Source organism: Kitasatospora papulosa, assembly GCF_000717245.1.
Taxonomy (GTDB): Bacteria; Actinomycetota; Actinomycetes; order Streptomycetales; family Streptomycetaceae; genus Streptomyces; species Streptomyces papulosus.
In genome coordinates, this window is record NZ_JNYQ01000009.1 from 57,017 (window position 1) to 241,997 (window position 184,981).

At 71.6% G+C, this 184,981-nt stretch carries 163 protein-coding genes and 2 pseudogenes (1 of these 165 only partly in view); 91 read left to right on the forward strand and 74 right to left on the reverse strand.

Going from position 1 to position 184,981, the window contains the following annotated elements; translation table 11 throughout:
- Positions 1 to 1,623, forward strand: the 3' portion of a protein-coding gene (locus tag IA22_RS0122665; RefSeq protein WP_030124663.1) for a glycoside hydrolase family 127 protein. Its footprint begins 192 nt before the window's first position; only the last 1,623 of its 1,815 coding nucleotides appear in the window; its start codon lies off the left edge, out of view; its stop codon occupies positions 1,621 to 1,623.
- On the opposite strand, the gene IA22_RS0122670 is transcribed toward IA22_RS0122665, so the two are convergent.
- Genes IA22_RS0122670 through IA22_RS0122680 form a run of 3 tightly spaced genes read right to left on the reverse strand, consistent with a single transcriptional unit; the run spans position 1,550 to position 4,113 of the window.
- Positions 1,550 to 2,590 (reverse strand): alpha/beta fold hydrolase, encoded by a 1,041-nt coding sequence (locus IA22_RS0122670; protein WP_030124664.1) that lies wholly within the window; start codon positions 2,588 to 2,590, stop codon positions 1,550 to 1,552. The genes IA22_RS0122665 and IA22_RS0122670 overlap by 74 nt on opposite strands.
- An 18-nt stretch (positions 2,591 to 2,608) precedes the next feature.
- Positions 2,609 to 3,883: a beta-ketoacyl-[acyl-carrier-protein] synthase family protein gene (locus tag IA22_RS0122675; protein WP_038272851.1), complete on the reverse strand. Its 1,275-nt coding sequence runs from the start codon at positions 3,881 to 3,883 to the stop codon at positions 2,609 to 2,611.
- Complete coding sequence (locus IA22_RS0122680; RefSeq protein WP_014153210.1) at positions 3,880 to 4,113, reverse strand: acyl carrier protein; 234 nt, start codon at positions 4,111 to 4,113, stop codon at positions 3,880 to 3,882. Before IA22_RS0122680 ends, IA22_RS0122675 begins: the two co-directional genes overlap by 4 nt.
- Before the next feature lie 249 nt (positions 4,114 to 4,362).
- Here IA22_RS0122680 and IA22_RS0122685 point away from each other — a divergent pair, with 249 nt between their 5' ends.
- From IA22_RS0122685 to IA22_RS37175, 4 genes are all read left to right on the forward strand, one after another.
- The gene (locus IA22_RS0122685) at positions 4,363 to 4,806 is read left to right on the forward strand and encodes a nitroreductase family deazaflavin-dependent oxidoreductase (RefSeq protein ID WP_030124666.1); all 444 of its coding nucleotides are present in this window, start codon (positions 4,363 to 4,365) and stop codon (positions 4,804 to 4,806) included.
- 144 nt (positions 4,807 to 4,950) lie between these two features.
- Complete coding sequence (locus tag IA22_RS0122690; protein WP_014153212.1) at positions 4,951 to 5,682, forward strand: nitroreductase family protein; 732 nt, start codon at positions 4,951 to 4,953, stop codon at positions 5,680 to 5,682.
- A gap of 214 nt (positions 5,683 to 5,896) precedes the next feature.
- On the forward strand, positions 5,897 to 7,438 hold the full coding sequence (locus IA22_RS0122695) for a peptidoglycan-binding protein (protein WP_030124667.1): 1,542 nt from the start codon (positions 5,897 to 5,899) through the stop codon (positions 7,436 to 7,438).
- Between the two features lie 189 nt (positions 7,439 to 7,627).
- Complete coding sequence (locus IA22_RS37175) at positions 7,628 to 7,792, forward strand: hypothetical protein (protein ID WP_015579340.1); 165 nt, start codon at positions 7,628 to 7,630, stop codon at positions 7,790 to 7,792.
- Positions 7,793 to 7,888: 96 nt separating this feature from the next.
- Here the strand turns inward: IA22_RS37175 and IA22_RS0122705 are convergent, their stop codons facing one another.
- The 6 genes from IA22_RS0122705 to IA22_RS0122735 all read right to left on the reverse strand — a co-directional run bounded on the left by IA22_RS0122705 (position 7,889) and on the right by IA22_RS0122735 (position 18,523).
- Positions 7,889 to 11,539 (reverse strand): S8 family serine peptidase, encoded by a 3,651-nt coding sequence (locus IA22_RS0122705; RefSeq protein WP_030124668.1) that lies wholly within the window; start codon positions 11,537 to 11,539, stop codon positions 7,889 to 7,891.
- Between the two features lie 207 nt (positions 11,540 to 11,746).
- Positions 11,747 to 12,886 (reverse strand): XdhC family protein, encoded by a 1,140-nt coding sequence (locus tag IA22_RS0122715; protein WP_030124669.1) that lies wholly within the window; start codon positions 12,884 to 12,886, stop codon positions 11,747 to 11,749.
- A 43-nt stretch (positions 12,887 to 12,929) separates the two neighbouring features.
- Positions 12,930 to 14,387: an NCS2 family permease gene (locus IA22_RS0122720; RefSeq protein ID WP_014153217.1), complete on the reverse strand. Its 1,458-nt coding sequence runs from the start codon at positions 14,385 to 14,387 to the stop codon at positions 12,930 to 12,932.
- A gap of 226 nt (positions 14,388 to 14,613) precedes the next feature.
- Positions 14,614 to 17,031: a xanthine dehydrogenase family protein molybdopterin-binding subunit gene (locus IA22_RS0122725; RefSeq protein WP_030124670.1), complete on the reverse strand. Its 2,418-nt coding sequence runs from the start codon at positions 17,029 to 17,031 to the stop codon at positions 14,614 to 14,616.
- Positions 17,032 to 17,033: 2 nt separating this feature from the next.
- The gene (locus tag IA22_RS0122730) at positions 17,034 to 17,630 is read right to left on the reverse strand and encodes a (2Fe-2S)-binding protein (RefSeq protein WP_014153219.1); all 597 of its coding nucleotides are present in this window, start codon (positions 17,628 to 17,630) and stop codon (positions 17,034 to 17,036) included.
- Between the two features lie 2 nt (positions 17,631 to 17,632).
- Positions 17,633 to 18,523, reverse strand: a complete 891-nt coding sequence (locus IA22_RS0122735) for an FAD binding domain-containing protein (protein ID WP_014153220.1) — start codon at positions 18,521 to 18,523, stop codon at positions 17,633 to 17,635.
- Between the two features lie 292 nt (positions 18,524 to 18,815).
- Between IA22_RS0122735 and IA22_RS0122740 the strand changes: the two genes are divergently transcribed.
- Positions 18,816 to 20,531, forward strand: coding sequence for a PucR family transcriptional regulator (locus IA22_RS0122740; RefSeq protein WP_030124671.1), 1,716 nt, complete (start codon positions 18,816 to 18,818; stop codon positions 20,529 to 20,531).
- Positions 20,532 to 20,722: 191 nt separating this feature from the next.
- The gene (locus tag IA22_RS0122745; protein WP_030124672.1) at positions 20,723 to 21,508 is read left to right on the forward strand and encodes a hypothetical protein; all 786 of its coding nucleotides are present in this window, start codon (positions 20,723 to 20,725) and stop codon (positions 21,506 to 21,508) included.
- A 28-nt stretch (positions 21,509 to 21,536) separates the two neighbouring features.
- Here the strand turns inward: IA22_RS0122745 and IA22_RS0122750 are convergent, their stop codons facing one another.
- The gene (locus tag IA22_RS0122750; RefSeq protein WP_014153223.1) at positions 21,537 to 22,283 is read right to left on the reverse strand and encodes a GntR family transcriptional regulator; all 747 of its coding nucleotides are present in this window, start codon (positions 22,281 to 22,283) and stop codon (positions 21,537 to 21,539) included.
- 144 nt (positions 22,284 to 22,427) lie between these two features.
- Between IA22_RS0122750 and IA22_RS0122755 the strand changes: the two genes are divergently transcribed.
- Positions 22,428 to 23,276, forward strand: coding sequence for a (2Fe-2S)-binding protein (locus IA22_RS0122755; RefSeq protein WP_014153224.1), 849 nt, complete (start codon positions 22,428 to 22,430; stop codon positions 23,274 to 23,276).
- Positions 23,277 to 23,481: 205 nt separating this feature from the next.
- The gene (locus IA22_RS0122760; RefSeq protein WP_014153225.1) at positions 23,482 to 24,567 is read left to right on the forward strand and encodes a DUF2637 domain-containing protein; all 1,086 of its coding nucleotides are present in this window, start codon (positions 23,482 to 23,484) and stop codon (positions 24,565 to 24,567) included.
- Positions 24,568 to 24,570: 3 nt separating this feature from the next.
- On the opposite strand, the gene IA22_RS0122765 is transcribed toward IA22_RS0122760, so the two are convergent.
- Positions 24,571 to 24,981 (reverse strand): ATP-binding protein, encoded by a 411-nt coding sequence (locus IA22_RS0122765; RefSeq protein WP_049799023.1) that lies wholly within the window; start codon positions 24,979 to 24,981, stop codon positions 24,571 to 24,573.
- 254 nt (positions 24,982 to 25,235) lie between these two features.
- Between IA22_RS0122765 and IA22_RS0122770 the strand changes: the two genes are divergently transcribed.
- Together IA22_RS0122770 and IA22_RS0122775 are read left to right on the forward strand one after the other, a co-directional pair.
- Positions 25,236 to 25,634 carry a guanyl-specific ribonuclease gene (locus IA22_RS0122770; protein WP_030124673.1) on the forward strand — a complete coding sequence of 133 codons (399 nt, stop codon included), beginning with the start codon at positions 25,236 to 25,238 and terminating at the stop codon, positions 25,632 to 25,634.
- 95 nt (positions 25,635 to 25,729) lie between these two features.
- Entirely contained in the window at positions 25,730 to 26,119 is a 390-nt protein-coding gene (locus IA22_RS0122775) for a barstar family protein (RefSeq protein WP_015579330.1), read from the forward strand.
- A gap of 78 nt (positions 26,120 to 26,197) precedes the next feature.
- On the opposite strand, the gene IA22_RS0122780 is transcribed toward IA22_RS0122775, so the two are convergent.
- Entirely contained in the window at positions 26,198 to 27,940 is a 1,743-nt protein-coding gene (locus tag IA22_RS0122780) for a pyruvate dehydrogenase (RefSeq protein ID WP_014153229.1), read from the reverse strand.
- Positions 27,941 to 28,000: 60 nt separating this feature from the next.
- Positions 28,001 to 29,341: a protein phosphatase 2C domain-containing protein gene (locus tag IA22_RS0122785; protein WP_030124674.1), complete on the reverse strand. Its 1,341-nt coding sequence runs from the start codon at positions 29,339 to 29,341 to the stop codon at positions 28,001 to 28,003.
- A 332-nt stretch (positions 29,342 to 29,673) separates the two neighbouring features.
- Between IA22_RS0122785 and IA22_RS0122790 the strand changes: the two genes are divergently transcribed.
- Complete coding sequence (locus IA22_RS0122790; RefSeq protein ID WP_030124675.1) at positions 29,674 to 30,660, forward strand: helix-turn-helix transcriptional regulator; 987 nt, start codon at positions 29,674 to 29,676, stop codon at positions 30,658 to 30,660.
- Positions 30,661 to 30,738: 78 nt separating this feature from the next.
- Positions 30,739 to 31,221 carry a DUF456 domain-containing protein gene (locus tag IA22_RS0122795; protein ID WP_014153232.1) on the forward strand — a complete coding sequence of 161 codons (483 nt, stop codon included), beginning with the start codon at positions 30,739 to 30,741 and terminating at the stop codon, positions 31,219 to 31,221.
- 52 nt (positions 31,222 to 31,273) lie between these two features.
- Here IA22_RS0122795 and rsgA read toward each other — a convergent pair whose 3' ends face one another.
- Positions 31,274 to 32,428 carry a ribosome small subunit-dependent GTPase A gene (gene rsgA / locus IA22_RS0122800; RefSeq protein WP_015579326.1) on the reverse strand — a complete coding sequence of 385 codons (1,155 nt, stop codon included), beginning with the start codon at positions 32,426 to 32,428 and terminating at the stop codon, positions 31,274 to 31,276.
- Between the two features lie 319 nt (positions 32,429 to 32,747).
- On the opposite strand from rsgA, the gene IA22_RS0122805 reads away from it, so the two are divergent.
- The gene (locus IA22_RS0122805) at positions 32,748 to 33,248 is read left to right on the forward strand and encodes a DUF5949 family protein (RefSeq protein ID WP_030124676.1); all 501 of its coding nucleotides are present in this window, start codon (positions 32,748 to 32,750) and stop codon (positions 33,246 to 33,248) included.
- Positions 33,249 to 33,384: 136 nt separating this feature from the next.
- Here the strand turns inward: IA22_RS0122805 and IA22_RS0122810 are convergent, their stop codons facing one another.
- The 5 genes from IA22_RS0122810 to IA22_RS0122835 all read right to left on the reverse strand — a co-directional run bounded on the left by IA22_RS0122810 (position 33,385) and on the right by IA22_RS0122835 (position 36,316).
- Entirely contained in the window at positions 33,385 to 33,792 is a 408-nt protein-coding gene (locus IA22_RS0122810; RefSeq protein ID WP_014153235.1) for a rodlin, read from the reverse strand.
- Positions 33,793 to 34,400: 608 nt separating this feature from the next.
- Positions 34,401 to 34,811 carry a rodlin gene (locus IA22_RS0122820; RefSeq protein ID WP_030124677.1) on the reverse strand — a complete coding sequence of 137 codons (411 nt, stop codon included), beginning with the start codon at positions 34,809 to 34,811 and terminating at the stop codon, positions 34,401 to 34,403.
- 175 nt (positions 34,812 to 34,986) lie between these two features.
- Complete coding sequence (locus IA22_RS0122825) at positions 34,987 to 35,289, reverse strand: hypothetical protein (RefSeq protein ID WP_014153238.1); 303 nt, start codon at positions 35,287 to 35,289, stop codon at positions 34,987 to 34,989.
- Between the two features lie 170 nt (positions 35,290 to 35,459).
- Positions 35,460 to 35,693, reverse strand: coding sequence for a chaplin (locus IA22_RS0122830; protein ID WP_015579324.1), 234 nt, complete (start codon positions 35,691 to 35,693; stop codon positions 35,460 to 35,462).
- Positions 35,694 to 35,914: 221 nt separating this feature from the next.
- Positions 35,915 to 36,316, reverse strand: a complete 402-nt coding sequence (locus IA22_RS0122835; protein WP_030124678.1) for a rodlin — start codon at positions 36,314 to 36,316, stop codon at positions 35,915 to 35,917.
- A gap of 275 nt (positions 36,317 to 36,591) precedes the next feature.
- On the opposite strand from IA22_RS0122835, the gene IA22_RS0122840 reads away from it, so the two are divergent.
- Entirely contained in the window at positions 36,592 to 37,374 is a 783-nt protein-coding gene (locus tag IA22_RS0122840) for a chaplin (RefSeq protein WP_014153241.1), read from the forward strand.
- 77 nt (positions 37,375 to 37,451) lie between these two features.
- Here the strand turns inward: IA22_RS0122840 and IA22_RS0122845 are convergent, their stop codons facing one another.
- The 5 genes from IA22_RS0122845 to IA22_RS0122865 all read right to left on the reverse strand — a co-directional run bounded on the left by IA22_RS0122845 (position 37,452) and on the right by IA22_RS0122865 (position 44,024).
- A complete protein-coding gene (locus IA22_RS0122845; RefSeq protein ID WP_014153242.1) occupies positions 37,452 to 38,387 on the reverse strand; it encodes a dihydrodipicolinate synthase family protein in 936 nt (311 codons plus the stop codon).
- Complete coding sequence (locus tag IA22_RS0122850; RefSeq protein WP_030124679.1) at positions 38,384 to 39,394, reverse strand: oligopeptide/dipeptide ABC transporter ATP-binding protein; 1,011 nt, start codon at positions 39,392 to 39,394, stop codon at positions 38,384 to 38,386. Before IA22_RS0122850 ends, IA22_RS0122845 begins: the two co-directional genes overlap by 4 nt.
- A complete protein-coding gene (locus IA22_RS0122855; RefSeq protein WP_030124680.1) occupies positions 39,391 to 41,364 on the reverse strand; it encodes a dipeptide/oligopeptide/nickel ABC transporter permease/ATP-binding protein in 1,974 nt (657 codons plus the stop codon). Before IA22_RS0122855 ends, IA22_RS0122850 begins: the two co-directional genes overlap by 4 nt.
- Before the next feature lies 1 nt (position 41,365).
- Entirely contained in the window at positions 41,366 to 42,316 is a 951-nt protein-coding gene (locus IA22_RS0122860; RefSeq protein ID WP_014153245.1) for an ABC transporter permease, read from the reverse strand.
- Between the two features lie 112 nt (positions 42,317 to 42,428).
- The gene (locus tag IA22_RS0122865) at positions 42,429 to 44,024 is read right to left on the reverse strand and encodes an ABC transporter substrate-binding protein (protein ID WP_030124681.1); all 1,596 of its coding nucleotides are present in this window, start codon (positions 44,022 to 44,024) and stop codon (positions 42,429 to 42,431) included.
- A 170-nt stretch (positions 44,025 to 44,194) separates the two neighbouring features.
- On the opposite strand from IA22_RS0122865, the gene IA22_RS0122870 reads away from it, so the two are divergent.
- The 4 genes from IA22_RS0122870 to IA22_RS0122885 all read left to right on the forward strand — a co-directional run bounded on the left by IA22_RS0122870 (position 44,195) and on the right by IA22_RS0122885 (position 47,872).
- The gene (locus tag IA22_RS0122870; protein WP_015579320.1) at positions 44,195 to 44,926 is read left to right on the forward strand and encodes a FadR/GntR family transcriptional regulator; all 732 of its coding nucleotides are present in this window, start codon (positions 44,195 to 44,197) and stop codon (positions 44,924 to 44,926) included.
- A 160-nt stretch (positions 44,927 to 45,086) separates the two neighbouring features.
- Positions 45,087 to 46,064, forward strand: coding sequence for an acetylxylan esterase (locus IA22_RS0122875; protein ID WP_015579319.1), 978 nt, complete (start codon positions 45,087 to 45,089; stop codon positions 46,062 to 46,064).
- A 71-nt stretch (positions 46,065 to 46,135) separates the two neighbouring features.
- On the forward strand, positions 46,136 to 47,584 hold the full coding sequence (locus IA22_RS0122880) for a sialidase family protein (protein ID WP_030124682.1): 1,449 nt from the start codon (positions 46,136 to 46,138) through the stop codon (positions 47,582 to 47,584).
- Positions 47,585 to 47,605: 21 nt separating this feature from the next.
- Entirely contained in the window at positions 47,606 to 47,872 is a 267-nt protein-coding gene (locus IA22_RS0122885) for a hypothetical protein (protein WP_030124683.1), read from the forward strand.
- Here IA22_RS0122885 and IA22_RS0122890 read toward each other — a convergent pair.
- On the reverse strand, positions 47,836 to 48,555 hold the full coding sequence (locus tag IA22_RS0122890; protein ID WP_014153250.1) for a FadR/GntR family transcriptional regulator: 720 nt from the start codon (positions 48,553 to 48,555) through the stop codon (positions 47,836 to 47,838). The genes IA22_RS0122885 and IA22_RS0122890 overlap by 37 nt on opposite strands.
- Before the next feature lie 197 nt (positions 48,556 to 48,752).
- On the opposite strand from IA22_RS0122890, the gene IA22_RS0122895 reads away from it, so the two are divergent.
- The 4 genes from IA22_RS0122895 (at position 48,753) to IA22_RS0122910 (ending at position 52,899) form a co-directional block, all read left to right on the forward strand.
- Positions 48,753 to 49,712 carry a dihydrodipicolinate synthase family protein gene (locus IA22_RS0122895; protein WP_030124684.1) on the forward strand — a complete coding sequence of 320 codons (960 nt, stop codon included), beginning with the start codon at positions 48,753 to 48,755 and terminating at the stop codon, positions 49,710 to 49,712.
- On the forward strand, positions 49,709 to 50,698 hold the full coding sequence (locus IA22_RS0122900) for an ROK family protein (protein ID WP_051694828.1): 990 nt from the start codon (positions 49,709 to 49,711) through the stop codon (positions 50,696 to 50,698). Before IA22_RS0122895 ends, IA22_RS0122900 begins: the two co-directional genes overlap by 4 nt.
- Positions 50,695 to 51,375, forward strand: a complete 681-nt coding sequence (locus IA22_RS0122905) for an N-acetylmannosamine-6-phosphate 2-epimerase (protein ID WP_014153253.1) — start codon at positions 50,695 to 50,697, stop codon at positions 51,373 to 51,375. The genes IA22_RS0122900 and IA22_RS0122905 overlap by 4 nt, the downstream gene beginning before the upstream one ends.
- 63 nt (positions 51,376 to 51,438) lie before the next feature.
- Positions 51,439 to 52,899 carry a sialate:H+ symport family MFS transporter gene (locus tag IA22_RS0122910; RefSeq protein ID WP_014153254.1) on the forward strand — a complete coding sequence of 487 codons (1,461 nt, stop codon included), beginning with the start codon at positions 51,439 to 51,441 and terminating at the stop codon, positions 52,897 to 52,899.
- 69 nt (positions 52,900 to 52,968) lie between these two features.
- Here IA22_RS0122910 and IA22_RS0122915 read toward each other — a convergent pair whose 3' ends face one another.
- The 4 genes from IA22_RS0122915 to IA22_RS0122930 all read right to left on the reverse strand — a co-directional run bounded on the left by IA22_RS0122915 (position 52,969) and on the right by IA22_RS0122930 (position 57,161).
- Positions 52,969 to 53,427, reverse strand: a complete 459-nt coding sequence (locus IA22_RS0122915) for a MaoC family dehydratase (protein WP_030124686.1) — start codon at positions 53,425 to 53,427, stop codon at positions 52,969 to 52,971.
- Positions 53,428 to 53,457: 30 nt separating this feature from the next.
- Entirely contained in the window at positions 53,458 to 54,801 is a 1,344-nt protein-coding gene (locus IA22_RS0122920; RefSeq protein WP_030124687.1) for an MFS transporter, read from the reverse strand.
- A 126-nt stretch (positions 54,802 to 54,927) separates the two neighbouring features.
- Complete coding sequence (locus tag IA22_RS0122925; protein WP_030124688.1) at positions 54,928 to 56,154, reverse strand: acetyl-CoA C-acetyltransferase; 1,227 nt, start codon at positions 56,152 to 56,154, stop codon at positions 54,928 to 54,930.
- A gap of 116 nt (positions 56,155 to 56,270) precedes the next feature.
- Positions 56,271 to 57,161, reverse strand: a complete 891-nt coding sequence (locus IA22_RS0122930; protein WP_030124689.1) for a LysR family transcriptional regulator — start codon at positions 57,159 to 57,161, stop codon at positions 56,271 to 56,273.
- A 153-nt stretch (positions 57,162 to 57,314) separates the two neighbouring features.
- On the opposite strand from IA22_RS0122930, the gene IA22_RS0122935 reads away from it, so the two are divergent.
- The 4 genes from IA22_RS0122935 (at position 57,315) to IA22_RS0122950 (ending at position 61,111) form a co-directional block, all read left to right on the forward strand.
- Complete coding sequence (locus IA22_RS0122935; RefSeq protein ID WP_030124690.1) at positions 57,315 to 58,232, forward strand: CoA transferase subunit A; 918 nt, start codon at positions 57,315 to 57,317, stop codon at positions 58,230 to 58,232.
- A 26-nt stretch (positions 58,233 to 58,258) separates the two neighbouring features.
- The gene (locus IA22_RS0122940) at positions 58,259 to 59,035 is read left to right on the forward strand and encodes a CoA-transferase subunit beta (RefSeq protein ID WP_030124691.1); all 777 of its coding nucleotides are present in this window, start codon (positions 58,259 to 58,261) and stop codon (positions 59,033 to 59,035) included.
- An 82-nt stretch (positions 59,036 to 59,117) separates the two neighbouring features.
- Positions 59,118 to 60,644 carry a 3-hydroxyacyl-CoA dehydrogenase gene (locus IA22_RS0122945; RefSeq protein ID WP_030124692.1) on the forward strand — a complete coding sequence of 509 codons (1,527 nt, stop codon included), beginning with the start codon at positions 59,118 to 59,120 and terminating at the stop codon, positions 60,642 to 60,644.
- A 71-nt stretch (positions 60,645 to 60,715) separates the two neighbouring features.
- Positions 60,716 to 61,111 (forward strand): VOC family protein, encoded by a 396-nt coding sequence (locus IA22_RS0122950; RefSeq protein WP_030124693.1) that lies wholly within the window; start codon positions 60,716 to 60,718, stop codon positions 61,109 to 61,111.
- Here the strand turns inward: IA22_RS0122950 and IA22_RS0122955 are convergent.
- Positions 61,048 to 61,809 (reverse strand): DUF6597 domain-containing transcriptional factor, encoded by a 762-nt coding sequence (locus IA22_RS0122955; RefSeq protein WP_030124694.1) that lies wholly within the window; start codon positions 61,807 to 61,809, stop codon positions 61,048 to 61,050. The two genes, IA22_RS0122950 and IA22_RS0122955, sit on opposite strands and share 64 nt — an antisense overlap.
- 10 nt (positions 61,810 to 61,819) lie before the next feature.
- On the reverse strand, positions 61,820 to 62,959 hold the full coding sequence (locus tag IA22_RS0122960; protein WP_078559828.1) for a YihY/virulence factor BrkB family protein: 1,140 nt from the start codon (positions 62,957 to 62,959) through the stop codon (positions 61,820 to 61,822).
- Positions 62,960 to 62,976: 17 nt separating this feature from the next.
- On the opposite strand from IA22_RS0122960, the gene IA22_RS0122965 reads away from it, so the two are divergent.
- From IA22_RS0122965 to IA22_RS0123030, 14 genes are all read left to right on the forward strand, one after another.
- The gene (locus IA22_RS0122965) at positions 62,977 to 64,614 is read left to right on the forward strand and encodes an acyl-CoA dehydrogenase family protein (protein ID WP_030124695.1); all 1,638 of its coding nucleotides are present in this window, start codon (positions 62,977 to 62,979) and stop codon (positions 64,612 to 64,614) included.
- 269 nt (positions 64,615 to 64,883) lie between these two features.
- Positions 64,884 to 66,176, forward strand: coding sequence for a GAF domain-containing protein (locus IA22_RS0122970; RefSeq protein WP_014153266.1), 1,293 nt, complete (start codon positions 64,884 to 64,886; stop codon positions 66,174 to 66,176).
- 47 nt (positions 66,177 to 66,223) lie between these two features.
- On the forward strand, positions 66,224 to 66,817 hold the full coding sequence (locus IA22_RS0122975) for a GNAT family N-acetyltransferase (protein ID WP_030124696.1): 594 nt from the start codon (positions 66,224 to 66,226) through the stop codon (positions 66,815 to 66,817).
- Between the two features lie 133 nt (positions 66,818 to 66,950).
- Positions 66,951 to 67,034, forward strand: a complete 84-nt coding sequence (locus IA22_RS38295; RefSeq protein WP_349817346.1) for a putative leader peptide — start codon at positions 66,951 to 66,953, stop codon at positions 67,032 to 67,034.
- Between the two features lie 113 nt (positions 67,035 to 67,147).
- Positions 67,148 to 68,845: a nitrite/sulfite reductase gene (locus tag IA22_RS0122980; RefSeq protein ID WP_030124697.1), complete on the forward strand. Its 1,698-nt coding sequence runs from the start codon at positions 67,148 to 67,150 to the stop codon at positions 68,843 to 68,845.
- Entirely contained in the window at positions 68,842 to 69,021 is a 180-nt protein-coding gene (locus IA22_RS0122985; protein ID WP_014153269.1) for a hypothetical protein, read from the forward strand. The genes IA22_RS0122980 and IA22_RS0122985 overlap by 4 nt, the downstream gene beginning before the upstream one ends.
- Positions 69,018 to 69,734, forward strand: coding sequence for a phosphoadenylyl-sulfate reductase (locus IA22_RS0122990; RefSeq protein WP_014153270.1), 717 nt, complete (start codon positions 69,018 to 69,020; stop codon positions 69,732 to 69,734). Before IA22_RS0122985 ends, IA22_RS0122990 begins: the two co-directional genes overlap by 4 nt.
- Complete coding sequence (cysC, locus tag IA22_RS0122995) at positions 69,734 to 70,303, forward strand: adenylyl-sulfate kinase (RefSeq protein ID WP_081889883.1); 570 nt, start codon at positions 69,734 to 69,736, stop codon at positions 70,301 to 70,303. The genes IA22_RS0122990 and cysC overlap by 1 nt, the downstream gene beginning before the upstream one ends.
- Positions 70,300 to 71,235: a sulfate adenylyltransferase subunit CysD gene (gene cysD / locus IA22_RS0123000; RefSeq protein ID WP_014153272.1), complete on the forward strand. Its 936-nt coding sequence runs from the start codon at positions 70,300 to 70,302 to the stop codon at positions 71,233 to 71,235. The genes cysC and cysD overlap by 4 nt, the downstream gene beginning before the upstream one ends.
- Positions 71,236 to 71,237: 2 nt before the next feature.
- A complete protein-coding gene (locus IA22_RS0123005; RefSeq protein WP_014153273.1) occupies positions 71,238 to 72,575 on the forward strand; it encodes a sulfate adenylyltransferase subunit 1 in 1,338 nt (445 codons plus the stop codon).
- Positions 72,576 to 72,809: 234 nt separating this feature from the next.
- A complete protein-coding gene (locus tag IA22_RS0123015; protein ID WP_030124700.1) occupies positions 72,810 to 73,922 on the forward strand; it encodes an aliphatic sulfonate ABC transporter substrate-binding protein in 1,113 nt (370 codons plus the stop codon).
- Positions 73,923 to 73,967: 45 nt separating this feature from the next.
- Positions 73,968 to 74,759, forward strand: a complete 792-nt coding sequence (locus tag IA22_RS0123020) for an ABC transporter ATP-binding protein (protein WP_014153276.1) — start codon at positions 73,968 to 73,970, stop codon at positions 74,757 to 74,759.
- Positions 74,746 to 75,624: an ABC transporter permease gene (locus IA22_RS0123025; protein WP_030124701.1), complete on the forward strand. Its 879-nt coding sequence runs from the start codon at positions 74,746 to 74,748 to the stop codon at positions 75,622 to 75,624. Before IA22_RS0123020 ends, IA22_RS0123025 begins: the two co-directional genes overlap by 14 nt.
- A gap of 5 nt (positions 75,625 to 75,629) precedes the next feature.
- Positions 75,630 to 76,394, forward strand: a complete 765-nt coding sequence (locus IA22_RS0123030) for a sirohydrochlorin chelatase (protein ID WP_030124702.1) — start codon at positions 75,630 to 75,632, stop codon at positions 76,392 to 76,394.
- A gap of 76 nt (positions 76,395 to 76,470) precedes the next feature.
- Here IA22_RS0123030 and IA22_RS0123035 read toward each other — a convergent pair whose 3' ends face one another.
- The 6 genes from IA22_RS0123035 to IA22_RS0123060 form a co-directional block, all read right to left on the reverse strand.
- Positions 76,471 to 77,055, reverse strand: a complete 585-nt coding sequence (locus IA22_RS0123035; protein WP_030124703.1) for a TIGR03086 family metal-binding protein — start codon at positions 77,053 to 77,055, stop codon at positions 76,471 to 76,473.
- Between the two features lie 67 nt (positions 77,056 to 77,122).
- Entirely contained in the window at positions 77,123 to 78,124 is a 1,002-nt protein-coding gene (locus IA22_RS0123040; protein ID WP_030124704.1) for a ketopantoate reductase family protein, read from the reverse strand.
- A gap of 99 nt (positions 78,125 to 78,223) precedes the next feature.
- The gene (locus IA22_RS0123045; protein ID WP_014153281.1) at positions 78,224 to 79,138 is read right to left on the reverse strand and encodes a S1 family peptidase; all 915 of its coding nucleotides are present in this window, start codon (positions 79,136 to 79,138) and stop codon (positions 78,224 to 78,226) included.
- Positions 79,139 to 79,687: 549 nt separating this feature from the next.
- Positions 79,688 to 80,071 carry a nuclear transport factor 2 family protein gene (locus IA22_RS0123050; protein ID WP_014153282.1) on the reverse strand — a complete coding sequence of 128 codons (384 nt, stop codon included), beginning with the start codon at positions 80,069 to 80,071 and terminating at the stop codon, positions 79,688 to 79,690.
- A complete protein-coding gene (locus tag IA22_RS0123055; protein ID WP_014153283.1) occupies positions 80,064 to 80,612 on the reverse strand; it encodes a DUF1697 domain-containing protein in 549 nt (182 codons plus the stop codon). The genes IA22_RS0123050 and IA22_RS0123055 overlap by 8 nt, the downstream gene beginning before the upstream one ends.
- 93 nt (positions 80,613 to 80,705) lie before the next feature.
- A complete protein-coding gene (locus IA22_RS0123060; protein WP_015579293.1) occupies positions 80,706 to 81,908 on the reverse strand; it encodes a S8 family peptidase in 1,203 nt (400 codons plus the stop codon).
- Between the two features lie 306 nt (positions 81,909 to 82,214).
- Here IA22_RS0123060 and IA22_RS34220 point away from each other — a divergent pair.
- The 5 genes and pseudogenes from IA22_RS34220 to IA22_RS0123085 form a co-directional block, all read left to right on the forward strand.
- A pseudogene (locus IA22_RS34220) lies at positions 82,215 to 83,231 on the forward strand (nucleotide sugar dehydrogenase); the annotation flags it as partial.
- A gap of 9 nt (positions 83,232 to 83,240) precedes the next feature.
- Complete coding sequence (locus IA22_RS38120; protein WP_338108244.1) at positions 83,241 to 83,636, forward strand: UDP binding domain-containing protein; 396 nt, start codon at positions 83,241 to 83,243, stop codon at positions 83,634 to 83,636.
- Positions 83,633 to 84,580, forward strand: a complete 948-nt coding sequence (locus IA22_RS0123070) for a hypothetical protein (RefSeq protein WP_030124705.1) — start codon at positions 83,633 to 83,635, stop codon at positions 84,578 to 84,580. The genes IA22_RS38120 and IA22_RS0123070 overlap by 4 nt, the downstream gene beginning before the upstream one ends.
- Before the next feature lie 123 nt (positions 84,581 to 84,703).
- Complete coding sequence (locus IA22_RS0123075) at positions 84,704 to 86,056, forward strand: glycosyltransferase family 2 protein (protein ID WP_245229596.1); 1,353 nt, start codon at positions 84,704 to 84,706, stop codon at positions 86,054 to 86,056.
- Positions 86,057 to 86,156: 100 nt separating this feature from the next.
- Complete coding sequence (locus IA22_RS0123085; protein ID WP_030124707.1) at positions 86,157 to 87,692, forward strand: polysaccharide deacetylase family protein; 1,536 nt, start codon at positions 86,157 to 86,159, stop codon at positions 87,690 to 87,692.
- Positions 87,693 to 87,701: 9 nt separating this feature from the next.
- Here IA22_RS0123085 and mgt read toward each other — a convergent pair whose 3' ends face one another.
- From mgt to IA22_RS0123105, 4 genes are all read right to left on the reverse strand, one after another.
- Positions 87,702 to 88,895, reverse strand: coding sequence for a macrolide-inactivating glycosyltransferase (gene mgt / locus IA22_RS0123090; protein ID WP_030124708.1), 1,194 nt, complete (start codon positions 88,893 to 88,895; stop codon positions 87,702 to 87,704).
- A 63-nt stretch (positions 88,896 to 88,958) separates the two neighbouring features.
- Complete coding sequence (locus IA22_RS0123095) at positions 88,959 to 90,263, reverse strand: ABC transporter substrate-binding protein (RefSeq protein WP_030124709.1); 1,305 nt, start codon at positions 90,261 to 90,263, stop codon at positions 88,959 to 88,961.
- Entirely contained in the window at positions 90,263 to 91,102 is an 840-nt protein-coding gene (locus tag IA22_RS0123100) for a carbohydrate ABC transporter permease (protein ID WP_030124710.1), read from the reverse strand. Before IA22_RS0123100 ends, IA22_RS0123095 begins: the two co-directional genes overlap by 1 nt.
- On the reverse strand, positions 91,099 to 92,052 hold the full coding sequence (locus IA22_RS0123105; RefSeq protein WP_030124711.1) for a carbohydrate ABC transporter permease: 954 nt from the start codon (positions 92,050 to 92,052) through the stop codon (positions 91,099 to 91,101). The genes IA22_RS0123100 and IA22_RS0123105 overlap by 4 nt, the downstream gene beginning before the upstream one ends.
- A gap of 125 nt (positions 92,053 to 92,177) precedes the next feature.
- Between IA22_RS0123105 and IA22_RS0123110 the strand changes: the two genes are divergently transcribed.
- Together IA22_RS0123110 and IA22_RS0123115 are read left to right on the forward strand one after the other, a co-directional pair.
- Entirely contained in the window at positions 92,178 to 93,044 is an 867-nt protein-coding gene (locus IA22_RS0123110) for a phosphotransferase enzyme family protein (protein ID WP_015579282.1), read from the forward strand.
- A 142-nt stretch (positions 93,045 to 93,186) separates the two neighbouring features.
- Positions 93,187 to 93,552, forward strand: coding sequence for a DUF4333 domain-containing protein (locus tag IA22_RS0123115; protein WP_030124712.1), 366 nt, complete (start codon positions 93,187 to 93,189; stop codon positions 93,550 to 93,552).
- Positions 93,553 to 93,579: 27 nt separating this feature from the next.
- On the opposite strand, the gene IA22_RS0123120 is transcribed toward IA22_RS0123115, so the two are convergent.
- Both IA22_RS0123120 and IA22_RS0123125 read right to left on the reverse strand, forming a co-directional pair.
- A complete protein-coding gene (locus tag IA22_RS0123120; RefSeq protein WP_015579280.1) occupies positions 93,580 to 94,305 on the reverse strand; it encodes a 3'-5' exonuclease in 726 nt (241 codons plus the stop codon).
- A gap of 81 nt (positions 94,306 to 94,386) precedes the next feature.
- The gene (locus IA22_RS0123125) at positions 94,387 to 95,619 is read right to left on the reverse strand and encodes an SAV2148 family HEPN domain-containing protein (protein ID WP_014153295.1); all 1,233 of its coding nucleotides are present in this window, start codon (positions 95,617 to 95,619) and stop codon (positions 94,387 to 94,389) included.
- Between the two features lie 379 nt (positions 95,620 to 95,998).
- Between IA22_RS0123125 and glgX the strand changes: the two genes are divergently transcribed.
- A complete protein-coding gene (gene glgX, locus IA22_RS0123130) occupies positions 95,999 to 98,155 on the forward strand; it encodes a glycogen debranching protein GlgX (RefSeq protein ID WP_014153296.1) in 2,157 nt (718 codons plus the stop codon).
- A 97-nt stretch (positions 98,156 to 98,252) separates the two neighbouring features.
- Positions 98,253 to 100,667: a malto-oligosyltrehalose synthase gene (gene treY, locus IA22_RS0123135; RefSeq protein ID WP_014153297.1), complete on the forward strand. Its 2,415-nt coding sequence runs from the start codon at positions 98,253 to 98,255 to the stop codon at positions 100,665 to 100,667.
- 18 nt (positions 100,668 to 100,685) lie between these two features.
- Here the strand turns inward: treY and IA22_RS0123140 are convergent, their stop codons facing one another.
- Positions 100,686 to 101,252: a DUF1707 and FHA domain-containing protein gene (locus IA22_RS0123140; RefSeq protein ID WP_014153298.1), complete on the reverse strand. Its 567-nt coding sequence runs from the start codon at positions 101,250 to 101,252 to the stop codon at positions 100,686 to 100,688.
- A gap of 164 nt (positions 101,253 to 101,416) precedes the next feature.
- Here IA22_RS0123140 and IA22_RS0123145 point away from each other — a divergent pair, with 164 nt between their 5' ends.
- Together IA22_RS0123145 and IA22_RS0123155 are read left to right on the forward strand one after the other, a co-directional pair.
- Positions 101,417 to 102,376 carry a GNAT family N-acetyltransferase gene (locus tag IA22_RS0123145; protein ID WP_030124713.1) on the forward strand — a complete coding sequence of 320 codons (960 nt, stop codon included), beginning with the start codon at positions 101,417 to 101,419 and terminating at the stop codon, positions 102,374 to 102,376.
- A 206-nt stretch (positions 102,377 to 102,582) separates the two neighbouring features.
- A complete protein-coding gene (locus tag IA22_RS0123155) occupies positions 102,583 to 103,494 on the forward strand; it encodes a GNAT family N-acetyltransferase (RefSeq protein WP_030124714.1) in 912 nt (303 codons plus the stop codon).
- Here the strand turns inward: IA22_RS0123155 and IA22_RS0123160 are convergent.
- Entirely contained in the window at positions 103,466 to 104,851 is a 1,386-nt protein-coding gene (locus tag IA22_RS0123160; RefSeq protein ID WP_014153301.1) for a GH1 family beta-glucosidase, read from the reverse strand. The two genes, IA22_RS0123155 and IA22_RS0123160, sit on opposite strands and share 29 nt — an antisense overlap.
- A 203-nt stretch (positions 104,852 to 105,054) precedes the next feature.
- Here IA22_RS0123160 and treZ point away from each other — a divergent pair, with 203 nt between their 5' ends.
- Entirely contained in the window at positions 105,055 to 106,815 is a 1,761-nt protein-coding gene (treZ, locus tag IA22_RS0123165) for a malto-oligosyltrehalose trehalohydrolase (protein ID WP_030124715.1), read from the forward strand.
- 22 nt (positions 106,816 to 106,837) lie between these two features.
- Here treZ and IA22_RS0123170 read toward each other — a convergent pair whose 3' ends face one another.
- Positions 106,838 to 107,968, reverse strand: a complete 1,131-nt coding sequence (locus IA22_RS0123170; protein ID WP_030124716.1) for an aminopeptidase P family protein — start codon at positions 107,966 to 107,968, stop codon at positions 106,838 to 106,840.
- 91 nt (positions 107,969 to 108,059) lie between these two features.
- Positions 108,060 to 108,686 carry a nucleoside/nucleotide kinase family protein gene (locus tag IA22_RS0123175; RefSeq protein WP_015579274.1) on the reverse strand — a complete coding sequence of 209 codons (627 nt, stop codon included), beginning with the start codon at positions 108,684 to 108,686 and terminating at the stop codon, positions 108,060 to 108,062.
- A 108-nt stretch (positions 108,687 to 108,794) separates the two neighbouring features.
- On the opposite strand from IA22_RS0123175, the gene IA22_RS0123180 reads away from it, so the two are divergent.
- Positions 108,795 to 109,181, forward strand: a complete 387-nt coding sequence (locus tag IA22_RS0123180; RefSeq protein WP_030124717.1) for a VOC family protein — start codon at positions 108,795 to 108,797, stop codon at positions 109,179 to 109,181.
- 15 nt (positions 109,182 to 109,196) lie between these two features.
- Here IA22_RS0123180 and IA22_RS0123185 read toward each other — a convergent pair whose 3' ends face one another.
- From IA22_RS0123185 to IA22_RS0123200, 4 genes are all read right to left on the reverse strand, one after another.
- Positions 109,197 to 110,102: a LysR family transcriptional regulator gene (locus IA22_RS0123185; RefSeq protein WP_015579273.1), complete on the reverse strand. Its 906-nt coding sequence runs from the start codon at positions 110,100 to 110,102 to the stop codon at positions 109,197 to 109,199.
- Between the two features lie 30 nt (positions 110,103 to 110,132).
- Positions 110,133 to 111,326, reverse strand: a complete 1,194-nt coding sequence (locus tag IA22_RS0123190; RefSeq protein ID WP_014153307.1) for a glycine C-acetyltransferase — start codon at positions 111,324 to 111,326, stop codon at positions 110,133 to 110,135.
- Positions 111,327 to 111,368: 42 nt separating this feature from the next.
- Entirely contained in the window at positions 111,369 to 112,397 is a 1,029-nt protein-coding gene (gene tdh, locus IA22_RS0123195; protein WP_030124718.1) for an L-threonine 3-dehydrogenase, read from the reverse strand.
- Positions 112,398 to 112,693: 296 nt separating this feature from the next.
- Positions 112,694 to 113,161, reverse strand: a complete 468-nt coding sequence (locus IA22_RS0123200) for a MarR family winged helix-turn-helix transcriptional regulator (RefSeq protein WP_030124719.1) — start codon at positions 113,159 to 113,161, stop codon at positions 112,694 to 112,696.
- A 148-nt stretch (positions 113,162 to 113,309) separates the two neighbouring features.
- On the opposite strand from IA22_RS0123200, the gene IA22_RS0123205 reads away from it, so the two are divergent.
- Both IA22_RS0123205 and IA22_RS0123210 read left to right on the forward strand, forming a co-directional pair.
- Positions 113,310 to 113,783, forward strand: coding sequence for a MarR family winged helix-turn-helix transcriptional regulator (locus IA22_RS0123205; RefSeq protein ID WP_015579270.1), 474 nt, complete (start codon positions 113,310 to 113,312; stop codon positions 113,781 to 113,783).
- Positions 113,784 to 113,954: 171 nt separating this feature from the next.
- Entirely contained in the window at positions 113,955 to 115,544 is a 1,590-nt protein-coding gene (locus tag IA22_RS0123210; protein WP_014153311.1) for an MFS transporter, read from the forward strand.
- Positions 115,545 to 115,619: 75 nt separating this feature from the next.
- On the opposite strand, the gene IA22_RS36825 is transcribed toward IA22_RS0123210, so the two are convergent.
- On the reverse strand, positions 115,620 to 115,778 hold the full coding sequence (locus tag IA22_RS36825; RefSeq protein ID WP_015579269.1) for a hypothetical protein: 159 nt from the start codon (positions 115,776 to 115,778) through the stop codon (positions 115,620 to 115,622).
- Positions 115,779 to 116,048: 270 nt separating this feature from the next.
- Here IA22_RS36825 and IA22_RS0123220 point away from each other — a divergent pair, with 270 nt between their 5' ends.
- The 7 genes from IA22_RS0123220 to IA22_RS0123250 all read left to right on the forward strand — a co-directional run bounded on the left by IA22_RS0123220 (position 116,049) and on the right by IA22_RS0123250 (position 125,664).
- On the forward strand, positions 116,049 to 118,463 hold the full coding sequence (locus IA22_RS0123220; RefSeq protein ID WP_030124720.1) for a GTPase-associated protein 1-related protein: 2,415 nt from the start codon (positions 116,049 to 116,051) through the stop codon (positions 118,461 to 118,463).
- Positions 118,464 to 118,558: 95 nt separating this feature from the next.
- Entirely contained in the window at positions 118,559 to 119,035 is a 477-nt protein-coding gene (locus tag IA22_RS0123225) for a hypothetical protein (RefSeq protein WP_014153313.1), read from the forward strand.
- A gap of 49 nt (positions 119,036 to 119,084) precedes the next feature.
- Positions 119,085 to 119,762 (forward strand): GntR family transcriptional regulator, encoded by a 678-nt coding sequence (locus IA22_RS0123230; protein ID WP_014153314.1) that lies wholly within the window; start codon positions 119,085 to 119,087, stop codon positions 119,760 to 119,762.
- A 199-nt stretch (positions 119,763 to 119,961) separates the two neighbouring features.
- Positions 119,962 to 121,257, forward strand: coding sequence for an amidohydrolase family protein (locus IA22_RS0123235; RefSeq protein ID WP_030124721.1), 1,296 nt, complete (start codon positions 119,962 to 119,964; stop codon positions 121,255 to 121,257).
- An 87-nt stretch (positions 121,258 to 121,344) separates the two neighbouring features.
- Positions 121,345 to 122,709: an amidohydrolase gene (locus IA22_RS0123240; protein ID WP_030124722.1), complete on the forward strand. Its 1,365-nt coding sequence runs from the start codon at positions 121,345 to 121,347 to the stop codon at positions 122,707 to 122,709.
- 194 nt (positions 122,710 to 122,903) lie between these two features.
- Positions 122,904 to 123,452 carry a TetR/AcrR family transcriptional regulator gene (locus IA22_RS0123245; protein ID WP_015579264.1) on the forward strand — a complete coding sequence of 183 codons (549 nt, stop codon included), beginning with the start codon at positions 122,904 to 122,906 and terminating at the stop codon, positions 123,450 to 123,452.
- A gap of 40 nt (positions 123,453 to 123,492) precedes the next feature.
- Positions 123,493 to 125,664 (forward strand): MMPL family transporter, encoded by a 2,172-nt coding sequence (locus tag IA22_RS0123250; RefSeq protein WP_030124723.1) that lies wholly within the window; start codon positions 123,493 to 123,495, stop codon positions 125,662 to 125,664.
- Between the two features lie 112 nt (positions 125,665 to 125,776).
- Here the strand turns inward: IA22_RS0123250 and msrB are convergent, their stop codons facing one another.
- From msrB to IA22_RS0123270, 4 genes are all read right to left on the reverse strand, one after another.
- The gene (gene msrB, locus IA22_RS0123255; RefSeq protein WP_014153319.1) at positions 125,777 to 126,184 is read right to left on the reverse strand and encodes a peptide-methionine (R)-S-oxide reductase MsrB; all 408 of its coding nucleotides are present in this window, start codon (positions 126,182 to 126,184) and stop codon (positions 125,777 to 125,779) included.
- A 10-nt stretch (positions 126,185 to 126,194) separates the two neighbouring features.
- Complete coding sequence (gene murC / locus IA22_RS0123260; protein WP_014153320.1) at positions 126,195 to 127,589, reverse strand: UDP-N-acetylmuramate--L-alanine ligase; 1,395 nt, start codon at positions 127,587 to 127,589, stop codon at positions 126,195 to 126,197.
- A 43-nt stretch (positions 127,590 to 127,632) separates the two neighbouring features.
- Positions 127,633 to 128,085 carry a hypothetical protein gene (locus IA22_RS0123265; protein ID WP_015579262.1) on the reverse strand — a complete coding sequence of 151 codons (453 nt, stop codon included), beginning with the start codon at positions 128,083 to 128,085 and terminating at the stop codon, positions 127,633 to 127,635.
- A 159-nt stretch (positions 128,086 to 128,244) separates the two neighbouring features.
- Positions 128,245 to 129,018, reverse strand: coding sequence for a pyrimidine reductase family protein (locus tag IA22_RS0123270; RefSeq protein ID WP_030124724.1), 774 nt, complete (start codon positions 129,016 to 129,018; stop codon positions 128,245 to 128,247).
- A 59-nt stretch (positions 129,019 to 129,077) separates the two neighbouring features.
- Between IA22_RS0123270 and zapE the strand changes: the two genes are divergently transcribed.
- From zapE to IA22_RS0123290, 4 genes are all read left to right on the forward strand, one after another.
- On the forward strand, positions 129,078 to 130,169 hold the full coding sequence (gene zapE / locus IA22_RS0123275; protein WP_014153323.1) for a cell division protein ZapE: 1,092 nt from the start codon (positions 129,078 to 129,080) through the stop codon (positions 130,167 to 130,169).
- Positions 130,170 to 130,251: 82 nt separating this feature from the next.
- Entirely contained in the window at positions 130,252 to 130,677 is a 426-nt protein-coding gene (locus IA22_RS0123280) for an OsmC family protein (protein WP_015579261.1), read from the forward strand.
- Between the two features lie 133 nt (positions 130,678 to 130,810).
- Positions 130,811 to 132,187: an alkaline phosphatase PhoX gene (locus IA22_RS0123285; protein WP_030124725.1), complete on the forward strand. Its 1,377-nt coding sequence runs from the start codon at positions 130,811 to 130,813 to the stop codon at positions 132,185 to 132,187.
- Between the two features lie 117 nt (positions 132,188 to 132,304).
- Complete coding sequence (locus tag IA22_RS0123290) at positions 132,305 to 133,165, forward strand: polysaccharide deacetylase family protein (RefSeq protein WP_030124726.1); 861 nt, start codon at positions 132,305 to 132,307, stop codon at positions 133,163 to 133,165.
- A 22-nt stretch (positions 133,166 to 133,187) separates the two neighbouring features.
- On the opposite strand, the gene IA22_RS0123295 is transcribed toward IA22_RS0123290, so the two are convergent.
- Positions 133,188 to 133,367: a hypothetical protein gene (locus IA22_RS0123295; protein ID WP_015579259.1), complete on the reverse strand. Its 180-nt coding sequence runs from the start codon at positions 133,365 to 133,367 to the stop codon at positions 133,188 to 133,190.
- 28 nt (positions 133,368 to 133,395) lie between these two features.
- Positions 133,396 to 134,073 (reverse strand): AIM24 family protein, encoded by a 678-nt coding sequence (locus IA22_RS0123300; protein WP_030124727.1) that lies wholly within the window; start codon positions 134,071 to 134,073, stop codon positions 133,396 to 133,398.
- 73 nt (positions 134,074 to 134,146) lie between these two features.
- Between IA22_RS0123300 and IA22_RS0123305 the strand changes: the two genes are divergently transcribed.
- The 5 genes from IA22_RS0123305 to IA22_RS0123325 all read left to right on the forward strand — a co-directional run bounded on the left by IA22_RS0123305 (position 134,147) and on the right by IA22_RS0123325 (position 139,368).
- Complete coding sequence (locus tag IA22_RS0123305; protein WP_030124728.1) at positions 134,147 to 134,911, forward strand: peptidyl-tRNA hydrolase; 765 nt, start codon at positions 134,147 to 134,149, stop codon at positions 134,909 to 134,911.
- Between the two features lie 171 nt (positions 134,912 to 135,082).
- Positions 135,083 to 135,835 (forward strand): DUF4142 domain-containing protein, encoded by a 753-nt coding sequence (locus IA22_RS0123310; protein ID WP_030124729.1) that lies wholly within the window; start codon positions 135,083 to 135,085, stop codon positions 135,833 to 135,835.
- Between the two features lie 308 nt (positions 135,836 to 136,143).
- Entirely contained in the window at positions 136,144 to 137,436 is a 1,293-nt protein-coding gene (locus IA22_RS0123315) for an MbnB/TglH/ChrH family RiPP precursor modification enzyme (protein ID WP_030124730.1), read from the forward strand.
- A gap of 5 nt (positions 137,437 to 137,441) precedes the next feature.
- Positions 137,442 to 138,455, forward strand: coding sequence for a TIGR04222 domain-containing membrane protein (locus IA22_RS0123320; RefSeq protein ID WP_030124731.1), 1,014 nt, complete (start codon positions 137,442 to 137,444; stop codon positions 138,453 to 138,455).
- Between the two features lie 136 nt (positions 138,456 to 138,591).
- Positions 138,592 to 139,368, forward strand: coding sequence for a TIGR04222 domain-containing membrane protein (locus IA22_RS0123325; protein ID WP_014153334.1), 777 nt, complete (start codon positions 138,592 to 138,594; stop codon positions 139,366 to 139,368).
- 280 nt (positions 139,369 to 139,648) lie between these two features.
- On the opposite strand, the gene hemQ is transcribed toward IA22_RS0123325, so the two are convergent.
- Entirely contained in the window at positions 139,649 to 140,362 is a 714-nt protein-coding gene (hemQ, locus tag IA22_RS0123330) for a hydrogen peroxide-dependent heme synthase (RefSeq protein WP_014153335.1), read from the reverse strand.
- A 4-nt stretch (positions 140,363 to 140,366) separates the two neighbouring features.
- Positions 140,367 to 141,854 (reverse strand): protoporphyrinogen oxidase, encoded by a 1,488-nt coding sequence (gene hemG, locus IA22_RS0123335; RefSeq protein ID WP_030124732.1) that lies wholly within the window; start codon positions 141,852 to 141,854, stop codon positions 140,367 to 140,369.
- 127 nt (positions 141,855 to 141,981) lie between these two features.
- On the opposite strand from hemG, the gene IA22_RS0123340 reads away from it, so the two are divergent.
- Positions 141,982 to 142,941, forward strand: a complete 960-nt coding sequence (locus IA22_RS0123340) for a DUF4349 domain-containing protein (RefSeq protein WP_030124733.1) — start codon at positions 141,982 to 141,984, stop codon at positions 142,939 to 142,941.
- Between the two features lie 51 nt (positions 142,942 to 142,992).
- Complete coding sequence (locus IA22_RS0123345) at positions 142,993 to 144,375, forward strand: FAD-dependent oxidoreductase (RefSeq protein WP_030124734.1); 1,383 nt, start codon at positions 142,993 to 142,995, stop codon at positions 144,373 to 144,375.
- Here the strand turns inward: IA22_RS0123345 and hemE are convergent.
- Positions 144,372 to 145,415, reverse strand: coding sequence for a uroporphyrinogen decarboxylase (gene hemE / locus IA22_RS0123350; RefSeq protein ID WP_030124735.1), 1,044 nt, complete (start codon positions 145,413 to 145,415; stop codon positions 144,372 to 144,374). The genes IA22_RS0123345 and hemE overlap by 4 nt on opposite strands.
- 158 nt (positions 145,416 to 145,573) lie before the next feature.
- Between hemE and IA22_RS0123355 the strand changes: the two genes are divergently transcribed.
- The 6 genes from IA22_RS0123355 to IA22_RS0123380 all read left to right on the forward strand — a co-directional run bounded on the left by IA22_RS0123355 (position 145,574) and on the right by IA22_RS0123380 (position 152,604).
- Positions 145,574 to 146,233, forward strand: coding sequence for a DUF3000 domain-containing protein (locus IA22_RS0123355; protein WP_030124736.1), 660 nt, complete (start codon positions 145,574 to 145,576; stop codon positions 146,231 to 146,233).
- A 220-nt stretch (positions 146,234 to 146,453) separates the two neighbouring features.
- Positions 146,454 to 147,116 carry a helix-turn-helix transcriptional regulator gene (locus IA22_RS0123360; RefSeq protein WP_014153341.1) on the forward strand — a complete coding sequence of 221 codons (663 nt, stop codon included), beginning with the start codon at positions 146,454 to 146,456 and terminating at the stop codon, positions 147,114 to 147,116.
- 115 nt (positions 147,117 to 147,231) lie between these two features.
- Positions 147,232 to 148,506: an HRDC domain-containing protein gene (locus IA22_RS0123365; RefSeq protein WP_014153342.1), complete on the forward strand. Its 1,275-nt coding sequence runs from the start codon at positions 147,232 to 147,234 to the stop codon at positions 148,504 to 148,506.
- 286 nt (positions 148,507 to 148,792) lie between these two features.
- On the forward strand, positions 148,793 to 150,019 hold the full coding sequence (locus IA22_RS0123370; RefSeq protein ID WP_014153343.1) for a thiolase family protein: 1,227 nt from the start codon (positions 148,793 to 148,795) through the stop codon (positions 150,017 to 150,019).
- Positions 150,016 to 152,145, forward strand: a complete 2,130-nt coding sequence (locus IA22_RS0123375) for a 3-hydroxyacyl-CoA dehydrogenase NAD-binding domain-containing protein (RefSeq protein WP_030124737.1) — start codon at positions 150,016 to 150,018, stop codon at positions 152,143 to 152,145. The genes IA22_RS0123370 and IA22_RS0123375 overlap by 4 nt, the downstream gene beginning before the upstream one ends.
- A gap of 252 nt (positions 152,146 to 152,397) precedes the next feature.
- Positions 152,398 to 152,604 carry a hypothetical protein gene (locus IA22_RS0123380; RefSeq protein WP_015579247.1) on the forward strand — a complete coding sequence of 69 codons (207 nt, stop codon included), beginning with the start codon at positions 152,398 to 152,400 and terminating at the stop codon, positions 152,602 to 152,604.
- 43 nt (positions 152,605 to 152,647) lie between these two features.
- On the opposite strand, the gene IA22_RS0123385 is transcribed toward IA22_RS0123380, so the two are convergent.
- Complete coding sequence (locus tag IA22_RS0123385) at positions 152,648 to 153,688, reverse strand: PLL family lectin (protein WP_030124738.1); 1,041 nt, start codon at positions 153,686 to 153,688, stop codon at positions 152,648 to 152,650.
- Between the two features lie 469 nt (positions 153,689 to 154,157).
- On the opposite strand from IA22_RS0123385, the gene IA22_RS0123390 reads away from it, so the two are divergent.
- Entirely contained in the window at positions 154,158 to 155,219 is a 1,062-nt protein-coding gene (locus IA22_RS0123390; RefSeq protein ID WP_078468433.1) for an LCP family protein, read from the forward strand.
- A gap of 17 nt (positions 155,220 to 155,236) precedes the next feature.
- Entirely contained in the window at positions 155,237 to 155,623 is a 387-nt protein-coding gene (locus IA22_RS0123395) for a PIN domain-containing protein (protein ID WP_030124740.1), read from the forward strand.
- A gap of 20 nt (positions 155,624 to 155,643) precedes the next feature.
- On the opposite strand, the gene IA22_RS0123400 is transcribed toward IA22_RS0123395, so the two are convergent.
- The 6 genes from IA22_RS0123400 to IA22_RS0123425 form a co-directional block, all read right to left on the reverse strand.
- The gene (locus IA22_RS0123400; RefSeq protein ID WP_015579243.1) at positions 155,644 to 157,146 is read right to left on the reverse strand and encodes an amino acid permease; all 1,503 of its coding nucleotides are present in this window, start codon (positions 157,144 to 157,146) and stop codon (positions 155,644 to 155,646) included.
- A 154-nt stretch (positions 157,147 to 157,300) separates the two neighbouring features.
- A complete protein-coding gene (dxs, locus tag IA22_RS0123405; protein ID WP_015579242.1) occupies positions 157,301 to 159,214 on the reverse strand; it encodes a 1-deoxy-D-xylulose-5-phosphate synthase in 1,914 nt (637 codons plus the stop codon).
- Between the two features lie 172 nt (positions 159,215 to 159,386).
- Complete coding sequence (locus IA22_RS0123410) at positions 159,387 to 160,664, reverse strand: sugar ABC transporter permease (RefSeq protein WP_014153350.1); 1,278 nt, start codon at positions 160,662 to 160,664, stop codon at positions 159,387 to 159,389.
- On the reverse strand, positions 160,661 to 161,449 hold the full coding sequence (locus IA22_RS0123415; RefSeq protein ID WP_014153351.1) for an ATP-binding cassette domain-containing protein: 789 nt from the start codon (positions 161,447 to 161,449) through the stop codon (positions 160,661 to 160,663). Before IA22_RS0123415 ends, IA22_RS0123410 begins: the two co-directional genes overlap by 4 nt.
- A gap of 194 nt (positions 161,450 to 161,643) precedes the next feature.
- On the reverse strand, positions 161,644 to 162,753 hold the full coding sequence (locus tag IA22_RS0123420; protein WP_030124741.1) for a sugar ABC transporter substrate-binding protein: 1,110 nt from the start codon (positions 162,751 to 162,753) through the stop codon (positions 161,644 to 161,646).
- A 119-nt stretch (positions 162,754 to 162,872) separates the two neighbouring features.
- A complete protein-coding gene (locus tag IA22_RS0123425) occupies positions 162,873 to 164,072 on the reverse strand; it encodes an ROK family transcriptional regulator (protein ID WP_030124742.1) in 1,200 nt (399 codons plus the stop codon).
- A gap of 583 nt (positions 164,073 to 164,655) precedes the next feature.
- Between IA22_RS0123425 and IA22_RS0123430 the strand changes: the two genes are divergently transcribed.
- Genes IA22_RS0123430 through IA22_RS0123440 form a run of 3 tightly spaced genes read left to right on the forward strand, consistent with a single transcriptional unit; the run spans position 164,656 to position 168,099 of the window.
- Positions 164,656 to 166,878 carry a glycoside hydrolase domain-containing protein gene (locus IA22_RS0123430; RefSeq protein WP_030124743.1) on the forward strand — a complete coding sequence of 741 codons (2,223 nt, stop codon included), beginning with the start codon at positions 164,656 to 164,658 and terminating at the stop codon, positions 166,876 to 166,878.
- Positions 166,879 to 166,891: 13 nt separating this feature from the next.
- Positions 166,892 to 167,359, forward strand: a complete 468-nt coding sequence (locus IA22_RS0123435; RefSeq protein ID WP_030124744.1) for a hypothetical protein — start codon at positions 166,892 to 166,894, stop codon at positions 167,357 to 167,359.
- Complete coding sequence (locus IA22_RS0123440; protein ID WP_030124745.1) at positions 167,356 to 168,099, forward strand: hypothetical protein; 744 nt, start codon at positions 167,356 to 167,358, stop codon at positions 168,097 to 168,099. The genes IA22_RS0123435 and IA22_RS0123440 overlap by 4 nt, the downstream gene beginning before the upstream one ends.
- A 163-nt stretch (positions 168,100 to 168,262) precedes the next feature.
- Here the strand turns inward: IA22_RS0123440 and IA22_RS0123445 are convergent, their stop codons facing one another.
- The 3 genes from IA22_RS0123445 to ngcE all read right to left on the reverse strand — a co-directional run bounded on the left by IA22_RS0123445 (position 168,263) and on the right by ngcE (position 171,700).
- The gene (locus IA22_RS0123445) at positions 168,263 to 169,180 is read right to left on the reverse strand and encodes a carbohydrate ABC transporter permease (protein WP_014153357.1); all 918 of its coding nucleotides are present in this window, start codon (positions 169,178 to 169,180) and stop codon (positions 168,263 to 168,265) included.
- Between the two features lie 97 nt (positions 169,181 to 169,277).
- The gene (locus IA22_RS0123450) at positions 169,278 to 170,201 is read right to left on the reverse strand and encodes a carbohydrate ABC transporter permease (RefSeq protein WP_014153358.1); all 924 of its coding nucleotides are present in this window, start codon (positions 170,199 to 170,201) and stop codon (positions 169,278 to 169,280) included.
- A 50-nt stretch (positions 170,202 to 170,251) separates the two neighbouring features.
- Positions 170,252 to 171,700: an N-acetylglucosamine/diacetylchitobiose ABC transporter substrate-binding protein gene (gene ngcE / locus IA22_RS0123455; RefSeq protein WP_014153359.1), complete on the reverse strand. Its 1,449-nt coding sequence runs from the start codon at positions 171,698 to 171,700 to the stop codon at positions 170,252 to 170,254.
- A gap of 496 nt (positions 171,701 to 172,196) precedes the next feature.
- Between ngcE and IA22_RS0123460 the strand changes: the two genes are divergently transcribed.
- The 4 genes from IA22_RS0123460 to IA22_RS0123475 all read left to right on the forward strand — a co-directional run bounded on the left by IA22_RS0123460 (position 172,197) and on the right by IA22_RS0123475 (position 179,156).
- Positions 172,197 to 176,045, forward strand: a complete 3,849-nt coding sequence (locus IA22_RS0123460) for a GH92 family glycosyl hydrolase (RefSeq protein ID WP_030124746.1) — start codon at positions 172,197 to 172,199, stop codon at positions 176,043 to 176,045.
- Positions 176,046 to 176,121: 76 nt separating this feature from the next.
- Positions 176,122 to 177,606 (forward strand): hypothetical protein, encoded by a 1,485-nt coding sequence (locus tag IA22_RS0123465; RefSeq protein WP_234435411.1) that lies wholly within the window; start codon positions 176,122 to 176,124, stop codon positions 177,604 to 177,606.
- Positions 177,607 to 177,760: 154 nt separating this feature from the next.
- On the forward strand, positions 177,761 to 178,456 hold the full coding sequence (locus IA22_RS0123470) for a hypothetical protein (RefSeq protein WP_014153362.1): 696 nt from the start codon (positions 177,761 to 177,763) through the stop codon (positions 178,454 to 178,456).
- A 49-nt stretch (positions 178,457 to 178,505) separates the two neighbouring features.
- On the forward strand, positions 178,506 to 179,156 hold the full coding sequence (locus tag IA22_RS0123475; protein ID WP_014153363.1) for a class F sortase: 651 nt from the start codon (positions 178,506 to 178,508) through the stop codon (positions 179,154 to 179,156).
- 110 nt (positions 179,157 to 179,266) lie between these two features.
- Here IA22_RS0123475 and IA22_RS0123480 read toward each other — a convergent pair whose 3' ends face one another.
- Positions 179,267 to 180,346 (reverse strand): lytic polysaccharide monooxygenase auxiliary activity family 9 protein, encoded by a 1,080-nt coding sequence (locus tag IA22_RS0123480; protein ID WP_014153364.1) that lies wholly within the window; start codon positions 180,344 to 180,346, stop codon positions 179,267 to 179,269.
- 194 nt (positions 180,347 to 180,540) lie between these two features.
- Here IA22_RS0123480 and IA22_RS0123485 point away from each other — a divergent pair, with 194 nt between their 5' ends.
- Together IA22_RS0123485 and IA22_RS0123490 are read left to right on the forward strand one after the other, a co-directional pair.
- Positions 180,541 to 181,374 carry a helix-turn-helix domain-containing protein gene (locus IA22_RS0123485; RefSeq protein WP_030124748.1) on the forward strand — a complete coding sequence of 278 codons (834 nt, stop codon included), beginning with the start codon at positions 180,541 to 180,543 and terminating at the stop codon, positions 181,372 to 181,374.
- Positions 181,371 to 181,595: a DUF397 domain-containing protein gene (locus tag IA22_RS0123490; RefSeq protein WP_014153366.1), complete on the forward strand. Its 225-nt coding sequence runs from the start codon at positions 181,371 to 181,373 to the stop codon at positions 181,593 to 181,595. The genes IA22_RS0123485 and IA22_RS0123490 overlap by 4 nt, the downstream gene beginning before the upstream one ends.
- Before the next feature lie 33 nt (positions 181,596 to 181,628).
- Here the strand turns inward: IA22_RS0123490 and IA22_RS0123495 are convergent, their stop codons facing one another.
- Complete coding sequence (locus IA22_RS0123495; protein ID WP_015579229.1) at positions 181,629 to 182,252, reverse strand: histidine phosphatase family protein; 624 nt, start codon at positions 182,250 to 182,252, stop codon at positions 181,629 to 181,631.
- A 208-nt stretch (positions 182,253 to 182,460) separates the two neighbouring features.
- Positions 182,461 to 184,555, reverse strand: a pseudogene (yicI, locus tag IA22_RS34225) (alpha-xylosidase).
- Positions 184,556 to 184,981 lie beyond the last annotated feature (426 nt).

A 184,981-nucleotide genomic window follows, 5' to 3' on the forward strand; every position in this document is an offset into this window, starting at 1 on the left:
AACCTCGGCAATCTGCGGGCGGCGGCCGACGGCACGGACGACTTCGCCGGCGACTTCCCCTTCCAGGACTCCGATGTCCACAAGTGGCTCGAAGCGGCGTCCTGGCAGCTCGCCGGGACACCCGGTGGCGAACGGCTCCGCGCGGACACCGAGGCGCTGATCGCCCTGCTCGCCGCCGCCCAGGACGACGACGGCTATCTGCAGACGTACTACCAGGTCGCCCGGCCCGGCCGCCGGTGGAAGGAACTCGACTGGGGACACGAGCTCTACTGCGCCGGGCATCTCGTGCAGGCCGCTGTGGCTCATCACCGTGCCACCGGCGGCACCGGACTCCTGGACGTGGCCCGGCGCTTCGCCGCTCACATCGACACGGTGTTCGGCCCCGGCGGGTCCGTCGACGGGGTCTGCGGCCACCCGGAGATCGAGACCGCGCTGGTCGAGCTGTACCGGGAGACGGGGGAAAGGCGCTGGCTGGACCTGGCCTCCCGCTTCGTCGACCGGCGGGGCCACGGCCTGCTGGGCGACGGCGAGAAGAACTTCCCCGGTGCCGGCTACTGGCAGGACCACGTCCCCGTGCGGGACGCGCGGACGGTCACCGGGCACGCGGTGCGTCAGCTGTACCTGCTGGCCGGGGTCACCGATCTCGCCGCCGAGACCGGGGACGCCGCGCTGCGGGAGACGGCCGTGCGGCTCTGGGACGCCATGACGGAGTCGAAGACGTCGCTCACCGGCGGCCTGGGCTCCCGGCACGAACTGGAGTCCTTCGGCGACCCGTACGAACTCCCGCCGGACCGGGCGTACAACGAGACCTGCGCGGCGATCGCCTCCGTGCAGTGGAGCTGGCGCCTGGCCCTGCTCACCGGCGAGGCCCGCTACTCCGACCTGGTCGAGCGCACCCTGTTCAACGGCTTCGCCGCCGGGTGCGGCCTGGACGGCGACAGCTGGCTGTACGTCAACCCGCTCCAGGTGCGCGAGGACTACGAAGGACACCGCGACGACCAGTCGGCGCGGCGCACCCCGTGGTTCCGCTGCGCCTGCTGCCCGCCGAACGCCATGCGGCTGCTGGCCTCGCTGCCCCACTACATGGCCTCCGAGGACGACGACGGCGTGCAGCTGCACCAGTACGCGACCGGTGTCTACGGTCGGGTGTCCGTCGAGACCGACTACCCGTGGGACGGCCGGATCGCGGTGACCGCCGGGGAGGCCGGCGACTGGACGCTGTCGCTCCGGGTCCCCGCGTGGGCGTCGGACGCCACGCTCGACGGAGAACCGGTCGGGACGGGGTGGCTGCGGGTCCGCCGCCGGTGGCAGCGGGGCGAGCGGGTCGTCCTGGATCTGCGGCTGCGGCCCCGGCTCACCCGGCCCGACCCCCGCGTCGACGCCGTACGCGGCTGTGCCGCCGTCGAGTTCGGCCCGCTCGTCCACTGCCTGGAGTCGGCGGACCAGCCCCGCAGGCTGGACGAGGTGCTGCTCGACGCGAGCACCGCTCTCGAAGCGGAGCACCGCCCCTGGCTGCTCGGCGGCGTCACGGTCGTGCGAGCGGGCGACCTCACAGCGGTGCCGTACGCGGTGTGGGCGAACCGGGGGGCGGGGGCGATGCGGGTGTGGATTCCTCTGGAGTGACCTCCGCGCCCCGCGAGAGCTGCGGCCCGGGAACGCGGCACATGCCCGGCGCGGGCCGGGCGGGCTGCTCGGCCCGGGTGCCCTGCGTCTGGTGCGGCAGCCGGGTGACGGGGTCCGGGCCGAGCGGCTGGTCCGTGAAGAAGCGGGTCACCAGGTCGGCGACCTCGTCGGACCGCTCCAGCACGACCCAGTGGTCCGACTCCGGAAGCGTGAGGAAGCGGCTCCCCTCGATCGTCCCGGCGAACTCCCGCTGCAGCTCGGGCGGTGTCACCGTGTCGTGCTCCCCGGCGAACACCAGCGCCGGTACGCCCGAGAGCCCGCCGGAGAAGTCCGGCCGGTCGCCGAGCGCGCGCCGCAGGGACGCGGCTGCGTGCTCCGAGTGGGCGAGCGCGTGCAGGAAGGAGCGCCGCACGTAGCGCCGCGCCAGTTCCCTGCGGTGCACGTGCCGTTCCGGGTCCAGGCACATCAGCCCGTCGGCCGCCTGCGACGCGAAGCCCTCGGCGTCGCCCCGCTCCAGGGCCTGGGTCGCCCGGAGCCAGTAGGCGCGCTGGTCCTCACCGATGTGGGTGGGGACACCCCCGAGGACGAGCCGGGCGACGCGCCGCGGGTCGTGGCGCGCGCAGCCGAAGGCGATGGCCGCGCCGTAGGAGAAGCCGAAGAGATTGATCCGGGAGGCACCGAGGTCGTCGATGATCCCGGTGACCGCCGCGCGCAGGACCGGGGCGCTGGGGCCGGGCGGCAGGGGGTCCGCCGAGCCCATGCCGGGAAGATCGGCGGTCACCACGTCGGCCACCGGGCCCAGGTGGTCGTCCATCTGGGGCCAGCCGAACATGCCTTGCAGCGCGCCGCCGATGACGAGTACCGGTTCGGTGGTGCGGGTCCCGCCGGCGGCCGGGTCGCGGGGCAGCAGGCGGTAGCCGTACCGCAGTCCGTCCACGGTCAGCGAGCGGATGATCTCCTCGGGCACGGTGCTCCTCGCTTCCCGTCAGGCCCTGGTGAGCACGAGCGCCGCGTTGTGCCCGCCGAAGCCGAGCGAGGTCTTGACGGCGCAGTCGAACACCGCGCGCCGGGCCTCCTTGCTCACCACGTCGACGGGGATCGCCGGGTCGGGGGCGTCGAGGTTGCCGGTCGGCGGGACCAGCTGGTGCTGGAGTGCCAGGACGGTCAGGGCGGCCTCGATCCCGCCCGCGGCGCCCAGGGTGTGTCCGGTCATGGCCTTCGTCGAGGTGACGAGGGGGTGTTCGCCGAGGACGCGGCGCAGCATCGTCGCCTCGATGAGGTCGTTGGCGACGGTCGACGTGCCGTGGGCGTTGACATGGCCGATGTCGGTGGGGTCGACGTCCGCGTCGGCCAGGGCGGTGCGCAGCGCGCGCTCGATGCCGAGGCCGTCGGGGTCGGGGGCGACGGCGGAGTGGGCGTCGCTGGAGGCCCCGTAGCCGGCGACCCGGGCGCGGACGGTGGCACCGCGGGCGCGGGCGTGCTCGGGCCGCTCCATGACGAGGAGGCCGGCACCCTCGCCCACCACGAACCCGTCGCGGTGCGTGTCGAAGGGGCGGCAGGCGGCCAGGGGGTCGTCACGGCGGGTGGAGACGGCCCGCATCTGACAGGCGCTGGCGATCAGCAGCCGGGAGCGAACCGATTCGGCTCCGCCCGCCACGACGATGTCACAGGCTCCGGCGCGGAGCATCTGGTGGGCCGTGCCGATGGCCACGGTCCCCGACGAGCAGGCGGTGGACACGGCTTGGCTCGGCCCGTGCACGCCGAGGTCCATGGCGACGCTGCTGGCGGCCCCGTTGACGACGCTCAGCGGGGCGAGTTTCGGGGAAACGCGCCGTGCGCCGCGCTCGGTGAGGGTGGTGTGCTGCTCGTCGTAGAAGGGCAGTCCGCCGTGGGCCGAGCCGATGACGACGGCGACGCGTCCGCTGTCCCAGACCGAGGGGTCGAGTCCGGCGTCCGCGACCGCTTCACGGGCCGCGATCACGGCCAGTTGCGAGAAGCGGTCCATCAGGCGCTGCGCGGCGATGCCGAGGGCGGCCTTCGTGTCCAGGCCGTCGACGGTGTACATGAAGTCGCAGGGCAGACCGTCGAGTTCCGGCAGATGCGGTACGGAGGGGGCTACCCCCGTGTCGCACACCCCCCGCCAGGCGTCGTCGGTCCCGACACCGGCGGCGGTGACCAGGCCGACGCCGGTGACCGCGGCGCTGAACGGCTCGACGCCCGGCCGCACGGACCTGCGGGCGAACGGCCCCGGGGCCGTCACGCTCCGGCCTTGCTGTGCACGGCCGCGACCAGATGGGCGACCGTGTCGCGCGACGACAGGACGACGTCCTCCAGATCGATGTCCATCCGGTCCTCGATGAGGAGCCGGAGCTCCTCCAGGGCGAGCGAGTCCAGCCGCAGCTGTCGGAGCGGCACCTCGGGCCGGATGGCCGCCGGGTCGGTTCCGAACCTGGTGACGAGCAAGGCGCTGATCTCTTCCGAGGTGCTCATGGGGACGCTCCTCCGCTCTCGGTACGCGGTGACGCCGGCCGCGTGGGGGGTGAGATGGCCATCGGGGACGCCGGCTGCTCGGGAGGGACCCTTTATACGCCTTCCGGGCCGCTGTTCCCGACCCCGTTCCCCCGTGAGGAGGGGGGACGGCCAGGTGTGCGAATCCGCCGCGCCGCGACGGCGGGTGACACCATGGGCGCGGACGTACAGACGTACGGGCACCGGGGTCTGACGGAGGACGGGGAGCTCATGGCGACGGAGCAGCAGGACGGGGCGGTGCGGAACAGCCCGGCCACCTGGGTGGCGGCGCAGGCCGAGTTGTACGAGTCGTCGGGCGGGACGAAGGGCACCACCCAGCTCGGTGTCCCCTGTCTGCTGCTGGACTACGTGGGCCGCCGCAGCGGGATCCGGCGGCGGACCGTGCTGATGTACGGGCGGGACGGCGACGACTACCTGATCGTGGGGTCGAACGGCGGCTCGGACAGCCATCCCCTCTGGTACCTGAACCTCCTGGACGGTCCCGAGGTGGACGTCCGGGTCGGCACGGAGCGTTTCCCCGCGCTCGCCGAGACGCTCCCGCCCGAGGAGAAGGAGCGGGTGTGGCCGCACCTGGTGGAGGTCTTCCCCCGGTACGCGGCATACCGGGCGAAGACCGGCCGCGACATTCCGGTGGTCCGGCTCCGGCGGCGCTGACCTGAGGGGAGGGGGCTCCGACGAGGGCCCCCCTCCCCGCTCGCGGTCCGGGAGGGCGGGGCCGCCCGGCTCCTCGCAGCCGGTGCGGAGCGAAGCGTCAACAGGGGTCCCCGTGACGGTGCTTGAGACGTAAACTCCGCGATCATGACCTTCGAAACGGTGTACTCCGACGCGCCCGCCCTTGACGGGCCCGCCCTCTTCCCGACCATGGCCACCATGCGCGCGATGCGCCGCCTCAGGCCGGACGCCGTCCCGGACGAGACGATCGACCGGCTCGTACAGGCCGCGGTCTGGGGGCCGAGCGGCGGCAACATGCAGGCGTACGAGTACGTCGTCGTCACCGACCGCGCGGTGATGGCGGACCTCGCTCCCCTCTGGAAGCGCTGCGTGGACGCCTATCTCGCGACGACCGGCAAGCACGCGCCGAAGGGCATGGACGACGCCGCGTACGGGCGGATGGTGGCGGCGATCGAGTACCAGCGCGACCACTTCGCGGACACCCCGGCACTGATCATCCCCTGTTACAAGTTCCCGGAGGCGCAGTTCGACGAGGAGGGCCTGGGCGTCTACGCCGCGTCGCTCGGCCCCGCCGGCCTCGAGCACATGTCGAGCACCCAGACGCGGTTCCAGGCACTCGCGGAGGGCTCCTGCGTCTACCCGGGCGTCCAGAACCTGCTGCTCGCCGCACGGGCGCTGGGGCTGGCGGCCAACCTGACCATCTGGCACCTGATGCTGGAGCAGGAGTGGAAGAAGGCACTCGGCATCCCCTCGGACACACACACCTTCGCCGCCATTCCGGTGGGGTGGCCCCAGGGCAACTTCGGCCCCGTCCGGCGCCGTCCGGTGGCCGACGTGATCCACCGGAACCGCTGGTAGCGGCAGCGGCGGGCCGTTACGTCCGCACGGGGTGCGGCCCGCCCGCACGGCACATGTGGGACGGCCAACTCCATTGGAGTGAAGGCGAGTTGGACACGGGCAGACGTCGTTGTCAGGTCCGGGGCGGCTGGATAGCCTGTGCGGGCTCGGACGCCCTCGGCCCACCCCACCGGGTCCGGAGGGCCTCTCCCTCCCCCACAGACCTGGAGCAGGTATGCCCCGACGTCCCGCCGGCCACACCCGAGGCCGCGCCGCCGTTCTGGCCTCGCTGACCGTCACCGCCCTCGTCGCCGGCCGTCCGGCCGCAGCCGCCCCCGCCGACGCGGATTCCATGAACCAGGCCTTCGACCGGGCCGCCGAGGAGTACGGCGTACCGCGCGACCTGCTCGCCGCCGTCGGCTACGGGGAGACCCATCTGAACGGCCACGCCGGGCTTCCCAGCCAGGACAACGGCTACGGCGTGATGCACCTGGTCAGCAACCCCGTCAACCACTCGCTCGAGAAGGCCTCGGCGCTGACGGGCGAGTCCACGGCCGATCTCCGCAAGGACACCGGGACGAACATCCTGGGCGGCGCGGCCGTCCTGCGGGACCACGCCGACACACTGGGCCTGGACACGGCCGACCGGGCGGACATCGACGCCTGGTACCCGGTCGTCGCCCGCTACAGCGGAGCCGAGGGCGCGGTCGCCGCGCTCTACGCGGACACGGTCTACACCTTCCTCGCGGAGGGGCTGCGGGCCACCGTGGCGGGGGGCGAACAGGTCTCGGTCACCTCCCGGCCGGTCTCCCCCGAGAAGGGACCCTTCGCGAAGGCCGACATCACCGCCCAGAGCCCGGACTATCCGCCGGCCCTCTGGGTGGCCGCCAACTCCGCCAACTTCGCGACGGGCCGCACGGCGACGGTGGACAAGGTGGTCATCCACGTCACCCAGGGCTCGTACGCCGGGACCATCAGCTGGTTCCAGAACGCCACCTCGAAGGTCAGCTCCCACTACGTGGTCCGTTCCTCGGACGGCCAGGTCACCCAGATGGTGCGGGACAAGGACACCGCGTACCACGCCAAGAGCGCCAACGCCTCGTCGCTCGGTATCGAGCACGAGGGCTTCATCGACGACCCGACGTGGTTCACCGACCCGATGTACCGCTCGTCGGCGGCACTGACGAAGTACCTGTGCGACCGGTACGGCATCCCCAAGGACCGCTCGCACGTCATCGGGCACAGCGAGGCACCCGGCAACGACCACACCGACCCGGGTGCCAACTGGAACTGGACCTACTACATGCAGCTCGTCAAAGGCGCCACCGGCTCCGCCGACGGACTGAGCTTCGCGTCGTACACGACCCGGAAGAGCGGCTCGACGGGATCCCAGGTGAAGGCCGTCCAGACGCTGCTCAACCAGCAGGGCTACCGAGCGGGCGCCGAGGACGGCGTGTTCGGCACCGCCACCGGGAACGCCGTACGCGCCTTCCAGACCGCGCGTGGTCTCGACGCCGACGGCACGGTCGGCCCGAGGACCTGGACCGCCCTGCTCTCGGCCGGCACCACTCCGGCGCTGGACACCGGCGCCTCGGGCGACGCGGTGAAGCGGCTGCAACGGGCACTGACCGCGGCGCTGGGCAGGACCGTCGCCGCCGACGGGGCCTTCGGCACGAACACGGACAAGGCGGTCCGCGACTACCAGAGCTCGCGGAACCTCGCGGTCGACGGCAGCGTCGGCGCCGGTACCTGGGCCGCCCTGCAGTCCGGGCGCTGACCCCCTCCCCCGCGCACGGCCGGCCGGCCGCCCCGGAGCCGGAGACACGGCACTCCGAGCGGTGCCGGCCGCCCGTGTGCTCCGGAGCGCATCCGGAAGGGGCCGGTGCGCCTTCCCCGGCACCACCCCCAAGGGCGAGTCTGAGTCCCGTCGGCACCCCGCCGACGGGACTCGGAGGGCGGTCGGAACATGGCTCGTACGCAGTCGAGGTGCGGAGCACCCACCCTGAAGGGCACGCGCTGCCGACGGCTGGCGATGAAGGACGCCTCCCGGTGCGACCGGCACCGGGGCGACTGGTCGACGTACACCGTCGCACGGCGCAAGGCACAGGAGAAGGCCGCCCGCCGCGGGTGAGGAACGGAGCCCGGCGGGGACGTGTCCTCGCACGACGCGGTGGTCCCGCACCCCACGCGCGGATGCGGGACCACTGCGACCGGGCCGTTCAGCGGGTCACTTCAGGCCGAAGGCCTTGATGATCTCCTGGTCGACGGCCAGTCCGCCCGGGCCCTCGGTGTGTGCCCTGAGGGAGACCGAGGACGCGCCCTTCGCGGGTGTCCGCAGCTTCGCGGTCCACCGCCCCGCCGACCCCTTGCGCAGTTCCGCCGCACTCCAGGACGCGCCCTCGTCGTAGCTGACGGACAGCGAGGCCCGCGTGGCCTTCACCGCGCCGTCGAGCCATGCCTGGGTGCCGGACGCCAGGCCGACCTCGATCGTCCGGCCGGCCCTGACGTCACCCGCCAGGTCGGTGTCCACCTCGTAGTCCAGCTGGAGCAGCGGGATGTCGGCCCGCTCCGTGCCGTCCGGCAGAGCGCCCGAGAGGAAGTTCCACTCGGTGTGCGTCCGTGTGGAGGTCTTCCAGGTGGCCGCGTCCCGCTCCGAGTCGATGACCAGGCGGTACGGGAGCTTCCCGGCCGGCAGGTCCCAGACGTAACCGGCCCGGCCCGCACCCTTCTTGAGCAGGGTGTCGCCCTGGTGGAAGGCGAAGGACGTGGTGTCGTACTCGTCCGCGGGCATCGAGCCGGAGTGGCCCTCGCCCGAGTCCGTCCACGGCGTGATGTTGAACTGCACGTCGTTGTCGGCGGTACGGAACGGTCCCCAGTAGGCCGTTCCCAGCCGAGGGCCGGTCACCGGGGCGAACCAGTCGGCGCGGTAGGTGCGGCCGGCCGTGTGGTCGAGCTCGGCGCTGCGCATCTCGTGCGCCGTGTCGGAGGCGTCGGCGTTCAGCACGGAGTGGTTCTCGTACCAGAAGGAGTCGCCCGGCAGCGGGGTGACCCACTCGGTGCGGGTGCCCGGGAACTTCTCGTACTCCTCGAAGCCGATGCCGGGGCCGTAGTCCGGGATGTCGTAGCGGTAGCCGCCGCCCAGGGTCGCCTTGTGGCCGTAGAAGGTGTTCTCCACCTTCGCCAGCTGACGGGCCGACGGGGCGAAGGCCAGGGAGCGGTCGGGAACGGTCCCGTCGTGACGGTCCACCAGGTCGTAGACGTACGACGCGAACTTCCGCTGGTCGACGGAGAGTTTCCTGCCGTGTCGCGCCGCCTCGATCAGCGTCCCGCCGGCGCCCTTGCGCACCGAGGCGACCGGGATGGTGGTCTCCTCGCCGTACGGCGCGTAGCTCTCCATCGCGACTCCGCGGGCGTCGTTGACGACGAAGAGCGCCTTGGCGCCCGCCGCGAGGGCGTTGGCCAGCCGCTCGGCGGGCGGGACGGTGTCGCTGCGGGTGACGACGACGGCCTTGCCCTTGACGGCGCGGCCCTGGTAGTCGGCGGCCGCGCCGTTGCCGGCGAAGACCCCGGTGAGCTTCTGCTCGCTGTCCTCGGCGACGGACGAGCCGCTCTGCACCGTGACCGGGACGTCGCGGCCGTCGGCGGTGAGGTCGATCAGTTCCTCGCCCTGGCGCCAGCGGGTCAGGAAGCTGAAGTCGCCCTGGGTGACCTTCTTCGTGGGGCTCGCCCACAACTGGTCGTAGGTCAGCGGGATCTGGTAGGCGTCCCGCTGGACCACGCCCTCGGGGGAGGTGCGGGCCATGTCGTAGCGCAGCTGGCGGGTCTCGGTCTCCTGCGGGGTGCGCACGCTCACCCTGCGGGCCTTCGAGGCGTCGAGGGTGACGGTGGTGGCCTTGTCCAGGATCGTCTCGGGGGCCGAGAGGAACGCGACGGCCTTCGAGTCGGAGCGGTCGCCGTCGACGTCGGCCGAGGTCCAGGCGGTGTAGTTGCCCGGGGGCAGCCGCAGGGTGGTCTCACTGGAGACCTGGACCAGGCCGAGTTCGGTGTCCCCGAGCGCGGCGAGCACCACGGTTCCGTCCATCGGCTCGCCGTCCCGGTCCCGCAGACGGAGCGTCAGGTCGTGGAGCTCCCGCTCCTTGTTCACGGCGAAGCCGGTGTGCGCCACCGTGGCGCCTGACGGGTCGGTGGCGAGCACCTGGCCGGAGAAGCGGGTGTCGTTCGCGATCCTCGACGGGTCGATCGAGAGGACGGCCGCCGCGGTGGAACCGGCCGGGACGGTCAGCTCGGGCGTGGACAGCGTGTAGGCGGCGGCGTCCGTGTCGGTCGCCAGCTTCAGCGTGACGTCCTCGTCGCCCGTGTTGCGGTAGGTGAGGGTGCGCTCGGCGACCGCGTCCTGGGCGCTGTGCGGCCAGTCGTACGACGCGACCTCGACGGAGCCGGTGGCCTCGATCGCCGTGTCGACGGCGGCCTTCACGTCGAGGCGGCCGGTGCCCTGCTCGTACGGCGTGTGGTCGGGCAGCAGCTTCGACGAGCTCATCAGCGCGTCCTTGATGCGCTGACCGGACCACTCGGGGTGACGCTGCTTCAGGACGGCGGCGGCTCCGGCGACGTGCGGGGTGGCCATCGAGGTGCCCGACATCGACTGGTACATGCCGTCGATGCCGGGGACCGACCGGGAGGCGGCGGCGTTGATGTCGACGCCGGGGGCGGACAGGTCGGGCTTCAGGCCGTAGGAGCGCACGAGCGGGCCCATGGAGGAGAAGTCGGCCCGCCTGTCCTGCTTGTCGACGGCGGCGACGGTGAGCGCGCTCGCGGCGGAGCCGGGCGAGCCGATGGTGCCCGCGCCGTAGGCGTTGCCCGCGGCGATCACGAAGAGCGGGCCTCCGTCGGCGGACAGGGCGTCGACGGCCTGCGCCATCGGGTCGCCGCCGTCGTCCGGGATGCTGGATCCGAGGCTCATGGAGACGACGTCGGCGCCTTCGGCCTTCGCCCACTCCATGGCCTCGATGATGCCCGAGTCGGCGCCGGACCCCTCGTTGCTCAGGACCTTCCCGACGATCAGGTCGGCGGCGGGGGCCACGCCCTTGTTGGCGCCGTCCGACGCCGCGCCCGAGCCCGCGATGGTGGAGGCGACGTGCGTGCCGTGGCCGTTCCCGTCGACGACCTCCTCACCGGGGACGAAGCTCCTGGACTGCTTGACGCGGTCCTTGACGTCCGGGTGCGTCGCGTCGATGCCGGTGTCCAGGACGGCGACCGTGGTGCCCTTGCCGTCGAAGCCCTCCGCCCAGGCCTGCGGTGCGTTCACCTGCGGGACGGAGTCCTTGAGCGCCGCCTCGACCTTTCCGTCGAGCCAGAGCTTCGCGATGCCGCCGTCCAGCGAACGGCTCTTCCGCGTACGGGTGATGTCGTTCCAGAAGGCGCGGGCGTCGTCCTTGCCCGCCTTGAGCGCCATGCCGTGGACCGACTCCAGGGTGCGGACCTTCGTGCTGCCGCGTGGGGCGGTGGGCAGCGAACGCCCCGTGCCCGCCGCGTAGGTGGCGATCAGGGGGATGCCGCCGGAGCGACGGTCGTCGTAGCCCATCTCGACGAGTGTCGAGATGTTGAACAGTCGGCGGTCCAGCTTCTCCGCGGCCAGGAGGGCGCTCGCCTCGTCGGGGATGACGTAGAGGTCCTCCCCCGCCTGTCGCACGTGCACGCCGCCGGTGGCGCCCTCGGGGCGGTCGACGGTGACGGTGTCCTGTCCGCCCACGCCGTCCGTCCAGTGGACGACGTCGCCGGTGACCAGCGTGATGGCGTGGTCGCGGACCTCGGGTACGGGGCGGTCCCGGGTGGCCGACGGCTCGGGGGCGGCGGTGGCGGGGCCCGCCGCGGGGAGCATGACGCCGCTCACGAGGGCGACGGAGGTCGCTATGAGCAGAGCCCTGCGTCCCGCGCGAGCGGGTCTCGCCCGGCCGGAAACGGAGGAGAGGGAAAATGTCATGCAGCTGATCTACCGGTAAATCCGGGGCCGCGGACGGCTTCACCCCTGGCGTGAAACCGCCGTGGCGGCAATCCGCCCGGGGTGGACGGCCGACGACCGCGCGGTTCAGGCCACCGGGACCGGCGCGGGTCCGCTCTCGTGATGGATCGGGGTGTGCGCGCCCTTCAGCGGCAGTCCGGTGCCGCCACGCCGGTCGGCGACGATCTCCGCCGCGATGGAGAGAGCCGTCTCCTCGGGCGTACGCGCGCCGAGGTCGAGCCCGATCGGTGAGTGCAGCGCGGCCCGTTGGCGGTCGGTGACACCCGCCTCACGAAGCCGCTCGTCGCGCTCCAGATGGGTACGGCGGGAGCCCATCGCTCCGACGTAGGCGACCGGCAGCCGCAACGCCAGTTCCAGCAGGGGGACATCGAACTTGGGGTCGTGCGTGAGGACGCAGAGCACCGTGCGCGCGTCCACCTCGGTGCCGGCGAGGTAGCGGTGCGGCCAGTCGACGACGATCTCGTCGGCCTCGGGGAAACGGGCCGCGGTGGCGAAGACGGGGCGGGCGTCGCAGACGGTGACGCGGTAGCCGAGGAAGCGCCCGGCCCGCACCAGTGCGGCGGCGAAGTCGATGGCCCCGAAGACGATCATCCGGGGCGGCGGGACGCTCGACTCGACGAGCAGGGTCAGCGGGCTGCCGCAGCGGGTGCCCTCGGCGCCGATGACGAGTTCCCCGGTGCATCCGGTGTCGAGCATCGCGCGGGCCTCGGCGGCAGCCGTGCGGTCGAGCTCGGCGGGTCCGCCGAGCCCGCCGGCGTACGCGCCGTCGGGGTGGACGAGCAGGGGCCGGCCGAGCAGTTCGGCGGGCCCTTCGGTGACGCGGGCGACCGCCGCCGCGCGCCCTTCGGCGGCGGCGGCGAACGCGGCGGCGAACACCGGGCGCGCGGGGTCGTCCGCGCGCACCGGGGTCACCAGGATGTCGATGACGCCTCCGCAGGTCAGGCCGACGGCGAAGGCGTCGTCGTCGCTGTAGCCGAAGCGTTCGCGGACGGTCGTGCCGTCCTCGATCGCCTGCCGGCACAGCTCGTACACCGCGCCCTCCACGCATCCGCCGGAGACCGAGCCGACAGCCGTGCCGTCACTGTCCACGGCGAGGGCGGCACCGGGCTGCCGGGGCGCGCTGCCGCCGACGGCCACCACGGTGGCCACGGCGAACGAGCGTCCCTGCCCGGCCCACCGGTGGAGCTCCTCGGCGATGTCCAGCATGGCGTGTCTCCGTTCTGACCGATGTGCGGGGGCGTGGCGGGCGTCAGCTGACGCCCAGCCAGCTCTCGATGGGATGGAGGGCGAAGTACACGACGAAGACCAGCGTCAGGACCCACATGAAGACGCCGACCTCACGGGCCCTGCCCTGGGCGAGCTTGATGGCCGCGTACGAGATGACGCCCGCGGCCACCCCGGTGGTGATGGTGTAGGTGAACGGCATCAGGACGACGGTGAGGAAGACCGGGACGGCGACCGAGCGGTCCGCCCAGTCCACGTGCCGGGCGTTCTGCATCATCATGGCGCCGATGACGACCAGGGCGGCGGAGGCGACCTCGGCCGGCACGATCGCGGTGAGCGGGGTGAAGAAGAGGCAGGCGGCGAAGAAGAGCCCGGTGACGACCGAGGCGAGCCCGGTACGGGCGCCCTCGCCGACGCCGGTCGCCGACTCGACGAACACGGTCTGGCCGGAGCCTCCGGCGACGCCGCCGATCGCCCCGCCCGCGCCGTCGATGAACAGGGCCTTCGACAGGCCGGGCATGCGGCCCTTGTCGTCCGCGAGCTTCGCCTCCGTACCGACTCCGATGATGGTGGCCATCGCGTCGAAGAAGCCGGCCAGGACGAGTGTGAAGACGATCAGGCCGACGGTCATCACGCCGACGTCGCCCCAGCCGCCGAACTCGACGTTCCCGAAGAGCGAGAAGTCGGGCGAGGAGACCGCGCCGCCGCTCAGTTCGGGCGGGCCACTGCTCCACGCCTTCGGGTCGATGTCGCAGACGGCGTTGACGACGAGCGCGCCCAGGGTGCCGACGACGATGCCGATCAGGATGGCGCCGGGGACGTCGCGCGCCTGCAGCACGAAGATCAGCAGCAGGGTGACGGCGAAGACGAGGACGGGCCAGCCGGCGAGTTCACCGGCGGGGCCGAGGGACAGCGGGGTCGCGGTGCCCTGGTGGACGAAGCCGGCCTTGAAGAGGCCGATGAGGGCGATGAAGAGGCCGATCCCGATGGTGATGCCGTGTTTCAGGGCGAGCGGGATGGCGTTCATGATCATTTCACGGAGGCCGGTGACGACGAGCAGGCAGATCACCAGCCCGTAGATCACGCACATGCCCATGGCCTGCGGCCAGGTCATGACCGGCGCCACCTGCGACGCGAGCACGCCGGACACGCTCAGCCCGGCGGCGAGCGCCAGCGGCACCTTGCCGACGAAGCCCATCAGCAGGGTGGTGGCCGCCGCCGCGAGGGCGGTGGCGGTGATCAGCCCCGACCGGCCGAGCACCTGGCCGTCGACGTCCTCGCCGCCGAGGATGAGCGGGTTGAGCAGAAGGATGTACGCCATGGCCATGAAGGTCGTGACGCCGCCGCGCACTTCGCGTGCGACGGTCGATCCGCGTTCGGATATGTGGAAGTACCGGTCGAGCCAGGACCGTCCGGCGGGGACGCGCGAGCCGGGGCCCGCGTCCTCCGCGCCTGTCCTGGGTTCCACGGACTGCTGGGTCATGTTGCCTGACTCCCAAGGTTCACAGGGGCACCCGCGTGGAGCTGTGTTGACTGCGGGATTTGGGATGAGCGCGAGGCGCACGACCCGGGGGACGGCCCGAGACGAACTCTTCGTACGGATGGTGCGGTCGGTGCGGTTGGTGCGGTGACTCCGGACGGCGCGCGGCGCGGGGAAGTGTGACGTTCACGGCAGGTGCGCACCGCCCGGAGGGTCTTCGGCGGAGCCGTCAGGTCCCGGTGATGTGCTCGGGGCGCACCGGGGTCCTGTTGAGCTCGAGGCCCGTCGCGTTCCTGATCGCCGCGAGGACGGCCGGGGTGGACGACAGGGTCGGGGCCTCGCCGATGCCGCGCAGCCCGTAGGGGGCGTGGTCGTCGGCGAGTTCGAGCACGTCGACCGGGATGGTCGGGGTGTCGAGGATGGTGGGGATCAGGTAGTCGGTGAAGGAGGGGTTGCGCACCTTCGCCGTCTTCGGGTCGACGATGATCTCCTCCATGACGGCGACCCCCAGCCCCTGGGTGGTGCCGCCCTGGATCTGGCCCTCGACCGACAGCGGGTTGAGCGCCTTGCCGACGTCCTGGGCGCAGGCGAGCTCGATGACCTTGACCAGGCCGAGTTCGGTGTCGACCTCCACGACCGCGCGGTGTGCGGCGAAGGAGTACTGGACGTGGCCGTTGCCCTGCCCGGTGCGCAGGTCGAAGGGTTCGGTGGGCCGGTGGCGCCACTCCAGCTCGACGTCGACCGCCTCGTCCTCCAGCACGTCGGCCAGCGAGGCGAGCGCCTCACCCCCGTCGGTGACGACCTTGCCGCCCTCCAGGAGGAGTTCGGCGGTGGCCCAGGCGGGGTGGTACGTGCCGAACTTGCGGCGGCCGATCTCCAGGACCCGTTCCCGGACGGCTTCGCAGGAGTGCTTCACGGCGCCCCCGGTGACGTACGTCTGCCGGGAGGCGGAGGTGGAGCCGGCCGAGCCGACCCGGGTGTCCGCCGGGTGGATGGTCACCTGGTTGACGCCCAGTTCGGTGCGGGCGATCTGGGCGTGGACGGTGACGCCGCCCTGGCCGACCTCGGCCATCGCGGTGTGCACGGTCGCGACCGGTTCCCCGTTGATGACCTCCATCCGCACCCGGGCGGTGGAGTAGTCGTCGAAGCCCTCGGAGAAGCCGACGTTCTTCAGCCCGACGGCGTAGCCCACACCCCGCACGACACCTTCGCCGTGGGTCGTGTTGGACAGGCCTCCGGGAAGGGCGCGTACGTCGACGGAGCTGCCGTCGGCGTCGGCCGCGAGCCACTGCCGCTCGGGCGGGAGGGGCCTCGCCTTGACGCGGCGCAGCAGCTCGGCGACCGGGGCCGGCGAGTCGACGGCCTGTCCGGTGGGGAGCAGGGTGCCCTGCTCCATGGCGTTCAGCTGCCGGAGTTCGACCGGGTCCATGTCCAGGGCGGCGGCGAGCTTGTCCATCTGGGCCTCGTAGGCGAAGCAGGCCTGGACCGCTCCGAAGCCGCGCATGGCGCCGCAGGGCGGGTTGTTGGAGTAGAGGGCGATCGCCTCGATGTCGACGTGCTCGACCGCGTACGGTCCGACCGCGAGCGAGGAGGCGTTGCCGACGACGGCCGGGGAGGCGGAGGCGTAGGCACCGCCGTCCAGCACGATCCGGCACTTCATGTGGGTGAGCTTGCCGTCCTTGGTGGCACCGTGCTCGTAGTGGAGCTTCGCGGGGTGGCGGTGGACGTGTCCGAAGAAGGACTCGAAGCGGTTGTAGACCATCTTGACCGGCTTGCCGGTGCGCAGCGCGAGCAGGCAGGCGTGGATCTGCATCGACAGGTCCTCGCGTCCGCCGAAGGCGCCGCCGACGCCGGAGAGCGTCATGCGGACCTTGTCCTCGGGCAGGCCGAGGACGGGGGCGATCTGGCGGAGGTCCGAGTGCAGCCACTGGGTGGCGACGTACAGCTCCACACCGCCGTCCTCGGACGGTACGGCGAGGCCGGACTCCGGGCCGAGGAAGGCCTGGTCCTGCATGCCGAAGACGTAGTCGCCGGTGATGATCACGTCGGCCCGCGCGGCGGCCCCGTCGGCGTCGCCCCGGACGATGGGCTGGCGGTGGACGATGTTGGGGTGCGGCACGTGCCCGATGTGGTGGTCGGTGCGGCCCTCGTGGACGAGCACCGCGCCGGGCGCCGTCGCGGACGCCTCGTCCGTGACGACCGGCAGTTCCGCGTAGTCGATACGGATCCTGGCGGCGGCGCGGCGCGCGGTCTCGGGGTGGTCGGCGGCGACCAGTGCCACGGGTTCACCGTGGTGGCGGACCTTGCCGTGGGCGAGGACGGGGGTGTCCTGGATCTCCAACCCGTAGTTCTTCATCTCGGCGGGCAGGTCGTCGTAGGTGAGGACGGCGTACACGCCGGGGGTGGCGAGGGCCTCGCCGATGTCGACGGAGCGGATCTCGGCGTGGGCGACGGTGGAGCGGAGCGTGTGGCCCCACAGCATGTCCTCGTGCCACATGTCCGAGGAGTACGCGAACTCGCCGGTGACCTTGAGGGTGCCGTCGGGGCGCAGGGTGGACTCGCCGATGCCACCCCGGGTCTGCGACCCCTGGGTGATCCTGGTGGGGGTGCCGGCCGGTACGGACGCGGCTCGTGGGTGCAGCGCCATGGCTATCGGACCGCCTCTTCCTGACGGGCGGCCGCGAGGCGGACCGCGTCGAGGATCTTCTCGTAACCGGTGCAGCGGCAGAGGTTGCCGGAGAGTGCCTCGCGGATGTCCTGGTCGGAGGGCGAGGGACGCGTCTCCAGCAGCTCGTCCGCCGCGACCAGCAGGCCGGGGGTGCAGAAGCCGCACTGGACCGCGCCTGCGTCGATGAACGCCTGCTGGATCGGGGAGAGTTCGGCGGCCTCGGCGCTCTGCGCGTCGGCGGGCCCGGCCTGCCACCGCCGGGCGGCGTCGAGCGAGGTGCCGCAGGTGCCGGCGGCGCAGCCCGCGCCGGGGTGGGCGTCGTCGCGGTGCCGGGCGTAGTCCGCCAGCCCCTCGACGGTGACGATCTCGCGTCCTTCCGCCTGGCCTGCCGCGACGAGACAGGAACAGACCGGCACACCGTCGAGGCGGACCGTGCAGGAGCCGCATTCGCCCTGTTCGCAGGCGTTCTTGGAACCGGGCAGGCCCATGCGCTCGCGCAGGACGTACAGCAGGGACTCGCCCTCCCACACGTCGTCCGCCTCCTGCTTACGGCCGTTGACCGTGAAGTTCACTCGCATGATCAAGCAGCTCCTTCGAGGGTGCGTCCCGCTCCGCGGTACTGCTCCCAGGTCCAGCCCAGCGTGCGGCGGGCCATGATGCCGACGGCGTGCCGGCGGTAGGCGGCGGTTCCCCGTACGTCGTCGATGGGGTTGCAGGCCCCGGCCGCGAGCTGGGCGAACTGCTTGGCCACGGACGGGGTGATGATCTTGCCGCTCTCCCAGAACCCGCCCTCCTCCAGCGCGGCGTTCAGGAAGTCCTCGGCCTCCTTCGCCCGGACCGGGGTCGGGGCGGCGGAGCCGATGCCGGTGCGCACGGTGCGGCTTCCGGGGTGGAGCGCGAGGCCGAAGGCGCAGACGGCGATGACCATCGCGTTGCGGGTGCCCACCTTGGAGTACTGCTGGGGGCCGTCGGCCTTCCTGATGTGCACGGCCCGGATGAGCTCGTCCGGGGCGAGGGCGTTGCGCTTGACGCCGGTGTAGAAGTCGTCGATCGGGATCATCCGCGTCCCCCGTACGGACGCGGCCTCGACCTCGGCGCCCGCGGCGAGCAGCGCCGGGTGGGCGTCCCCGGCGGGTGATGCGGTGCCCAGGTTTCCGCCGACGCCGCCGCGGTTGCGGATCTGCGGCGAGGCGACGGTGTGCGAGGCGAGGGCGAGCCCGGGCAGCTCGGTCCGCAGGTTCTCCATGACGGCGCTGTAGGGCACGGAGGCCCCGAGACGCACGCTGTCCGGGCCGACCTGCCACTCGGACAGCTCACCGATGCGGTTCAGGTCCATGAGGTGTCCGGGCCGCCGGTGGTCGAAGTTGATCTCGACCATCACGTCGGTGCCACCCGCGATGGGCACAGCCGTCGGGTGCTCGGCCTTGGCGGCGAGCGCCTCCTCCCAGCTGGCGGGGCGAAGGAAGTCCATGAGTGGCTCTCTTCTTCTTCTCGGTCGGGTCGTTCGGCTGGGGCTGGGGACGGCCGGCCCGTCGGCCCGCCGTGCTGCGACGGAGGCCGTTCCTGTGTTGTTGACGCGGTGTGTGGCCCAGTACACAAGCCTTGCTCCACTCGGTGCAGTCACCGAAACCATGAAGGAATTGGCTGGTCCCCGTTCCCGTCTTGTAGATTCGAACGAATGGCGGGTCGCGGTAACCTCACCGCAATTCACAGGAGACTCCGCCGTCCCACCGCACCCACGAAGAGATCGGCGGCAATCGACGATGCGGCTGCGCGCACTGCTGGACACCGAGGCGCTGGGCCTGCGGCTGCTCGGCGGCGAGGACGAGCTGGACCGTTCGGTCCGGGGCGTCATGACCACCGACCTGCGCGACCCCAGCCGCTATCTCTCCGGCGGTGAGCTGGTCCTCACGGGACTGGCCTGGCGCCGGGACGCGTCGGACTCCGAGCCGTTCGTACGGCTCCTGACGAACGCCGGGGTGGCGGGTCTGGCCGCGGGTGAGGCGGAGCTCGGGGCCGTCCCCGACGACCTGGTCGAGGCGTGCCTGCGGAACCGGCTGCCGCTCTTCGCGGTCAACGAGACGGTGGCATTCGCGACGATCACCGAACACGTGGTGCGCCAGGTCTCCGGCGAGCGGGCCGGGGACCTCGCCGCGGTCGTCGACCGCCACCGCAGGCTGATGACCTCGGGCCCGGCGGGCGGCGGCCCCGAGGTGGTCCTCGACCTGCTCACCTCCGACCTGGACCTGCGTGCCTGGGTCCTGTCCCCCACCGGCCGGCAGATCGCCGGAGCCGGCGAGGCCCTGCCACCGCGGGTGGGCGCGCGGCTGGCCGGTCTGCACCTCGCGGCGACCCGCACCGGCCGCCCCGGGCCGCACCCCGCGGAGGTGGACGGCACCGCATATTCGCTGTTCCCGATCCGGAACACCGGCCGCGCGGCGCTGCCCGTCCCGTCCCCCGATGTGCGTGAGTCGGTGCTCTCGGACTGGCTGCTGGCCGTGGCGGCGGACGCCGGGGACTGGCCGGCCGCCCGGCTGGACCTGCTCCAGGGCGTCACTCAGCTCATCGCGGTCGAGCGGGACCGCCGCGACGCCGCACGCGCGGTACGCCGCAGACTCGCCCAGGAGGTCCTGGAGCTGGTCCAGACGGGCGCCGCCCCCGCCGAGATCGCCGCCCGGCTGCGGGTGGCCGCCCCGGTCCTGTTGCCGGGGCTGGGCACCGCGCCGCACTGGCAGGTGGTGGTGGCCCGCGTCGAGTGGGCGCGGGAGGACACGGCGCAGCCGGCCGGCCGGGCCGCGCAGGCCCTGCTGGAGGAGATCCTCGTCGACCCGACGGTGACGGGCCCCGACTCCGCGGACCGGATCGCCGTGGCGTACGCCGGGGAGGAGGCCGTCGCCCTCGTCCCGCTGACGGCGCTCGCCTCCCGGCCCCCGGAAGAGGCCGGCGCGTCGGCGGAGTCCGCCGACGCGGAGCAGCTGGAGGCCGCGCTGCACGCCGACGCGCTCCTCGACGCCGTCCGGGAGCCTCTCTCCGCCGGACTCGGCGACGACGGGCGGCTGACACTGGGTGTCAGCGCGGCCGTGCACTCCGCCGAGGGGCTGCGCGGCGCGCTGGAGGAGGCCCGGCACGCCCGCCGGGTCGCCGCGGCCCGGCCGGGCGCGGTCTGCGCGGCCGGCCACCACGAGCTCGCCTCGCACGTCCTGCTGCTGCCCTTCGTCCCGGACGACGTCCGCCGCGCCTTCACGGCGCGGCTGCTGGACCCGCTGCGCGACTACGACCGTCGGCACCGCGCGGAGCTGATCGAGACGCTGGAGGCCTTCCTGGACTGCGACGGCTCCTGGACCCGCTGCGCGGCCCGGCTGCACCTCCACGTCAACACACTGCGCTACCGCGTCGGACGTATCGAGCAGTTGACGGGACGTGACCTCTCGCGCCTCGAGGACAAGCTCGACTTCTTCCTCGCCCTGCGTATGAGCTGACGTCCGGGCGTATCACGGCCCTGCGGGGCTCCGGGCGATTGTGAAATCTTTCACCTGACATTGATCCCACCCCTTGGCCCGGCGTGCCATTCCGTGCTGAGATGCGCGCAGACCCTGGCCGACCGGCTTTCGCCGGCAGGCCTCCACAGCTCGATGGCGCGCTCGGGGAGGGCAATGTGGCGCATACCGCCATGTCTGGTTCCGGAACGACAGCAGATGACGATCCGCCGCTCCAGACCGCGGTATGGCGGCTGCGCTCGCGGGCCTGCTGGACGGACGCGGCCGCGCTCCTCGGACCGCAGGCGGCCACCGACGCCGCGGCCGCCCTCCAGCGGACCTCGCTCCTCACCGAGCGGTGCCTCTACACGGGTACCGGCTGGACCGACGCCGAGGACGCGCTGCGCACCGCCGAGGCCCTCGCCCAGGACGACTCCGAGCGCGGGGCGGCGGCGTGCGAGCGCGGCTACCTCGCCTACGCGTCCACCCTGCTCGGTGCGCGCGACCGGGCCGACGAGGCCAGCGTGGCTCTCAGCAGGGCCGCCGCCCTGCTGCCGCCCTCCGCATCCGGCCGTCCGCTGCTGGACTTCCGCCGGGGCCTGATCGCGCAGAACATCGCCGACTCGCCCCAGGCCGCCCGCGCCGCCTACCGCCGGGCGCACGCCGGCGCCACCGACCGGGGCGACGAACTGCTGCTCTCCTTCACCTGGCGGCACCTGGCCTCGCTCGCGCTGCGCGAGGGGGAACGCGCGGAGGCGCGGCACGGCTTCGCCGAGTCGCTGCGGATAAGGGAGGAGCTGGGCTATCTCGTGGGTACGGCTCCGGCGCTCATCTCGCTGGCGGACGCCGAGCCGGAACCCGAGGCGGCCGCCCGGCTGCGCGCGGAGGCCGGCCGGCTGTTCAGGCTGCTGGGCGGTGTGCCCACCTGGCTCGCCCCCCGGCTGGATCCACCGCCCCCCGGGACCGCCGGGGCGAACTGACGTACCGGGCCGCCCGGCCCGGCCCGCGTCAGAGGTCCGCGCCGTTGAAGTGCTCACGCACGAGGGACCGCACCACGGTGAGGTCCTGGGCGATGAGCGCGTCGAGCAGGGCCGTGTGCTCCGAGGCGTCCGCGAGCAGTTCGGCCCCGCGGCCGGCGGGGCCGTCGACCAGCGGCCACTGGGAGCGGCGGTGGAGGTCGTCGGCGACCGACACGAGCTGCTGGTTGCCGGACAGCGCGAGCACGGCGCGGTGGAAGGCGCGGTCGCTCTCGGCGTACGCCGCCCGGTCGCCCACGGCCGCCGCCGCGACCGTGGCGTCGGCGAGCGGGCGCAGCGCGCACCAGCCGGCGGCCGGGACGGTGCGGGCGAGCCGCAGCATGACGGGGACCTCGATCAGCGCGCGCACCTCGGCGAGCTCCGCCAGCTCCCGGGGGCCTCTCGTGCTGACGCGGAAGCCGCGGTTCGGCACGACCTCGACGGCGCCCTCGACGGCCAGCTGCTGCATCGCCTCGCGCACCGGGGTGGCCGACACGCCGAAGCGGGTTCCGAGCGCGGGGGCGGAGTAGACCTCGCCCGGAGCGAGCTCTCCGCCGACCAGCGCGGCACGCAGGGCGTCCAGGATCTGGCCCCGCACGGAGTGCCGCTGGACCGTGCGGGGGGCGGACGGCTCGCCGTGGGTGTGTTCGCCGCGTGCCTGTTCGGGCACGCGGATGTCCTGCGGGGTGCCCGAGGGCGCGTACGGCCGCGCGTCCTCACGCGCTCTGCCCTGCTCCACGGGTACCTCCTCCAACCGGTGGCCCGGCTCGCGCGCGCGGGGCCACCTGTGCACGATAGGCGGAGCGGGCGGCAGTTCAAACACCGATCTCTTCGGGTAAGGTAAGGCTTACCTGCAAAAAGATCGTGATTCGGTGGTCCCTGAATGACCGTGCCCGCCCTGCTCACCGCCACCGCCCCGTCCCCGCTGACGGCGCCTTACGAACGTCTGGCCGAGGTCTTCCCCGGGCTGCGGGCGGAGGTGCTCGCCGACGACGTCGCGGCCCCCTCCGGCGACGGCTGGGTCGGTGCCGCCGCGCTGGCGGCGGGCGGAGCCGAGCTGGACGACTTCCTGGCCTGGGACGAGGCGCAGGTGCTGCGGGACTACGGCACACGGGCCCGCCCGGACGTGGTGGCGAGCTTCGGGCTGCACCGTTACGCGTGGCCCGCCTGCCTCCTGGTGACCCTGCCGTGGTTCACGCACCGCCGGGTGCCGCGGATCCCCGTCGCGGATGTCAGCTTCCACCGCGGCCTGGGCCATCTGACCCTCCGCGTCGGCGAGTTCGCCTGCCTGCCCGACGACCCGGCGGCAGAGACGCCCGGCGCGCGGGTCGTGCCCGACGAGGCGGCCCTGCGGGCCGAGGTCCTCGACGCGGTCGCGCAGCACATCGGCCCGGTGCTGGACGGCTTCCGTCCGCGCATGAGGCGCGGGAAGCGGGCCCTGTGGGGCATGGCCACCGACGAGATCGTCGAGGGCCTCTGGTACGTCGCCCATCTGCTCGGTGAGGAGGGCCGGGCGATGAGGGAGCTGGAACTGCTGCTGCCGGGCACCACCAAGCCCTACGTGGGCACGGCCGGCTTCCGCGAACTCACCGGCCCGAACGGCGAATCGCTCCCCACCCGCGACCGCGCGAGCTGCTGCCTCTTCTACACCCTGCGGCCCGAGGACACCTGCGTCACCTGCCCGCGCACCTGCGACGCGGACCGCGTCCGGAAACTGACGCCCGCCACCTGAGGCGTTCGACGACTCACACCCCCCGTTCGGGTGACCCTGATTCGAACGCAACTCGGCCTCCCAGGGCGGGCATTCGAAAAGATTCCGCCCAACGATGAAGCCCGCCGACCCAATGGCGTTCACTTGTCCCGAAACCCCCCTGAGCGCGGCGATGTTTCCGTCACGATGGCGCACGAAACGCCCTACGTGACGCAAGGGACCGCGCATGAGACTGACCGACATATCGCTTGACTGGCTGCTTCCGGGCGCCGTACTGCTCGTGGGGGTCATGGCGGCGGTGACGGTGGTCGCGCGCGGCAAGCGCGCCGCTGAGAAGGCCGCGGCCGACGACAGCTGGGAACGCAGCGAGGAGCGCCGCAGGCGCAAGGAGGCGCTCTACGCCACCGCCTCCTACGTCCTGCTGTTCTGCTGTGCCGCGGTCGCCGCCGCCCTGTCCTTCCACGGCCTCGTCGGCTTCGGCCGGCAGAACCTCAGCCTCAGCGGGGGCTGGGAGTACCTCGTACCCTTCGGCCTCGACGGGGCCGCGATGTTCTGTTCGGTCCTCGCCGTCCGCGAGGCCAGCCACGGTGACGCGGCTCTGGGCTCGCGGCTCCTGGTGTGGACGTTCGCCGGGGCGGCCGCCTGGTTCAACTGGGTGCACGCCCCGCGCGGCATGGACCACGCGGGCGCCCCGCACTTCTTCGCGGGCATGTCCCTCTCGGCGGCGGTGCTGTTCGACCGCGCCCTGAAGCAGACCCGCCGTGCGGCGCTGCGCGAGCAGGGCCTCGTGCCCCGCCCGCTGCCGCAGATCCGGATCGTGCGGTGGCTGCGCGCCCCCAGGGAGACCTTCGGCGCCTGGTCGCTGATGCTCCTCGAGGGCGTACGCACCCTGGACGAGGCGGTGGACGAGGTACGCGAGGATCGCCGGGAGAGGGAACAGGACCGGCACCGCCGGAGGGACCAGGCGAAGCTGGACCGGGCGCGCATCAAGGCCCTGAACCGGCAGAACCGGGTCTGGGGGCGCGGCGGCCGGACCGGTCGCCAGGTGGACGTCCAGGCCATCGCCCCGGCACCGGGCGGCGGCCCACCGGCCGTCGCGGAGCCCGCCATAACGGAGCAGGGGCAACTGCCGCTGCGCCCCCGGCCGTCCCTGCAAGCCGTGAACGGCCCGAACTCCAGGAGTACGTCGGCACAGAACACGAGCGGTGACCCCGCGACCGTCGACCTCACCGCCGAGGACGACACCCAGGCCCTGCCCCGGCTCGATTCGCTGGAGCAGAAACTGAAGGACCTGGAGCAGCAGTTCGGCTGAGCGTCAGGGTGTGACGACGTTCAGTTCGAACCAGACCACCTTGCCCAGCGCCTTGGCCGTGACTCCCCAGGAGTCCGCCAGGCTCTGGACGAGCAGAAGTCCCCTGCCGTGCGTACCGTCGTCGGCGTTCGGTACGTACGGCGCGGGCTCCTGCCCGGCCGTGAAGTCACGCACCTCCACCCGCAGTCGCGCGGCCATGGACGTCACCGTGACCACGGCGCCGTTCCTCGTGTGGATGAGCGCGTTCGTCACCAGCTCACTGAGCAGGAGCTCGGCCACATCGGTCTCCTCCGGCCGGCGCCTGCACCGGAGGAAGTCCCGCAGCGCCGCCCGTATCTCCCCGACGGCCGAGAGGTCGGCGTGGCCGACTCTGCGGTACAGCCGCACCGGCGGGCTCTCCTGTCGCATCGCCATGTCCCCCGCACGCACGCTGAATCGGCCTCCCCTGATTCCGTTTCATGACGTCATGTCTCGAACGCCTTCACGGGATGCATGCCCCCACAGCGGAGCCGCCACTCATCATCGGGCGTCAACACATGAACGCGCCCCCCGCACGCCCGGGGCGGTCGAGGGGGCTCGTCACATTTTCGTACTCACGGTTAACTTACTGAAAATTCACATGTGTTGGCGTTGACGGATGGGGATCTACGCGCGTCATCATGGTGAGCATGCGAATCCCCCCACGGATCACCACGCTCGGCGGCGCGGCCGCCCTCCTGTCCGTCCTCCTCGTCGGCGGCCCGGTCACCGCGTCGGCCGCGACGGCTCCCTCGACCACCGCGGTCGGCAGCGTCTGCTACTCCGCGCTGCCGTCCCAGGCACACGACACGCTCGACCTGATCGAGGCGGGCGGCCCGTTCCCGTACGACCAGGACGGCACCGTCTTCCAGAACAGGGAGGCACTGCTGCCCAGCCAGAGCACGGGCTACTACCACGAGTACACGGTCATCACGCCCGGCTCGTCCGACCGCGGTGCGCGGCGCATCGTGACGGGCGAGGAGACCGAGGAGGACTACTACACGGCGGACCACTACGAGTCCTTCGACCTCGTCGACCACGGCTGCTGACACCGCTCCCCGGACCGGCCCGCGCCGCAGTCCCCCACCTGCGGCGCGGGCCCTCGGGCCGGTGACGGGATAGATGACGCTTGTACGCTCCACGTATGACCGTGACGTATGTGATCGAAGGCTCCGGGGTCACCGGCCTGGACAGCTTCTGGGACGTGATGGGCGAGGCGGTGAACGGCCCCGGCGGCTACTTCGGCCGCAGCCTCGACGCGTTCGCGGACTGTCTCGGCGGCGGCTTCGGCACCCCTGAGGACGGCGCGTTCGTCATCGAGTGGCGCGACCACGCCCGCTCCGCCCGCGCGCTGGGCCACGAGGAGACCGCCCGACGGCTGGAGGGTCTGCTCCCCCGGGCGCACCCCACCAACCGGGCCCGGATCGAGCGCGAGCTGGCCGAGGCGAGGGCCGGCCGCGGCCCGACCCTCTTCGACGACCTCGTCGGGATCATCACGGACCGGGCCGGCCCCCGGGCACTACGGCTGGTGTGAGGCGCGGGCGTCAGGAACGCGCCCGGCACGGGCCTCCGCCGCGGCGAGGGCGGCCGGCGGCCCCTCCGGATCCGGTGCTCACGGCCGGGGAACGTTGCGGAGGTTGGAACGGGCCATCTGGAGCATCCTGCCGACCCCTCCGTCCAGGACGATCTTGCTGGCGGAGAGGGCGAACCCGGTGACCATGTCGGCGCTGATCTTCGGCGGGATGGAGAGGGCGTTCGGGTCGGTGACCACGTCGACGAGTGCGGGCCCCTTGTGCTTGAAGGCGTCCTTGAGCGCGCCCTCCAGCTGCTTGGGCTTCTCGACCCGGACCCCGTAGGCACCCGCGGCCCGTGCGATCGAGGCGAAGTCGGGGTTCTTGTTGGTCGTGCCGAACGACGGCAGCCCCGCCACCAGCATCTCCAGCTCGACCATCCCGAGCGAGGAGTTGTTGAACAGTACGACCTTCACCGGCAGGTCGTACTGGACGAGCGTGAGGAAGTCACCCATCAGCATGGTGAATCCGCCGTCGCCGGACATCGACACGACCTGCCGGTTCCGGTCGGTGAACTGCGCTCCGATGGCCTGCGGCAAGGCGTTCGCCATCGAGCCGTGGCTGAACGAGCCGATGACCCGGCGCCTGCCGTTGGGCGTGAGGTAGCGGGCCGCCCAGACGTTGCACATCCCGGTGTCGACGGTGAAGACGGCGTCCTCGTCGGCGATCTCGTCGAGCACCGAGGCCACGTACTCCGGGTGGATCGGGACGTGCTTGTCGACCTTGCGGGTGTACGCCTTGACCACGCCCTCGAGCGCGTCGGCGTGCTTCTTCAGCATCCGGTCGAGGAACTTGCGGTCGGTCTTGACCTTCACGCGCGGGGTCAGGCAGCGCAGCGTCTCGCGTACGTCGCCCCAGACGGCGAGGTCGAGTTTGGACCGCCGGCCCAGGTGCTCGGGACGCACGTCGACCTGGACGATCTTCACGTCGTTCGGGAGGAACGCGTTGTACGGGAAGTCCGTGCCCAGCAGGATCAGCAGGTCGCACTCGTTGGTCGCCTCGTAGGCGGCACCGTAGCCGAGCAGCCCGCTCATCCCCACGTCGTACGGGTTGTCGTACTGGATCCACTCCTTGCCGCGCAGCGCGTGGCCGACCGGGGCCTTCACCCGCTCGGCGAACTCCATGACCTCGGCATGCGCGCCCGCGGTTCCGCTCCCGCAGAACAGCGTCACCCGTTTGGCCTTGTCGATCATGGCGCAGAGCTTGTCGATCTCCTCGTCACCGGGCCTCACGGTGGGCCGCGAGGTGACCAGGGCGTGCTCGATCGACTTCTCCGGAGCGGGCTGCGAGGCGATGTCACCGGGCATCGAGACGACACTGACGCCACCGCGGCCGATCGCGTGCTGGACGGCCGTCTGGAGCAGCCGGGGCATCTGCTGCGGGTTGGAGATCATCTCGTTGTAGTGGCTGCACTCCTGGAAGAGCAGCTCGGGGTGGGTCGCCTGGAAGTAGCCGAGGCCGATCTCGCTGGACGGGATGTGGGAGGCGAGGGCGAGCACCGGGGCCATGGAGCGGTGGGCGTCGTACAGGCCGTTGATGAGGTGGAGGTTGCCCGGGCCGCACGATCCGGCGCAGGCGGCCAGCTTGCCGGTGATCTGGGCCTCGGCTCCGGCCGCGAAGGCCGCGGTCTCCTCGTGCCTGACCTGGATCCACTCGACCTCTGAATGACGCCGGACGGCGTCGACCACAGGGTTGAGGCTGTCACCGACGACGCCGTACAGCCGCTTGACCCCCGCCCGCACGAGAATGTCGACGAACTGTTCCGACACGTTCTGCTTGGCCATGGGTGCGCACCCTCTCTGCCTCCGGCTGTCCGTGCCTCCATCTATCCACGGTGTGCCCGGTTACGCCTCCCAGACAGCCGCGCCCGTACGGTCGTCGGCGTACCCCTTCGTCCTGAGCTGGATGTCGGCGAGATAGGCGGGCAGTCCCGGCGGGCCTCCGGAGGACCAGCGCCGCGCCAGCTCCCCGGCCAGCGCCGGCTCACCGCGCATCGGTTCGGCCAGCCCGTTCCCGCAGAGCAGCAGCGTGTCCCCGGGGCGGGCCACGGACGCGCGGAAGCGGAAGGGCTCGGCGGGTGGCGGTGCGCTCCCGGCCCGGGGGGACGAGGGCGTGGTGATCTGCAGATCCATCGTCAGCCGGTCGCCGTCCGGACCCTGTTCGTCGGCCGCGCCGCCGGCCGCCGGCCGCACCTCGGGGTCGAGGTCCTCCCACGCCCCGTCGCGGAGACGCAGGACTCCACCCGGTCCGATGCCGAAGAAGACCCGGGTGCGGCACTCGGGGTCGGCGGGCAGCAGCAGGCACCGCAGGCCGGCGGTGTAGGCGGACGGTTCGAGACCGAGCTCGGCGGCGCGGGCCCGCAGCTTGCCGTAGGTCCGGTCGGTGAGACGGTGCAGCCCCGACTTGAGGTCGCCCCTGCGCCCCGCCCGTATGTCCTCCGAGAGCCGGGCGTGGCTGCGGGCGACGGCTCCGCCGATCCAGCGACAGGCGTCGGCCGCGGCGGGACGGTCCTGTCCGTCGCCACGGACACCGCCGGCCACCGCGACCAGGACCAGGGCGCCGTCCCCGGCGCCGAAACGCGCGGTGAGCAGGGCGTCGCGACGGGGTTCCCCGCGGAAGCGGGCCGAGTCCCCGCGCACGGACGCGGCCCGCAGGGTGTACGTCCCGTAGCGGGCGCCGTCCAGGACGGTGTCGGGGACGAGGTCGTCGAGGGCGTCGGCCCCGGACTCCGGCAGGGCGGCCGGTTCGGCCTCGTAGGTGGGGGGCCGGTCCCCGACGTGGCCGACGGTGGGACGCTCCGGCGGCTGGACCGCCGACGGTACGGGCGGCGGCGGTGGCGGCTGCCGTACGGCGAAGGTCTGCGGCCGGGAGGGCCCTGCGGGTGCCTCCCACGGGGCGCGCCCGACGGCGACGGTGCGCGGCAGCCCCGGCGGCTCCGGCGCGGGCCCGGCTTCCGGGAGGCGGGGACCGGGCAGCGGCACGACCGTCGCCGGGTGGTCGCCCTCCACCGGGCCTTCCACCGGATCCGGCTCCGGCTCCGGGCCCACCGCGTCGGACACGGAGTCGAAGCGGGCGTCGAGACTGTCGGGCGCGCCGCTCGGCCCGGTGTCCCGCGCGGACTTGTCGTACAGCGCCCGCCACCAGTCGTCCTCGTGGGCGGCGGGCTTGTCACCCTGCTGGCTCATGTCCCTAGTGTCGACCGAGCGGGGCATACGAAACCGGGTCATCCGGAAATCCGGTCCGGAAGTGGCCTGCGCGGGGTTTCCGGAAACGGCCTGCGCGGGGTGGACCCGCCGGACGTCCCCACCCCCCACGGGAAGGTCGCCCGGCGGGCCGGTCTCCGCGATCTGCCCACCGCCGTGGGGCGGCTGCTGCTGCGGTGGCGCCAGATTGCCAGAGAGACCGGTGTCACGGGGCATGATGGGCCCGGCGGGTTTACGCCGTGGCCGCTTCCCGCCACCGCACACCCGTCCGATGGGCGCGGAAGCGTGCGACACCGATCCGGGGAGGGCCGAGGATGCTATCAGCGATAGGTCTCGACGAGAGGCAGGAAGCGGTCTACCGGACGCTGGTCGCGACGGGCGCCGCGGAGCTCTCCGACCTGGCGCGACGGCTGGCCCTGCCGGAGGCGGACACCGAGCGCGCGCTGCGCCGGCTGGAACAGCAGGGCCTCGTGGCCCAGTCCTCGTCCCGGGCGGGCCGATGGGTCGCCGCCCCGCCGGGCGTCGCCCTGGGCGCGCTGCTGACCCAGCAGCGCCACGAGCTCGAGCAGGCCGAACTGGCGTCCGCCCTGCTCGCCGAGGACTACCGGGCCCAGGCGGCCGAACCCGCGGTGCACGACCTGGTCGAGGTGGTGACGGGTGCGAGCGCGGTGGCCCACCGGTTCCACCAGCTGCAGCTGGGCGCCGCGACGGAGGTGTGCGCGCTGGTCACCGGTAAGCCGATCGCGGTCACCGGCATGGAGAACGAGTCCGAGGAACGGGCGACGATGCGGGGCGTGACCTACCGGGTGGTCGTCGAACGCGACGTCCTCTCACAGCCGGACGGGATCGTGGAGCTGTCGGCGGCGCTGGGCCGCGACGAGCAGTGCCGGGTGGTCGACCGGGTGCCGACGAAGCTGGTGGTCGCCGACGCCGCGCTGGCCATGGTGCCGCTGACCGGACGGCAAGCGGAACCCGCCGCCCTGGTGATCCACGCCAGTGGGCTGCTGGAGTCCCTGATGGGCCTGTTCGAGGCGGTGTGGCGGGACGCCATGCCGCTGCGGCTCGGGGCGAGCGGGATCGGCGAGCAGAACGGGCCGGGTGCGGACCCGACGGACCTGGAGATCCTCTCCCTGCTGCTGGCGGGACTCACGGACGCGAGTGTGGCCAAGCAGCTGGACCTGGGGCTGCGGACGGTGCAGCGGCGGGTGAAGGGGCTCATGGAGCTCACCGGGGTCACCACCCGTCTGCAGCTCGGCTGGCACGCCTACGAACGCGGCTGGGTGGCCCGCGCCCCGCGCTGAGCACCCGGCCAGGGGCTTCACCCGCCCGCGGGGACGCGCTGACGGGCGGGACCGGGCCGACTCCTGCACGCTGGTCGAATGAGTGTGTGGCAGCTCGTTGCCGTCGGGGCGGTGATGACGCTCGGCCTGGTCGGTGTCCTGGTGCCGGGTGTACCGGGACAGGCCATCGTCTGGGCCGCGGTGCTGTGGTGGGCCCTGACGGACCCCACCCCGGTCGCCTGGGGGGTGCTGATCGGCGCGACCTGTCTGCTGCTGCTGAACCAGGCGCTCAAGGCGCTGCTTCCCGCACGCCGCCCCCGCGAGTCGGGGGCACCGCACAGGACGCTGATGGCCGGCGGCATCGCGGCGATCGCCGGGTTCTTCGTGGTGCCGGTGGTGGGCGGGCTCCTCGGGTACGTGGGCGCCGTCTACGGCGCCGAACGCCTGCGCCTCGGCAGCAGGGCCGCGGGGTGGACCTCCCTCAGGTCCGTGCTGCGGGCGACGGGCTACTCCGTGCTCGTCGAGCTCTACTGCTGCCTGCTGGCCGTGGGCGCGTGGCTGGGAGCCGTCATCTGGGGCTGAGGACCCGGGGGGCCGTGGGGCCAGGCGGACGCCCGGCCCCACGGCCCCACCCTCAGCGCGTCCTGCCTCGCTTCAGCTCCATGGCCGCCCGGCCCTCCGCGCCCCTGCGCTTCCATTCGCGCAGGGTCTCGCTGCGGAGCCGGGCGTCGGTCTTCGCGGCGATGCGGTGGTTCTCCCGGAGCAGCTTGCGGTAGCTGTCGAGACGCCGCTCGGGCAGGGACCCGTCCTCGATCGCGGCCGTCACGGCACATCCGGGCTCGGACGTGTGGGCGCAGTCGTGGAAGCGGCACTGCCGGGCGAGGTCCTCGATCTCGGAGAAGACCTGTCCCACGCCGGCCTCGGCGTCCCAGAGGCCGACCCCCCTCAGTCCGGGGGTGTCGATCAGGACACCGCCTCCCGGCAGCACCAGGAGGTTGCGCGTCGTGGTGGTGTGACGGCCCTTGCCGTCCACCTCGCGCGCCTGCTGCACATGCATCACGTCCTCGCCGAGCAGGGTGTTGGCGAGGGTCGACTTCCCGGCGCCGGAGATCCCGAGCAGCACGCTCGTACCGCCGCCGACGATCGCCCCGAACACGTCGACGCCCTCCCCGGTGGCCGAGCTGACGGGCAGCACCTGTACCCCGGGGGCGATGCGCTCGACGTCCTCGACGAGATGGGACAGCGTGGTCACGTCCGGGACCAGGTCCGCCTTGGTGAGCAGCACGAGCGGGCGCGCCTCGTGGTCCACGGGCCGAGTCCCGTCGCCGAGCAGAGCCGCTCCGGCGGTGCTGGACATGGCCAGCGCGAGGAAGCGTTCCAGCCGTCCGAGGTCCAGCTCGACGGCCAGCGAGACGCAGATGACGACGTGATCGATGTTGGTCGCGAGGACCTGGCCTTCGGAGCGCTGCGACGACGTCGAACGGACGAAGGCCGTGCGGCGGGGCAGGAGGGTACGGACGAACTGCGGGTCGCCGTCGGGGTCGACGGCCACCCAGTCGCCCGTGCAGACGATCCGCATCGGGTCACGGGGCACCACGAACGCGGTGTCCGCCCGGACGACACCGTCCGGCGTGACGACGTCGCACCGGCCCCGGTCCACCCGCACCACGCGTCCCGGCAGGAGTCCCTGCTCGGCGTACGGGGCGAAGGTGTCGGCCCATGCGTCGTCCCAGCCGTACGGGGCCAGCGGGTGCGACGGGGTGGAAGCCTGGGAGATGGAGAAAGACAAGGGAAACCCTTCACAAGGGCGGCCCCGGCAACGCGCGATCAGGCGCGGGGAGAAAAGGTCAAGGTCAGCCGGCGGCCACAGGGGTGGGAACGATGCACTTCGGGTCGTGGGCAGTGCCCACCGCTGCGACAGTCATCAATGTCCTCACCTCCTGGTTCCTGGAACTGCGCACACCCTAGCCCGGAGGCGGCCGGGACGGTCAACAGGTTTTTCTGCGATCGGGGGCGCACACGGCCGATTGCCCCGGGTCGACAGAGATGTACCCGATCAGGTGATACGCGTGCACACGTACCGGTCTCGTGCCGTTAGGGTGCCGGACATGACCTCACCCAAAGCCGCCACCGCCCCTTTCACACCTGCCCAGTTGGGCACCCAGATCCTGATCGGCTGGAGCGGGTCGAATCCCGGAACGGGGCGGGAGACCGCCTTCCTGCTCACCTACTCGCTCGGCGACGGCTCCGACGGACCGGAGGCGGGCGAGCAGGCCATGCGCACGGCTCTGGGGCGCAGCGGTCTGCGGGTGGGGGGAGAGACGCTGGACGCGTCGGAGCACCCCAACCTCCCGGTGAAGCTGCTCATCCAGGCCGGACAGGCCGTCCTGACGCTTCCTCACTTCAACGCCCAGTACACCGTGCCGCCCGAGTGGCTGGCCGTGGCGCGGTCGGAGGGCAAGGTGCACGGGATGTTCGCCACGCGTCCGTGGCCCGCGGCAGTCCCCGGGCAGCCGGTGAGCGAGGAACTGCTGGCCTCCTTCGTGGGTGATCCCGAGATCATCCGCACCTCGGCCCACTGCCTCATGCCGGTACGCACCCTGGGCTGACCGCGCCCGCTTCCCGCCCGTACGCCGATGCCCACCACCCCCCGTGGAGTGGTGGGCATCGCCGTGTGCGTGCCGCACAGCCGAATGCGGGCGGCCCCGCGGGCAATGCGCCCCGGACCGCCCGCATTCAGTGGTGTCAGTTGTTGCCGACGCCGTTGCCCGAGAGCACCGGGATGTCGCTCAGGATGTGCGACAGCGGCTCGTCACCCTTGGCCTGGGTGGAGTTGTCGGCGCACTGCTGGTTCTGCGGGTTGGACAGGACGTTGACGTCCTGGACCGCGATCGGAATGAGACCGATCAGCGAGCCCACGTTGGCCTTCACCGGCAGGGCGATGCAGGGCTTGTTCAGCGAGCCCTGCACGAGGCTGAGCTGCGGGCTCTGGTCACCCTTGGTGGAGCTGTTGCCGTACTCCGCCTCCGCACCGTTACCGTTGACGGTCGTGGTGCCGTGGTCGTCGCCGATCGCCATGGCCGAGGGGGCCGCGGCGGCGGACAGACCGAGGAGGGACACAGCCACAGCGGCGCCGGCCATCATCTTCTTCATTGCGCTTCACCTTTCGGAGCGTCCCGTTGTGGAACGTACTGATCAACCGCAAACGGAGGATTAAGTTCCGCTGCACCACTCGAACGGGTTGGATCGGGCTGCCCGTCGACGCGCCTCCTACCGGCAGTCCGGCTCCATCCGGGCGGCGGGGACGAAGACCTCGCGGGGGCGCGGGGCCCGCGGAGGCACCGGCGGCCCTGACGCAGTGCCCGCCAGGTCCTGCCCAGCCTCCCGCCGTGCCGCGTCCCGCCATTCGGCGAGCAACCGGTCGTAGATGGGCGTGGAGCTCTCCGGCGTCCGGTCACGGCCGCGCGCATGGTGACTGTCGTACGGGTCCATGTTCCGCCCCTACCCGGCCGGGCGCGCGGCGTCCGCCGGGACTGGGGCAACCGGCCCAATGTGCGCACTATCGGGCTACCCGACGTGCAGACCGGTGGCGCCATGGCTCCCGGACACGCGTACGGGGCCGGTCCGATGCGGGCGCCGACCGCCGAGCGGTGGGCGTGCGGAAGGACCGGCCCCGTACGTGCTCACTGACGCACTACGACGGGCGGGAATCGGTGCGCCCTGACCTCAACGGTCGCAGGGCGAGCCGGAGTCGCACGGAATCAGTTGTTGCCCGCGCCGTTGCCCGAGAGCAGCGGGATGTCGTTCAGGATGTGCGACAGCGCCTCGTCACCCTTGGCCTGGGTGGAGTTCTCGGTGCACTGCTGGTTCTGCGGGGAGGACAGGACGTTGATGTCCTGGACCGAGATCGGGACGAGGCCGAGCAGCGAGCCGACGTTGGCCTTCGCGGGGAGGGCGATGCAGGGCTTGTTGAACGAGCCCTGGATGAGGCCGATCTGCGGGCTCATGTCGCCGTGCGTGCTGCTGTTGCCGTAGTACTGGTCGGAGCCGTTGCCGTTGACCGACGTCGTACCGGTGTCGTTGCCGATCGCCATGGCCGAGGGGGCGGCAGCGGCGGAAATACCGGCGACGGAGGCGGCGACTGCCGCGGACGCCAGAATCTTCTTCATCATGAACGTGCCCTTCTGGATTTCTGTTTGCCCGCCTGTCCGGAGCATTCTGAACAACTCCGCGGAGGGGGTCCCGGTTTCGCCCCTTCACCCGAACGATTTCCCGGGCCGGTTTCGCTGCCCCCTGCACGAGTGCCGTCCGACGGAGCGGCACGACGCGAAAGGGGACCGCTGTGGATCAGCCGCCGAGGGGGAGCCCGCCGATGAGCGGGCCGGCCGCCTCGGCGACGGTGGTGACGGCCTGCGCCGACTTGGCCACCTTGCCGTCCTCCGTGACCTTTCCGGCGGTGTCCCCCACCGCGTCCACCACGGGGTTCACCACCTGGTCGGGGAGGGTGGGGACGGTCGAGGTCAGTTCGTTCACGCCGCCGGTGAGACTGATCCGGGGTGCCGTGGGGGTGGCTGCGGCGAAGGCGGGGGCGGCCGACCCGAGAGCGGCGACGGAACCTGCGACGAGGGCGACGGTCTTCGCGTACTTCACTTCTCAAATCCCTTCTCCGGCGGCATCTGCCGCCTTTTCAGGGACAACGACCGAGCGGTGGGCGGGGAAACTGCGGGAGCCGCATTTCCTGCTCACGACGAAAGGCCCTGGGGCGCCATGCGCGCCCCAGGGCCTTCTCATGACGAGCCGTCGGCCCGGTCGGCGAAAGCTCAGTCGTTGATGCAGACGTTGCCGAACGCCGGGTTGAGCAGACCGATCACGTTGACGGTGTTGCCGCAGACGTTCACCGGAATGTGGATCGGGACCTGGACGACATTGCCGGACAGGACACCCGGGGACCCGGCGGCAACGGCACCGGCGCCGGCGTCGGCCATGGCCGGGGCAGCGGCGCCCAGCGCCATGAGGGTTCCGGCGGCGACGGCGGCGACCTTGGTGTACTTCACGTTCATCCCTTTCTGCAGCGGAGTCCTGGACGGACACGTCTTTCGTGCCGCACGAGCGCGTCCGTGAACGCACCCGTGACTCCGGAGCTGTAATACGTAACGATCTACGGGCGACTTCGAAACGCTGTGGGAAACGTTTTCGGGAAAACCGCCCGAATGACGCAGGCCCGGGCCGCACGATGGAGGAGTGTCGGCGGCCCGGACCGGTCGTAGAGGCCGGATCAGCTGTTGCCGGCGCCGTTGCCGGAGAGAACCGGGATGTCGCTCAGGATGTGCGACAGCGGCTCGTCACCCTTGGCCTGGGTGGAGTTGTCGGCGCACTGCTGGTTCTGCGGGTTCGACAGGACGTTGACGTCCTGGACCGCGATCGGAATGAGACCGATCAGCGAGCCCACGTTGGCCTTCACCGGCAGGGCGATGCACGGCTTGTTCAGCGAGCCCTGCACGAGGCTGAGCTGCGGGCTCTGGTCACCCTTGGTGGAGCTGTTGCCGTACTCCGCCTCGGCACCGTTGCCGTTGATCGTCGTCGTACCGGTGTCGTCACCGATCGCCATGGCGCTGGTCGCCGAGAGACCGAGGATGGAGGCGGCGACGGCGCCCGTCGCCAGGACCTTCTTGATCACGATGAACCCTTCTCGTACCGAGTGCCCCGCAGCGGAGCGCCCTGATCAACTCGCCGCCCGGCATTTGGTTCCCCCCGCCCGGCCCCGTTCACCCGAATGCCATGAACGCCACATCGAACGAACGCACGTTCGTGACCCTTTCGGGTGGTTACACGATTTCCACCGATCTCCAAGTTTCCCCCGCAACCGTCGCGTCGTTAGGAAGTCGTCCGCGTCGATGGAATGACCGCCATCAGGGTCACCGCCCACGCGAATTTCCCGGAGAAGGGCATGTAATGCGACAGGTTCTGAACAAAAGCATGATCGTCATGGCGGCGGCGTCGGGCATCCTGACCGCCGCCGGCGGTTATGCGCACGCCGACGCCTCGGCCGACGGAGTCGCCGCGAACTCGCCCGGTGTCGGTTCGGGCAACGCCGTGCAGGTCCCGGTGCACGTCCCGGTCAACCTCTGCGGCAACACCGTCAATGTGATCGCCCTGCTGAACCCGGCCTTCGGTAACTCCTGCGCGAACGTCAGCTCGCACGAGGGTCACGGCGCCGCGCAGGACGACGCGTACGGCGACGAGCACGGCCAGGCACAGGGCGGGGGCCACAAGGGCTCGGGCGCGAGCGCCGACGGCAAGGCCGTCGGTTCCCCGGGCGTCCTCTCCGGCAACCTGGTCCAGGCTCCGGTCGAGGTCCCGGTGAACGCCTGCGGCAACAGCGTCGATGTCGTCGGTCTGCTGAACCCGGCGTTCGGCAACGACTGCGTGAACGACAGCGGTGACCACCCGGGCCACCCGCCGGTGAAGCCGCCGGTGGAGCCCCCGACCGAGGAGCCGCCGACGGTCACGCCGCCGACCGAGGAGCCCCCCACCGAGGAGCCGCCGACGGTCACCCCGCCGACCTCGAAGCCCCCCGTGGAGGAGCCGCCGGCCGGTAACCCGGGCCCGAACACGCCCGACACGCAGCTGGCGCAGACCGGTTCCGCCGGCATGGGCCTGGCCGCCGGCGCGAGCGCTGGGCTGCTGCTGGGTGGCGCGGTGCTCATGCGCCGCACCCGCGCCTCGCGCAACTAGTAGGCCCCCACACGGAAGGGCCGTCCCGCAGCACGGATGCTGCGGGACGGCCCTTCCGCACGTGCGGGGAAACGGTGTCAGACGCGGGACAGGCCCGCCCGGTCCAGGTACGCGGCGATCACGACGGTCTCGGCGGCGTCGAGCCTGCGCATGGGCGGGCTCATCACGTTGGTCGCGATGACCCCGCGCAGCATCAGGGCCGTCTTGAAGGCGCCCAGCCCGGCCGCGGTCGCCGAAGCGGTGCCGGACGCGGCGGCCGTGACGATGTCGAACAGCCCGACCAGGCGGTCCTGTTCGGTCGAGGCGGCCGCCCAGTCCCCGCGTACGGCCGCCTCGTGCAGCCGTACGTAGCCGTGCGGGTCGACGTTGCCCAGGCCGGGCACCGAACCGTCGGCGCCGCTCAGCATCATCGCGTCGACCACCAGCTCGTGGCCGGTGAGAACCGAGAAACCGGGGAGCGCCCGGGCGCCGATGGCGAGCCTGCGGAACGATCCGTCGTCGCCGCTGGAGTCCTTCACACCGGCGAGCACGCCGTCCGCGGCAAGCGGGAGCAGCAGTTCCGGGTCCAGCTTGGTGTGGACGCACACCGGTACGTCGTAGGCCAGGAGCGGGAGGTCCACCGCCGCCGCGATGTCGCGGAAGTGGCGGTCGATCTCCGTGGGGTGGGTGCGGGTGTAGAAGGGCGCCGTGGCGACGACCGCGTCCGCGCCGAGACCGGCGGCGGCGCGGGCCCTCTCGATCGCCCGGTTCGTGGTGGTCTCGATGGCGCCGACGAGGACGGGTACCTGTCCGGCCGCCACCGAGGTGATCACCTTGATGACCTCGTCCTGCTGCGCGGGCGTGAGGTAGGCGGTCTCGCCGGAGCTGCCCAGGGCGAAGAGTCCGCTCACTCCTCCGTCGAGGAGGTGACCGACGACCCGCTCCAGGGACGGCGCGTCCAGCTCGCCGTCCTGGGTGAGCGGGGTGACGACCGGCGGGATCACTCCGGAGTAGGAGGTGGTGGGGGTGGTCATGCGGTACTCCTCGCGGACGGTACGGGGATCGGGTCCCCGGACGGGGACGACGTGGTGGGCTGGGGGTGGACGCAGTGCCAGCGGTGTCCGCCGGAGCCGGAGGTCTCCGCGGGGAAGGCCGTGGCGCACGCGTCGTCGGCCTTCCAGCAGCGGGTGGTGAACGGGCATCCCGGCGGTGGGTTGGTGGCGGAGGGCACGGGCCCGGTGAGCACGATGCGCTCCGTCGTCTCCAGCAGGCTGGGCGTGGCGGAGAGCAGGGCCTCGGTGTACGGGTGGCTCGGGGCCCCGGCCACATCGGCAGCCCTCCCCTCCTCGACGATGCGGCCGAGGTAGAGGACGGCGATGCGGTCGGCGAGGTAGCGCACGGTCTGGATGTCGTGCGAGATGAACACCATGCCGAGGCCCAGGCGTTCGCGCAGGTCGACAAGGAGGTTGAGCACCTGGGCGCGTACGGAGACGTCGAGCGCGGAGGTGGGTTCGTCGGCGACGATCAGTTCCGGTTCGAGGGCCAGGGCACGGGCGATGGCGACGCGCTGGCGCTGGCCGCCGGAGAGCTGGCCCGGCAGCGCCCCGAGGGTGTGGCCGGGCAGCCCGACCAGGTCGAGCAGTTCCTCCACACGGGCCTCGCGCTCCTCCCGGGTGCCGCGCCGGTGCACGTTCAGCGGGTCGAGCAGGATCTGACGGACGGTGAGACGCGGGTTGAGCGCGGTGGAGGGGTCCTGGAAGACGACGCCGACGGCCGAGCCGAAGTCGTTGCGCCGTTCGGAGCCCGTCATCTCCCACAGGTTGCGCCCGTGGAAGGTGACCTCGCCCTCGGTGGGCTTCTGGAGCCCGGTGAGCACCCTGGCCAAGGTGGACTTGCCGCAGCCGGACTCGCCGACCAGGCCCACGATCTCGCCGCGCTCGACCTCCAGCGTGGCGTCGGTGAGCGCGTGGACCGCGTCGCGGCTGAACAGACCGCCGCTGCGCGCCTTGTGGCGTACGTGAACGCCGTCGAGCTTGATCACAGGGCGCTCCCTTCCAGCTTCTTCGCGGCGGCCTGAGCCGGGTGGTGGCAGGCGAAGCCGTGGTCCTTCGCGGTGCCTCGCACCGTGAGTACGGGGGTCGTCGTACGACAGAGGTCGGTCGCCGCACCGCAGCGCCCGGCGAAGCGGCATCCCTCGCCGAAGCCCTGAGGGGCGGGGACGACTCCGCGGATCTGGTGCAGCCGGTCGGCGCCGGCCTCCACGGAGACGACGGAGCCGAGGAGACCGCGGCTGTAGTGGTGGGTGGGGTCGGTGAGGATGGACCGGGTGGCGCCGATCTCGGCGAGCCGGCCCGCGTACATGACGGCGACCCGGTGCGAGAGGTCGCCGACCAGGGCAAGGTCGTGGGAGACCAGCACCATGGCGAATCCGAGCTCGTCGCGGAGCTCGACGAGGAGTTCGACGACCTGGGCCTGGACGGTGACGTCGAGTGCGGTGGTCGGCTCGTCCGCGATCAGCAGGCGCGGGCTGCGGGAGAGGGCCATGGCGATCAGGACGCGCTGGCGCTGGCCGCCGGAGAGCTCGTGCGGGTAGCTGCGCAGGGTGCGTTCCGGCGCGAGGCCGACGAGTTCGAGGAGCTCGGTCGGAGTCTTCGTACCGCCGCGTGAGGTCAGCTGCTCGAGCTGGGTGCCGACGAGCACGGAGGGGTTGAGGGAGGAGAGCGCGTCCTGGTAGACCATCGCGATCTCGGGGCCCATCAGGGCGCGGCGTTCCTTGGGCGGGAGCTTCAGCAGGTCCCGGCCGCGGTAGAGGATCTCGCCGCTGACCTCGGCGTTGCGGGCGAGGAGCCCCATGACCGCGAGGCTGGTGATGGACTTGCCGCACCCGGACTCGCCGACCAGACCAAGGGTCTCGCCCTCGTGGACGGTGAAGTTCAGCCGGTCGACGACGGGGATGTCCCCGTAACGGTCCGGGAAGCGGATGGCCAGGTCGCGTACGACGAGGAGTTCGTCGGCGTCCTCCCGTACCGGTGTGATGGTGGGGTCGGTGGCCTCGATGTGGCGGGCGAGCTTGGCGAGGGCGGCGTCGACGTCGACGGTGGAGGCGGCCTCGACCGGGTCCGGCGCCGTGGTGGTCGCGGAGGTCGGGGAGGTGCGGGCCCTCCGGGGTGCGGCGGAGGCGTCGGTCAGGCCCTCGGAGAGGATGTTGAGCGCGAGGACGGTGATCAGCAGGGCCAGGCCGGGGAAGAACGTGGCCCACCAGCCGCCTGCCAGGAGGATCTGCCGTCCGTAGGCGAGGACGCTGCCCCAGCTGGGGTCGGGGTCCTGCACACCGGCGCCGATGAAGGAGAGGCTGGCCTCGAAGATGATGGCCTCGGCGACCATGACGGTCGCGAACACCATGACGGGCGCCATGCAGTTGACGGCGACGTGGCGGAGCACGATGTAGCCGCGCCGGGCTCCGATGACCTTCTCGGCGGCGACGTAGTCCTCCCCGTACTGGGCGAGGACGTTGGCGCGTACGACGCGGGCCAGGGAGGGCGAGTAGACGAAGGCGATGGTGAAGATGATGACCGGGATGCTGGTGCCGAACACGGCGACGAGGACGGCCGCGAGCGCGATCGGCGGGAAGGACATGACGATGTCGAGGGTGCGCATGACGGACTCGTCGCCGAGCTTGCGCGACGTGGCGGCGAGCGCTCCGAGGACGGATCCGGCGACCAGGGCGAGGGCGGTCGCGCCGAGGCCGATGACCAGCGAGTAGCGCGAGCCGTGCACCACCCGGGCGAAGACGTCGCGGCCCGCACGGTCGGTGCCGAACCAGTGGTCCGCGCTCGGGCCCTGGACGGGGGTGCCGGTGGTCAGCGGGTCCTGCGTGAGCAGGGGGGCGAGTACGGCGCCGAGCACGACGAAGATCAGCACGCCGAGGGCGACGCGGGAGGTGACCGGCAGGGCGCGGAAGGCGATGCCGGGCCGGGAGAGTGTGGTGGCCAGACGGCCCGTGGCGAACATGTCACACCGTCCTGATGCGCGGGTTGACCAGCAGGTAGAGCAGGTCGACGATGACGTTGACCACCAGGAAGGCGATGGCGATGGTCAGTACGGTGCCCTGGACCAGGGCGACGTCGCCGCCGGTGACACCTTCGAGGATGAGTTTGCCCATGCCGGGCAGGTCGAAGATCGCTTCGATCACGACGGCTCCGCTGAGCAGGTAGCCGACCTTGACCCCGAGCACGGTGAGCGGGGTGACGAGCGCGTTGCGCAGCACCGAGCGGACGACCAGGAAGACCGGCAGGCCGTTGCCCTGTGCGGTGCGGACGTAGTCGCGGTCGAGCTCCGCGACCATGGAGGTGCGGACGAGCCGGGCGAGCGAGGCCGCGACGGGCACCGCCAGCGACACCGCCGGCAGGACCATGGTGGTGAGCCAGCCGCTGAACGAGTCGGCGGGGTTGGTGTATCCGCCGGTCGGGAAGATCCGGGTGTTCAGCGCGAACTGCTGGATGAGCAGGACGCCGAGCCAGAAGGACGGGACGGCGACCCCGGCCATGGACAGGACGCGGAAGAGCTGGTCGGGCCAGCGGTCCCGGTACATGGCACCGAGGACTCCGCCGACGACGGCGAGGACGATCGCGAGGAGCAGCCCGAGGAAGGTGAGTTGCAGGGTGAGCGGGAAGGCGGCGGTGATCCGGTCGATCACGGGCTGACTGGGTGGGACGGTCATCCCCAGGTCGAAGTGGAGCAGTTGGCCGAGGAAGTCGAAGTACCGCACGGGCAGCGGATCGTTGAGCCCGTTGGCCTCGGCGAAGGCCGCGCGGGCCTCAGGGGTGGCGCTCTCCCCGAGCGCGTTGAAGGCCGGGTCGACCGGCGAGAACTGCAGCACCACGAAGACGAGCAGCGCGATGCCGAGGATCATCACCGGCATCATCGCGACGCGTCGCAGCGCGAGCCGGAGAAAAGCAACCATCGTCGGGTTCCTTGCGATTGAGCGGGCGGCTGGTCCGGGCGGCCGGGGAGGGCGGACCGGACCGGTGTGCGGGGCCTGCCGGGGAGGGCGGGCCCCGCACCGGGCGTGGGCGTCAGGCGCGGCTGACGTCCACGAAGGACAGGCCGGTGGTCGGCAGCGGCTCGAAGCCGGGCAGGGCCTTCTCGTTCCAGGCGGTGGGCAGCTTGCGGTGGAGGATCGGGTAGAGCGCCGCCTCGTCCGCGACGATGTCAGTGATCCGGTTCCAGAGCTGCTTGCGCACGGCCTCGTCGGCGGCCTGGGCGGCCTTGTCGAGGAGCTGCTTCACCTGCTTGTATTCGGCGGTCCGGGACCAGCCGTAACGCTTCTCCGGCCAGAAGCCGTAGTAGAACCAGCGCATCAGCAGGTCGACGTCGTTCCCGAAGACGGAGGGGTCACCGGGGGCGACCATGACCTCGAAGTCGCCCGCGTCGACCTTGGCCCACTGGGCCGGGGACTGGGCGATGTTCAGGGTGGCCTCGACACCGGCGGCGGCCCAGCTCTCCTTGAGCAGCGGGGCGATGTCCTTGACCCAGCCGGTGTCGGTGGTCAGGACGGTGAACTTGAGCGTGCCCACGCCCGCGTCGGCGAGCAGCTTCTTCGCCTTGGCCACGTCGTGCGTGTACACGGTCGCGGCCTCGTGGTAGTCGGGGTGGGTCGAGGGGACGTATCCGGTGGCGGCGGCGGCGTTGCCGACCATCGCGGTACGGATGATCTTCTCGGTGTCCAGCGCGTGGTGCAGGGCCTGGCGGACCCGCTTGTCGGCGAACCGCTTGTCGGTGGTGTTGAACATCAGGAAGAGCAGGCCGAAGGACTGCACGGACTCGGTCTTCGCCGTGCCCGAGAGGCCCTTCACGTCGATGTACGGGACGTCCTCGATGGCCTGGACACGGCCGGACTGCATGGCGCTGACGCGGGCCGACTGGTCCGATATCAGGCGCCAGATCATCTTCTTGGCCTTGGCGGGGTGCGGGCCGTTGTACGTGTCGTACCTCTCGAAGACGATCTTGTCTTCACGGGTCGCGGAGATGAACTTGTACGGCCCCGAGCCGACGGGCCTGGCGTCGAATCCCTTGACGTCCGCCTCGACGATCTTCTTCGGCACGATGCGGGCGACCGCGATGCGGGAGGGGAAGAGCGCGAAGGCGTACTTGAGCTTGAACTCGACCGTCTTCGCGTCGACGGTGGTGATCGTGTCGATGAAGGGCACGAACTGCGCCATCAGCGACGCGTTCTTCGGGTCCAGGATGCGTTCGAAGCTGAAGACCACGTCCTCGGCGGTGACCGCCGAGCCGTCGTGGAAGGTGGCGCCTTCGCGGAGGGTGGCCCGGTAGGTGGTGGCGTTGATCTTCTTCGGCATCTCGGTGGCCAGCGCGGGGCGGGCCACGAGCGTGGCCGGGTCGAGATCGACCAGGCCCTCGAAGATGTGCATGTTGGCCGCGTAGGGCGTGGCTCCGGAGGTGATCATCGGGTCGAAGCCGGTCGAGAGCGGGTACGACAGACCGGCCTCGATGGTGCCGTTGCCGTCCCCCTTGCCCGCCGCGCCGTCGGCGGTCGAGGAGGGACCGCCGCACGCGGAAAGGCTCGCCGTGACGGCTGCGGCCGCGCCGATGGCACTGGTGTAACGCAGGAAGGTGCGGCGCTCGACGCCGGCTGGCCTCAGCTCGGGCACGGGTCCTCCAAGGGACGTTGTGAGCTCGGTACGGGTGAGAAAACGACCGTTTCGACAGCTGTCGGTACGCCGTCTGACCGGTGAGCATCAGACGTCAGATGTCTGATGCCTTGATAGCGTGGGAACGTAGCTTGACAATCGAGAGGGGTCAAGAGGTGGGGAGTTCACATATGTCCGGCACGCGACCCGGCCGCACCCTGCTGCGGCAGGAAGTGGTCGAGGGCATCAAGCGCTACATCCTCGACGAGCGGCTGCGCCCCGGAGACCCGCTCCCGACGGAGCCGGCGCTGTGCGAGGCGCTGGGGGCCAGCCGCTCCAGCGTCCGGGAGGCCGTCAAGATCCTCGCCGCTCTCGACATCGTCGAGGTGCGCCACGGCCACGGTACGTACGTCGGCCGGCTGAGCCTGTCCGCCCTGGTGGAGAGCCTCACCTTCCGCGGCCTGCTCTCCCCCGACGACGACTTCCAGGTGATGGCCGACCTCGTCGACGTACGCGAACTCTTCGAGCGGGGCATGGCCGACCGGATCATCTCCTCGCTCAGCACCGAGCAGCTCGACGGCCTGGAACGCCTGGTGGAGACCATGCGCGCGACCGGCGCGGGCGAGGGGCACGGCTTCGTGGCCGCGGACCGCGCGTTCCACGCGCTGCTCGTGGCACCGTTGGGCAACGACCTGATCGGCCAGCTCTCGATGGCCTTCTGGGACGTCTACACGATCGTCGCGCCGCACCTCGACGGTTTCACGCACGCGGACGAGACCGCCACGATCGCCGCCCACCAGAACATCGTCGACGCGGCCCGGGCCGGGGACGTCACCGCGTTCCTGAAGGCGCTGGACGAGCACTACGCCCCCGTACGGCGTCGGATCGCCGAGGCCAGGTCACGCGTGGCGGACCCGGCCTGACATCACCGTGCGGCACCCCGCCCCGCACCTCGGGGGCGGGGGCCGCGACCTCCGGCACACCCTTGACGTCCGGCCGCAGGGCTCCCTAGGGTCCAGTTCAGCAACAGGACATCTGACGTCTGCTGTCCGGACTCTTCCCTTACTCCAGGAGGGCACAGCCATGCCTTCGGCCGATCTCCCGCTCGAGGAATGCCGCGCCTTCCGGCCCGATCTCCCGCTGCCCGGCGGCTTCGACGCCTTCTGGGCCGGCACCCTGGGCGAGGCACCGCACGACGGCGCCGCGGACAAGCCCCGGTACAAGGAGGTCGACTGCGGGCTGCCCCGGATCCGCACCTACGACGTGAGCATCCCGGGCTACGCCGGACGTCCGGTGCGCGGCTGGCTGCACATGCCCACCGGTGCCACCGAACCGCTCGGCTGCGTCGTGGAGTTCCTCGGATACGGGCGCGGCAGGGGCCTGCCCCACGAGGAGCTGATGTGGGCGTGCGCCGGTTACGCGCACCTGGTCATGGACACCCGGGGCCAGGGGTGGTCGGCGGCGGCCGGCGTCACCCCGGACACCGACCCCGGGGCGGCCGGGGCGGTTCCGGGCTTCCTGACGCGGGGCATCGAGAGCCCCGAGACCCACTACTACCGGCGCGTGTTCACCGACGCGGTCCGCTTCGTCGAGGCGATGCGCGCGCATCCCGAGGTCGACCCCGCACGCATCGTGGTGACCGGGGTCAGCCAGGGCGGCGGGATCGCGCTGGCCGTGGCCGGACTGGTGCCGGGCCTGGCCGGGGTGATGCCGGACGTACCGTTCCTGTGCCACATCGCCCGGGGCGCGCGGATCGCCGGACTGCCCCCGTACACCGAGATCGCTTCCTACCTGCGGCTCCACCACGGCCGCACCGAGCAGGTCTTCCGCACCCTGTCGTACTTCGACGCGGCCCACCACGCCACCCGGGCGACCGCGCCCGCCCTGTTCTCCATCGCCATGGCCGACGAGATCTGCCCACCCTCCACCTGCTTCACCGCCTACCACCGTTACGCGGGCCGCAAGGAGCTGCGCGTCTACGAGTTCAACGGGCACGAGGGCGGCGGCGCGCACCACCGGGCGGAGCAACTGGCCTGGGTGCGGGACCTGTTCGCCCCCTGACGCGCCGGCTCCTCACGCCGTGCTCCGCTCCGTCTCCGCACCTCTCCCCCTCACGAGAAGAGAGACCGTTCATGCAGCGCAGAGTCACCCTCGCCATGCTCTCGGCCGCCGTCATGGTGGCCACCGCGGCCGGTACGGCCACCGGCGCCCCCACTGCCGCGGCCGCGGCCGGAGAACTCACCTCCCAGGACATCGCGACCCAGGGGGCCGGATCTCCCTACTACCGCATCCCGGCCCTGACCACCTCCGTCAAGGGCACCCTGCTCGCCGCCTACGACTCCCGCCCCACGCTCGGCGACCTGCCCGGCAACCTGGGCATCGTGCTGCGGCGCAGCACCGACGGCGGGGCGACCTGGCAGGCCCAGCAGGTGGTCCGCAAGGAGGCCGCCCCGAAGGGGTTCGGCGATCCGAGCCTGCTGGTGGACCGCACCACGGGCCGGATCTTCGTCTTCTACGCCGGCTCCGTGAACCAGGGCTTCTTCGGGTCGGGCACGGGCAACGACGAGAGCGACCCGAACGTCCTGCAGGCCGACTACAGCTACTCGGACGACGACGGGGTGACCTGGACCCACCGCCGGATCACCCAGCAGATCAAGAACCCCGCCTGGGGCGGCATGTTCGCGGCGTCCGGCGAAGGCATCCAGGTGCGTAACGGCGCCTACAAGGGCCGTCTGATCCAGCAGTACGCGATCCGGAACAACGGCGCCAACTACGCGGTCAGCGCGTACAGCGACGACCACGGCGCGACCTGGAGGACGGGCAACCCGGTCGGTCCGGGCGGGGACGAGAACAAGACGGTCGAGCTCAGTGACGGCCGGATCATGCTCAACAACCGTTCGGCGCCCTACCGGACCATCGCCTACTCCACCGACGGCGGGGTGAACTACACCCCCTTCGCCCAGGACACCGCCCTGCGGGACCCGGCGAACAACGGCTCGGTGATGCGGTACGCCCCGGACGCGGCGGCATCGGACCCGAAGGCCTCGTGGCTGCTGTTCAGCAACACGGACAGCAGTTCCTCCCGGAGCAACCTCACCGTGAAGATGTCCTGCGACAACGGGAGGACCTGGCCGATCCGCAAGGTCGTCGACCCCGGGAGCACGGCGTACTCGACGCTGACGCGACTGCCGGACGGGCGGCTCGGTCTGCTCTACGAGCGGGACGACTACACGCACATCACGTACTCCTCCTTCGACCTCCAGTGGCTCGGCGGCACCTGCGCGGACATCACGATCACCCCGCCCGCCACCATGAAGGCGGGCACCACCACGGAGGTCACGGTCCGGGTCGTCAACCGGATGGACGTGACCCGCAGCGCCGGGACACTCGACCTGACGGTGCCCGGCGGCTGGACGACCGGGCAGGTCGCGTTCCCGGCGACACGTCCGGGTGAAGGCGCGAACATCAAGGTCCCGGTCACCATCCCGGCGGGTGCCTCGGGGAACGCCGAACTGACCGTGACCTACAAGGCCGACGGCAAGCAGGCCTCGGGGAGCCGCACGGTGACCGTGACCCTGTAACACCCCTCTCCCGCAGGAGTGTTGTCGCCCCCGTCGCACCCGGCCGGCTGCCAGGACGGGGGCGGCACCTCCCCCGCCGAAGCGCTGCGGCACCACGCCCGCGAGCGGGCCCCCGAGGGGGCCCGGCCGGTCGGGCCGGGACGCGGGCTCGGCCGCGCGCAGGTGGAGCCGGCCCCGGACCGGACCACCATGGGCCAGGCTTCGGTGGACGCCTGGTGCCGCGCCACCCTCGCGGGCACGAGCAGCTGTCTCTACACGGACACGGACTCGGACACGGACGCGGACTGAGGTTCGAGGCGGTTCCTGATCCCGTCGAAGTGGGTGCGCATCGCGCGCACCGCTCGCGCGCCGTCGGCCGCCGCGACCGCCTCGACGATCTCGTGGTGCTGGGAACAGGTGACGGACGGGTCCTGATGGCCGTCGTCGACGTCCTCACGCACGCGGTCCATGGCCGCCCAGAAGGCGTCCAGCACCTCGCTGAGCAGATGGTTGTCGAGCGAGGCGTAGAGCGCCAGGTGGAACGCGCGGTCGGTGGTCCTGGCGACCCGGCCTCCGTCCGCGGCCTCGGCCTCCATCGTCGCGACGAGGCCCCGCAGCACGGCGAGGTCCTCCGCGGGGACTCCGGCGGTGACGGCCGAGACGAGTCCGGTCTCCAGGGCCTCGCGCACCTTCATGAGTTCCAGCAGGCCGGGCTCGCCCTGCCGCTGCCGGACGGCCGCCCGGAAGGCGAGCCCCTCGGCGAAGGGTGACAGCGAGAGTGAGCCGACGAAGGTCCCGAAGCCCCGCCGGATCTCGACGACGTTCACGGCCTGGAGCGCCTTGAGCGCCTCGCGCACCGAGACCCGTCCGGCGGAGAAGAGATCCATCAGCTCGGCCTCGGTGGGCAGCGGATCACCCGGCCCGAGCCGGCGTCCGAGGATCAGTTCCTTGATCCTTCGCTCGATGTCCTGAGCCATGGTGGGGCGGGCCACAACGGTCCTCCTGGGGTGTCGCCGGCCTCCGGTGCCTCTTGACCGGCCGCCGGGGCGTCTGTCTAAGGTGAGTCCAGACATAGGACATCTTACGTCTCACGTCTTGGTCCCGTCTCCCGCTTCGGCGAACGAGCGGCGACCGACCCACGACCGGCCCGCGAGCGACACGCGTCCCGAACAAGCTGGAGCCCTTCACCATGTCCCTGACCGCACCGCTGCACGGCGTCGTACCGCCGGTCTGCACCCCGCTCGACGACCGCGGGGAGGTCGACACGGCGTCCCTGACTCGGCTCGTCGACCACCTCGTCGACGGTGGTGTGCACGGCCTCTTCGCCCTCGGTTCGACCAGCGAGGTCGCGTATCTGACCGACGCCCGGCGCGCCACCGCCCTGAGGACCGTGGTCGCCGCGGCGGCGGGGCGGGTCCCGGTCCTGGCCGGGGTCATCGACACGACGACGGCCCGGGTCACCGAGCACGCGCGGACCGCCGCGGAGCTCGGCGCGGACGCCCTCGTGGCGACCGCCCCCTTCTACACACGTACGCATCCGAAGGAGACCGCCGGACACTTCCGGCGGCTCCGCGCGGCCGTCGACCTCCCGTTGTTCGCCTACGACATCCCGGTCGCGGTGCACTCCAAGCTCTCCGCGTCCCTGGTGCGGGAGCTGGCCGAGGACGGCACACTGGCCGGTCTCAAGGACAGCAGCGGTGACGAGGGCGGTCTGCGCAGGCTGATCGTGGAGCTCGGCGGCCGCGAAGGCCGGGCCCGGGGCCCCGTGCCGCACTTCAGCGTGCTGACCGGTTCCGAACTCACCGTGGACGCGGCGCTGCTGGCCGGGGCCGACGGTGTCGTGCCCGGCATCGGCAACGTGGACCCCGCCGGTTACGTCCGGCTGTACGAGGCCGCGCGCGCCGGTGACTGGGCGCTCGCCGCCCGGGAGCAGGAGCGGCTCGTCGAGCTGTTCGCCATGGTCGACGCCGGTCCGGAGCAGGACATGGGCCGCAGCTCGTCGGCGCTCGGGTCCTTCAAGGCGGCGCTCCGGCTGCTCGGTGTCATCGAGAACGGTGCCACCGCTTTCCCGCAGCTCCCGCTCTCCGCCGAGTCCGTCGCCCTCGTCGCGGAGCGGCTGCGCGGGGCCGGCCTGCCGCCGGTCCGATGAGCAGCGTGCGCAGCACGGGCAACGGTTCTGCGGGCACCGGCCCGGGCACGGCGGTCACCCGGGCCGCGGTGATCGGCCTGGACCTCGGCGGCACGAAGATCGCCGCCGCCCTCTTCGCCGAGGACGGCACGGTGCTGGCCCGGCACACCCGTCCCACCCCGGCCCGGAACGGCGCGGCAGCGGTGCTCGACGCGCTCGCCGCGGCGGCGGCCGAGGTGGACCCCGGCCGGCGGGCCACGGTCCTGGGCATCGCCGCGGCAGGGGTGGTCGATCCCCGCAGCGGCATGGTCACCAGCGCCACCGACTCGATCAGCGGCTGGGCGGGCACCGCGCTGGCAGCGGGCCTGGCGGACCGCACCGGTCTGGCCGTGGCCTGCGACAACGACGTGCGTGCCACCGCCGGGCCGGAGCTCGCCGCGCTGCCGGACCGTCACGGCTCGCTGCTCTTCGCCGCGGTCGGCACGGGCGTGGGCGGGGCCCTCGCCGTGGACGGGCGGATGCTGCACGGCGCGGCGGGCATCGCCGGCCACCTCGGTCATCTGCCGAGCGCGGAGGCTGCGGGACTGCCCTGTACCTGCGGTGCCACCGGACACCTGGAGGTCATCGCCTCGGGGCCGGGCATCACCGCGCACTACGAGCGGCTCACCGGGGCCCCGGTGGACCGGCTGGAAACGGTCGCCGCGCGCGCCGCCGACGGCGAGCGGGCCGCCGTGCACGCCGTGACCACGGGGGCCGCGGCCGCCGGACGGGTCCTCGGGGGCCTCGCCAACGCGCTCGGGCCCGACCGGGTCGTCGTCGGCGGCGGTGTCCCCCGGATCGGCGCGCTCTACGGCGACGCGCTGGCAGCCGCCTTCGCCGCGGAGCTCATGCCACCGCTGCGCGGGCTCGTCCCCGAGCCCCCGCTCTTCGGTCACGACGCCGCCGTGCTGGGCGCCGCCGCTCTGACCTCCACCCTGCCCCTCCACCACCCCGGAGTTCCCCGATGACCGCACAGAACCTGGCCGCAACCCTCGAAGGCCGTCTGATCGTCTCCTGCCAGGCACCTCCCGGCGACCCGATGCGCGAGACGTCGGCCCTCGTCCGTCTCGCCCTCTGCGCCGTGGCCGGCGGCGGGGCGGCGATCCGGGCCAACGAGCCGGAGGTCGTCGCCGCGATCACCGCCGCCGTCGACCTCCCGGTCATCGGCCTGTGGAAGGACGGCGACACCGGCGTCTACATCACCCCGACCGTCCGGCACGCCCTGGCGGTCGTCGAGGCCGGCGCGGCTGTCGTCGCCGCCGACGCCACCGACCGGCCGCGCCCGGACGGCTCCACGTTCGCCGAGCTGGTCGCCGCCGTCCACGCGGCGGGCGCCCTGGTCATGGCCGACGTCTCCACGCTCGCCGAGGGGATCGCCGCCGCGGACCAGGGGGCGGACTTCGTCTCGACGACCCTGTCGGGCTATGTGCCGGGGACGCCGGAGCAGACCGGCCCGGACCTGGACCTTGTGACATCTCTCTCCGCCGCGCTCTCTGTACCGGTCGTCGCCGAAGGACGTATCAATAGCCCTCAGGAGGCTGCCGAGGCCGTCGCCCGTGGCGCCCACAGCGTCGTGGTCGGTACAGCCATCACCGCTCCCACCGCCCTGACCTCACGCTTCGTCGCCGGCCTCGCCCGGTCCTGAGCAAACCGCACCACAAGGGACGGCGCCCCGGCTGCGGGGCCGTCCCCGCACCAGGAGCGCATCGTGCAGAAACCCCCCTCCACGCTCCCCTGGTACCGCGAGGTGAGCGGTACCCAGTGGAAGTCCTTCTTCGCCGCCTGGATCGGCTACGTCCTCGACGGATTCGACTTCGTCCTCATCACGCTCGTCCTGACCGAGGTCAGCGACGAGTTCGGGCTGAGTACGGTCCAGGCCGCCAGCCTGATCTCCGGCGCCTTCATCACCCGTTGGCTGGGCGGCGCCGTCCTGGGCGCCCTCGGTGACCGGTTCGGCCGCAAGATCTCGATGGTGCTGAGCATCCTGCTCTACTCGCTGGGCACCTTCGCCTGCGGGTTCGCCTGGAACTACCACAGCCTCTTCGCCGCCCGCCTGGCCATCGGCATGGGCATGGCCGGTGAGTACAGCGCCAGCGCGACGTACGTCATGGAGAGCTGGCCCGCGCGGGTGCGCAGCCGGGCGAGCGGCTTCCTGATCTCCGGATTCTCGGTCGGCTCCGTCCTCGCGGCCCAGGTCTACACCTGGGTGGTGCCCTCGCTCGGCTGGCGCTGGATGTTCTACCTGGGTCTGATCCCCATCGCCGTCGCGCTGTGGATGCGGCGGGCCCTGCCGGAGGCCGAGGAGTGGACGGCGGAGGTCGCGGACCGGGGCGCGAAGCCCAACCCCTTCCGGCCGCTGTTCCGGACCCCGCGCCTGGCCGTGGTCAACACCGTCCTCGCGGTGGCCGCCACGCTCTCGCTCTTCCTGGTCTTCACCCCGGGCGGCGAGGGCCTCGTGCCGGTGCTGTCGGTGGTGGCGGGCCTCGCCCTCGCGGCGTTCGCCGTGCAACTGGGCGGACGGCGGAGCTGGCTGCTGTACGTGTCGATGATCGTGACGCTGTTCTTCGCGTTCCTGTACTCCTGGCCGATCCAGGCCCTGCTGCCCACCTATCTGAAGACGGAGCTGGGCTACACCACCGACCAGGTCACCGACGTCCTGTACTTCGCGGGCTTCGGCACCATGATCGGCTGCTGGGCGGCCGGCTTCCTGGGTGACTGGATCGGCGCGAGGAAGGCGTACGCGCTGACGCTGCTGGCCTCGCTGGCCTTCGTCTATCCGGTGTTCGCGGTGCGGGACGACCTGCTGGTGCTCGGCTGCCTGCTGTTCATGCTGCAGGCCACCAGCTTCGGAATCTCCGGGCTGCTCCCGCGCTACATCGGCGGCCACTTCCCGACGGCGAGCCGGGGGGCCGCGCTCGGCTTCACCTACAACGTGGGGGCGCTGGGCGGTGCGGTCGCGCCCGTCCTCGGGGCGCACCTGGCGTCCGGGATGGACCTGGGCCAGGCGCTCGCGGTACTGACGTTCGCGGGGACGGTCGTCGTGGTGCTGCTGGTCGGCTTCGACGTACCGGCGCGGCTGAACCGGCTGACGGACCCCGACGCGAGGCCGGACCATCTGGCCGAGCCCGACCGGGCCCCGGAGGCGGAGAAGGCAGACCGCGCCGGGTAGCGGGAGCACCTGTGCGAAGCGCCCGGCCGGGATTCCGGCCGGGCGCTTCGCACGGGGGCGTATGCGCGTCTACGGGTAGAAGTGCGTCAGCGACTCGGCGACACAGGCCGGCTTCTCGGAGCCCTCCAGCTCGAAGGTGAAGGCCCGCGTCATCTGTACGCCGCCCCGGGCGACCTCGGTCACCCCGGTGACGGTGGCGTGCAGGCGTACGCGGCTGCCGACGGGGACGGGGGCGGGGTGACGGACCCGGTTGACGCCGTAGTTGAGCGCGCGCCCCACACCGCTCACCTGGAGCAGCTCGCCGAACATCGGGATGCCCCAGCTCAGGATCATGTAGCCGTGGGCGATGGTGCGGCCGTACGGGCCGGCTGCGGCGCGTTCGACGTCGGTGTGGATCCACTGGTGGTCACCGGAGACGAACGCGTAGGCGTCGATGAGTTCCTGGGTGACCTCCTTCCATTCCGAGCGGCCGAGGTCGCGCCCGCCGAGGGCGAGGATCTCCGGGATGCCGTGCGCGGTCAGCGGCATGGCGGTACTCCGTTCCGGGTGTGCGGGCGGTCAGGCGGTGACGGGCGCCGTGCGGGGCGCGGCGGCCGGCTCGGCGGCCTGCTCGTCGTGGTTGGGGCGCTTCAGCAGGAGCAGCATGCAGCCCAGGGTCAGCGCGACCTGGAAGACGGCGTAGGCGATGACGGCGGTGATGGAGCCGGTCCGGTTGAGCAGGAACTGGCCGATGATCGGGGTCGTGCCGCCGAGCAGGGTGCCGCAGAGCTGGTAGCAGAGCGAGATGCCGGTGTAGCGCAGGTGGGCCGGGAAGCGGCTGGCGAGCATGCCGGCGAGGGCCGCGTAGTAGAGGCAGTGCGGAATGGTGGCGACGGCGACACCGAGCATCGCGAGGCCGTAGTTCTCGGTGCTGATGAGGACGAACATCACCGGCATCAGGACCAGTTCCGGCACCAGCATCACGATCACCGCGCGGGACCAGCTCTTCATCCGGGTGGCGATGACGGCGCCGAAGGGCTGCACGATGATCTGGGTGATGTTGGCGACCAGGATGATCGTCAGGAAGGAACTGCGGTCGAAGTCGAGGGACGTGGTGGCCCAGGAGAGGGCGAACGCCGACTTGAAGTACGTCGCGGAGAGTCCGATGGTGCAGGCGCCGATGCCGAGGACGATCAGCATGGGGTGGCTGCGCAGGACCTCGGTCAGCGGGAGCTTGACGACTTCCTTCTTCTCGATGAGTTTGGCCATGGCCGGGGACTCGGCGACCTTCAGCCGGACCAGCAGGCCGACCATGACGAGTGCGGCGGAGGCGAGGAAGGGCACGCGCCAGCCCCAGGAGACGAAGGCGTCGTCGGGGAGCTGGCTGATGGCCAGGAAGCTCACGGTGGAGAGGGTGTTGCCGACGGGCGAGCCCTGCTGGGCGAAGGCGCCGTACAGGACGGACTTGCCCTTGGGCGCGTGCTCGGAGGCGATGAGGACGGATCCGCCCCACTCACCCCCGAGGCCGATGCCCTGGATCATCCGGATGCAGACGAGCAGGATCGGGGCGGCGATGCCGATGGAGGCGTAGCCGGGGAGCAGTCCGATCGCGGTGGTCGAGATGCCCATCATCAGCAGGGTGATGACCAGGGTCTTCTTGCGGCCGAGCCGGTCGCCGTAGTGGCCGAAGATGATGCCGCCGATGGGGCGGGCGAGGAAGCCGACCCAGAAGGTGGCGAAGGCGACCAGAGTGCCTATGGGGCCTTCGAGTTCGGGGAAGAACACCTTGTCGAAGACGAGCGCTGCCGCGGTTCCGTAGATGTAGAAGTCGAACCACTCGATGGTGGAGCCGATGAAGGCTCCGAATCCTGCGCGGTTGGCGGCTTTCGTTCGCTCGCGTGCGGTTGCGGTGGTCGCACTCATGGGTGGCTCCCGTGAACATCGTTGATCAAGCGGATGGGGGCACGGCTGACCCGGCGTCGCCCGAGACGCCCTGGGGTCGCGTGGTGGAGAGGGGACGGTGAGGAGGAGGGGGACGGTGGGAGGACGTCAGGCGGAGACGCGTTCGAAGACAGCGGCGAGGCCCTGGCCACCGCCGATGCACATGGTCTCCAGCCCGTAGCGCGCCTGGCTGCGGTGCATCTCCCGGCTGAGCGTGGCGAGGATGCGGGCGCCCGTGGCACCCACCGGGTGACCGAGGGAGACGCCGGACCCGTTGACGTTGACGCGCTGCTCGTGGTCCTTCTCACCGAGGCCCAGTTCCCGGGTGCAGGCGAGGACCTGGGCGGCGAACGCCTCGTTGATCTCGATCAGGTCGAGGTCGGCGAGGGTGAGTCCGGCCCGTCCGAGTGCCGCGTGGGTGGCCGGGACGGGGCCGAGGCCCATCGTCGCGGCGGGGACACCCGCGCGGGCGAAGGAGACCAGACGGACGAGCGGGGTGAGCCCGAGCCGTTCGGCGGTGGCGGCGCTGGTCACCAGGCAGGCCGCGGCGGCGTCGTTCTGGCCGCTGGCGTTGCCGGCGGTGACGGTGGCCTCGGGGTCGGTCCTGGCCATGACGGGCCGCAGCGCCGCGAGTTGCTCGGCGGTGGTGTCGGGGCGGGGGTGCTCGTCCGCGGTGACGACGGTTTCACCCTTGCGGTGCTTGACGGTGACGGGGACGGTCTCGGCGTCGTAGCGGCCCTCCCGCACCGCGCGGGCGGCGCGGGTCTGCGAGCGCAGGGCGAGGGCGTCCTGGTCGGCGCGGCTGATCGCGTACGCGCGGCGCAGGTTCTCCGCGGTCTCGATCATGCCGCCGGGTACGGGGTGGTGGAGTCCGCCCGCCGTGACCCGGCCGCGTGCCAGCGAGTCGTGCAACTGGAGTCCGGGGCCCTTGATGCCCCAGCGTCCGTCGTGCGTGTAGTACGGCGCGGCGCTCATCACGTCGACGCCGCCCGCGATGACGACGTCGCTGAATCCGGCCCTGATCTGCATGGCCGCGTCCAGGACGGCCTGCAGACCGGAACCGCAGCGCCGGTCGGTCTGGAGTCCGGTGACGGTCTCGGGGAGTCCGGCGTCCAGGGCGGCGACGCGGCCGATGGCGGGTGCCTCGGACGAGGGGTAGGCGTGCCCGAGGATCACCTCGTCCACCCGGCCGGGATCGATTCCCGTACGGGAGACGACCTCGGCGATGACGCGTGCGGCGAGCGCGGCGGGCGTCTCCCGGGCGAACGCGCCGCCGAAACGCCCGATGGGTGTGCGCAGCGGCTCGCAGATGACGACATCGGTCTGGTCGGGCACGGCGGAACACCTTTCGGCGGGTTCGGGTGTGTGGGCTGACCTTCGCACTGGACCACTGAGTCGGTCCAATATCGAGTTACCTCACGTTCAAGACGCCATGCGTCTCAATCACGCGGTCATGGCGTCGGCAGCGCCTCCTCGGCGACCGCCAGCACCGCGCGCAGCGCCGCCGAGGGGTTGTCCGTGCGCCAGGCCAGCGCGGCCTGGCGCCGGATGGGCGGACCGGCGAGGGGGCGGTAGACCAGCCCGTTCTGCTGGATGTGGCGGACGGAGGAGACCGTGAGCGTGACGCCGACGCCCGCGGCGACGAGGGCCAGGATCGTGTACGAGTCGGGGGCCTCCTGCACCACCCGCGGGTTGAAGCCGGTGGCCTCGCAGGCCTGGACCATCACGTCGCGGACCGTGGAGCCGGCGTTCGCGGGGAAGGAGACGAAGGGTTCGTCGGCGAGGACCCCGATCGGGACGGCCTCCAGCCGGGCGAGCGGGTGGTCGGAGGGCAGCGCGCACAGCAGTTCCTCCTCGTCGATGACGCGGTGGGCCACTCCCGGCTGGGTGACCGGCAGGCGTACGAACCCCAGGTCGAGGGAGCCGTCGGCGACCCGGGAGAGGGCGACGTTGGCGTACGTCTGCCCCTTCATGGCCAGCTCGATCCCGGGGTGGGCGGCCCGCACGGCGCGGGTCAGCAGCGGCAGCGTCTCGTGGCTGGACGCTCCCGCGAAACCGATGGTGACCCGCCCGTACTCGCCCCGGCCCGCGGCCTTGGCGGCCCGGACCGCCGTGTCGAGGTCGTCCAGCACGGTGCGCACCGGTTCGAGGAAGGACTCCCCCGCGCTGGTGAGCCGCACCGAGCGGGTGTTGCGCTCGAAGAGCTGGACGCCCAGCTCCTTCTCCAGCTGCCGGATCTGCTGACTGAGCGGGGGCTGGGCCATCTGCAGCCGCTTGGCGGCGCGGCCGAAGTGGAGTTCCTCGGCGACGGCGGTGAACGCGGTCAGATGACGCAGTTCCATCGGAGCTTCCATTCATTAACCAACGGTCTTGATCCGACCTTAATTTGGTATTGGACAGCAATCAATGGTCACTGACACGGTAAGGCGACCAGCACGCACTCGCCGAGGAGCACCGTGGAGCGGACGGATACGGCCGACGGGCCCAGCAAAGTCATGTCGATGAGGGACGCGGTCGCCGCCTTCGTGCACGACGGGGCGACCGTCTGCCTGGAGGGCTTCACCCATCTCGTCCCCACCGCCGCCGGGCACGAGATCATCCGCCAGGGGCGCAAGGACCTCACCGTCGTACGGATGACGGCGGACATCGTGGTGGACCAGATGATCGCCGCCGGCTGCGTCTCGCGGCTGGTCTCCTCCTTCGTGGGCAACTCATCCGCCGGTTCGCTCGGTGAGCTGCGGCGCAGGATCGAGCGCGCCGACCCGGCCCCGCTGGCCTTCGAGGAGTACAGCCACTACGGGATGGTCTGCCGCTACCTCGCGGGGTCCCAGCGACTGCCGTTCTACCCGCTGCGCAGCTACGGCGGCAGCGACCTGCCGGGCGTCAACAGCGGTCTGCGCAAGGTGACGTCCCCCTATCCCGGGCCGGACGGGGAGCCGGAGCAGATCTACGTCGTACCGCCCGTGAACCCGGACGTGACGATCATCCACGCGCAGCGGGCCGACCGCCGGGGCAACACCCAGATCTGGGGGCTGACCGGCATCCAGGCGGAAGCGGTGTACGCGGCGGACAAGGCGATCGTCGTGGTCGAGGAGGTCGTCGAGGACGAGGTGGTCCGCTCGGACCCCAACCGCACACTGGTGCCGTCGCACGCCGTGGACGCGGTGGTCGTCTGCCCGCGCGGCGCTCATCCCTCCTTCGCGCAGGGCTACTACGACCGCGACAACGACTTCTACCGGGCCTGGTCGCACATCAGCAAGGACCCGGAGCGGCTGCGGGCGTGGCTGGCGGAGTGGGTGTACGGGACGGCCGACCACGCCGGTTACGTCGAGAAGCTGGGCGAGGAGTTCTGGGCGGGCCTCGCGGTCGGCGAGGCGCTGAGCGAACCGGTGAACTACGGGAGGCGGTTGTGACCGCGTCCCACGGGAAGGAACCGAACATGACCACCACCGCACCGGGGGCCGTCACCTCGTCCGAACTGCTCTCGGTCGTGGCCTCGCGCGAACTCGCCTCCCGCAGGACGGTGTTCGCCGGGATCGGGCTGCCCACCCTCGCCACGGAGCTCGCGCACCTGACGGTCGCACCGCGGATCGAGGTCGTGTACGAGTCCGGGGTCTGCGGGGCGCATCCCTCGCACCTGCCGGAGACCATCGCCGACGCCGTGATCGTCTCGGGTGCGGAGGCCGTGCTGTCGATGCCGGCGCTGTTCGGCTGCGTGCTGCAGGGCGGCCACATCGACGTGGGCTTCCTCGGTGCCGCGCAGATCGACCGGTGGGGCAACCTCAACACCTCCGTCATCGGGGACTGGGAGAACCCCGAGGTGCGGCTCCCCGGGTCGGGCGGAGCCGTCGAGGTGATGGCCAACTCCCGCGAGGTCTTCGTGGTGATGCGCCGCCACGACCCCCGCTCCTTCACCACGGCCCTGGACTTCTGCACCACACCGGGCCCGGACCGCGCACTGGCCGAGGGCATCCGGCCGCTCGGCGCGGGGGTCACCCGGGTCATCACCGAACTGGGCATCCTGGCGCGCTCCGGCGTCGGTGAGGAGCTCCGTCTCGTCGCCGTGCACCCCGGTGTGACGGTGGACCAGGTGCGGGAGGCCACCGGCTGGGACCTCCGGGTGGACGACTCCGTCACGACCGTGCCCCCGCCGACCGCGGCCGAGCTGCGCCTCCTGCGCGAGGACGTCGACCCCGGCCGCGTCTACCTCCGCTGAACCCGGCCGCCCGCATCTTCCGCCGCCGACCGCGGCTACCGTCGCTGACATCGACCGCACCTGCCGAGAGGACGTAACCGCCATGCGTATCAGGATCGTCGGCGCCGGAGCCATGGGCCGCGGCATCGCCCAGTGGGCCGCCGTCGGCGGGCACACCGTGGAACTCTGCGACGTCCGGACCGAGGCGGTGACAGCGGGCGTGGACTTCGTACGGTCGATGCTGGAACGCGCGGTCCACAAGGGCCGGATGTCCGCCGAGGATTCCGCCGCGGCCCTGGAGCGGCTGGTCCCGCTGGACGACCCGTGGGCGCCGGGCCCCGAGGTCGAGCTGGTCGTGGAGGCCGTGCGCGAGGACCTGGACACCAAGGCCGAGGTCTTCGGGAAGCTGGAACAGGCGCTGCCTGAGTCCGCGGTCTTCGCGACCAACACCTCGTCCCTGTCGGTGACCCGGATCGCCGCCTCGCTGCGGGACCCGGGCCGGCTGGCCGGTCTGCACTTCTTCAACCCCGTACCGCTGATGAAGATCGTCGAGGTCGTACCGGGCGCCGCCACCCGCCCCGGGATCCCGCCGGTGCTCACGGCGCTGGTCGAGAGCTGCGGGCACCGGGCGGTGACCGTGGCCGACACCCCCGGCTTCCTCGTCAACCACGCCGGCCGGGGGCTGGTCACCGAGGCCCTGGCGCTGCTGGAGGAGTCGGTCGCCGATCCCGCCGGGATCGACCGGATCGCCCGGGACGTCCTGGGGCTGCGCATGGGCCCGTTCGAGCTGATGGACCTCACGGGGCTCGACGTCACCGCCGCGGTGATCGACTCGATCTGGCAGGGCTTCCGGCACGAGGCCCGGCTCCGCCCCTCCTTCCTCACCCCGAACCGGGTCACGGCGGGACTGCACGGCCGCAAGACCGGGCAGGGCTGGTTCGCGTACGGCCCCGACGCGCCGGCGCCCGCCCCGGAGCCGCCGGTGACGGGCGACGCCGGCCGGCCGGTGTTCGTGGCGGGCGAGGAGGGGGACGCGCTGCGCGGCGAGCTGACCGCCGCCGGCGCGACGGTCGAGAGCGGCACCGCCCCCTCGGAGAGCGCACTGGTGCTCGTCCCCGTGTGGGGCACCACCGTGGCAGCCGCGGTGGCCTCGCTGGGGCTGCCCGCCACGCGCACCTTCGGTGTGGACCCGCTGCCGCCGGCGGGCCGCCGCCGGGTGCTCGCGGTGACCCCCGCCTCCGACCCGTCCGCGGCGCGGGACGCCCGCGCGGTGCTGGCGCGCGCGGCGGACGGCGCGGAGCCCTTCGCCGTGTCGGTGGTGCGGGACACCGCGGGCTCGGTGGCGCAGCGGCTGCTCGCCTCGGTGGTCTCCGTCGCCGCCTCGATCGCGGAGCGCTCACTGGCCGCCCCGGCGGACATCGACCTCGCCGTGACGACCGGGCTCGGCTACCCGGTGGGGCCGCTGGCCTGGGGTGACCGGGTCGGTGCCGCGCGGATGCTGGAGCTCCAGCGTTCGCTGCACGCCGCGACGGGCGATCCGCGCCACCGGCCGACCCGCTGGCTCACCGAGCGCGCCCAGCTCGGCCTGCCGCTGACAAGGACGGGCACCTCGCCCGACATCTGCGCATAGCGGGTGACCACGCCGGGGCCGTGACCGTTTCGTACAAGACCGGGTCACGGCCCCGCGCCTACGGTCGTTCCATGACTCCACGACTCGACGCCGTCTCCGTCACCACCGCCGACCTGACCGCATCCCTGGCCTTCTACCGCCGGCTGGGGCTCGACACCCCCGAGGGTGCCGAATCGGCACCCCATGTGGAGGTGGCGCTCCCCGGCGGGCAGCGCCTGCTCTGGGACACCGAGGACGTCGTCCGCTCCTTCGACCCGGGCTGGACGGGGTCGAAGGGCGGTGAGCGCCTCGGCCTCGCCTTCCTGTGCGAGGGCCCCGCGGAGGTCGACGCGGTGTACGCCGATCTGACCGGCGCGGGGTACGAGGGGCACCTGGAGCCCTGGGACGCCGTCTGGGGCCAGCGTTACGCGGTCGTCCTGGACCCCGACGGCTGCGCGGTCTCCCTGTTCGCCGCGAACCCCTCCTGACCGGTGCGGGCGAGATGGTCGCCGAGCGTCGTGCCGGCCAGGTCCCGCATCTCACGGGCCAGATGAGCCTGGTCCGTGCAGCCGGCGGCGTACGCGGCCTCCGCGTACGGGGTGCCCGCGCGTACGAGGGCCAGGGCGCGCTGGAGCCGCAGGACCCTGGCCAGTGTCTTGGGGCCGTACCCGAACGCGGCCAGCGAGCGGCGGTGCAGCTGGCGGGCCCCGAGGCCCACGGACCGCGCGGTGGCGGCGACGGAACTCCCCTGGCCCAGCCGCTCGGCGACCACCGCCGCGAGCGGGTCGGGAGGCTCGGCGTCCGCGGCGCGGCACAGGGCGATGTCCTCCAGCACGGCGGACGGGTCCTCCGCGTCCCCGGTCCGCGCGGTGAGGTCACGGACCGCCGGTGACGGCCAGAGGGCGTCGAGCGGGACCCGTCTGTCGCGGAGCTGGTGCGCCGGCACCCCCAGGAGCGCCGGAGCCGTGCCGGGGGCGAAGCGGATGCCCGCGCACCCGCCGGACAGCTCCGCGGGAGGGGTGAACGCGCGGGTGTCGGGGCCCGCCACCATCAGGCGGCCGCCGGCCCACAGAAGGTCGATGCAGCCGTCGGGCAGGACGGGCCGCGCGGGGTCACGCGCCCCGCTCCAGGTCCAGAGGACCGCGCCGCCGAGCCGCGACGCCCGCTCCTCGTACCGTGCGCCCATGCGCCCCAGGCTACGTGGCGTCCTTGTCCCGGGTCCCGTGCAGGCGGGACTTCACGTCGTCCGGGGGCAGGAAGCGCGACCAGCGCTCCGGGAACTCGGAGGGCATGGACACGTCCTCCTCCTCCTCGTCGTCGTCGGTGGCGTACGCGTCCCAGTTCGCTGCCTGGGCGCGTGCCAGCAGTTCGGCGGCCTGGGCGGCCTTGATCCGGTCGCTGGTGGCACGGGCGGCGGCGGTGGCGAGCGAGGGCCAGACACGGTCGATCGCCGCGTTCACCGCGGCGCCGACGAGTACGGCGAAGGCGGAGATCCCTATCCACAGCAGCACGGCGATGGGTGCGGCCAACGAGCCGTAGATGGTGGGGCCCTCGACCGTGCTCGTGAGGTAGATCCGCAGCAGGAAGCTGCCCAGCACCCACATCCCGAGGGCCACGAGTGCCCCGGGGACGTCCTCTATCCACGGCGAGCGGACGGGCACCGACACGTGGTAGAGCGTCGTCAGGAACGCGATGGACAGCAGTATCACCAGCGGCCAGTACATGACCGCGAGCACCTCCGTGCCCCACGGGACGAACTCCACCACCCGGTCCGGGCCGACCACCAGCAACGGCAGGACCACGGCGCCCAGCAGCAGCGCCACGACGTACAGCAGGAAGGCGAGGAGCCGTGTCTTGACGATGCCGCGGTGGCCGTCGAGCCCGTACATCACGGTGATGGTGTCGATGAAGACGTTCACCGCGCGGGATCCCGACCAGAGCGCGATCGCGAAACCGAGGGAGATCACGTCGGGACGCGCGCCCGTGGTGACGTCGGCTATGAGCGGCTTGGCGATGTCGTTGACGCCGCGCTCCGACAGCACCGTCTGCACCGCGCCCAGGATGTTGCGCTCGATGGAGGCGACCGTGGTGGTGGACGTCCAGTCGTCGACGTATCCGAGCAGCCCGATCAGGCCGAGCAGCAGCGGAGGCAGGGACAGCAGGGTGAAGAACGCCGCCTCGGCCGCGAGGCCGAGGATGCGGTACTCGATGCACGAATTGACCGTGTCCTTGAGCAACTGCCACGCCATCTGCCGCTTCGACACGTTGCGGTAGAGGACGCGGGCCCGGTGGAGGCGGCCCGGTGGCCGTTCGGGTGTTTCTTTTGCTGCCTGCACCTCCTTACCGTATCGGCATGGCAGCTAGCACCCACACAGTGACCAACCAGGTTCCGCCGCTGGTCGGCTATGACGTCTTCGCCGGCGACCGGGCGCTGACGGAGGCCGTCGAGCGGCATCTCGCACCCGGCATCCTGCGGGAGGCACAGGAGGAACTGAGCACGCTGGGCCGGGCCGCCGGCTCCGCCCAGGCCCAGGAGTGGGGTGCGCAGGCGAACGAGAACCCGCCGAAGCTGCGCACGCACGACCGTTACGGGCACCGCGTCGACGAGGTGGACTTCCACCCGGCCTGGCACCGGCTGCTGGGGCACGCCGTCACAGCCGGGCTGACGGACGCCTGGGGCCGGGAGGGAGGGCACGTCCGGCGCGCGGCCGGGTTCCTGGTCTGGACGCAGGCCGAGGCGGGCCACGGGTGTCCGCTGTCGATGACGCACGCGGCGGTCCCGGCGCTGCGCACCGATCCGGCGCTGGCCGCGGAGTGGGAGCCTCTGCTGACCTCGCACGTGTACGAGGAGGGGCTGCGGCCCGCTCCGCAGAAGGCCGGTGTGCTCTTCGGGATGGGCATGACCGAGAAGCAGGGCGGCACCGACGTACGGTCCAACACCACGCGTGCCGAGGCGCTGGCGGCCGACGGGGAGTACCTGCTCACCGGTCACAAGTGGTTCTGCTCGGCCCCGATGTCCGACGGCTTCCTGGTGCTGGCGCAGGCGGCGGACGGGCTGAGTTGCTTCCTCGTCCCGCGGGTCCTCCCGGACGGCTCCCGCAACCCCTTCGCGCTCCAGCGTCTCAAGGACAAACTGGGCAACCGGTCCAACGCCTCCGGTGAGGTCGAGTTCGACGGCACGTGGGCCCGCCGGGTCGGTGAGGAGGGGCGCGGGGTGCGCACCATCATCGAGATGGTGGCGGCGACCCGGCTGGACTGCGTGGTCGGTTCGGCCGCGCTGATGCGTCAGGCGGTGGCGCAGGCGATCCATCACAGCGCCCACCGCAGCGCGTTCGGCGGTCTGCTGATCGGGAAGCCGCTGATGCGCAACGTACTGGCGGACCTGGCCCTGGAGTCGGAGGCGGCGACGACGCTCGCGCTGCGGCTGGCCGCCGCCTACGACGCGGACACGGAGCAGGAGCGCGCCTTCCTGCGCATCGCGGTGCCGGCCGCCAAGTACTGGGTGACCAAGCGGTGCTCGGCGGTGGTCGGGGAGGCCCTGGAGTGCCTCGGCGGCAACGGTTACGTCGAGGAGTCCGGGATGCCGAGACTGTTGCGAGAGGCCCCGCTCAACTCGATCTGGGAGGGCTCGGGCAACGTACAGGCGCTCGACGTCCTGCGGGCGCTGCAGCGTGAGCCGGGGGCGCTCGACGCGTTCCTGCGGGAGGTCGGGAAGGCGCGGGGCGCGGACCACCGGCTCGACGCGGCGATCAAGGACCTTCTGACGGAGCTGGCCGACCTGGAGGCCGTCGAGGCGCGGGCCAGGCGGCTGGTGGAGCGGATGGCCCTGGTGCTGCAGGGCTCGCTGCTGCTGCGCTGGGCGCCGCCGGAGGTCGCGGACGCCTTCTGCGCCTCACGGCTGGGAGGGGACTGGGGCTCGGCCTTCGGGACGCTGCCGCACAGCCTGGACCTGGCCACGGTCGTGGAGCGGGCGCGGGCCGGGGAGTCCTGAGGGGCGCGGCCGGGGCGGGAACGACGGAGGGTGGTGCTGCGCCGACACGGCACCACCCTCCACGCTTGTGCAGCACCGCACGGCGGGTCGACGACTCCCCACGCGGTGTTCCTCCACCCTCGTACGGTCCGCACGCCTTCGCCAGAGTTGCAAAGGGTTGCAACCGTCGCGTGGAGTGCGGGCCGACGGGGCCCCCGCACGGCAGGATGTGTCCTTTGGGCCGGGCCTCGCTCCTCCGGACCGGCCCACTCCTTGTTGGGGGGAAGTTCATGGAGTCACACACCGGCGCGGGGGCGCGGCCGGAGAACACCCCGCGTCCCGCCGTGTCGCAGCGGCTGGTCCGTCGCGCACGGGAGGCCCGGCTGGCGGGCGGGCGTACGGCGGCGGCACCGCGCCCGGAGATCGACGCGTCCTGGGAGCGCGTGCTGCGCAGCGGCGTCGACCCCGAGCAGTCGCCGGAGAGCAGGCTGCTGGAGACGGACGAGATCGAGCACCGGCGCAGGGCCACGGCACTCGGCGAGGTCATGCCCGTCCTGCGGGAGGGGCTGGCGGCGATAGCGGACGCCACGCAGCAGATCATGGTCGTGACCGACACCGAGGGCCGCGTCCTGTGGCGGCAGGGCCACACGGCGGTGATGCGCCGGGCCGGGGAGATCTGCCTGACGGAGGGTGCGGCCTGGACGGAGTCGGCGACGGGGACGAACGCCATCGGCACCGCGCTCGCCACGCGCACCCCCGTGCAGGTCCACTCCGCCGAGCACTTCATCCGTGTGCTGCACGACTGGACCTGCGCGGCGGCCCCGGTGCGGGACCCCCGGGACGGCCGGCTGATGGGCATCGTGGACATCAGCGGGCCCGCGTCCACCTTCCATCCGGCGACGCTGGCCCTGGTCGGTTCGGTCGCCGCGCTGGCGGAGAGCGAGCTGCGCGGCCGGCACCTGGTGGCGATCGAGCGGCTGCGCTCGGTGGCGGCGCCGATCCTCTGCCGGCTGGGGGGCCGCGCCCTGGTGGTGGACACCCACGGCTGGCTGGCCGCAGTCAGCGGGATGCCGCCGGTGGACCGGCTGCCGCTGCCCAAGTCGCTGGAGCCGGGCACGGTGTGGCTGGCCTCGCTCGGGATGTGCCGGGTGGAGCCGCTGCCCGGCGGATGGCTGGTGCAGGTCGCGGAGGACTCCCACGACCGCCCGCCGCGACGGGTGGTGCTCGACCTCGGCCGCGAGCGGGGCCTCGCGGTCCATGTGACGGGCCCCGTGGGCAACTGGACACGCAGGCTCTCCCCGCGCCACGCCGAGCTGCTGTACGCGCTGGCCCTGCACCGCGAGGGGCGCACGGCGGCGGAGCTGGCCGGGGACGTCTTCGGCGACGCGAGCCGGACGGTGACGGTGCGGGCCGAGATATCGCGGATCCGCCGCCATCTCGCGGAGGTGCTGGCGCACCGCCCGTACCGCTTCCGCGAGGGGGTGGAGGTGGAGGTGGTCCATCCCGAGGTCCCGGCCGATCTGCTGCCCCGCTCGACGGCTCCGGTGGTGCTCAGGACACGCAGGCCCGCGGGGAGGGCCTGAGGGCCCCGGTGTGGCCGGGGTGCGGCGGCCGTGGTTTTCTGGCCGCCATGAACGACTCCGCGCACCACTCCCCCGCCGTCTCCGACGTGACCGTCTGGTCCCTGGAGCAGACGTCGCCCGCCGATCTGACCCCTGCCGCGGCACCCGCGGACGGCGTGACGGTCACGCGTGCGCGGACCCCGCTGCCGGAGTTCAGCAGGTTCCTCTACACGGCGGTGGGCGGGGACGTCCGGTGGACCGACCGGCTGGGTCTGACGTACACGCAGTGGCAGGAGATCCTGGAGCGTCCGGGGGCGGAGACCTGGGTGGCGTACGAGAACGGGACACCGGCGGGGTTCATCGAGCTCGACGCCCAGGAGGACGGGGCGGTGGAGATCGCGTACTTCGGGCTGATCCCGGCCTTCCGCGGCCGGCGCATCGGCGGCCATCTGCTGTCGTACGGTACGGCCCGCGCGTGGGACCTGGCCGAGCGGCATCCGGGGCGGAAGCCCACCGAGCGGGTATGGGTGCACACCTGCTCGAACGACGGCCCGCACGCGATGGACAACTATCTGCGGCGCGGTTTCCGGCTGTTCGACACCAAGGTCGAGCAGGAGCCGGACGTCGCGAATCCCGGTCCCTGGCCCGGTGCGCACGCCTGATCACACCCGACTTTGTCGCTTTGTCGACAGGTCGGACGTGACGGACACCACAGCGTCTCGCATGTCGGGACCATCTCGTCCACATGGTGGATCGTGGTGGACTGGCCCGAGATCCGCGTGACACGCTTCCGTCATGTCTGGAACTGGAATTGCCTTGGTGAGTCGGCGGCACGTCGACCTCGGCCGCATGTCCAGCGCCATCTGTCCGGTCCGCTGAGAGTTTCCAGCACCGCGATCTCCTGAACCAGCTCCACCCCCTGCGCACCGCCGCGCCTGACGCGAGTGTGCAGTTCAGAGCCGCCCTCCTGCAGTCCCGAAGGACGTATAGCCATGGCCGCCATCCCCGAGAAGCCTGCTACCGCCACGCCCCGCCGCAAGGCCGGACGTCACCGTGGTGAAGGTCAGTGGGCCATGGGTCACTTCACCCCGCTGAACGGGAACGAGCAGTTCAAGAAGGACGACGACAGTCTCAACGTGCGGACACGCATTGAGACGATCTACTCGAAGCGCGGCTTCGACTCCATCGACCCGAACGACCTGCGCGGACGCATGCGCTGGTGGGGCCTGTACACCCAGCGCCGTCCCGGGATCGACGGCGGCAAGACCGCCGTGCTGGAGCCGGAGGAGCTCGACGACCGCTACTTCATGCTGCGCGTGCGCATCGACGGCGGCAGGCTGACGACCGCGCAGCTGCGCGTCATCGGTGAGATCTCCGAGGAGTACGCGCGGGGCACCGCCGACATCACCGACCGGCAGAACGTCCAGCTGCACTGGATCCGCATCGAGGACGTCCCGGCGATCTGGGAGAAGCTCGAGGCCGTCGGGCTCTCGACGACCGAGGCCTGCGGCGACTGCCCCCGCGTGATCATCGGTTCGCCGGTGGCCGGGATCGCCGCCGACGAGATCATCGACGGCACCCCCGCGGTCGACGAGATCCACGAGCGCTACATCGGCAGCAAGGAATTCTCGAACCTGCCCCGCAAGTTCAAGACCGCGATCTCCGGCTCGCCGGTCCAGGACGTGGTGCACGAGATCAACGACATCGCCTTCGTCGGGGTGGACCACCCCGAGCACGGCCCCGGCTTCGACCTGTGGGTCGGCGGCGGGCTGTCCACCAACCCGCGGTTCGCGGAGCGCCTCGGCGCCTGGGTACCGCTGGACGAGGTCCCCGACGTCTGGGCGGGTGTCGTCGGGATCTTCCGCGACTACGGCTACCGACGGCTGCGTACGCGCGCCCGTCTGAAGTTCCTGATGGCCGACTGGGGCCCGGAGAAGTTCCGCCAAATCCTCCAGGACGAGTACCTCAAGCGCCCGCTGCTGGACGGACCACCGCCCGCGCAGCCCTCCTCCCGCTGGCGCGACCACATCGGCGTGCACGCCCAGCAGGACGGCCGCTTCTACGTCGGCTTCGCCCCGCGCGTCGGCCGGGTGGACGGCTCCACCCTGGCCAAGATCGCCGATCTGGCCGAGGCGCACGGCTCGGGCCGGGTGCGCACCACCGTCGAGCAGAAGATGATCATTCTGGACGTCGAGCGGGATCAGGTCGACTCCCTGACCGCCGGGCTGGAAGCACTGGACTTCCAGGTGAACGCCTCCCCCTTCCGGCGCGGCACGATGGCCTGCACCGGCATCGAGTTCTGCAAGCTGGCGATCGTCGAGACGAAGGCGCGCGGCGCCGCGCTCATCGACGAACTGGAGCGCCGCATGCCGGACTTCGAGGAGCCGCTCTCCATCAACATCAACGGCTGCCCGAACGCCTGCGCCCGTATCCAGACCGCGGACATCGGACTCAAGGGCCAGCTGATGCTGGACGGCGACGGCAACCAGGTCGAGGGCTACCAGGTGCACCTGGGCGGCGCGCTCGGACTGGAGGCCGGCTTCGGCCGCAAGGTCCGTGGGCTGAAGGTCACCTCGGCCGAACTCCCGGACTACGTCGAGCGGGTGCTCGGGAAGTTCCAGGAGGAGCGCGAGGAGGACGAGCGCTTCGCGACCTGGGCGGCCCGCGCCAGTGCGGAGTCGCTGTCGTGAGCGAACGAGCCGCGCCGTTCTACTGCCCGTACTGCGGCGACGAGGACCTGCGTCCGCACGAGGCCGGTCACGGCGCCTGGGAATGTGCTTCCTGCAACCGCGCGTTCCAGCTGAAGTTCCTGGGTCTGCTGACCCAGGGGCTCCAGCGCAACGACGTCGAAGGGGACGGGACATGACGGACACCCTGCACGCGGCCGAGCTGACCGACGAAGCCCTGAGGGAACAGGCGGAGCGGGCCGGGCGCGAACTCGAGGACGCCTCCGCGAGCGACATCCTGAGGTGGGCGGCCGACACCTTCGGCAAGCGCTTCTGCGTCACCTCCTCCATGGAGGACGCGGTCGTCGCGCATCTCGCCTCCCGGGTGTTCCCCGGCGTGGACGTGGTCTTCCTGGACACCGGCTACCACTTCGAGGAGACCATCGGCACCCGGGACGCGGTCGGCGCCGTGATGGACGTCAACCTCATCACGCTGACGCCGCGTCAGTCGGTGGCGGAGCAGGACGCCGCGTACGGGCCGAAGCTGCACGACCGCGACCCCGACCTGTGCTGCGCCCTGCGGAAGGTCAAGCCCCTGGAAGAGGGCCTGACCGCATACGCGGCCTGGGCGACCGGGCTGCGCCGCGACGAGTCCCCCACCCGGGCGAACACCCCGGTGGTGGGCTGGGACGAGAAGCGCCGCAAGGTCAAGGTCTCGCCCATCGCACGCTGGACGCAGGACGACGTGGACGCCTACGTTGCCGAGCACGGCGTACTGACCAACCCGCTGCTGACGGACGGTTACGCCTCCGTCGGCTGTGCGCCCTGCACCCGGCGGGTGCTGGAGGGCGAGGACGCACGGGCCGGCCGCTGGGCCGGTCTCGGCAAGACCGAATGCGGACTGCACGGCTGATGACGACTGATCAGGAGATATCGATGAGCGTGACGGAGACGGGAGCCACCGTCTGGCTCACCGGTCTGCCGAGCGCGGGCAAGACCACCATCGCCTACGAGCTGGCGGGCCGGCTGCGTGCCGACGGCCACCGGGTCGAGGTGCTCGACGGTGACGAGATCCGGGAGTTCCTCTCCGCGGGCCTCGGTTTCTCCCGTGAGGACCGGCACACCAACGTGGGCCGGATCGGCTTCGTCGCCGAACTGCTCGCCGCCAACGGCGTGAAGGTCCTCGTCCCGGTCATCGCCCCGTACGCGGACAGCCGTGACGCGGTGCGCAAGCGCCATCAGCAGGAGGGCACCGCGTATCTGGAGGTGCACGTCGCGACCCCGGTCGAGGTGTGCTCCGAGCGCGATGTGAAGGGGCTGTACGCCAAGCAGGCGGCGGGCGAGATCAGCGGCCTCACCGGGGTCGACGACCCCTACGAGGCTCCCGAGTCACCGGATCTGCGGATCGAGTCGCACCGGCAGACCGTGCAGCAGTCCGCAGCGGCGCTCCGTGCGCTGCTCACCGAGAAGGGCCTGGCGTGAGCACCGTCGTCACCGTGCCGGACGGCACCGTCAATCCGTACGCGCTGAGCCACCTGGACTCCCTGGAGTCCGAGGCGGTGCACATCTTCCGCGAGGTCGCGGGGGAGTTCGAGCGGCCGGTGATCCTCTTCTCCGGCGGCAAGGACTCGATCCTGATGCTGCACCTGGCGCTGAAGGCGTTCGCGCCGGCGCCCATCCCGTTCACACTGCTGCACGTGGACACGGGGCACAACTTCCCCGAGGTCCTCGACTACCGCGACCGCACCGTCGAGAAGCACGGGCTGCGCCTGCACGTCGCCTCCGTCCAGGAGTACATCGACGCGGGCAAGCTCCGTGAGCGTCCGGACGGCACCCGCAACCCGCTGCAGACGGTCCCGCTCACCGAGGCGATCCAGCAGCACCGCTTCGACGCCGTGTTCGGCGGCGGACGGCGCGACGAGGAGAAGGCCCGGGCCAAGGAGCGCGTGTTCTCGCTGCGCGACGAGTTCTCCCAGTGGGACCCGCGCCGCCAGCGCCCCGAGCTCTGGCAGCTCTACAACGGCCGCCACGCCGCCGGCGAGCACGTCCGCGTCTTCCCCATCTCCAACTGGACCGAGCTCGACGTCTGGCAGTACATCGAGCGCGAGGGCATCGAGCTCCCGGAGATCTACTTCGCCCACGAGCGCGAGGTCTTCAGCCGTTCCGGCATGTGGCTGACCGCCGGTGAGTGGGGCGGGCCCAAGGACCACGAGAAGGTCGAGACCCGCCGGGTGCGCTACCGCACCGTCGGCGACATGTCCTGCACCGGAGCCGTCGACTCCGACGCCACCACCCTGGACGCCGTGATCACCGAGATCGCCGCCTCCCGTCTCACCGAGCGGGGCGCGACCCGCGCCGACGACAAGATGTCCGAGGCCGCGATGGAAGACCGCAAGCGCGAGGGGTACTTCTAGACATGAACACCACCACCGAGCAGCTCTCGGCCACCACCCTCCTGCGGTTCGCCACGGCCGGGTCCGTCGACGACGGCAAGTCCACCCTCGTGGGACGCCTGCTGCACGACTCCAAGTCGGTCCTCACCGACCAGCTGGAAGCCGTCGCGCTCGCCTCCTCCAACCGCGGCCAGGAAGCACCCGACCTGGCGCTCCTCACCGACGGACTGCGGGCGGAGCGCGAGCAGGGCATCACCATCGACGTGGCCTACCGCTACTTCGCCACGCCGCGGCGCCGGTTCATCCTGGCCGACACCCCGGGCCATGTGCAGTACACCCGCAACATGGTCACCGGCGCGTCCACCGCCGAGCTCGCGGTCGTCCTGGTCGACGCCCGCAACGGCGTGGTCGAGCAGACCCGGCGGCACGCCGCGGTGGCCGCCCTGCTGCGCGTTCCGCACGTCGTCCTCGCCGTGAACAAGATGGACCTCGTCGACTACGCGGAGCCCGTGTTCGCCGCGATCGCCGAGGAGTTCACCGCGTACGCCGCCTCCCTCGGCGTCCCGGAGATCACCGCGATCCCGATCTCCGCACTGGCCGGCGACAACGTCGTGGAGCCGTCCGCCCACATGGACTGGTACGGCGGCCCGACGGTCCTGGAGCACCTGGAGACCGTGCCGGTCAGCCACGACCTGACCGAGTGCCACGCCCGCTTCCCCGTGCAGTACGTGATACGCCCGCAGACCGCCGAGCACCCCGACTACCGGGGGTACGCGGGCCAGATCGCCGCCGGGGTGTTCCGGGTCGGCGAGCGGGTCTCCGTGCTGCCGTCCGGGCGCACCACGACGATCGAGGGGATCGACGCGCTCGGCGAGAGCGTCGACGTCGCCTGGGCCCCGCAGTCGGTGACGATCCGTCTGGCCGACGACATCGACGTCTCGCGCGGCGACCTGATCGCCCCGGCGGACGACGCCCCCGCCGTCACGCAGGACGTCGAGGCGACCGTCTGCCATGTGGCCGACCAGCCGCTCACCGTGGGCCAGCGGGTGCTGCTCAAGCACACCACCCGTACGGTCAAGGCGATCGTCAAGGACATCCCGTCGCGCCTCACGCTCGACGACCTCTCCCAGCACCCGGCCCCCGGCACGCTGGTGGCCAACGACATCGGCCGGGTGGTGGTCCGTACCGCCGAGCCGCTCGCGCTCGACGCGTACGCGGACTCGCGGCGCACCGGATCGTTCCTGCTGATCGACCCCGCCGACGGCACGACGCTGACGGCCGGAATGGCGGGCGCCTCGTTCGCCGCCGAGGCCGACGCCGACGCGGCCGCCTCCGCCGACGACGCGGAGTGGGACTTCTGATGATCACCGATTTCTTCTCCACCTTCGCGAAGGAGGGCGGCCGGGTGGGCAGCGGCGTCCTCGGCAGCGGCCAGGGCGGGGTCGGGCGATGTGCGTGATGACGTACGCGCACTGCCTGCGCGCCCGCCCGTACCACCCGCACCGCCCGTTCAGACGAAGACCTGCCGACCGCCCGGCCGCGCCACCCGACTCCGGGAGGACGTGAGCACCGGGCCTACGAGAGGAAACCCTCCCGTGCGTGCCCCCCGTACCACCCTGCGCCGCGGCCTCGCCGCCGCCGTCGCTCTGCCGCTGCTCGCCGTGGCGGCCACCGCCTGCGGCTACGGCTCCGAGGCGAAGGACGACGACGCGAAGTCGAACGTCTCCGCCGGCGGGAAGAAGCTCTCGGCCGACACCGTGAAGATCGGTTACTTCCCGAACCTCACGCACGCGACCGCCCTGGTCGGTATCCAGGAAGGCCTGATCGCCAAGGAGCTGGGCGGTACGACGGTCAAGCCCTCGACGTTCAACGCCGGGCCCTCCGAGATCGAGGCGCTCAACGCGGGTTCGATCGACATCGGCTTCATCGGCCCCTCCCCCTCGATCAACGGCTATGCCAAGTCCAAGGGCCAGAGCCTGCGGATCATCGGCGGCTCGGCCTCCGGCGGTGTGAAGCTCGTCGTCGACCCGAAGAAGATCAAGACCCTGGACGACCTCAAGGGCAAGAAGATCGCCACCCCGCAGCTCGGCAACACGCAGGACGTGGCGTTCCTCAACTGGATCTCCGAGAAGGGCTGGAAGGTCGACGCCCAGAGCGGCAAGGGCGACGTCTCCGTGGTCCGCTCGGACAACAAGGTGACCCCGGACGCCTTCAAGTCCGGTTCCCTGGACGGTGCCTGGGTCCCGGAGCCGACCGCCTCCAAGCTGGTCGCCGAGGGTGGCAAGGTCCTGCTCGACGAGTCGACGCTCTGGCCGGACGACAAGTTCGTCATCACGAACATCATCGTGTCGCAGAAGTTCCTCTCCGAGCACCCGGACGTCGTCGACGCGGTGCTGCGCGGCACGGTGAACACCAACAAGTGGATCAACGCCAACCCGGACGAGGCGAAGGCCTCGGCCAACTCGGCGCTGGAGAAGCTGAGCGGCAAGGCGCTGCCCGCCGATGTCCTCGACCCGGCGTGGAAGTCCATCCGGATCACGGACGACCCGCTGGCCGCCACGCTCCAGGCGCAGGCGGACCACGCGGTCAAGGCGGGCCTTCTCGAGAAGCCCGACCTCGAGGGCATCTACGACCTGAAGCCGCTGAACAAGATCCTCGAGGCCGAGGGACAGCCCGCGGTCGCCGACGCCGGTCTCGGCGCCGAGTAACCACCCGACACCAGGATCCCTGAAGACTCCCAGGAGGTGACGACCATGGCGACCACCACCCTCACCAAGGCCGAGGACCGTGCAGCGGTCGAGCACGCCGCCCGCATCCGGAACGTCTCCAAGTCCTTCGCCGGACCCACGGGGCAGCAGCTCGTCCTGGACGACATCACGCTCGACGTCGCTCCGGGTGAGTTCGTCACCCTCCTGGGAGCCTCCGGGTGCGGTAAGTCCACGCTGCTCAATCTGGTGGCGGGGCTCGACCGCCCGACCGCGGGGTCCATCGAGACCCCCGGCGGGCGGCCCGCCCTGATGTTCCAGGAGCACGCCCTCTTCCCGTGGCTGACCGCGGGGAAGAACATCGAACTGGCCCTGCGTCTGCGCGGGGTGCCGAAGTCGGACCGCCGCCCGGAGGCGGAGCGGCTGCTGGAACTCGTACGTCTCGGCGGGGCGTACGGGAAGCGGGTGCACGAGCTCTCGGGCGGTATGCGCCAGCGGGTCGCGATGGCACGCGCGCTCGCCCAGGACAGCCAGCTGCTCCTGATGGACGAGCCGTTCGCCGCGCTCGACGCCATCACCCGCGACGTGCTGCACGACGAACTCACCCGGATCTGGCGCGAGACGAACGCCTCCGTCCTCTTCGTCACCCACAACGTGCGCGAGGCGGTGCGGCTCGCCCAGCGCGTCATTCTGCTGTCCTCGCGGCCGGGCCGGATCGCCCGGGAGTGGACGGTCGACATCGAGCAGCCTCGCCGCATCGAGGACACCGCCGTGGCGGAGCTGTCCGTCGAGATCACCGAAGAACTGCGTGGGGAGATCCGCCGACATGGCCAGCACTGAAACGAAGGCCGACGACCTGGCGGGGCTCGAAGCCGGCCTGGACGCACTCGACGCCGTACAGGTGCGTCGCACGCCGGCCCGCGAGATCCTCCTCGACAAGGTGCTGCCGCCGGTCGTCGCGGTGGTCCTGGTCGTCCTCGTCTGGCAGCTGCTGGTCTGGGCGAAGGTCACCGACGACTACAAGCTGCCACCGCCCGGCGCGGTCTGGGACAGCCTGACCGACATGTGGGTGCAGGGCACCCTGCTGGAGGTCATCTGGACCAGTGTGTCGCGCGGTCTGTTCGGCTTCGTGATGGCCGTCGCGATCGGCACCCCGCTGGGCCTGCTGGTCGCGCGGGTCAAGGTCGTCCGGGCCGCGATCGGGCCGATCCTGTCCGGCCTGCAGTCCCTGCCGTCCGTGGCGTGGGTGGCCCCGGCCGTGATCTGGCTCGGGCTCAACGACTCGATGATGTACGCGGTGATCCTGCTCGGCGCGGTCCCGTCCGTCGCCAACGGACTGGTCTCCGGAGTGGACCAGGTGCCGCCGCTGTTCCTGCGCGCGGGCCGCACGATCGGCGCGACGGGGCTGCGCGGGACGATCCACATCGTCCTGCCGGCGGCGCTGCCCGGTTATCTGGCGGGCCTCAAGCAGGGCTGGGCGTTCTCCTGGCGTTCGCTCATGGCCGCCGAGATCATCGCCTCCTCGCCCGACCTGGGCCTGGGGCTCGGCCAGCTGCTGGAGAACGGCCGGAACAACTTCGACATGCCGGGGATCTTCCTGGCGATCCTGCTCATCCTGTTCGTCGGCATCGCGATCGACCTGCTGATCTTCAGTCCGCTGGAGCGGCGGGTGCTGCGCAGCCGTGGTCTCCTGGTGAAGAGCTGATCTCCATGACGTCCCCGGTTCTCCTCGTCATCGCCCACGGCAGCCGCGACCCGCGGCACGCGGCGACCGTCCACGCGCTCACCGCGCGCGTGCGGTCGCTGCGGCCCGGGCTGCGTGTGGAGACGGGCTTCCTGGACTTCAACGCCCCGTCCGTACCCCGGGTTCTGGAACGCCTGGCCGCGGAGGGGGCGGACGAGGTCGTCGCGCTCCCGCTGCTGCTGACCCGCGCCTTCCACGCCAAGTCGGACATCCCCTCGGTGCTGAGGGAGGCCCGGAGCCGGCTCCCCCGGCTGCGGATCCGCCAGGCCGGCGTTCTCGGCCCGTCGCCGCTGCTGAACGCGGCACTGGAGCAGAGGGTGCGCGAGGCCGGGGTGGCGCCCGGCGACAAGGGCTCGACGGGGCTGGTCCTGGCCTCGGCGGGCTCCACGGACCCGGAGGCGATCGCAGTGATCGCTGAAATCGCGCGGGAGCTGCGGCACACCGGCTGGTGCGCCGTGCGGCCTGCGTTCGCCTCCGCGGTGACGGCCGACGGCCCGTCCCGTACCGCCGACGCGGTGCGGGCCCTGCGGGCCGACGGCGTACGGCAGGTGGCGGTGGCGCCGTACGTCATCGCCCCCGGCCGTCTGCCCGACCGGATCGCCGCCGGTGCCGAGGAGGCCGGGGCCGACGTCCTGGCCGGTGTGCTCGGACCGTCCCCGGCGCTCGCGCGGCTGCTGCTGACCCGGTACGACGAGGCGCGCGTCCCCGTGGTGGGGGCGATGAGCGCCTAGGCGCGCCTTCGATGCGGAGCCGGATCGCCGCCTCCCCGCCGCCGCCGCGGTCAGGACGGGGTGGAGCGGACGGGCCTCAGGCGGCGACCGGACGCGGGTCCCGGCCGCTGAGGGCCAGAGCACGCGCGAAGTCGGACGCCTCCCCGGACAGGACGACCTCACCGGCGAAGCCGTCGTACCGGCGGTAGAGCTCCGCCGTGCCCTCGACCGACTCCAGGAGGTAGGCAGCCGCCGGACCGGAGGGCCGGAACTCCTGACCGGTGGCCCGGGCCACGTCCCACCCGTGCAGCGCGGTCTCCATGACGAGCATCCGGGCGATGTCGGGAGCCGGGGTGGAGCCGTGCCCCGTGTCGATGGTGCCCTCCCAGGTGGCGGGGTCCGACCAGGCGGCGACCGCCCTGTCCAGCTGGGCGGCGTAGCGCTCCGGCCAGTCGGCGTCGGCGGTGAAGTCACGGGCCGTCAGCTCGTCCGGGAGGGGGGTGCGCAGGGCGCGGTGCTCCAGCCCGTGCGCGCTGTACAGCACCCAGTGGTTGACCAGCTCCCGCAGGTCCCACTCCCTGCAGGGAGTCGACGTGGCGGCCTGCGGCGCGGCCCCCACGCCCCGGGCCACCCGGGCGGATTCGGCCGCACACTCGGCCATGTGTTCGTACGCGTTCTTCATGTCCCCATCCTGCGGTCCGCCTGTGCGGCCGGTCTTGAAGAAAGGCGACAGCGGGACCGCGGGGTGCTCAGGACGCCGCGTCGGCCAGGGCGGTGAGCTCGGCCGGCGTCATCGACCCGGGTGCGCGGCGCTCCCGGGCGAAGGCGTCGGCGGTGCTCTGCAGTACGCCGTTGACCGGCGTCGGTATGCCGTGCAGCCGGCCGAGCAGGACGATCTCGCCGTTCAGGTAGTCGGCCTCGATGGTCCCGGTGCCACGGCTGAGGCTCTGCCAGGACGATCCGCCGCTCCGCCCGGAGCCGTCGAACGGGTCGAAGCGGATCTTCCCGCCGCGGGCGGCGTCCTGCTCCTCGCCGCCCACCGCCTCGATCCCGGCGGCCGCGAGGACCGCCCGTCCCTCCGCCTTGGCCCGGTCGAACAGGGCGAACGCCTCGGGGCTGTCGAGCACCCCGGTGGCCGCCTCGATCGCGTTGGCGAGGTTGGAGAGCAGCTTGGCGTACTTCCAGCGCATCACGTCGGCGACCACGGGCGCCGCCAGCTTCGCCTTCTCCCAGTCCGCGGCGATCGCGAGCACGGTGTCGTCCGCACCGGACGGGTAGCGGCCGAGGTGCAGCATCCCGGTGAGCGGGGCTCCGCCGGCGACGACCCTGCCCGGTTCCACGAAGCTCGCCGGCAGGTAGACGCAGCAGCCGTAGACGCGGCGGAACCGGCGCAGGGCCAGGCGTTCGCCCTCGACACCGTTCTGCGCGCAGATCACGGGGAGCCGCTCCCCCGCCGTTCCGCCGCCCGCCACCGGCCTGACGCTCCAGTCGTCGAGAGCCGCGACGGCGTCCTGCGTCTTGACCGCGAGCACGACGACGTCCTGGGCCTCGAGTTCCACGGCCGCCGGGCCGTCGGCGACGGGGATGCGGTGGACGTGGGTGCCGTCCGGTGTGATGAGGCTCAGCCCGTCGTCCCGCAAGGCCGTGTACTGCGCCCCTCGGGCGACCAGGACGACCTGGTGGCCGGCCTCCGCCAGACGTCCGCCCACGGCGCCGCCCACGGCGCCCGCTCCCACGATGATGTAGCGCATGCCAGCGAGCCTGGCACACCGCCCTCCCTCGCGGGAAGCGGGCACGGCAACGGGCCGCGCTCGGGGAGCGCGGCCCGTCGACGGGTGGTGCGTGAGGTCCTAGAAGACGCTGACGCCGTAGGCGTTCAGCGCCTCGACGACGGGCTGGAAGAACGTGGTGCCGCCGGAGGAGCAGTTGCCGCTGCCGCCGGAGGTGAGGCCCAGCGCCGTGCTGCCGGCGAAGAGCGAACCGCCGCTGTCGCCGGGCTCGGCGCAGACGTTGGTCTGGATCATGCCGTACACGACGTCACCGCCGCCGTAGTTCACCGTCGCGTTGAGACCGGTGACGGTGCCGCTGTGGACGCCGGTGGTGGAACCGCTGCGCTTGACGGCCTGTCCGACGCTGGGGTTCGCGGCGGAGGTGATGTCCTGGTAGCTGCCGTTGTAGAGGTAGACCCGGCCGTCGGCGGCCGAGGCGTTGGAGTGGCGGATCAGCCCGTAGTCATTGGTCGGGAAGCTGGATCCGGCCCTCGTGCCGAGCGTGGTGGTCTGGCCCGAGTTGGTGTACCAGGTGCTGCCTATCTCGGTGCAGTGCCCGGCGGTCAGCGCGTAGTAGGTGCTGCCGCTGCGGACGTTGAAGCCGAGGGAGCAGCGTCCGCCGCCGGCGTAGATGGCCTGTCCGCCGGCGATGAGCTTGTTGAACGTGCCCGGGGTCCGCTTGATGTCGGCCTTGGCACCCGAGTCGGTGACGGACTTCTTGATCGTGGCGATCTCGGCGGCCGTGACGGTGCTGTCGACGGTCACGACGACCTTGCCGGTGCTCGCCTCGGTGTACCAGGCGGTGCCCGCGATGTCGGCGGTGCCGACAGCCGAACTGGCAACGGCGAGCTCGGCCTTCGTCACGGTGTCCGGCGCGGCCTGGGCGACCGCGGTCGGTGCCGCGAGCGCCACTGCGGTGACCAGACCCGAGGTGGCGGCGATGAGGCGAGCGCGTCTGGAGATCGAGCCGAGAGGGGCGAAGCGCTTGAAGGTCACAGGATCCTCCGTCTTTGGGGGGTGTCCGGTCCGCTGGGTGGGCGGGCCGGGCGTACGGCTGTCCGCGACCGGGGTTCTGGTCGTGGACCTGCCAACCGCACGCCCCGAATCCTTGACTCCGCTTGGGCTCGTGACAAGGTCGCCTTCCGGACCATGGCGGAGAACGGACCGTGAACTCCGCAATGCGTACGGGTTCCCTCCGAACGCCGGAGTCCGCTCACCGAACGGAGGAGACCTGCGAATTGCAGCAAAGGGCGAAGCGGGCGGAGGACGTCGACTCCTGTCTACGCGGATCGCGTTCACACACGCCGCGGCCCGCCCGGCTCACGGACACCCAGGAGCGCCGCCGGCCCGCGCCGGGCCCCTCGGCACCCCGTCCGTTCAGGGGCTTTACCAGTGTTTTGCCCGGGCGCCCCAGTTGGCCGGAATTGGCCCTTCCGGCGGGAACCGGCCGGGGCGCGGGCCAGGATCAGACCGGGGCGGCGCTCTTGCGACGCCGCTCCGGTGTGTGCTGCGGGACGGCGCCGGCGTACCGGCGGGGCGGTAGGTTCAGACCTCGGCGAAGGGGTCGTCGACGAAGGGGGTGGCCTGATGGAACCAGAGCAGCCAGCCGCTCGCGGTCAGCCGCCACAGGGAACTGCGGTGCGAACGCAACCCCTTGGACTCCGTGTCGAAGGTGAGGTGCACCAGGTCCGGGGCGAGCTGGTCGCCTCTCATCCGCGACGCGGTGAGCGGACCGGGGCGCGGCGCGGCGGGGTCCGTGAGCATCGCGATGATCGAGTCCCGCTCCCAGAGGCGTCCGCTGGTGCCGATCTCACGGAAGTCGGGGTGCAGCAGGGTCACGAGGACGTCGGCGGAGGCCCGCACCACGGGGTCGAGGAGGCGGAGCTCGCTCTCGACGGCTGTGGCCACGGCGGGCGAAGGGTCAGTCACGCGTCATCTCCACCAGCTTGAGCACCGTGTTCCAGTTGCGGCTGGTGGCGACGAGGCCACGGGTGAACGCCGGCCGTCCGAGGGCCACCGCCAGCTTGGAGCGCCCGAGCCCGTCGGGCGCGTACAGATAGAGGGCGCGGTCGCCCAGCCGGAACTCCTCGGGACGGAAGGCTTCGACGTCGAGCGAGGCGAACCGGGAGGCGTCGACGGCCCGGTCGAAATAGGTGACGTGCAGCTGCCTGCCCTCGAGCCGGGCGGCCGGGAACGGGCAGGCGTCGGCCACGCCCGCCAGATAGGCGCCCGTGCGGACCAGGCAGTCGACCGGAAAGCCGAACCGCTCCTCGATCGCCCGTTCCAGTCCGGCGGCCAGGGCGCCCTCGTCGTCCGTGGCGCCGCGGAAGACGGCGTTGCCGCTCTGCAGATACGTGGTGACGTCCTCGTGCCCCAGTTCCCCGAGCAGCTCACGGAGCTCCGCCATCGGGACCCGGCGGTGACCGCTGACGTTGATCCCCCGCAGCAGTGCCGCGTACATCGTGCTCATGCCCCCACCCTAGAGCTCTCCCCGGCAGGGAGCCGCCGCGCCCCGTGGGGGAGGGCGCGGCGGCTCCTGCTCGTTACGTCCGGTCCGGTACGGCTACTCCACGACCTTCAGGAGCTTGTTCGCCGTGCCCTCGGTCGCGTTGGAGATCGCGTCCGGGGTTGCCCCGTCGGTGAGCGCCTTGGCGACCTCCTCGGGGGTGGCGTCGGGGTGCCCGCCGAGGTAGACGGCCGCGGCTCCGACGACGTGGGGGGTCGCCATCGACGTGCCCGAGATCGTGTTCGTCGCGTCGTCGCTGTCGTTCCAGGCCGACGTGATGTCCGAACCCGGCGCGTAGATGTCCACGACCGAGCCGAAGTTGGAGAACGACGACTGCTCGTCGTCCTCGGTGGACGAGGCGACCGTGATGGCCTCGGGGACGCGGGAGGGGGAGCCCTCACCGGCGTCGCTCGACTCGTTGCCCGCGGCGACCGCGAAGGTCACGCCGGAGGCGATGGCCTTCTCCACCGCGGCGTCGAGCGCCGGGTCGGCGCCCCCGCCCAGGCTCATGTTGGCGACGGACGGGCCCTCGTGGTTCGCGGTGACCCAGTCGATGCCCGCCACGACCTGCTCGGTGGTGCCCGAACCGGCGTCGTCCAGGACCCGGACGGCCACGATCTTCGCCTTCTTGGCGACGCCGTGGGCGGCGCCCGCGATGGTCCCGGCCACATGCGTGCCGTGCCCGTTGCCGTCGTCGGCGTCCTCGTCGTTGTCCACGGCGTCGAAGCCCGAGGTGGCGCGGCCCTCGAAGTCCTTGTGGGTGACGCGGACACCGGTGTCGATGACGTACGCCGTGACGTCTCCGCCGGCGGCGTCCGGGTAGGTGTAGGCACCGTCACCGGCGGTCTCGGCCTGGTCTATACGGTCCAGACCCCAGGACGGCGGGTTGTCCTGCGTGGCGTCGATGTGGAACTTCTTGTTCTGGACGACCTTGGAGACGGCCGGGTCGGCGGCGAGCCGCTTGGCCTCGGTCTCCGAGAGGCCGCTGGCCGAGAAGCCGTTGATGGCCGACTTGTAGGTCCGCTGGAGGGTGCCGCCGTACTCCTTGGCCAGCCCGGCCTTGTCGGCCTTCTGGTCCAGCATCACGATGTAGCTGCCGGACACGGCTGTCGCCGCGTCCGCGCCGTAGACGGTGCCCGTCGCGGGAGCCGGGGCGGCTCCGGCGAACGGGGTGGCGAGCAGGGTCACACCCGCGGCGGCGGCCACGGCAGTGATCGATGCGGTGAGCTTGGCCGAGCGAGCGCGCTTGTGAAGTGCCATGAAGAGGGGTCTCCTCGTCATTCTTTGTGGGGGGATTGGCCCTCGGCCGGAAGATCTCCGGGGGCTGGGTCGAAACACTGCTCGATTGACGCGCCCAGATCAAGAACTTCATGTAGCCGTCACGCAGTCGGCAAGCTTTCGCCACACAAAACCGACGCAGTCCATTTCATTCAGGACAAAACTTCCGATCGACTCCCGAGCATACGAACGTACTTAAGTTCAGGAAGAGTGAACTTGCCCTGATCAGGCACGAATACCTTCACCTTGTTGCCGAACAACCGCGAAACGGAATGACATGTTTCGCTTGTGCACACCGCAAGCAACCCACCACGCCCGTCCCCCGAGGACCCGTGGCTCATCACTCCGCCGACCGGGCGCGACGCCGAGGGGCCGGACCGGTCCGGCCGGTGCGCGACGGCCGACCCCGCCGAGCCCGTCACGTCCGCGCACCTCCCGTCGCAGACGCAGGGCGGGCGCCGCGCCACCGTCGCCGTCGTCGGGCTCGGCTACGTCGGACTGCCGACCGCGCTGTCCCTCCACGCGGCCGGCCACACGGTGGTCGGTGTGGACACGAGCGAGCTCCGGCTGGACGCCATCCGGTCCGGGCGGGCCGACCTGCTGCCGTCCCAGCACGACCGGCTGGCCTCGGCCCTCCACGACACAGGATTCCGGCTGACGGCGGACCCCGCCGCGGTCGCCGCGGCGGACGCGGTGATCATCTGCGTGCCGACCCCGGTCGACGAGCGGCTCACGCCCGATCTGCGCGCGCTGACCACCGCGTGCTCGTCCGTGGTGGCGCACGCGGTCCGGGGGCAGCTGCTGGTGCTCACCTCGACCAGCTACGTCGGCACCACGCGCGACCACCTCGTCGAACCGCTCACGGCACGCAGACTGCTGCCCGGCACCGAGGTGTTCGTGGCGTTCGCCCCCGAGCGGATCGATCCGGGGAACCCTGCCCACTCCCCCGAGAGGACCCCGCGCGTCGTCGGCGGCATCACCCCCCGCAGCACCGAACTCGCCGCCTCGCTGCTCGCCGGGACCGCGTCCTTCGTCCATCGGGTGGACAGCCCGGAGGCCGCCGAGATGAGCAAGCTGTGGGAGAACACCTTCCGGGCCGTCAACATCGCGCTGGCGAACGAACTGGCGGAGAACTGACTTGAGTTCGCACTGGATCCCCGACAGGTCATCGAGGCCGCCGCGACCAAGCCGTACGGCTTCATGCCCTTCCGTCCCGGCGCGGGAGCCGGAGGCCACTGCATCCCCTGCGACCCGCACTACCTGTTGTGGCAGCTGCGGGCACGGAAGGTGGCGTCCCCGCTGGTGGACGCGGCGATGGCGGCGATCGCGGAGCGCCCCGCCCGGGTCGCGGGGAAGGCGCGCGACGCACTCGCGGCACGTGGCCTGGGAACGACCGGTTCCCAGGTACTGGTCCTCGGCGTCGCCTACAAGCCGGGAGTGAGCGACCTCCGCGAGAGCCCCGCGCTGGAGATCATCGACCTGCTGACGGCGTGGGGCGCCTCCGTCGCGTACACCGACCCCCTGGTGCCCCGCCTGGAGCGACGGGGCACCGTCCTGCACAGTGTCGACGCCCCCGAGGCCGTGGACTGGGATCTGGTCGTCGTCCACACCGTGCACCCGGGTGCCGCGCTGGACTGGCTGGAACGCGGTCCCGCCGTCCTCGACGTCACGCACCGCTTCCCGGCCGCGGCCACCGGCGCCGCCGTATGACCGCCCCCTCCGCCCCGGGCGGGAACCGCGCGCCGAGCCGCCGCGCGCTGCTCACCGCCGCGGTCGCCACCCCCGCCGCCGGACTCGCCGGGGCACTCGCCGCGGACCGGCCGGATCCGGACCCGCCGGCCGACGGGAAGGCACCGGGAGCCGGCCCGGCCCCGGCCGACGGCCCGACGGAGACGGAATCCCCTGATCCGCCCGGTGACCAGGCCCCCTTCCGCCCGGTCCTCCCCTCCGATGGCCTCGTCACCAACGAATACGCCTTCAGCAGGCCCGACGCCGACGACGCCCGTCACTCCCGGGACTGGGTCGTCACCAGCGGTTCGCTGCTGGCACGCTGGACCTTCGGATGGACCGGCGTACCCGACGGGGAGCCGCCCGGTCCCGGCTCCGCCCTCCACACCGGGTCGTCCGTCTTCCGGCTCGTCAGCCGCCGCCGGGACTTCGGCGACACCGCCGTGCGGTGCTGGGTGTACCTGAGACCCCCCGGTGCCACCGACCGCACCCCCGCGCGCGACTGGGACGGCGGGCACCTCTGGCTCCGCTACCACAGCGCGCAGGAGCTGTACGCCCTGAGCTTCCGCCGCCGGGACGGCAAGGTCGTCCTCAAGCGCAAACACCCGGCCCCGGGCAGACCCGCGGACGAGGAAGGCGTGTACACCACCCTGGCCACGGCCCGTCACGCCCTCGGCCACGACCGCTGGCATCAGATCTGCGGCACGGTGAGCGGCCCTCGGGACGGCCGGGTCCGGATCACGCTGTCCCTGAACGGGCGGACGGTCCTCGACGCGGAGGACGAGGACCCCGGCAGGCTGGTCACGGCAGGCGGGGTCGGGCTGCGCGGTGACAACACGGAAATGGCGTTCTTCGGCTTCACGGCGGGGAACCACACGGGCGGCCGCCCCCGGGCGGAGCCCCCGGCAGAAGGGACACCCCGGTGAACGCCCTCCACAGGACGCCCGTCCGCCCTCCGCTCCCCGTGCCGCACGGGGCCCGCACCCCCCCGCGGCCTCCGGGCGGTCGAGCGGCGTGTCGCCCGCGCCGACCCCGCGATCCGGCACGGTGTGCGCAGGCTGCTCGTCCTGCTCCTCCTGATGCCGCTCCTGCTCGTCCTGGCCCATCACACCGCCCGGCTGCCCCGGCTGAGCCTGCCCGTCTGCTACGGACTCGTCGTGCTGGCCGGCACGATCACCCTGCTCTACATCGCCTACAGCCGGTACGAGGACCCGGCCGAGGGCGAACTGCGGGTGCGTCCGGGGCCCGAGGAAACGTTCCCGCCGCTGCCCGCGCACCCCATGGTCGCCTTCCTGCTCGCCGTCAAGGACGAGGTGGACGGCATCGAGGCGTGCGTGCGCTCCATGGCCGCCTCCGACTGCCCCGGGGTGAGGATCGTCGTGGTGGACGACCACTCCCAGGACGGCACCCGCGACGTACTGCGCCGGCTGGAGGACGACCTCGGCATCACCGTCGTGTACCTGGACGCCAACGTCGGCAAGAAGCACGCGCTGGTGCGTGCCTGCGAGTTCGCCGCCGACACCGAGATCATCGCCTTCACCGACTCCGACTGCGTCCTCGCCCCCGACGCGCTGCGCCGCTGTGTGCGCGCGCTGGTCACCCATCCCGAGCTGGGCGCCGTGAGCGGTCACTGCCGGGCCCTGAACACGGATTCCGGTTTCCTGGCCCGCGCCCAGGACGTCTGGTACGAGGGGCAGTTCAGGGTGTCCAAGGCGGCCGAGGCGTCCTTCGGCTCGGTGTCCTGCGTCTCGGGCCCCCTCGCCGTGTTCCGCCGGGACGCCATCTTCAACTACCTTCCCGCGTGGGCCGACGACCGTTTCATGGGCGCCCCGTTCCGCTTCGCCACGGACCGCCAGCTGACCGGGTACGTCCTCGGACAGGCGTGGCGCGGACAGGCGCTCAAGCGCCGCTACGCCGGATCCCCGTTCACCGCGGAGGACTTCGCCGAGCGCCGCTGGCGCGTCGGCTACGTGCGCTCCGCGAAGGTGTGGACCGATGTGCCGGCCCGGCTGGGCACCCTGCTGCGCCAGCAGGTCCGCTGGAAGAAGAGCTTCGTCCGCAACCTCTTCTTCACCGGTTCCTTCATGTGGCGACGCGGCCCGGGGGCCGCCGCGCTCTACTACGGCCATGTGCTGTGGGTCCTGGCGGCGCCGGTGATGGCGTTCAGCCATCTGGTCTGGGCACCGGCCCACGGCGCCCTGTTCCTGACCCTGCTCTACCTCTGCGGGGTGGTCCTCAAGGGCTGCGTGTGGGGGCTCGCGTACCGGATCGATCATCCCGGGGACAGCCGCTGGCGCTACCGGCCTCTGATGAGCCTGTTCTCCTCGGTGCTGCTGGCCTGGCTGTTGCCGTACTCCCTGCTCACCGTCCGGCGCGGCGTGTGGTCGAGAGGAGCGGCATGAGAGATCTGACCCGTCTGGCCGCCCGGCTGCTGGCCACGCTGCTGAGTGCGGCCGCCGTCGTCGCCGTGTACCTGCTCGTACTCTCCCGGGGGACGCTTCCGTGAACCGTTCGGGACCCGGTCGGGTGCTTCTCGGGCTGCTGGCCCTGACGTTGGTCTGCGTGCCCTTCTACGGCGCCTGGCGGTGGAACGATTTCCGCGGGGCGGTGACCGCGCAGGAGGAGCCGGGGCCTCGCGGTGCCGCGCCCGCCGGCGGGCCTCCCCCGGAGCGTCGATCGGCGAACACCGCTCCTGTCGTGCTGGCGTACCACGACATCGGCCGGGACAGCCGCAGCCGCTTCACGGTGACCCCCGAGGCGTTCGACGCCCAGCTCGCGGCCCTCACCTCGGCGGGCTACCGCACGCTGGACAGCGAGGAGTTCATCGCGTATCTGCGCGGAGGGCCGGCCCCGTCCCCCCGCTCCGTGTTCCTCACCTTCGACGACGGAACGCACGGACTGTGGGTGCATGCCGACCGCGTCCTCGCCAAGCACCGCATGCGGGCGGCCGCCTTCCTGATCACCCGTTCCGTGGGGAGTCATCGCCCGTACTACCTCTCCTGGGAGGAGATCGGACGCATGGCACGGTCGGGTCGCTGGGACTTCGAGAACCACACCTGGGACCTGCACCGGCGGGCGGCCGTGGACGGGAGCGGGCGCGCCTCGTCCGCCCTGGCCTCCCGGCTGTGGCTGCCGCGGGAGCGGCGGCAGGAGACGGTGCGGGAGTACCGGCGGCGGGTCGAAGGCGATCTCGACCGGTCCGTCGCCGACTTCGTCCGGCACGGTCTGCCCCGGCCCCGGCTCTTCGCCTATCCCTTCTCCGAGTCGCAGGAGCGCGGTTCGGCGACGCCCACGAACCGGTCGCTGCGCGAGGCGCTCGCCGAGCGGTTCGTGGCCTCCCTGACGAACAGCTCCGACCGCCCGCTGCCGTCCGGGCGCAGGGCGGCCGCCGCCGGTGAGGTGCAACGGGTGGAGGTCACCGCGGAGACGAGCGCCCGGGAACTCCTGGCCGCCGTGGGGCGCTGGACGTCCGTGACGCCGGCCGAGTGTCCCGATCCACTCACGCAGCCACGGTGGTGGCGGCGCAACGACCGGTCGGGGACGGACGGCCTGGGGGCGCTGACCGGCACGGGCCCGTACCCGGCTGCCACCGGATACGCCGCCGCCTCGTACCGGCCGGCCGGCACCGCCGACTGGAGCCGCTACACGGTCGACGCCCGGATCGGCGGGCTGCGGGAGTCGCGCAACAACATCGGTCTGCTGGTGCGCGACGGCAGTCTCGCCCCGCTCACGGTGGCGCTCAGCTACAGCTACGTGCGCCTCCTGGAGCACCGTGACGGCCGGTGGCACGAGGTCGGACGCCGCAAGCTGACGAACTCCGTCGAACACCGGGTCGGCGTCACCGTGGAGGACGGTCGTACCGTGGTCGTCGTCGACGGCGGCATCCGGATCGAGCGGGCCGCGCGGGTGACCGGCGGCGACGGGACCGGCGGGGTCGCCGTCAGCGTGCGCAACGGTGACCCCGCCGGGAGCTGGCCGCGCTTCGAGTCCCTGACGGTGCACCCCTCGGCGGAGGCGGCTGCGGCCCCGGAGCGGTGAGGCATCTGCTCAGGCGGGCAGTTCGGCCTCGATGAGGTCGGCTGCCCGCCCGGTCCCGCCCTCCTCGGCCATCCGGCCCCGGATCAGCGTCAGTCGCGCGGCCACGTCCGGATCGTCGGCCAGGGCGAGGACGGCGGCGCGCAGGGACGCGGCGTCCGCCTCCTCCTTCGGCAGGTGCCGGGCGACTCCGAGTGACTGGAGCATGTCCGCGTTGCCGAACTGGTCGACAGCCTGCGGAACCGCCACCATCGGGGTGCCGGTGGCGAGTCCCTCCTGGCTGCCGCCCGCTCCCGCGTGGGTGATGAAGGCGTCCGCCTGCTTCAGCACCGACAGCTGCGGGACCCAGGGGTGCACCTCGATGTTCGGCGGTACGTGCCCCAGGTCCGCCGGGTCGACCTGCGCGCCGATCTGGAGCACCACGTGCCAGCCCGGAAGGCCGCCGAAGGCCTCGACGCATTCCCGGTAGAACGCGGGTCCACCGGTGAACGACGATCCGAGGGAGACGAGCAGTACCTTCTCCGCGTCGGCCGGCCGCTTCCACTCCCCCTGGTCGGCGCGTTCGCCCTGGCAGGCGCCGACGAAGGTGAACCGCGCGTGGTCCACCCGGTCGGCGTTCGGCTGGAGCGCCTCCGGGATCAGCACGAGACCGCGGCGGGGGCGGGCCACGAAGTCCTCGGACGAGAGATCGCCCAGTCCGTTCACGGCGAGCCAGTCCGCGAAGCGCCCGAAGTAGGCCCTGCCTCTCTCGGTCCTCCGGACCTCGGCGTTCCGGGGCTCCCCCACCTCTTCCGCGTACCCCTCCCAGGGAACCATGTTGGGCCAGAGCTGGACTGCGGGGACGCCCCAGCGGTGGGCGAGGACGCGCGCCGGATAGGCGGTGATGTCGTGCAGGACGAGGTCGGGTTCGTCTCCGGCGAAGGCGTCGGCGAGCTGGGGAAGCGCCTGGACGGCGTCGTCCAGGAACGGCTCGATGTGGTCGATGAGTTCGCTCCCCCAGTCCTCCTGACGGGTGGGGAGGGTGGAGGTGTAGACGACGGGCTCGGCTCCGGTGGCGGCGACCGTGTCGGCGAAGGAGGCCGGGACGGCGTAGCTGACGCGGTGCCCACGGCCGACGAGCTCCCGGATCACTTCCAGGCTCGGATTCACGTGCCCGTGGGCGGCGATGGAGAACATGGCGATGTGGGCGCGCGGTGGCGTTGTCATGCCACCAAGGTAAGCGAGACGATACGTCTCGTCCAGTTGATTTCGCCGTCTCTCGTCCCGGAATCAGCGCTGATAGCGGGCCAGCACCCGATTCCCGTCCTCGACCAGGCGTTTCCTCAGCTCCGCGGTCCCGATCGCACCGCTGTAGTACTCCTGGAGCGCGGGCGTGGCGACCTTGTCCTTCCACTCGGGGTAGCCCCGGACCGACTGCGCGGGTGCGGGGCGGAGCGCCCGGGCGAGCGCGGTGCCCGTGGCCCAGCCGTTCTCCGTGGTGCGCAGGGCGGGGTCGGCGAGCGCCTCGGTCCCCGTCGGCAGCATCCAGTCGCCCTTGGCGAGCCGGACCATGTTCGCGGGACGCAGCAGGAAGTCGACGAACCGCACGGCCTCCTTCTTGTGCGGGCTGTCCTCGGCGACCGAGAGGGTCTGCGGGCTGACCCCCTGCGCGAGCCCCGCACTGCCGGCGGGCACCGGCAGCACCGACCATGCGAAGCCCTCGGGGGCCTGTTCGACGACCTGCTGGCGGTAGGAGAAACCCAGCGGGACCATCGCGTACTTCCCGCCGAACAAGCCGGGAAGAGTGTCCGAACCTCCCATGCCGAGGGACGGACGCGCCGCGCTGCGGTCCGAGACGACCTGGTCCCGGACGGTGCCGGGCATGACCCCGTCGCCCTCGTCGAACCGGATGGTCACCTTTCCGTCGGCGCCGCGGTGGAAGAGCCGCCCGCCGGAGGAGAGGCCCAGGTTGAGCGTGACGGATACCGGCTCCTTGAGCGGCCAGGCGACCCCGTACGTCCCCTTCTTCGTGAGCTCCGCGGTGACCTGCCGGAATTCCGGCCAGCTCCAGGGCTTCGCGGGGGTCGGGATCCTGACGCCGGAGGCCTCGAGGAGCTCGGTGTTGGCGATCAGGACCTTGGGTTCCTGGAGGAAGGGCACTCCGTACACGCCGCCGTCGAAGGTGGTGGTCGCCCAGGACTGCCGCGGGATGTCCTCGGTCAGCCGGTCCGGCAGCAGGGTCCGCAGGTCGGCGAGGTAGCCGCCGTACGCGAAGTCCGCGAGGTCGTCCGAGGCGTCGTGGATGATGTCGGGCGCCTCGCCGCCCTCGAAGGAGGTGAGCAACTGGTCGTGGACGTTGTCCCAGCTGCCCTGGACGTAGTCCACCTGGACGTCCGGGTGGGTGGCGTTCCATTCCCGTACGAGCTGCTTGTTGGCGTCGACGGACTCCTTCTGCCAGGCCAGCGACTGGAAGCTGAGCCGGATCGTGCCGTCCGCCTCCGTGCCGCGGCCGTCGTCGCCCGAGCAGCCGGCCAGCAGGAGCGCGAGAGCGGTGGTCACCGCGGTGGCCAGGGCGGGCAGGCGTCGGCGGGGCATCAGTTCTTCACCGCCCCGGCCGTCAGACCGCCGGTGATGCGCCTCTGGATGACCGCGAAGAGCACGAGGGAGGGCAGGGTGGCCAGGAACGCGGCGGCGGCGAGCGGCCCGAGGTCGGCCACCCCCTCCGCGCCGAGGAAGTGGGTGAGGACGACCGGCAAGGTCTGATTCTCCGGGGTCTTGAGCAGGACGAGCGCGAAGAAGAACTCGTTCCACGCGGTGATGAACGCGAAGAGGGCGGTGGCGACGATGCCCGGGGCCAGCAGCGGCGCGGTGACCGAGACGAGGATCCGCGCCTTCCCCGCCCCGTCGACCGCTGCGGCCTCCTCCAGTTCGGGCGGCACGGCCCGTACGTATCCGGCGAGCATCCAGAGCGCGAAGGGCAGGGACCAGACGACGTACACCAGGATCAGCCCCCACAGCGAGTTGATCAGGTGCAGGTACTTGAGGACCAGGAACAGCGGGATGATCACCAGCACGAAGGGGAAGGCCTGGCTGACCACGACCCATCCGGTGGCGGCCGTGGAGAGGCGCCCGCGGTGGCGGGCCGTCACATAGGCCATGGGCGTGGCGATGACGACCGCGATCAGGGCGGCGCAGAGCGCGGCGGTGAGCGAGTTGGCCGCGGCCCTGAGCAGCGGCTGTTCGTCGAAGGCCTGGCGGAAGTTGTCCAGCGTCGGGTCCTGGGGGATCCACGTGGGGTGCAGCGAGCCGAGCTCACGGGCCGGCTTGAAAGCGGTGGAGATCAGCCAGAGGAAGGGGAACGCGAGGAAGGCGAGGTAGCACAGGAGCGCGGCGTACTGCCCGGCGCGCACCGTTCCGCTCGTACGCGGGCTCATGCGTCCTCGCCTCCTCTGAGCCGTCCGACGAGGTACAGGGCGAGGAGTACCGAGATGACGGCGACCATCACGCATCCCATCGCGGCGGCGTAGCCGAACTGCCCGTAGCGGAAGGCCTCCTCGTAGGCGAAGAGCATGGGCAGCCGGGTGCGGCCGCCCGGTCCGCCGCTGGTCAGGACGTAGACCAGCGCGAAGGAGTTGAAGTTCCAGATGAAGTTGAGCGCGCTGATCGCGAGGGCCACCGGCCTGATGGCGGGCCAGGTGACCGTACGGAAGCGGCGCCAGGCGCCGGCTCCGTCGAGGGCTGCCGCCTCGTGGAGTTCGTGCGGGGTGTTCTGCAGTCCGGCCAGCAGCGCCACGGTGGTCTGCGGCATGCCGGCCCAGATACCGACGACGATCACGGCGGGCAGCGCGGTGGCGAGTCCGGTCAGCCAGTCCCTGCCGTCGCCCAGCCCGAGATCGCGGACGGTCTCGTTGAGGATGCCGGCGTCCGGGTTGTAGACCAGACGCCACATGATGCCGACGACGACCTCGGGCATGGCCCAGGGGATGATCGCGAGGGCCCTGGCGAGCCAGCGCATCCGCAGGTTCGCGTTCAGCAGCAGGGCGAGGCCGAGGGCGAGCACGAACTGCGGGACCGTGACCCCGACCGCCCACAGCAGGCCGATCCGGAAGGAGTCCCAGAACAGGGTGTCGTGCAGGAGGTCCTGGAAGTTGAGGACGCCGACCCACTGGGTGGAGCGGGTGCGGCCCGACTGGGCGTCGGTGAAGGCCAGCGCGATGCCGTACAGCAGGGGGCCGACGCTCAGGATCAGGATCGGGATCAGCGCGGGCAGCACCAGGAACCAGGTGGCGCCGTCCCGTCGGCGGCCGTCACGTCGGCGGCCGTCGCCCCGTCCGCCCCGCGGGGCGCCGCGCCCGGACCGCACCGTCGCGGTCGCCAGTGTCATGAATTCGACCCCTTTGCCTCTTCGGATCGGTTTCATCCCTGTATTGCCGCCCGGGCTGCCCCCGTCATCGTGCTGACGGCCCGCCCGTTCGTCAAGGTGGCCTGCGCGGATGAGAAAATCAGGCCATGGACGAGATGCGCGCACGCGAGGTACTCACCGCCGCCGGACTGCCCGGCGGGGCGGAACTCCTCGCGCTGGGCGAGAACGCGGTGTTCGCCGTCGGCGACCTGGTGGTCAAGACCGGCCGGGACGCCACGCACCATCCGGAGCTGCGGGAACGGGCCGAGCGCGAGGTGGCCGTCGCCCGTTGGCTCGCCGCCTCCGGCGTACCCGCCGTGCGGGCGGCCGAACCCACGGCCCGGCTGGTGGAGGGCCACCCGGTGACGGTGTGGCACCGGCTGCCCGACGCCGTGCGCCCGTCCGAACCGCGCGATCTCGCCCCGCTGCTCACCCAGGTGCACGCGCTGCCGGCACCGGAGGGCTTCACACTGCCCCGCCGTGAGCTGCTCGGTGGCGTGGAACGCTGGCTGCGGCTCGCGGGGGACGCGATCGACCCGGCCGACGCGGACTACCTGCGCGGCCGGCGCGACGGCTTCGCGAAGGCCGCCGCCGCTCTCGCCCCGCACCTTCCGCCGGGGCCGATCCACGGCGACGCGCTCCCCCGCAACGTCCATGTCGGCCCGGAGGGTGCGGTGCTCGTCGACCTGGAGACCTTCTCCTTCGACCTGCGCGAGCACGACCTCGTGGTCCTCGCGCTCTCCCGTGACCGGTACGGCCTGCCCTCCGACGCCTACGACGCGTTCACCGAGGCGTACGGCTGGGACGTGCGCGCGTGGGAAGGATGCGCGGTGCTGCGCGGCGCGCGGGAGACCGCCAGCTGCGCCTGGGTCTCCCAGCACGCACCGGCGAACCCGAAGGCACTGGCCGAGTTCCGGCGCCGGGTGGCCTCGCTGCGCCAGGACGACCCCGAGGTGCGCTGGTACCCCTTCTGACCGCGCTTCCGCCCCGGTCCGGAACGGCGTGTTCCCGAGCGCTGCCGGAGGTGGGTGGACCGTCCCCTCCGGCGGCGGGCGCGGAACGCGGCGCCGCGTAGGCTACGGCGTCCGCCTTGATCATTCGATGAACGGAGCCCTCATGGCCCTGCCCCGCTCGACCGCGGCGACGTGGATCCTGTCGGCCGTGGCCGTGGCCGTGACCGCGGGCGTCCTGCTCACCGGCTGCTCGGCTTCGGTCAGCGTCGGGAAGAGCGACCCGAAGCTGTCGGCGGACGAACTGGCCGCCACGGTCTCCGAGAAGCTCGCCCGGACGACGGGACAGCCGGAGCCGGACATCACCTGCCCCGAGGACCTGGCCGGGAAGGTCGGCACCACGACCAGGTGCGAGCTCACCGCGGACGACGGCAGCACCCTCGGCGTGACGGTCACCGTCACCTCGGTCGACGGGGAGCGGATCAACTTCGGCATCAAGGCCGACGAGACGGCGTCATCGGCTGCCGGCTGACCTCCCGGGACGGCCCCGTCGGCGTCGTCAGGCCGCGGGCTCCCGCCTCCGGGGAACGAGCGGCCACGCCGGCTCGACGACCGCCGCCGGGTCGGCGGTGCGCCGCAGGTAGGCCTGCAGGGACTGCGACTGCTCGGCTGCCGCACGCACCTGGAGGCCGTGCAGCTCCTCCAGCGGCATGGCCCCGACGGGCCGGTGCTTCTCCGCCATGCGCCGCACCACGCGGGCGGCGGCAACCGCGTCCGCCCTCGCGTCGTGGGCGTCGTCGAGCCGTACGCCGTAGTGGGCGCACAGGGCGTGCAGGGCCCGCTTCCCCTTCCGGTACTTGTCGACGTGCTTGTCGATCACGAGGGGATCGATGACGGGCGAGGGCGCGTCCCCGAGCCGCTCGCTGACCGAATCGACGCCGTACCGCCGGCACTCACGGTCGAGCAGCGACAGGTCGTAGCGCGCGTTCATGACCACCAGGGGTGTTCCCGAGCGGAGCCCGTCGGCGACGGCCCGTGTGATCTCCTCGATCGCGGCGGCGGCCGGCAGACCGTGCTCGCGGGCGCGTTCCGTCGAGATGCCGTGGATCGCCGACGCCTGTTCGGGTATGGCCACGCCGGGATCCAGCAGCCAGGTCAGCTCGGCCGACACGGATCCGTCGGCCTCCAGCCGGACGACCGCCGCCGTCACGATGCGATCGGTCTCGACGTCCGTCCCCGTGGTCTCCAGGTCGAACGCCAGCAGCGGCCCGCTGATCCAGCTCATCCCGCATCTTCCCTTCAGTGGTGCTTTCCCCCGAGTGACGACCACCTTCGCACGCACCACTGACAACCCCCGGAGGGGACGTCAGGAGACGGGCCTGGAGTCCGTCCAGACCGACTCGAACTCCTCGCGGTACGTCTCGAAGAGGCCGTGCTCACTGTCCTGCCCCGCCCTGACCACCGCACGCCCCCCGCCACGGAGCACCAGGACGGGCGCCTCCATGCCGCGGGCACGGCGCAGATACGGCTGGACGACCCCGACCGCGTCGGCCCCGTCCCCGTCGACCAGGTAGGCGGTGAAGCGCGGCGTCTCGTCGAAGACGTGGATCTGAAAGGCCCCAGGGTCACGGAGTCTGGAGCGGACCCGGCGCATGTGGAGGATGTTCATCTCCACGGAGCGGCTCAGTTCGCCCTTCTTGAGTCCGAGTTCGCGCTCCCTGCGCTTGACCGCGCTGCTCGCCGGGTTGATGAACAGCAGCCGCACCCGGCAGCCCGACTCGGCGAGGCGGACCAGACGGCGTCCCGAGAAGTTCTGCGTGAGGAGGTTGAGTCCTATACCGATCGCGTCCAGCCGGCGCGCGCCGCCGAACAGGTCCTCGGCGGGCAGCTGACGCTGCAGGCGCACCCGGTCGGGGTGGACGGAGACGACGTCGGCGTAGCGGTCGCCGACCAGCTCCTCCACGGCGTCCACGGGCAGCCGGTCGGCGGACGGGACCGCCGCCCCGTTGCCGAGGATCTCCAGCAGCCGCGCGGACGCCCTCTCGGCCTGGGCCAGGACCGCCTCGTTCAGCGCCCGGTTGCGGGAGACGACGTTGCGCGCCACCTCCAGCTCGTCGAGGGCGAGCTCCACCTCGCGGCGGTCGTCGAAGTACGGCTCGAAGCACGGCCAGTGCTGGACCATCAGCTCGCGCAGCTGCGGCAGCGTGAGGAAGCTCAGGACGTTGTCGTCGGCCGGGTCGAGCAGATAGCCCTTGCGGCGCGAGACCTCCCGGACGGCGACCGCGCGCTGCACCCACTCCTGCCCCGCGGGCCCCGCGGCGGCGACCACCCAGTCCTCGCCGTGCACCGGTTCGTAGATCGGCCGGATCACGGCGGAGACCACGGCACGCAGCCGCTGCTCCACCAGGTTCAGCCAGATGTAGGCACGCCCCGCCCGCTGGGCGCGCGTGCGCACCTCGTTCCAGGCGTCCGCTCCCCAGTCCAGCTCAGCACCGATCTCCATGGGCTGTGCGAGGGAGACAGCCCCTGGCGGGGCATCGGTCGATTCCCCCTCGTGACCCGCGTCACCTGGGGGCAGCTCGAACCCTCCCGAGCTCACCCGTGTACCGCCTTCCACTCCCCCACCAACGATCAAGGAAGGGTACTCCGGTAGCGGGAGCCGGTGCAGCAGGATGCACAGGCTCCTTACTCAACTCCCCTATCTCGAGCGTCCGTTCCTTGCGGTGAGATCGGGTGGAGTGAGATGGTTCATAGTGATTGCGCACCCCCTCGCACGCCACAGGACGGACGGAGGAGGCGCCCGGCGGTCCGGGCCCCTGTCCGGGCGACACCGAGGTGTGCCAGGTTGACCGGCCCGGCGGGACGACACGACGGAACCCGGCCGCACCGCTCGACGTACTAGGTACAGGACCGTCTTTCGGGGAGTATCGGGGCGAAAACCCCCCAGCACCCGGATCAGAAGTGGAAGAGTCCTATCTATGCAGGTCTGGCCGGGACACGCGTATCCGCTCGGTGCCACGTACGACGGCGCCGGAACCAACTTCGCGGTCTTCTCGGAGGCCGCCGACCGAATCGAGTTGTGCCTGCTGCACGACGACGGTTCAGAAACGGCGGTGGAGCTCCGCGAGACCGACGCCTTCGTCCGTCACGCCTATCTGCCCGGGGTGATGCCGGGGCAGCGCTACGGCTTCCGGGCGCACGGGCCCTACGAACCGCAGCACGGGCGGCGCTGCAACTCCGCGAAGCTGCTCCTCGACCCCTACGCACGCGCGATCTCCGGGCAGATCCAGTGGGGCGAGGCGGTGTACGGCTATCCGTTCGGCAAGCCGGACGAGCGCAACGACCTGGACTCGGCGCCGCACACGATGAGCTCGGTCGTGGTCAATCCGTACTTCGACTGGGGCGACGACCGCCGCCCGCGCACCGACTACCACCGCACGGTGATCTACGAGGCCCATGTGAAGGGCCTGACGATGCTTCACCCGGGCCTGCCCGAGGAGCTGCGCGGCACCTACGCGGGGCTCGCGCATCCCGAGATCATCGCCCATCTGACGGAGCTCGGGGTCACCGCGATCGAGCTGATGCCGGTGCACCAGTTCGTCCAGGACCACCGGCTCGCCGACGCCGGCCTGGCCAACTACTGGGGCTACAACACCATCGGCTTCTTCGCCCCGCACAACGCCTACGCCTCCTGGGGCGACCGCGGCGAGCAGGTGCTGGAGTTCAAGCAGGCGGTGAAGGCGCTGCACCAGGCGGGGATCGAGGTGATCCTCGACGTGGTCTACAACCACACTGCGGAGGGCAACCACCTGGGTCCGACGCTCTCGTTCCGGGGCCTGGACAACGCCTCGTACTACCGGCTGGCCGACGACCAGAAGTACTACATGGACACCACGGGCACGGGGAACTCCCTGCTGATGCGGTCGCCGCACGTGCTCCAGCTGATCATGGACTCGCTGCGGTACTGGGTGACCGAGATGCATGTGGACGGCTTCCGCTTCGACCTGGCCGCGACCCTCGCACGCCAGTTCCACGAGGTGGACCGGCTGTCCTCCTTCTTCGACCTGGTCCAGCAGGACCCGGTGGTCAGCCAGGTGAAGCTGATCGCCGAGCCCTGGGACGTGGGCGAGGGCGGTTACCAGGTGGGGAACTTCCCGCCGCTGTGGACCGAGTGGAACGGCAAGTACCGGGACACGGTGCGGGACCTGTGGCGGGGCGAGCCCCGGACCCTCGCGGAGTTCGCCGGGCGCCTCACGGGTTCCTCCGACCTCTACCAGGACGACGGCAGGCGCCCGCTGGCCTCGATCAACTTCACCACGTGCCACGACGGTTTCACGCTGCACGACCTGGTCTCCTACAACGACAAGCGCAACGACGCCAACGGCGAGGGCAACCGGGACGGCGAGAGCCACAACCGTTCGTGGAACTGCGGCGCGGAGGGCGAGACCGAGGACAAGGAGATCCTCGAACTGCGCAGCCGTCAGATGCGCAACTTCATCGCCACCCTGATGCTGTCCCAGGGCGTGCCCATGCTGAGTCACGGGGACGAGTTCGCGCGTACGCAGCGGGGCAACAACAACGGCTACTGCCAGGACAACGAGCTCTCCTGGGTCCACTGGCCGGACCCGGCCGCCGCCTCGCACGGGAAGGACGGCGACGAGGACGGTGACGCCACGGACACCAGCCTGCTGGAGTTCACCCGGTCCATGGTCTGGCTGCGCCGGGACCACCCGGTCTTCCGGCGCAGACGCTTCTTCCACGGCCGTCCGGTGGAGGGCACGCACGACGAGCTGTCCGACATCGCGTGGTTCACCCCGAGGGGCGAGGAGATGACCCAGCGGGACTGGCAGGCCGCGCACGCGAAGGCCATGACGGTCTTCCTCAACGGCCACGCGATCTCCGAACCGGGCCCGCGCGGTGAGCGGATCGCCGACGACTCCTTCCTGCTCATGTTCAACGCGGGCGCCGAGACCCTGGAGTTCGCCGTCCCGATGAATCACGGCAGGCAGTGGCAGGTCGTCGTGGACACGGCCGTCCCGGACGGGGTGCCCCCAGGTGCGGGGCCCAAGGTGTCCGCGGGCGAGCGGGTGACGCTGATCGGGCGCAGTCTGACGGTGCTCAAGCGTCCGGCGTAGGCCGTTGGGGTGACGGGCACCGGCCGGGCGGCCGCCGGGCCGGTGCCGGGTCGCCGGAAGGTGGGAGAGAGGCTCCCGGCTGGGTACGTACGAGTCCATGACGCCCACCGCCACGTACCGGCTTCAGCTCCAACCGGACTTCCCGTTCGCCGCCGCCGCCGACGCCGTGCCGTACCTCGCCGAGCTCGGCGTCTCGCATCTGCACCTGTCCCCCGTCCTGGAGGCCGTGCCCGGCTCCGGGCACGGCTACGACGTCGTCGACCACGGCTCGGTGCGGGCCGAGTTCGGGGGCGAGGAGGGCCTGCGGGAGCTGGCCGTCACGGCTCGCGCGCACGGCCTCGGGCTGATCCTGGACATCGTGCCGAACCACATGGCGGCCGCGCCCCGGTACAACCTGGCGCTGTGGGAGGTGCTGCGCGAGGGCCCCGAGTCCCCGTACGCCCGCTGGTTCGACATCGACTGGGCCGCGGGCGGCGGGAAGGTGCTGCTGCCCGTGCTGGCGGGCCGTGTCGGTGAGGAGAGCGACGCCTTCGAGCCGGGCACCCGGGACGACGGCTCGCCGGTGCTCCGCCACGGCGATCTGGAGTTCCCGCTCCGCGCGGGCACGGAGGGCCTCCCGCTGCCCGAGCTGCTGGCCGCGCAGCACTACCGCCTCGCCTGGTGGCGGCTGGCGAGGACAGAGCTGAACTACCGCCGGTTCTTCACCATCTCGGACCTGATCGGCGTCCGGGTGGAGCATCCCGAGGTCTTCACCGCGACGCACCGCAAGATCCTGGAGCTGGTCCGCGACGGAGTCGTCGACGGGCTGCGTATCGACCACCCGGACGGGCTGGCCGATCCCGCCGCGTATCTCGGGCGGCTCGGTGACGCCACCGGCGGCCGGTGGACGGTGGTGGAGAAGATCCTCACCGGTTCCGAGACCCTGCCCGCCGGCTGGGCGGTCGCGGGGACGACCGGGTACGACGCGCTGCACCGGATCGACGGGCTGTTCACGGACCCCATGGGTGCGGCGGATCTCCTGGGCCGTTACCGGGACTTCGCGGGCCCGCCGGGCGACCGCGGCGGCTACTGGACCGCGACGGTGCGGCGCGCGGCGTACCGCGTGGTCACCCACGAGCTCGCCGCCGAGACGGAGTGGCTGACCCGTCTCGCCGTCGAGGTGTGCGCCGGGGACACCGCCCTCCGGGACCACGCGCCGTGGGCCCTGCGCACGGCGGTACGCGAACTGCTGGTCCGGGTGCCCGTGTACCGGCCGTACGTGACGGCGGGCGGTCCGCTCACGGAGGTCGCCGAGGCGACGCTCCCGGCCGAGGCGGTACGGGACGCCAAGGCTGCCTTCGCGGTCTCCCAGGAGGCGGAGGCCGTGGACGTGGTGCGGGATCTGGCGCTGGGCCGCCTCGGTGCCGGACCGGCGCGGTCGGCGTTCTGCGCCCGGTTCGCCCAGACGGCGTCCGCGCTGCACGCCAAGTCGGTGGAGGACACGGCGTTCTACCGGTACGTTCCGCTGATCTCGGCGACCGAGGTGGGCGGCGACCCGGGCCGGCCGGCGGTGAGCCCGGAGGAGTTCCACGCCTTCTGTGCCCGTGTCGCCCGGGACTGGCCGGCGACCGGCACGGTGCTCACCACGCACGACACGAAGCGCAGCGGGGACGTCCGCGCCCGGGTCGCGGTGCTGTCCGAGTGCCCGGAGCGGTGGTCGTCGCTGGTGACGCAGCTGTCCAGGTCGACGCCGGTGCCGTCCCCGGACCCCCAGCTGGCCTGGCAGGCCTGGCAGTCGGCGTACGGGTGCGCGGGGCTGCCCGTCGGTGAGATGGCGGGGAGGCTGGAGCCGGCGCTGCTGAAGGCCGTGCGGGAGGCCGGCCTGTTCACCAGCTGGACCGAGCCCGATCCGGTGTACGAGCGTGCGGTGACCGACTTCGTGGCAGCCGGTCCGGGCGCCGACTCCGGTGAGGCGCGCTCCGCGCTGACCCGGTTCGCGGACGCGCTCGCCCCCTTCGTACGGGCGAACGTGCTGGGTGCCGCGCTGGTGCACCTGACGATGCCCGGGGTGCCCGATCTGTACCAGGGCACGGAGCGGGACTACATCGCCCTGGTCGACCCCGACAACCGGCGGCCGTTCACCAGGCCCCCCTCGGGCGCGGACGAGAAGGCCGCGCTGACCACGGCCGCGCTCCGGCTGCGCCGGGAGCGCCCGGAGCTCTTCGGCGAGTCGGGCACCTACGCCCCGCTGACGGCCCACGGTCCCGCGGCCGCGCACTGTCTGGCGTTCGGCCGGTCCGGCGAGGTGGTCACGGCGGTGACCCGGCTGTCACTGCGGCTGGACGAGGAGGGCGGCTGGCGCGACACGGAGCTGGCGCTGCCCGGCGAGGGCCGGTGGAGCGATCTGCTGTCGCCGGGGCGGGAGTTCGAGGGGCCCGTGGTCCGCGTGGCGGAGCTCTTCGCGGACCGGCCGGTGGCGCTGCTCGTCAGGGCCGCGGGCGGGGCGCGCCGACAGGTGTCCGGCACGGGGTGACGGAGCGCGGCTGCCGGGTCAGGCCGGAGGCACGGGCAGCGACGCGGTGAGCCGGAAGGTCATCCGGCCGAAGCTCACCTGGTCGCCCTCGCGCACCACGACCGAGCCGACGACCCGCTGTCCGTTGACGCACGTGCCGTTCGTGGAGCCCAGGTCGCGCAGGATCCACCGGCTGCCGTGCGCGGTCAGTTCGGCGTGCATCCGGGACACCGTCTCGTGGCTGAGCCGGAGCCCGTTGCCGGGGTCGCGCCCGATGCGCAGGGGGTGCGGGCCCGGCACCGGCAGCAGGAGTTTCGGCAGCCGCTCGGACTGCCAGGCCCTGCGCAGACGGGCCGGGAAGGCGGAGACCTCGCCCACCGCGCGGAACAGGCCGCGGGACCAGCGTCCGTCGGTCTCCAGGTCCGAGGTGAGTGCCTTCAGCTCCTCGGAACGCCGGGCGGTCAGGGCTATTTCCATGCGTCGCAGGAAGGTGTCGTGGGAGAGCTTCCCCTGTGCGGCGCCGTCTCTGAGCGCACCGAGCACACGCTCGCGCTCGGCGTCCGAGAGCCGCGCGGGATACGTGTAGTGCTCGAAGGAGGACGTCACAGGACGATTGTCGGTCCGAGAGCCCCGGGGTGTCCAGACGATGCCCGTTTCCGCCCTCGCCTGACCTGCGCGGCAGGAGATAAATGCCGCCCGCCGCAGGCCTGGTGGTTGCTATCCTCCGGCGCCGCCGCCGAACGGTCCGGCACCCCCGTCGAGGAGACTCCGTGACCCCTGCGCCATCGGAACTGACCATCCGTCCGCTCACCGGAGCGGACGAACTCGGTCTCTTCCGCCGCCTTTCCTACGTGCTCGACCACGAGCTGGCCGACGACCTCGCCACGGGGCGTCGCCGTCCGGAGTGGATGTGGGTGGCCCTGCGCGGCGACCGCGTCCTCGGCCGGCTCTCCTGGTGGACGGGGCAGGAGGGCGGCAGCCCCCAGTTCCTGGACTTCTTCGACCTGGACGACACCCTGCCGGAGCCGGAGCGCGGCGCGATCGGGCTGGAGCTGGTGGAGAAGGCGACGGCCGCGGTCGTCCCGGCCGGGAGCCCCCGGCCCGAGTACGGCCGGTTCATCCCCCCGGACTGGCGCGAGGATCCCGCCGCGCGCGAGATCGTCGAGGCGCGGATACGGGTGATGGAGGCGAGCGGCGCCCGGATGCTGGTCGAGCGCCTGCGCCTGGAGTGGCGGGCGGGCACACCGGTGCCCCCGGACAGCGGCAGGCTGGTGTTCCGGCAGGTCTCCGGCCGCGAGGACCTCGTCGCGCTGATGGCCCCGGTGATGGAGGGGACCCTCGACGCGCACGGGCAGGCGGACCTGGCGTCCGGGCTGAGCGCCCGTGAGGCGGCCGAGAAGCAGTACGACGAGGAGTTCGCCGGTCTGCGGACTCCCCGGGAGTGGTGGCGCGTGGCCGAGCTGCCGAGCGGTGAGCCGGTCGGCTTCGTCGTCCCGGCGCGGAACAACTACCACCCGATGATCTCCTACATCGGGGTGCTTCCGGCGCACCGCGGGCACGGCTACATCGACGACATCCTCGCCGAGGGCACCAGGGTGCTCGCCGCCCAGGACGGTGTGGAGCGCATCCGGGCGGCGACGGACCTCGGCAACGTCCCCATGGCGAAGTCGTTCGCGCGCCTCGGTTACGTCAACTTCGAGCGTGCCTTCGACATGGTGTGGGACCACTGAGAAATCGGTGGACGTGAGGGGTCCGGGGGCCGTACCGTCGGCGCCCGGACACCCGCCCGGAGAGGGAAGGAGGCGAGACCCGTGCGCGACCCCGGCACCACCCGCAGCACCACGATCACGCGCTCCCGCTCCGCCCGCAGGCCGGTGTCGGACTCGGTCTGACCGGGAGCGCTCGCCCCTCGTCACCGAGTCCCGGAGGACTTCCCATGACCGACCTGGTCATCCGTCCGCTCGTCCCGAGCGACACCCGTCTCTTCCACACGCTCCACGATCCCGGTCTCGTCGGCCGGTCCGCGTTCGGACACCGCTGGGCCACCGTGGCCGACGGCGGCGAGTACCGCCCCGAGTGGACCTGGGTCGCCCTGCGCGACGGCGTCGTGGTCGCCCGGGCCGCCTGGTGGGGCGGGCCCGAGGACACCGAACCCGTACTGCTCAACTACTTCGACTTCGCCGAGGGTGAGGACGCCGCGGGCACCGAACTGCTGCGCCGCGCCCCCTGGTCCGTCGAGTACGAGCTGATCGTCCCCCCGGCCTGGCGTGCGGCCCCCGAGGTGCGGGCGGCCGCGTCGGCACGGATCGCGGCGGCCGAGGCCGCCGGGATGAAGCCGCTGGTCGAGCGCTACCGGTACGAGTGGACACCGGCGGACGGCCTGCCCGAGCGCCCCGGCCGGCTGGTGTTCCGCGAGGAGCCCGACGACGCGGTGATCCTGGACGTGCTGCGGCGCGTCCACTCCGTGACGCTGGACGCCCACGCGCGGCGCACCATCGCGGGCCCGGGCGGGCTGGAGCAGGCCGCCCGGGACGAGCTGGACTTCTTCCACTGGTGCCCCTCGCCCCGCTCGTGGTGGCAGCTCGCCCACACCCCGGACGGCGCGCTCGCGGGCATCCACGTGCCCGCCCGCAATCCGGGCGGCCCGTGCATCGGCTTCATCGGGGTCGTTCCCGAGGCGCGCGGGCACGGTTACGGCTACGACCTGCTCGTCGAATGCACCCGCTTCCTCGCCGGCGAGGGCGCCACGGCCGTCGCGGGCGCGACGGACCGGGGCAACGTGCCGATGGCCGCCGCGTTCGCCCGGGCCGGCCACCGCATCACCCAGGAGCGTGTTCACCTGGTGTGAGGGAGGGACCACCCGTGCGCTGGGCGCGGATCACGTCGCGGTACCAGGCGTAGGACTCCTTCGGGGTCCTGCGCAGGGTCTCGTAGTCGATGTGGACCAGGCCGAAGCGTTTGCTCGCGCCCTCGGTCCATTCGACGTTGTCGGTCAGTGACCAGGTGAAGTAGCCGCGCACGTCGACGCCGGCGTCGATGGCCGTGCGCAGCGCCTCCAGGTGCCCCTCCAGGAAGGCGATGCGGCGGCCGTCGGCGACGGGCTCGTCGACCGCGCAGCCGTTCTCGGTGATGTAGACGGGCGGCAGCCGGTCCCCGAAGCGGTCCCGCAGCTGGCCGAGCGTCTCGGCGAGTCCCTGGGGGACGACGGGCCAGCCGAAGTCGGTGGTGTCGTACCCCTCGATCTCCCTGATGCCGAAGGGGAGCCCGGAGGGCATCGAGTAGCCCGAGAAGGAGTCGAGCGCTTCCGGCCTGGGCGCTCCGACCAGGGTCGGGTTGTAGTAGTTGACGCCGTACCAGTCGAGGGGGACAGAGATGATCTTGAGGTCGTCCTCGACCGGGCCGGGCATCAGGGCCGCGAAGCCCTCGTCGGGGTACCGGCCGGTGAGGACGGGGTCGGCGAACAGCCAGTTGGTCAGGGTGTCGTAGAGCTCCGCGCCCGCACGGTCCTCGTCCGTGTCCCCGGCGGTCCAGACGGGCGAGTGGGAGAGCGCGATGCCGATGTTGCCGGCGCCCGCGGCGCGCAGCGCGCGTACGGCCAGGCCGTGGGCGAGCAGCTGGTGGTGGGCGGCCGGCAGGGCGTCGAAGAGGAGCGTGCGGCCGGGGGCGTGCTCGCCGAGGGCGTAGCCGAGCATCGTCACCTCGGCCGGTTCGTTGATGGTGATCCACATGGGGACCCGGTCGGCGAGGCGCTCGGCGACCATGCCCGCGTACTCGGCGAAGCGGTAGGCGGTGTCCCGGTTGAGCCAGCCGCCCGCCTCGTCCAGCGGGAGCGGGGTGTCCCAGTGGTAGAGCGTCGGGGCGGGGGTGATGCCGTGGGCACAGAGTTCGTCGACGAGCCGGTCGTAGAAATCCAGACCGGCGGGGTTGAGCGAACCGCTGCCGCCGGGCACGACCCGGGGCCAGCTGATGGAGAAGCGGAAGGCGTCGGCGCCGAGTCCGGCGAGCAGGGCCACGTCCTCGCGGTAGCGCTCGTGGAAGCCGGTTCCGCGGGTGGTGTCGGTGCCGTCCTTGATGCGGCCGGGCTGGGCCGCGAAGGCGTCCCAGCCGGAGAGCCCCTTGCCGTCGGCGTCGAAGGCCCCCTCCGTCTGGAAGGCGGAGGCGGAGGCGCCCCACAGGAAGCCGGGTGGGAAGGTCGGCACGGTCATCTCGGCCTCCAGCAGCCGTAAGAGGGACCTCGTGGTACTGCCCGGGCTCGCCGCGAATGAGCAGAACCCGGCAGGGCAATGATCAGGACCAGACCCTAACGGCCAGGTGTGGGCTCGCTCCAGTGTCCCGGGGCGGTGCGTACGGATTCCGCCGGCCGTGGGGACTCCGGCGTGGCATCAGGTGCATGGACGAGGAGTGCTGAATGCAGTTCGAGGTGTGGGCCCCCGAGGCCGGGTCGGCCGCGCTGTGCACGGCGGGCGGACGCCTGCCGATGGAGCGTGATGAGCGGCGCGCGGGCTGGTGGACGGCGGAGGCGGAGGCCGCCGACGGCGACCGCTACGGCTTCTCGCTCGACGGCGGCCCGGTGCTGCCAGATCCGCGGTCCCGGCGCCAGCCGGACGGGCCGGACGGCGGGAGCGCGGTCGTCGACCAGGACGCCCACACCTGGCGCGCCGCCTGGGCGGGGCGCGGGCTGCCGGGTGCGGTCCTGTACGAACTGCACATCGGCACGTTCACGGAGGCGGGCACCTTCGACGCCGCGGCGGAGCGGCTCGGCCATCTCGTGGAGCTCGGTGTCACCCATGTGTCCGTGATGCCCGTCTGCCCGTTCCCGGGAACCCACGGGTGGGGGTACGAAGGGGTGTCGCTCTGGGCGGTGCACGAGCCGTACGGTGGTCCGGGCGGACTGAAGCGTTTTGTCGACACGGCGCACGGGCTGGGTCTCGCCGTCGTCCTGGACGTGGTCCACAACCACCTGGGGCCCTCGGGCAACCACCTCCCGGCGTTCGGCCCGTACTTCACGGACACGCACCACACGCCCTGGGGCTCGGCCGTCAATCTCGACGCCCCCGGCTCCGACGAGGTACGGGCGTATCTGCTGGGCAGCGCGCTCGCCTGGCTGCGGGACTACCGGCTGGACGGTCTGCGTCTGGACGCCGTCCACGCGCTGGCCGACGGCAGGGCGCTCACCTTCCTGGAGGAGCTCTCCACCGCGGTCGACGCGCTCGCCTCGGAGCTCGGCCGGCCGCTCACGCTGATCGCGGAGTCCGACCTCTGCGACCCCCGCACGACGACCCCGCGCACCGAGGGCGGCATCGGGCTGCACGCCCAGTGGAACGACGACTTCCACCACGCCCTGCACACCGCGCTCACCGGCGAGTCCCAGGGCTACTACGCCGACTTCGCGACCGCCCCGCTGGCCGCACTCGCGAAGACCATGACGAAGGCCTTCTTCCACAACGGGACGTACTCCAGCTTCCGGGGCCGCGTGCACGGCCGCCCCGTGGACGCCGCCCGGACACCCGCCCACCGTTTCGTCGGCTACGCCCAGACCCATGACCAGATCGGCAACCGCGCCCTCGGTGACCGGCTCGCAGCCGGGCTCTCCCCGGGCCTCCAGGCGTGCGCGGCGGCGCTGGTGCTCACCGGGCCGTTCGTGCCGATGCTCTTCATGGGCGAGGAGTGGGGCGCCCGCACCCCCTGGCAGTTCTTCACCGACCACACCGACGAGGAACTCGCCCGCGCCGTACGCGACGGCCGGAGACGGGAGTTCGCGGCACACGGCTGGGCGGAGGAGGACATCCCCGATCCTCAGGACCCGGCCACCCGCGCCCGCTCCTGTCTCGACTGGAGCGAGCCGGAGCGGGACCCGCACGCGCGGCTGTACGCCTGGTACCGCGAGCTGGTCGCCCTGCGCCGCGCCCTGCCGGACCTCTCCGACCCGGACCTGGAGTCGGTGCGGACGGCGTACGACGAGGAGGCCCGCTGGATCGTGTGCCGGAGGGGCGATCTGCGGGTCGCGGTCAACCTCTCGGGGAAGCCGGCGGCCATTCCGCTGGGCGCCGCCCGGCGCCGGGCCGGCGGGGGCAGGGTGCTGGCGGCCTGGGAGCCGGTGCGGGCCCCCGGCGCCGACGGCCTGCTGCACCTGCCGGCGGAGTCGTGCGTGGTGCTGGCCGACAGCTGAGCGGCGTCTTCGGCAGGAGGGCCTACTCGACGACCGCCAGTTCGCGCGCGGTGGTGTTCAGCCGCCTGCCCCCGCTCGCCGTGACCGTGACGATGTCCTCGATGCGGACACCGAAGCGGCCGGGCAGGTAGATGCCCGGCTCCACGGAGAAGCACATCCCGGGGACCAGCGGCTGCTCCTCGCCCTCGATCATGTAGGGCGGCTCGTGGGTGGTGACGCCGATGCCGTGGCCGGTGCGGTGGATGAACCGTTCGCCGTAGCCGAACTCGGTGATGACGGCGCGCGCCGCCCGGTCGACGTCCTGGCAGGCCGCTCCGGGCCGCACCGCGCGGCAGCCGGCCTCCTGGGCCTCCCGTACGACGTCGTGGACCCGCTGCTCCTCGGCGGTGGGTTCGCCGACGTGGACGGTGCGGGAGGTGTCGGAGCCGTAGCCGTGCTTCAGGCCGCCGAAGTCCAGGACCACCATGTCGCCCTGCTCGATGGTGCGGTCGCCCGCCTCGTGGTGCGGGTCGGCGCCGTTGGGCCCGGACCCCACCACGGTGAAGTCGACCTGGGAGTGCCCGTGTTCGAGGAGCAGCGCGGCCAGGTCGGCGGCCACGTCGCTCTCCCGGCGGCCGGAGAAGCGAACCTTGAGGATCCGCTCGTACGTCGCGTCGGCCGCGGCCCCCGCCGCGGCGAGCCTCTCCAGCTCGGCCGCGTCCTTGACGGCGCGCAGCATCGGCAGGGCCTCGGTCAGCGAGGCGTAGGAGGTGTCGGGGAGCAGCTTGTGCAGGGCCAGCAGATGCAGCGCCCAGGCGTTGTCGCTGATCCCGAAGCGGCCCTTGGCGTCGAGCAGTCCGGCGGCCAGGGTGTACGGGTTCGCGGCGTCGGTCCAGTCCCGCAGGGTCAGGGCGGGGGAACCGGCGGCCCGTTCCGCGTCGGCCGCCTCCAGGGCCGGGACGACGAGGACGGGGTCGTGGCCCGCCCGCAGCACGAGCAGGGTGAGGCGCTCCGTGTCCGCGGTCGGCCGGTAGCCGGTGAGGTGGACCATGTCGGGGCCCGGCGCCACGAGGACGCCGGCCAGGCCGGCGGCGTCGGCCGCCTCGGCGGCGCGGGTCATCCGGGCCCGGTAGTCGTCGGCGGTGAAGGGTACGGGGTGATCGGTGCTGGGCATGGGTACCTCCTGGCGGGGCGACGCGGCACACAGCATCCTGCCCGGCCGCCGGGGCGGGCGCGAGCGGTATCGCACGCGTGCCGCGCACGGCTCAGCGAAGCCGTACGACGAGGTCGGCGCGGTCGCGGTGCCGCTCGACGAGCCGGGCGTTGCGCTCGTCGGATCCCGCCACCCAACGCTCGGCGTCCGGGCGGGACTTGCCGAAGCGCACATGCCGGTCCACCAGGCCGCGCACCCGCGTGGCGGGATCGGCGTCCAGGAACCACACCTCGTCCAGCAGTCCGCGCACCGGCGCCCAGGGGCCCTCGTCCAGCAGCAGGTAGTTGCCCTCGGTCACGACGAGGGGGACGTCCGCGGGGACGCGGACGGATCCGGCGACCGGCTCCTCGATCGCGCGGTCGAAGGCGGGCGCGTACACCGGGTCCTGGCCCTCGGGGTGGCGCAGCCGGCGCAGCAGGGCCGCGTACCCGGCGGCGTCGAAGGTGTCGGGGGCGCCCTTGCGGCCGGCCCTCCCGAGGCGTTCCAGCTCGGCCCCGGCCAGGTGGAAGCCGTCCATGGGGACCAGGACGGCACGTCCCGCGAGCTGTTCGACGAGGCGGGCGGCCAGCGTGGACTTCCCGGCGCCGGGCGCCCCGGCGATGCCGAGGATGCGGCGTCCGCCGGCGGCGGCGAGGGTGCGGGCGCGGTCCGTCAGCGCGGTGAGGTCGCTCGTGTCCATGGCGGGCATTGTCCCCGGCGGGACCGGCACACGTTAGTGTTACGTATAACGCACGCATGCTCCCCGCTGCTCCCGTACCGCACACGTACTGCCGAGGTCGAGGTCCCCATGTCCCACATCGCTCTGGTCACGCTGGTCGTCCGCGACTACGACGAGGCTCTCTCCTTCTACACCGGCGCCCTCGGGTTCGAGCTGGTGGAGGACACGGACCGGGGCGACGGCTCCCGCTGGGTGGTGGTCCGTCCGCGGGGCACGGCCGGGACCGGTCTGCTCCTGGCGCGCGCCAAGGACGAGGAGCAGCGAGGGAGCATCGGGGCGCAGACGGGCGGCCGGGTCGGATTCTTCCTGCACACGGAGGACTTCGCGGGCGACCACGAACGGATGCGGGCGGCCGGGGTGCGCTTCCTGGAGGAGCCGCGGCACGAGACGTACGGCTCCGTCGCCGTCTTCGAGGACCTGTACGGCAACCGGTGGGACCTGCTGCAGCCGGCGTGATCGCGCGCCCGGACGTCAGACGGGTCCCGCCGCCGCGCGCAGAGCCTCCAGGACCGGCTTGATCAACGGATGCCCCTCGGCGCCCTGCCGTACGGCGGCGAAGACCCGCCGGGTCGGGGCGACGCCCTCCACCGGCCGTACGACGACATCGCCGAGGCCGGTGCCGCGCAGCGCCGAGCGGGGCACCAGGGCCACCCCGGCGCCCGCCCCGGCCAGGGCGACCACGGCGTGGAAGTCGTCCGACGAGTGCTCCAGCAGGGGTTCGAAGCCGGCGTACTCGCAGGCCAGGACCACCACGTCGTGGCACGGGTTGCCCGGGTAGGGACCGATCCAGGTGTCCTTGGCGAGATCGGCGACGGCCACGTGGTCCTGTCCCGCCAGCCGGTGGCCGACCGGCAGCACCGCGTCGAAGGGCTCGGAGTAGAGCGGCACCCGGGTCAGCCGGCGGTCGTCGTCACCGGGCGCGCCCCGGTATTCGACGGCCACCGCCACATCGACCTGCCGGTCGAGCACCATCGGCACGCTGGCGTCGCCCTCGGCGTCCTGCACCCGGACCCGGATCCCCGGCGCCGTGCGGGTGAGCTCGGCGATCGCGGGCGCGAGGACGAGCCCGATGCCCGTGGCGAACGCGGCGACCGTGACCGTCCCGGCCACACCCGCGCCGTAGTCGGCGAGCTCCGCCTCCGCCCGCTCCAGCTGCGCGAGGACCGCGTTGGCGTGGGTCAGCAGAATCTCTCCCGCGGCGGTCAGCCGGGCGCCACGGGCCCCGCGTTCGACGAGCCGGTGGCCGGTCTCCTGCTCCAGGGCGGCGAGCTGCTGGGAGACCGCCGAGGGGGTCAGGTACAGCGCGGCGGCTGCGGCGGTCACCGTGCGGTGGTCGGCCACCGCACGGAGGATGCGCAGCCGCCGTGCATCGATCATGCGCTCATTGTCCCAGCTCGCAGGGCCGTTCTACGCCTCCAGCGCGGCCCGTGCGCCGACGAACGCCTGCACGGCGCGGTCGACGTCCTCGGTGGAGTGCGCGGCGGAGAGCTGGACGCGGATACGGGCGGCCCCCTGCGGGACGACGGGGTAGGAGAACCCGATCACGTAGACCCCGCGTTCGAGGAGCAGCTCGGCCATCCTGCTCGCCTTCGCCGCGTCCCCGATCATCACCGGGGCGATGGCGTGGTCGCCGGGCAGTATGTCGAAGCCCTCCTCGGTCATCCGGGAACGGAACAGGGCGGTGTTGGCGGCGAGCCGCTCGCGCAGGTCGCCCGCGGACTCCAGCAGGTCGATGACCTTGAGGGAGGCGGCGGCGATGACCGGGGCGAGCGAGTTGGAGAAGAGGTAGGGGCGCGAGCGCTGGCGCAGCAGCGCGACGATCTCGGCCCGCGCGGCGACGTAACCGCCGGACGCTCCGCCCAGCGCCTTGCCGAGCGTGCCGGTGATGATGTCGACGCGGTCCATGACGCCGTGGAGTTCGGGGGTGCCCCGGCCGCCGGGGCCGACGAAGCCGACGGCGTGCGAGTCGTCGACCATGACCATGGCGTCGTAGCGGTCGGCCAGGTCGCAGATCTCGGCGAGCGGGGCGACGTAACCGTCCATGGAGAAGACGCCGTCGGTGACGATCAGGCGGCGCCTGGCCCCGGAGGCCTCCTTGAGCTGCTGCTCGAGGTCGGCCATGTCGCGGTTGGCGTAGCGGTGGCGCTTCGCCTTGGAGAGGCGGATGCCGTCGATGATGGAGGCGTGGTTGAGGGCGTCGGAGATCACCGCGTCCTCGGGGCCCAGCAGCGTCTCGAAGACACCGCCGTTGGCGTCGAAGCAGGAGGAGTAGAGGATCGTGTCCTCCTGGCCGAGGAAGGCCGAGAGCCGCTGTTCCAGCTCCTTGTGGACCTCCTGGGTGCCGCAGATGAAGCGGACCGAGGCGAGTCCGTAGCCCCAGCGGTCCAGCGCCTCGTGGGCGGCGGCGACGACCTCGGGGTGGTCGGCGAGGCCCAGGTAGTTGTTGGCGCAGAAGTTCAGCACCTCACCCGCGCGGCCCCCGGCGGTGACGCCGACGGTGGCGGACTGCGGGGTGCCGATGACCCGCTCGGGCTTCTGGAGTCCGGCGTCACGGATCTCGTCGAGGGTGGTGCGCAGGTCGTCGCGTACGGAATCGAACATGAAAGGTGTCTCCCAGGTGGATACGGGTGCGTACGAGGAGCTTCAGGCGGCCCAGTCGAGGAGAACCTTGCCACCGAGTCCACTCGCGGCGTCGTCGAACGCGGCTTCGAAGTCGCGGTAGCCGTACCGGCCGGTGATCACGGGCGCGAGGTCGAGCCCGCCCTCCAGGAGCACGGACATGGCGTACCAGGTCTCGTACATCTCCCGGCCGTAGATCCCCTTGATCGTCAGCATGGAGGTGACGACCCGGGACCAGTCGACGGGGAACTCGGCGGACGGCAGTCCGAGCATCGCGATCCGGCCGCCGTGCGTCATGTTCGCGATCATGTCCCGCATGGCCTCGGGGCGCCCGGACATCTCCAGGCCGATGTCGAAGCCCTCGCGCAGACCGAGGCGGCGCTGACCGTCGGCGATGGTCTCGCCCGAGACGTTCAGGGCGAGGTCGACGCCGACCTTCCGCGCCAGGTCGAGACGGGCCTCGCTGACGTCGGTGATGGCGACGTTGCGGGCGCCCGCGTGACGCGCCACGGCGGCCGCCATGATGCCGATCGGGCCCGCGCCGGTGATCAGCACGTCCTCACCGACCAGGGGGAAGGACAGGGCGGTGTGCACGGCGTTGCCGAACGGGTCGAAGATCGCGGCGACGTCGAGGTCGACCTTGTCCCGGTGCACCCAGACGTTCGAGGCGGGCAGCGCCAGGTACTCGGCGAACGCCCCGTCCCGGCCGACGCCGAGTCCGAGGGTGGAGCGGCACAGGTGCCGGCGCCCGGCGAGGCAGTTGCGGCACTTCCCGCAGACCAGGTGGCCCTCGCCGCTGACCAGGTCGCCGACCTTGATGTCGACGACGTCCGCGCCGATCCCGGCGACCTCGCCGACGAACTCGTGGCCCAGGACGAGCGGGGTGCGCACGGCCTGCTGCGCCCAGCCGTCGTAGTCGCGGATGTGCAGGTCGGTGCCGCAGATCCCGGTGCGCAGGACCTTGATCAGCACGTCCCCGGGGCCGGTCTCCGGCTCCGGGACGTCCATCAGCCACAGTCCCGGCTCGGCCTTGTGCTTCACGAGTGCCTTCACGGCTGCGGCTCCCTGTACCTGGTGCGTGGTGGACACCCCGGTCCCGGACATGCCGAGGACGGCCTGCGGCCCGGGCTTCGGGGGATGCGGCGGACGGGGACAGGACGAACCGCCTGCCGCCGCGCTCTGCGCCGTCACCGAGAAATGTGCCGCACCGGGCGCTCCAGGTCCATCGAGGATTTCTTAAGCGCGGCCGTAGATCCTCTTCAGGCCCGCATGTCCTCCCCCGGCGTGCAGACCCTCCCACGGCCCGGCGGGCACCGTGCGGTCCCGGCCGCCCCCGGGCCGGGCCCGCCTCAGGCCTGGGGCTGCGGACGTGGCCAGGGACGCCCGTCGAGGTTCTCGATGTCGCTGTTGAGGCGCTTGAGACATGCGGCGAGGACGGCGACCTCCTCGGAGGACCACGCGGCCATGACGCGCTCCAGACCGCGGATGTTCTCCGCACGTTCCGCGTCGAGGCCGTTCTCACCCGCAGAGGTGATGCGGAACTTGCGGGCGATACCCCCGTCGGGGTCGGGAATGCGCTCGACGAGACCGGCCCGCAGCATGGCGGCGGTCTGCCGGTTCAACGTGGAGGCGTCGAGCCCGAAGGCCTCGCTGAGCTGCCCGATCGACATGGGGCCCTGCACCCGGATCCGGCTCAACAGGGTGTACGCGCTGCGGTCGAGGCGCCCGCCGCCCCGTTTCGACCGGGGCGCGCCGAGCTGGAGGTGCCGCCCCAGCAGCATGGTCTCGAACTCGATCAGGTGGGTCGGCTTGTCCATCGCCTGAGTCACGGGCCAGGTCCTTCTCTCGACCGCCTGAGCGGTGCCACGGGGCTCTCGACAGCACATATACCACTCGGACGCCTGACGCACGGACACGCATTCAGGTATGTTGACATAGGTATCGTCGCGTACCTATGCTGTGCGGGTGCCTGATCCCACCGCGCCCGCCGAGGACATCGACCGCGTAGCCTCCGCGCTCGTGGCGTCCCTGCCCGCGCTGCACCGGGGTCTGGAGCGGAAGGTCGCGCGCGATTTCCCGCATCCCCGCCTCCCTGACGGCCAGTTGGCACTGCTGTTCCTCGTCGAGGAACGCGAGGGGATCACCGTCCGGGAGTCGGCCGAAGCCCTGGTGATGAAGCCGAACAACGTCAGCGCCCTCGTCTCCCAGCTCACCGGTCTCGGACTGCTGGAGCGCAGGCAGGACCCCGCCGACAGGCGTATCGCCCATCTGCACCCGACGCCCACCGCCCGCGAGCGGCTCACCGCGGCGCGGGCGCTCAAGGAAGCGCACCTGGCGCGCGCGCTGCACACCCTCACCGAGGGGCAGCTCGACGCGCTGGGAGCGGCCCTGGGTGCGCTGGCGTCACTCAACGTGCGCCTCCACTCCCCCGTCGGCTGACTCCCCGCCGCACGGCTCGCCTGCACGGCTCCCCCGCACGGCACGGCCGTGGCCGGCTCCTCAGGCCGGCTTCTGCCGGATGCCGACGCACGCCGACGGCCACGGCGCGGCCGTCGTGCCGGGGCCGCTCTCCACCCGTCCCACCGACGTTTCACAGACAAGGCTTCCCGCATGTCCTCCACCACCGTGGACACCTCCTCCCTGCCCGAGAGTCCACCGGAAGCTCCGAGGGGCAGACGCACCAACCCCTGGCTCACGCTGATCGCCGTGGCCATCGGTCTGTTCATGGTCAACCTCGACGGTTCCGTCGTCGCGATCGCCAACCCGGAGATCGGCCGGGACCTCGACGCGTCCACCGCCGACCTCCAGTGGGTCACCAACGCGTATCTGATAGCCATGGCCGCCCTGTTGATCCTGGGCGGCAAGCTCGGTGACCGCCTCGGACGGCACACGGTCTACATGGTCGGCACCGTGGGCTTCACCCTGGCCTCGGTGGCCATCGGGCTGTCGGGCTCGATCGAGGGCGTGATCGCCTTCCGCGCCGCGCAGGGGCTCTTCGCCGCTCTGCTGATCCCCAACACCCTGGGGCTGCTGCGCGCGGTGTTCCCGCCCCGGAAGTTCGGTATGGCCGTGGGCCTGTGGGCCATGGTGGCGTCCTGCTCCACCGCGCTCGGACCGATCGTGGGCGGTCTGCTCATCGAGCACGTCACCTGGGAGTCGGTCTTCTGGATCAACGCCCCGATCGGCCTCTTCGCGCTCGTCTTCAGCCTGCTCGTGCTCCCGAAGAGCAAGGACTCCACCGGCCACCACCGTTTCGACGTACCCGGCGTGATCCTGCTCGCCGTCGGTCTGGTCGCTCTGATCTTCGGCGTGGTCAAGGGGGAGACCTGGGGCTGGAGTTCCGCCGGAACGCTGGGATCGATCGCCGCGGGCCTGGCCGTGCTGGCCTTCTTCTGCTGGTACGAGGCGCGACAGGAGCACCCGCTGCTGCCGATGCGGCTGTTCCGCAACCGTTCGCTGACCATCGGCACGCTCGTCACCGCGATCAACTTCTTCGTGATGCTGGGCGTCATCTTCTTCGTGATGCTGTACCTGCAGAACGTGCGGGGCTTCTCCCCGGTCGAGGCGGGTGTCCGCACCCTGCCGTTCAGCCTCGCCACCGTGGTGGCGGCACCGCTCGGCGCCGCCCTGACGCAGCGCTTCGGCCCGCGGGTCACGATGCCGGCCGGCATGGTCCTCCAGGCGGCGGCCTCCCTGTGGATGCTGACCTGGGACGCCCATTCCGCGTTCGCCGCGATGTGGCCGCCGTTCCTCGCCATCGGTCTCGGTGTGGGCATGGTGATGTCGGCGTCCTCCGACGCCATCGTCGGCAACGCCCCGCGCAGGGACGGCGGTGTCGCGGGTGGGCTCCAGGCGACCTCGCTCCAGATCGGCGGCGCCCTCGGTACGTCCGTGCTGGTGTCGCTGATCAGCGGCAGGGTGGGCTCGACCCTCACCGGCGAGCTGACCTCGGCCGGTGTCCCGGCGAACGCGGTGGCCGGCTTCGAGGGGGCCGAGGACGCGGTCGCCATGGGTGTCTCCCCCGTGTCGGCGGACATGCCGGCGCAGCTGAGGGCCGCCGTGATCGAGGGCAGCGGCAACGCGTTCATGAACGGTGTGCACTCCGCCGTGGTCGTCACCGCCGTCCTGTGTGCCGTCGGCGCGCTGCTGGCCGGGTTCGGCATGCGCCGCGCCTCCGGCCCGGAGGCCACCGAGGCCTGAGAGCACGCCCGTTGCCACCCGGCCCGGGTACGGGAGTGCGTCCGGAAGGCGCGCCCCGTGCCCGGCCGGGCTCCGTCACCGCAGCGGCACGAACGCCTTGACCGTTTCGACCGGTCGCTCCGGCCGGTCCCCGGGGATGAGGGTGCAGCTGCCGGCGATCTCGCACCCCGCGTACCGGGTGGACCAGCGCACCGCGCCGGGTGCGGCGCATCGCGAGACGGAGGACGTCAGCACACCGGTCGCGTCCGGGCGTTCCGGCGACGCGGCGTGGTGCCGCGGCAGTCGTCGTGCGCCCGCCGGGGATCACGGAACGGCCCTCGGAGCGCCCGCCGACGGTGTGCGGCCCAACGGGGCGTCAGGGCTTGATAGCGTCGCCCGCACGACTACGGAAAGCTCCCCGCCGGGGTCGTCGCTCCGCCGGGCCGGGCCGCACCGACAGGGCGGCGAGCGGCGGCCGGTGCGTGTGACGGGGACGCACGTGGCAGGGACGATGAGGGCCTACGCATGAGCCTCCCGCAGTTGCACTACACCTCCGTGGCGTCCGGGGACGCGGTGCCCGCCGGCCGGTTCACCGCGGTGGACCCCGCGATAGCCGGGCCGGTGCGCGCGGAGGCCGCACCGCTTCTGGCGTACGACGCCCCCGAGGGCACCCCCGACCGGCTCACCGACACCCGGCTCCGCTCGCTGCCGGTGGCGTTCGCCTTCGCCGCGCTCTCCGACGGCAGTCATCTCCTGAGCCGTACGGTCGCCACGGCCACGGGCGGATTCCACGCGCACGCCGTCCACCTCCCCCCGGGCGTGGCGATACCCGGCCGGGTGCTCCCCGTGGCCGCCTGGGGGGCCGTCGGGTGGCTGTCCGCGACACCCGACCGCACGCTGCCCGATCCGCTGACCACCATGGCGGGCGCGCACGGCCCCTCCCAGGGGCTCACCAGAGAAGGGCTCGGCGACTTCGCGGTGGCCCGCAGTCCCTGGATCGCCGCCGTGCTCAGCGATCTGCGCCGCGTGTGCGAGGACCCTTCCGCGCCGCGGGTCGTCCTCGTGGAGCGGCAGAGCGCGGACGTGGCCCGGTGGATCGCCCTGGCCACGGCCGTACTGCCCCGGGAGCACGCCGAACGGCTGACGTTCACGACGTACACCCGCGAGCCCGGGCGCAGGGCGCACCAGGTCGTCGGCGTCCTCCCGGAGGACGCACCCGACATCAGCGATCCGCGGTTCCGCGTCCACACCGCCTCGGGTCCGCGCCCCTCCGGGACGGCGCCCGACGCCTGGGCGGGGACCGCCGCCCGGATCTGGCGCAACCGGTCCCCCGAGCTCTTCCGGGAGGCGGCGGAACTTCCGGGCGAACCGTTCGCCGCGGGGCCGCTGGCCGTCACGGCGCTCGGCGCGGGCATCGCGCTCGGGTCCGCGGAGCGGGCCGCGGCGGCCGACTGGGCGGCCGAGCGTCCCTACGCGCTGGACGAGAAGCGCACCATGCAGCTCACCGGTGCCCTGACCGCGCCCGCCGACGACCGCACGGCAGCGGAGTGCGCGGCGGCCCTGCGTCTGCTGACGGCGCTCGACGGACGCTGTCCGGCCGCCGTCACCGCTCCGCTGGCCGCGTTGCTGGTGACGGAGGCGGTGCGCGGGGACGACGTGGATCTGGAGCCTCCCGCGCGTTCGGTGTTCGAGGAGCCCGCCGGGGAACGCGCCCTCGCCGCGCTGGTCGAGGAGCTCGGTGACGAGCTGCTGGCCGAACTCGCCGCCGGGGTGCCCCGGAGCGTCGCACGGACCGTGCAGCTGCTGAGGATCGCCCGGCTCCTGGGCGTCGACCGCGCGGAGCTGCTCCCCGCCGTCGTCGGCCGGCTGGCCGGAGCACTGCTCGACGATCCGGAGGCGGGCGCCTGCCGCGCGCTGCTGGACCTGCTGGACGAGCAGTTCGACGTCCGTACGGCGCTCCTCGGCGAGCTGGACCGGCTCACCCCGGACCGTCCCGCGGACGCGGAGCGGCTGCTGGCCCGGGTGGCGCTGCCGTTCACGGGGACACAGGCCCTGCCGCATCTGCGGATGTGCGCCGAGGCACCCGGCGCGAAGGCGCGGGGCGCGGACCGGGTGGCGGTCCTGCACACGGTGCTGCGCGCGGCCGGCATGTCCCCGTTCGCCGAACCGCTGGTGCTGCGGACCGCCGTCGGCCTGGTGTGGGGAGAGGACACGCCGACGGCCGGCGAGGCACGGACGCTGCTGGGCGAGACCACGTCCGACGCCCACCGGGCGGCCGGCACCTGGTCGAACCTGGTCGACGCCGCGCTCGCCGCCCCCTCCCGCGACGAGGACGCCACCGAACTCGCCCACGATCTGCTGCGCGGCTTCCCGCAGGAGCTCGGTGCCCCGGTGCGCGCCCGTCTGATGCTGCTGGACTTCGCGCGCGAGCTGCGCTCGGGGGCTCCGGAACCGGGCTGGACCGACCGCGTACGGACACTGCGGGCCCGTGCCGAACCGGCCGGCCCCCTTCCCCTGGAGCACGCCTTCGGGGCCCTGGCCGAGCGGCTGCTCGCCCCCGGGCGGCCCGGGGAGGAGCTGTACGCGTTCGTGCACAGCGGGGACGAGGACCTGATCGCCGCGTACGGCACGGCCGCCCGCCGCGAAGCGGTCCTGTCGCTGCTGGGGGCCGATCCCGCGTACGTCGCCGACTGTTTCACCGTGTGGAACGCCCATCCGCACGCGGGAGCCGGCTGGACCCGGACCAGGACCGCCCTGCTGGAGGAGGTGCTGCGTCCCGTCGTGCGCGGTCTGTCCCCGGAGGGCCTCGCGGCGGTGGAGCAGGCCGTGGAGACGCAGGGGAACAGCAGGACCCTGGACGCGTTCCGTGCCTGGAACCGGCCCTCCCGCTCCCTGGGCCGCCTCGGCAGACGCATAGCCGGGAGGGTGCGCAGAGGGTGACGAGGTCGTCGGACACGCCGCGCGGCAGGTACCGTGGAGCGTTCTGATCTCGTGTGCCTCCTGGCGGGCTGCGTGACATCCCAGGAGGAGACGGCATGACGACGAACCGCGGACGCAAGGACGTGATCCGCGACCGGATGGCCGCGACCGGCGAGTCCTACAACGTCGCCGCGCGGAACCTGAAGGCGATGAAGGACACGGCCGCCACCCGCGAGGCCCGGCTGATCCAGCGGTGGCTGCCCGCGGAGTCGCTGGACGTGCCGTGTCCGTGCGGCGGTACGTGTGAGCCCGGCGAGACCTGCGACCGCTGTCACGCCCGGCACCGGCACGTGAAGCGCTACCCGGGCAGTGTCACGGACGTGGAGGCCTGGGCCGACCGCTACGAGTGCATGGGCTGCGCGTCCTCGTACACACTGACCATCCACCTGGCGGGGCGGCCCTGGGGTGTGGCCGAGACCGTGGTGCGGGGCGGATCGGCCGAGGAGGTCGTGCTGGCCCGGGTGTTCCCCGGCGTGGTGCACCCGTTGCTGCGGGCCGAGGTGGCGTCGGAGTCCGGGCCGGACGAGGACTAGGGTCGTCCGTCCGGACCACACCGGGCGGGCACGGACGAGGGCGGAACAGGTGGCGGACGGAAGCGGGGGCGGCCCGGGGGCGCCGGGACCGGCCTCCCTCAGCGCACGGGCGCGCGAGGCCGTCCTTCAGCGCATCGTCGACCGGCGGTACGCGCAGGGCGCCCGCCTCGTCGAGCGTGAGGTCGCCGAGGAGCTCAGCATGTCCCGTGTGCCCGTGCGGGAGGCGCTTCGCGCACTGGTCGCGGAGGGCCTGCTGGAACTGCTCCCCCACAGCGGCGTCCGCGTCCGGCGCCTCGAGCACGCCGATGTCGAGCACCTCTACGAGGTCTGGGAGCCCTTGGCGGTCCAGGCGTCCCGGCTCGCGGCACGTGCCGCGGCGGCGGGTGACACCCGTGGACCGGCCGGCCTGCGGGCCACGCTCCGTCAGGCCGAGTCGGCCGCCGCGTCGGACGAGGGGACGCGTGAGGTGGCCGCCCACACGGCCTTCCACGAGGGGGTCGTGGCGATGTCGGGCAACCCCCTGCTCGTACGCACCATGGAGCAGCTGAGCTGGCAGCTCCGGCTGCTCTTCGGCATGCGCGAGGAACCCGCGCACATGCGGGCCCAGCACGCGGAGATGTACCGGCACATCTGCGCCGGCGACGCGGAGGCCGCTGCGGCCAGCACGCTGCTGCACGTGCGCGACAGCAGGGCGGTCGCCCTGCGTTCGCTGTTCGGTGACACCTGAGCGGGACCGGAGGAGGCTTCCGGCACCTCGGTACGCCACATCTCGGTATACCAAACCGATCCGACCATGACCCCGACCGTCGAACCACCTGCCGATACCGGCGCAATTGCCCTGCCCGACGACGCGATCCTTGATCATCGTCCGAGCCTTGGTATACAAACTGGGAGAGTCACCGGCCCCCTCCCCCCAAGGAGCCCTCATGTGCGTCGAAGCCCTCCCCCCGCCGTCCGGCAAGTTGACCCGCCGCGGAATCCTGGCCGGCGCGGCCGCGCTGGCCGGGACCGTGGCCGCGGCCGCTCCGGCGGTGTCCGCGGACCGTGACACGACGTCGGTCCCGGCCCGGTCCGCCCCGGGTGCCACGGCGCGAGGCGCCGGCCTCGTGATCCGCGGCGGCACCCTGCTCGACCCGGCGACCGGCGAGGTCACCGAGAACGCCGTCGTCGTCATACGGGACGGCACGGTGCGCGCGGCGGGCCCGCGGGGCTCCGTGGCCGTGCCGGAGGGTGCCCAGGTCCTGGAGGCGCACGGACGGTGGATCCTGCCCGGCCTGGTCGACGCGCACATCCACCTGAGCACGGCCGCCGAGGCCCGTACCGCCGTCCGCCAGGGGGCGACCAGCGCGCGCAGCGGATCGACGTCGTTCTACCAGGACATCGCCGTGCGCGAACTCGCCCGGCACAGCCCGGATCTCGCCCCCAGGCTGACCGCCGCGGGCGTCTTCGTCACCCCGGACCTCGGTGAGACCGTGCTCGCCGACCCCGATCTCACCCCGCTCGCACGGCTGAAGGACAGCGTCCGCTCGGCCGAGGCGCTGCGCCGTGTGGTCGAGGTGAACGTCGCGCGGGGTGCGGACGTGATCAAGACGCGGGTCAACGAGCGCGCCGGGCTGCCCGAGCAGGACCCGCTCGCCCAGGTGTACTCGCACGAGCAGCTCTCCGAGATCGTCACCGCGGCCCGGCGGCGGGGCAAGGGCGTGCTCTGCCACAGCTACAGCGAGCAGGGGTGCCACGACGCCGTCACCGCCGGCATCCGCTCACTGGAGCACGGCGCGTTCGTCGGGGAGCGCACCCTGGCCGAGATGCGCCGCAGGGGCACGTACTTCACGCCCACACTCACCGCCATCGCCGGCCTGGCGGAGTCCTCGGACCCGGTCCTCGCGGAGCGGGGGCGCACCTACCTGCCGGTCCTGAAGCGCGCGGTCCTCGCGGCACACGAGCGCGGCGTGCCGCTCGCCGCGGGCACCGACTCCTCCGGCGGTACGGTTCGTCCGATCGGCCGGGAGGTGGAGCTGATGCGCGCGGCCGGGCTGCCCGCACTCGACGCGATCCGCACCGCCACGACCGGCGCGGCCCGCCTCCTCGGGCTGGAGCGCACGGTGGGCCGTCTCGCCCGCGGGTTCGCGGGCGACGCGATCCTCCTCGACGGGGACCCGCTGGCCGACGTCGCCGTCCTCACGCGGCCCGTACGGGTGGTCAGGGCCGGCATCGCCCTCTGAACCGCAGGCCCCGCACGGCCCGTCCAGGCCACGCACCGCCCGTCCGCACCTCCTCCCCCACCGCGCCGACCCGCAGCAGGAGCTCCCATGCAGCCGTCATCGCCCTCTCCCTCCGCCTTCTCCCGGCGCTCCGTACTGGCGGGCGCCGCTGCCATCGCCGGCACCACGGCCGCCGTGGCGCCGGCCCCCCGGGCGGAGGCCGCACCGGACGCGCCCCCGCCGGCCTCGTCCGGCGAGGCGCGGCGGCACACCGGGACCGTCGTCTTCCGCGACGTACGCCTGCTCGGCGCCCGGGACGCCACGGACCTCGTGGTCGTCGACGGCCGGGTGTCGCGCGGCCCGGCACCGCGCGGCGCGAAGGTCGTCCAGGGCGGCGGCAGGATCGCGCTGCCGTCCCTGGTGGACGCGCACATCCACCCCGACAAGACGACCTGGGGCGGGTCGTGGGTCTCGCGCCGCCCCGCGAGCGGCATCGCCGACTACGTCGCCCAGGACGTGGACCTGTTCCACGGGCAGCGCCGGTCCGTCGCGGAACGCGCCTACGGCCTGATGAGCCACTCCGTCACGCGCGGCACCCGGGCGATGCGCGCCCACGCCGACGTGGCCCCGGCCTACGGCCTGGCCGGGGTGGAGGGCGTGGCGGAAGCGAGGAAGCGGCTCCGTCACGCCCTGGACGTCCAGATCGTGGCCTTCCCGCAGCACGGCGTCGTCCGCACGCCCGGTACCGCCGAGCTCCTGGAGGAGGCCGCGCGCAGCGGTGCCGTCGACATGATCGGCGGGATCGACCCGGGAGGTTTCGACCAGGCACCGGAGGAACAGCTGGACCTCGTCTTCGGGATCGCGGAGCGGCACGGCATCGGCGTGGACATCCACCTGCACGACCGGGGAGCGAAGGGAATCGACGCGATGCGCGGCATCATCGACCGCACCCGCGCCCTCTCGCTGCACGGCAAGGTCACAGTCAGCCACGTCTTCTGCCTGCCCGGCCTGGAGGACGGCGAACTCGACTCCGTGGCGGCCGACCTGGCCGCTCTGGACATCGCGCTCACCACGGTGGCGCCGTCCGACTCGCTGGTGCTGCCGATCGCGCGGCTGCGCGAGCACGGCGTACGGGTCGGGCTCGGCTCCGACGGGGTACGCGACTCCTGGAGCCCGTTCGGGAACGCCGACATGCTGCACCGCGCGCATCTGCTCGGATGGGTCACGGACGTCCGCCTCGACGAGGAGCTGACGGACTGCTACCGGGTCGCGGCCCACGGGGGCGCGGACGTCATGGGGCTCCCGCACGCGGACCTCCGGCCCGGCGCCCCGGCGGACTTCGTCCTCGTACGGGGCGAATGCCTGCCCCAGGTCGTCGTCGACATGCCGGGCCGTGACCTGGTCGTGCACGGGGGAATCGTCGTCGCGCGGGACGGGGAGTTCACCGCCGGGGACGGCCGCCCCGGCAGGTAGCCGCGCGCGGCGCACGGTCGACCGGGCGCGTCCGGTCCCGAGTCGGCCGACGGCCCTCCGCCCCGTGCGGAGGGCCGTCGCCGTGTCACGAGCCGCCCCGGACACGCGGGGCCGCGACGCCGGAGTGGTCCGGGTCACAGAGAACGCCTGACCGATCGGTCAGGGCTGACCGATCGGTCAGCTACGGTTGACCCATGCCACGTCCGCCCTCCGCGATGCGTCGTCAGATCCTGGACCGCGCACTGCGCCTGTTCGCCGAGCACGGGTTCAAGGGGACCTCACTGCACGACATCGCAGTCGAGGCCCGCTGCTCCAAGGCGTCCCTGCTCTACCACTTCGCCGGCAAGGACGCGATCCTCGCCGAGTTGCTGACACCGCCGGCCGAGAGCCTGACAGCCCTGAGCGGGGAACTGGCGGTTCTGGACGGCGACCGGGCCGTCGAGCCGGCCGTCACGGGCTTCATCGGTCTCGCGCTGCGCTTCCACCTGGAAGTCAAGATCATCTTTGCCGAGCTGCCCGACATGCTCAACCACCCCGTGCTGGCCGTCATCCCCCAGGCCGTCGACCAGCTCGCGGACGCGCTGGCGGGCCGTTCCCAGGAGCCGCGGGCCCGTGTGCGGGCGCAGATGGTGATCGGCGGCGTGGCGGTCACGGTCGCCTCCGACGTGGAGGTCGAACCCGACACGATGCGTACGGAATTGGTCCAGGGAGCGCTGAGAACCCTCGGGCGTCCGACCAGCTGACAGAAGTCGTCCAGACCGAAGAGAAAGACGCCTCTTTCGCATGGCAATCCTGCTGTACCGGCTCGGCCGGCTGTCCTTCCGGCGCCGAGGGCGTGTCCTCGCCCTCTGGCTTCTGCTGCTCGCACTGCTCGGAGGGGGCGCAGCCGCCTTCATCGGGCCCACCACCAGCAAGTTCTCCATACCCGGCACCGAGTCGCAGAAGGCCCTGGACTCGCTCGCCCGCGAGTTCCCGCAGGCGAGCGGCGCGACGGGGAGCATCGTCGTCGCGGCGCCCGAGGGCGCGAAGCTCACGCCCCAGGCCGTGGCTCCCGTGACCGAGGAGGCCTCGAAGGTCCCGGGTGTCCTCGCGGCCGTCGACCCCTTCGCGTCCAAGGCCGTCTCGCGGGACGGCCGTTACGCCCTCGTCCAGGTGCAGTTCGAGTCGGGTGTCGACGGCATCACCGACAGCCAGCGGGAGGCGTTCTCGAAGGCCGGCGAGTCCGTCCCGGATCTGCGCGTCGAACACGGCGGCGAGATCATGCGGGGCGTCCCCGAGGTCGGCTCGACCGAGATCATCGGGGTCGCCGTCGCGGCCCTCGTCCTGGTCCTGACCTTCGGCTCCCTCGTGGCCGCGGGCATGACCCTGCTGAACGCCCTGGTCGGCGTGGCGGCCGGCATGGCCGGCCTGTTCGCCCTGAGCAGCACGGTGGAACTGACCAGCACGGCGCCCATCCTGGCGCTCATGCTGGGCCTGGCCGTCGGCATCGACTACGCGCTGTTCATCATGTCCCGCTATCGCCACTACCTCGCCGAGGGCATGGACGGCGAGGAGGCGGCGGGCCGGGCGGCCGGCACCGCGGGTTCGGCCGTCGTCTTCGCGGGTGCCACCGTCGTCATCGCGCTGGCCGGGCTCACGGTCGCCGGTGTCCCCTTCCTGACGGTGATGGGCCTGGCCGCCGCGGCGACCGTCGCGCTCGCCGTGCTGGTGTCGCTCACCCTGCTGCCGGCGGTGCTCGGCTTCGCGGGCGAACGCGTCCTGCCCCGCAAGCTCCGTGCGAAGGACCGGGCACGGACCCAGGCTCCCGCCCCCGCCGAGGCGGGCTTCGGCTTCCGCTGGGGCCGGATCGTGGCGCGGCTGCGCGTCCCCGTCCTCGTCCTCGGGGTGGCCGGCCTGGGCGCCCTCGCACTGCCGGTGCAGGACATGCGTCTCGCGCTGCCCGACGCGAGCACCGAGGCGGTCGGTTCCCCCAACCGCGAGGCCTACGACCTGACCACCGAGGGCTTCGGCGAGGGCTTCAACGGCAGGCTGGTCGCCGTCGTGGCCGGCGACAGCGCGAAGGCGACGGCCTCGGCGGCCGAGGAGACCGCGACGATCATCGGCGGGACCGACGGGGTGCTGGCCGTGGCCGCCCCGCAGATGAACGAGGCGGGCACGACCGCCCTCCTCGCCGTCATCCCCGAGACCGGGCCCACCGACGCCACGACCGAGGACACCGTCAACGAGATCCGTGACCGGGTGAAGGGCGTCGAGGGTGTGGCGATCTCGCTGACCGGCGCCACCGCGGTCGGCATCGACGTCTCCGAGAAGCTCGCCGGCGCCCTGCCGGTCTACCTGCTGCTGGTGGTCGGACTGTCGGTCCTGCTGCTGATGCTGGTCTTCCGGTCGGTCCTCGTCCCCCTCAAGGCGGCGCTGGGCTTCCTGCTGACCATCGGCGCGACGTTCGGGATCACCGTCGCCATCTTCCAGGAGGGCCATCTCGCCTCATGGGTCGGCCTCGACACGTCGGGACCGCTGGTCAGCTTCCTGCCCATCCTCCTGATCGGCATCCTCTTCGGGCTGGCCATGGACTACGAGGTCTTCCTCGTCTCCCGTATGCGGGAGGACTTCGTGCACGGCGCCGACGCCCGGGAGTCCGTCGTCAGCGGTGTCGGCCACAACGCCCGTGTGGTGACCGCCGCCGCGGTGATCATGACCGCCGTCTTCGGCGGCTTCGTGTTCATGCCCGACCCGATCATCAAGTCCATCGGGTTCGCCCTGGCGATCGGCGTCCTCATCGACGCCTTCGTCGTCCGCATGGCGATCGTTCCGGCGGTCATGCACCTCCTGGGACGCTCCGCCTGGTGGCTCCCGCGCCCGGTCGACCGGATCCTGCCCGACCTCGACATCGAGGGCGAGCGGCTGCAGCGCGAGATCCCGGTGCAGCGTGAGCCGGCGGAGCTCGTCAAGACCTGATCACTCCGGTCGCCGGCACGGCGAAGCCCCCGGTCCACGTGCCTTCGCACGAGGCCCGGGGGCTTCGCCGTGGTGGGACGCCCGCTCCTGGCGGAGAGCGCGTCCGGCCGCGTCAGCTCTCGTCCGGCGCCAGGGTCAGCGAGATGGAGTTGATGCAGTACCGCTGGTCCGTGGGCGTGGGGTAGCCCTCGCCCTCGAAGACGTGACCCAGGTGCGAGCCGCAGCGGGCGCAGCGCACCTCGGTGCGCGACATGCCGAGGCTGTCGTCCCGGAGCAGTTCGACCGCGTCGGTGTCCTTCGGGTCGTAGAAGGACGGCCAGCCGCAGTGCGACTCGAACTTGGTGTCGGAGCGGAACAGCTCCGCACCGCAGGCCCGGCAGGAGTAGACGCCCGCCGTCTTCGTATCCGTGTACTCACCCACGAAAGCGGGCTCGGTGCCGGCCTTGCGCAGCACCGCGTACTCGGCGGGCGTCAGCTCGGCCCGCCATTGCTCGTCCGGCTTCTCGACGTCGTACGACACGGTGGCTCCCTCAGCTCGACAGGTGGTCCAGGATCTGCGGGCCGAGGTCGGTGACATCGCCCGCTCCCATGGTGAGAACCAGATCACCGGGCTTCGCCATTCCCGCGACGGCCGCGGGGACGGCGGCCTTGTCGTGGACGGCCGTGACGTCGGCTCCCGCGGCCTTCGCGGCGTCGATGATCAGGGCGCTCGTGACGCCCGGGAGCGGGTCCTCCCTGGCCGGGTAGATGTCCAGGACCAGCGACGCGTCGGCGAGGGCGAGGGCCTGGCCCATCTCCGTGCCGAGCTCCTGGGTGCGGGAGAAGAGGTGGGGCTGGAAGACCACCAGCAGGCGGGACTCGCTCGCCGCGCCGCGCATGGCCTCCAGGTCGGCGGCCATCTCCGTGGGGTGGTGTGCGTACGAGTCGATCACCTGGACGCCGGCCGCCTCGCCCTTGAGCTGGAGGCGGCGCTTGACCCCGGTGTACGTGCCGATGGCGGAGGCCAGATTGTGGGCGGGGACACCGAGCGCGACACCGGCGGCGAGCGCGGCGACCGCGTTGTGCGCGTAGTGGCGGCCGGGCACGGAGACCGTGAAGGTGAGGAACTTGCCGTTGAGGACGACCGTGACCTCGCTGGTCAGTCCGCGCGGGGTGACCTTGTGCACGCGGACGTCCGCGCCCTCGGACTCGCCGTAGGTGACGACCCTGACGGAGGAACGCTCGCGGACGCGCCGGGTCAGCTCGACGGCACCGGGCTGGTCGGCGGCGACGACCAGGGTGCCGCCCGGGACGACCTTGCCGACGAACGTCTCGAACGACTCGTAGATCTCGTCCATCGACGCGTAGTTCGCGTGGTGGTCCAGCTCGACGTTGAGGACGATCGCGACCTCGGGGGCGTACTTCTGGAAGCTGCGGTCGCTCTCGTCGGCCTCGGCGACGAAGATGTCACCGTCGCCGTGCGTGGCGTTCGTTCCCGGGCCCTCCAGGTCGCCGCCGATGGCGTACGAGGGGTCGAGCGCGAGCTCCGACAGGGCCACCGCCAGCATCGACGTGGTGGTGGTCTTGCCGTGCGTCCCGGCGACCGCGATGGAGCGCAGGCCGTCCATCAGGGAGGCCAGCGCGTCGGAGCGGTGCACGACGGGGATGTCCAGCTCGGCGGCGCGGACCAGCTCGGGGTTGTCGGCGCGGATGGCGCTGGAGACGACCACCGAGGTCGCGTCGTCGGCCAGGTGCCCGGCGGCGTGCCCGATGTGCACGGTCGCGCCCAGGGCCCGCAGGGCGTCCGCGGTGGCGGACTCCCTGGCGTCGCTGCCCGCCACCTTCGCGCCGCGCTGGGCCAGGATCTTCGCGATGCCCGACATTCCGGCGCCGCCGATGCCGATGAAGTGCGGCCGTTCCAGAGCGGCAGGAATACCGGGTGCCATACGTGTCTCTCCCGAGGTGTGACGTGGGTCGGTCCGCCCCAGCCTATTCGCTGTGCGCGAAGAGCTTGAGCACCGGTACGCCGACCTTGTGACGGGCCCGGGACGCCCAGTCACGGTGGAAGAACTCCTCGACGTAGTGGGGCGCCGTCAGCACGATGACCTCGTCGGCACCCGAGTCGTCGACCACCGTCTTCAGTTTGTCCAGGGGATGGTCCTCGACGACCTGCCCGACGGCCTCCGCGCCCGCCTCGCGCAGCTCCCGGAGGGAGTACTCCAGCGCCATCTCGGCCGGCTCCCTGGCCTCGTCGCCCTCCGGCCGGTCCCCTTCACGGACCGCCTCCCGGAGCTCGCCGATCGCCACGTCGTCGATCGCCCGCAGGAGGACGTCGGCCTGGTCGCTGCGGGGCTGCATCAGTACGACGAACGAGATCCGCTCCTCGCCGTGGAGGGTGGTGACGAATTCCACGTCCTCGGGGGTGAGCGGCTTCTCGATCATCAAAACGCTAGTGAACACGACAGGCGCCCTTCCGCTTCATCTCGTCGGCCTGGCGGCCGGCCGCTGTTGCCGAAACCATCCTTCCCCGCAATTGCACGGGGTCGGCAGGACTAAGTGTGCCCATCCGGAGCTAACCGGAACGGGCAATTCCGCTAAATGTCAGATCTTCCCGTACCGGGTGAAGAGGAATCCCGCCTCCTCCAGGAGGGAGACGAGGGCGAAACGTTCCGGCACGGGGACGGCGGGCCCGCCCGCGATGCGCTGCGCGTCGCCCGCGGTGAGCAGCGGTGAGAGGGTCAGGCAGAGCTCGTCCAGCACCCCCGCGGCCACGAACTGGCCGAGCAGCCGCGGCCCGCCCTCGGTGAGGAGCCGGCCGAGACCGCGGGCGGCGAGTTCCGCGACCGCGCGGGCCGGGTCGACGGCGGATCCGTCACCGGCGAACACCACCTCGGCCCCCGACTCCCGGGCCGCCCGGACCCGGTCCGACGGCGCCGCCGATCCGGTGATCACGAGCGTGGGCACCAGCGGCGAGACGAAGAGCGGGAGCGAGAAGTCCAGGTCCAGGCTCGCGCTGACGACCGCGACGGCCGGGGCGGGCCCCTGTCCCGCCGCCTCGCGCCGGGCGGCGAAGGCCTCGCGGGCCCTCGCGGGCCGGTAGCCCTCCAGGCGGACCGTCTCGGCGCCGACGACGACCGCGTCGGCCAGTCCGCGCAGGGTCCCGAAGACGCGCATGTCCGCGGCGCAGGAGATGCCCTGGGAGCGGCCGTCGTGCTGGGCGGCGCCGTCGAGGGTGGAGACCATGTTCGCCCGCAGCCAGGGACGCCGCCCGCCGGGGTAGGCGTAGGCGTCGGCCAGCTCGTCGAGGGTCCACTCGCGGTCGGTGGCGGGAGCGGCTGGGGTGGGCGGGTCCGGCACGGGGATCAGGCGTCGCATGATCCGCAGTCTGGCACGGCGCGGGAGGCCTTCCGGGAGAGGCCTTAAGGTGGAGAGTTGTGTCGTCCTCCACAGCCGTGCCGGGGCAGAGCCCCATAGCCGAAACGGCCCCGCAGTCCCTGTGCGCCCTCGAGCCGCGTGTCCCCGCCGACCGTCTGGTCGCGGAGATGGTGCCGCCGCCGCGCTTCGACTCGGTGCGCTTCGATACGTACGTGCCCGACCCGAACCAGCCGAGCCAGACCGAGGCGGTCGAGGTGCTCGGCTCCTTCGCGGCCGGGCTGGGCGGTGCGCACGCCACGGGGTCGGCCAGGCGCAGGTGGTTCGGCAGGAAGCCCGCCGCGCCCACCGGGCCCCGCGGTGTCTATCTCGACGGCGGGTACGGCGTCGGCAAGACGCACCTGCTGGCCTCCCTCTGGCACGCCACCCCGGCCGCGCCGTCGCTCAAGGCCTTCGGCACCTTCGTCGAGCTGACCAACCTGGTCGGCGCGCTGGGCTTCCAGCAGACCGTGCAGACCCTGAGCGGGCACCGGCTGCTCTGCATCGACGAATTCGAGCTGGACGACCCGGGTGACACCGTCCTGGTGTCGTCCCTGCTCAGCAGGCTGGTCGAAGCGGGCGTCGCACTGGCCGCCACCTCGAACACCCTGCCCGGCAAACTCGGCGAAGGCCGTTTCGCGGCCGCCGACTTCCTCCGCGAGATCCAGGGGCTGTCCTCGCACTTCCGGCCGTTGCGGATCGACGGCGAGGACTACCGTCACCGCGGACTGCCCGAGGCGCCGCCGCCGTACTCCGACGACCAGGTCACCAGGGCCGCGTACGCGACGGCCGGGTCCTCGCTCGACGACTTCCCGGGCCTGCTCGGCCACCTGGCCAAGGTGCACCCGAGCCGGTACGGCGCGCTGACGGACGGGATCACGGCGGTCTGCCTCACCGAGGTGCAGCCGGTGCCCGACCAGTCGACGGCCCTGCGCCTCGTGGTGCTGGCGGACCGGCTGTACGACCGCGAGGTCCCGGTGCTCGCCTCCGGTGTCCCCTTCGACCGGCTGTTCAGTGACGAGATGCTGAACGGCGGGTACCGCAAGAAGTACTTCCGGGCCATCTCCCGGCTGACGGCACTGGCACGTGACGCAAAGGGACTGGTGGCGCAGTAGGTTCGGGGGCGAAGGGCGTACGGGTTCCCGAGGGTGCCGCGTACGTCCGGATGACCACGCACACCGTTCGAAGGGATCCAGCATGGCTACCACGCGTCAGGCGCACACGGTCTGGGAAGGCAACCTGCTCGAGGGCAAGGGCGTCGTCACCCTCGACTCCTCCGGGATCGGGGAGTACCCCGTCTCCTGGCCGTCGCGCGCGGAGAAGGCGAACGGGAAGACCAGCCCGGAGGAGCTCATCGCCGCCGCGCACTCCAGCTGCTTCTCGATGGCGCTGTCCAACGGCCTGGCCACGGCGGGCACCCCGCCGACCCGGCTGAACACCCAGGCCGAGGTCACGTTCCAGCCCGGTACCGGCATCACCGGCATCCACCTCACGGTGGAGGGCGAGGTCCCGGGTCTGGACGAGGCGGGCTTCGTGAAGGCCGCCGAGGACGCCAAGGCGAACTGCCCGGTCAGCCAGGCGCTCACCGGCACCACCATCACGCTCACCGCGTCGCTGGCCTGATCCCACCCGTCCCTGGGGCACCACTCGCCCCGGGGACACAGGGGGCATCGTGGCCCGCATGGTTCCCGCGCGCCACCATGCGTGGTACACACATGCGGGTCACTTCACCTGTCCGCCAACAGGGAGTTGCCTCATGTCATCCGCACCTCGACGACTCGCAACACGACGACAGGTCCTGGCCGGAAGCGCCGCGACCGCCGCCTCGGTCGCCTTCACCGGGGCCTTCACCGAACTCTTCTCCGGCACCGCCGACGCCCGCGGTCACAGCGGCTACGGCCCTCTCGTGCCGGATCCCGACGGCCTGCTCGATCTGCCGAAAGGATTCCGCTACCGGGTGCTCTCCCGCGAGGGCGATCCGCTCCGCTCGGGCGAGGGTCTGGTCCCCAGCAACCACGACGGCATGGCCGCCTTCCCCGGTTCCCATGGCCGGGTCCATCTCGTGCGCAACCACGAGAACCGCGTCACGGGAAGGATCGCCGTCCCCACGGTCGAGGGCCTGACCTACGACCCCATGGGCAAGGGCGGCTGCACGGCCCTCGAACTCGACGGCCGCGGTCACGTACGCGGCGAGCGCGTCGCCATCGCGGGTACGGCCGTCAACTGCGCGGGTGGCCCCACGCCCTGGAACACCTGGCTGACCTGCGAGGAGACCGAGGACAAGGCCGGCACCAACGGCTACACGAAGGACCACGGCTTCGTCTTCGAGGTGGACGGCGCCGATCCGCGCCGCACCGGGGCCGTCCCCCTGACCGCGATGGGCCGTTTCCAGCACGAGGCCGTCGCGATCGACCCGCGCAACGGCATCGTCTACGAGACCGAGGACGCGTTCGAGAAGCCGTTCGGGCTCTTCTACCGCTTCCTTCCCGAGAGGCCGCTCGGCGGAAGGGGGTCGCTGCGGGCCGGCGGCGCGCTGGAGGCGATGCGGGTGCCCGGGGTGCCCGACCTCTCCGTGATCCAGGAGACCGGTGCGACGTTCGACCGGATCGAGTGGGTCCCCGTACCGGACCCGCAGGCCGCGCAGACACCGATCAGGCACCAGGACTTCGGCCCGAAGGGCATCACGCACGCCCAGAAGCTGGAGGGCTGCTACTGGGGCGGTTCCTCGGTGTACTTCGTCTCCAGCTTCGCGCACAGCGCGGAGGGGTCGGCCGCCGACCACTTCGGCCAGGTGTGGCGGTACGAGCCGAAGCGGCGCCGCCTCACGCTGGTGATCGTCTTCGGCCCCGACACCGACGTACAGCTGCCGGGCGAGTCCCCCGACAACATCTGTCTGGCGGCCGGAGGCGGGCTGATGGTCTGCGAGGACGGCGGCGGCGCACAGCACGTGCTCGGGGTGACCAGGCGCGGCGAGGTCTACGCGATGGCGCGGGGAGCGCAGAACATCGGGACGGACGAAGAGCCGGAGTGGGGCGAGTTCGCGGGCGTCACGTTCTCACCGGACGGCGCGACGATGTTCGTGAACTGCTACACCCCGGGGACGACGTTCGCGGTGACGGGCCCCTGGCGCTGAGACCGGAGCGAGCAGACGGGTGAGCCGGCCGTCCGCGTCCCGGACGGCCGGAGCGCCGTGAGGCTTGTCTGATCAATCATCAGCTAGCGTCCCCCAGTGATCACATCTGTTCGTACGATGATCCTCCTTACCGTCATGGGCGGGGCGCTGGCCGGCTGCGCGAGCCCCGAGGCCACCCGCGCCGGGACGGCCGTCCTTCCGACGGCCCCGGAGAAGTCCGCGGCGGCGTCCCCCTCGCCGTCGCGGCCCCCGGAGAGCGGTCCGCCCGTGCTGGCCCCGGGGCCGGGCGGTCTCACGCCGGTCTTCGAGCGACGGGCCGCCGGGCGCGACGGCGCGGCCGCGTCGGACAAAGTGGTGGCGCTCACGTTCGATGCCGACATGACGGCGGACCAGGGCCGGCGTGCCGCCGGGGGCGAGCACTTCGACAACCCCGGACTCATCGCGTCGCTGCGCAGGCTGAAGGTCCCGTCGACGGTCTTCATGACGGGCAGGTGGGCGCAGGAATATCCGGACCAGGCCCGCTCGATCGGCACCGACCCCCTGTTCGAGATCGCCAACCACTCGTTCAGCCACCACGCCTTCTCCTCCCCCTGCTACGGGCTGCCGGCGGTCGCGGCGAAGGACATGCGGGCGGACGTGGAGCGGGCGTTCACGGCGATCCGGAGGACGGGGGCGCGCCATGTCGTGCCCTACTTCCGCTTCCCCGGCGGCTGCTACGACGACGCGTCGCTGAAGGCCCTGGCCCCGACGGGGGTGACCGCGGTCCAGTGGGACGTGGTCAGCGGTGACGCCTTCGCGACCGACGCGGACGCGGTGGCCGAGCAGGTGCTGGAGGGGGTGAGGCCGGGGTCGCTGGTCGTCATGCACTGCACCCGCAGCGCGGCGCCCGTCACCGACGACGCCCTGCGCCGGATCGTCCCCGGACTGCGCGAGCGCGGCTACCGCTTCGTCAAGGTCTCCGAGCTGATGCGCGGCTGAGCGGAACGCCCGTGTCCGCGTGTCAGCCGGAGCAGGCGGTGCGTCCCGCCTCCTGCCAGGCGCACACCGGGCAGAGGGTGCTGCCCTTCGTCGACTCCGGGTACTCGGTCGGCTTCCGGCACAGCACGCACTCCGCGTACGGCGGCCCCGCGTCCACGGGGACGGGGGCCGGCGCGGGCGTCTCGCAGTAGGCGTCGTCCATGCCTTCGAGCCTACTCAGCCCCGCGCGATCAATGCGCCGACGCCTTCTCCTGCTTGAGCTCGCTGGGCCGTACGATCACGAATCCCTCGCCCTGGAGCATCAGCTGGACCGCCTCGCCGGACCCGCCGCGCACCATCGAGCCGAAGCTCTGGGAGCGGTGCAGCGAGGTCGAGAGCTGGGCGCTCCAGCCGACGACCGCGTCCGTGTCGACGTACACCGGCTGCTGGGCGGTGACGGGGATCACGATGGGGGTGCCGTCGCAGATCAGGCCGAGTTTTCCGTATCCGCTGAAGACGCTGTTGAAGAGACCGCCGCCGGTCATCCCGGCGCCCTTCACCGTCTTGATCTCGTAGGACAGGCCGGCGTCGAAGCAGAGGACGTTGCGGCCGTTGACCGTCAGGACGTCGCCCTGCTCCATGTCCACGATGAAGCAGTTGGCCGCCTCGTGGGCGAACCACGCCTCGCCCTGGCCGGTGACCGCCATGAGGGGCAGGCCCTCGCCCGTCACCGCCCGCTTGAGCATGCCGCCTATGCCCTGGCCCTTGCGTTCGAACTGGAGATTGCCGCGGAAGGCGATCATCGAACCCTGACGCGCGTGCATCTCACCGTTGACGGCGTACTTGATGGACTTGGCGTTCTGCAGGGTCATGCCGGGGGCGGTGGCCGGCTTGGCCATGTGCTCACTGGAAAAGAGGTCGCTCTTCATGCCGTGCATCCTCACCCGGAGCCCTCGGTTCCACCAAGAACGGGTTGTCGCGGGAGCCTGGCAGACTGGAGGTGTGAGCAGCGACAGCATTCCCGAGGCCCTTCCCGCAGCGTCCGAAGCCCCCGCCGACAGCCCTTTCCGTACGGAGCCGACGGCCCGCGACGAGGCCCCGCAGTTCGTCCTGCCCCTGGTGGTGCACCTCGAGAAGACCGACCCTCCGGCGCGTAACGACGCGCTGGTGACCGCCGCCCGCGCGGTGCTCACGATCCTTGCCGACCCCCGCTCCCTCGGCGAGGAGGAGGGCGGCGCCGAGGGCGAGTGGGCCCAGGTCATGCGCGACTGGCAGGACGCCCGGATCCGCAAGGTGGTGCGGCGGGCGCGCGGCGCCGAGTGGCGCAAGGCGTCCACGCTCCCCGGGATCACGGTCACGGGTGAGCACGCGGAGGTGCGGGTCTTCCCGCCGGTGCCCCTGGACGGCTGGCCCAAGGAGCTGGCCAAGCTCCAGGTGTCGGGGACGGACCTCGACGACCCGCAGGCCCCGCCCGCGCCGGACCTGTCCGGCCCGGTGCTGTGGATGAACCCGGACGTCACCATGTCGGCGGGCAAGGCGATGGCGCAGGCCGGGCACGGCGCGCAGCTGGCCTGGTGGGAGCTTTCGGACACCGAGCGCAAGGCGTGGCGCGAGGCCGGTTTCCCGCTCTCCGTCGGCACCCCGGACCCGGCCCGCTGGCGTGAACTGACCGCGAGCGGGCTGCCGGTGGTGCGGGACGCCGGGTTCACCGAGATCGCTCCGGGCTCCTGCACGGTCGTCGCCGACCACCCCGCCCTGCGCCGCTGACCGACGGGCGGGTTCCAGGCGGCCACCGTTTCCGGGGCCGGCTGAACATTCCTTCGCCGGACTACGTATCTCCCCGTACCGCCACATCGGCATTACCGCCAAGTAGGTTGCACGACAACGCGGTTGGCGGTTGATTCGAGGCTGTCACGCACCTGCCCGGGAGACATCTTGCTGCGACGCGTCAACGGAACCGCCCTGATCATCGCGGCGCTTGTCGCCACGCTCGGCGCACTCGCCTTCCCCGTGTGGTCCTACGCCGACCGCTCCGGTACCGGTGAGGCCAATCTGAACGCGTCCAGTGTGGCCACCCAGTGGGGCCCGCTCTCCGCGACCGACCGGGACTTCCTGGTCAAGGTGCGGCTCGCCGGACTGTGGGAGCTGCCGGCGGGCCAGCAGGCCATCGAACGCGCCCCGAGCGAGGGGGTGAAGCTCGCCGGTGACCATCTGGTGGTCGGCCACACGGATCTGGACCGGCGGGCCCGCGACGTGGCGTCCAAGCTCGGGGTGGAACTCCCCAACCAGCCCACGGAACAGCAGCAGGGCTGGCTCGACGAACTGACCGCCGCCGGCGGCCAGGAGTACGAGCAGAAGTTCGCCAACCTGCTGCGCGCGGCGCACGGCAAGGTGTTCGCGCTGATCGCGCAGGTCCGGCACACCACGCGCAACTCACTGATCCGGCAGCTCGCTTCGGACGCCAACCAGACGGTGCTCGACCACATCACCATGCTGGAGCGCACCGGGTTCGTCGACTTCGACGGCCTGGCACGTGAGGCGGCGGGCGCCTCGACGGCAAGCCCCTCGGGGCCGCCGATGTCGTCGGGCGGTGGCGTCCCGCAGGTCCCGGTGCCGGTGACGCCGAGCGGCGACCAGTCGTTCACCTCCCGCCCGGTGCCGCCGACGATGGCCCCGCTGCCCCAGCCCTAGGGAACGACGGACTCAGTCGCGTCCCTGACGCCGGACATGACGGCATGACGGCATGCGAACGCCTGTTGATCTCCGTCAACGGACCATGGAATCAATCCGGAGTGTCCGGCTCCCGGGCATATCCGCGCCACCCCTCGTCCTCGCAGGTCGGCGGGGTGCCATTCGACCCGTCGAACGTGTCACGATCGAACAACGGGATACTCCGGCCCCGTCCGGGAACCTCAAATTCAGCTCTGAACGTCCCCCCTTGCGGGTTGGCCGCCGCTCGGTGGGGCCATCACCCCTGCACGGAACGGGGAGGGGACACCATGAAGCTGGGAACCGGTATCGGATGGCGGCCGGAGATCGCGGACACGGTCGAGGCGCTGCCCGGGATCGACTGGGTCGAGGCCGTCGCGGAGAACCTCTGCGAGGACCACCTCCCCGCGTCCCTGGTGCGGCTCCGGGAGCGCGGGGTCACGGTCGTCCCGCACGGCGTCTCGCTGGGACTGGGCGGGGCCGACCGTCCGGACCCCGGCCGTCTCGCGGGCCTGGCGGCACGGGCCGGACTGCTGGGCACTCCCCTGGTGACGGAGCACATCGCGTTCGTACGCGCCGGAGGGCAGCTCAGCGCCTCACCGGTCCTGGAGGCCGGGCATCTGCTGCCTGTCCCACGGACCTGGGACGCGCTCGACGTGCTGTGCGAGAACGTGCGGATCGCGCAGGACTCGCTGCCCGTGCCGCTGGCCCTGGAGAACATCGCGGCGCTGATCTCCTGGCCCGGCGAGGAGTTGACCGAGGGCCAGTTCCTCGCCGAGCTGGTCGAGCGCACCGGCGTACGCCTGCTCATCGACGTCGCCAATCTGCACACCAATCACGTCAACCGCGGCGAGGACCCCTCGACCGCACTCGACGAGCTCCCGGTGGAGGCCATCGCCTACGTCCACGTGGCGGGCGGCGTCGAGAAGGACGGCGTCTGGCACGACACCCACGCCCACCCCGTGACACGGCCCGTCCTCGACGTGCTGAAGCAGCTCCGCTCCCGCGTCGATCCGCCGGGAGTCCTGCTGGAGCGCGACGACGACTTCCCGCCGGCCGGGGAGCTGGCAGGTGAACTGGCCGCGATCCGCAGCGCTCTGGCCTCCGCCGCGGCGGCGCCCCCGGCCGGACGGCAGCGGCCGGCCCGCGCTCCCGAGCCCGCGCCCCGTGCCGTCGGGGCCCGCGAGCGGACCGGCCTGTCCCAGACCGCGCTGCTGTCGACGCTGGTGGCCGGCACCCCGGCGCCGGACGGCTTCGACCGGCGGCGCCTGGGGGTCCAGAGCCGGGCCCTGGCCGGGAAGCGGGCCGAGGTCGTGGCCAAGGTCGCGCCGGAGCTGCCCGAGATCCTCGGCGGCGGCTATCGCGAGGCATTCCTCGCCTACGCCAGGAACCGGCCGATGTCCGCCGGTTACCGCCGCGACGCGCTCGGCTTCGCCGAACACCTCCTCGTCACGGACCGGCCCGCCGACGAGGCCGCCCGGCGCAGACTGACGCGCTGGTGGCAGGAGCGCGCCGCCCCTCGTCCGCCGCGCCGCGGGACCCGTCTGGTCCACGCGGCCCGTACCGCTCTCCTCGGAAGGTGACCGCGATGAACACGCTCGCACTCGTGGTCACTCTCGTGGTGGCCGTCTGCTCGGTGCTCCAGCTGGCGACGCGGCGCACCGGTGCGCGGAACGCCGGCGGCACGGCGTACGTCCACGACCTCTCCGAAGTGGCGTTCCTCTGCGGCGGCCCGGCCAGGGTGGTGGACACCGCTCTCACCCGCATGCACATGGACGGGAGGCTGGCCATCGGTGGCCCCGGGATCGTCGCGGTGCAGCGCGAGGAGGCCCAAGACGCCGTGGAGCGCGCCGTACTCCACGACCTGGCCGCCGCCCGGAACGGTTCCCTGAGCCGTCTGCGGGAGGACGTGATGCGGCATCCGGCGGTGCAGGAGATCGGTGACGGGCTGGCGGCCCGGGGCCTGCTGGCCGCGCCGGGCGAGAGCCGGGCCCGCCGGGCACGGGGGCTCGTCCTGGGCATCGGATGCGCCGTGGGCTTTCCGGTCAGCATCGCCCTGACCGTCGCGCAGTACGCCACGCACGACGCGTACGCGGACATCCCGCTCCCCTTCTTCCTGAAGGTGCTGCCCGCCCTGGTGGCCGGGACCGTCATCGGTCTGGTCACCGCGGCGGCGGCCAAGGTGCGGCTCACCACGTCGGGCCGTGCGGCCGTCGACACCCACCGGACGGCCAACGCCCAGGTGACCGATCCGGCCCACCTGGTGGCCACGCGGGGCCTGGGGGCGCTGCCCGATCCCGGTCTGCAGGGGCAGTTGGTGACCGCGGCCCGGCAACGGCCCGCCCGGCGGACCCCTTCGGCCTCCTCGCCCTCGGCCTCCTCCGGAGCCGTGTTCGTGCCCGTGACGTGGTGTGCCGGGGTGGGCCCCGGCGGGGGCGGCTGCGGCGGTTCCAGCGGCGGTGGCGGCGACTCCGGGACGGGCTCGGCCTGCAGTTCGGGATCAAGCTGCGGCGGCGGGGGCGGCTCCAGCTGCAGCAGCGGTTCCAGTTGCAGCAGCGGATCGAGCTGCGGGGGCGGTTCCAGCTGTGGCGGCAGCTCCTGAGACGTGTCGATGTCCGCCCGTGTGCGGGATCGGCATGCGCACGGATTCAGCCACGTGTGACCTTCCGTGACCGGGATTCGTCCAAATCGTGAACACGGTGTGGCGCTTCACCGCAGGTTTCGCATAGAAATCCGCCATGCTCTGGGTCGTGCTTCTTCTGGTCGCGTGGGGCGCGGCCGCCGTGTCGTGCATCCGGCTGTGTCTCGTCACCGCGGGGGCCGCGCACCGGCCGCAGGGTGCCGAACGGGCGCCCGACTCCCCCGAACTCAACCTCTACGAGACGGCGTTCCTGGCCGGCGGCCCCCAGCGGGTGGCCGATCTGGCACTGGTCTCCATGCACCTGCGACGCCGGCTGCTGCTCGCGCACACGGGCTGGGCCACGGTCGTGGACCCCGAGGGCGGGGACGAGGTCGAACGCACCGTCATCCGCGCGATCGGCCCGGAGGGCCAGTCCCGGATAGCCCCGATACGGGCGGCCGCCGCCGCGGCCGACGCCGTGCGCGGCCTCGCCGACCGCCTCGTCGCCTCCGGGCTCGCGGTGCCCCACGGCACCCGTACGGGCCTGGAGTCGGCGGTCCGGGCCGTGCGGGGCGCCGCGGTCCTGGTCGTGGTCCTGGCGGCCGTGTCGCTACTGATGCCGGGTCAGGAGGCCGGCTACGCGGGACCGGTGGCCGCCTGGTTCGGTCTGCCGCTGGTACTGACGCTGGGCTGCCTGGCCATCGCCCGGGTGGAGAACCATCCGTACAGCCCCTGGGCGTCCCCGTCCGGGCAGCGCTGGCTGGACTCGCTGCCCGCACCGGTGCGTGGTGCGGACCGCGACCTGCTGGCGGCCGTGGCGGTACGGGGCGTGGGAGCGCTGGAGGACCCGGCCCTGAGGGCGGCTCTGCTGAGCGGCGCACGGTCCGGAGGCTGACCCGCGGGACGCGCGTACGGCGTCAGGGCCACCCCCGGCGGGGGCGGCCCTGACGCCGTACGTATCGAGTTGTTCGGCCCGGGACACATCGGCCGGACCAGGCGAGGAGCGGCGCCCCGCGGGGAGGAATGGCTGACTCCCCCGCGGGCCACGACAGTTCGCCGGCCGTCGGCCGATGTGTACCCGGCACCGGACCCGGTGTCGCTGGAACGACGGGCTGCGTCACACGCGCTGGTACCCGCCAACTGATCTTCCGGGTCGGGATGACCGGAAACGCTGGCTATGCGAGTCCGGCCACCAAGTCTGCGACGGACTTCCTGCGTCCGGTGTAGAACGGGACCTCTTCACGGACGTGCAGCCGTGCCTCGGAGGCCCGCAGGTGGCGCATGAGGTCGACGATGCGGTACAGCTCGTCGGCCTCGAAGGCCAGCACCCACTCGTAGTCACCCAGCGAGAAGGAGGCCACGGTGTTGGCCCGCACGTCAGGATAGCCGCGTGCCATCTTGCCGTGGTCCGCGAGCATACGGCGGCGGTCCTCGTCGGGCAGCAGGTACCAGTCGTAGCTGCGCACGAAGGGGTACACGCTGATGTAGTCGCGCGGGGTCTCGTCGGCCAGGAAGGCCGGGACGTGCGACTTGTTGAACTCGGCGGGGCGGTGCAGCGCCATGTTCGACCAGACCGGATCGAGCGCGCGGCCCAGCTTCGTGCGCCGGAAGAGGTTGTACGCCTCCTGGAGCTCGTCGGAGGTCTCCGCGTGCCACCAGATCATCAGATCGGCGTCCGCCCGGAGACCGGACACGTCGTAGGTGCCCCGGACCGTGACGTCCTTGGCGGCGAGCTGGTCGAACAGCTCCTGGACCTCGTCGGCATAACCGGCGCGGTCGAGCGGAAGGACGTCCTTCAGCCTGAAGACGGACCACAGGGTGTAGCGGATGACCTCGTTGAGGTCCTTGGCCTTCTTGCCTGCGTTCGGAAGCTTTTCTGGCGCACTCATACGGCTATTGTCCCGCCTCGCTCCCCGTGCCCCGAACCCGGGTCGGGGTGTTGTCGATCTCCCCCGCCGCCGGGACCGTCAGGTCCTGGACGATCTCGTCGGCGGCACGGTGCGCGCTCGCCACGCAGGCCGGGATCCCCACGCCGTCGTACACCGCTCCGCACACCCGCAGACCCGGCAGTTTCGCCACCTCGTCCCGGATCCGGGAGACCCGGCCGAGGTGCCCCACGGGGTACTGCGGGAGCCCGCCGATCCACCGCGTGACCTCGGTGTCCACGGGCCGGGCGGTCAGCCCGGCCGCCGTGGCGAGATCGCCCAGGGACGCGGCGACCAGCTCGGAGTCCTCGCGGTGCAGGTGCTCCTCCTCGCCGTAGCGGCCCACGGAGGTGCGCAGCACGAAGAGGTCGGGGGCCGCGTCGGCGACCCACTGCCACTTGTTGCTGGAGAAGGTGGCGGCCTTGATGGTGCGCCCGTCGACGGGCGGCACGAGGAAGCCCGAACGCCCGTGGAGCGCCTCGGTGTCCGCGATGTCGGAACGCCGGAAGGCCATGGTCACCAGGGCCATCGAGGCGTACTCGACGGCGGCGAGCTCGACGGACGCCGCCGGGCACTCGGCGGCGAGCAGGGTGGACGCGGACCAGGCGGGAGTCGCCAGGACGACGGCGTCGGCCGCGATCACCCGGCTGTCGGTGCGCACGTCCCAGCCCTGGCCGGTCCGGGTCAGGCCGAGGACCGGGGTCTCGTCGAGGATCTCACCGCCCGCGGCGCGCACGGCGTCGGCCACGGCGCCGGGCAGGGTGCCGATGCCCCCCTCGATGCCCTGGAAGACCGGCCCGGTCTGCTGCCGTGCGGCGGCCCTCTCCTGGATGCGGAGTACGCCGTCGAGGAGCGGTCCCCCCTCCTTGACGGCTTCGAAGAGCTGGGGGACGGCCGCGCGCATCGAGATCCGGTAGGCGTCCCCGGCGTAGACCCCGCCGAGCAGCGGTTCCACGAGCCGGTCGACGACCTCGCGGCCGAGCCGGTCCGCGACGTAACTGCCGACCGCCACGTCGTCGCCGACGGCGGTCGGGGTCAGGTCGCGTTCCTCGGCGATCCTGGCCAGGCCCTCGGGCGAGAGCACCCCGCCGAGCGCCGCCGGGTCGCCCGGGACCCCCATCACATGCCCCTTGGGCATGGGGCGCAGGGCGTCGCGGGTCCACACCGACGCGGTGGCCGTGGCGGGCGGCTGGAGACGGTCCCCGAGCCCCACGTCGGTGGCGAGTGCGACCGCTTCGGGCCGGCGCGCGAGCATGGACTCCGCGCCCAGGTCGACCCGGGTGCCGGCGATCTCGCCGGTCATCAGCTTGCCGCCGAGCCGCGCGGTCGCCTCCAGGAGGGTGACCCGGATACCGGAGGCCGACAGCCGGTGGGCGGCGGCGAGTCCGGCGATGCCCCCGCCGACGACGACGGCATGGCCCGGGCGTGTGGTGTCGCGCTGAAGAGGACGCTGCATGGGTCCACTCTCTCAAACCCGTCCCGAGTCCCGAACGTGACCACTTCGAAACCGCCGGTGGGCAACCCGCGCACGGGGGTGGCACGTCGAACCGGCACCATCGACGACATGCCCTGGGGGGACCCTCATGCCTGACGGACGCCACACCGAAATCCGCCCACCCGCCCGGCCGTTCCGCCGCCGCCCGCGCGCGCTGGCCGCCGCGGGACTGCTCGGCGTGCTCCTGGCCACCGGCGCCTGCGGCGCCTCGTCCGACAGCGGTTCCCTGTCCGATTCCAAGGCGGCGCCGCCCCAGGCGGCCGGGGCGGCGGCGAAATCCGCCGACCGGTCCTCGGGCAAGGCCGGGTCCGCGCCGGATCCGGGTTCCGCGGTCGCGGTCCACGTCATCCGGACGGCCACGCTGTACGTCGAGGTCGAAAGCGTGCCGAAGGCGGTCTCCGCGGCCAGGGGCGTCGCGGAGGCCGCGGGCGGGCTGGTCGCCGAGGAGACCACGGAACGGGTCGACGACACCCACGACGCGTCCCACCTCGTCCTGCGGGTGCCGCAGGCCCGCTACGACGAGGTGCTGCGCGACCTCGCCGGGGCCGGGAAGCTGGTGTCCCGCACCTCGAACGCGAAGGACGTCACCGGGCAGGTCGTGGACGTCGAGAGCCGGATCGCCACGCAGCGGGCGAGCGTCGCGCGGGTCCGCGACCTGATGGACAAGGCCGAGAAGCTCACCGACGTGGTGACGCTGGAGGGGGAACTCAGCAGTCGGCAGGCCGCGCTGGAGTCGCTGCTGGCCCAGCAGGAGTCGCTGAAGGACCGCACCACGCTGGCGACGGTCACGCTCGAACTGAGCGAACCGGAGGCGGACGCCGGGGACCCGGACGGGGAGACCGGCTTCCTGGACGCGCTGGGCGGCGGCTGGGACGCGTTCGTCACGATGCTGCGGTGGATCATGGTGGCGGTCGGCGCCACGGCTCCGTTCCTGGCCACCGCGGCCGTCCTGGTGCCCCTGTGGCGACTGCTGCGACGCCGTCCGGCACGGCGCAGCACGGCGTCCCCGGAGGCCACGAAGACCGCTGAAGCCCCGCCCGCCCCGTAGGCGTCGTAGCGTGGGCCCCTGATCCTGCACACGGCGGCGAAGGGACCCGGCATGGCGGCGGAGCGACTGGTGGTCGTGGGAGGCGACGCGGCGGGCATGTCGGCCGCGTCGCAGGCCCGCAGGCTCAAGGGGCCCGAGGAGCTGAGCATCGTCGCCTTCGAACGCGGCGACTTCACGTCGTACTCCGCCTGCGGCATCCCGTACTGGGTGAGCGGTGACGTCGAGGGGCCCGACGCCCTCGTCGCCCGTACGCCCGAGGAGCACCGGTCCCGGTCCATCGAGCTGCACACCCGTACCGAGGTCACGGAGATCGACGTCGCCGGGCACCGCGTGCGGGCGCTGGACCGCGACAGCGGCGAGTCCCGGTGGACGGGCTACGACAAGCTGGTGATCGCCACCGGCGCCCGGCCGGTGCGCCCGGACCTGCCTGGCATCGACGCCCCGGGGGTCCACGGCGTGCAGACGCTGGACGACGGCCGGGCGCTCCTGGATTCCCTCGACCGGGCCCCGGGGCGCCGGGCGGTCGTCGTCGGCGCGGGCTACATCGGCGTCGAGATGGCGGAGGCGATGCTCAGGCGCGGCTTCGAGGTGACGGTGCTCAACCGTGGCGCGCAGCCGATGGCGACGCTCGATCCGGACATGGGGCGGCTGGTCCACGAGGCGATGGACGGCCTGGGCATCACCACGGTCAACGGGGCCGCGGTCACCAGGATCGACACCGGCCAGGACGGCCGGGTCACGGCGGTCGCCACGGACGGGGGCACCTACCCCGCCGACGTCGTCGTGCTGGGCATCGGCGTCGAGCCGGAGACCGCCCTGGCCCGTGAGGCGGGTCTGCCGCTGGGCCCGCACGGGGGTCTCCTGACGGACCTGTCGATGCGGGTCACGGGACACGACGACATCTGGGCCGGGGGTGACTGCGTCGAGGTCCTGGACCTCGTCGCCGGACGCACCCGGCACATCGCGCTCGGCACCCACGCGAACAAGCACGGTCAGGTCATCGGGGCCAACGTCGGGGGCGGCTACGGCACCTTCCCCGGAGTCGTCGGTACGGCGGTGAGCAAGCTCTGCGACCTGGAGATCGCCAGGACCGGGCTGCGCGAGAAGGACGCGAAGGCGGTCGGACTGCGTTACGTCACGGCGACGATCGAGTCGACGGGCCGCGCCGGCTACTACCCGGGAGCGAAGCCGATGACGGTGAAGATGCTCGCGGAGTACCGCACCGGCCGGCTCCTGGGCGTGCAGATCGTCGGCCGCGACGGAGCGGCGAAGCGCGTGGACGTCGCGGCGGTGGCGCTCACCGCCGGGATGACCGTGGAGGCGATGACCGCGCTCGACCTCGGCTACGCGCCGCCGTTCTCCCCGGTCTGGGATCCGGTGCTGGTGGCCGCCCGCAAGGCCGTGTCGGCGGTGCGGGCGGCCGGCACCGACTAGCGGGCCGTCTGCCGGTGGACGTACTCCACCAGGCGCGTGAGGGCGTCCGGGTCGGTGGACGGCATGACGCCGTGGCCGAGGTTGAAGATGTGGCCGTCGAGACCGGCGGCGGCGTCGAGCACCTCACGGGTCTTCGCCTCCACCGCCTCGGTCGGCGCGAAGAGCACCGCGGGGTCGAGGTTGCCCTGGAGGGCCTTGCCGGGACCGACCCGGCGGGCGCCCTCGTCCATCGGTACGCGCCAGTCGACGCCGACGACGTCCGCGCCGGCCTCGCCCATCAGGCCGAGCAGCTCGCCGGTGCCGACGCCGAAGTGGATGCGCGGGACGCCGTAGGACGCGACGGCGTCGAAGACCTTCGCCGAGGCCGGCATCACGGAGCGGCGGTAGTCGGCCGGGGCGAGCGCGCCGACCCAGGAGTCGAAGAGCTGGACGGCGGAGGCGCCGGCCTCGATCTGGACCTTGAGGAAGGCGCCGGTGATCTCCGCGAGCCGGTCGAGCAGGTCGGCCCAGAGCTCCGGGTCGCCGTACATCATGGCCTTGGTGCGCTCGTGGTTGCGGGACGGGCCGCCCTCCACGAGATAGCTCGCGAGGGTGAACGGCGCACCGGCGAACCCGATCAGCGGCGTGGCGCCGAGCTCGGCGGTGAGCATCCCGATGGCGGCGGTGACGTACGGGACGTCCTCGGGGGTGAGGTCGCGCAGCCGGGCCAGGTCGGCGCGGGTACGGATCGGCTCGGCGATCACCGGGCCGATGCCGGGCTTGATGTCGAGGTCGATGCCGATGGCCTTGAGCGGTACGACGATGTCGCTGAAGTAGATCGCGGCGTCGACCTTGTGACGGCGCACGGGCTGCAGGGTGATCTCGGTGACCAGCTCCGGCATCATGCAGGAGTCGAGCATCGCGATGCCCTCGCGGACCTTCAGGTACTCGGGCAGCGAGCGTCCCGCCTGGCGCATGAACCAGACCGGGGTGTGCGGCACGGGCTCACGGCGGCAGGCCTTGAGGAAGGCCGATTCATGGGTGGCGGGGGTCGTCCGCAGGCCCGAGGACGGGCCCTCCCCTGTTCGGACGGAGCTGAGCTCTTGGGGAAGGTCGTTGGCACTCACGCACAGAATCTTCGCACGGAGTGGCAACGAGCCGGACGTCGCATGGGTGTCCCTCCCTGCACGGCGCTCCGGTTCCGCCTACTCTTCCCCGCATGGCTCCGGCTCAGGGACAATTCTTCGATCATTCCGATGGCACCGACAGCGAGGAGGGTGCGGACGACGACGGCGTCCCGCCCGCGTTCCGGTCGGCGGTCGACGCGTTGCGTTCCGCCCGGCTGCGCCCCGAACTGGAGGTCGAGCCCACACGGCCGCCGAAGCGCCTCGCCCCGCACGCGTACGCCGTGGAAGCCGCGGTGGTGGACGGTGAGGACGACCTCGCCGACGGCCGCCTGGTCCTCCTGCACGACCCGTCCGGACACGATGCCTGGCAGGGCACCTTCCGCCTGGTGACGCTCGTGCGGGCCGAACTGGAACCGGAGATGGCGGCCGACCCGCTGCTGCCGGAGGTGTGCTGGTCCTGGCTCACCGGGGCGCTGGACGCCCGGGGGCTCTCGTACGGGGAGGCGGGCGGGACGGTGACGCGCGCCGGGTCGCACTATTTCGGCGCGCTGTCCGAGCGGCGTGCGGCGACGCAGATCGAGATCCGGGCCTCGTGGACGCCGCGCGAGGGGCGCGGCGGGGTGCCGGACGTGGGCGCGCATCTGGTCGCCTGGGGCGATCTGCTCTGCCAGCTCGCCGGGCTGCCGCCGTCGGGCACGGCCGACGCGGCGGTGGTGACGCTTCCGCAGCGTCGGGGCCCCCAGGTCTCGTAACACCGCGTCACCTTCGGAAGAGAGCCGGCCGCACAGCGACCGGCTCTCTTTTCGTACAATCGATCGCCCGTCCTATTTGCCCGAATTGTTACTCACTAAATCGTGATCTTCCCCTAAAGGAGGACGCACCTGCTGCCGAAGAGGTCAATGACCCTTCAAGCATGGTTCGCCCCGGCTTCATCCCCGAGCCGGCCCGTCCCGCCACTCCCCAGGAGGCCTGGTGTCCGTTCTCCTCGAGCAGCCCGCAAGCCTGGTCGCCTACCGCCCTAACAAGCCGACGGCCATGGTCGTCGTGGCCGACCCACGCGTCCGTTCCACCGTCACCCGCCATCTGTGGGCCCTCGGAGTTCGTGACGTCATCGAGGCGTCGTCCATCGCGGAGGCCCGCCCCCGCGTCGGCAACCCGCGCGACATCTGCGTTGCCGACGTCCACCTGCCCGACGGTTCCGGGCTGACCCTGCTGTCCGAGACCCGAGCCGCCGGCTGGCCGAACGGCCTCGCCCTCTCCGCCGCCGATGACATCGGCGCGGTGCGCAACGCCCTCGCGGGCGGTGTGAAGGGCTACGTCGTCACCGGCACCCGCACCAACATCGGCCACCCCACCCGTCCCGGCATGGCCCCGATCGGGGCCAATGCCGCCCGAATGCACCGCAGGCCCCCCGGCACCCCGAGCCACCCGGGCGGCTACCGCGAGCTGTCCGGCCGTGAGGTGGAGGTGCTCCGCCTGGTCGCCGAAGGCCAGTCCAACAAGGCCATCGGCGTCTCGATGGGCCTCTCCGCCCTCACGGTCAAGAGCCACCTCGCCCGCATCGCCCGCAAGCTCGGCACCGGGGACCGCGCCGGAATGGTCGCCGTCGCCCTGCGAACGGGCATCATCCACTGACCCCGCATCCACCGGCACCTGCACAGATGCACAACCGGCCGGTTTACGTGCATGGTCGCCCGTCGACGGAACGTTCCGTCGACGGGCGACGCGTACACACAGATACCCTTGGCATGTGACCGACGCCCAAGAGACCGCAGCAGACACATCACTGCGAACCACCGGGGGCGCTCCCCCGGACGACGTCGCCCCGGCGCCGATCCCCTTGCTCGAGCCGCGCGAGGGAATCCCCCCGGTGGTGGCGACCGACGACGCGCTGGCCCGGGTGGTGGCGGATTTCGCCGCCGGCACGGGCCCCGTCGCCGTCGACGCGGAGCGCGCCTCCGGCTACCGCTACGGGCAGCGCGCCTACCTGGTGCAGCTGCGTCGCGAGGGCGCGGGGAGCGCGTTGATCGACCCGGTCGGCTGCCCCGACCTGTCCGCGCTCGGCGAGGCCCTCACCGGCAGTGAGTGGATCCTGCACGCGGCCACCCAGGACCTTCCCTGCCTGCGCGACATAGGTATGACCCCGACCTCGCTCTTCGACACGGAGCTCGCCGGACGGCTGGCGGGATTCCCGCGTGTCGGACTGGGCGCCATAGTCGAGAACGTCCTCGGCTACGCCCTGGAGAAGGGGCACTCCGCGGTCGACTGGTCCACCCGCCCCCTGCCCGACCCCTGGCTGCGCTACGCCGCGCTCGACGTCGAGCTGCTGGTGGACCTGCGCAACGCCCTGGAGGAGGAGCTGGACCGGCAGGGCAAGCTGGGCTGGGCGCTGGAGGAGTTCGCCGCGATCGCCTCGGCTCCGCCGGCCCCTCCGCGCAAGGACCCGTGGCGCCGGACCTCCGGCATGCACAAGGTGCGCCGCCGCCGCCAGATCGCGGTCGTCCGGGAGCTGTGGACCGCGCGCGACCAGGTGGCGCAGCGCCGTGACATCTCCCCCGGCAAGGTGCTCGGCGACGCCGCGATCATCGAGGCCGCCCTGGCGCTCCCGGTGAACGTGCAGGCCCTCACCGCACTGCCGGGCTTCGGGCACCGCATGGGGCGCCGTCAGCTGGAGCAGTGGCAGGCGGCCGTCGACCGGGCCAGGCAGCTGCCCGAGTCCGAGCTGCCGCAGCCCGGTCAGCAGCCGGCGGGCCCTCCGCCGCCCCGCTCCTGGGCGGACAAGGACCCGGCCGCCGCCGCCCGGCTGTCGGCGGCCCGTACCGCCGTGTCGGAGCTCGCCGAACGGCTGCACATGCCGCAGGAGAACCTGATCACCCCGGACACCGTGCGCCGGGTCTGCTGGGAGCCGCCGAAGGCCCTGACCCCGGCCGCGGTCGAGACGGCGCTGGCCGGGCACGGGGCGCGCCACTGGCAGATCGAACAGGTCGGCCCCCTGCTGCTGCGCGCCCTGGACACCGGCGCCTGACCGCCCCCGGACGCGCCTTCGGACGCACGTACGCCCCTTCGCCGGACACGGCGCAGGGGCGTACGCGTGTCGGGACCGCGCCATCGGCCGCCTCATCCAGGAGGATCGAATTCACGCCAGTTACCCGGCCACGCCGGGCCGCCGGCGGCACCCCCGGGCATGTGACGTTCGCCGCTCCGGCGACGGGGGGTGGGCAGTCTGGTTACCCGCAAGTAGCATGAGGGGCGTGGCGCGCCGATGCGTGCGCCCGCAGCAGTGCCACCCCGCACCCTGGAGGAGAGCCACCGTGCCTCGTACCATCCGGGACGTCGTCTTCGTCGACGGCGTCCGCACCCCGTTCGGCAAAGCGGGCCCGAAGGGCATCTACCACGAGACCCGCGCCGACGATCTCGTCGTGAAGGCCATCCGGGAGCTGCTGCGCCGCAACCCGGACCTGGACCCCGCGAAGATCGACGAGGTCGCCATCGCCGCGACCACCCAGATCGGCGACCAGGGCCTCACCCTCGGGCGTACCGCCGGGATCCTGGCCGGTCTGCCGCAGTCGGTCCCCGGCTACTCCATCGACCGCATGTGCGCGGGCGCCCTGACCGCCGTCACCTCGACGGCCGGTTCCATCGCCTTCGGCGCGTACGACGTCGTCATCGCCGGCGGTGTCGAGCACATGGGCCGCCACCCGATGGGCGAGAGCGTGGACCCCAACCCGCGCCTCGTGTCGGAGAAGCTGGTCGACGAGTCCGCCCTCTTCATGGGCATGACCGCGGAGAACCTGCACGACAGGTACCCCTCGATCACCAAGCAGCGCGCCGACGAGTACGCGGTCCGCTCGCAGGAGAAGGCCGCCAAGGCGTACGCCAACGGCAAGATCCAGCAGGACCTGGTGCCGGTGTCCGTGCGCCGCACCAACGCCGAGGCGGGCGAGACGGGCTGGGGCCTGGTCACCGCCGACGAGCCGATGCGCCCGGGCACCACCCTGGAGTCCCTGGCAGGTCTGAAGACCCCGTTCCGCGCCCACGGCCGCGTGACGGCCGGTAACGCCGCCGGGCTCAACGACGGCGCCACCGCCTCGCTGCTCGCGTCCGAGGAGACCGCCCGCGAGCTGGGCCTCCCGGTCAAGATGCGTCTCGTGTCGTACGCCTTCGCGGGCGTCGAGCCCGAGGTCATGGGCTACGGCCCGATCCCGGCGACGGAGAAGGCCCTGGCCAAGGCCGGCCTCTCCATCGAGGACATCGGTCTCTTCGAGATCAACGAGGCCTTCGCCGTGCAGGTGCTGGCCTTCCTGGAGCACTACGGCATCGCCGACGACGACCAGCGCGTCAACCAGTACGGCGGCGCGATCGCCTACGGTCACCCGCTCGCCTCCTCCGGCGTCCGCCTGATGACTCAGCTGGCCCGCCAGTTCGAGGAGCAGCCGGAGGTCCGCTACGGCCTGACGACCATGTGCGTCGGCTTCGGCATGGGCGCGACGGTCGTCTGGGAGAACCCGCACTTCGAGAACGCCGGAGGCAACAAGTGAGCTCCACCACTGAGCTTCTGAAGGGCGCGGCCGAGCTGTTCCCCGGTGAGGTCGTCACCCAGGCGCACGTTCGCCACCTCGACCTTCCCGGCGGCGCGGGCCGTTTCGCCCTCATCACGCTGGACAACGGCTTCGACCACACCAAGCCGACCACCATCGGCCCGCAGTCGCTGGCGAACCTGAACGCCGCCGTCGACCAGGTCGAGAAGGAGGCGGCCGAGGGCACGATCGTCGGTGTCGGTGTGACCGGCAAGCCGTTCATCTTCGCGGTCGGCGCGGACCTCAAGGGCGTCGAGCTCCTCAAGGAGCACCAGGACGCGCTGGCCATCGGCAAGGGCGGCCACGACGTCTTCCGCCGCCTCTCCGGCCTCGCGGTCCCGACGTTCGCCTACTACAACGGCGCGGCGATGGGCGGTGGCGTCGAGATCGGGCTGCACTGCTCGTACCGCACCGTCTCCTCGGCGCTGCCGGCGTTCTCGCTGCCCGAGGTCTTCCTCGGTCTGGTCCCCGGCTGGGGCGGCTGCGCGCTGCTGCCGAACCTGATCGGCGCCGACCGCGCCGTCTCGGTGATCATCGAGAACTCGCTGAACCAGAACCGCCAGCTCAAGGGCAAGCAGGTCTTCGAGCTCGGGATCGCCGACGCGATCTTCGAGGGCGCGGACTTCCTGGAGCAGTCGCTTATCTGGACGGCGTCCGTCCTCAAGGGCGAGATCGCGGTGGAGCGTCCCGAGGTCGACCGCGGTGACGCCTGGGACCAGGCGGTCGCGCGCGGCAAGGCGATCGCGGACTCCAAGGTGCACGGTGCGGCCCCGGCCGCGTACCGCGCGCTGGAGATCATCGCCGCGGCGAAGTCCGGCGACCTGGGCGCCGGCTTCGACGCCGAGGACCAGGCCCTCGCGGACCTGATCATGGGCGGCGAGCTGCGCTCCGGGATCTACTCCTTCAACCTGGTCCAGAAGCGCGCCAAGCGCCCGGCCGGTGCTCCGGACAAGGCCCTGGCCCGTCCGGTGACCAAGGTCGGCGTGGTGGGTGCGGGCCTGATGGCCAGCCAGCTCGCGCTGCTCTTCCTGCGCCGCCTCGAGGTGCCGGTCGTCCTCACGGACATCGACCAGGAGCGCGTCGACAAGGGCGTGGGCTACGTCCACGCCGAGATCGAGAAGCTTCTCGGCAAGGGCCGCATCAACCAGGACAAGGCCAACCGCCTCAAGGCCCTGGTCTCCGGTGTGCTGGACAAGGCGGAGGGCTTCTCCGACGCCGACTTCATCATCGAGGCCGTCTTCGAGGAGATCGGCGTCAAGCAGAAGGTGTTCGCGGAGGTCGAGGCGGTCGCCCCGGCGCACGCCATCCTCGCCACGAACACCTCGTCCCTCTCGGTCACCGAGATGGCGTCGAAGCTGAAGAACCCCGAGCGGGTCGTCGGCTTCCACTTCTTCAACCCGGTCGCGATCCTCCCGCTCCTGGAGATCGTGCGCGGCGAGCAGACCGACGACGCCTCGCTGGCCACGGCCTTCGGCGTCGCCCGCAAGCTGAAGAAGACCGCGGTGCTGGTGAAGGACGCCCCGGCGTTCGTCGTCAACCGCATCCTCACCCGCTTCATGGGCGAGATCCAGAACATCATCGACGAGGGCACCCCGGTCGGGACAGCGGAGAAGGCCATCGAGCCCCTCGGCCTGCCGATGTCCCCGCTGGTGCTGCTGGAGCTGGTCGGCCCGGCCATCGGTCTGCACGTCTCCGAGACCCTGAACCGCGCGTTCCCGGACCGTTTCACGGTCTCCGAGAACCTCGCGGCGGTCGTCAAGGCGGGCAAGCGCGGCTTCTACGTCTACGACTCCGGTGCGCCGGTCCTCGACCCCGAGGTCGCCGCGCTCCTCAAGCAGGGCGACAGCGTCCTGACCGAGGAGCAGGTCCGTGACCGCGTCCTGGACGCGGTGGCGCAGGAGATCGGTCTGATGCTGGCCGAGGGCGTCGTCGCCGAGCCCCAGGACATCGACCTGTGCCTGATCACCGGCGCGGGCTGGCCCTTCCACCTGGGCGGGATCACGCCGTACCTGGACCGCGAGGGTGTCTCCGAGCGGGTCAACGGGAAGCGTTTCCTGGAGCAGGGCGTGGCGAGCGTTCCTGCCTGAGGCGGCACCGCACGCTTCTTCACCGATTCCGCATGGAAAACGTCAGCGGGCCGTACGGATCTTCGTACGGCCCGCTTTCGTGTGCGCTGGTATTGCCTGGTACGTAGCCGAATCGGAATCATTTGATTGCAGACTCGACCAGAAACATGAAGCAAGGCGCCGCGGGACGAGAGGCCCGTACGGCTTCCCCTGCTGCCCGCCGGCCACCTGGGGCCGCACCGCTGCACGGCCGTGGTGCCGCCGGATCCCGGGGTGCTCTGGGACCTGTGGGTGGGCCGGCGGTACGACCCCCTGGTCGCACGACTGGGCCGCTTCCTCACCGACGTGGTGGACGTGAAGGCCGTCTTCGCCTACCCCAACACCGTCGTGCAGGCCGGTGACGGTCCGGCCGTCCTGGTCAAGCCGTACTACACCGCCGGCACCGAACTCTCCGTACGGGTCTCCGAGAAGGCGGAGTGACGCGGGGTGATGGCCAGGACCCGGCCGCCGGCCGGTGACGGGATCAGAACCGGAGCCAGGCCTCCAGCGCCATGCCCTGCTGATCCAGCCGCTGCCTGGTCACGCTCAGTCCGCCTTCAGGGCCGATGGCGGCCACGACCAGCCGGCCTGCCCGGTCTCGGGCCAGTGCGGGTGCTCCTTCGCAGGGTTCCCGGGTGTCGGCCCACCACGCGCCCGCGGACTCGGCCTCCGTCGGGTAGGCGGTCACCGCGAGGGTGCCCGTCTCCTCGGCCTGGGCCAGCACGGTGCAGTCGTAGCCGTCGACGAGACACCGGGACAGGGCGAGGGGGCCGCGGCCCGACCCGCCGGCCAGCGGGGCGGGAGCGACGTCCTCGCCGCCGGGTCCGGGCAACCGGTAGGCGACGACCTCTCCGGTGCCCTCGTCACGCCAGAAGTGGGTGATCCTGTCCTCGTAGGACTCGACGCCCGACGCCGTCTCCGGACGGGCGATGAACACCAGGTTGGGAGCGCGGTCCAGGGAGCCGCCCGGCTTCTCCTGACGCCACACGTACACGCCCTTGTCCGCCGGCATGAAGAGCTCGACCCGGCCGGAGCGGGTGACGACCGCGGAGATTCCGTCCCTCACGCGCTTGCACGGCAAAGCCGTCCACTTGCCCCAGGTGCCCTCCCGGTTGCGCCGGCGGGTGAACACCCCGCCGGCCGCGCTGCGGACGAAGACATGGACCACGTCGCTCCCGTCGACCACGGCCACCGGTGCGCCGAGGGCCGCCGCCTGCGCGGCGTCCTGGCCGTGCGGGTTCCCGATCGAATGCCATCCGGTCATCGGACGGCCCGTCTGGTACTGGGACGCGTAGACGACGTCGAGCGGCGCCTGGGGGCCGCCGCCCTTGCGGCGCATCGTGAAGAGGTCGACGTAGCCGTCGCTTCCGCGTGCCACGGAGAGGTACGGAAGGATCCCCGTGTCGGCGAGCAGGAGTTCGGGCCGGCTCCACTCCTCGGGCCTCGTCACGGACTCGGTCCAGCGCACGACGCCCCCGGTCCGTCCCGCGGCGTACGCGGTGAGGCGGCCTTCCCTGTCCGGCACCAGCCATCCGGTGGTGCGCGGCCCGGCTGCGACGGCGCGCGGCGCACGGTCGGGCCCGCCGGCAGGTCCGGAAGGAGTCCCCCCGGCAGGATGACCGGCACGCCTGCGCCCTGAACGCAAACCCATTGCTCCCCGCCCGCTCTTCACCGAGTACTTCCTCCGGTGCCGAACGGCGAAGGGCGGAGTCCCGTGGTTTCTCTGTCGAATGACCAATTTTGCTTTCGCAGCGTCAACTGGTGTCACCATAATACTCAACAGGGGTCGATTTCAGCGCGCTTCCTATCACAGAATGCGACTTCCGGACTAGAACAATGCCCGGACGAAACATGGCACAGCGACGACTTCGGTACGCCTAGTCCGGACTGTCCGCCAATCCTTTCCTCTCCTCTCGCACGCGCGCGGCGCGCGCGTCCCGACGGAAGAACCAGACGAGCCCATGACAGATCAGCCCACCGGCGCCGGATCACGGATGTCCGACGAATCCCGTTCCGGACGCGCGCCGAAGCCACGCAAGCGCCGCCGCGGTCTCAAGATCACCCTCGGGGTGCTCCTCGTCCTGCTCCTCGCGGGCGGCGGTGCCGCGTACTGGATGTACCAGGACCTCGACGGCAACATCAAGGGCGTCGACATCGACAAGGCGCTCGGTGAGGACCGTCCCGAGAAGCTCCCCACCACCGGCCAGAACCTGCTGGTCCTCGGCTCCGACTCGCGTGCCGGGGCGGAGAACCAGGAACTCGGCGGGGGCGGGGCCGTCAGCGGTGCGCGCTCCGACACCGCGCTGGTCGTCCACATACCCGAGGGCCGCACCGAGGCCGTCGCGGTCTCCATCCCGCGCGACACCCTGGTGACCCGGCCCGAGTGCACCAAGTCGGACGGCTCGACGATGGCGTCCGCCGAGCGCGTCATGTTCAACTCCGTGTACTCCCAGGTCGGTCCGGCCTGTGTGGTGAAGACGGTGGAGAAGATGTCCGGGGTCAGGATCGACCACTACCTGGAGATCAACTTCGCCGGGTTCAAGGACCTCGTCGACGCGATCGGCGGCGTCACCGTCAAGGTCGACGAACCGATCAAGGACAAGGCCTCCGGCCTCGACCTGACCGCGGGTACGCACAAGCTCGACGGCACCCAGTCCCTCGCCTACGTCCGCACCCGGCACGGCGTCGGGGACGGCAGCGACCTCGGCCGCATCGGGCTCCAGCAGCAGTTCCTGCTCGCGCTGCTGACCGAGATCAAGTCGCAGGACCTGCTGGGCAGTCCGACGACGACGTACAAGATCGCCAACTCCGCGACCAAGTCGCTGACGACCGACGAGGGGCTCGCCTCGCTGACCTCGCTCAGCGAGTTCGCCCGCTCGATGAACGGCGTCGACCCCTCCTCGATGGAGACGATCATGCTGCCGGTCGCCTACGACAAGCAGGACCCGAACCGCGTGGTGGCCGCGGAGCCGCAGGCCGGCACCCTCTGGAAGGCGATCCGCTCGGACGGCACCATCCCGGAGTCGGCGAAGAAGTCTCCGGCCACCGGCGGCTGACCTGGCATCCTTCAGGGATGACAGGTGACAGGACCCTGGTGGTCGTCGATGCCGCCAACGTCGTGGGCTCCGTGCCCGACGGCTGGTGGAGGGACCGGCTCGGAGCGGCCGAGCGGCTGCGTGACTCGCTGGTCCCGTACGCCGCCGACGGGCTGCCGGGGCACCCCGGCCCCGTCGAGCTCGTACTCGTCGTGGAGGGTGCCGCGCGCGGGGTCGCGTCCGTGCCCGAGGTGCGGGTGGAGGCGGCGCCGGGCAGCGGGGACGATCTGATCGCCGGGCTGGCCGCCGCGGCCCGCGGCGTACGGTCCTGCGTCGTCGTGACGGCCGACCGGGAACTGCGGCGGCGGGCCGAGGCGTGCGGGGCCCGCTGCACGGGCCCTCGCACGGTACGGCCGCTGCCGTAGTCCCACGGCGCCCGGCAGGGTCAGCGGCCTTTCGCCATACGGCTGTTGCTGCGCCCGTACACGAAGTAGATGATCACGCCGATCACCATCCAGATCCCGAACCGGAGCCAGGTCTCCGCCGGCAGGTTCAGCATCAGCCAGACCGAGGCGGCCACCGAGACGATCGGCAGCAGCGGTACCCACGGGGTGCGGAAGGCGCGGTGCAGCTCGGGGCGGGTGCGGCGCAGCACGATCACGCCGAGGGCGACCACCACGAACGCGAAGAGCGTGCCGATGTTCACCAGGGTCGCGAGTTCGTTGATGCTCGTGAAGCCCGCGACGACGGCGATGATCACGCCGAGCAGGATGGTCGGGCGGTACGGGGTCCCGAACCGCGGGTGCGTCTTGGAGAAGAACCGCGGCAGCAGTCCGTCGCGGCTCATCGCGAAGAACACCCGGGTCTGGCCGAGCAGCAGGATCATGCAGACCGTGGTGAGGCCGACCGCGGCGCCGAAGCTGATGACCCCCGCGTAGAAGGGGTGCCCGACGGCCTTGAACGCGTCGGCGAGCGGGGCGCTGACCGAGAGATCCGAGTAGTTCTCCATGCCGGTGACCACGAGGGAGACGGCGACGTAGAGCAGGGTGCAGATGACCAGCGAGGCCAGGATGCCGCGCGGCATGTCACGCTGCGGGAGCTTGGTCTCCTCGGCCGCCGTGGCCACCACGTCGAAGCCGATGAAGGCGAAGAAGACGATGGACGCGGCGGTGAAGATGCCCATGACGCCGAAGTTCGTGGGTTCGTAGCCGAAGATCAGCTGGACCAGCGGGGCGTCCAGGCCCGATCCGCCCTCCTGCTTCTCGGCCTCGGGGATGAAGGGCGAGTAGTTGGACGCCTTGACGAAGAAGAGCCCGGCGATGATCACGATGAGGACGACGGCCAGTTTGACGGCCACGACGACCGTGGTCACCCGCGCGGAGAGCTTCATCCCGAGGACCAGGATGACCGTCAGGACCAGCACCAGGGCGAACGCGAGGATGTCGAAGCCGAAGCCGCTCGCCACGTCGGGGCCGGAGAGGGCCTCGGGCATCGTCCAGCCGATGTTGTCCATCAGGGAGCGCACGTAGCCCGACCAGCCGACCGCCACGACCGCGGTGCCGAGGGCGAACTCCAGCACCAGGTCCCAGCCGATGATCCAGGCGACCAGTTCGCCCAGCGAGGCGTAGGAGAAGGTGTACGCCGATCCGGCCACCGGGACGGTGGAGGCGAACTCGGCGTAGCAGAGCGCGGCGAGCGCGCAGACGACGCCCGCCACGACGAAGGCGAGAGCGGTGGCCGGGCCCGCCGTCTCCTTGGCGACCTTGCCCGTGAGGACGAAGATGCCGGTCCCGATGATGACGCCCACACCGAAGACCGTCAGGTCCAGCGCGGAGAGGGACTTCTTGAGCGCGTGCTCCGGTTCTTCCGTGTCGCGGATGGACTGTTCGACCGTCTTGGTCCGGAACAGCCCGTCTCCGCTGGGTGGCGTGTCCTGCTGCGTGCTCACCGGCGTACCTCCACGCACTCGTCGTGTACGCCATGATTCGGACCCGGCAGCCGAGGCATGTCCGCGAACGCGTGGTATGCCCCGATTTCACGCGAATGGGCCGGTCGGACCACCCCGGGTGGGGTGGGCGACCGGCCCATGCCGTGCGTGCTGATCAGTCGCGGGCGGGCTCCACGACGCGGCTCTCGTAGCGGCCGTCGAGCTTCGCGACCAGTCCGGTGACCTGACGGGCGATGTCCGGTGCGGTCAGCCCGATCTCCACCATGACCTCACCGCGCGAGGCGTGGTCGAGGAACACCGGCGGGATGCCGAAGTCGCGCAGCGGCACGTCGACGCCGGCGTCACGCAGGGCCTGGGCGACGGCGGAGCCGACACCGCCGGCCCTGCTGTTGTCCTCGACGGTGACGACGACCCGGTGCTCGGCCGCCAGCGGGGCGAGCGCCTCGTCGACGGGCTTGACCCAGCGCGGGTCGACCACGGTCGTGGAGATGCCCTGGGCGTCCAGCAGGGCGGCGATCTCCAGGCACATCGGGGCGAGCGCGCCGACGGAGACGAGGAGCACGTCCGGCTCGTCCGTGCCCGGCGCGCGGAGCACGTCCATGCCGCCCACCGTGCCGACCGCCTTGACCGCGGGGCCGACGGCGCCCTTGGAGAAGCGGACGACGGTGGGTGCGTCGTCGACGGCCACGGCCTCGCGCAGCTGGGCGCGGACCTGGTCGGCGTCGCGCGGGGCGGCGATGCGCAGGGTCGGCACGCACTGCAGGATCGACATGTCCCACATGCCGTTGTGCGAGGCGCCGTCCGTGCCCGTGACACCGGCCCGGTCCAGGACGAAGGTCACACCGCACCTGTGCAGGGCGACGTCCATCAGGACCTGGTCGAAGGCGCGGTTCAGGAAGGTCGCGTACACCGCGAAGACGGGGTGCAGCCCGCCGGTGGCCAGGCCGGCCGCGGAGACCGCGCCGTGCTGCTCGGCGATCCCGACGTCGTAGATCCGGTCCGGGAAGGCCTCCTCGAACTTGCCGAGGCCCACGGGCTGGAGCATGGCCGCGGTGATGGCGACGATGTCCTCGCGCTCGTGGCCGAGCTTGACCATCTCCTCGCCGAAGACCGACGTCCAGTCGAGCCCCGAGGTGGAGATCGGCAGGCCGGTGTCCGGGTGGATCTTGCCGACCGCGTGAAAGCGGTCCGCCTCGTCCTGGAGGGCCGGGGTGTAGCCGCGGCCCTTCTCGGTGAGGCAGTGCACGATGACCGGGCCGCCGAAGCGCTTGGCCCGCTGGAGGGCGGACTCCAGGGCCTCGATGTCGTGGCCGTCGATGGGGCCGACGTACTTCAGGCCGAGGTCCTCGAACATGCCCTGCGGGGCGATGAAGTCCTTGAGGCCCTTCTTGGCGCCGTGCAGGGTCTCGTACAGCGGCCTGCCGACGACCGGTGTGCGCTCCAGGAGGTCCTTGCCGCGGGCGAGGAACCGCTCGTACCCGTCGGTGGTCCGCAGGGTGGCGAGGTGGTTCGCGAGGCCGCCGATGGTCGGGGCGTAGGAGCGCTCGTTGTCGTTGACGACGATGACGAGGGGGCGGTCCTTGGCGGCGGCGATGTTGTTCAGCGCCTCCCAGGCCATACCGCCGGTGAGCGCGCCGTCACCGATGACGGCGACGACGTGGTCGTCCTTCTTGAGGACCTCGTTGGCCTTGGCGAGGCCGTCGGCCCAGCCGAGCACCGTCGAGGCGTGGGAGTTCTCGATGACGTCGTGCTCGGACTCCGCGCGGGAGGGGTACCCGGAGAGTCCGCCCTTGCTCTTGAGCTTCGAGAAGTCCTGCCGGCCGGTGAGCAGCTTGTGCACGTAGCTCTGGTGGCCGGTGTCGAAGAGGACCTTGTCCTGCGGGGACTCGAAGACGCGGTGCAGGGCGATGGTCAGCTCGACCACACCCAGGTTCGGGCCGAGGTGGCCACCGGTCTTGGACACCGCCTCGACGAGGAAGGTACGGATCTCCCCGGCGAGCTGGTCCAGCTGCTCGGAGTCGAGCCGGTCCAGGTCGCGCGGTCCCCTGATGCGGGTCAGCAGATCCACCCGTGCCTCCTTGCGTGTGAGCTGGTCGAGCGAGTCGATCCGATGAGTCTAATGTTCCGCCGGCGGACCCGGTCATCGGGCGGCGCATTCAGCCGCACCGCGCCGGGCGCGCCGGACGCGCAGGTGCCCGGCACCGCGGAGGGTGCCGGGCACGTGTGCGCAGGTACGACGGTCAGGCGCGGCCGGCCGTCTTCTGCGTCTTGCGGGTGATGGAGTCGATGACGACCGTGATGAGAAGAACAGCACCGGTGATCATGTAGTTGATCGGCGTGGCGATGCCTTCCAGCGCGAGGCCGTACTGGATCGACACGATCACCATGACGCCGAGCAGGGCGTTCCAGGTGCGTCCCCGGCCTCCGAAGAGGCTGGTGCCGCCGATGACGGCCGCGGCGATGACGTTCATCAGGAGATCACCGGCACCGGAGCCCTGGTTGGCCGCCGCGATCTTGGACGCCCAGAAGAGGCCGCCGATCGCCGCGAAGGTGCCCGCGATGGAGAAGACCGAGACGCGGATCGCGGTGACGTTGATGCCGGCGCGCCGGGAAGCCTCGACGCTGCCGCCGAGCGCGAAGATCTTCCGGCCGTAGGAGGTGCGGCGCAGGACGAAGTCCGTACCGACCAGGACGATCAGGAAGAGGACCAGGGCCAGCGGGAGACCGCGGTACTGGTTGAACATGAACGCGGCGCCGAAGGCGAACACCGCGAGCGCGACGGTGCGGACCACGATGTCGACGAGCGGCCGCGCGGGGATGCCCGCGGCCTCGCGGCGGCGGGTGTCCAGGAAGGCGGAGAGGAAGTAGGCGACCACCGCGACGGCGGCGAGGCCGTAGGCGGCGGCGACGTCCGAGAAGTAGTACGTGGTCAGGTTGCCGACGACGCCGTCGCTGTCCAGGTTGATCGTGCCGGTGTCACCGAGCAGCTGGAGCATGAAGCCCAGCCAGAACAGCAGCCCGGCGAGGGTCACCGCGAAGGCGGGGGCGCCTATCCGTGCGAAGAAGAAGCCGTGGATGGCTCCGATGACCGCGCCGCTGAGGACGGCGACGAGTATGGCGAGCCACTCGTTCATGCCGTGGGTGACGCTGAGCACGGCGACGACCGCGCCCGAGACGCCGCTGACCGAACCGACCGAGAGGTCGATCTCGCCGAGCAGCAGCACGAAGATGATGCCGACCGCCATCATGCCGGTCGCCACCATGGTCACGGCGATGTCGCTGACGTTCTTCGCCGAGAGGAACTCGGAGTTCAGGCTCTGGAAGACGACGCAGATGATGATCAGGCCGATGATCACGGGGATCGAGCCGAGGTCACCGCCGCGCATCTTGCGCTTGAACTCGGTGATGTAGCCGCCGAGGCCCTGCTCGCGCACGAGGAGCCGGGGGTCGACCACGGTGTCGGCGCCCTTGGCCGCCTCCGGGTTGACCACTGCGGTGGACGTCTTGTCGGTTGTCACTTCTGGGCCTCCGCGTTGCGCGCCGCACGACGGGTCACGGCGTTCTCCGTGGCACCCGTGATGGCGGAGATGATCTCTTCCTGCGAGGTGGTCTTCACGTCGAAGACCCCGTTGTTCCGGCCCAGCCGGAGCACGGCGACCTTGTCGGCGACGGCCTTCACGTCGGCCATGTTGTGGCTGATGAGGATGACCGCGTGGCCTCGCTCGCGCAGCCGCTCGACGAGGTCGAGGACCTGCGCGGTCTGCTCGACGCCGAGGGCGGCGGTGGGCTCGTCGAGGATGACGAGCTTGGGCTCGCCCAGCATAGAGCGGGCGATGGCGACCGTCTGGCGCTGACCGCCGGAGAGTGACGCGATCGGGATGCGGACACTGGGGATGCGGATCGACAGCGTGCTGAGGAGCTCGCGCGAACGCCGCTCCATCTCGACCTCGTCGAGGATTCCGAACTTGCGGAGCTCCCGTCCGAGGTAGAGGTTGCCGACGACGTCGATGTTGTCGCAGAGCGCGAGGTCCTGGTAGACGGTCGCGATCCCCAGGTTCTGGGCGTCGTGCGGCTTGTTGATCTGGACGGCCCGGCCGTCCCACTCGATGACACCGTCATCGATGGGGTGCACTCCGGCGATCGTCTTGACCAGCGTTGATTTACCGGCTCCGTTGTCACCCACCAGGGCGACCACCTCACCGGCGTGGACCTCAAGCTCTACGTCGGTGAGCGCCTGGACGGCACCGAATCGCTTGGAGACCCCTCGCAACGCCAACACGGGCGTAGCGGACACGTGAACCATCTCCTTCGCCGCCTGACCCGGCGGGGATGCCGCGCCTGGGGGAAGGCGCGGTGGTCGAGCAGAAGAATTGTGGAAGATCCGAGGCGTTCCGTCCGGCGCCCCGCCCGGTAGCGGGACAGTTGGTGGGCGGGGCGCCGGACAGGCTTCGGGGCCGCCCGACGGGGCCGTGGAGGGCCTGCCGGGCGGTTCGGGGCCTACTTCAGGCCCGCGGCGTCGCAGGCGGCCTTGTACTTGGCCGAGCAGATCTCGTCGAGCGTCCAGATGCCGTCCTTGAGGACGGTCTCCTTGATGTTGTCCTTGGTCAGCGAGACGACCGGGACGAGGACGGTGGCGATGCCCTTCGTGCCGGCGTTGTCGACCTTGGACGTGGCGATGCTGTCGAGCTTCTCGCCCTTGGCGAGCGCGACGGCCATCTCCGCGGCGACGATGCCCTCCTGCGGGTAGGGCTTGTAGACGCTCATGAACTGCTCACCGGTGACGATGCGCTGCACACCCGCGAGTTCGGCGTCCTGGCCGGTGACCGGCGGGAGCTTGGAGAGCCCGGCGGACTTGAGGGCCTGGATGATGCCGCCGGCCATGCCGTCGTTGGCGGAGTAGACGCCGGCGATCTTGTCCTTGCCCAGAGCGGTGATCGCGCCCTCCATGTTGGAGTTGGCGTTCTCCGGCTTCCACTCCTTGGTGTCGTACTCCTTGCCGTAGGTCACCTTGCCGTCGAGGACCGACTTGGCGCCCTTCTTGAAGAGCGCGGCGTTCGGGTCGGTGATCGAGCCGTTCATCATCACGACGGTGGGCTTGGCGGCGTCGCCCAGGGCCTCCAGCAGGGCCTTGCCCTGCACGCGGCCGACCTCTTCGTTGTCGAAGGAGGTGTAGGCGTCGATCGGGCCCTCGGCGAGGCGGTCGAAGGCGACGACGGGGATGCCCGCGTCCTTGGCCTTCTTCACGCTGTTCTCGATGGCCTTGGCGTCCACCGCGTCGATGATGAGCGCGTCGACCTTGCCCGTGATCATGGTGTCGACCTGCTGCGCCTGCAGCGTGGCGTCCTGCCTGGCGTTGGCGTAGACGACCTCCGCCTTGCCGCCGGTGAGCTCGCCGACCTTCTTCTCGATGATCGGCTTGTCGAACTTCTCGTAACGGGCCGTGACGTTCTCGGGAAGAAGCAGGCCGATCTTGAGGTCGTCGCCCTTCTTCGCCGAGTCGGAGCTGGTCTTGTCGCCCGACTCCTTGGCGCTTCCGCACGCCGCGAGCGAGACGGCCATGGTGGTGGCGGCAACGGCAACGGCGGCACGACGCATACGCGTGTTCATTTCGAACCTCCCTGACGAGGCCGCGACGTTGCGGCCGAGGTGGCTGGAAGTCAACTCGGCCCCAGGGGCGACGTCAAGGAGTAAATTCTTAACGAGATGACAACGGTGCCATTCGTTATCTAAGTGAAGGCAGGAGTCGCCGCGGGAAGGGTGCTCTCCAAAAGGGTCGAATCCCCCATCTCGCTGAGCACGAGGGCCAGCGCCCCCAGCACCTCGGCCCGCCCGCCGAGGGCCCCGGGGAGCACCGAGAGCTGCCGCGCGGCACTGGGGATGGCGTAGCGCGAGACCGAGTCCCGGATGGGCGCCAGCACCAACTCACCCGCCTCCGCGAGGGATCCGCCGAGCACGACCCGGCTGGGATTGAGCAGGTTGCACAGGTTCGCCACGCCGCTTCCGATGTGCCGGCCGACGTCCCCGATGACCCTGCGGCACCCCGGATCGCCCTCCCGGGCCAGCTGGACCATCCGTTCCATGGTGAGGTCGGAGCCGTGGCTGGGCTTCAGGAGCGGCAGGACGTACCGGGCGGCGGTGAAGGTCTCCAGGCAGCCGCGGTTCCCGCAGCGGCAGACCGGGCCCGATTCGTCGAGGGTGATGTGGCCGATCTCGCCGGCCGTGCCCCCGGGGCCCCGGTAGATGTGCCCGTCGATCACCAGACCGGCGCCGACACCGCTGGCGACCTTGATGTACGCGAGATCCTTGACGCCCCTCCCGCTGCCCCAGACGAGCTCGCCGAGCGCCCCGAGGTTGGCGTCGTTGTCCACGTACACGGGCACCCCGAGGCGTCCGGCGAGCTCCTGGCTGGGGTTGATGCCCGTCCAGCCCGGCAGGATCGAGGTGGATCCCAGCGTGCCCGACTCGACGTCGATGGGGCCCGGTACGCCGAGGCCGACGCCGATGACCTTCTCGGGGCTGATGCCGGTGGTCTCGATCAGACGGTTGACCAGCTGTTCCGCCCGCCCGAAGCCCTCGGCCGACGAGGCGTCCACGTCGAGCGGCTCGGATTCCTCGGCCAGCACCTGGTGGGCCAGGTTCCCGATGGCCACCCGAAGGTGCGTATGACCGAAATCGACCCCTATGACGATGCCCGCGTCCCCGCTGAGGGAGACACTCCGGGCCCTGCGCCCGCCGGCCGAGGTGGGGGTCACCTCGACCGTGCCGCCGTCCTTGAGTTCACGCACGATGTTGGAGACGGTGGCCGCGGAAAGGCCCGTGCTTCTGGCGATCTCGGCCTGGGTCAGCGACCCCGCCATCCGTACGGCACGTACGACCCGCTCAAGGTTGGCCCGATGCAGAGACGTCTGCGACCCCGGAGTCTCCATCGACTCACTCACTCCTGCCATATTCTCCAACATGTGAACCCTAAGCTGAGCGTTTTGGGGTGCCCCCCGTCAAGACCTTGAGCAGCCGGAGCCTCCGATGAGCACGACACTCCGCTTCTCGGCCGGAACTCGGCCGAAGCCCTGACCTCCGCCTGAAACTCTCGAACGAAGACCCGCGTATCCGGCGGCGGAGGCCCACGGCCGTCGGCCACCAAGTCCTCAAGGGTCGAGAACCAGCCATTCGTCACGCCCCGACAAGCACGGGCCCCACACACCCGGAGCGCGACGACGGCGCCACGGACCACTGCTCACCTGCGCCTCCTCACGTCAATCGATTTTTTCGAGACATGGTCGAGACGTTCGAGAATTTTTACCTCCCCATGAGGCCTTCTTGACAACTAAGTTGACCGGGCACACCTGAGCTCGTGCAGAGCTCGGCGTGCGGCGACGTACGAGCGGGGGCGAGCGTCAACGGGGAGGTGTCATCCGGGGCCGGAAACGGCCGTCCGTGCATTGCGCACTCCTCCACACCCCTGCCTCGGCCGCCTGCAAGGTCCCTCCCGGCGTGACCGAAGGAGCCCCCGTGGCCGACGAGATGGTGCGCAAGGCGCAACAGTTCATCAATGGTGTGTATGGAGGAAAGCTGGGCATCGACCGTCTGCCGGAGACCGGGGAGACGGGCTGGTCGACCATGTTCGCCCTGACCCGGGCCCTTCAGTACGAGCTGGGCATCACCAGCCTGTCCGACGCGTTCGGTCCCACCACGTTGAACACCCTCACGTCCAAGTACCCGGTGCTCAACGGGGCCACGGTGCCCTCGGAGAACTTCACCAAGATCATTCAGTCGGGCCTGTACTGCAAGGGCTACGACGGCGGTGACATCGACGGCACCTACAACTCGCGCGTGGCCTCGTCCATGGCTCTTCTGAAGCAGAACATGGGTGTCGACTTCGTCTACCCCGGCGGCAACCTGGTTCCGAAGGTCTTCAAGGGCCTCCTCAACATGGACGCCTACGTCACCTCCAACGGCGGCACGGAGACCGTGCGGGCGGTGCAGCGCTGGCTCAACGGCTCGTACGTGTCCCGCCGGGACTTCTACATCATCCCGGCCGACGGCAACCACTCGCGCGACGTCGCCAAGTCGATGCTCTTCGCGGTGCAGTACGAACTCGGCATGGCCGACGGCACGGCCAACGGGGTCTTCGGTCCCGGCACCCAGAGCGGGCTCAAGAGCCACACCGTGTCCACCGGCGATTCCGGCCCCTGGGTCCAGCTCTTCTCGGCCGGCATGGTGCTCAACCAGCGTCCCGGGGTGTCCTTCTCCGGCACCTTCACCAGTTCCCTGGCCTCGGCCGTCTCCACCTTCCAGTCGTTCGTGAAGCTGCCCGTCACGGGCACGGGCAACTACTCGACGTGGGCGTCGCTCCTGGTGTCCTACGGCGACCAGTCCCGCAACGGTGAGGCCTGCGACGGGGTCACGAAGATCACCGCCGCGCGTGCCGCCACCCTGAAGGCCCAGGGCATCACCTATATAGGCCGCTACCTGACGAACCCGATCCCGGACGACCCGGACCTCCCGGAGAAGGAGATCCAGCCCGGCGAGCTGGCGACCATCGCCGAGAACGGGCTGCGCTGTTTCCCGATCTACCAGACGTTCGGGCGCGCGGCGGCGAACTTCAGCTACCCGCAGGGGCGAGCGGCGGGACAGGCGGCGATCAACGCGGCGCTGGACCACGGATTCAAGCCGGGCAGCCGGATCTTCTTCGCCGTCGACTTCGACGCCCTGGACGAGGACGTCTCCCGCAACGTCCTGCCGCACTTCAAGGGCATCCAGGACGCCATCGCCGACGACGGCAACCGCTTCGGCATCGGTGTGTACGGCCCGCGCAACGTCTGCACCCGCGTCGGCGAGGCGGGCCACGCCACGGCGTCGTTCGTCTCGGACATGTCGTCGGGCTTCTCCGGCAACTTCGGCTACCCGCTGCCGACGAACTGGGCCTACGACCAGATCGTCACCCGCACCGTGGGCAGCGGCGCCGGCTCGATCAACATCGACATCAACATCGCCTCGGGCCGGGACACCGGCCAGGGTTCGTTCAACGCCCCCCGGGGACAGCTGCCCGACACCTCGCTGGACTCCGACCTCATCACGGCCATGCGGACCGACGTCGGCAAGTACATGGAGTCCATCGGCTTCCCCAACGACGGCGGCCTGCGGTCCCACACCCACGAGGAGTGCTTCCGCAGGGTGGTCCTGGAGTACGACAGCGTCACCACCCTTCTCGCCTACCGCTACAACATGCGCAAGGCGCTGATCCAGACGACGGCGTACTGGGAGATGCGGCACATCGACCCCATCGACCTGTCGGTCGACGCGGAGGTCGCACTCGAGTTCCTGACGACCAGGAGCTTCCGGGACAGCTCCACCGGCATCGGGCAGATCTTCGGGAAGACCGCGGTCCTGGCATGGAACCACGCCGTCCGGAAGGGCTACGCGGAAGGCTCCATCCGCGATGTCACCGATGACGAGGACAAGTACAACATCTGGGCCGACTGCCGCCACGACGACCAGTTCTCCATGTCGACCGTGCCGCTGATCCACCTGTGGAACGCCGACGGGGCGCCGGGGGCGGACGAGGAGGAGACCCCGCTGCGCTCGATGCGCCTGAACTACACGGAGTCGGAGACCTTCCAGATCCTCCGGCGCTACCAGGGCACCAACGCCGAGGCCATCGAGCACGCCAGACAGCGGATGGCGCTCTACCAGATCATGGAGAAGTACAACTCCATCTCCCGGCACAACTGACGAGGTCCGTCCGATGCTGGTGACTGACTCCTCCGACGACCTCTACCTCGGCCTCGTGTTCCTGCTGACGCCGCTGGGCATCGGTCTCACACTCTGGATGACCGTCCGCGGTCTGCGGCTGCTGCTCGCACGACGTGGCGGGCGCGACGCGCAGACCCGGGTACGGGCCGCCGCGGCACTCGCGTGGGCCTGCGCGTTCGGCTTCTACACCTGGGGACTGCTCCATTTCGCGGCCCTGGACGAGAGCCGTCGGCCCCAGGCCTGTGAGGAGCGGCTGGGGGCCGAGCGGGCCCGGTCCGTCGAGGGATACGAATACGCCTTCCTCCCCGTGGAGTTCAGGTGCGTCACCACCGGCGGTGCGACGTACGACGCCGCCGTACCCGGATATGTGAACCCCGCGGCGGGGCTCTTCGGCGTGACCGCCGCCGCACTGACCTACGCCGCCCGCCCGAAGAACTGGCTCGAGGAGACGAAGAAGTGACCGTGAACATATCCCGACGCACCGCGCTCAGGCGTGCGGCGTTCGTGGCGGCTGCCGCCGCCGTCGGCTCGCAGGTACTGGCCGCACCCGCCCGCGCCGCCGACCGTGCCCCCGACCCGGAGACGCTGCGCAAGGAGATCGCGGCGGCGCAGGAACGCAACAAGCGGGTGCTGAGCGGGGTCCCGTCGAAGAACGGCTGGGAGATGGAGAAACTCGCCGACGACCGGGGCAGCGTGTACACCAGACCCGTCCCGGGCACGCCTCTCGAAGGCGTACGGATGCGCATGGGGGACGTCGAGACGGTCCTCGTCCACGTGATCACCCGGTTCCACTACGAGATCGACGCCCTGCGCGCCGGGGACGTGGACGGCTGGCGGGCACCGGGTTCCGTGCGCAAGGGGCTCGCCGAGTCCAATCTCGCCTCCGGTACGGCGGTGCGGATCCGGCCCGGCTCCTACCCTTCGGGGGCCCGTGGGGGGTTCTTCCCTCTTCAGGAGCTCGTGATCCGCGACATTCTCGCCGAGTGCGAGGGTGTGGTGCGCTGGGGCGGCGACGACCGCAAGCCGGACGAGTCGCTGTTCTCCATCGACGTGCCGCCGGGTGACGAGCGCCTGAAGAAGGCCGCGGCGAGGATCCGCGGCTGGAACCACACTCCGGGGCTCGGTGCCGGGTCCCAGGTGGACCCGGCGCAGTCGCAGCGGCGCAAGGCCGCCGAGCGTCTGGCGGCACGCCAGGCCTGAGCCTGGGCCGCCGGACCGAGGAAGGCCGTGCCCGTGCCGGGCGCGGCCTTCCGTGATCCCCCGGAGCGGCGTCGGCGCCCGGCCGTCGCGGCGTCGCGGCATGCCTCGTCACCGTGTGCCTGCGTGCGGCACACGGTGACGAGGCGGAGCGGGGCGGGCCCGCCTACTTGAGCGCCCCCGCCGTCAGTCCGGCGACGACCTGGCGCTGGAAGACGATGTACGCGGCGAGAACCGGCAGCATCGCCATGACCAGCCCGGCGAAGAGGCCCGACCAGTCGCCCTTGTAGCCCTGGCTGGTGGCCAGCTCCACGAGTCCCTGGGAGAGCACCTTGCCGTCCGGGTCGGTGTTCAGGACCGTCGGCAGCATGTACTGGTTCCACTGTCCGAGGAAGTTGAAGATGCCGACGCTGATCAGACCGGGCTTCGCCATCGGCAGCATCACCTGGAAGAACGTCCTGGTGTGCGAGGCCCCGTCGAGCATGGCCGCCTCCGCGATCGACGTGGGCAGCGTCCTGAAGAACGAGGTGAGGAAGAAGACGGTGAACGGCAGCGAGTAGGCGATGTAGACCAGGATCAGCCCGTGCACCGAGTTCAGCAGGCCCATGTTGTTCATGACGAAGAACAGCGGGACCAGCGCCAGGATGATCGGGAAGCTCATCCCTCCGATGAAGAGGAAGTAGATGAAGCGGTTCCCGGGAAAGTCGAACCGGGCCAGCACGTACGCCGCCATCGAGCCCAGCAGCAGGGTGCCGATGAGTGAACCGCCCACCACCAGGATGGTGTTGAGGAAGTAGTCACTCATGTGGGCCTGGTTCCAGGCCCGTGACCAGTTCTCGAAGTGCAGCTTGTCCGGCAGCGCCCAGGGGGTCGACAGGATCGAGTCGTCCGTCTTGAAGGACGCCATCACCGCCCAGAGCAGCGGCATGATGACGAGGACCGCCCAGATGACGAGCACACCGTGCGAGAAGACGTTGAGGACCTTGCCCTCGCTGCTCTTCGCCGGTCCGCCGGCCGGGGCGTCCTGCTTGGTCACCGGCGAGCGCGGGGCCGGAACGGCGGGCGGAGTCTCAGTGACCTTCACGTGTGCTCACCTCGTACAACTGTCGGGCCGGCCACCGGGACCGAACTGATCTGCGTGCAGCCGGCCGTCCGGTCGCGGAACCTCGGGGAAGCCGGCATCAGAACTCCAGCCGCTCGCGGCGGCCGAGGCGCATCACGATGCCCGCGAAGAGCATGGTGACGATCAGCAGCCCGACCCCGATGGTGGTCGCGTAGCCGGCCTGGGCGTCCCGGAAGGCCGTCTGGTAGACGTACAGCGGCAGGACGGTGGTGGAGTAGTCGGGACCGCCCGGTCCCACCGTCATGACCTGTACGGCCGTGAAGGCCTCGACGCCGAGCGCCAGGATGCCCATGTAGACCCAGCCGGACTGCACGGTGTCCCAGAGCAGCGGCAGCGTGATCTTGAAGAAGGTCGTGATGCGGTCCGCGCCGTCGAGCAGCGCGGCCTCGTAGAAGTCCTTCGGGATGGACGCCATCCCGGCCGAGAACAGGACGACGAAGAAGCCGACCGTCGACCAGATCAGCACGACCATCACGCAGTACAGCGCCAGATCGGGATCGCCCAGCCAGTCCGGCTGAAGGCTCCTGAGCCCGACGGCCTTCAGCGTCGAGTTCAGCATTCCGGACGTCGGGTTGAACGCGAACTGGAACAGCAGGGCCACGATCACGATCGACAGCACCTGGGGGAAGAAGTAGGCGATCTTGTAGAACGAGGAACCCCGCACCCCGGCGACCGCGGCGTTCTTCCGTCGACGGCCGCCGACATTGAGCATGAAGGCGAAGAAGAGTGCGAGGCCCAGCGTCACCAGCGGCAGCAGCAGCGCCAGCAGCACACTGTGCTGCAGTGACTTCCAGAAGATGTCGTCGTCGAGCATCCGGCTGTAGTTGTCGAAGCCGACCATCGTGAAATCGGGACTCAGTCCGGTCCAGTCCGTGAACGAGTAGTAGATGGACTGCACGAACGGCCAGATGACGAAGATGGCGTACAACGCCAGCGGGACTACCAGGAATCCCGCGATGAACCGGTACTTGCCGTGCTGCATCGTTTACCGACCCCGATTTCCGAGCGGGTGCCGCCGCTGGTGACGGTTGCTCACTGGTGCTTGTAGTGCTTGATGGACTGGTCCTTGGCCGCGGCGTCGGCGAAGGCCTGGATCTTCTTGATGGTCTCCGCCGGGGTCGCGCGGCCGGCCATCATCTCGCCGATGCCGGCGATACCGATCTGCTCCTTCTGGAGCTTGACGTACCAGTCCTGCATGCGCGGGTTCACGACGTTGTCGCCGGCCTGCTTCAGGACGTCGACGCCGGACTGCATGGCGGTCGACAGCGTGAGGCCGTCGGTGCCGCCGTTGAAGGCGCTGAGGGACTTCACGGACTTGGTGAAGTTCTTCGAGGACTCCTCGCTGAGCATGATGCGCAGCTGCTCCATGCCGCCCTCGGGGTTCTTCGCCTTCGCGGGGACGACGAACGGCTCCCCGCCGGAGGCCCAGATCGTGCCGAAGGGGAGCTTGTCGGAGGCGTCCAGGCTGGACGGCGCCCCGACCATCATCTTGAAGTCCTCCGGCGTGGTGGGCGCGGCCTCGTTCTCCACCCACGAACCGTTCGGGATGAAGAGCGCCTTGCCCTTGGTCCACTCCGTCTGCGACTGGATGTGGGTCAGGCCGGGGGTGCCCTTGAGGATGTAGCCCTTCTTGAAGAGCTCGTAGTACGCCTCGAACGCGGCCTTGACGGCCGGGTCCTTCCAGGCGTTCGGCTCCAGGTTGTCGATCTTGTCGAGGACCTCGCGGCCGCCGATCTTGCCGATGAAGGGGTAGAGCGAGAACGGCAGGTAGTACGGGTACTTGCCGGGGTACGTCCAGCCGGCGATGCCCTTCTTCTTCGCCTTCTCGCACAGCGCGAGCATGTCGTCCCAGGTCTCCGGGTACGCCGCGTCGAGCTTCTCCAGGTTGGTCTGCGAGTACCAGACGCCGTAGACCGTGTACGCGTAGTACATGATCCAGACCGGGTCACCGTCGAACTGGCCCATCTCCAGGACACCCGGACGCAGCGTGTCGCGGACCTTCTTGGAGGGGTCGTCGTAGGACGGGGCGTCCATCAGCGGCGTCAGGTCGGCCAGTTGCTTCTTGCCGACCAGGACGCCCATGTCCATCTGCTCGGCGCCGGAGTTGTCGATCAGGTCGGGCGGGGTGCCTCCGTTGAAGCGGGGCTGCAGCGTCGACTGGATCTTCTCCGTGGCGGCGTGCTTGACCTTCGGAGCCTTGGGGAAGGCCGCGTTGTACTTCTTCTCCGCGTCGATGGCGTACTGCTCGCCGAAGCCACCGTTGAAGATGACGACCTCGAGGGCGGCGGTCTCGTTGACACCGAGCGGGTTCTTCGCGCTCTTGGTGCCCTTCTCGACCTTCTCGTCGCTTCCGCTGTCGCTGCTCGCGCACGCCGAAAGGAAGCTCATCGTCGGGACGGCGATCAGGCCGAGTGCGGCAGAACGCTTGATCACATCGCGACGGCCGAGGCCCTCATTCGTACGGCCTGAGGTGGATCCCATGCTCAAGTCCTCGCCTTCTCCAGGACTCAGGCGGTGTACCGGTCACCCGTAAGGAATTCGCCTAGGCGAAGGGCCCCGCCACCGCGGTCAGTTGCGCTTGGGTCGTGCAGATTGCCGGATTACCAGGTGCAGTGGAGGAGATCCGGGGGAACGCACGGCGGGCCACCTCGCGCGCCCACAGCCGTTCCACCCTCCCCCGCGCCCGCGCGCCGTTGTGAAGCGGCTGTGCAGACGCCGACAGGTATAGTCCACTTGCCGCCAACTCAGCAAGATCGAATGCATGGTTGAGCGGCAGTCTTTCCCGAGTTGAGACCTCACGGACACCTCGGCACCGCGCGCCTGCGCACGGAAACGGCCTTTTCCGCAATACGGTCGAATCACCGGCGTCGCCCCCGTGCAACACCCTTGACACACACCGCCACTTGGCTCCCTACTGGAACTCGCATCCCCCGATGACAACGTTGTCCACGCATGCCCCCAGGAGGAACGGCTCCGTATGCAGCCCCTACGTGGTCCTCAGCACGGCTCGCGCCAGAGACGCGGCCAGTCCGCCGCGGTCCTCGCCGCCGCTCTCGCCATGACCCTGGCAGCCCCCACCGCAGCCCTCGCCCAGCCGTCCGGAGCCGCGAAGAAGCCCTCCGGCGGGACGACGTTCAGCTCCTCGTTCGAAACCGACGAGAAGCAGCCGGACTGGCGCAACACCGTCGAGGAAGGTCCTGACGGCAAGAAGAAGGCATCGGGTGTCGACGGTGGCTTCTCCGCCGGCATACCGGGCAGTGTCAACGACCAGGTCACGGATCTGCGCGCCAGCGGCGAGAACGCGGCCGGCGGTGAGGTCAAGGAGAACCTGACCGACGGGGAGTCCGGCACCAAGTGGCTGGCCTTCGCCCCCACGGCCTGGGTCGAGTTCGACCTCGCCGCGCCCACCAAGGTCGTGACCTACGCCCTCACCTCGGCCAACGACCACGCCGAGCGCGACCCGAAGGACTGGACCCTGAAGGGTTCCACCGACGGCAAGACCTGGACGGACCTGGACACCCGTACCGGCCAGACGTTCTCCAAGCGCTTCCAGACCACGTCGTACGACTTCAGCACGGACACCGCCTACCAGCACTTCCGGCTGGAGATCACCAAGAACAACGGGGCGTCCGACGCACTCCAGCTCGCCGACGTCCAGTTCTCGAACGGGGACACCTCCGCGCCCGCCCCCGACGACATGCGCACCCAGGCCGACCGGGGGCCCTCCGGGTCCCCCACCGCCAAGCAGGGCGCCGGGTTCACCGGGAAGAAGGCCCTGCGCTACGCGGGTACGCACAAGCCGGACGGCCGCGCCTACTCGTACAACAAGGTCTTCGACGTCGACACCGCGGTCACGAAGGACACGCAGCTGTCCTACCTGGTCTACCCGCAGATGGGCGAGACGGACCTCAGCTACCCCGCGACGCACGTGGCGGTGGACCTGGCGTTCACCGACGGCACCTACCTGAGCGAGCTGAGGGCGACGGACAGCCACGGCGGGCTGCTCACCCCGCAGGGCCAGGCGGACGCCAAGCGGCTGTACGTGAACCAGTGGAACAAGGTGGCCTCGCGCATCGGCACGGTGGCGGCCGGCAAGACCGTCGACCGGATCCTGGTGGCGTACGACTCCCCCAAGGGCCCGTCGAAGTTCCAGGGCTGGGTCGACGACATCTCGATCGCGCCGAAGGCCCCGGAGAAGCGCAAGGCGCACCTCTCCGACTACGCGTCCACGGTGCGCGGCACGAACTCCAGCGGCGGCTTCTCGCGCGGCAACAACTTCCCCGCGACCGCGGTCCCGCACGGCTTCAACTTCTGGACGCCGGTCACCAACGCGGGCTCCACGAGCTGGATCTACGACTACGCGCGCGGCAACAACGACGACAACCTGCCCACGCTCCAGGCGTTCAGCGCCAGCCACGAGCCGAGCCCCTGGATGGGCGACCGCCAGACCTTCCAGATGATGCCGTCGGCGGTCCCGGGCACGCCCGACGCCTCCCGCACGGCCCGCGCGCTGCCCTTCCGGCACGAGAACGAGACCGCGACCCCGCACTACTACGGGGTGACGTTCGAGAACGGTCTCAAGGCCGAGATGACCCCCACCGACCACGCGGCGCGGATGCAGTTCACCTACCCCGGTGACGACGCGAGCCTGGTCTTCGACAACGTCACCAACGACGGCGGGCTCACCCTCGACGCGAAGACCGGCAGCTTCACCGGGTACTCCGACGTGAAGAGCGGCGGATCCACCGGGGCGACCCGTCTCTTCGTGTACGGCACCTTCGACGCGCCGGTCACCGACAGCGGCAAGCTGAAGGGCGGCGGCGGGGACGACGTCACCGGGTTCTTCCGCTTCGACGCGGGCAAGGACCGCAAGGTCGGCCTGCGCCTGGCCACGTCGCTGATCAGCGTCGACCAGGCGAAGAAGAACCTCGCCATGGAGCTGCCGGAGAAGACCTCCTTCGACAAGGTCAGGAAGAACGCGCAGAGGGCCTGGGACAAGATCCTCGGAAAGATCGAGGTCGAGGGTGCGAACGCCGACCAGCTGACCACGCTCTACTCCAGCCTCTACCGTCTCTACCTCTACCCGAACTCGGGCTTCGAGCAGGTCGACGGCCGGAGCACGTACGCGAGCCCGTTCTCGCCGCGGACGGGCACGGACACCCCGACCCACACCGGCGCGAAGATCGTCAAGGGTGAGGTGTACGTCAACAACGGTTTCTGGGACACCTACCGCACGACCTGGCCGGCGTACTCCTTCTTCTCCCCGAAGCAGGCCGGGAAGATGGTCGACGGCTTCGTCCAGCAGTACAAGGACGGCGGCTGGATCTCCCGCTGGTCCTCCCCGGGGTACTCCGACCTGATGACCGGCACCAGCTCGGACGTGGCCTTCGCGGACGCGTACGTCAAGGGTGTCGACTTCGACGCGGAGGCGGCGTACGACGCGGCGGTCAAGAACGCCACGGTGACCCCGCCGTCCTCGGGCGTCGGCCGCAAGGGCATGGACACCTCGGTGTTCACCGGCTACGCCAACACCTCGACGCACGAGGGTCTGTCCTGGTCGCTGGAGGGCTACCTCAACGACTACGGCATCGCGCAGATGGGCAAGGCCCTCTACAAGAAGACGAAGAAGCAGCGCTACAAGGAGGAGTCGGAGTACTTCCTCAACCGGGCGCAGAACTACGTCAAGCTCTTCGACGAGAAGGCCGGCTTCTTCCAGGGCAGGAAGGCGAACGGTGACTGGCGTCTGCCCTCCGACCAGTACGACCCCCGTGTCTGGGGCTACGACTACACGGAGACCAACGGCTGGGGTTACGCCTTCACCGCCCCGCAGGACAGCCGCGGACTGGCCAACCTCTACGGCGGGCGTGACGGTCTGGCGAAGAAGCTGGACACGTACTTCTCCACTCCGGAGACCGCCGGGCCCGAGTTCGTCGGTTCCTACGGCGGCGTGATCCACGAGATGACCGAGGCGCGCGACGTCCGGATGGGCCAGTACGGCCACAGCAACCAGGTCGCCCATCACGCCACGTACATGTACAACGCGGCCTCGCAGCCCTGGAAGACCCAGGAGAAGGTCCGCGAGGTCCTCGGCCGGCTCTACACCGGCAGCGAGATCGGCCAGGGTTACCACGGCGACGAGGACAACGGCGAGCAGTCGGCCTGGTACCTCTTCTCCTCGCTCGGCTTCTACCCGCTGGTCATGGGCAGCGGCGAGTACGCGATCGGCTCGCCGCTCTTCACGAAGACGACGGTGCACCTGGAGAACGGCCGCGACCTGGTCGTCAAGGCACCGAAGAACAGCGCCGCGAACATCTACGTCCAGGGCCTGAAGGTCAACGGCAAGAAGTGGAACTCCACCTCGCTGCCGCACGACCTGCTCGCCAAGGGCGGGGTGCTGGAGTTCGACATGGGCGCGAAGCCCTCGGCGTGGGGAACGGGCAAGGACGCCGCACCGGTCTCCATCGCGCAGGACGACAAGGTGCCCGCGCCGAAGGGCGACACGCTCAAGGGTGACGGCGCGCTGTTCGACAACACCTCCGCGACCTCGGCCCAGGTCGAGTCGGTGGAGCTGCCGGCCGCCGCGGGCACGAAGGCGGTCCAGTACACGCTGACCTCGGCGACCGCGGCGAAGGCCCCCACGGGCTGGGTGCTGCAGGGGTCGACGGACGGCACCTCCTGGAAGGACCTCGACAAGCGGTCCGGCCAGACGTTCGCCTGGGACAAGCAGACCCGGGTGTTCTCGGTGCAGGCGCCGAAGGCCTACGCGAAGTACCGGCTGGTCAGCACGGAAGCGGCGACGCTGGCGGAGATCGAACTGATCTCCTGATCGTCGACACGGAGTTACGGGCCGGGGGCGGCCACCCGAAGTCAGGGTGGCCGCCCCCGGTGTCATAGTGCTGCGCATGCTGTCATGGATACGGAAACGGATACCGGCGCGGATCACCGGGCGTCTGGCTCCGGTCGCCGCCGCGCTCACCGTCGCCTGCACACCGGTCACGGCACCCGCGCCCGCCCCCTCCGCCGCCGAGGTCGCACTGAGCCTCGACGACGTCCCGAGCACCTTCGTGGTGTACAACGCGGACGAGGGCGCGAAGGCGACGAGCCGGGACTTCGAGGTGCCTGTCCACCTCGACCCCCCGGAGAGCGGGCCGGCCCTCGACCTCAAGGTCGTGGTCGACGCCTCCGGCCTCGAGGGCATCGCCCGCGTGGCGGACGACGGCAACTGCAAGGGCAGCGGCTGGGTGTACACCTGCGAGTACGGCAGCCCGCAGAACGACGGCGAGAGCTACGCCCCCTTCCAGCTCCTCGGGCTGGACGGCGTGAAGCCGGGCGACAGCGGCACGGTCACCTACACGGCGAGCGCGGACAACGCCCCGCCGGTGACCGGCACCACGCGCATGGTCATCGGCGGTCCGACCCTCGGTTCACCGGACGAGGAGCTGGAGGTCAGCGGTGTCGTCCCGGGCCGGGACACGCCGCTGACGCCGAAGTTCGCCAACCGGACCCGTTTCTCCGCGGACCGGGGCGTCGCGCTGCGCGTCGAGGCCGCCGGCGGCCTCACCCTCGAACCCCGTCACGGCAACTGCTCCTACGACGCGGCCACTCCCACGTCGGCGTGGTGCCTGTTCCCGGCCGGGGCGGCGCCGAGGACTGCCTACCGCACCCGTGCGCCGCTCACCTACGTCGCGCGGGACGAGCAGTTGACCGGCACGATCACCTACAGCTGGTCGTCGACGCCCGAGAAGCCGGCCGGCCACCCCGTGCGCGGCACGGGGGCCCCGCTCACACTGACCGCCACCGCGGACGAGGAGTTCGGCAGCCCCAGCGGCGCGGTCCGGGTGAACACCACGGTGCAGGCCGACTACCGGCCGGTCACCGGGACGGTCCGGGGGCGCGTGGGCGACACCGTGGAGGTGCGGCTCGGGGTGCTGGACCTGGGTCCGGGCCGGCTGGTGAACGACGAGCCGAAGGGACGCTTCGAGGTGGTCCCGCCGGAGGGCACCACGGTCACGTCCGTCCCGTACGCCTTCGAGGACCTGAACAGGATGTGGGGCTGCGAGCAGCCGAAGAGGCCCGGCGGGGCGTTCGTCTGCGACCTCGACAGCGAGGCGTTCTCCTGGGCGCGGCAGGACGACGGGACGACCGTCATCGCGTTCCGCGTCCGCGTGGACCGGCAGGTGACGGGGGCTCACGGCACCATCCGGACGTACGGCGCCTACGACCGCACCCCCGGCAACGACACCGCGGCGATTCCGCTCGAAGCCTCGCCCGCACCGCCCCACCGGTCCGGCCTTCACCCGGTGACCTGGGCCGCGGTCGCCGTGGGCGCCGTCGCGGCCGTGGTCCTGGCGACCGGGTACCTGCGGCGACGCCGACGAGCGGGCTGAGCCTTCCGCCGGGGCGCACGCCGATCACTATGGGCCAGTCAGGGTATTTCCTGGCGTTTCGTGGTGTCCCGACGCACTCTCGCGAAGATCCATGTCATTTCTTGGGCGATCAGGTGATCAGTACGACAATCATCTCGGCTTGAAGGAGCCCAGCATGCGCACTTCCGCTTCCCACCGTTCCCGCAGCGTCCGCACGGGCACCAAGGTGGCGGCCGCGGTCGCCATCGCCGGCGCCGTCTCGGCCGCCGGGGCCCCGGCCGCCTTCGCCCTCGGCGAGAGCGGCGACATCGACGTCCGTTCCGTCAGCTGGCACTCGCGTGGTGACCGCAACGGCGTGGAGGTCTGCCAGTTCGTCCTCGTGGCCAACAACTTCGGCGAGCTCCCCCAGCTGGTGTGGACGATCACCGAGCGCCCGCCGGGCAACACGCTGACCAACACCCTTCCGCTCGTGGACGGCAAGGCCCGCAGCCAGGAGTACCTGCTCCCGGAGGGTACGTACACGCTGTCCTGGACCGCCGGCACCCTGAAGAACAAGAGCTTCGAGGTCGACTGCTCCCGGCCCGAGCGGGAGGGCGGCCAGGGCGGCAGCCGCGGGGAGGGCGAAGGCCGGGGTTCGTCCGAGTCCGGTGCGGCGGCGAACAAGGGCGACAAGGCCGCCGGCGAGATCTACGACAAGCCGTCCGGCGCGGTGCCCGCGGGTGGCGGCGGCGTCCCCGACATGGAGAGCGTCAGCTCCGAGGGCGAGTCGAACGTCGGCGCCTCGGCCGCCCTGGTCGCCGGTGCCGCCGGCATCGCAGGGCTGATCATGGTCCGTCGAACCGCACGTCGTCGTGCCCGCAACGAGGCCTAGGACGCGCGGCCGACGGCGGCGGGGTCCGAGCCGTGCATGCCGGCTCACGATGACCCTGTGCGTGACCTTCTCGCTGGTGACCGGCATCGTGTGGGCGAGTTCGGACTCGTCCGAGGACACCTCGTCGGTCACCGCCGCCCGCGGCAGCGATGCCGCGGGTGGCGGGGCTCCGCCCTTCCGCAGAGCACCTCACGCACCGGCGAAGAAGGTGCCCACCTCACACGCACCGCTGGTGCACTCCCGTCCGGTGAAGGTCGCCGTGCCCGCCATCTACATCGAGGCCCCTGTCACCGGCCTCGGTCTGGACGCGAAGGGCCGGCTCGGCGCCCCGCCGCTGAGCAAGCCCAAGCTGGTGGGCTGGTACCGCAAGGGACCGTCCCCCGGAGAGGCGGGCACGTCGCTCATCGTCGGCCACCGGGACACCGCGACGGGGCCGGCGATCTTCCTCAATCTCAACGTCCTGCGCCGGGGTGACACCGTGAAGGTCACGCGGGCCGACCGGCGGATCGCGGTCTTCACCGTCGACGAGGTGAAGACCTACACGAAGGACAAGTTCCCCGACGAGAAGGTGTACGGCGCGACCGGCCGTCCGGAGCTCAGGCTCATGACGTGCGGCGGGCGCTTCGACAAGAAGAACGGCTACTCGGCCAACGTCGTCGTCTTCGCCCACCTCACGTCGCTCAAGAAACAGGCGGCCTGACCACGGACCGCCGCACGGAACCGGCCGGCACCTCGGGGGCGAGGTGCCGGCCGTCCGCGGACGGTGACCCGCGCAGGCAGCGGGGCACGGTCCGCCTCACACTGCGGGGGTCAGCCCACCCTGCAGCCGAGCCGGAGAGCGGAGTCGGGAGCACCGCCCTGCGAGACGTAGCCGAAGGTGGTGGATTCACCGGGGTCCAGCGAGCCGTTCCAGCCCGCGTTGTGGACCATCACCTCCTGCCCCTGGGTGGTCATGTCACCGCTCCAGAGACTGGCGACGCTCTGCCCGGTAGGCTGTGTCCACTCCACCATCCAGCCGAGCATGGGGACGGTGCCGGAGTTGGTGACCTTCACCTCCGACTGGTAACCGCCGTTCCAGCTGCCGGTGGTGGTCCGGGTGGCGGTGCAGGCGCCGGGCGGGGGCTCGGTCGGGGTGCTGCCGGATCCGTCCTTGACCCCGGTCACCTCCCCGTTGCCGCCGTCGAAGACCACGTCGGAGCAGGAGTAGAAGGTCTCCTGGCTGTCGGAGCGCTGCCACACCATGTAGATCACGTGGCGGCCGTCCTTGCCCTCGGGCAGCGCACCGGTCCACCTGTAGTCGGCCTCGACCGTGCCCGGGCTGCCGTTCAGCGCCGGGTGGTCGATGGACAGGAAGGGCGATGCCTCCATGTCGGCCCAGGTGAGCGCCTTGGTCGGGTCGTAGCCATCCTTCGTGACGTACACGTAGAACCAACCCGGGTGCGCGGCCCAGGCGTTGTACGAGAAGTCGATGGTGGCGCCCTCGGTCAGGTGGGTCACCGGCCAGTCGGCACTCGGCTTGTTGAACCCCGTGAAGTTGGTGTTGCCACCACTGCACAGCTCGCCGTCGGGCACGAAGCCGCGGGTACGGCCGGCGCCGTCGGAGCGCAGCACGGAGAACCAGTTGTAGAACGGGGTGGTTCCGCTCTGCTGCGCGGCGGACTTGCAGGCGGGGTTCACGGGCTTGATCTCACCCGTGGCGGTCAGGCCGTCCTGCCAGCAGAGGAAGGTGCGGCTGGCGGGCTTCATGGGGGTGCCGTGCGCCTCGGCCTTCTCCCCCGTGGTGAGGACGAGCCCGAGGGCGGGGACCGTCGTCAGCAGGGCGAGCAGGGTGAGGAGAAAGGCTCTCCTGCGGGTGCCGGCCAGTAATCGGTGTCTGGACAGATGGATCACGATGTACGTCCCTTCGCTGCGGCGCCGGGTGGGGCCGGGATGCTGTGCGAGTTTGGGAGCGCTCCCATTATCGGAGGCTAACGCCGACCCCAGATCATGTAAACGCCTTGCGCTTAAGGGCTTCCGCCACTCTTCCGGGTGACCGTGATCGATGCCCGACATACGGGGGCGGGGTACCCGTTACCGTGCGGAGCATGCCGCTGCCGAAGGACCTGGACCCGTACGCGAATCCCCGCGCCTTCTACGGTGCGGAGTTGCGCCGCCTGCGGGAGGCCGCCGGGCTGTCACAGAACGAACTGGGCGAGCGGGCCTTCTGCTCCGGCACCTACATCGGCCTGTTCGAGGCGGCCGAGCGACGCCCGCAGGTCGAGATCTCCCGCGCGCTCGACGCGTTGCTGGGGAGCGGCGAACACCTTCAGCGGCTGTGCCGGCTGGCACGGACGTCGAAGGTGGCGGGGTACTTCGCGGATGCGGCGGAGCTCCAGCAGCGGGCGTCGTCCATCGGGAGCTTCAACTCGATGCTCGTCCTCGGCCTGTTGCAGACCGAGTCCTACGCGCGCGCACTCACCCGGTCCGCGCACCCGTTCGCCGACCGGGAGGTCGTCGAGGGTCATGTCCGCGCCCGGATGGAGCGGGCATCGCTCCTGGACTCCCCCACCGCCCCCGTGCTCTGGGTGGTGATGCACGAAGCCGCCCTGCTCGTTCCGGTCGGCGGGAAGGCCGTGATGGCCGAGCAACTGCTCCACCTTGCCGAACAGAGCGCGTCCCGCCCCCGGCTCATCACTCAGGTACTCCCGTTCGCCGCCGGAGCACATCCCCTCCTGCACGCGTCGATGACCCTGATGCAGTTCACCGAGGCGCCTGCCGTCGTGTACACGGAGGCCGCGTACAGCGGTCAACTCGTCGAAGAACCGGCCCTGGTGGAGCAGCACAGCTCCGCCTACGATCTGGCCAGGGCTGCCGCGTTGTCGCCGGAGGCCTCCCTGGACCGGATCGCCTCAGCGGCAAAGGAGTTCTTGACGCCATGACCACCACGCCCGAACTGAGTACAGCTGTCTGGCGTAAGGCGTCCTACAGCAATGGCGACGGCGGCGAGTGCCTCGAAGTCGCCGACGGCCTCCCCGGTCTCGTCCCCGTCCGCGACAGCAAGACGCCCGGTGGCCCTGTTCTCGCCTTCACCGCCTCGGGCTGGACACGCTTCGTCGACGCCCTCGGGAACGGTTCGCTGCGGGGGTGCGGGACGGCCTGAGCGGGGATCGGTTCAGGCCGGCGCCGCGCCGCGTCAGTTGATGGCGTTGAACAGCCTTTCGGGAAGGGACATGTTCAGTGCGGTGACGACCGGCTTGCCGTGTTCCGTGCCGAGACGGGAGACCGCGCCCGTGGCGAGCTGGAACAGTTCACCGCTCGCGGGTGTCAGCCGCAGGTACCGCGCGGTGAGCACGCGCAGGAAGTGCGAGTGCGCCACGAGAGCGATGTCCGCGTCGCCCAGGCGGGATGCCGCCGCCCGGACCTCGGCCAGGATCCGGTCCGCCCGGTCGCCCACCTCCTGCGGGCTCTCACCGGGGTGCTCGTCGGGGCCGGGGGCGACGCCGTCGGTCCAGAGGTTCCAGTCGGGGCGGGTGCGCCGGATCTCGACCGTGGTGATGCCCTCGTAGGCCCCGTAGTCCCACTCCCGCAGGTCCGGGGTGTCGCGGGGTGCCTTCAGTCCGGCCAGCTCGGCGGTGCGGCGGGCCCTGAGCAGAGGACTGACCAGGGTGAGCCCGATCTCCCGTTCGGCGAGGAGCGGGACGAGGGCTCGGGCCTGCCGTTCGCCCAGCTCGGTCAGGGGCAGGTCGGTCCAGCTCGTGTGCTGCCCGGACCGGGACCATTCGGTCTCGCCGTGCCGGATCAGGATCAACTCGCCCATGGGTGCTTCCGCTCTGTGCGCCGTACTCGTACTCGTGTGCCACTGGTGGCAACCCGCCGGCCCACGATCGCATTCCATCCGGCCCCGCACGGGGCGGCTCGCCCCGGCGTGGTCGGTCCTTACGGCGCGTGCCGCCCCGGCCGTGGTGCGGCGGGCACCGGGATCACTCCGGTGCCCGCCGGGACAGGGGTCGGGTGCCGGTGACCCGTCAGTCCCTCTCCCCCACGACGGTGACCGTGTACGGCCGGTCCGTGTCCGTCGTGACACGGACCTCGCCGCCCTCCCGGACGACCTCGTACGTGGCGGCCACCGCGCCGGTGCGGTCCGGGACCGTCACCGTGCGGGTGAAGTCACCCGTTCCGGCGGGGGCGAACACGCGGAGTTCGAGGTCGTCGAGCCACTCGCCGTCCGGGCGGGACTCGTCCGCGCCCAGCGCCAGGACCGCGCCCTGGCGGACCAGTAGGGGCAGGCTGTCGAAGCCGTGCGTTTCGCGGTGCCACGCGGGACCGGTGACCGTGTCGCCTGTCAGCAGGTGGGTCCAGGTGCCCTCGGGGACGTAGTACTCGACCTCGCCGTCGTCGGTGAAGACGGGTGCGACCAAGACGTCCGGCCCCAGCAGGTACTGCCGGTCGGCCGTGCGGGCCGTCGGGTCCTCGGGGAACTCCAGCAGCAGCGGGCGCATCGTCGGGACGCCGGTGCGGTGCGCCTCGACGGCCACGCCGTACAGGTACGGCATCAGGCGGTGCTTGAGGCGGGTGAACTGCCGTGCCACGTCGACCGCTTCGTCGCCGAACTCCCACGGCACGCGGTACGACGACGAGCCGTGCAGCCGGCTGTGGGAGGACAGCAGGCCGAAGGCGAGCCAGCGCTTGAAGACGGCCGGGTCGGGGGTCCCCTCGAAGCCGCCGATGTCGTGGCTCCAGAAACCGAAGCCCGACAGGGACAGCGAGAGACCGCCGCGCAGGGACTCCGCCATGGCCTCGAAGGAGGACCAGCAGTCGCCGCCCCAGTGGACCGGGTACTGCTGGCCGCCGGCGGCGGCCGAGCGGGCGAAGAGCACGGCCTCGCCCTGGCCGCGCTCGTTCTCCAGGAGCTCGAAGACGGCCTTGTTGTAGAGGTGCGTGTAGTAGTTGTGCATGCGCTCCGGGTCGGAGCCGTCGTGCCAGACGACGTCCGTCGGGATGCGCTCGCCGAAGTCGGTCTTGAAGCCGTCGACGCCCTGGTCGAGGAGGACCTTCAGCTTGGCCTGGAACCAGGAGGTGGCCTCGGGGTTGGTGAAGTCGACCAGCGCCATGCCGGCCTGCCACTTGTCCCACTGCCAGATGTCACCGTCCGGCGTCTGGACGAAGTAGCCCTTCTCCGCGCCCTCTTCGTACAGCGGGCTCTTCTGCCCGATGTACGGGTTGATCCAGACGCAGATCTTCAGGCCCTTGTCCTTGAGCCGGGTGATCATGCCCTCCGGGTCGGGGAACACGGCGGGGTCCCACTCGAAGTCGCACCACTGGTACTCGCGCATCCAGAAGCAGTCGAAGTGGAAGACGCTCAGCGGGATGCCGCGCTCGGCCATGCCGTCGACGAAGGAGGTGACGGTGGCCTTGGTCCTCGACGCTGAACTGCACCTGGCCGACGGCCTCGGAGCCGACCTCGAAGGAGACCTTGCCGGGGTGGTTGACGAAGACGCCGTAGCCGCGGGAGGACAGGTAGAACGGGATGTTCTTGTACGCCTGCTCGCTGCTGGTGCCGCCGTCGGCCTGCCACATGTCGACGGTCTGGCCGTTCTTCACGTACGGCGTGAAGCGCTCACCGAGGCCGTGGACGGTCTCCCCGACGCCGAGGGCGAGCTGGGCGAACATGTGGTGGCTGCCGTCGTCGACGGTGGCGAACGCGCTGCCCTTGCGCCCGGCCGAGGTCAGGACCCGGCCGTCCCCGTCGAGGAACTCCAGGCCGAAGGTGCCCTCGGTGGGGAGCCGCAGGGTGAGCGGGCCGCTGGTCAGCTCGGCGGTCGCGCCCTGGGTGCGGGTCGTGGCGGCGGACTGCGCTGACGCGCCCGGAAGTTCGAAGTCGGGACCCTTCCGGCGCCGGCCGGCGTGATGGGTGAGCCGCACCGCGATGACGCCCTCGGCCGGGGCGTGGGCCTCCACGGTGATCAGGGGGGCGTTCAGCGTGTCGCCGCGGCGCTCGACGCGCTTGACGGCGGCGTAGGCGGCGAGGCGGTCGTCGTCGAGGCGGACGTCGCGGACTTCCGTGGCGTACGAGGCGTGCACACCACTGCGCATCTGCCAGAAGCCGTCGGTGAACTTCATGGGGGTGGTCCTTAGCCGATCAGGGGAGTGCTGGGCGGGACGTCGGGGCGCCTGCGGCGAGCGCGGCTGCGGGTCCTCTCGATTTTGATCGTACACAAAACAAATGCGCCCGAGAAGGCCGGAACATGACAGCAGTTCCCGGATTGCCCCGAGAAGCGGAACCCCTGACAGAGCCCCGGATCTGCCATGTTTGCGCCACGTGACCGACATGTGACGGAAACGGTCTAGAAACCCTCGACCGGATGGCGTATTAGTACTGCAAGCAAACAAATTGATGCGCCCGGCAGCGGATGCCGTCCGGGCCCGACGCCGACAAGAGGCTGTGCAATGACGGACCGCTTCACTCCCACTCCCGCGGACAGGTTCACGTTCGGTCTGTGGACGGTGGGCTGGCGTGGCAACGACCCGTTCGGTGACGCGACGCGT

Coding starts and splice junctions, on each gene's coding strand:
- IA22_RS0122920 (WP_030124687.1), bottom strand. CDS start 54,801: ATGAGTGCGACCACCGCAACCGCACGCGAGCGAACGAAAGCCGCCAAC.
- IA22_RS0123225 (WP_014153313.1), top strand. CDS start 118,559: ATGACGACGAACCGCGGACGCAAGGACGTGATCCGCGACCGGATGGCC.
- IA22_RS0123355 (WP_030124736.1), top strand. CDS start 145,574: ATGGCTCCGGCTCAGGGACAATTCTTCGATCATTCCGATGGCACCGAC.
- IA22_RS0122840 (WP_014153241.1), top strand. CDS start 36,592: ATGCGACAGGTTCTGAACAAAAGCATGATCGTCATGGCGGCGGCGTCG.
- IA22_RS38120 (WP_338108244.1), top strand. CDS start 83,241: ATGGCGGCGATCGCGGAGCGCCCCGCCCGGGTCGCGGGGAAGGCGCGC.
- IA22_RS0122855 (WP_030124680.1), bottom strand. CDS start 41,364: ATGTTCGCCACGGGCCGTCTGGCCACCACACTCTCCCGGCCCGGCATC.
- IA22_RS0123460 (WP_030124746.1), top strand. CDS start 172,197: ATGCAGCCCCTACGTGGTCCTCAGCACGGCTCGCGCCAGAGACGCGGC.
- IA22_RS0123115 (WP_030124712.1), top strand. CDS start 93,187: ATGGCCCTGCCCCGCTCGACCGCGGCGACGTGGATCCTGTCGGCCGTG.
- IA22_RS0123280 (WP_015579261.1), top strand. CDS start 130,252: ATGGCTACCACGCGTCAGGCGCACACGGTCTGGGAAGGCAACCTGCTC.
- IA22_RS0122950 (WP_030124693.1), top strand. CDS start 60,716: ATGACTCCACGACTCGACGCCGTCTCCGTCACCACCGCCGACCTGACC.
- IA22_RS0122740 (WP_030124671.1), top strand. CDS start 18,816: ATGCGGCTGCGCGCACTGCTGGACACCGAGGCGCTGGGCCTGCGGCTG.
- IA22_RS0123300 (WP_030124727.1), bottom strand. CDS start 134,073: ATGAAGAGCGACCTCTTTTCCAGTGAGCACATGGCCAAGCCGGCCACC.
- IA22_RS0123155 (WP_030124714.1), top strand. CDS start 102,583: ATGACCGACCTGGTCATCCGTCCGCTCGTCCCGAGCGACACCCGTCTC.
- IA22_RS0122790 (WP_030124675.1), top strand. CDS start 29,674: ATGCTATCAGCGATAGGTCTCGACGAGAGGCAGGAAGCGGTCTACCGG.
- IA22_RS0123035 (WP_030124703.1), bottom strand. CDS start 77,055: ATGAAGAACGCGTACGAACACATGGCCGAGTGTGCGGCCGAATCCGCC.
- IA22_RS0122875 (WP_015579319.1), top strand. CDS start 45,087: ATGCCTTCGGCCGATCTCCCGCTCGAGGAATGCCGCGCCTTCCGGCCC.
- IA22_RS0123175 (WP_015579274.1), bottom strand. CDS start 108,686: ATGGACACGAGCGACCTCACCGCGCTGACGGACCGCGCCCGCACCCTC.
- IA22_RS0123420 (WP_030124741.1), bottom strand. CDS start 162,753: ATGAACACGCGTATGCGTCGTGCCGCCGTTGCCGTTGCCGCCACCACC.
- IA22_RS38295 (WP_349817346.1), top strand. CDS start 66,951: ATGTCTGGAACTGGAATTGCCTTGGTGAGTCGGCGGCACGTCGACCTC.
- IA22_RS0123495 (WP_015579229.1), bottom strand. CDS start 182,252: ATGGGCGAGTTGATCCTGATCCGGCACGGCGAGACCGAATGGTCCCGG.
- IA22_RS0123040 (WP_030124704.1), bottom strand. CDS start 78,124: ATGCGCTACATCATCGTGGGAGCGGGCGCCGTGGGCGGCGCCGTGGGC.
- IA22_RS0122880 (WP_030124682.1), top strand. CDS start 46,136: ATGCAGCGCAGAGTCACCCTCGCCATGCTCTCGGCCGCCGTCATGGTG.
- cysC (WP_081889883.1), top strand. CDS start 69,734: ATGACGACTGATCAGGAGATATCGATGAGCGTGACGGAGACGGGAGCC.
- treZ (WP_030124715.1), top strand. CDS start 105,055: ATGCAGTTCGAGGTGTGGGCCCCCGAGGCCGGGTCGGCCGCGCTGTGC.
- IA22_RS0123180 (WP_030124717.1), top strand. CDS start 108,795: ATGTCCCACATCGCTCTGGTCACGCTGGTCGTCCGCGACTACGACGAG.
- IA22_RS0123030 (WP_030124702.1), top strand. CDS start 75,630: ATGACGTCCCCGGTTCTCCTCGTCATCGCCCACGGCAGCCGCGACCCG.
- IA22_RS0123020 (WP_014153276.1), top strand. CDS start 73,968: ATGGCGACCACCACCCTCACCAAGGCCGAGGACCGTGCAGCGGTCGAG.
- IA22_RS0123470 (WP_014153362.1), top strand. CDS start 177,761: ATGCGCACTTCCGCTTCCCACCGTTCCCGCAGCGTCCGCACGGGCACC.
- ngcE (WP_014153359.1), bottom strand. CDS start 171,700: ATGGGATCCACCTCAGGCCGTACGAATGAGGGCCTCGGCCGTCGCGAT.
- IA22_RS0122915 (WP_030124686.1), bottom strand. CDS start 53,427: ATGCCGCTGACCGCGCACGGCATCCCGGAGATCCTCGCCCTCGGCGGG.
- IA22_RS0123315 (WP_030124730.1), top strand. CDS start 136,144: ATGAAGCTGGGAACCGGTATCGGATGGCGGCCGGAGATCGCGGACACG.
- IA22_RS0123320 (WP_030124731.1), top strand. CDS start 137,442: ATGAACACGCTCGCACTCGTGGTCACTCTCGTGGTGGCCGTCTGCTCG.
- mgt (WP_030124708.1), bottom strand. CDS start 88,895: ATGACAACGCCACCGCGCGCCCACATCGCCATGTTCTCCATCGCCGCC.
- IA22_RS0122715 (WP_030124669.1), bottom strand. CDS start 12,886: ATGCTGGACATCGCCGAGGAGCTCCACCGGTGGGCCGGGCAGGGACGC.
- IA22_RS0123070 (WP_030124705.1), top strand. CDS start 83,633: ATGACCGCCCCCTCCGCCCCGGGCGGGAACCGCGCGCCGAGCCGCCGC.
- IA22_RS0122940 (WP_030124691.1), top strand. CDS start 58,259: ATGACCACCACCGCACCGGGGGCCGTCACCTCGTCCGAACTGCTCTCG.
- IA22_RS0123190 (WP_014153307.1), bottom strand. CDS start 111,326: ATGTTCGATTCCGTACGCGACGACCTGCGCACCACCCTCGACGAGATC.
- IA22_RS0122780 (WP_014153229.1), bottom strand. CDS start 27,940: ATGGCCAAGCAGAACGTGTCGGAACAGTTCGTCGACATTCTCGTGCGG.
- IA22_RS0122745 (WP_030124672.1), top strand. CDS start 20,723: ATGTCTGGTTCCGGAACGACAGCAGATGACGATCCGCCGCTCCAGACC.
- IA22_RS0122975 (WP_030124696.1), top strand. CDS start 66,224: ATGAACGACTCCGCGCACCACTCCCCCGCCGTCTCCGACGTGACCGTC.
- IA22_RS0122795 (WP_014153232.1), top strand. CDS start 30,739: ATGAGTGTGTGGCAGCTCGTTGCCGTCGGGGCGGTGATGACGCTCGGC.
- IA22_RS0122705 (WP_030124668.1), bottom strand. CDS start 11,539: ATGCTCCCCGCGGCGGGCCCCGCCACCGCCGCCCCCGAGCCGTCGGCC.
- IA22_RS0122805 (WP_030124676.1), top strand. CDS start 32,748: ATGACCTCACCCAAAGCCGCCACCGCCCCTTTCACACCTGCCCAGTTG.
- IA22_RS0122905 (WP_014153253.1), top strand. CDS start 50,695: ATGACCGCACAGAACCTGGCCGCAACCCTCGAAGGCCGTCTGATCGTC.
- IA22_RS0123025 (WP_030124701.1), top strand. CDS start 74,746: ATGGCCAGCACTGAAACGAAGGCCGACGACCTGGCGGGGCTCGAAGCC.
- IA22_RS0123425 (WP_030124742.1), bottom strand. CDS start 164,072: ATGGAGACTCCGGGGTCGCAGACGTCTCTGCATCGGGCCAACCTTGAG.
- IA22_RS0122930 (WP_030124689.1), bottom strand. CDS start 57,161: ATGGAACTGCGTCATCTGACCGCGTTCACCGCCGTCGCCGAGGAACTC.
- IA22_RS0123250 (WP_030124723.1), top strand. CDS start 123,493: ATGGCAATCCTGCTGTACCGGCTCGGCCGGCTGTCCTTCCGGCGCCGA.
- IA22_RS0123415 (WP_014153351.1), bottom strand. CDS start 161,449: ATGGTTCACGTGTCCGCTACGCCCGTGTTGGCGTTGCGAGGGGTCTCC.
- IA22_RS0123245 (WP_015579264.1), top strand. CDS start 122,904: ATGCCACGTCCGCCCTCCGCGATGCGTCGTCAGATCCTGGACCGCGCA.
- IA22_RS0122810 (WP_014153235.1), bottom strand. CDS start 33,792: ATGAAGAAGATGATGGCCGGCGCCGCTGTGGCTGTGTCCCTCCTCGGT.
- IA22_RS0122870 (WP_015579320.1), top strand. CDS start 44,195: ATGTCCGGCACGCGACCCGGCCGCACCCTGCTGCGGCAGGAAGTGGTC.
- IA22_RS0123265 (WP_015579262.1), bottom strand. CDS start 128,085: ATGATCGAGAAGCCGCTCACCCCCGAGGACGTGGAATTCGTCACCACC.
- IA22_RS0122685 (WP_030124666.1), top strand. CDS start 4,363: ATGGCGACGGAGCAGCAGGACGGGGCGGTGCGGAACAGCCCGGCCACC.
- hemG (WP_030124732.1), bottom strand. CDS start 141,854: ATGCAGCGTCCTCTTCAGCGCGACACCACACGCCCGGGCCATGCCGTC.
- IA22_RS0123005 (WP_014153273.1), top strand. CDS start 71,238: ATGAACACCACCACCGAGCAGCTCTCGGCCACCACCCTCCTGCGGTTC.
- IA22_RS0122990 (WP_014153270.1), top strand. CDS start 69,018: ATGACGGACACCCTGCACGCGGCCGAGCTGACCGACGAAGCCCTGAGG.
- IA22_RS0123160 (WP_014153301.1), bottom strand. CDS start 104,851: ATGACCGTGCCGACCTTCCCACCCGGCTTCCTGTGGGGCGCCTCCGCC.
- IA22_RS0122725 (WP_030124670.1), bottom strand. CDS start 17,031: ATGGCGCTGCACCCACGAGCCGCGTCCGTACCGGCCGGCACCCCCACC.
- IA22_RS0123295 (WP_015579259.1), bottom strand. CDS start 133,367: ATGGACGACGCCTACTGCGAGACGCCCGCGCCGGCCCCCGTCCCCGTG.
- IA22_RS0122860 (WP_014153245.1), bottom strand. CDS start 42,316: ATGGTTGCTTTTCTCCGGCTCGCGCTGCGACGCGTCGCGATGATGCCG.
- hemQ (WP_014153335.1), bottom strand. CDS start 140,362: ATGAGTGCGCCAGAAAAGCTTCCGAACGCAGGCAAGAAGGCCAAGGAC.
- IA22_RS0123485 (WP_030124748.1), top strand. CDS start 180,541: ATGCCGCTGCCGAAGGACCTGGACCCGTACGCGAATCCCCGCGCCTTC.
- IA22_RS0123235 (WP_030124721.1), top strand. CDS start 119,962: ATGTGCGTCGAAGCCCTCCCCCCGCCGTCCGGCAAGTTGACCCGCCGC.
- IA22_RS0123055 (WP_014153283.1), bottom strand. CDS start 80,612: ATGAGCACGATGTACGCGGCACTGCTGCGGGGGATCAACGTCAGCGGT.
- IA22_RS0123290 (WP_030124726.1), top strand. CDS start 132,305: ATGATCCTCCTTACCGTCATGGGCGGGGCGCTGGCCGGCTGCGCGAGC.
- IA22_RS0122785 (WP_030124674.1), bottom strand. CDS start 29,341: ATGAGCCAGCAGGGTGACAAGCCCGCCGCCCACGAGGACGACTGGTGG.
- IA22_RS0122970 (WP_014153266.1), top strand. CDS start 64,884: ATGGAGTCACACACCGGCGCGGGGGCGCGGCCGGAGAACACCCCGCGT.
- IA22_RS0123325 (WP_014153334.1), top strand. CDS start 138,592: ATGCTCTGGGTCGTGCTTCTTCTGGTCGCGTGGGGCGCGGCCGCCGTG.
- IA22_RS0122955 (WP_030124694.1), bottom strand. CDS start 61,809: ATGGGCGCACGGTACGAGGAGCGGGCGTCGCGGCTCGGCGGCGCGGTC.
- IA22_RS0122965 (WP_030124695.1), top strand. CDS start 62,977: ATGGCAGCTAGCACCCACACAGTGACCAACCAGGTTCCGCCGCTGGTC.
- IA22_RS0122755 (WP_014153224.1), top strand. CDS start 22,428: ATGACCGTGCCCGCCCTGCTCACCGCCACCGCCCCGTCCCCGCTGACG.
- IA22_RS0123395 (WP_030124740.1), top strand. CDS start 155,237: ATGACAGGTGACAGGACCCTGGTGGTCGTCGATGCCGCCAACGTCGTG.
- IA22_RS0122945 (WP_030124692.1), top strand. CDS start 59,118: ATGCGTATCAGGATCGTCGGCGCCGGAGCCATGGGCCGCGGCATCGCC.
- IA22_RS37175 (WP_015579340.1), top strand. CDS start 7,628: ATGGCTCGTACGCAGTCGAGGTGCGGAGCACCCACCCTGAAGGGCACG.
- IA22_RS0123465 (WP_234435411.1), top strand. CDS start 176,122: ATGCTGTCATGGATACGGAAACGGATACCGGCGCGGATCACCGGGCGT.
- IA22_RS0123185 (WP_015579273.1), bottom strand. CDS start 110,102: ATGATCGATGCACGGCGGCTGCGCATCCTCCGTGCGGTGGCCGACCAC.
- IA22_RS0123095 (WP_030124709.1), bottom strand. CDS start 90,263: ATGCCCCGCCGACGCCTGCCCGCCCTGGCCACCGCGGTGACCACCGCT.
- IA22_RS0122730 (WP_014153219.1), bottom strand. CDS start 17,630: ATGCGAGTGAACTTCACGGTCAACGGCCGTAAGCAGGAGGCGGACGAC.
- IA22_RS0122845 (WP_014153242.1), bottom strand. CDS start 38,387: ATGACCACCCCCACCACCTCCTACTCCGGAGTGATCCCGCCGGTCGTC.
- IA22_RS0123490 (WP_014153366.1), top strand. CDS start 181,371: ATGACCACCACGCCCGAACTGAGTACAGCTGTCTGGCGTAAGGCGTCC.
- IA22_RS0123105 (WP_030124711.1), bottom strand. CDS start 92,052: ATGACACTGGCGACCGCGACGGTGCGGTCCGGGCGCGGCGCCCCGCGG.
- IA22_RS0123340 (WP_030124733.1), top strand. CDS start 141,982: ATGCCTGACGGACGCCACACCGAAATCCGCCCACCCGCCCGGCCGTTC.
- IA22_RS0123240 (WP_030124722.1), top strand. CDS start 121,345: ATGCAGCCGTCATCGCCCTCTCCCTCCGCCTTCTCCCGGCGCTCCGTA.
- IA22_RS0122695 (WP_030124667.1), top strand. CDS start 5,897: ATGCCCCGACGTCCCGCCGGCCACACCCGAGGCCGCGCCGCCGTTCTG.
- IA22_RS0123220 (WP_030124720.1), top strand. CDS start 116,049: ATGAGCCTCCCGCAGTTGCACTACACCTCCGTGGCGTCCGGGGACGCG.
- IA22_RS0122935 (WP_030124690.1), top strand. CDS start 57,315: ATGTCGATGAGGGACGCGGTCGCCGCCTTCGTGCACGACGGGGCGACC.
- IA22_RS0123060 (WP_015579293.1), bottom strand. CDS start 81,908: ATGGCACTTCACAAGCGCGCTCGCTCGGCCAAGCTCACCGCATCGATC.
- IA22_RS0123110 (WP_015579282.1), top strand. CDS start 92,178: ATGGACGAGATGCGCGCACGCGAGGTACTCACCGCCGCCGGACTGCCC.
- IA22_RS0122690 (WP_014153212.1), top strand. CDS start 4,951: ATGACCTTCGAAACGGTGTACTCCGACGCGCCCGCCCTTGACGGGCCC.
- IA22_RS0122765 (WP_049799023.1), bottom strand. CDS start 24,981: ATGGCGATGCGACAGGAGAGCCCGCCGGTGCGGCTGTACCGCAGAGTC.
- IA22_RS0122720 (WP_014153217.1), bottom strand. CDS start 14,387: ATGACCCAGCAGTCCGTGGAACCCAGGACAGGCGCGGAGGACGCGGGC.
- IA22_RS0122775 (WP_015579330.1), top strand. CDS start 25,730: ATGACCGTGACGTATGTGATCGAAGGCTCCGGGGTCACCGGCCTGGAC.
- IA22_RS0123120 (WP_015579280.1), bottom strand. CDS start 94,305: ATGAGCTGGATCAGCGGGCCGCTGCTGGCGTTCGACCTGGAGACCACG.
- IA22_RS0123345 (WP_030124734.1), top strand. CDS start 142,993: ATGGCGGCGGAGCGACTGGTGGTCGTGGGAGGCGACGCGGCGGGCATG.
- IA22_RS0123210 (WP_014153311.1), top strand. CDS start 113,955: ATGTCCTCCACCACCGTGGACACCTCCTCCCTGCCCGAGAGTCCACCG.
- IA22_RS0123475 (WP_014153363.1), top strand. CDS start 178,506: ATGACCCTGTGCGTGACCTTCTCGCTGGTGACCGGCATCGTGTGGGCG.
- IA22_RS0122900 (WP_051694828.1), top strand. CDS start 49,709: ATGAGCAGCGTGCGCAGCACGGGCAACGGTTCTGCGGGCACCGGCCCG.
- IA22_RS0123450 (WP_014153358.1), bottom strand. CDS start 170,201: ATGCAGCACGGCAAGTACCGGTTCATCGCGGGATTCCTGGTAGTCCCG.
- IA22_RS0122770 (WP_030124673.1), top strand. CDS start 25,236: ATGCGAATCCCCCCACGGATCACCACGCTCGGCGGCGCGGCCGCCCTC.
- IA22_RS0123270 (WP_030124724.1), bottom strand. CDS start 129,018: ATGCGACGCCTGATCCCCGTGCCGGACCCGCCCACCCCAGCCGCTCCC.
- IA22_RS0123285 (WP_030124725.1), top strand. CDS start 130,811: ATGTCATCCGCACCTCGACGACTCGCAACACGACGACAGGTCCTGGCC.
- IA22_RS0123435 (WP_030124744.1), top strand. CDS start 166,892: ATGCTGGTGACTGACTCCTCCGACGACCTCTACCTCGGCCTCGTGTTC.
- IA22_RS0123390 (WP_078468433.1), top strand. CDS start 154,158: ATGTCCGACGAATCCCGTTCCGGACGCGCGCCGAAGCCACGCAAGCGC.
- IA22_RS0122680 (WP_014153210.1), bottom strand. CDS start 4,113: ATGAGCACCTCGGAAGAGATCAGCGCCTTGCTCGTCACCAGGTTCGGA.
- murC (WP_014153320.1), bottom strand. CDS start 127,589: ATGGCACCCGGTATTCCTGCCGCTCTGGAACGGCCGCACTTCATCGGC.
- IA22_RS0122735 (WP_014153220.1), bottom strand. CDS start 18,523: ATGGACTTCCTTCGCCCCGCCAGCTGGGAGGAGGCGCTCGCCGCCAAG.
- IA22_RS0123200 (WP_030124719.1), bottom strand. CDS start 113,161: ATGGACAAGCCGACCCACCTGATCGAGTTCGAGACCATGCTGCTGGGG.
- IA22_RS0123170 (WP_030124716.1), bottom strand. CDS start 107,968: ATGCCCAGCACCGATCACCCCGTACCCTTCACCGCCGACGACTACCGG.
- IA22_RS0122895 (WP_030124684.1), top strand. CDS start 48,753: ATGTCCCTGACCGCACCGCTGCACGGCGTCGTACCGCCGGTCTGCACC.
- glgX (WP_014153296.1), top strand. CDS start 95,999: ATGCAGGTCTGGCCGGGACACGCGTATCCGCTCGGTGCCACGTACGAC.
- IA22_RS0122980 (WP_030124697.1), top strand. CDS start 67,148: ATGGCCGCCATCCCCGAGAAGCCTGCTACCGCCACGCCCCGCCGCAAG.
- IA22_RS0122760 (WP_014153225.1), top strand. CDS start 23,482: ATGAGACTGACCGACATATCGCTTGACTGGCTGCTTCCGGGCGCCGTA.
- treY (WP_014153297.1), top strand. CDS start 98,253: ATGACGCCCACCGCCACGTACCGGCTTCAGCTCCAACCGGACTTCCCG.
- IA22_RS0122820 (WP_030124677.1), bottom strand. CDS start 34,811: ATGATGAAGAAGATTCTGGCGTCCGCGGCAGTCGCCGCCTCCGTCGCC.
- IA22_RS0123100 (WP_030124710.1), bottom strand. CDS start 91,102: ATGAGCCCGCGTACGAGCGGAACGGTGCGCGCCGGGCAGTACGCCGCG.